The 230,686-nt window shown below is 37.8% G+C and carries 204 protein-coding genes, 2 tRNA genes, 4 pseudogenes and 2 riboswitches (2 of these 212 cut by a window edge); of the genes and pseudogenes, 34 read left to right on the top strand and 176 right to left on the bottom strand.

Annotated features, from left to right (window positions below; genetic code table 11):
* The 6 genes from B1NLA3E_RS08080 to B1NLA3E_RS08055 all read right to left on the bottom strand — a co-directional run.
* Window positions 1–2,378, bottom strand: the 5' portion of a protein-coding gene (locus B1NLA3E_RS08080) for an AAA family ATPase (RefSeq protein ID WP_015593347.1). 760 nt of this gene lie to the left of the window's left edge; only the first 2,378 of its 3,138 coding nucleotides appear in the window; its start codon is at window positions 2,376–2,378; its stop codon lies beyond the left edge, outside the window.
* A complete protein-coding gene (locus tag B1NLA3E_RS08075) occupies window positions 2,375–3,523 on the bottom strand; it encodes an exonuclease SbcCD subunit D (protein ID WP_041580394.1) in 1,149 nt (382 codons plus the stop codon). Before B1NLA3E_RS08075 ends, B1NLA3E_RS08080 begins: the two co-directional genes overlap by 4 nt.
* A gap of 127 nt (window positions 3,524–3,650) precedes the next feature.
* The gene (locus B1NLA3E_RS08070) at window positions 3,651–3,851 is read right to left on the bottom strand and encodes a cold-shock protein (RefSeq protein ID WP_015593345.1); all 201 of its coding nucleotides are present in this window, start codon (window positions 3,849–3,851) and stop codon (window positions 3,651–3,653) included.
* Between the two features lie 199 nt (window positions 3,852–4,050).
* A complete protein-coding gene (locus tag B1NLA3E_RS08065) occupies window positions 4,051–4,194 on the bottom strand; it encodes a YvrJ family protein (RefSeq protein ID WP_015593344.1) in 144 nt (47 codons plus the stop codon).
* Between the two features lie 81 nt (window positions 4,195–4,275).
* The gene (locus B1NLA3E_RS08060) at window positions 4,276–4,491 is read right to left on the bottom strand and encodes a DUF2922 domain-containing protein (protein ID WP_015593343.1); all 216 of its coding nucleotides are present in this window, start codon (window positions 4,489–4,491) and stop codon (window positions 4,276–4,278) included.
* A gap of 37 nt (window positions 4,492–4,528) precedes the next feature.
* On the bottom strand, window positions 4,529–4,747 hold the full coding sequence (locus tag B1NLA3E_RS08055; protein ID WP_015593342.1) for a DUF1659 domain-containing protein: 219 nt from the start codon (window positions 4,745–4,747) through the stop codon (window positions 4,529–4,531).
* Window positions 4,748–5,076: 329 nt separating this feature from the next.
* On the opposite strand from B1NLA3E_RS08055, the gene B1NLA3E_RS08050 reads away from it, so the two are divergent.
* Entirely contained in the window at window positions 5,077–5,346 is a 270-nt protein-coding gene (locus tag B1NLA3E_RS08050) for a phage holin family protein (protein ID WP_236619615.1), read from the top strand.
* A gap of 118 nt (window positions 5,347–5,464) precedes the next feature.
* Here B1NLA3E_RS08050 and B1NLA3E_RS08045 read toward each other — a convergent pair whose 3' ends face one another.
* Window positions 5,465–6,703: an ATP-binding protein gene (locus B1NLA3E_RS08045; RefSeq protein WP_015593340.1), complete on the bottom strand. Its 1,239-nt coding sequence runs from the start codon at window positions 6,701–6,703 to the stop codon at window positions 5,465–5,467.
* Window positions 6,704–6,942: 239 nt separating this feature from the next.
* Between B1NLA3E_RS08045 and B1NLA3E_RS08040 the strand changes: the two genes are divergently transcribed.
* On the top strand, window positions 6,943–7,317 hold the full coding sequence (locus tag B1NLA3E_RS08040) for a nucleotide excision repair endonuclease (protein ID WP_015593339.1): 375 nt from the start codon (window positions 6,943–6,945) through the stop codon (window positions 7,315–7,317).
* Window positions 7,318–7,548: 231 nt separating this feature from the next.
* Here the strand turns inward: B1NLA3E_RS08040 and B1NLA3E_RS08035 are convergent, their stop codons facing one another.
* Window positions 7,549–7,737, bottom strand: coding sequence for a hypothetical protein (locus B1NLA3E_RS08035; RefSeq protein ID WP_144061443.1), 189 nt, complete (start codon window positions 7,735–7,737; stop codon window positions 7,549–7,551).
* 248 nt (window positions 7,738–7,985) lie between these two features.
* Here B1NLA3E_RS08035 and B1NLA3E_RS08030 point away from each other — a divergent pair, with 248 nt between their 5' ends.
* The gene (locus B1NLA3E_RS08030) at window positions 7,986–8,345 is read left to right on the top strand and encodes a L,D-transpeptidase (protein WP_041580392.1); all 360 of its coding nucleotides are present in this window, start codon (window positions 7,986–7,988) and stop codon (window positions 8,343–8,345) included.
* Between the two features lie 116 nt (window positions 8,346–8,461).
* On the opposite strand, the gene B1NLA3E_RS08025 is transcribed toward B1NLA3E_RS08030, so the two are convergent.
* A complete protein-coding gene (locus B1NLA3E_RS08025) occupies window positions 8,462–8,908 on the bottom strand; it encodes a hypothetical protein (RefSeq protein WP_015593337.1) in 447 nt (148 codons plus the stop codon).
* Between the two features lie 193 nt (window positions 8,909–9,101).
* Between B1NLA3E_RS08025 and B1NLA3E_RS08020 the strand changes: the two genes are divergently transcribed.
* Window positions 9,102–9,557: a CBS domain-containing protein gene (locus tag B1NLA3E_RS08020; protein WP_015593336.1), complete on the top strand. Its 456-nt coding sequence runs from the start codon at window positions 9,102–9,104 to the stop codon at window positions 9,555–9,557.
* A 108-nt stretch (window positions 9,558–9,665) separates the two neighbouring features.
* Here the strand turns inward: B1NLA3E_RS08020 and B1NLA3E_RS08015 are convergent, their stop codons facing one another.
* The 3 genes from B1NLA3E_RS08015 to B1NLA3E_RS08005 all read right to left on the bottom strand — a co-directional run bounded on the left by B1NLA3E_RS08015 (window position 9,666) and on the right by B1NLA3E_RS08005 (window position 12,823).
* Window positions 9,666–10,550, bottom strand: a complete 885-nt coding sequence (locus tag B1NLA3E_RS08015) for a YitT family protein (RefSeq protein ID WP_015593335.1) — start codon at window positions 10,548–10,550, stop codon at window positions 9,666–9,668.
* 290 nt (window positions 10,551–10,840) lie between these two features.
* Window positions 10,841–11,365, bottom strand: a complete 525-nt coding sequence (locus B1NLA3E_RS08010; RefSeq protein WP_015593334.1) for a hypothetical protein — start codon at window positions 11,363–11,365, stop codon at window positions 10,841–10,843.
* Between the two features lie 255 nt (window positions 11,366–11,620).
* A complete protein-coding gene (locus B1NLA3E_RS08005) occupies window positions 11,621–12,823 on the bottom strand; it encodes an acyl-CoA dehydrogenase family protein (RefSeq protein ID WP_015593333.1) in 1,203 nt (400 codons plus the stop codon).
* A 322-nt stretch (window positions 12,824–13,145) separates the two neighbouring features.
* Between B1NLA3E_RS08005 and B1NLA3E_RS08000 the strand changes: the two genes are divergently transcribed.
* Window positions 13,146–13,733, top strand: a complete 588-nt coding sequence (locus B1NLA3E_RS08000) for a hypothetical protein (RefSeq protein WP_015593332.1) — start codon at window positions 13,146–13,148, stop codon at window positions 13,731–13,733.
* Window positions 13,734–13,919: 186 nt separating this feature from the next.
* On the opposite strand, the gene B1NLA3E_RS07995 is transcribed toward B1NLA3E_RS08000, so the two are convergent.
* The 9 genes from B1NLA3E_RS07995 to B1NLA3E_RS07955 form a co-directional block, all read right to left on the bottom strand.
* Complete coding sequence (locus B1NLA3E_RS07995; protein ID WP_015593331.1) at window positions 13,920–15,254, bottom strand: MFS transporter; 1,335 nt, start codon at window positions 15,252–15,254, stop codon at window positions 13,920–13,922.
* Window positions 15,255–15,657: 403 nt separating this feature from the next.
* On the bottom strand, window positions 15,658–17,349 hold the full coding sequence (gene fadK, locus B1NLA3E_RS07990) for a medium-chain fatty-acid--CoA ligase (protein ID WP_015593330.1): 1,692 nt from the start codon (window positions 17,347–17,349) through the stop codon (window positions 15,658–15,660).
* A gap of 358 nt (window positions 17,350–17,707) precedes the next feature.
* Window positions 17,708–18,712: an electron transfer flavoprotein subunit alpha/FixB family protein gene (locus tag B1NLA3E_RS07985; protein ID WP_015593329.1), complete on the bottom strand. Its 1,005-nt coding sequence runs from the start codon at window positions 18,710–18,712 to the stop codon at window positions 17,708–17,710.
* A 15-nt stretch (window positions 18,713–18,727) separates the two neighbouring features.
* The gene (locus B1NLA3E_RS07980; protein WP_015593328.1) at window positions 18,728–19,507 is read right to left on the bottom strand and encodes an electron transfer flavoprotein subunit beta/FixA family protein; all 780 of its coding nucleotides are present in this window, start codon (window positions 19,505–19,507) and stop codon (window positions 18,728–18,730) included.
* Window positions 19,508–19,552: 45 nt separating this feature from the next.
* Window positions 19,553–20,689 (bottom strand): acyl-CoA dehydrogenase family protein, encoded by a 1,137-nt coding sequence (locus B1NLA3E_RS07975; protein ID WP_015593327.1) that lies wholly within the window; start codon window positions 20,687–20,689, stop codon window positions 19,553–19,555.
* 76 nt (window positions 20,690–20,765) lie between these two features.
* A complete protein-coding gene (locus B1NLA3E_RS07970; protein WP_041580391.1) occupies window positions 20,766–21,068 on the bottom strand; it encodes a ferredoxin family protein in 303 nt (100 codons plus the stop codon).
* Entirely contained in the window at window positions 21,065–22,348 is a 1,284-nt protein-coding gene (locus B1NLA3E_RS07965; RefSeq protein WP_015593325.1) for an FAD-dependent oxidoreductase, read from the bottom strand. The genes B1NLA3E_RS07970 and B1NLA3E_RS07965 overlap by 4 nt, the downstream gene beginning before the upstream one ends.
* Window positions 22,349–22,460: 112 nt before the next feature.
* Window positions 22,461–23,651 carry a CaiB/BaiF CoA transferase family protein gene (locus tag B1NLA3E_RS07960; protein ID WP_015593324.1) on the bottom strand — a complete coding sequence of 397 codons (1,191 nt, stop codon included), beginning with the start codon at window positions 23,649–23,651 and terminating at the stop codon, window positions 22,461–22,463.
* Window positions 23,652–23,776: 125 nt separating this feature from the next.
* Window positions 23,777–25,063 (bottom strand): MFS transporter, encoded by a 1,287-nt coding sequence (locus tag B1NLA3E_RS07955; protein ID WP_015593323.1) that lies wholly within the window; start codon window positions 25,061–25,063, stop codon window positions 23,777–23,779.
* A gap of 1,179 nt (window positions 25,064–26,242) precedes the next feature.
* Between B1NLA3E_RS07955 and B1NLA3E_RS07950 the strand changes: the two genes are divergently transcribed.
* A complete protein-coding gene (locus tag B1NLA3E_RS07950; RefSeq protein ID WP_015593322.1) occupies window positions 26,243–27,154 on the top strand; it encodes a LysR family transcriptional regulator in 912 nt (303 codons plus the stop codon).
* A 141-nt stretch (window positions 27,155–27,295) separates the two neighbouring features.
* On the opposite strand, the gene B1NLA3E_RS07945 is transcribed toward B1NLA3E_RS07950, so the two are convergent.
* The 4 genes from B1NLA3E_RS07945 to B1NLA3E_RS07930 all read right to left on the bottom strand — a co-directional run bounded on the left by B1NLA3E_RS07945 (window position 27,296) and on the right by B1NLA3E_RS07930 (window position 32,041).
* Entirely contained in the window at window positions 27,296–28,717 is a 1,422-nt protein-coding gene (locus B1NLA3E_RS07945) for a HAMP domain-containing sensor histidine kinase (protein ID WP_015593321.1), read from the bottom strand.
* Window positions 28,695–29,384: a response regulator transcription factor gene (locus B1NLA3E_RS07940; protein ID WP_015593320.1), complete on the bottom strand. Its 690-nt coding sequence runs from the start codon at window positions 29,382–29,384 to the stop codon at window positions 28,695–28,697. The genes B1NLA3E_RS07945 and B1NLA3E_RS07940 overlap by 23 nt, the downstream gene beginning before the upstream one ends.
* 28 nt (window positions 29,385–29,412) lie before the next feature.
* On the bottom strand, window positions 29,413–29,991 hold the full coding sequence (gene pgsA / locus B1NLA3E_RS07935) for a CDP-diacylglycerol--glycerol-3-phosphate 3-phosphatidyltransferase (protein ID WP_015593319.1): 579 nt from the start codon (window positions 29,989–29,991) through the stop codon (window positions 29,413–29,415).
* A 91-nt stretch (window positions 29,992–30,082) separates the two neighbouring features.
* Window positions 30,083–32,041, bottom strand: a complete 1,959-nt coding sequence (locus B1NLA3E_RS07930; protein ID WP_041580965.1) for an ABC transporter ATP-binding protein/permease — start codon at window positions 32,039–32,041, stop codon at window positions 30,083–30,085.
* 250 nt (window positions 32,042–32,291) lie between these two features.
* Between B1NLA3E_RS07930 and B1NLA3E_RS07925 the strand changes: the two genes are divergently transcribed.
* Entirely contained in the window at window positions 32,292–33,185 is an 894-nt protein-coding gene (locus B1NLA3E_RS07925) for a DUF2935 domain-containing protein (RefSeq protein ID WP_015593317.1), read from the top strand.
* 46 nt (window positions 33,186–33,231) lie between these two features.
* On the opposite strand, the gene B1NLA3E_RS23245 is transcribed toward B1NLA3E_RS07925, so the two are convergent.
* From B1NLA3E_RS23245 to B1NLA3E_RS07905, 4 genes are all read right to left on the bottom strand, one after another.
* Window positions 33,232–33,606: a hypothetical protein gene (locus B1NLA3E_RS23245; protein WP_015593316.1), complete on the bottom strand. Its 375-nt coding sequence runs from the start codon at window positions 33,604–33,606 to the stop codon at window positions 33,232–33,234.
* Between the two features lie 22 nt (window positions 33,607–33,628).
* Window positions 33,629–35,110, bottom strand: a complete 1,482-nt coding sequence (locus B1NLA3E_RS07915) for an FTR1 family iron permease (protein WP_015593315.1) — start codon at window positions 35,108–35,110, stop codon at window positions 33,629–33,631.
* Between the two features lie 307 nt (window positions 35,111–35,417).
* Window positions 35,418–36,785 (bottom strand): amino acid permease, encoded by a 1,368-nt coding sequence (locus B1NLA3E_RS07910; RefSeq protein ID WP_015593314.1) that lies wholly within the window; start codon window positions 36,783–36,785, stop codon window positions 35,418–35,420.
* Window positions 36,786–36,849: 64 nt separating this feature from the next.
* On the bottom strand, window positions 36,850–37,188 hold the full coding sequence (locus B1NLA3E_RS07905) for a hypothetical protein (protein WP_015593313.1): 339 nt from the start codon (window positions 37,186–37,188) through the stop codon (window positions 36,850–36,852).
* Window positions 37,189–37,403: 215 nt separating this feature from the next.
* Here B1NLA3E_RS07905 and B1NLA3E_RS07900 point away from each other — a divergent pair, with 215 nt between their 5' ends.
* Together B1NLA3E_RS07900 and B1NLA3E_RS23775 are read left to right on the top strand one after the other, a co-directional pair.
* Window positions 37,404–37,613, top strand: a complete 210-nt coding sequence (locus B1NLA3E_RS07900) for a heavy-metal-associated domain-containing protein (protein WP_236619648.1) — start codon at window positions 37,404–37,406, stop codon at window positions 37,611–37,613.
* 414 nt (window positions 37,614–38,027) lie between these two features.
* Window positions 38,028–38,870: pseudogene (locus B1NLA3E_RS23775) on the top strand (transposase).
* 292 nt (window positions 38,871–39,162) lie between these two features.
* Here B1NLA3E_RS23775 and B1NLA3E_RS07885 read toward each other — a convergent pair.
* Entirely contained in the window at window positions 39,163–39,744 is a 582-nt protein-coding gene (locus B1NLA3E_RS07885) for an ECF transporter S component (RefSeq protein ID WP_015593310.1), read from the bottom strand.
* Window positions 39,745–39,912: 168 nt separating this feature from the next.
* A riboswitch (FMN riboswitch) is annotated at window positions 39,913–40,046 on the bottom strand.
* A gap of 269 nt (window positions 40,047–40,315) precedes the next feature.
* On the opposite strand from B1NLA3E_RS07885, the gene B1NLA3E_RS07880 reads away from it, so the two are divergent.
* Both B1NLA3E_RS07880 and B1NLA3E_RS07875 read left to right on the top strand, forming a co-directional pair.
* Window positions 40,316–40,678: a CidA/LrgA family protein gene (locus tag B1NLA3E_RS07880; protein WP_015593309.1), complete on the top strand. Its 363-nt coding sequence runs from the start codon at window positions 40,316–40,318 to the stop codon at window positions 40,676–40,678.
* On the top strand, window positions 40,675–41,364 hold the full coding sequence (locus B1NLA3E_RS07875) for an LrgB family protein (RefSeq protein ID WP_015593308.1): 690 nt from the start codon (window positions 40,675–40,677) through the stop codon (window positions 41,362–41,364). Before B1NLA3E_RS07880 ends, B1NLA3E_RS07875 begins: the two co-directional genes overlap by 4 nt.
* A gap of 133 nt (window positions 41,365–41,497) precedes the next feature.
* Here B1NLA3E_RS07875 and B1NLA3E_RS07870 read toward each other — a convergent pair whose 3' ends face one another.
* The 3 genes from B1NLA3E_RS07870 to B1NLA3E_RS07855 form a co-directional block, all read right to left on the bottom strand.
* Entirely contained in the window at window positions 41,498–44,623 is a 3,126-nt protein-coding gene (locus B1NLA3E_RS07870; RefSeq protein WP_015593307.1) for an efflux RND transporter permease subunit, read from the bottom strand.
* Between the two features lie 413 nt (window positions 44,624–45,036).
* A complete protein-coding gene (locus B1NLA3E_RS07860; RefSeq protein ID WP_015593306.1) occupies window positions 45,037–47,397 on the bottom strand; it encodes a bifunctional YncE family protein/alkaline phosphatase family protein in 2,361 nt (786 codons plus the stop codon).
* Between the two features lie 526 nt (window positions 47,398–47,923).
* Window positions 47,924–50,176 carry an AAA domain-containing protein gene (locus B1NLA3E_RS07855; RefSeq protein ID WP_041580962.1) on the bottom strand — a complete coding sequence of 751 codons (2,253 nt, stop codon included), beginning with the start codon at window positions 50,174–50,176 and terminating at the stop codon, window positions 47,924–47,926.
* 443 nt (window positions 50,177–50,619) lie between these two features.
* Between B1NLA3E_RS07855 and B1NLA3E_RS07845 the strand changes: the two genes are divergently transcribed.
* Complete coding sequence (locus B1NLA3E_RS07845; RefSeq protein ID WP_015593303.1) at window positions 50,620–52,065, top strand: DEAD/DEAH box helicase; 1,446 nt, start codon at window positions 50,620–50,622, stop codon at window positions 52,063–52,065.
* Between the two features lie 172 nt (window positions 52,066–52,237).
* On the opposite strand, the gene B1NLA3E_RS07840 is transcribed toward B1NLA3E_RS07845, so the two are convergent.
* The 4 genes from B1NLA3E_RS07840 to B1NLA3E_RS07825 form a co-directional block, all read right to left on the bottom strand.
* Window positions 52,238–53,608, bottom strand: coding sequence for a hypothetical protein (locus B1NLA3E_RS07840; RefSeq protein WP_041580388.1), 1,371 nt, complete (start codon window positions 53,606–53,608; stop codon window positions 52,238–52,240).
* 709 nt (window positions 53,609–54,317) lie between these two features.
* Window positions 54,318–54,707 carry an iron chaperone gene (locus B1NLA3E_RS07835; RefSeq protein ID WP_015593301.1) on the bottom strand — a complete coding sequence of 130 codons (390 nt, stop codon included), beginning with the start codon at window positions 54,705–54,707 and terminating at the stop codon, window positions 54,318–54,320.
* Window positions 54,708–54,866: 159 nt separating this feature from the next.
* Window positions 54,867–55,652: a dioxygenase family protein gene (locus B1NLA3E_RS07830; protein ID WP_041580387.1), complete on the bottom strand. Its 786-nt coding sequence runs from the start codon at window positions 55,650–55,652 to the stop codon at window positions 54,867–54,869.
* Between the two features lie 27 nt (window positions 55,653–55,679).
* Window positions 55,680–56,318 (bottom strand): alpha/beta hydrolase, encoded by a 639-nt coding sequence (locus B1NLA3E_RS07825; RefSeq protein ID WP_015593299.1) that lies wholly within the window; start codon window positions 56,316–56,318, stop codon window positions 55,680–55,682.
* Between the two features lie 223 nt (window positions 56,319–56,541).
* Here B1NLA3E_RS07825 and B1NLA3E_RS07820 point away from each other — a divergent pair, with 223 nt between their 5' ends.
* Window positions 56,542–57,069, top strand: coding sequence for a helix-turn-helix domain-containing protein (locus B1NLA3E_RS07820; protein ID WP_015593298.1), 528 nt, complete (start codon window positions 56,542–56,544; stop codon window positions 57,067–57,069).
* Window positions 57,070–57,199: 130 nt separating this feature from the next.
* Here B1NLA3E_RS07820 and B1NLA3E_RS07815 read toward each other — a convergent pair whose 3' ends face one another.
* Both B1NLA3E_RS07815 and B1NLA3E_RS07810 read right to left on the bottom strand, forming a co-directional pair.
* Window positions 57,200–57,580, bottom strand: a complete 381-nt coding sequence (locus B1NLA3E_RS07815; RefSeq protein WP_015593297.1) for a VOC family protein — start codon at window positions 57,578–57,580, stop codon at window positions 57,200–57,202.
* Between the two features lie 120 nt (window positions 57,581–57,700).
* Window positions 57,701–58,078 (bottom strand): VOC family protein, encoded by a 378-nt coding sequence (locus B1NLA3E_RS07810; RefSeq protein WP_015593296.1) that lies wholly within the window; start codon window positions 58,076–58,078, stop codon window positions 57,701–57,703.
* A gap of 343 nt (window positions 58,079–58,421) precedes the next feature.
* On the opposite strand from B1NLA3E_RS07810, the gene B1NLA3E_RS23235 reads away from it, so the two are divergent.
* Window positions 58,422–59,243: a DUF3939 domain-containing protein gene (locus B1NLA3E_RS23235; RefSeq protein WP_015593295.1), complete on the top strand. Its 822-nt coding sequence runs from the start codon at window positions 58,422–58,424 to the stop codon at window positions 59,241–59,243.
* Between the two features lie 90 nt (window positions 59,244–59,333).
* On the opposite strand, the gene B1NLA3E_RS07800 is transcribed toward B1NLA3E_RS23235, so the two are convergent.
* From B1NLA3E_RS07800 to B1NLA3E_RS07780, 5 genes are all read right to left on the bottom strand, one after another.
* Window positions 59,334–59,594 (bottom strand): DUF2621 family protein, encoded by a 261-nt coding sequence (locus tag B1NLA3E_RS07800; RefSeq protein WP_051120134.1) that lies wholly within the window; start codon window positions 59,592–59,594, stop codon window positions 59,334–59,336.
* 169 nt (window positions 59,595–59,763) lie between these two features.
* Window positions 59,764–60,528, bottom strand: coding sequence for a lysophospholipid acyltransferase family protein (locus B1NLA3E_RS07795; protein ID WP_015593293.1), 765 nt, complete (start codon window positions 60,526–60,528; stop codon window positions 59,764–59,766).
* Window positions 60,529–60,702: 174 nt separating this feature from the next.
* Complete coding sequence (locus B1NLA3E_RS07790) at window positions 60,703–61,146, bottom strand: HEAT repeat domain-containing protein (RefSeq protein ID WP_015593292.1); 444 nt, start codon at window positions 61,144–61,146, stop codon at window positions 60,703–60,705.
* A gap of 56 nt (window positions 61,147–61,202) precedes the next feature.
* A complete protein-coding gene (locus B1NLA3E_RS07785) occupies window positions 61,203–61,910 on the bottom strand; it encodes a M48 family metallopeptidase (RefSeq protein ID WP_015593291.1) in 708 nt (235 codons plus the stop codon).
* Between the two features lie 141 nt (window positions 61,911–62,051).
* Window positions 62,052–63,416, bottom strand: coding sequence for an amino acid permease (locus B1NLA3E_RS07780; protein WP_041580386.1), 1,365 nt, complete (start codon window positions 63,414–63,416; stop codon window positions 62,052–62,054).
* A gap of 184 nt (window positions 63,417–63,600) precedes the next feature.
* A riboswitch (glycine riboswitch) is annotated at window positions 63,601–63,680 on the bottom strand.
* 272 nt (window positions 63,681–63,952) lie between these two features.
* Between B1NLA3E_RS07780 and B1NLA3E_RS07775 the strand changes: the two genes are divergently transcribed.
* A complete protein-coding gene (locus tag B1NLA3E_RS07775; RefSeq protein WP_041580385.1) occupies window positions 63,953–64,528 on the top strand; it encodes a lysophospholipid acyltransferase family protein in 576 nt (191 codons plus the stop codon).
* A gap of 377 nt (window positions 64,529–64,905) precedes the next feature.
* Here B1NLA3E_RS07775 and B1NLA3E_RS07770 read toward each other — a convergent pair whose 3' ends face one another.
* The 14 genes from B1NLA3E_RS07770 to B1NLA3E_RS07710 form a co-directional block, all read right to left on the bottom strand.
* The gene (locus tag B1NLA3E_RS07770; RefSeq protein WP_236619647.1) at window positions 64,906–65,592 is read right to left on the bottom strand and encodes an ABC transporter ATP-binding protein; all 687 of its coding nucleotides are present in this window, start codon (window positions 65,590–65,592) and stop codon (window positions 64,906–64,908) included.
* Window position 65,593: 1 nt separating this feature from the next.
* The gene (locus B1NLA3E_RS07765; protein ID WP_041580384.1) at window positions 65,594–66,202 is read right to left on the bottom strand and encodes a hypothetical protein; all 609 of its coding nucleotides are present in this window, start codon (window positions 66,200–66,202) and stop codon (window positions 65,594–65,596) included.
* 14 nt (window positions 66,203–66,216) lie between these two features.
* A complete protein-coding gene (locus B1NLA3E_RS07760; protein WP_015593286.1) occupies window positions 66,217–67,476 on the bottom strand; it encodes an ABC transporter permease in 1,260 nt (419 codons plus the stop codon).
* Window positions 67,473–68,636, bottom strand: coding sequence for an efflux RND transporter periplasmic adaptor subunit (locus tag B1NLA3E_RS07755; RefSeq protein ID WP_015593285.1), 1,164 nt, complete (start codon window positions 68,634–68,636; stop codon window positions 67,473–67,475). Before B1NLA3E_RS07755 ends, B1NLA3E_RS07760 begins: the two co-directional genes overlap by 4 nt.
* Window positions 68,637–68,794: 158 nt before the next feature.
* Window positions 68,795–70,264, bottom strand: a complete 1,470-nt coding sequence (locus B1NLA3E_RS07750; protein WP_015593284.1) for a sensor histidine kinase — start codon at window positions 70,262–70,264, stop codon at window positions 68,795–68,797.
* The gene (locus B1NLA3E_RS07745; RefSeq protein ID WP_015593283.1) at window positions 70,242–70,940 is read right to left on the bottom strand and encodes a response regulator transcription factor; all 699 of its coding nucleotides are present in this window, start codon (window positions 70,938–70,940) and stop codon (window positions 70,242–70,244) included. The genes B1NLA3E_RS07750 and B1NLA3E_RS07745 overlap by 23 nt, the downstream gene beginning before the upstream one ends.
* Before the next feature lie 258 nt (window positions 70,941–71,198).
* The gene (locus B1NLA3E_RS24710) at window positions 71,199–71,339 is read right to left on the bottom strand and encodes a GapA-binding peptide SR1P (RefSeq protein WP_144061441.1); all 141 of its coding nucleotides are present in this window, start codon (window positions 71,337–71,339) and stop codon (window positions 71,199–71,201) included.
* A gap of 264 nt (window positions 71,340–71,603) precedes the next feature.
* Window positions 71,604–72,560: a 6-phosphofructokinase gene (gene pfkA, locus B1NLA3E_RS07740; RefSeq protein ID WP_015593281.1), complete on the bottom strand. Its 957-nt coding sequence runs from the start codon at window positions 72,558–72,560 to the stop codon at window positions 71,604–71,606.
* A gap of 107 nt (window positions 72,561–72,667) precedes the next feature.
* Window positions 72,668–73,999: an MFS transporter gene (locus B1NLA3E_RS07735; RefSeq protein ID WP_015593280.1), complete on the bottom strand. Its 1,332-nt coding sequence runs from the start codon at window positions 73,997–73,999 to the stop codon at window positions 72,668–72,670.
* Between the two features lie 191 nt (window positions 74,000–74,190).
* Complete coding sequence (locus B1NLA3E_RS07730) at window positions 74,191–75,216, bottom strand: zinc-dependent alcohol dehydrogenase (protein ID WP_015593279.1); 1,026 nt, start codon at window positions 75,214–75,216, stop codon at window positions 74,191–74,193.
* A 312-nt stretch (window positions 75,217–75,528) separates the two neighbouring features.
* Window positions 75,529–76,263 carry a FadR/GntR family transcriptional regulator gene (locus B1NLA3E_RS07725; RefSeq protein ID WP_041580958.1) on the bottom strand — a complete coding sequence of 245 codons (735 nt, stop codon included), beginning with the start codon at window positions 76,261–76,263 and terminating at the stop codon, window positions 75,529–75,531.
* 154 nt (window positions 76,264–76,417) lie between these two features.
* The gene (locus B1NLA3E_RS07720; RefSeq protein ID WP_015593277.1) at window positions 76,418–77,176 is read right to left on the bottom strand and encodes an SDR family NAD(P)-dependent oxidoreductase; all 759 of its coding nucleotides are present in this window, start codon (window positions 77,174–77,176) and stop codon (window positions 76,418–76,420) included.
* Window positions 77,177–77,227: 51 nt separating this feature from the next.
* Window positions 77,228–78,175: a transketolase family protein gene (locus B1NLA3E_RS07715; RefSeq protein WP_015593276.1), complete on the bottom strand. Its 948-nt coding sequence runs from the start codon at window positions 78,173–78,175 to the stop codon at window positions 77,228–77,230.
* The gene (locus tag B1NLA3E_RS07710) at window positions 78,175–79,026 is read right to left on the bottom strand and encodes a transketolase (RefSeq protein ID WP_328285169.1); all 852 of its coding nucleotides are present in this window, start codon (window positions 79,024–79,026) and stop codon (window positions 78,175–78,177) included. Before B1NLA3E_RS07710 ends, B1NLA3E_RS07715 begins: the two co-directional genes overlap by 1 nt.
* A gap of 230 nt (window positions 79,027–79,256) precedes the next feature.
* Here B1NLA3E_RS07710 and B1NLA3E_RS25975 point away from each other — a divergent pair, with 230 nt between their 5' ends.
* The gene (locus tag B1NLA3E_RS25975) at window positions 79,257–79,412 is read left to right on the top strand and encodes a hypothetical protein (protein WP_442852662.1); all 156 of its coding nucleotides are present in this window, start codon (window positions 79,257–79,259) and stop codon (window positions 79,410–79,412) included.
* An 89-nt stretch (window positions 79,413–79,501) separates the two neighbouring features.
* Window positions 79,502–79,678: a hypothetical protein gene (locus B1NLA3E_RS25220; RefSeq protein WP_187292161.1), complete on the top strand. Its 177-nt coding sequence runs from the start codon at window positions 79,502–79,504 to the stop codon at window positions 79,676–79,678.
* A 118-nt stretch (window positions 79,679–79,796) separates the two neighbouring features.
* Here B1NLA3E_RS25220 and B1NLA3E_RS07700 read toward each other — a convergent pair whose 3' ends face one another.
* Both B1NLA3E_RS07700 and B1NLA3E_RS07695 read right to left on the bottom strand, forming a co-directional pair.
* Window positions 79,797–80,798 carry an aldo/keto reductase gene (locus tag B1NLA3E_RS07700; RefSeq protein ID WP_015593274.1) on the bottom strand — a complete coding sequence of 334 codons (1,002 nt, stop codon included), beginning with the start codon at window positions 80,796–80,798 and terminating at the stop codon, window positions 79,797–79,799.
* A 105-nt stretch (window positions 80,799–80,903) separates the two neighbouring features.
* On the bottom strand, window positions 80,904–82,139 hold the full coding sequence (locus tag B1NLA3E_RS07695; RefSeq protein WP_236619612.1) for an MATE family efflux transporter: 1,236 nt from the start codon (window positions 82,137–82,139) through the stop codon (window positions 80,904–80,906).
* Between B1NLA3E_RS07695 and B1NLA3E_RS25475 the strand changes: the two genes are divergently transcribed.
* A complete protein-coding gene (locus tag B1NLA3E_RS25475) occupies window positions 82,138–82,545 on the top strand; it encodes a hypothetical protein (protein WP_201765858.1) in 408 nt (135 codons plus the stop codon). The genes B1NLA3E_RS07695 and B1NLA3E_RS25475 overlap by 2 nt on opposite strands.
* A gap of 172 nt (window positions 82,546–82,717) precedes the next feature.
* The gene (locus B1NLA3E_RS07690; protein WP_015593272.1) at window positions 82,718–83,263 is read left to right on the top strand and encodes a TetR/AcrR family transcriptional regulator; all 546 of its coding nucleotides are present in this window, start codon (window positions 82,718–82,720) and stop codon (window positions 83,261–83,263) included.
* 283 nt (window positions 83,264–83,546) lie between these two features.
* Here B1NLA3E_RS07690 and B1NLA3E_RS07685 read toward each other — a convergent pair whose 3' ends face one another.
* The 5 genes and pseudogenes from B1NLA3E_RS07685 to B1NLA3E_RS07665 all read right to left on the bottom strand — a co-directional run.
* Window positions 83,547–84,545 carry a DUF3231 family protein gene (locus tag B1NLA3E_RS07685; protein ID WP_015593271.1) on the bottom strand — a complete coding sequence of 333 codons (999 nt, stop codon included), beginning with the start codon at window positions 84,543–84,545 and terminating at the stop codon, window positions 83,547–83,549.
* 68 nt (window positions 84,546–84,613) lie between these two features.
* The gene (locus tag B1NLA3E_RS07680) at window positions 84,614–86,251 is read right to left on the bottom strand and encodes a PhnE/PtxC family ABC transporter permease (protein WP_015593270.1); all 1,638 of its coding nucleotides are present in this window, start codon (window positions 86,249–86,251) and stop codon (window positions 84,614–84,616) included.
* Complete coding sequence (locus B1NLA3E_RS07675) at window positions 86,248–87,006, bottom strand: phosphonate ABC transporter ATP-binding protein (protein ID WP_015593269.1); 759 nt, start codon at window positions 87,004–87,006, stop codon at window positions 86,248–86,250. Before B1NLA3E_RS07675 ends, B1NLA3E_RS07680 begins: the two co-directional genes overlap by 4 nt.
* Window positions 87,007–87,022: 16 nt before the next feature.
* Entirely contained in the window at window positions 87,023–87,922 is a 900-nt protein-coding gene (locus B1NLA3E_RS07670; protein ID WP_015593268.1) for a putative selenate ABC transporter substrate-binding protein, read from the bottom strand.
* Window positions 87,923–88,104: 182 nt separating this feature from the next.
* Window positions 88,105–88,283, bottom strand: a pseudogene (locus tag B1NLA3E_RS07665) (GNAT family N-acetyltransferase); the annotation flags it as partial.
* Window positions 88,284–88,796: 513 nt separating this feature from the next.
* Here B1NLA3E_RS07665 and B1NLA3E_RS07660 point away from each other — a divergent pair.
* Window positions 88,797–89,837 carry a DUF3231 family protein gene (locus B1NLA3E_RS07660; protein WP_015593267.1) on the top strand — a complete coding sequence of 347 codons (1,041 nt, stop codon included), beginning with the start codon at window positions 88,797–88,799 and terminating at the stop codon, window positions 89,835–89,837.
* 345 nt (window positions 89,838–90,182) lie between these two features.
* Here the strand turns inward: B1NLA3E_RS07660 and B1NLA3E_RS23770 are convergent.
* Both B1NLA3E_RS23770 and B1NLA3E_RS07655 read right to left on the bottom strand, forming a co-directional pair.
* Window positions 90,183–90,299 (bottom strand): annotated as a pseudogene (locus tag B1NLA3E_RS23770) (DnaB-like helicase C-terminal domain-containing protein); the annotation flags it as partial.
* A 104-nt stretch (window positions 90,300–90,403) separates the two neighbouring features.
* Entirely contained in the window at window positions 90,404–92,452 is a 2,049-nt protein-coding gene (locus B1NLA3E_RS07655; RefSeq protein WP_442852661.1) for a peptidoglycan D,D-transpeptidase FtsI family protein, read from the bottom strand.
* 220 nt (window positions 92,453–92,672) lie between these two features.
* On the opposite strand from B1NLA3E_RS07655, the gene tnpB reads away from it, so the two are divergent.
* A complete protein-coding gene (gene tnpB / locus B1NLA3E_RS07650) occupies window positions 92,673–93,848 on the top strand; it encodes an IS200/IS605 family element RNA-guided endonuclease TnpB (RefSeq protein ID WP_015593265.1) in 1,176 nt (391 codons plus the stop codon).
* Between the two features lie 239 nt (window positions 93,849–94,087).
* Here tnpB and B1NLA3E_RS07645 read toward each other — a convergent pair whose 3' ends face one another.
* The 22 genes and pseudogenes from B1NLA3E_RS07645 to B1NLA3E_RS07540 form a co-directional block, all read right to left on the bottom strand.
* Window positions 94,088–95,128, bottom strand: coding sequence for an IS30 family transposase (locus B1NLA3E_RS07645; protein WP_015593264.1), 1,041 nt, complete (start codon window positions 95,126–95,128; stop codon window positions 94,088–94,090).
* 306 nt (window positions 95,129–95,434) lie between these two features.
* Window positions 95,435–96,256 (bottom strand): DUF4405 domain-containing protein, encoded by an 822-nt coding sequence (locus tag B1NLA3E_RS07640; protein WP_015593263.1) that lies wholly within the window; start codon window positions 96,254–96,256, stop codon window positions 95,435–95,437.
* 206 nt (window positions 96,257–96,462) lie between these two features.
* Complete coding sequence (locus B1NLA3E_RS07635; RefSeq protein ID WP_015593262.1) at window positions 96,463–97,875, bottom strand: sensor histidine kinase; 1,413 nt, start codon at window positions 97,873–97,875, stop codon at window positions 96,463–96,465.
* The gene (locus B1NLA3E_RS07630) at window positions 97,865–98,539 is read right to left on the bottom strand and encodes a response regulator transcription factor (protein WP_015593261.1); all 675 of its coding nucleotides are present in this window, start codon (window positions 98,537–98,539) and stop codon (window positions 97,865–97,867) included. The genes B1NLA3E_RS07635 and B1NLA3E_RS07630 overlap by 11 nt, the downstream gene beginning before the upstream one ends.
* A gap of 38 nt (window positions 98,540–98,577) precedes the next feature.
* Window positions 98,578–99,225 carry a M50 family metallopeptidase gene (locus B1NLA3E_RS07625; protein ID WP_015593260.1) on the bottom strand — a complete coding sequence of 216 codons (648 nt, stop codon included), beginning with the start codon at window positions 99,223–99,225 and terminating at the stop codon, window positions 98,578–98,580.
* A gap of 79 nt (window positions 99,226–99,304) precedes the next feature.
* Complete coding sequence (locus B1NLA3E_RS07620) at window positions 99,305–99,973, bottom strand: PspA/IM30 family protein (RefSeq protein WP_015593259.1); 669 nt, start codon at window positions 99,971–99,973, stop codon at window positions 99,305–99,307.
* 1 nt (window position 99,974) lies between these two features.
* Window positions 99,975–100,412 (bottom strand): hypothetical protein, encoded by a 438-nt coding sequence (locus tag B1NLA3E_RS07615; RefSeq protein WP_015593258.1) that lies wholly within the window; start codon window positions 100,410–100,412, stop codon window positions 99,975–99,977.
* A gap of 1,404 nt (window positions 100,413–101,816) precedes the next feature.
* The gene (locus B1NLA3E_RS07610; protein ID WP_041580380.1) at window positions 101,817–102,098 is read right to left on the bottom strand and encodes a hypothetical protein; all 282 of its coding nucleotides are present in this window, start codon (window positions 102,096–102,098) and stop codon (window positions 101,817–101,819) included.
* A 36-nt stretch (window positions 102,099–102,134) separates the two neighbouring features.
* Complete coding sequence (locus tag B1NLA3E_RS07605) at window positions 102,135–102,782, bottom strand: ATP-binding cassette domain-containing protein (protein WP_015593257.1); 648 nt, start codon at window positions 102,780–102,782, stop codon at window positions 102,135–102,137.
* 11 nt (window positions 102,783–102,793) lie between these two features.
* A complete protein-coding gene (locus tag B1NLA3E_RS07600) occupies window positions 102,794–103,333 on the bottom strand; it encodes a stage II sporulation protein M (protein ID WP_015593256.1) in 540 nt (179 codons plus the stop codon).
* Window positions 103,330–105,039, bottom strand: coding sequence for a hypothetical protein (locus B1NLA3E_RS07595; RefSeq protein ID WP_015593255.1), 1,710 nt, complete (start codon window positions 105,037–105,039; stop codon window positions 103,330–103,332). Before B1NLA3E_RS07595 ends, B1NLA3E_RS07600 begins: the two co-directional genes overlap by 4 nt.
* Before the next feature lie 104 nt (window positions 105,040–105,143).
* Window positions 105,144–105,365 carry an uberolysin/carnocyclin family circular bacteriocin gene (locus B1NLA3E_RS07590; protein ID WP_015593254.1) on the bottom strand — a complete coding sequence of 74 codons (222 nt, stop codon included), beginning with the start codon at window positions 105,363–105,365 and terminating at the stop codon, window positions 105,144–105,146.
* Window positions 105,366–105,615: 250 nt separating this feature from the next.
* Window positions 105,616–106,580 (bottom strand): annotated as a pseudogene (locus B1NLA3E_RS07585) (diflavin oxidoreductase); the annotation flags it as partial.
* A 556-nt stretch (window positions 106,581–107,136) separates the two neighbouring features.
* Entirely contained in the window at window positions 107,137–107,313 is a 177-nt protein-coding gene (yppF, locus tag B1NLA3E_RS23765; protein ID WP_083935062.1) for a YppF family protein, read from the bottom strand.
* 642 nt (window positions 107,314–107,955) lie between these two features.
* Window positions 107,956–108,696 (bottom strand): pyruvate formate-lyase-activating protein, encoded by a 741-nt coding sequence (gene pflA, locus B1NLA3E_RS07580; RefSeq protein ID WP_041580379.1) that lies wholly within the window; start codon window positions 108,694–108,696, stop codon window positions 107,956–107,958.
* A gap of 63 nt (window positions 108,697–108,759) precedes the next feature.
* Window positions 108,760–110,985 (bottom strand): formate C-acetyltransferase, encoded by a 2,226-nt coding sequence (pflB, locus tag B1NLA3E_RS07575; protein WP_015593252.1) that lies wholly within the window; start codon window positions 110,983–110,985, stop codon window positions 108,760–108,762.
* Window positions 110,986–111,062: 77 nt separating this feature from the next.
* Window positions 111,063–113,660, bottom strand: coding sequence for a bifunctional acetaldehyde-CoA/alcohol dehydrogenase (adhE, locus tag B1NLA3E_RS07570; protein WP_015593251.1), 2,598 nt, complete (start codon window positions 113,658–113,660; stop codon window positions 111,063–111,065).
* A gap of 811 nt (window positions 113,661–114,471) precedes the next feature.
* A complete protein-coding gene (locus B1NLA3E_RS07560; RefSeq protein ID WP_051120131.1) occupies window positions 114,472–115,638 on the bottom strand; it encodes a sulfite reductase subunit alpha in 1,167 nt (388 codons plus the stop codon).
* Between the two features lie 319 nt (window positions 115,639–115,957).
* Window positions 115,958–116,644, bottom strand: coding sequence for an ABC transporter ATP-binding protein (locus tag B1NLA3E_RS07555; RefSeq protein ID WP_015593248.1), 687 nt, complete (start codon window positions 116,642–116,644; stop codon window positions 115,958–115,960).
* Window positions 116,645–116,662: 18 nt separating this feature from the next.
* Complete coding sequence (locus B1NLA3E_RS07550) at window positions 116,663–119,149, bottom strand: ABC transporter permease (RefSeq protein WP_015593247.1); 2,487 nt, start codon at window positions 119,147–119,149, stop codon at window positions 116,663–116,665.
* A 353-nt stretch (window positions 119,150–119,502) separates the two neighbouring features.
* Entirely contained in the window at window positions 119,503–121,491 is a 1,989-nt protein-coding gene (locus tag B1NLA3E_RS07545) for an oxidoreductase (protein ID WP_015593246.1), read from the bottom strand.
* A gap of 413 nt (window positions 121,492–121,904) precedes the next feature.
* Window positions 121,905–122,267, bottom strand: coding sequence for an RNA-directed DNA polymerase (locus B1NLA3E_RS07540; protein WP_015593245.1), 363 nt, complete (start codon window positions 122,265–122,267; stop codon window positions 121,905–121,907).
* 418 nt (window positions 122,268–122,685) lie between these two features.
* Between B1NLA3E_RS07540 and dld the strand changes: the two genes are divergently transcribed.
* Together dld and B1NLA3E_RS23760 are read left to right on the top strand one after the other, a co-directional pair.
* A complete protein-coding gene (gene dld / locus B1NLA3E_RS07535) occupies window positions 122,686–124,368 on the top strand; it encodes a D-lactate dehydrogenase (protein ID WP_015593244.1) in 1,683 nt (560 codons plus the stop codon).
* A gap of 2,104 nt (window positions 124,369–126,472) precedes the next feature.
* Window positions 126,473–126,676 carry a DUF3006 domain-containing protein gene (locus B1NLA3E_RS23760; protein WP_083935177.1) on the top strand — a complete coding sequence of 68 codons (204 nt, stop codon included), beginning with the start codon at window positions 126,473–126,475 and terminating at the stop codon, window positions 126,674–126,676.
* A 189-nt stretch (window positions 126,677–126,865) separates the two neighbouring features.
* Here the strand turns inward: B1NLA3E_RS23760 and B1NLA3E_RS23225 are convergent, their stop codons facing one another.
* The 4 genes from B1NLA3E_RS23225 to B1NLA3E_RS07510 all read right to left on the bottom strand — a co-directional run bounded on the left by B1NLA3E_RS23225 (window position 126,866) and on the right by B1NLA3E_RS07510 (window position 130,238).
* Window positions 126,866–127,555, bottom strand: a complete 690-nt coding sequence (locus B1NLA3E_RS23225; protein ID WP_051120129.1) for a hypothetical protein — start codon at window positions 127,553–127,555, stop codon at window positions 126,866–126,868.
* Between the two features lie 401 nt (window positions 127,556–127,956).
* Window positions 127,957–128,124, bottom strand: coding sequence for a hypothetical protein (locus B1NLA3E_RS25215; RefSeq protein ID WP_187292160.1), 168 nt, complete (start codon window positions 128,122–128,124; stop codon window positions 127,957–127,959).
* 1,126 nt (window positions 128,125–129,250) lie between these two features.
* Window positions 129,251–129,649 carry a hypothetical protein gene (locus B1NLA3E_RS07515; protein ID WP_015593241.1) on the bottom strand — a complete coding sequence of 133 codons (399 nt, stop codon included), beginning with the start codon at window positions 129,647–129,649 and terminating at the stop codon, window positions 129,251–129,253.
* Between the two features lies 1 nt (window position 129,650).
* Window positions 129,651–130,238, bottom strand: a complete 588-nt coding sequence (locus tag B1NLA3E_RS07510) for a TIR domain-containing protein (protein ID WP_015593240.1) — start codon at window positions 130,236–130,238, stop codon at window positions 129,651–129,653.
* A 449-nt stretch (window positions 130,239–130,687) separates the two neighbouring features.
* Here B1NLA3E_RS07510 and B1NLA3E_RS07505 point away from each other — a divergent pair, with 449 nt between their 5' ends.
* From B1NLA3E_RS07505 to B1NLA3E_RS07485, 5 genes are all read left to right on the top strand, one after another.
* Window positions 130,688–130,963: a hypothetical protein gene (locus B1NLA3E_RS07505; protein ID WP_015593239.1), complete on the top strand. Its 276-nt coding sequence runs from the start codon at window positions 130,688–130,690 to the stop codon at window positions 130,961–130,963.
* Window positions 130,960–131,388: a hypothetical protein gene (locus B1NLA3E_RS07500; RefSeq protein WP_015593238.1), complete on the top strand. Its 429-nt coding sequence runs from the start codon at window positions 130,960–130,962 to the stop codon at window positions 131,386–131,388. The genes B1NLA3E_RS07505 and B1NLA3E_RS07500 overlap by 4 nt, the downstream gene beginning before the upstream one ends.
* Window positions 131,381–131,533 carry a hypothetical protein gene (locus B1NLA3E_RS25210; RefSeq protein ID WP_187292159.1) on the top strand — a complete coding sequence of 51 codons (153 nt, stop codon included), beginning with the start codon at window positions 131,381–131,383 and terminating at the stop codon, window positions 131,531–131,533. The genes B1NLA3E_RS07500 and B1NLA3E_RS25210 overlap by 8 nt, the downstream gene beginning before the upstream one ends.
* Window positions 131,534–131,629: 96 nt before the next feature.
* On the top strand, window positions 131,630–131,881 hold the full coding sequence (locus tag B1NLA3E_RS07495; RefSeq protein WP_015593237.1) for a hypothetical protein: 252 nt from the start codon (window positions 131,630–131,632) through the stop codon (window positions 131,879–131,881).
* A 546-nt stretch (window positions 131,882–132,427) separates the two neighbouring features.
* Entirely contained in the window at window positions 132,428–132,835 is a 408-nt protein-coding gene (locus B1NLA3E_RS07485; protein WP_144061438.1) for a hypothetical protein, read from the top strand.
* 334 nt (window positions 132,836–133,169) lie between these two features.
* On the opposite strand, the gene B1NLA3E_RS07480 is transcribed toward B1NLA3E_RS07485, so the two are convergent.
* The 9 genes from B1NLA3E_RS07480 to B1NLA3E_RS25055 form a co-directional block, all read right to left on the bottom strand.
* A complete protein-coding gene (locus B1NLA3E_RS07480) occupies window positions 133,170–134,327 on the bottom strand; it encodes a hypothetical protein (protein WP_015593235.1) in 1,158 nt (385 codons plus the stop codon).
* 158 nt (window positions 134,328–134,485) lie between these two features.
* Window positions 134,486–135,457 (bottom strand): tyrosine-type recombinase/integrase, encoded by a 972-nt coding sequence (locus tag B1NLA3E_RS07475; protein WP_015593234.1) that lies wholly within the window; start codon window positions 135,455–135,457, stop codon window positions 134,486–134,488.
* A 145-nt stretch (window positions 135,458–135,602) separates the two neighbouring features.
* Window positions 135,603–135,699: transfer RNA gene (locus B1NLA3E_RS25060), tRNA-Sec, on the bottom strand.
* 176 nt (window positions 135,700–135,875) lie between these two features.
* Window positions 135,876–136,205, bottom strand: coding sequence for a hypothetical protein (locus B1NLA3E_RS07470; RefSeq protein ID WP_015593233.1), 330 nt, complete (start codon window positions 136,203–136,205; stop codon window positions 135,876–135,878).
* Between the two features lie 57 nt (window positions 136,206–136,262).
* Window positions 136,263–136,673, bottom strand: a complete 411-nt coding sequence (locus B1NLA3E_RS07465) for a hypothetical protein (protein WP_015593232.1) — start codon at window positions 136,671–136,673, stop codon at window positions 136,263–136,265.
* Between the two features lie 137 nt (window positions 136,674–136,810).
* Window positions 136,811–137,464 carry a DUF4145 domain-containing protein gene (locus tag B1NLA3E_RS07460; RefSeq protein ID WP_015593231.1) on the bottom strand — a complete coding sequence of 218 codons (654 nt, stop codon included), beginning with the start codon at window positions 137,462–137,464 and terminating at the stop codon, window positions 136,811–136,813.
* A gap of 961 nt (window positions 137,465–138,425) precedes the next feature.
* Window positions 138,426–138,797 carry a hypothetical protein gene (locus B1NLA3E_RS07450; protein ID WP_015593229.1) on the bottom strand — a complete coding sequence of 124 codons (372 nt, stop codon included), beginning with the start codon at window positions 138,795–138,797 and terminating at the stop codon, window positions 138,426–138,428.
* A 787-nt stretch (window positions 138,798–139,584) separates the two neighbouring features.
* Window positions 139,585–140,553: a tyrosine-type recombinase/integrase gene (locus tag B1NLA3E_RS07445; RefSeq protein WP_015593228.1), complete on the bottom strand. Its 969-nt coding sequence runs from the start codon at window positions 140,551–140,553 to the stop codon at window positions 139,585–139,587.
* Between the two features lie 149 nt (window positions 140,554–140,702).
* Window positions 140,703–140,799: transfer RNA gene (locus tag B1NLA3E_RS25055), tRNA-Sec, on the bottom strand.
* 232 nt (window positions 140,800–141,031) lie between these two features.
* Between B1NLA3E_RS25055 and B1NLA3E_RS07440 the strand changes: the two genes are divergently transcribed.
* Entirely contained in the window at window positions 141,032–141,460 is a 429-nt protein-coding gene (locus B1NLA3E_RS07440) for a DUF2621 domain-containing protein (RefSeq protein WP_015593227.1), read from the top strand.
* 291 nt (window positions 141,461–141,751) lie between these two features.
* Here the strand turns inward: B1NLA3E_RS07440 and B1NLA3E_RS07435 are convergent, their stop codons facing one another.
* The 3 genes from B1NLA3E_RS07435 to B1NLA3E_RS07425 all read right to left on the bottom strand — a co-directional run bounded on the left by B1NLA3E_RS07435 (window position 141,752) and on the right by B1NLA3E_RS07425 (window position 143,670).
* Window positions 141,752–142,237, bottom strand: coding sequence for a CcdC family protein (locus B1NLA3E_RS07435; protein ID WP_041580375.1), 486 nt, complete (start codon window positions 142,235–142,237; stop codon window positions 141,752–141,754).
* Between the two features lie 114 nt (window positions 142,238–142,351).
* Window positions 142,352–142,711 (bottom strand): response regulator, encoded by a 360-nt coding sequence (locus B1NLA3E_RS07430; RefSeq protein WP_015593225.1) that lies wholly within the window; start codon window positions 142,709–142,711, stop codon window positions 142,352–142,354.
* A gap of 251 nt (window positions 142,712–142,962) precedes the next feature.
* On the bottom strand, window positions 142,963–143,670 hold the full coding sequence (locus B1NLA3E_RS07425; protein ID WP_015593224.1) for a cytochrome c biogenesis CcdA family protein: 708 nt from the start codon (window positions 143,668–143,670) through the stop codon (window positions 142,963–142,965).
* A 306-nt stretch (window positions 143,671–143,976) separates the two neighbouring features.
* Between B1NLA3E_RS07425 and B1NLA3E_RS07420 the strand changes: the two genes are divergently transcribed.
* Window positions 143,977–144,159, top strand: coding sequence for an aspartyl-phosphate phosphatase Spo0E family protein (locus B1NLA3E_RS07420; protein WP_015593223.1), 183 nt, complete (start codon window positions 143,977–143,979; stop codon window positions 144,157–144,159).
* 81 nt (window positions 144,160–144,240) lie between these two features.
* Here B1NLA3E_RS07420 and B1NLA3E_RS07415 read toward each other — a convergent pair whose 3' ends face one another.
* From B1NLA3E_RS07415 to tkt, 8 genes are all read right to left on the bottom strand, one after another.
* Window positions 144,241–145,983, bottom strand: coding sequence for an ABC transporter ATP-binding protein (locus B1NLA3E_RS07415; protein WP_015593222.1), 1,743 nt, complete (start codon window positions 145,981–145,983; stop codon window positions 144,241–144,243).
* A 3-nt stretch (window positions 145,984–145,986) separates the two neighbouring features.
* The gene (locus B1NLA3E_RS07410) at window positions 145,987–147,735 is read right to left on the bottom strand and encodes an ABC transporter transmembrane domain-containing protein (protein WP_015593221.1); all 1,749 of its coding nucleotides are present in this window, start codon (window positions 147,733–147,735) and stop codon (window positions 145,987–145,989) included.
* 156 nt (window positions 147,736–147,891) lie between these two features.
* Window positions 147,892–149,076 carry a coiled-coil domain-containing protein gene (locus B1NLA3E_RS07405; protein ID WP_015593220.1) on the bottom strand — a complete coding sequence of 395 codons (1,185 nt, stop codon included), beginning with the start codon at window positions 149,074–149,076 and terminating at the stop codon, window positions 147,892–147,894.
* Window positions 149,077–149,507: 431 nt separating this feature from the next.
* Window positions 149,508–149,720, bottom strand: a complete 213-nt coding sequence (locus B1NLA3E_RS07400; RefSeq protein ID WP_015593219.1) for a YneF family protein — start codon at window positions 149,718–149,720, stop codon at window positions 149,508–149,510.
* An 87-nt stretch (window positions 149,721–149,807) separates the two neighbouring features.
* On the bottom strand, window positions 149,808–150,251 hold the full coding sequence (gene sirA / locus B1NLA3E_RS07395) for a sporulation inhibitor of replication protein SirA (RefSeq protein ID WP_328285128.1): 444 nt from the start codon (window positions 150,249–150,251) through the stop codon (window positions 149,808–149,810).
* A gap of 217 nt (window positions 150,252–150,468) precedes the next feature.
* Window positions 150,469–151,494, bottom strand: a complete 1,026-nt coding sequence (gene cydB / locus B1NLA3E_RS07390; RefSeq protein WP_015593217.1) for a cytochrome d ubiquinol oxidase subunit II — start codon at window positions 151,492–151,494, stop codon at window positions 150,469–150,471.
* Entirely contained in the window at window positions 151,484–152,833 is a 1,350-nt protein-coding gene (locus B1NLA3E_RS07385) for a cytochrome ubiquinol oxidase subunit I (RefSeq protein ID WP_015593216.1), read from the bottom strand. The genes cydB and B1NLA3E_RS07385 overlap by 11 nt, the downstream gene beginning before the upstream one ends.
* 219 nt (window positions 152,834–153,052) lie before the next feature.
* Window positions 153,053–155,059 carry a transketolase gene (gene tkt / locus B1NLA3E_RS07380; RefSeq protein ID WP_015593215.1) on the bottom strand — a complete coding sequence of 669 codons (2,007 nt, stop codon included), beginning with the start codon at window positions 155,057–155,059 and terminating at the stop codon, window positions 153,053–153,055.
* A 338-nt stretch (window positions 155,060–155,397) separates the two neighbouring features.
* On the opposite strand from tkt, the gene B1NLA3E_RS07375 reads away from it, so the two are divergent.
* Window positions 155,398–156,603 (top strand): MFS transporter, encoded by a 1,206-nt coding sequence (locus B1NLA3E_RS07375; protein WP_015593214.1) that lies wholly within the window; start codon window positions 155,398–155,400, stop codon window positions 156,601–156,603.
* 78 nt (window positions 156,604–156,681) lie between these two features.
* Here B1NLA3E_RS07375 and B1NLA3E_RS07370 read toward each other — a convergent pair whose 3' ends face one another.
* Genes B1NLA3E_RS07370 through yneA form a run of 3 tightly spaced genes read right to left on the bottom strand, consistent with a single transcriptional unit; the run spans window position 156,682 to window position 157,990 of the window.
* A complete protein-coding gene (locus B1NLA3E_RS07370) occupies window positions 156,682–156,915 on the bottom strand; it encodes a DUF896 domain-containing protein (protein WP_041580373.1) in 234 nt (77 codons plus the stop codon).
* Between the two features lie 43 nt (window positions 156,916–156,958).
* Complete coding sequence (locus B1NLA3E_RS07365; RefSeq protein ID WP_015593212.1) at window positions 156,959–157,648, bottom strand: YneB family resolvase-like protein; 690 nt, start codon at window positions 157,646–157,648, stop codon at window positions 156,959–156,961.
* A 24-nt stretch (window positions 157,649–157,672) separates the two neighbouring features.
* The gene (yneA, locus tag B1NLA3E_RS07360; RefSeq protein ID WP_041580372.1) at window positions 157,673–157,990 is read right to left on the bottom strand and encodes a cell division suppressor protein YneA; all 318 of its coding nucleotides are present in this window, start codon (window positions 157,988–157,990) and stop codon (window positions 157,673–157,675) included.
* 146 nt (window positions 157,991–158,136) lie between these two features.
* Between yneA and lexA the strand changes: the two genes are divergently transcribed.
* The gene (gene lexA, locus B1NLA3E_RS07355) at window positions 158,137–158,760 is read left to right on the top strand and encodes a transcriptional repressor LexA (protein WP_015593210.1); all 624 of its coding nucleotides are present in this window, start codon (window positions 158,137–158,139) and stop codon (window positions 158,758–158,760) included.
* Between the two features lie 458 nt (window positions 158,761–159,218).
* On the opposite strand, the gene glnA is transcribed toward lexA, so the two are convergent.
* From glnA to hflX, 4 genes are all read right to left on the bottom strand, one after another.
* Window positions 159,219–160,553 (bottom strand): type I glutamate--ammonia ligase, encoded by a 1,335-nt coding sequence (gene glnA / locus B1NLA3E_RS07350; protein ID WP_015593209.1) that lies wholly within the window; start codon window positions 160,551–160,553, stop codon window positions 159,219–159,221.
* A gap of 41 nt (window positions 160,554–160,594) precedes the next feature.
* Window positions 160,595–160,978, bottom strand: a complete 384-nt coding sequence (locus tag B1NLA3E_RS07345) for a MerR family transcriptional regulator (RefSeq protein WP_015593208.1) — start codon at window positions 160,976–160,978, stop codon at window positions 160,595–160,597.
* Window positions 160,979–161,217: 239 nt separating this feature from the next.
* Complete coding sequence (locus B1NLA3E_RS07340) at window positions 161,218–162,486, bottom strand: methionine gamma-lyase family protein (protein WP_015593207.1); 1,269 nt, start codon at window positions 162,484–162,486, stop codon at window positions 161,218–161,220.
* 14 nt (window positions 162,487–162,500) lie between these two features.
* A complete protein-coding gene (hflX, locus tag B1NLA3E_RS07335; RefSeq protein WP_015593206.1) occupies window positions 162,501–163,760 on the bottom strand; it encodes a GTPase HflX in 1,260 nt (419 codons plus the stop codon).
* Window positions 163,761–163,982: 222 nt separating this feature from the next.
* On the opposite strand from hflX, the gene B1NLA3E_RS07330 reads away from it, so the two are divergent.
* A complete protein-coding gene (locus B1NLA3E_RS07330) occupies window positions 163,983–164,612 on the top strand; it encodes a trimeric intracellular cation channel family protein (protein ID WP_015593205.1) in 630 nt (209 codons plus the stop codon).
* Window positions 164,613–164,660: 48 nt separating this feature from the next.
* Here the strand turns inward: B1NLA3E_RS07330 and spoVK are convergent, their stop codons facing one another.
* The 4 genes from spoVK to miaA all read right to left on the bottom strand — a co-directional run bounded on the left by spoVK (window position 164,661) and on the right by miaA (window position 167,538).
* Complete coding sequence (spoVK, locus tag B1NLA3E_RS07325) at window positions 164,661–165,608, bottom strand: stage V sporulation protein K (RefSeq protein WP_015593204.1); 948 nt, start codon at window positions 165,606–165,608, stop codon at window positions 164,661–164,663.
* Between the two features lie 228 nt (window positions 165,609–165,836).
* Window positions 165,837–166,175 (bottom strand): DUF1360 domain-containing protein, encoded by a 339-nt coding sequence (locus tag B1NLA3E_RS07320; RefSeq protein ID WP_041580950.1) that lies wholly within the window; start codon window positions 166,173–166,175, stop codon window positions 165,837–165,839.
* Between the two features lie 147 nt (window positions 166,176–166,322).
* Entirely contained in the window at window positions 166,323–166,556 is a 234-nt protein-coding gene (gene hfq / locus B1NLA3E_RS07315) for an RNA chaperone Hfq (protein WP_015593202.1), read from the bottom strand.
* A 28-nt stretch (window positions 166,557–166,584) separates the two neighbouring features.
* Window positions 166,585–167,538 (bottom strand): tRNA (adenosine(37)-N6)-dimethylallyltransferase MiaA, encoded by a 954-nt coding sequence (gene miaA, locus B1NLA3E_RS07310; protein ID WP_015593201.1) that lies wholly within the window; start codon window positions 167,536–167,538, stop codon window positions 166,585–166,587.
* Between the two features lie 298 nt (window positions 167,539–167,836).
* On the opposite strand from miaA, the gene mreBH reads away from it, so the two are divergent.
* A complete protein-coding gene (gene mreBH, locus B1NLA3E_RS07305; RefSeq protein ID WP_015593200.1) occupies window positions 167,837–168,844 on the top strand; it encodes a rod-share determining protein MreBH in 1,008 nt (335 codons plus the stop codon).
* A 568-nt stretch (window positions 168,845–169,412) separates the two neighbouring features.
* Here the strand turns inward: mreBH and B1NLA3E_RS07300 are convergent.
* The 52 genes from B1NLA3E_RS07300 to B1NLA3E_RS07040 form a co-directional block, all read right to left on the bottom strand.
* A complete protein-coding gene (locus tag B1NLA3E_RS07300) occupies window positions 169,413–169,859 on the bottom strand; it encodes a hypothetical protein (protein WP_015593199.1) in 447 nt (148 codons plus the stop codon).
* Window positions 169,860–170,007: 148 nt separating this feature from the next.
* Window positions 170,008–171,978, bottom strand: coding sequence for a DNA mismatch repair endonuclease MutL (gene mutL, locus B1NLA3E_RS07295; RefSeq protein WP_015593198.1), 1,971 nt, complete (start codon window positions 171,976–171,978; stop codon window positions 170,008–170,010).
* A gap of 46 nt (window positions 171,979–172,024) precedes the next feature.
* Window positions 172,025–174,670 carry a DNA mismatch repair protein MutS gene (gene mutS, locus B1NLA3E_RS07290; RefSeq protein WP_015593197.1) on the bottom strand — a complete coding sequence of 882 codons (2,646 nt, stop codon included), beginning with the start codon at window positions 174,668–174,670 and terminating at the stop codon, window positions 172,025–172,027.
* 177 nt (window positions 174,671–174,847) lie between these two features.
* Window positions 174,848–175,393, bottom strand: coding sequence for an outer spore coat protein CotE (locus B1NLA3E_RS07285; protein ID WP_015593196.1), 546 nt, complete (start codon window positions 175,391–175,393; stop codon window positions 174,848–174,850).
* 529 nt (window positions 175,394–175,922) lie between these two features.
* Entirely contained in the window at window positions 175,923–176,351 is a 429-nt protein-coding gene (locus B1NLA3E_RS07275; protein ID WP_015593194.1) for a RicAFT regulatory complex protein RicA family protein, read from the bottom strand.
* 1 nt (window position 176,352) lies between these two features.
* Complete coding sequence (miaB, locus tag B1NLA3E_RS07270; RefSeq protein ID WP_015593193.1) at window positions 176,353–177,897, bottom strand: tRNA (N6-isopentenyl adenosine(37)-C2)-methylthiotransferase MiaB; 1,545 nt, start codon at window positions 177,895–177,897, stop codon at window positions 176,353–176,355.
* Between the two features lie 237 nt (window positions 177,898–178,134).
* The gene (locus B1NLA3E_RS07265) at window positions 178,135–180,015 is read right to left on the bottom strand and encodes a PTS fructose transporter subunit IIABC (RefSeq protein WP_015593192.1); all 1,881 of its coding nucleotides are present in this window, start codon (window positions 180,013–180,015) and stop codon (window positions 178,135–178,137) included.
* Complete coding sequence (pfkB, locus tag B1NLA3E_RS07260; RefSeq protein WP_015593191.1) at window positions 180,016–180,942, bottom strand: 1-phosphofructokinase; 927 nt, start codon at window positions 180,940–180,942, stop codon at window positions 180,016–180,018.
* Complete coding sequence (locus B1NLA3E_RS07255; protein ID WP_015593190.1) at window positions 180,939–181,691, bottom strand: DeoR/GlpR family DNA-binding transcription regulator; 753 nt, start codon at window positions 181,689–181,691, stop codon at window positions 180,939–180,941. The genes pfkB and B1NLA3E_RS07255 overlap by 4 nt, the downstream gene beginning before the upstream one ends.
* 470 nt (window positions 181,692–182,161) lie before the next feature.
* Entirely contained in the window at window positions 182,162–183,028 is an 867-nt protein-coding gene (locus tag B1NLA3E_RS07250; RefSeq protein WP_015593189.1) for a 2-oxoacid:ferredoxin oxidoreductase subunit beta, read from the bottom strand.
* Window position 183,029: 1 nt separating this feature from the next.
* A complete protein-coding gene (locus tag B1NLA3E_RS07245; RefSeq protein ID WP_015593188.1) occupies window positions 183,030–184,766 on the bottom strand; it encodes a 2-oxoacid:acceptor oxidoreductase subunit alpha in 1,737 nt (578 codons plus the stop codon).
* A gap of 549 nt (window positions 184,767–185,315) precedes the next feature.
* Complete coding sequence (gene spoVS / locus B1NLA3E_RS07240; RefSeq protein ID WP_015593187.1) at window positions 185,316–185,576, bottom strand: stage V sporulation protein SpoVS; 261 nt, start codon at window positions 185,574–185,576, stop codon at window positions 185,316–185,318.
* Between the two features lie 154 nt (window positions 185,577–185,730).
* Window positions 185,731–186,528, bottom strand: coding sequence for a TIGR00282 family metallophosphoesterase (locus B1NLA3E_RS07235; RefSeq protein WP_015593186.1), 798 nt, complete (start codon window positions 186,526–186,528; stop codon window positions 185,731–185,733).
* A gap of 90 nt (window positions 186,529–186,618) precedes the next feature.
* Window positions 186,619–188,178 (bottom strand): ribonuclease Y, encoded by a 1,560-nt coding sequence (gene rny / locus B1NLA3E_RS07230; protein ID WP_015593185.1) that lies wholly within the window; start codon window positions 188,176–188,178, stop codon window positions 186,619–186,621.
* A 284-nt stretch (window positions 188,179–188,462) separates the two neighbouring features.
* Window positions 188,463–189,506 (bottom strand): recombinase RecA, encoded by a 1,044-nt coding sequence (recA, locus tag B1NLA3E_RS07225; RefSeq protein ID WP_015593184.1) that lies wholly within the window; start codon window positions 189,504–189,506, stop codon window positions 188,463–188,465.
* Between the two features lie 467 nt (window positions 189,507–189,973).
* Window positions 189,974–191,227, bottom strand: a complete 1,254-nt coding sequence (locus B1NLA3E_RS07220) for a competence/damage-inducible protein A (RefSeq protein WP_015593183.1) — start codon at window positions 191,225–191,227, stop codon at window positions 189,974–189,976.
* 16 nt (window positions 191,228–191,243) lie between these two features.
* Window positions 191,244–191,822 carry a CDP-diacylglycerol--glycerol-3-phosphate 3-phosphatidyltransferase gene (pgsA, locus tag B1NLA3E_RS07215; RefSeq protein WP_015593182.1) on the bottom strand — a complete coding sequence of 193 codons (579 nt, stop codon included), beginning with the start codon at window positions 191,820–191,822 and terminating at the stop codon, window positions 191,244–191,246.
* A gap of 60 nt (window positions 191,823–191,882) precedes the next feature.
* Entirely contained in the window at window positions 191,883–192,803 is a 921-nt protein-coding gene (locus tag B1NLA3E_RS07210; RefSeq protein WP_328285167.1) for a helix-turn-helix domain-containing protein, read from the bottom strand.
* Between the two features lie 8 nt (window positions 192,804–192,811).
* Window positions 192,812–193,600: a DUF3388 domain-containing protein gene (locus tag B1NLA3E_RS07205; protein ID WP_015593180.1), complete on the bottom strand. Its 789-nt coding sequence runs from the start codon at window positions 193,598–193,600 to the stop codon at window positions 192,812–192,814.
* Between the two features lie 186 nt (window positions 193,601–193,786).
* Window positions 193,787–194,044, bottom strand: coding sequence for a DUF3243 domain-containing protein (locus tag B1NLA3E_RS07200; protein ID WP_015593179.1), 258 nt, complete (start codon window positions 194,042–194,044; stop codon window positions 193,787–193,789).
* Window positions 194,045–194,125: 81 nt separating this feature from the next.
* Window positions 194,126–194,848 carry an elongation factor P 5-aminopentanone reductase gene (gene ymfI / locus B1NLA3E_RS07195; protein WP_015593178.1) on the bottom strand — a complete coding sequence of 241 codons (723 nt, stop codon included), beginning with the start codon at window positions 194,846–194,848 and terminating at the stop codon, window positions 194,126–194,128.
* Window positions 194,849–194,919: 71 nt separating this feature from the next.
* On the bottom strand, window positions 194,920–196,212 hold the full coding sequence (gene yfmH, locus B1NLA3E_RS07190) for an EF-P 5-aminopentanol modification-associated protein YfmH (protein ID WP_015593177.1): 1,293 nt from the start codon (window positions 196,210–196,212) through the stop codon (window positions 194,920–194,922).
* Window positions 196,212–197,492: an EF-P 5-aminopentanol modification-associated protein YfmF gene (gene yfmF / locus B1NLA3E_RS07185; protein ID WP_015593176.1), complete on the bottom strand. Its 1,281-nt coding sequence runs from the start codon at window positions 197,490–197,492 to the stop codon at window positions 196,212–196,214. The genes yfmH and yfmF overlap by 1 nt, the downstream gene beginning before the upstream one ends.
* 478 nt (window positions 197,493–197,970) lie before the next feature.
* Complete coding sequence (locus B1NLA3E_RS07180; protein ID WP_015593175.1) at window positions 197,971–198,924, bottom strand: ABC transporter permease; 954 nt, start codon at window positions 198,922–198,924, stop codon at window positions 197,971–197,973.
* A 1-nt stretch (window position 198,925) separates the two neighbouring features.
* The gene (locus B1NLA3E_RS07175) at window positions 198,926–200,002 is read right to left on the bottom strand and encodes an ABC transporter permease (protein WP_015593174.1); all 1,077 of its coding nucleotides are present in this window, start codon (window positions 200,000–200,002) and stop codon (window positions 198,926–198,928) included.
* Window positions 199,999–201,522 carry an ABC transporter ATP-binding protein gene (locus B1NLA3E_RS07170; RefSeq protein ID WP_015593173.1) on the bottom strand — a complete coding sequence of 508 codons (1,524 nt, stop codon included), beginning with the start codon at window positions 201,520–201,522 and terminating at the stop codon, window positions 199,999–200,001. Before B1NLA3E_RS07170 ends, B1NLA3E_RS07175 begins: the two co-directional genes overlap by 4 nt.
* Before the next feature lie 173 nt (window positions 201,523–201,695).
* Window positions 201,696–202,793: a BMP family lipoprotein gene (locus B1NLA3E_RS07165; RefSeq protein WP_015593172.1), complete on the bottom strand. Its 1,098-nt coding sequence runs from the start codon at window positions 202,791–202,793 to the stop codon at window positions 201,696–201,698.
* A gap of 81 nt (window positions 202,794–202,874) precedes the next feature.
* A complete protein-coding gene (locus B1NLA3E_RS07160; RefSeq protein WP_015593171.1) occupies window positions 202,875–203,600 on the bottom strand; it encodes a GntR family transcriptional regulator in 726 nt (241 codons plus the stop codon).
* A 414-nt stretch (window positions 203,601–204,014) separates the two neighbouring features.
* Window positions 204,015–206,372 (bottom strand): DNA translocase FtsK, encoded by a 2,358-nt coding sequence (locus B1NLA3E_RS07155; protein WP_015593170.1) that lies wholly within the window; start codon window positions 206,370–206,372, stop codon window positions 204,015–204,017.
* 146 nt (window positions 206,373–206,518) lie between these two features.
* Window positions 206,519–206,728, bottom strand: a complete 210-nt coding sequence (locus B1NLA3E_RS07150; RefSeq protein ID WP_015593169.1) for a YlzJ-like family protein — start codon at window positions 206,726–206,728, stop codon at window positions 206,519–206,521.
* Window positions 206,725–207,477 (bottom strand): ClpP family protease, encoded by a 753-nt coding sequence (locus B1NLA3E_RS07145; RefSeq protein ID WP_015593168.1) that lies wholly within the window; start codon window positions 207,475–207,477, stop codon window positions 206,725–206,727. The genes B1NLA3E_RS07150 and B1NLA3E_RS07145 overlap by 4 nt, the downstream gene beginning before the upstream one ends.
* A gap of 171 nt (window positions 207,478–207,648) precedes the next feature.
* The gene (locus B1NLA3E_RS07140; RefSeq protein ID WP_015593167.1) at window positions 207,649–209,337 is read right to left on the bottom strand and encodes a ribonuclease J; all 1,689 of its coding nucleotides are present in this window, start codon (window positions 209,335–209,337) and stop codon (window positions 207,649–207,651) included.
* Between the two features lie 513 nt (window positions 209,338–209,850).
* Window positions 209,851–210,717, bottom strand: a complete 867-nt coding sequence (gene dapA, locus B1NLA3E_RS07135; RefSeq protein WP_015593166.1) for a 4-hydroxy-tetrahydrodipicolinate synthase — start codon at window positions 210,715–210,717, stop codon at window positions 209,851–209,853.
* 30 nt (window positions 210,718–210,747) lie between these two features.
* A complete protein-coding gene (gene dapG / locus B1NLA3E_RS07130; RefSeq protein ID WP_015593165.1) occupies window positions 210,748–211,971 on the bottom strand; it encodes an aspartate kinase in 1,224 nt (407 codons plus the stop codon).
* 50 nt (window positions 211,972–212,021) lie between these two features.
* Entirely contained in the window at window positions 212,022–213,077 is a 1,056-nt protein-coding gene (asd, locus tag B1NLA3E_RS07125; protein WP_015593164.1) for an aspartate-semialdehyde dehydrogenase, read from the bottom strand.
* Window positions 213,078–213,264: 187 nt separating this feature from the next.
* On the bottom strand, window positions 213,265–213,858 hold the full coding sequence (locus B1NLA3E_RS07120; protein ID WP_015593163.1) for a dipicolinate synthase subunit B: 594 nt from the start codon (window positions 213,856–213,858) through the stop codon (window positions 213,265–213,267).
* Complete coding sequence (gene dpaA, locus B1NLA3E_RS07115) at window positions 213,855–214,757, bottom strand: dipicolinic acid synthetase subunit A (protein ID WP_015593162.1); 903 nt, start codon at window positions 214,755–214,757, stop codon at window positions 213,855–213,857. Before dpaA ends, B1NLA3E_RS07120 begins: the two co-directional genes overlap by 4 nt.
* 382 nt (window positions 214,758–215,139) lie before the next feature.
* A complete protein-coding gene (locus B1NLA3E_RS07110; protein ID WP_015593161.1) occupies window positions 215,140–215,388 on the bottom strand; it encodes a YlmC/YmxH family sporulation protein in 249 nt (82 codons plus the stop codon).
* Window positions 215,389–215,499: 111 nt separating this feature from the next.
* Complete coding sequence (locus B1NLA3E_RS07105) at window positions 215,500–216,735, bottom strand: M16 family metallopeptidase (RefSeq protein ID WP_015593160.1); 1,236 nt, start codon at window positions 216,733–216,735, stop codon at window positions 215,500–215,502.
* Window positions 216,736–216,888: 153 nt separating this feature from the next.
* Window positions 216,889–217,833 (bottom strand): polysaccharide deacetylase family protein, encoded by a 945-nt coding sequence (locus tag B1NLA3E_RS07100; protein WP_015593159.1) that lies wholly within the window; start codon window positions 217,831–217,833, stop codon window positions 216,889–216,891.
* Between the two features lie 125 nt (window positions 217,834–217,958).
* Window positions 217,959–220,079, bottom strand: coding sequence for a polyribonucleotide nucleotidyltransferase (gene pnp / locus B1NLA3E_RS07095; protein WP_015593158.1), 2,121 nt, complete (start codon window positions 220,077–220,079; stop codon window positions 217,959–217,961).
* Between the two features lie 346 nt (window positions 220,080–220,425).
* Complete coding sequence (rpsO, locus tag B1NLA3E_RS07090; RefSeq protein ID WP_015593157.1) at window positions 220,426–220,695, bottom strand: 30S ribosomal protein S15; 270 nt, start codon at window positions 220,693–220,695, stop codon at window positions 220,426–220,428.
* Between the two features lie 277 nt (window positions 220,696–220,972).
* Window positions 220,973–221,917: a bifunctional riboflavin kinase/FAD synthetase gene (ribF, locus tag B1NLA3E_RS07085; protein WP_015593156.1), complete on the bottom strand. Its 945-nt coding sequence runs from the start codon at window positions 221,915–221,917 to the stop codon at window positions 220,973–220,975.
* Between the two features lie 39 nt (window positions 221,918–221,956).
* A complete protein-coding gene (truB, locus tag B1NLA3E_RS07080; protein ID WP_015593155.1) occupies window positions 221,957–222,874 on the bottom strand; it encodes a tRNA pseudouridine(55) synthase TruB in 918 nt (305 codons plus the stop codon).
* Between the two features lie 94 nt (window positions 222,875–222,968).
* Window positions 222,969–223,337, bottom strand: coding sequence for a 30S ribosome-binding factor RbfA (rbfA, locus tag B1NLA3E_RS07075; protein ID WP_015593154.1), 369 nt, complete (start codon window positions 223,335–223,337; stop codon window positions 222,969–222,971).
* A gap of 18 nt (window positions 223,338–223,355) precedes the next feature.
* Complete coding sequence (locus tag B1NLA3E_RS07070; RefSeq protein WP_015593153.1) at window positions 223,356–223,637, bottom strand: DUF503 domain-containing protein; 282 nt, start codon at window positions 223,635–223,637, stop codon at window positions 223,356–223,358.
* Entirely contained in the window at window positions 223,637–225,874 is a 2,238-nt protein-coding gene (gene infB, locus B1NLA3E_RS07065) for a translation initiation factor IF-2 (protein ID WP_015593152.1), read from the bottom strand. The genes B1NLA3E_RS07070 and infB overlap by 1 nt, the downstream gene beginning before the upstream one ends.
* A gap of 19 nt (window positions 225,875–225,893) precedes the next feature.
* Window positions 225,894–226,196 carry a YlxQ family RNA-binding protein gene (locus B1NLA3E_RS07060; protein WP_015593151.1) on the bottom strand — a complete coding sequence of 101 codons (303 nt, stop codon included), beginning with the start codon at window positions 226,194–226,196 and terminating at the stop codon, window positions 225,894–225,896.
* Complete coding sequence (gene rnpM / locus B1NLA3E_RS07055) at window positions 226,196–226,477, bottom strand: RNase P modulator RnpM (protein WP_015593150.1); 282 nt, start codon at window positions 226,475–226,477, stop codon at window positions 226,196–226,198. Before rnpM ends, B1NLA3E_RS07060 begins: the two co-directional genes overlap by 1 nt.
* A gap of 17 nt (window positions 226,478–226,494) precedes the next feature.
* Complete coding sequence (gene nusA, locus B1NLA3E_RS07050; protein WP_015593149.1) at window positions 226,495–227,616, bottom strand: transcription termination factor NusA; 1,122 nt, start codon at window positions 227,614–227,616, stop codon at window positions 226,495–226,497.
* A gap of 108 nt (window positions 227,617–227,724) precedes the next feature.
* Complete coding sequence (gene rimP / locus B1NLA3E_RS07045) at window positions 227,725–228,195, bottom strand: ribosome maturation factor RimP (protein ID WP_015593148.1); 471 nt, start codon at window positions 228,193–228,195, stop codon at window positions 227,725–227,727.
* Window positions 228,196–228,430: 235 nt separating this feature from the next.
* Window positions 228,431–230,686 carry the 3' portion of a PolC-type DNA polymerase III gene (locus tag B1NLA3E_RS07040; RefSeq protein ID WP_015593147.1) on the bottom strand. Its footprint extends 2,064 nt past the window's final position, so only the last 2,256 of its 4,320 coding nucleotides appear in the window; the start codon falls outside the window, past its right edge; it ends in the stop codon at window positions 228,431–228,433.

The raw sequence follows: 230,686 nt of genomic DNA, 5'->3' as shown, positions 1-230,686 counted from the left end.
GACCGGAGCTCTTCACGATAGGCACGAACCATTTCGATTAACTCGTTTAACTGTTTCTCTGTTCTTTTAGCCTCTTCATATTGACGATATTTTTCAAAGCCCTGTTCGGTTAATTTTTGCTTAAATGCCTCCCGCTCAAGATCAAGCTTTTGTTCCGTCTCAGTGACTTGTTTCTGAACGGTTTCAAGTCGAGCTTTTTCAGTCGCAAAGGATTCTCTTGTATCTTGGTATTGTTTTTGAGCTTTCTCTAATGCTATTTCAAGTGTTTTCTGGTTTTTTATTGCTTGTTTAACTTGGAATTCATAAGCTTCAACCGTCCGAAGCTCCTCTGGAATTTGATCAACCATTCGCGTTAAAGTTGTTTTTCTTTCAGTAAATTGGATGGTTAATTCATGGATGGACTCCATTAAAAGTTGGCGACTTTCTGCCAACTTCACCTTACTTTTTTCGTAAGTTTCCATCTGACTACCCAAAGAATCAAGTTTATTTATTTTTACAGAAAGATTGGTTTGTTCATTAAGAAGTTCAACACGCTTAGCTATAATCTTGCCTTTTACAGGCTCAAGCTGTTCGTTTGTAAAATCCTGACGCTTAGTTAGGATTGCTTGCAGCAATTCATTGATGGATTGTCCGATCGAATTTTGAGCAGACTGCCTTTCGTAATAGGCGGATTCTGCCTTTCCTTTTTCTGCTTCAAGTGAGCTTGCTTGTAGTTTTGCTGCTTTAATATCTTCATCACTTGGTACAGAGTCATTTAACGCTAATGCCGGAGCAGGGTGTTGACTTGACCCACAGACCGGACATGCTTCTCCATCATGTAGCTTGCCGGCAAGAATGGTAGCTTGGCCGTGTAGCCATTTTTGCTCAAGTTGTTCCACAAGTGCTCGACTATCATTTAATCGCGACACACTATTTTCATAATAACCTTTACTTGATTGTAATGCTGTCGTGGCTTGTTGCCAGCGTTTTTGCATATTTTCGAACTTCGTTAGTTGTTCAAGCTCGTCGTCGTACAGCTCAATCTTACGCTTATTTTCAAGAAAAATAAGCTGACCATGTTCGGTATCTTGCTTCTCTTCCTGCAGTTTCTTCAAGAATTCTTCTGTGTTTTTGAAGTTCTGTTCTGTTTTTTCGAGTTGTTCCTTCGAATCTGTTAACTGTTTTTCTAGTTTTTTTACAAGTGATTCCATATTTGCAAAAGAGTATACATCTTCCTTCATCATTTGCAACCGGTTTACTTCTACTGTTGCCTGGAGTCGTTCAGGTTCACGAGCTTTTTCAGCTTCATGCTGTTTACGGTGCTCCTCAAGGGAATATATTAGTTTGTCAACCCGGAATTGAATGGCTTCAGATGTCGCCTTTGCTTGATCCCATTCTTTCTTTAAGTGGTGACAAATTTCCTCTTGTTTGGCAAGCAGGGCTGCTTTTTGTCCAAGAGCTACTTCAACTTCCTTTTGGTCAAACAGGGTCTTTTGATTTTCAAGCTCCACTTTCTTGCTCAAGAGCTCATCCTTGGTTTTTAGCTGTTTTATGATCAATTCGGCCTCATAAATACTTTGCTGAAGCATGTCACGTTCTTCTTGCTGTTTCGCTGTTTCCTGTTTTAGCTCTGTTAGTTTTTCGACCATCGACTGAATCTCTTCTTTAAGGAGAGGTAGAATGAAAGTATCATTTACGCTTTCGGCTTCAAGATAGCTTTTAAGTTCTTCATTGGAAAGCACATGAATTCCGCGAATTGCCATGTCCCGTTCCTCTATTTGTTTTTCAACGGTCCGTTTTAATTCAGTGGCTTCTTCCTTTAACTTTTCCTCCACACGCTTATACATTTCAGTGTGAAATAAACGTTGCAGAATGAGTTCCTTGTCTTTACTGTCCGATGTTAGCAGCTTTCGAAATTCCCCTTGTGGAATCATCAAGATTTGCCGGAACTGATTACTGTCGATCAGCATAATTTCTCTTATCCGCTCATCTACATCACGGACGTTTGCCCCGAGTAGCTGCTTTTTGCCTTCATCATCAAATAAATAAAGCTCAGCTTTTGCATTGATAACCGTTGTACCGTCGCCACTCTTTTTTTTCTTATTTTGCTGGGGTGCCCGCCAAATATAATATCGTTTACTGCGAAGCGTAAATTCAAGCGCTACTTCTGTCATGACCTCTTCACTTGCAAATTGACTACGAAGCTCCGGGCCATTTCGATCCTCACCGCTCGCCTTGCCGTATATGGCATAGCTAATTCCGTCAAAAATCGTTGTCTTCCCAGATCCTGTTTTTCCAGATATCACGAACATCGTACGATTTCCAAGTGTCGTGAAATCAATATCTTCCTTGCCTGCATACGGTCCGAATGCCTGCATCATCAGCTTTAACGGCCTCATTTTGAAGCACCTTCTTCTTTGTACACTTGTTCAATTGCAGCGGCGACAACATCACGTTTTTCTGCGGTAAATTCAGCAGTAGTCATTTCTTGGTAGAACTGCTCAAATAGCTCCAGTTCTGATTTTTGCTCATCTTTTTCAACTGAAAGTGATAGCTTCTTTTTCAAGTCAGTAATTGATATTTTTCGTTCAAGATGGAGCACATTCGGGTACACTTGGCGAAGCTTATTAATTGGATCAATTAATGCTCCGTCATCCAATAGGGTTACTTTTACATAATCATCGCATTTCTGCTTTTCGTAGAAGCTTGGGTCTAGCAATTCCTCTAAATGGCCTTCCATTTCGCGCATATCGAGTCTAGGTGTTAACGAATGATACCGGTGTTCAAATTGACCGTTGTCATTCATTTCAATAATCGAAATAGATTTTTGTTGCTTTGCCTCCGAAAAAGAATATTTCAACAGTGATCCTGAGTATTTTACCGTATCATGACGGAGTGCGTCGGGACTATGAAGATGGCCAAGAGCCGTATAGGAGAATGGGGCAAACAAATCGGCACCAACACACCCAGATCCTCCTACAGACAATGTTCGTTCTGAGTCCGAAGTTAGTCCACCTAAAACAAAAGCATGTCCTACCAACACATTTGGTTCCCGATGATTCATTGTTTTTTCTATTTTGTCAATGATGGCACTCATCGCCTCTTGATGGGAATGGATTGTATCATCATCTAATAATTCTCGAACAATACCTGGTTCTGCATATGGGACTAAATAAAAATTAACTCCATTAATATGAACAGGTTGGAAGGCTGTTGATAACTTCCCCGTCAAATAAAAATCGCTATTCCGATACCAAGAGCTACCAAACGATAAGCGTTCAGCACTATCATGGTTTCCAGATATAGCCACAATCGGCGTATTTAATTCCACATTCAGTTTATAAAGTACTTCATCTAATAATTCAACCGCTTCAGTAGGCGGAACAGATCGATCATATAAATCTCCAGCGATTACAATGGCATCCGGCTTTTCTTCTGCAACAAGGTCAGCGAACTGAATAAGTGCCTCCCGTTGATCATTTGTCATATAAACACCATGAACAAGCTTGCCAATATGCCAATCAGCCGTATGAATAAACTTCATGCCCTTCACCTCTTAATAAATCTTCTTTATCACTGATAACAATTATAGCAAACTTCTAGCCTTTTATGGGGTCAACAAAAAACAGCTCAACCACTATGGCTGAGCTGTTATCATTTAGTTTTAATGATTATTTTTTTTGAACGTTTGCTGCTTGAGGTCCACGAGCACCTTCAACTACTTCGAAAGATACTTCTTGACCTTCTTCTAATGTTTTAAAACCTTCAGTTTGGATAGCTGAGAAATGTACGAAAACGTCATTTCCATCTTCAGATTCGATGAATCCAAAACCTTTTTCTGAGTTGAACCATTTTACTTTACCATTTTTCATGTAAAAAAATCCTCCTATTAGCTTCCATCGCAGAAGCCTTGTGTAAATTCACCAGTTTACAAAGTTGATAGCTTTACCATCAATACTTATCCAAACGTATTCAAAACATTAGAACAAGCTTTTGCATAAATCTAACACGATGCAAAACGGCTATATTAAATTTAGCATTTTTTACCCAAAAAGTCAAGATTATCAACGGTTACGTTCCCTCCTTCATGCGGTCTGGAAGGCTCTGAATAGACAACACAACCGTATCAAGTTTTGCCTCAATTCTATGCAATAAATAGAGTGTGACAACTATCGGAAACCCCACATCACTTATGAAAGGTATGAACTGATCCACACTGTCTCCTCCTTCCTATAATATTTTTAATAGAAATATAGGACCGGTATCACGAATGAAAACCGGTCCCCAAAACAGATCCTATAATTCATACTCAGTTACGTTTCGGTCAATCAATCTTGCCCCGCTAACTGCTGCAAGATTACCATTTGTTGTAAAGAACGCATTAGAAGCAATAATTTGCTCCATTGCCTGTTTCACCACAACGGTGTCAATTGGTTCTTTCGGTGATTCAATTGACACTCGGGCTGATTTCCCAATATCTGTTATAAACGTTAATTCCAAAGATTTCGCCATTCTCTTCACCTCCTATCCTCTAAATCTGTTGATTTATTTAGGCAATGACATCTAAACTATCATTTCTTTCCACTGCATTTAGTGGATACGAACACAAGCCAGAAATTGCTAGTGCTGCCTGATAAATTTGATCAATGGTTGCATCTTTCTTCACGTTGTTAAATGATTTTCCTTTATACACCGGTTCCCCCTTTTCATTTAAGCCAGTTTCAAATACCAATCGCATTTGAGTGTCTTTCAGCATCCCTTGGGCCATTTTCCTTCACCTCCTTTCACCTTTTATATATAAGGGAAAGTTAAAAAAGGACATGGTCTTAAGAAAAAAATTTTTGTTAATTTATAAGCTCTGTTAGAATGTTGACAAATCCGTTCCAGGCGCTTCGCTTTCCGCGGGGCGGGCGGTGAGCCTCCTCGGCGCTATAGGGCCTGCGGGGTCTCAACTGTCCCGCTGCTCCCGCAGGAGTCTTCGCGCCTTCCACTCCAATCAACATTGAGACTTAACACAGCCTTTTTATAAATAACCTTTATGTTTGTCCAATCAAGACATGTTTCGCTTCATAAAATACTAGTGTATGAGTATTGGAGGTGGTTAATTTGGATCTACTTCAATTTTTAAACGAAAATTATTTCATGCTTATTCCAGTATTGTGGGTACTTGGCTTTGCGTTAAAGCAAACACCACACGTTCCCAACTGGTCAATTATTTGGATATTAACGGTAGTATCCCTTGTATTTGGATGTGTTTCATTCGGATTTACTTATGAAGCTATCATGAATAGTATTGTAGCGGCAGGAGTTGCTGTTTATGGACACCAGCTATTCAAGCAAACCAAAAACTCCAAGTTTGAAAAATGAGTCCTTTTACTATTTCTAAAACAATGTTCAACACTTTTGGATATATAATTAGGATCATACCTCCAAATTTAAGTGGATAAAAATACAAAAGAACGAGGTTCATGTCGGCCTCGTTCTTTCACTTTTTTGGAAAGGACATTAAAAAAGCGGTCCCTTCATCTGATTTGCTCTTTATTTCTATTGATCCATTCATGGCTCTTACAATGCTATGTACCACCATCATACTTAGTCCTGTCCCACTGCCCTCACTAATTAAGTAATAGGGCTCACCAAGACGATTTAGCTGTTCTTCTGTCATTCCATATCCCGTATCAGAAATGGTAATCAACGTTCCTTGCTTTGTATCAGCTGTTTTGAGGTTCAGAGTACCTCCCTCAGGCATTGACTCGATACAATTTTTGATTAGGTTATAGAAGCATTGACGAAGCATTTGCTTATCACCAAGAATAATTTCATTTGAGTTAAAATCTCTCTCAATCTTAATTTGATTGGTTTCAACCATGGCTGCTAGTTCCGACACAATCTGGATTAATATCCAATGAGGATCGAGATCCTCTACTCTTTCAATCGCTGGTTTTGCAAAGGTTAAGTAGTTGGAGATTACCTCTTCAGCCTGGTCCAACTCTTTAATGGCAATCTCAATATAAGCCGATTGACTTTTATCGAGATTTGTTCCTTCACTAATAAATTGCAAAAATCCCCTTGCAGAAGTTAATGGATTTCGAATTTCATGAGATATAGCCGCTCCCATCTGACTGACAGCTTCCATTCTTTTTGACTTCAATAGTTGTTCGCGTACTTTAAAATTTGAATTCATTGTTTCAAGTGCATAAGCAATAATTCCCGTTCCAACCGCTGAAACAATGAAATACGCCAACCAGATCCCCAGATTGAAAACTTGGTGTTCAAAAAAACCAATTATTTTCATAAAGACTACTGAGGCCACCAAGCTCAATCCTATAGAGAGAAAAATCCGTCGGTTTCTTGACTGAAGCAAGAAAATTGGTTTTATGAAATGTAAAAGGGATGCGAGTACCAAACTTACAATAACCATTACCCAAAATCCATCATCTATTCCAATTAACGCCCTCACTAAAATGGAAAATCCTGCGAAAATAAAACTTTGACCGAAGTATAATCCACCGATTACTAAAGGAACTAGTCGTAAATCGATCCGAACTTCTGGGCTTACGCAAAAAGAAAACACCATACATAATAAAATCGAAACCATTATATAAGAAAAAAGAATATATTTTGGTATTCTTATCAAAATTTTTCTCTCTGCCCAAATTTGAAAAAAGAATAAGAAAACTAACAAAAGAGAAAGATTAAAAAGTAAATGTTTGGTAATTCCCAATAAATCACCACCTATAAAAGTCCAACGTTAAAATTTTACGATGTTTCCACGTAGTTGGCAATGAAAAATATCCTTATTTTTCAAATTTTACATAAGATTTTTTCACTTATCCACAAAAATGTTGTACCTATATTAATATAATAATCGATGAGAAATCGATATGTATTTTTTATGCTATAATGGAGTTTCAAGGAAACGTATGTTATTCTTTACTAAAAATAAACAGGACGTGATTTATTATGATAAAAATTGAAATACCAAATCCCGATATTGTCGTTACAAAAAAGAGACAATTAGGTGAACCTGTTGAAGCTGTCATTAGCAGTTCTTATGGATTCACCGATTACCACCGCATTCCCCGAGATAAAGGCGGGATCATCATGTTTTTTAACTCAAATGATGATCTGATGTTTGTAGGCAAAGCCCGTAAATTACGCCCAAGAGTGAAAAAACATTTTGAGGATACTGTTTCACCTATCAAAGAACATCGTGATGAAGTTCAAAGAATCGCGGTTTGTGTTGTTGAAGATCCAACCGAACGTGAAATTTATGAAACTTTTATCATCAATGAACTCCATGCAAAATACAACGTGGACAAGGTGTTTTATAAATAATGAACGAATTAAAGCCCACAGTTACATGTGGGCTCTGATTGCCGAGAAAGAGTATTTTTCTTGGCAATTTTTTATTTATCCTGCTAATTGGCCGGTTGATTTCCGCTCCAAGTGCTGCTTTCCGCGGGGCGGGCGCTGAGCCTCCTCGGCGTTACACGCCTGCGGGGTCTCACCTGTCCCGCTGCTCCCGCAGGAGTCGAGCACCTTCCGCTCCAATCAACCTAAAGTAAATCAACCTGAGGTATTGCCACACACTTTTTCTAGCCTAGACAAGTGTGTGGCAATCTTTTTCATATTTTGGCAAACTGCAGTAAGCAATACCTGCTCGCTCGCATTCCTCAATCCCCGCAACCTACAATAGCGAAGCCCATGCAGCTCTTTGATTCCCGTTTTCCCCGACTCTTGGATTTTCGGCATCATTGCGACTCTTTTATTCCCATTTTCCACGAGGGTCCTTGAATTTCAAATCTAAAACCGTCGGTAGGCGACGTTTGTTCTTATTTCCCTTCCTAATTGACGTTAAGAAACAAATGCAGAAAGTTAACCAATAAACAGACTGTAACCCCCCAGTAATATGTGGGCTTTTTTTTGAAGGTATGCATTAGAAATTCGAATCAACATTACCTAAGTCACTTCATATAATGTCGGTAAAAAATGGAGCTGATTTTATGGTGAAATGGATAGACGTATCAACATCAAGGCATCTATTAAAACTATTTGATGGCAACAGACTAATAAAAACCTACCCTGTAGCCATTGGGAAAATGCTAACTCCATCTCCATCAGGAGAATATACCATTATCAATAAGCAACCTAATCCTGGGGGCCCTTTTGGAGTACTTTGGATGGGTTTGTCAAAACCACATTATGGAATTCATGGAACTAACAAACCTTCTTCGATTGGAAAGAATGTGTCACACGGCTGCATTCGGATGCAAAACCATGATGTTCTGGAATTATCATCCTTAGTTCCTATTGGGACTGTGGTGGTTATTCATAAATATCCTAAAGGACAAAATCGTTTTTAATGAAATCAATCCATTTTTAACCAACTATCAGTAACATAAAAAGTCTACCTAAATGGGTAGACTTTAACTGTAATCTATCGAGTTATAAAATTCGTAAATCCTTGTTATCTTGCTTTTTAATGAGCCGGCGTCCCATGATGATGCGTAAACATTCCATGATTTTCCGGAGACTGTGCATTCAAGAAATATCCAAGACCCAATTCAATTACCCCAACTACGAGAAACGTTGGTTGTAGCCAACTTACCCAGCCGATCCAGTATACCTCTGCCACAATCCAAATAATCATGGCTACTCCAAGCACTGCAGTTCCAACCCCTGTATAACGGTGCTCCTTAAAAGCTAAAAATGCACCAGCTAGGCTTGCCATACCATTAACTACAAACAAAAAGATTCCTGGGATGAAAAAGTCCTCAAATGGTGAATTTTTCAGAAGATCAAGTGGTAATCCAACAGCTCCACCGTCTGGCTGCAACATCAACCCCAAACCAGCAGCAATTCCCCCGAACCCAATCAAAGACAACAAAACACCCGTACTGTAGGACAAAACCTTCGTTTTTTTCATGTCCCCATCCTCTTTCGAAAAGATTAGGAAATAATCATCGCAGAAATCAAATGGAGTAGGTTTCCTAACTCTATTTTACACCTATTACACAAGAAAAGCAGGTGTAGCCTGCATAAAATAGTTGTATAATACAATCATATGCAGAATGGTAGTTTTTTCAGAACTGTTAGTAATTTCCGTTAGGAGAATGATAATGCAAGCTCAGGAATTTATGGTTAGCAAAGTGAAAAAAGTGAAAGAATACGATACTGTACGTTCAGTAATTGAAAAATTCATTGAATTCCAAATCAGTGGTCTTCCAGTGGTAAACGACCGTAATGAAATCGTTGCTTTTGTAAGTGATGGGGATATCCTGAGATATATCGGTAAGCATAAGGATTATTTCGTTGATAATTTCTACTATGCGTTTGTAGTAAAGGGGGATAATGAAGAATTTGAGGAAAGAGAAAAAAGATTGCTAGATTTAAATGTTCTAGAAATTGCCAAAAGGAATGTTATTAAAGTTTCTTGGGATGAAGAAATTGAAATCATTGCTGCTGTTTTAGGAAAGAAACAGATCAAAAAGGTTCCTGTAGAACGAAACGGGGTTTTGGTTGGTATCATTAGTCGTGGCGATGTGATTAGAAATTCTTTTAAATCACTTCTTTAATCCTAGTAGGTATCGGGTTTGTTCTAGTTTCAGTGGTATTTATTATGTTCAACTACAAACATGTTAAGAGATCTGCCTATTATTGGCAGATCCTTTTTTATTCTGGAATTAGTGGATGTCCCTCTTTTTAAAGCGCCCACCTCGAACTTCTGTTATATCGGCTATCGCTAAAAATGCGGAAGGATCAATATCTGCTACTATTGATTTAAGCTTGGATTCCTCCAGCCTTGTAATGATAGCAAATATGACCTTTTTATCGTCTCCAGTAAAGGCCCCTTCTCCCCGAAGAAAAGTTACACCTCGGCCTAAACGTGCATTTACCACTTCGCCAATTTTCTCTGCCTCATCACTAATAATCCAGACAGATTTCGATTCTTCTAGTCCAGCAACGACGGTATCAATTGCTTTTGCAGCTATAATATACGCTAGTAGCGAATACATGGCCCGATCCCAACTAAATACAAACCCTGCTGCCCCTAAAATAAACAGATTGATGAACATGATAATTTCACCAACTGAGAATGGAACCCGTTTGTTAATAAGGATAGATAGGATCTCCGTACCATCCAAAGCTCCTCCATTTCGGATGACGATTCCAACGCCTATTCCAAGAATGATGCCCCCAAACACGGTCGCCAGTAAAATATCATCAGTAAAAGCAGGAATAGGATGAAATAGTGAGGTGAAAATGGAAAGTATAATAATTCCATATACTGTAGAAATGGCGAAGGTTTTTCCCATCTGTTTGAAACCAATATAAACAAACGGTAGGTTTAACACGAATAGAAAGACTCCTAGTTCCAAACCAGTTATGTGTGCAAGCATGATAGAGATACCTGTTATTCCTCCATCAATAACATGGTTTGGAACTAAAAATATTTCTAGTCCAGTAGCCATAAGGATTGAACCAATAGTAATGGCGATTGTTCGAATAATTTTTTTCCTAAGAGTAAGTTTGCGGTGTTGGATTTTTCCGATTGCCAATTCTGTCACTAGACCACACCTTTCAATAGAATATTTTGATTGATACCATTTAATTATACCAAAATACTCAACCTTATGAGTTTAACAAGGACTACTTCCATATTTTAAAATATGGCTCTGTTAACTAGAATGGTGATTTCCGCTCCAATCAACACTGTGCTTTAACACAGCCTAAAATAAATAACCCATGGCTCGTTTAAGCAATGGGTTTTCCGATTGTTTGAAAAAAATCAAAATGCAATGAATTTTATCTTTATTTTTTCCAAGCAGATCTTATCCATCTTCTAGATAAAAATAGGTTAATAATTGGCCGACATCTTTTCCAAGGGAACCTCCAACAGCCCCATTGTTTTGAAATATACATAGATGATAAAACCTCGCTTGCAACGAAAGACACACTGTAAACATGGGTCTTCATCGCAATACACATAGGCGTCCTCGTCGGACAAAGGGAATACCATAGGCGGCCGCTTCTTTGAAGAGACATACTTGATATAACTCCCGGTGAAGGTCTTAAGTAAAACCCACTCTGGATTGTCCTCCGGCTGTTTCGTTTCCCAGAATACCTGTACTGCATTCTGGTTGTGGCCGCCAACGATCTGGTAATCCACATTAATCTCGGGCGAGACATCCCCCAGTTGTAGCGGCTTAAGTTCTTCCATAGCCGCGTCGCAACAGGCAGGATTTTGAGTTGGCACATCGTAGCTCAAAGCTTGGTACAGTCTGTCGCAATGACTACAGCGGTAGATTACGATATCAGGACATTCCGGCCAGGGTTTTCTGGCCGCCCTGCTTCTTAGTGGCCCAAATTCCTTTTCTACCATTTTTCAGCCCTCCCAGTATATTCTGAAACCTTTGCTTATGCCATGAATAGCTCGTTGCACCCTTCTCTGATGAGGGGCATTTTTCATTCGCTTTTTCAGATCCTTCAGTAGCCGAGTGCCACGTGACCTTTGACCTTTACACAGAATACCTTCAATCGGTTTTCGGGAACTTCCCTACGATCCCTTTTTTTAAAAAAAGGGGGGCATCGGTCATAATGCCGACACCCCTCTTGCGGTCCAAAGAATTTCTTCGGATTAGTTTTCGTACTTTAAGACGCCACCGTGTTTGATAGTTTGGCGAGAAATGGTGATTCGTTGTACAGTAGGAGTACCTTCCTCTAACCACATTGCGCGAGCATCGCGGTATAGGCGTTCAACAGGACCATATTCGCAGTCTTCGAAGTACCCAATTCCACCGAAAATTTCCAGCATCTCATCACTGACTAATTTAGTGACATGGATACTGAACAATTTACACATAGCTGCCTTTTCTTCAATGTATTCTCCCTCAGGATCCTTTTCGTAATCCTTGGCAAAGTCACGAACCATGGTACGAAGAGCATGAGTATAAGTAGACATGTCGGCAATCTTCATTCTGATAGCCTGACGATCAATGATTGGTTTGCCAAAAGTAACACGATCATGCGCACGCTTAAGCGTAATCTCTAGCATCCGTTGAGCCATACCTAGATTGCTGGCTGCGATATGAACACGGGAAACAGATAGAGAATGAATTGCAATTTCAAGACCTTGGCCTAATTCGCCCAATAAAAATCTCTTGTTAACTCTCATATTAGTAAACTTTAAGCCGGTATGACCTGAACCACGTGCTCCCATCATGTGAGGCATAGGAGTAAGTTCGTATCCTGGAGTGTCTGCAGAAACCATGAAAGTGGAAAGACGGTGGTCTTTATCACCATTAGGATCAGTAACACAAGTAATATAAGAATAATTGCTGCAGTCAGTATGAGAGATTAAGAACTTCTCCCCGTTAATGATGTAATCATCTCCGTCTTTTACAGCCGTTGTTTGGATATCCATACCAGTGCCGCCTTTTTCCTCGGTGACAGCCCAGTTGGTGAAAATTGTTTTATCTTGGAATAAAGGCATTAACTCTGCTTTAAGCTCTTCAGTACCGTAGTCAAACAATGGGCGCCAGTTCAAATCCATTGCATAGTGTAAATGCATACGCATTCCACCAGGGCCGCGGCTAAATTCTTCCTGAATCTCTAAGATCTGCGACTCAGTAAGATCCCATCCGCCGTATTGTGCTGGAAGGGAACAGCGATAAAGGTCATTTTTAATGTTTGTATCATAGAACTCTTGAGGGAACTTATTGGTAACCTCGATGTCTTTTTGCATCTCATCATAGCGGCCCTCGACCAATGTACGAATCTGCTTCTTATAAGCTTCAAATTGTTCTTGCGTTAATTTGCTTACTTGGGTTAAAGTACTCATATTCTCCTCCTTATTTGTGTTAAAACTTATGTACCAACTGTACGATTAAATCATAACAATTCCATTGTCCCAATACTAATTCGTAATACTCCACCTTTATCCATTATTGATAGAAAGTGCGAATGAATTCCTTTTTTATATAGCAAATATGGTCCATTTTTCAGTGTCAAGTGGTCGTCTTATTTTGTGAAAAGATATCTATAAAGCAGGAAATCTTATAATTTTTTTCCTTTAATTGGGGTATAAGTAAGGTATGGTTGTCGTTCTTCTAATCGTGGTATTTTTCATTTACGCAAAATAGACAGATTCGGTGGTGCTTAATATGAATCGGAATCGAAAATTAGTGATTGTGCTTTGTTTGTTGTATATATTTTTTATGGGGGCTGTAGCTGTTTATTACTATTTAAATGGAGAATCATTTAAAGCTATTGTTGCAGTTGGGGGTGTTGGCTGCGGTGCGATCCCTCTGCTTTTAGCCTTGTTTACCAAACTCAAATTTAATCTCCCACTAATCTTTTCATATTTAATTTTCTTATTTGGTTCACAATACATGGGATCGATTTTAGGATGGTATAGAAATGGCTGGTGGGACACCTTCCTCCATTTAATCAGTGGGGCCATTCTGGCTTTTGCAGGGATCGCTTTGTATGAACGCCTTGTACATAGAGAAGCCAGTAAAGAAATTTCACCATGGATTATCTTCCTCTTCACTGTTTCATTCGCCGCCCTAGGAGGCGTCTTATGGGAGATTTATGAATTTAGCTCGGATGAATTATTGAACATGACGCTCCAAGGTGGTGGAAATAAAGACACGATGACGGATTTGATTGCAGATACAGTTGGTGGTCTGATTATCGCTGGATGGGCAGGAGTACGGACAAAAATTAAACTAAAAAAACAGATCACATAAAGATTCTCCAAGTGGGCAGCCTGAAATATCACCAAAGACCAAGGGCAATAACAATTAAAAAGCCAACAAATAGCGCCACTACTTGTCAGCTTAAGAAGAAAAAATGCAATTGTATTTAGCAAGGTAGCGATAGTTTTATGTCTACCTTGTTTTTTATTTTCTAATCTCACACTTTTAAGACCGATTTCAAATTATATCAGTACTTCCAAATTCATTTGGATCTTTAAATAGGGTCGAATGACTGCCCTGATTGCTAAGTTTATTTTCAATCGGTTTAACCTTACATACCGTTAATAGTAGAATAGCTCCAACCATAGCTACAATCCCACCGACATACAAAGCATAGTCATATTTTCCGGAAAGATCGATAATTAGCCCTGTGATGAGTGGGGCAAGTATTCCCGCAAATGTACCTAAAGTTGTAAATACCCCGGTAATCATCCCCGCATTTTTTTGGGAAAAAACCATTGGCATTGAAAAAAAGCTACCCATTGTAAGGGTTAAAAAACCATTGGATGCTGAAATTAATGTTACAGCAGCCACTACACTTGTCGCCCTAGATCCAAGTATCAAAAAGGCTCCCGCAACAAGTAACCCAATGATTGGAAACAGTTTTCTCCCCATATTATGTCCAAACTTTTTCGCAGCACTATCTGCTAAAAAACCTCCAATTGGATAGGTGAAGATAGCTACAAGATAGGGCATCATGGAATATATTGCACTATGATTGAGATTGATTCCACGACCATTTACAAAGTAAGTAGGCAGCCATGTCATAAACAAGAAAAAGAGATAGTTAGCACAAAAATATGAAATTGCACATAACCACACAGAACTATTTGACAGAATCTCTTTTTTTGTTAAAAGTTTCTCTTCACCTATTTCAAGAACAGAACCTTGATTTGCCTGGATATAATCTAATTCTTGCTTGCTTATCTTTGGATGCAGCTCAGGCTTATCCTTGCCAAACTTCCACCAAATCAAACACCACACAGGACCAAGAAAGGCAAAAGTATGGAATACCATTTCCCAGCCCCATTTTTGAATAATCCAAGTAGCAATAGGCATTGTGATGGCAATTCCAAATGGTACTCCCACTTGAACGAATCCAGTGGCTTTTCCAATTTTATCTTTTGGTATCCATTTCGCTAATATGGAATGAATAGCTGGCAATGAAATCCCTTCACCAAGACCCATAAGCGCACGGATGATTATCATCAAAGTCATCGTTGATCCAAAAGGAGTAATAAAAACAAACACCGACCATACCAAAGCTCCGGTTAAAACAACTTTTCCGCCCCCAAATCGGTCGGCTAATCGACCACCAGGGATCTGAGTAATGGCATACCCTATAAAAAATGCTGTTGAAGCCAAACCAAACTCAGTTGCGCTCCAGTTATAGTGTTTCATTAATGACGGGCCAGCCATTGACATATTAGATCTATCCATATATAAGACTGTGTAGCATAGTGACAGAAGCAAGACGATTCCCCATCGTTTATTGCCAACTATGGGCTTCATGATTTTCCCCCTCTAAAATTTGAATTTTCTTAATCTTAAGACAGAAAAATACAAGATTTATAAAGAAGAGCTGCAAAAGTCTAAATGTGTCCGTTTTGTGATTATTTTCACAAAATCTGTTATTATTTCCCTGCAAAAAAATTCATAGCTTTTAGGTGTTTAATGCACAACTTCCCATGTCTTTTTATATTAATATAGAAAGTACTAAAGATGATTCTATATATTCTTCCAATTCCACACAAGAAGACGATAACTGGGATAAAAAACTGGTCCCAATTATTAATTTCTATGTTTCTCTTTTGGTATTTCTTATATCATTTTTCCCTTTTTAAGTAATCAGCTTCAAAAAAATATATTGTTTTCTTCCTTTACTTCAATCCATTAGTAATATTCATTTTAGGAATTATAGTTTCAGACTGATTTTATGAAACCTGCCACTATTATTTAATAGCACTTCATTCAGTTTGGGAACTAATCTCATCTTTTTTTTAATATCCTCACGCAACAAATATTTTTTTATTTTGCAAGACTCATTTCTTGGAAGAAAATCTACAATTTCGATTCGTTCGGGATATTTATATTTGGCCACATTCATTTCCTCAAAGAAAACTTTCACTTCGGATAATGTTAACCCTTTTTCTGCATGATTTAGTACTACATAAGCACATGCTCTCTCACCCAACCTTTGGTCAGGCATCCCCACTACCGCTACCTCTCGGACGTTAGGATGATGGAGTAATATATCCTCGATTTCACAGCTGCTAATATTTTCCCCACCACGAATGATAATATCCTTCTTTCTTCCGTTAATCCGAATATACCCATCATCATCCATCGTACAAAGATCCCCACTGTAGTACCAACCTTCATCATCTAGAACGCGTGCAGTCAATTCTGGTTCCTTAAGGTAACCCACAAACACATTTGGTCCACGTGATGCTTCCTCGCCCTGAACCCCCGAAGGGACCTCTCGGTGCAATTCATCAACGACCTTTATTGACACATTAGGTAATGCTTTCCCATCTGTATTAATGATTCTTTCGTGTGAGTCATCGGGGGAACACGCGGTATGCGGTACGCTCTCGGTTGAGCCATAAATACCCATTACTTTAAAACCTGCTTCAAACGATTGTTTAACCATATGTCTAGGTACCGGGGACCCTCCACACAAAAAGAAGCGCAATGATGAAATATCATATTTTCGTTTTTCTAGAGCACGCAGAATATCATAGACTAATGGTGTGCTAGCATTCCCGCACGTACATTTTTCACGCTCAATAAGCAGAAGACTATTTTCTGGGCTGTAAATATCTTGGAGGACACATTTAGCCCCTATCAGAAACGATATGGTCACACCATGATGAAAACCAGAGGCGTGTGCCAATGGTGATGGCATTAAGATCGTATCGAGATAGGAAAGATTGAATGTTGTAGTGAGAGCCCTTTCACTTGCAATTATGTTATTATGGGTTAACATTACACCCTTGGAAAAGCCCTCTGTCCCAGAGGTAAACAGAACGGCTGCAACATCATCAGCACTACGCACACTATTTCCTGTCAAAGGAGAATAGTCACGCAACACCTTATTCAAAGTAGTCCATTTGTTCAGCGTCTCTGTTTTTTCAACTACAACTACTTCCTTCAAACTATCGATTTTTGGAGCCAAGTCACGAAGCATAGCAGGGTAGTCAAACTTTCTATATGTTGAAGGGATAAACAATACTTTGGATTCACATTTATTTAGAATATACGATAATTCCACTTCACGTAAACCTGGAAGAATAGGGTTTACAACTGCACCTACTTTCAAGCACGCCACATAGATGACCATAAATTCAGACCAATTAGGAATTTGAAAAGATACAAAGTCACCTGATTCTACCCCAACTTTTGTTAAAAAAGCTGCAACTCTTCCAGCAGCTTCATCAAGTTCAGCATAAGTGTAGCTAGTTCTTTGAAGATCAATTACCGCAACCTTTTCTGGTGCACTTAACACGGAATGGTTCCAATAGTCAACCAAGGTAGCGTCACCCCAATAGCCTTTTTGGCGGTATTCACGCTTTTGGCATTCATTCATTTTAATTCCTAAAGACATTTTCTCGACCTCCCTGAACATAGATATTTTTGATAAATCCTATTCTTTGGTATCTATTCTCAATTGTCCGAACCGTGACAATCGAATAAGCAAAGACAGGACTTCCCAAATAGCGACATCGCCTTTAGCTAGCATCCTGTCTTTGCTTCCAAGGATTTTCCGCTCCAAGATACAATATAAGATTGCAATTTACCCAAATGACCTTATCACAAACAGAATCAATCAAACTAAAAATTATAATATTAAACAAAAGGAATAGTCTTTTAAGATAATAATAATAGATTAATATTTTATGTGTGATATCTGGGAAGTCTTTGGAACTGTATATTCAGCCTAGTAATACTTTATAAAATTTAAGTTAGCTAGCCTTTAACTTCTTAATTTCTTCAATAAGTACAGGAATGACTTCAAACAGATCGCCAACCACTCCGTAATCAGCGATTTCAAAAATCGGTGCATCCGGATCTTTATTAATTACAACAATTACATCTGATGAATCCATGCCTACTAAATGCTGTGTCGCTCCTGAAATTCCACAACCAATGTAAAGCTTCGGTTTAACCCGTTTACCTGATTGCCCAATTTGTAGTTGAGGTGCCATCCATTCAGCATCTATACAAGCCCTTGTTCCGCCAATTGCCCCACCTAATACGTCTGCCAATTCTTGAATGATTGCAACGTTTTCAGCTTTCCCTAAGCCACGGCCACCTGCAACTATCACCTCAGCGTCTTCTAATTTAATTCCTTCAGCAACTGATTTAATAATCTCAATCACTTTGGTTCTGATTTGTTCCGCAGGAGTTTGGATTTCTTCTTTTACCACTTCAGCTATTCTCGTATCATCCGCTTGTCCCTTTTCATATGAACCCGAGCGAACCGTCCCAATTTGTGGTCTTGTTTCAGTGAAAGATACGGTGGATAAAAGGTTCCCATCATAAATAGGTCTTGTCCAAGCAATGGCTCCATCTTGGCCAACTTCAACAGCTGTACAATCTGCTGCAGAACCCACTTGTAATCGACCAGCTACTCTTGATGATAGATCTCGCCCATTGATAGTAACTCCCATCATTAAAACAGAAGGCTGATACTTTTCTACTAATTTCACCATCACATTTGTGAAACTGTCCGCATTATAGTCTTTATATTCTTCGCCTTCAACGACAATCACTTCATCAGCACCGCATGCAGTTGCAGATTTAACCGCAGCATCCACATTTTGGCCAATGACAATTGCCACTACTTTTTCACTAGTTGCAGCCGCAATTACTTTCCCTTGATTGATCAGCTCTAAACCAACATTTTTTGCTTCTCCATTGGCAGTTTCAATAAACACCCATGTATTTTTATAATCTTGAATCGTCATCTTTACCCCTCCATCCTAAATGAGCTTAGCTGCTGCTAGATTTTCAAATAATTTGTGTGCTGAATCGGTTCCGGTTGCTTCTTGAATTTTTAGGCCTGCTTCTCTTTTTGGCGGTGCGAAGGTTTTGCTTACTTTTGTAGGGGATCCTACACCTACTTTGGTTAAATCAATTTCTAAATCAGCCGCGGTTAATACCTCTATTTTTGCTTTATTAGCTGCCATTTTTGTTTTAATAGTAGCTAATCTAGGGTTATTAATCGTATCTACTACTGTACATAGGGCAGGAAGTTGAGCTTCTACTACTTCATATCCTTCGTCAGCTTCACGGTTGACAACAATAGCATCGCCTTTTGCTTCAATCTTTGCTACAAAGGTTAGTGCAGAAATGCCAAGCTGTTCTGCAATTTGGGACCCTACCTGTCCAGCATTGGTGTCCGTAGCTTGGTTCCCACAAATAATTAAATCAAATTGACCTAGTTTGTTAATTGCTGCAGCTAAGATGGAGCTTGTTGAATAAGAATCCGACCCCTCGAATGCTGCGTCACTGATTAATACAGCTTTATCAGCACCAACCGAAATACATTCTTTTAAAGCGGTTTTAGCTTTATCTGATCCCATTGAAATGACGGTAATACTTCCACCATGTACTTCTTTTAATTGAACAGCGGCTTCAAGAGCATTTTTATCATAGGGATTTACAATATTTGGAGCACCATCTTTAATTTTACCCGTTGCAACATCTACTTTTATTTCTTCCGTATCCGGCACTTGCTTCATACAAACTAATAGTTCCATAAATTCATTCCTCCGTTCGCAAAAATAGTAGATTCGTTTTGTAAATTAATCCTTAAGCATTTGTCTAGCAATCGTAACCCGTTGAATTTGATTAGTTCCTTCGAAAATTTGGAATACCTTTGAATCTCTCATTAGTTTTTCAACAGGATATTCTTTGCTGACACCGTATCCACCAAAAACTTGAACAGCATCTGTTGTTACCTTCACAACTGTATCGCCGCAGAATGTTTTCGTAATAGCTCCTTCTCTTACAACTGGATCACCACTATCCATTAATCCCATCGACCATTGCACTAAATTACGGGCTGCTTCTGTTTGAATTTCCATATCAGCCAGCATCAATTGTATTGCTTGGAAATCACCAATTGGTTTACCGAATTGCTTTCTTTCTTTGGCAAATTTAACGGATTCATCAATGGCAGCTTGGCAAATACCTACTGCTAACGTACCTACAAACGCTCTTGAAACGTTTAATGTATTCATGGCAATTTTGAAACCATCGCCTTCTGCTCCTAGAAGATTACTAGCTGGTACGCGAACATCTTCAAGGATAAGGTCTGTCGTATTCGATAACCGAAGTCCCATTTTATTTTCATGACTACCAACGGAAAGACCTGGACGATCTCTTTCAACGATAAATCCAGAAATTCCTTTCGCACCCTTAGTTTTATCTGTTACACAGAAAACTACATATACGCTAGCTACACCACCGTTTGTGACAAAACACTTCGTGCCATTAAGAACATACTCATCTCCGTCTTTAACGGCAGTTGCTCTTAGGGAAGCTGCATCCGTTCCTGCATTAGGCTCAGATAAAGAGAATGCTCCAAATGCTCCAGGAACAATAATATCAGCAAATTTCTTTTTCTGTTCGTCATTTCCTGCATAAATTACAGACCGTAGGGCAACGAATGTAGTCACCAAGGAAATAGCGAAACCTGCATCCACTTTTGCTAATTCTTCAAAAACAATGGCAGTCGTTTTAAAATCTAAGCCTGAACCACCGTATTCTTCAGGAATTTCCAGAACATGCAAACCCATTTCAAAGGCTTTTTGGAGTATTTCCAGTGGGAATTCTCCTGATTCGTCAAACTCTTTCACATATGGCTTTAATTCCTTTAAGGCAAACTCTCTTACTAAATCTCTTAAGTCAATTTGCTCTTCTGTTAATATATGTCCCATATTAATTTCCTCCCTATTTTATCAATCTAAGGTTTTACGATAAGGTGCCTGAACAGTAATACCGCGTTTTCTATGATTAACCTATTCTATAAATTATTCCCGTACCTTGTCCCGGATAATTCCATGAATATCCGTCAACTCCCTGATTCAACCGCTCACAAACGAAACGACAGTTCCCACATTCCAAGCATCCTACATGATCAAAACTTAGAATATCGTTTATGGTATCCCACTTATATCTTTCCGCTGGGCAGGAAGTGGTACAAGCTCGGTGATCACAAGTCTTGCAAGCAGCTCTATCAACGATAATATGGGGATTATGATCATCACTATCAAAGCGGTTCTTTGCCAAACGATCATCCATCGAAAGTGATTTCATAGTGACTTACCCCCTTTAACAGCATCTTTCAATACACTAAAAATAGGTACCTTACCTTTGATTGACCCTTTGACTAACCCGATAATCGATTTTGAAGAATTCCCATCGACGGAATACATATTTTTCATTAGATCTGTTGCAATCTCAGGGTATGTGGTAAACAGGTGCTGCGAATGACCAATATAGTCATGGGAATTCCTAAACGTTTTTAGGTCTTTTAATACGACTTGGTCAAGTTTATTTTCATATTCCTTCAGAAAGTTCTTGGAAAAATCGTTAGCATCAATCGCTTCGATAGCAGTCTCGGCTGCTGCAATTCCAGATAAAATGGCATAATCCATACCCCGGACAGTAAATCCTCTATTTACAACCAATCCTGCGGCATCCCCTGCAAGGAGAAACCCATCTGAGTATAATTGAGGGAGGGAGTTATAACCTCCTTCAGGGATAAGATGTGCGGAATATTCGACTAGTTCTCCACCTTCAAGATACCGTGAAATAGCTGGGTGCTGTATAAATGTCTCTCCAACATCTGCTAATGGCAATTTAGAATTTTTCCAGCCATTAGAATCGATAACAAGTCCAATTGAGATGCTTTCTTTATTTGTGTACAGGAATCCACCTCCGCTGATACCTTTGGTACACTCACCTGCACACAGCATTGCTGCACCTTTTCCACTTTCTGAGTTGAAGCGTTCGTTGATTGTATCCTCAGAAAACTTGTATACATACTTTAAACCTACAGCAACGTCCTTCAAAGCAATTGGTTTAATCAAACCAGCTCGCTCTGCTACGATCGCATTTACACCTTCTGCACTGATGACCAGATCAGCTTCAAGTTCCTCTTCGCCAGTTTTAATACCGCAAACTTTCCCATCCCTAATAATTAAGCCGTCAACAGTTGTACCCGAAATGATCATTGCTCCTTGTTCTTCAGCCTTTGAGGCCAGCCAAGCATCAAACCGACCTCTCAACACCGTGTAAGATTGTTGATTCATCTCTGGAAACATTGAGTCGATTGACATACTGTTTTCCGGGGTCATCATCATCATCATTTCCCGAGTTATCTCGCGTTCGAGAGGAGCGTCTGCCCATTCACCCGGCATCAATTTTTCAAGAGCGTGCATATAGAGACGTCCACCGGTCATATTTTTTGCACCCGGTTCGCTCCCCCTGTCAACTACCATTACTTCGAGCCCTGCTTTTGCAAGACGGTAAGCAGCCGCGGATCCGGCAAGGCCGGCACCAATTACGATAACGTCAAATTTTTCGTCAGCCACAGCAATTACTCTCCTTTAATAGTAACCTTCTAATTTATCTGATCTTTCGTTTTTTCCATATTTAATATTTTTGGACTTATTCACAGGATCGTGTTTTCAATGAAAAACCTTATCAGTTTCTCATTTGTTCAATAGCTGCTTTAGAATAGCCATATTTACTTAAGATTTCTTCCGTATGGTATCCCAATGGTTTAGAAGTAACCATATCTGGATTACCTAAACTCCTAAACCTTACAGGAGAAGTAGGCAATATTGCTTCACCACCTGTAGGATATTCTATTTTTCTGAGACAATCGTTAGCCCATGCTTGTTCGTCATTTATAATTTCTTCCATGGTATATCCTTTTTCATTGGCTATATCGTTTTCTTTAAATATTTTCATTAATTCGTCAAGGTTCTTTTTAGCTAATTCTTTTTCAATGATTTCAATTATCTCACGATTCTTACCACGTCTATTTACTTCTTCTACTGTGTTATAATCATCATTATTTATTAAGTCTTCTCTACCGATTAGCTTCATAATTTTTGGAAAGACCTTATTATATTCAGGAGCACAGAAGAGGAACCATCTTTCATCCTTAGATTCATATGTATTATTAAAAGGATTAGATACTTCTTTTCTACTTTTTGGATATACGTTACCAAATTGAGAAGAAGCAATCGCAACGTTCATCATAAAGAGAGCTGTGTGGTGAAGACTAACCGTCACTTTATCTCCTAAGCCTGTTTTTTCTCTTGCAAAAAGAGCAGCACTTATTCCAGATACAAGGCACATTGTTGCTTGGAAATCACCGTATGCATTTGGTTCAAGCAAAGGGGATTCTCCTCTTTCAGTCATTGCTGTTAATATTCCTCCACGACAAACATAAGCAGTAGCATCGAATCCTGCAGTGTCTTTTTCAGGTCCATGCTCCCCAAAACCAAGAATTTGTGCAAAAATAAGTTTAGGAAATCTTTTGCTGAGTTCCTCATAGGAAAAGCCCAATTTCTCAAGTGCTTTTGTTCTGTAACTTGTAACAAGAACGTCTGCTGATTCCAGTAATTTATAAGCTGCTTCTTTTGCTTCGGCTTTTTTCAGATTAAGAGTAATAAATTTTTTATTAAGATTGGCAATATCAAACGCCGGGTTTTCTTCGTCATTATAAGGCATATTAAATACTCCACCTTGTGTCCTGCTAGGATCTCCTGCCGGTGGTTCAATCTTGATTACTTCAGCACCCCAGTCACCAAGAACTCTTGGAACAGTTGGAGCAGCATAGAATCCTGTTAATTCAACAACTTTTACGCCTTCTAATGGTTTCATATAAAACATTTCCCCTTTATTTTCATTTAAAAAACCATTTCTACTAAATCAGTTACTCTTTATCCCCGCTCCATCTATAGCTTCTGCTACAGCATTTAGAGCAGGGATTCTGAATAACGGGTTCGCTAACTCGCTTTTATACCAATGGACTGTTTTTGCTCAATAGGTTTAATCTTGGCAAGTGTCAACAAGATGACTGCGCCTAGAATAGCCATACCAGAGCCTAAATACATAGCAGTTTCATATTTACCAGATACGTCAATAACAAAACCAGTAAGGATAGGAGCAGTTATTCCAGCAAATGTTCCAATAAAACCGTACAAACCAACGATCATACCCGCATTCTTTGGAGCAAGAATGATTGGAATGGAGAAGAATCCCCCTTGAGTAAGGGTTAAACCACCCATTGATACTGATAATAAAAGGATTGCTGTAGTTAGACTGCTTGTTTGAGTTGCAAACATCAACGCAATTCCACCAAAAATCAAACCAATAACAGGGAACAGTTTCCGACCAATATTTTGCCCGAATTTTTTTGCTCCCCAGTCAGCTAACATACCGCCAATCGGATAAGTGAATACTGCGACAAGGTATGGGAACATGGTAGCGTAGCCGGCGTCTGCCAAGGATAAATTACGTCCCTGAGCAAAATAGGTTGGTAACCAGGTTAGAAGTAAGTAAAAGACGTAGTTATAACAAAAATATCCTAGTGTTGCTCCCCATACTGATGGACTTCCATAGACTTCTTTAGCGGTTAATGCTACACCCGCAACTTCCTTCGTACCCTGGCCCGCTTTAATGTAGGCCACTTCTTCCTTGCTAATTTTAGAATGTAATTCCGGTCTATCTTTACCAAATTTCCACCAAACTAAGCACCAAACCGGACCAAGAATAGAAAATATATAAAAGATCGTTTGCCAGTTAAAGTGCTGTATTAGGTAAACTCCAAGTGGCATTGTAATCGCAACCCCAAGCGGAACGCCGATGAGGGTAAAACCTTGTGCTCTTCCTGATTCTTGTTTTGGTACCCATTTCGATACCATAGATGAAGCTGAAGGCAACGTAACACCTTGACCTACACCTACCATTGCACGGATGAGGACGAAAAGACCGATTGAACCTGCAAAAGGACTAAGTAATGTAAATAAAGACCAGACCAATGTTCCAACAACGATAACCTTACCTGCACCAAATTTATCTGCTAAAAAACCAGCCGGCAACATTGTTATTGCATAGCCAATGAAAAATGCTGTCGAAACTAAACCAAACTGGGTGGCACTCCAGCCATAGTCTTTCATTATTGTTGAACCAGCAATGGAAATACTGGATCTACCAAGATACATGAATGTATAAGCCAATACCAAAAGAAAAACGATGAACCATCGTTTATTACCAACCTTTAATCCTGTCATAATTATTCCTCCTTTTTACATGTGTTCAGGGGAAAAAAGTAGTGAAAAAGTAATATAGTAGTCTACAGTTTTCATCAGAGGTAACCATTTTGCCTTCATGGGTTACAACGCTTAAATCTTTGTCTCTATCACCTTGGGGGTTTTTAGACATATATCTTTTACCTCTTGATGGATTTTATCTCCTCCCTTGTTTTATGTTTATGAGCTTCAACTCCTTTTTCAGATTAAGATAAGTCTATATATTTATCCAATTCCTATTATCTAGGTATTTGTAATAATCTATAGAAAATGCGTATGGATTCGAAGTGTTGAAAAAAACCACTCTATTTATCTATAAAAAAAGCTGCCGACTTAGTCGACCGCCTTAAATCTATAACAAAGGTCTGTAGATTGCTTAATGTTGTTTTTAAATAGATTTTATGGAGAGGAAATCAACAGGCACGTTTAACACAGCATATTTTAAAAAATAAATCATCACACCTTTGTCACAAAATTAGCCATAAAGAGTCATATTTCAGTGGATTTTTGCGTGATAGATTTACGATAGAGGTGTGGGAAATCACTAAAGTTTTGTATAATTAATGAACTAATGGAATCACATCTAGACAGAGGTATTTTTCGGGAATACAATAACTTCGAGATGGCATATGTAAGTTTGTATTAACCAGTTTTAAAGCGTACAGACAGTTAAATCCTATGAGTAATTTAGAAAAGGTAGGGTGGCTGATCCTTTCTCTACCAACTATTCCACGATGTTCTGTAGTCAGATTTCAACAATACTTTAACCTTATTTAAAGCAGGGTTTTTTGCCGGATTACTTGATTCAGCGCTTTATACACTAAGTTCTCAGGTGATATTAATCAACAGTCACATGGGTTTAGGAAACTCTACCTCCACTCCAATTTCATACTTAAAACTTGTCACAATAAAACCTTTTTTGTGTTTTCTTGATTGATTTCCTATTCCTGAAAAATGTAGGAGAGGCTCTTTTTCGTTTAGAATTTATTCCTGTAGATTCACTCCTAGTCAAACACTACCAATGATCTTCCGTAATTTATTCCTTTTGAAAACACTTAATTCTTGATTAAAATCTACCAAGCCACCTTCGATAATTTATTTTATGTATGAACATCGTATGAACATCTCAATAAATCTTTAAACAAATGCTAAATAGAGAGGATGCATAAAGTGAACCTTTACCAGCTCTATTATTTTAGAACTATGGCCAAGATGGAGCATTACACAAAAGCTGCCGAAGAACTCTGTATGACACAACCTAGTTTAAGTCATGCAATTTCTGCATTAGAAAGCGAACTAGATACTCATTTATTTGAAAGGCAAGGGCGCAATGTTAAATTGACAAAATACGGTAGAAGGCTTTTGCCATATATTGAAAATGCGATAGAAGAGTTAGAATCAGGCATCAAAATGATGAAAGAAATGACAAGTGAGACTGACAATAAGGTAAGCCTTGGATTTATTTACACACTTACCTCAAAGTTTATTCCCACTATAATCAATGGCTTTTTAAAAGAGGAACAAAATAGAAACATAAAATTTTCTTTGAAAGAAGGCTCGACGCGAGACGCGTGTACTCTAAATTTGGTCAGATCCTTAAAAGAAGAAAAACTTGATTTGATTTTTATTTCTCTCTTACCCACCGATCCAGAGATAGAATTTATTCCTATATTCAAGCAAGATTTAGTTGTTCTACTATCAAATGATTGTCCTCTTGCTAGTCATGACACGATTGATTTAAAAGATACAGAGCCCTATTCTTTGATCCAATACACTGGAAAAGTTGGGTTGAAACAAGAAATTAATCACCTGTTTGAAATGGTAAATATGGTTCCGAACGTTTCCTACTCGGTAGAAGATGAACTTTCAATCGTTGGTTTAGTTGCAGCCAATATAGGAATCGCCATTGTTCCAAATAACCTTACTGTTCAAGATGATAGAATTACAGTTCGCCCAATCAGTAATCCTTTTTATAAACGGGAAATTTACCTGGGCTATATAAAAAATCGATATATGTCCACATCTGTTAAGAGATTCAAAGATTATGCAATAAAATCTGCCAGCCAGTTTTAAATATTTTTACATCATTCCGTAATCTAATAGTATTAGCAAACAATTGCTTACTCTTTGAATTTTTTGCTGAACAAGGTGAAAGGTGAATTAGTTCAAAAAAACCGCCCAATAAATATTAATTGGCGGTTTCTACGAACTAATTTATATTTTTTTAATAGGCAGGGTAAACCAAAATGAAGTTCCTTTTCCCTTTTCACTATCTACTTGAATAGTGGTGTGGTGTAATTCTAAAATTTCTTTCACAATTGAGAGGCCAATCCCTGTTCCCACCTGCTTTGTTCGTGCTTCATCTTCTTTATAAAATCGCTGCCAGATGTACTTTAGATTTTCTTTCTTGATTCCTGGCCCGAAGTCCTTTACGGTAAGTTGCGCAAAATCATCCGCGATGGAAACTAAAATAACCTCGATTGTGGAATTTTCCGGTGAGAATTGAATCGCATTTTGAATAAGATTAATAATCACCCGATCAATTTGATCACGATCGGCAAACGCATGTATCTCCCTTGTTTCATCTGTAATAAATTGGATTTCAACCTTGCTTTTAGTTAATTCAGGGTCCATCCTTCCAATCATTAATCGGACCTCTTCCGACAAATTAAAATCACTTGGATAAATCTCTAATTGTTTCGATTCCATTCGTGCGAGATCAAGGAGATCCGCAACGAGCTTAATCTGACGTTCTGTTTGTTCTTTCATTATTTTGATGTAATGCTGTTCTTTCTTTTTAGGAATGGTTCCATCTAATAATGCTGTCAGAAAGCCATGTAAGGAGGTTAAAGGCGTTCTCAAATCATGGGACACATTTGCGACGAAATCGCGTCTCATCTTCTCCACTCCAGCTAGTTCCCTGGCCATGAAATTAAACGTTTCAGCCAATTCCCCTATTTCATCCTTTGATTTCACTTTAACCCGCTGTTCAAAATCCCCCTCAGCTAGGGACCGAGCCACTTTGCTCATATTCTTTAATGGCGTTGTTATTTTCTTAGAAATGATAAAAATCATAGTCGCGATGACAAGGACGGTTGCAATAACGGCAATAAGTAACAGTAAACTTACGTTCCGAAGGTCCTGATCCACATTATGTACAACGATAATCATCGCTTTTTCCCGATGAGAATTTTCAATCGGTATTCCAACTAAAGAAGCTCTTTTATGATTTTGCATCTTAAAAGTTGTTCTTATTTCCTGGCCCTTTAATACTTTCTTTACCATATCCTTATTGACCTGAAAATCGTTTAATTTTATTCCGGCTTTATAAAGAAATTGACCATTTTCACCATAGAAGTAATAGGTGATGTTTTGCCCTTGACCAGACCCGATTAGGTCAAAGGTAGATTTTTTCATTTCTTCGCTCCAACCCGCTTGATTTGCCTTATTCATTACATCCTGGACATCACCGATATATTCATTAATATATTGCGTATGTCTGGCAGTGATATCTTTTTTGAACATAAAGTAAGAAATCGTTGTAAACAACAAAAATGAAATCAAAATGATAGCAATAAATGTAAAAAACAACTTTCCGAATATGGTCGTCGATTTAAACCTCTTTTTGAACTTCAAATTTATAGCCTACCCCCCTTATGGTCTTAAGATTCCAAGTTGGTTCATCCTGTAGTTTCTCACGGATTCGTTTGACATGAACATCGACAGTTCGGGGATCCCCTTCGTATGCGAAGCCCCAAATTTCATCCAACAATTGTTGTCTTGTAAAAACTTGGTTGGGACGAGTGGCTAAATAATATAATAGAGATATTTCTTTTAGGGGCATCTCTATCTCTTCACCGTGTAAATACACCTTATATTCGGCTAAATTAATCGTTAGGAATGGGTATTCAACGAGTTTCAATTCCTCCAGCAACGGATTCGTTCTTTTTAAAACCGCTTTTATTCTTGCCATTAGTTCTTCAGGTTCGAAAGGTTTAGTCACATAGTCGTCTACACCCAATTCGAAACCTTTTAATCTGTCATAAATGTCTCCTCTAGCGGTTAGCATGATAATCGGTATTTTGTAATCAATCCTGATGAATTTACAAACCTCCCAGCCATCCATTTTCGGCATCATAACATCAAGAATAACCAAATCTGGTTTCTGTTGGTAAAATTTATCTAAGCCCGCTTCTCCATCGTAAGCCAGATCCAAATGATAGCCATTCTTTTCCCCATACAAGCGTATGAGTTCGCAAATATAAGGATCATCTTCGATCACCAATATTTTTACTTTAGACATTCCACAAGTTCACTTCCTGTGTCACAGACTACTTCGAGTTTTTAAATACATAACTATTTTTCGAAAAATAATCCCAACCTGACCAGATGGTAAATATTAAGGCAACCCATAAGGAAAGTAGGTCAAATCGAAAAGGAATCAGAGCAAAAATGATATTATGTAGCAGCAGTGAGGAAATAGCGATAATTTGCATCCACGTCTTAATTTTACCAAGCATATTTGCGGCTACAACCTCTCCTTCTCCTGCAAGCAAAAGACGGATTCCGGTTACAGCAAATTCTCTGCTGATAATAATGATGACAATCCAAGATGGAGCAAAACCCAGCTCAACTAATACGATTAAAGCAGCAGAAACAAGAAGCTTGTCTGCAAGTGGGTCAAGAAATTTCCCCATATTGGTCACAAGGTTATATTTTCTGGCTATATATCCATCTACCCAATCAGTAGTAGAGGCTAAAATAAAAATTAACGCCCCGACAAAATGAGTAACTGGAAGGTCAGCACCTAGTAAATTCATGGTTCCCCATTTGAAAGGAACTAGCATGATCATCATGAAAAAAGGGATTAATAGTATTCTTGAGATGGTTATTTTATTTGGCAGATTCATAATTTCCCCTCCAGAATCATCTCCTGTAACAAGCGAGTTTCAGCTTGTTACAGGAGAGCTTATATCGTTGTAGGATTGGATTTAAAGATTATTACTCATATCTAAGGGATTCCATTGGATCAAGCTTTGCTGCCTTTGTGGAAGGTAATAATCCGGCAATAATACTAATGATGGTACTTGTTGCTAACCCAAAGAACATATTTCCAATAGTAAGATTAATCAATTTTGCACCAAACTGGTCTAACAATACCTTGTTTAACAATAAACTGATGACAATTGCACTTACAACAGCTATAAATCCACTAAATAATCCCAGTAAGGCAGATTCAGAGAAGAAAATTCGTTTGATATCCTTTTTTCTGGCTCCGATTGCACGCAAAATTCCAATTTCTCTGGTTCGCTCTACAACACTAATATAGAGAACAACTAGGATCATGATTCCTGACACAATGAGAGATATTCCTGCAATACCTGCTAATAAGAGTGTAGCCATATCTAAATAGGTTGTCACTTGCTTCATAATTTTTGCCGTTTTCGAGCTAGAATAACCTAACTTTTCTACTTTAGCTTTTATTCCATTTACATTGTCTCGGTTATCAGCATATGCATTTATTTGACTTGGTTTTAACAACAATCCTTTGTCAGTGTACGCAGTTTCAAGGGTTGAATAGGGAGTATAGGCCATAATCATGCCTGGTGTATTATCTTTTTGATCAGTTATTCCTGACACGGTTAATTCTTTCTCAAGAATCATCGGTTTGTTTTGGTCATCAATTTCATTGACATAAAAGGTTACTTTTTTACCAATTAAGGTTTTATATGTTTTATCGCTCGTTAATGATTTTGCTTCTGCTTTTGTTAGGAGGATTTCATTTTCTTCGGGTAGTTTCCCAGCTGCCAGAAGTTCTGTATCAAAGGACTTGGTTATCGTTTGAAGTAACTGAATATCAGTCCTTTTATCTTGATATACTGCGCTGCTTTTTCTATTCACCAGCGAAACTTTCTCAACACTTTTTACATGGGATATCTTTTTTATTTTATCCATATCTCTTTGTTCTAAAGGTTTAGCTTCTGCTTGCATCTGTTCCCTGGGATTCCCATTATCCCCTTGTGCCGTTTTATTTGTAATATCAATCATTAACGGGTTCAAACTTGAATTTATTTCATCATTTATATATTTCGTAACCCCGCTCCCTAAGGATAGCATTAAGATGACACTTAAGATTCCGATAGATCCTCCTAAAGAAACAAGGATATTTCGGCTTGCTTTCAACCTCATATTTTTTAATGCTAGTTTAAAAGAGGCACCTAAACTAAGTGTTTTTGCTTTATTTTGTTTCTTTTCAGAGGTAGCTTGATATCGTTCTTTTAGATTAATATCGTCTTTAATTTTCCCATCCTCAATTTTTACGATTCTGCTTCCTTTGTCAGCCACTCTTTGCGAATGAGTTACGGTAATGATTAACATACCCTTTTTGGCAATGTTGTCTAATAATGTTAGGATTTGTTCACTTGTTTCTTGATCTAACGCCCCTGTTGGTTCATCTGCTAATATAATTTCTGGATCATTCGCTAAGGCACGGGCAATCGCAACTCGTTGTTTTTGACCACCTGAAAGCTGATTTGGTTTTTTGTTCATCTGATTTGCTAAGCCAACTTCTGTCAATATTTCCTCTGCTCGTTTATTCCGTTCCCTTTCACTTTTAGCCGTCATTTGCATAGCAATCGTTACATTCTCTAAAACAGATAAGTGCGGTATTAAATTAAAGCTTTGGAACACGAAACCAATTTTATTTTTTCGATAATCATCAATTTCTCTTTCCTTCATATCCTTTAAACTTTTACCTTGGACGATGATATCGCCTTCAAAATCAGAATCCATTCCGCCAATGATATTCATTAACGTTGATTTCCCGCAGCCAGATTCACCTAAAATAGAAACAAATTCACCCGTATCAAAGTTTAAGCTTACATCGTGTAAGACTTTTACCTTTTCTTTATCGTAAAGTTTATATGACTTTCTAATGTTTTTAAGTTCCAATAATTTCATACCGTTTCCCTCGAATCGTGTTTTATTTGGATTCATGCTTTAGCTTGGACCCTGCTTTCATTTGAAATTATAGCACTCTATTATGAACTTAAAATGAACAAATTAATGATCAAAATGATAATTAGCTGGTAGAACTGGTTATTCAATATCGATGCAATTTTTGTTTGAAAATTTTTATTCATTATAAAATCATAATTAGAAAATTTGAAAATAAACATAAAGAGGAGTGGTTTACGAAGGAGGTCGGTCAATGGTTAATCAGGGATTTCCCGGAATGGATGCAAATAAACAAATGCTTATTGCACCTGAATCGTTTGCAGCACCACCTGAATCACTAACGGAGCAGCTTTTCATTGAACGGTCTTTAACCGAGAATAGATTTTGGTTAAGAATTATGAAAGAACATTCCTATTTTTTAGGTGAAGGATTTAGTCGAAATGACAAGCATCTGATTCAGCAAACCGACCGTTTTTATCATTATTTTGAGGAACAGGAAAAACGAGCCTACCAAACGCCTAACAATGTTACAGCAATTCGTAAGTTAAATGAAGATTCGATTCAGTTGGTTTTAGGATTAAGGAATTTCAAACGTAATCTTCTCATCATGATCATCAATTGCAAAGTAACAGGGTTTAACTTTCCACTACTTGTCGATCATATCGCCAGGGAAGCGGAGTATTTTATGAGAACGTTGAAAAAATTCAATGAGGGAATATTGGATCCGATTCAAGATGCGATTATTAAGGAAAATGTTTTTTGGCTGCGGATTATGATGGAACATTCACGCTTTATTTCAGCATTATTGGATCAATCAGAACGAAATTTAGTTATAGCAGCGAGGAAGTTTGGCGATGATTTCGAGGTTCTTCTCAACCAGGCTAGGGACGTTGAATCAATGTTATACAAGAAAAGTCCTACATATCCAATCATAGGAAAGCTAAATAAAGATAGTGAAAACGCCACCCATGAACTTCGGAATTTCAAACAAGCTGGGTTAGATTTAATCAAAAGCTGCCAAATCAAGAATGTAATTGACCCATTATTGGCAGATCATGTAGTCCGAGAAGCGGATCATTTCCTTTATATGGTCCATGTTTTAGAAGAAAGGTTAAAGAAGAAGAAGCAGGAAGAACAGAAGTTGTAGTAACAAAAAAAGAGACTATCAGAGTCTCTTTTTTTAGGTCTGATATTTATTTCGTTTTACTAGCTAACTCTTTCAAGGCATCTGTAAGTTGATCGTTCAATGTATTTAAGGCATCTTTATCAAGTTCAGATGCTTCAGACCCGGCAATGGTAGGATCTAGGTATTTTTCAATTTTTTCATATAAATCTTTGTTATCCTTTTTGACATCTTCTTCAAATGAAGACCATTGATCTTCTAATTTCGGTCCAACTTCTTTTACTTTGGCTTGGTCACCACTGTCAATTGCTTTTGATAACTGACCGGTTGTGTCTAACATATTATTTACCCCATCAGAAACCTTGCTATCCGTTGAACTACAACCCGCTAATACTAAAACACTTACCAAACCGATTGCTAAAATCATTGATGTTAACTTTTTCATTATTAATTCCCACTTTCTGGATTTATTTTTTATTGTTAGCTGTTATCAGTTTTTTACTTTTATATCGTTTTGATAAAAGGATCATAACTGCAGCAAGAACAAGAATGAGTTGCGGAATGGTGCTTTCCCATGAAGAAGATAATGCGAAAAATTCTATACTTGGGATACTTTGAACATTAGTCGTTGGGATTAAACCGGCTAATTGCAAGCTGTGTATCCCCATACCTGTAAATTTTATACAGAGATAAAAGACGATGACACTTGATACCATAAAGAATGGTCGAAGTGGTAATTTTAATCCTACAAAAATCATTAAATAGGCTAAGATTCCTAGTATTACTGTACCAATTAGAAATCCAATTAACAGAGACTGAAGCTTAATTTGGTTCGCCATTCCAATGTAAAATAATACTGTTTCTGTCCCTTCTCGAAATACTGCTAGAAAGGCAAGAACACCTAACGATACAAGCTTTCCTGTAGTTAATGCGGTCTGGCTTTTCTCGCGAATATAGCGATTCCAATCGGCGATACTAGATTGGCTATGGAGCCAGTAGCTCATATACAATAACATTACGGCCGCAAATACACCTGTCCAGCCTGCAATAAGAGCATTGTTATTACCGAAGGCACCTGATGAAATCACAAATTTTACGATGAGAGCAAGAATTACACTTACAATTAAACCTGACAGGACCCCTGTCCAAACCCAACCTTTTCCCTTCGATTCACCAGATTTTTTAACAAATGATAAAAGTGCAATAACGACAAGCAAAGCTTCCAATCCTTCACGAATGAGAATCATCGCTGCATCCCAATAGGTATATTCAGATTTGTTAGCTAACGGGGTCAGGTATTTTACCATGTTATCAATAGTTTTATTAGCTTGCTTAAAGTTTGCTGGTTCGGTAGCAAGCATAGCTTGAATCGTGACTAAATCTCTTTCCGAATCACTATAGACAGAAGCAGATTGTGCGACCACAACCCCTTCCACACTCAACCAGCTATCACTGGCCTTCTTTATGCTGGCAAGAGCTTGCGTTTGATTTTTGTTACTCACATCCTCCTTGGTTTGCTGCAAAAGGAGAATAAAGTCATCTAAAGAAATATCTTCTTTCTTAAACCCAGCTTCTTTTGGGTAACCACCAATAGCAACTTTTTCATTAACTGCCTTTAATTCCTGCAAAGCCTGTAAAACCTGGTCAGGTTTCTTTAAGGTAAAGGCATATACAACTTTCCCCATATTCGATTCAATATCTCGGTATGCAGTTGCTGAATCGTTTTTAATTCCTTCTTCAATTTGTCGCCATGTTTTATTAAATTGATCATAGGCCTTCTGTGCTTCTGGAAGGTTACCCTTTGAAGCGAAGTCAATCGCTGTGTCAACGGATTCTTCAGCCCTTTTGATATCCTCACTAGAATTTCCATCTGCTAAAACAGGAATATGTACGCCAAACCCTATTATTAATAGAATGATAGATATTTTAAGTAGTATTTTTTTGCCCATAAAAATCCTCCTGGTATACAGCCCTCTTCGTAATTGATAATGAATCTCAATACCATCTACGCATTTATTATTTTAATTCCAATGATAATGATTGTCAATTACTTTAAAAAAATCTTGTTAGTAATTTTTTGAAAAATCGTTAAGACGACATAAAAACGTTAGTAATAGCTACCAACGTTTTTATATTACTATTAAATTTATCCTTTGATGAACAAAGGGTTATTAACGTAGAATTAAAACTTCCCCCCCTTATTAAGTAGTTAATGATTTTTGGATTTACAATGTTTAGGGTTTATAAATCATGGATTTACCTTGCATGACTTTCCTTTTTCCAGACCATTTTTTGCATGATCAACGCAACAACACCGATGATTACTACAAATAATAAGCTAACAAAAAATCCAAAACGAATATTTTTTTCTATCAAAGTTCCACTTATGGCTGCCAAAATTAATATTAGTCCGATAAAGCCTAAAATCTTCCCCCACATTTTTATTTTTAATATTCGAAATGCAGAAATAATAATGAAGAACCAGTTGAACAATATTAATATACCGGCTGCTGTGGTAATGTACTCATAAATTTTTCCCGGCAGGAGCAGTGCTGTGACAATTGATGCAAGCAGTCCGATCGTTGCGAGACCTAGGGAAGGTAACGGAAGTTTCTTCCATCTTTTAATCCTTTTTGAAAAAAAGGCTGGAGCATCGCCATCTTCTGCTAACGTTACCAACAGAGTGGTTACTCCAAATAAGGAAGCCGTCATCGTTGAAAAACCAGCAATAATAATGGCCCCATTAAATACATGAGGGAACATGCGAAGATTGTATTGATCAAGTGCTGTTACAAATGGGCTTTCTTTTTCATTAAACGCCCCATGTTTAGCCATAGCTACGGCAAGTCCAAGGGATATAACATAAGTTACAACGAGTAAAATCAACATCACCAATCCGGCCTTTGGAGCATCTTCTTTCTTTTTAAGTCTTGTGGCCAAAAGTCCGATTACTTCTATCCCTCCATAAGCGTAAAAAGCATAGATTAAAGAGGCCCAAAAACCTTTTAATCCCTCTGAAAAAAAGTCCTTTGCCGAATTTGGTATTCCAGGATGTTTAGCGTCCCCATGGATCCACCCCATAAGAGCAGCTATTGCAAGAATAATAAACATAACAATTGCAGCCGTTTTAATAATAGCTAGTAAATTTTCTATTCTATCAAAACCATTACTTCCAGTTAATACAACAATGATCGCTAGAATGGCATACCCTGCTGCAAAAACCCATAGCGGAACATTTGGGAACCAAAATCTCGACAAGATGGACAAGGCCGTTAATTGGCTACCCATAATAAGAATGTTAGAACCCCAATAATTCCAGCCACAACTAAAGCCTGCCCACCGTCCATAGGCTTTTTTTGCATAGTAACAGAAGGATCCTTCTTGTGGGTCCTCTGCCGTCATTTTTGCTAATAAATTGTATACCACATAGGTTCCCAACGCTGCTAAGATAAAGGAAAAAACAATAGAGGGACCTGTAATGATAATTCCAATTGTCGATCCAAGGAAAAAGCCAGTGCCTATCGTACAGCCAACACCTATTAATGACAATTGCCACCATGTTAAGTTACCTTTTTCATTTACCTTGCTATGACATGATTTTTTATTAGGAATAAAAAAATCCATAGCAAACCCTCCTCATCCCCCTAAAATTTTATTCTTGTTAATAACTACTGTTTAAATAATGAATTTACTCTTCTGAATCTGATTCTTTCTTCATTCCTGTTAAGGATCGATACATTTGAGTGTACATACTGCCCTGTACAATATTCTCAAGGAAAAATTCACCAATTATTTTTTTGTATTCTTCATCGTCAAACATTTTTCTATTCTGCAATTCCATTTCAGCTAATCCATCGTAAGTTGAAAGAAGAGCATAGGAATGGTCATGACCAGATATGGGTGTCAATATCTCAACCTCATGTTCAAAGGTTTCATTTCGGTAGGATTTTAGCTTGCGTAAATTTTTTAATGCTTCCTCGAATTTATCCTGTTTTATTTCAAAAGTTTGATAAACAAAAACGGGCATTTCTAAACCTCCTAGATATTAGTCAACGGTATAGTTATAATTCACTTTGAACCTGCAGTATATTCATTTGAAAATTTACATGCTTCTTCAAATAATGGGCAAAAATAGACCAAGGGTATCTTTGTTTAAGGCTGTTTTCGTAAACTTTGTTGCTGAAAACAGCCTTGTTTAAAGGCGCTTAATACGTTTGGGAGGAAGGATTAGAATTGAAGGAAATGACAATTTTTATTAAAGAAGCTACAAGTGAGCAACCTGTTCAAACCTTAGAAACTATCCTCATGAAAATGGATGGAATCGAAAGAGCTTTGGTGGATATAGAGGATGGCGAGGTAAAGATTACATACAACGAAAACCAATTATCCCAGGAACAAATCTTTCTAAGGATTAAGCAGTCCGGAATGCATCCGTCTGATGGAGGACAGTAGTTAAGGTTTTCCTTTTAAAAAAGAAACTTATCAATTTGAAAACACTTAAAGTCTAAAATTTTCTAAAAAAGGTGAGAACCTATGGTCTCACCTCAGACTGTCGAGAAACTCTCGACAGTCTATTATTTCGTTTAATAACTTTAGTGATTAACCGCGTTAATTCGCTATTAATAATTAACAATTAATAATTATTAATAAAATAGGCTGTTCAATAGGTCTGTTGATTTCCGTTCCAGACGCTTCGCTTTCCGCGGGGCGGGCGGTGAGCCTCCTCGTCGCTAACGCTCCTGCGGGATCTCACCTGTCCCGCTGCTCCCGCAGGAGTCTTCGCGCCTTCCACTCCAATCAACAGAGCGGTTCCAATAACAGACCTTCCACTCAACTAATATATAATAAAAATAAGTGGTGAAATCAATGTTTAAGCCAAAAGAGTCTTGCCAAAGTGAATATGAATTTGTGTCTATCGATATATTAGTTCCAGACGATCACCTTCTTCGCTTGATTAACGAATATATCGATTTTTCGTTTCTTCTTGATAAGGCCCGTCCTTATTATAGCGATGATAACGGACGCCCTACTGATCCCTTGTTCTTTTTAAAATGATGTCTTTGGTTATCTTTATGGCATTCGTTCGAACGTCAATTGGAAAGGGAAATAAGAACAAACGTCGCCTACCTCTGGTTTTTGGGTTTAAAATTCAAGGACCCAGTTCCGCATCACTCTACGATTAGTTGGAATCGTCAACACCGTTTTAAGGATACAAATATTTTTCAGGAGCTTTTTAATGAGATTGTTCTTACAGCGATAAATCATAAGATGGTTGGCGGACGTGTTTTATTCACAGATTCTACACACTTATAGGCAAACGCAAATAAACATAAGTTTACTAAACAAGAAGTGGAAGTGGGTACTCGGGAATATTTTGATGACTTAAACAAGGCAATAGAAGAGGTTAGACTCAAACACGGAAGAAAAGGAAAAAGTTGTAACACGACATATTTGGGAGCAACACAAGGAAAAGGTAAGGTTAAAATCGCTTATCTAAATCAGGAAAAATGCTTTATAAATTTAGAAAAGAAAAAATTGAGCGAACCTTCGCAGACTAAAAAAGAGCTGCATGGGCTTCGCTACTGCCGGTTACGGGGATTGAAGAATGTAAGTTAACAGGCTCTCCTTACTGCAGCCTGCCAAAAAATAAAAAAAATTGCAACACACTTATCCAGGTTGGATAAGGTGTGTTGCAATTCTTTAGGTTGATTTGCCCCTTGTTGATTGGAGCGGAAGGTGCGAAGACTCCTGCGGGAGCAGCGGGACAGGTGAGACCCCGCAGGAGCATTAGCGACGAGGAGGCTCACCGCCCGCCCCGCGGAAAGCGAAGCACCTGGAGTGGAAATCAACAGGTCCCTTAGCATAGACAATCTCATATTAAAAATCTGCATTTAATGTTCTGACAAAATGAAAAATTGCCGGGAAAATAACCTTTTTCGACAATCTGAGGTGAGAACCTATGGTCTCACCTTATTATTTAATTTTAGCTAGATTATGTTGATCACATACTTTTCATTACAATTTGTTTGTCAATCCAAGATTGCATACGGATAAATATTAAGAAAATGATTGTGCTCATAATCAACCCTTTCATAATATTAAAAGGAAGAATTGCAGTAACAATAAGTTGACGCATTTCAGTTGTTGACATGGCCGGTGAGTTTAAAAAGAATGTATAGGCAGGTAGAAAGACAAAATAATTTAATACACTCATAAAAATCCCCATTGAGAGTGATCCCACAATCAAAGCAAATGTCATGCCTTTACGCGATTTTAATTTTTTATATAGATAATAAGTTGGTAGAATAAACAGAATCCCTGCAATAAAGTTAGCAATCTGCCCGACTGGTACACCCGTTGCACTTCCTACCGTAAAATAATTTAGGAAATTTTTTATAAATTCAACTAAAACACCCGCCAATGGGCCAAAAATCAATGCTGCAATCAGAGCTGGTATATCGCTAAAATCAACCAACAGAAAATTAGGAAACGGCGGCATTGGGAAATTTAGCAGCATCATGATATACGAAATACTACTCAGCATTCCAATTGATACAATAGCTTTTACTTTTAATTTTTTCATTTTTTCTCTCTCCTTTTGTAATCTATCCACTTCAAGAAGAAAGATCCAGCACTGTAAGACGCTACCCCTAAAAACAGAAAACCCTCAAGTTTTTATACTTGAGGGAGAGTTAATAAGGCACGCTTAATAACCGTTCAATTATTTAACATTGTTGAACGAATGCAGAACCTTCATCTTCTCCCATCCAGACTATACTGTCGGCTTTGGAATCACACCAAATCCTGCTCAAAAAAGAGCTCGCGGGCTTAGAAAAAAAATTCAATACCGCCGATTGGGAATTTCACCCTACCCCGAAGATGAATCGAATATTAAGATTTGAATTCTATTATACTTGAAAGAAGTGGAGTTGGGAAGATCCAGGTCTACTGGCACGCTTTGGTTTTTCTTATTCCACGAATTTGTCCTCAGAATATTCACAAACAATGGGACTACATTTGTAAGATTTTCTTTCAGGTTAATAATATTCCACTCCAAAAGTATGTAAGAATTTCTGACACGTTTAATGACAATGAGTTCAAAGTACTCTAAGCTGAACCTAATACATCTTTATTTAGGATTGAGGGGAGGCCATATGATATTAAGGGTTCTACAGTTTTTCATCATTTTGGGGTTTCTCCTGTTAGGCTATGGTACCGTGATTCTCTTTCATATTCCTTTACCTGGTAGTGTTGTTGGCATGATATTGCTGTTTATTTTCCTCCAAACAGGAATAATCAAATTAGCATGGATTGAGAAAGCTACTTCCTTTCAGTTAAAACATCTAACCTTACTATTTATACCACCGATTGCCAGTCTCTTTCTGTCTTCAAGTTTTCTTAAAATATTACAATGGCCTGTCTTAGTAATTATTATTGTGAGTAGTATATGCTGTTTGCTAGGCACAGCCCTCCCAGTTGAATGGTATGAAAAAATAATAAGGAGGAATGTAAAATGACCCTCTTAATCATAAATGTTATATTCTGTATCACCCTCACCATAAGTTGTTACTTTTTAAGTTTAAAACTCTATCGTAAATATAAAAAAGGCTGGCTAAATCCTTTATACACTGCATCTATTCTACTTGTTTTTTTGTTGTTTATTTTCCATATCCATGAAGCGACCTACCGGCAGGTTAACCACATCTTTAATCAACTATTACAGCTTGCTGTTGTTTCGTTAGCTGTCCCGCTATATAAACAATGGTCTTTCTTAAAGAAAAACTATAAAAAAATCCTTGCTGGCGTGATTTGTGGGACGTCCTTGGGAATGATCTCGGTATTAGGAATGGCCCAAATTTTTCATTTGAAACATCAGCTGTTGGCTTCACTGATTCCTAGGTCGGTAACCCTACCAATTGCTTTAACCATTTCCAGTGACCTTGGAGGGATTACGTCGACAACTATCTTTTTTGTAATTATTTCAGCTTTAATATCACTGATCATCGGGCCAAAATTATTAAATCAATTGGGTATAAAAAGCAAATCTGCAAAAGGTTTAGCAATGGGTACCTCAGCGCAAATGCTCGGGGCAAATCGTTCGCTCTTATGGGGAGAAGAAGAAGGGGCAATGGGAAATATCGCGATGACCACATCTGCCTTGTTTCTTTCAATGGTGGTGCCAATCATTCCATATATTTTTTAAACAAAAACCCGTTATCCTCATTTAAAAAAAGTACCGATTTTATCTTTCTATTTTCCCTCGTAAAGACCAAATTCAAGAGCCTTTCCACTGGAAAGGCTCTATCCTCACTACATCTATTATTAATCTTTTCTTACTAAGCAGATACATGTTGCTGATGATTGTTCTTTGTATGAGTGGCTTTTCTACTTAACCTTTCATACAAGATTGGTATGACCAGAAGGCAGATAAGCGTGGAACTGATCATACCACCTACTACGACAACACCTAGTGTTTTTGAAACAATCGTGTTCCCACTATTTGAGAACACTAACGGTAGCAAGGTTAAAATGGTGGTTCCTGCTGTCATTAACACGGGTCTGACCCTTGTCGCGGTTCCAAGTACAATCGCCTGTATTGTTTCCATTCCATCAGCAAGATTCCGTTCAATTTTATCGACGAGCACAATTCCGTTGGTGACAACTATTCCAGTGAGCATTAACATTCCGATCAAGGCTGCAAGATTCCATTCCATTCCAAAAATGGTCATACTCCATACCGACCCGATCAACGCCATTGGGATGCAAACCAATACTGCAGCAGGTGCCTGCCAACCGCGAAATACTGCACTAACGATCATAAGGACAAGGGCAAGAGACAAAGCTAAAGCAAGAATCATCTCCATCACCATTTGTTTTACCTGCTGGGAGATCCCTCCGATTGAATACTCGATACCTGAAGGAAGATTCAAAGTTTTCATTGTATCTTTAACTTGTTTCGATACCTTCCCGATATCTCTTGTGACTATATTAGCTGTGATAGCAGCAAATGGTCGACCATCTCGCTCACTTATTACCGTTTGGTTACTTGTCTCTAATGAAGTAATTTCTGCTAACGACACTTTTGAACCATCCTTGATGGTAAACATTTCATGTCCGATTTTTGATAGAATGGTTTTTTCAGGATCAGGATCCCCAGCCAATACAAGGCTTTCCTCTTTATCCATACGAAGATCAATTGGAGTTATGGAGTCACCAGAGGAAACATCCATTCTTACGTCTTGAGGTAAATAGCTGTTAATTCGATTGAGTACTTCATCGACATTAAGACCCAAGCTTTGAATTTTCTCCTGATTAAGTGAAAGATAATGTTTCATTGATGCATCGGCATCATTCGCCGATCCTTCCACACTTAAATTAGGAATCATCTGAAGTTTACTTCTTACCATAATCGCAGTTTTTTCAAGTTCATGGTGGTCTCCCCCTGTTAAAATTACCTTTAATCGAGAATCGTCCCCAGAAATATTTTGATTGATAACCGTATATACTGCGGCTGTTGATAAAGTCGCGAGTTTCTTTCTAAGTTGCTTCACGAATAAATCTGTATCGGTTTGATCCTTAATACCAACCGAAATATTGGCGACATTTTGTTTTTGCATCCAGCCACCTCCTTCATCAAAGACATCATCAAACATGGGTGTAAATACCGAACCAAGAGTTGAAGAGAATTTTTCCACTTTTGGGTTATCCTTTAAAAGGGTTTCAATATTTTTCACTTCAGCATCCACATCAGAAAGCTGCGATTTCTCAGGAAGTTCGACCTGGATAGCTACGCCTTTTGAATATCCATTTGGAAAAAAGTTCACCGGTAAAAACAGGGCTTTTACAATCGTAATAGCAAATAGTGCCGCTGTAAGTGCAACAATTATTTTTTTCTTCAAAAATACCTTTTTAAGTATTTCCTGTGCTTTAGTCTCAACTTCAATCGACTTTGTAACAGGTTGTTTCCTCCAAAGTAAAAAAGCTAATGCTGGTACAACGATAATAGAAACAGCAAGTGATGTCCCAAGCGCGATCACAACGGACCAGGCAAATCCGGAAAAAGCAGAGCTAATCAATCCTCCAATTATTGAAATAGGAAGAAACACAGAAACGGTGGTTGCAGTGGAGGCAACAATCGCTGGAATCATTTCTACTACCCCCTCAGCCAAATGCCTCATTGAAACATGGCCGTTGAATTCTTTCATTTGTTTTTTGTACATATTATCGATGACCACAATTGAATCATCGACCACCCGCCCCATCGCCACAATTAATCCAGAAATGGTCAAGATATTTAAACTGACATCCATTGCCTTTAGAATCGCTGTTGCGGAAAGAAGACAGATCGGTAAGGAAATGGCAATGATCATTGTTGAACGAATATTCCTGAAAAACAAAAACACACAAATCACCGAGAACACAATCCCCATTAATCCTTCTATTATTAAACCTTTTAAAGCAGAATTTATTTCATTGCCCTGGTCCAATAACACAGAAAGCTGGACAGCCTCTGAATTGATTTCTGGTATTTCTTTGATCCTTTCGTTTATTCGTTCAGTCACATCCGTAATGTTTGATGAAGGAGTTTTTAAAATATCTACAAGAACACTTGGTTGTCCTCCTGTTCTGGAAATGGTTTGTAGGTCAATGATACTATTGTCAATTTTCGCAACTTCTTGTAAATCTACAGTATTCGTGCCCTTAATCGGAATTTTTACGTTTTTAAGATCATTACTATTAATGGACCAATCTGTAACACGGATTGGCATTGATATTTGTCCTTCAGGTCCTCCTTTTTCATTGATTGTTCCCTGAGGCCAATTCGGATGGATGGATGATAGTGCAGTTTGAATATCTTTCACAGTTAAACCATATTTTTTGAGGGCACCAGCACTTAGAGTCAACAGGTATCCATCTTTCCCTGTCCCGGTCACACGTACTTCCCTTACCCCTGGAACATCCTTAATTTCATTTACTACTTTTTCTTGAATGGATGTACGCAGCTGATTTTCATTAAGGTTCTTAGAAGAGCTTGTCAAACTTAATCGCATGACCGGAAAAGAGTTGGTACTAATACGAGTGATCTGTGGAGTTTTCACACCGTCAGGCCATTTAATTTTTTCAACAGCTGCCTTAACTTCATTCTCAGCCTTCTCCATATCAGTTTTGCCAGGAAAGTAAAGGCTCGACATTAAACCGCCATCAAAAGAGTTTGCCTCAATATAGCTCAGCTTATCAACAGTTCCAACAGCTTCCTCCACTTTAGCCGTAATGAGTTTCTTAACCTGATCAGCCTGATAATTATTCGCCTGTATAGTTACCATGAGGGCAGTATTGTTAATAGGCGGAAGGTAATCCCTCTGCATCTGAAATGCAGACATGGTACCCCAGGCTAAAATGAGAACAACAAATGACAGGATCAAAACCGAACGTTTCATTGTTCCTTCAATCAATCGAATCATACTTGAGAACCTTCCTTTACAATTAATTTGATTTCGTATGCAAAAAAAAAGGGTGGCCCAAAGTGTCAGGCCAGGCCCATAAGCTAAAAATATTGTAAAAACTTTTCATATAAACAATTTTTTCAGATTTGACATCTTTCTATTGAATTTCCTTTTTCATAGGCTGTTTTCGTAAACTCTGTTGCTTTTTACCAAAAGAAAAAGTGTGGTTGATTTCCGCTCCAGGATGCTCGCTTTCCGCGGGGCGGGCGGTGAGCCTCCTCGGCGCTTAGGCGCCTGTGGGGTCTCACCTGTCCCGCTGCTCCCGCAGGAGTCTCGCACCTTCCGCTCCAATCAACTTCTTTATCAACGGTTTTTTTTTCACAAAACCTATTAAAAAAACCATAATCTATTGGAAAAGAGCCTTTCATTATTTAGTTGGATTTCTTTGTTTCACCTGGAAAAGGTTTATTTCCTTTTGTTGCTCTCCAGAGTATCTTGTTTAATTTTTCAGAGTCAGCATGATCAACACCTGAGAAATCCAGTTTTTCAGATTCTTGGGCCATCGGTGCATTTTGACCATTTTTAAGATCAAGTGGGTATGTTGGTTCTTCTACCTTAAATGGTGCCAAATTAGGTTTATGAGTGAAAGAATTGATCATCGGAACAGCAGAAGCATCAAATTGTGTCATTGGTTTCATTCCAAGGATCATTTCCATGGTACGAAGCATTGACGTTGTATCATATTGTGAGCTGTCCACCTTTCCCGTTTGTGTGTAAGGGCTGATAACAAGCGATGTTGTCCGGTGAGCATCAACTGAATCCCATCCATTCTGGGCATCATCTTCCGTAACAAAAATAGCTGTATCTTTCCAATAAGGAGAGGAACTTACCATATCAACAAGTTTTCCGAGTGCATAATCGTTTTGTGCCACCATAGCTTGAGGGGTTAGTTCTCCCGGTTTTGTTCCAAGCGTATGATCATTAGACAGGCGAACGATTTGCAGCTGTGGAAGATTTCCATTCGCTTCGTACTGCTTATATTCTTCTGCCCACCTATCAAAGCGGGTGAGGTCAGAAATTTTGAGATTATAGGAAGGGTAGTCCGGGTCAAAATTATTTCCCATGCCAGCTTCAGCTGCAACATATTTTCCTGAATTTTTATCATAATTGACGAATTCGCCATAGCTTCTGAAGGATACTCCTGAGCGAATGGCATTTGACCATAAGAATCCTGCTTTTGGATAGGCAGCTTCATTTCCTCCTTCGAAGTCATAACTACGGTTACGACCAGAGTAGTTTGCAAACCAGTTTTTCTCTACATAGTCGTTAGCCTGAGCGGCTGTTGACCAGTTATGCCCCTGCGCACTAATTTCAGCGTTCGCATAAAAGTTATCCAATAACACGAATTGATCGGCCAGCTTATGAATATTCGGAGTAATATCTTTACCAAAGATCGTCAAGTTCGGATCGCCATTTCCTTTTTCCATATCTCCAAATACCTGATCATACGTACGATTTTCCTTGATAACATAAATAACATGCTTGATTGGTGATTCTTCCCCTTCAAGCCTTGGAATTGGAAATTTTTCACTTGCACTGAACCCAGTTGGTTTATAGACTTCATTATTCTTATCTACTTTTTTCGTATATTCTTTCAATTGCTTTTCATCAGGAACATCGATAAAGGAGAGTGTCCCTTTGATCATATTCCCGATGTACTGGCCTTCCCGGTTTGAACCAGCTCCAAGGCCCTTCCCATTAAGGACCATCAGTTTGTCATCATTTAAATAGATACCACTTGGATACCAAGCCGTAGGAATTAATCCCTTTACTTCCCCTTTCGGCAAGTCGATAACAGCCACATCGTTATTTCCTCCATTAGCAACGTACAACGTTTTTCCATCAGAGCCTAACGAAAGGGCATTTGGCTGACTTCCAGCAGGTGCATTTTCATATGGGCTTAATGAAATGGATTTAATTTCTCTATTGAGCTTTGTATCTACAACGGAAACCGAGTCACTGTCGGAATTAGATACATAGACCGTACCGGTTGCAGGATCTTCGATTATTGCGTTTGGGTGCAGGCCTACAGAAATTGTGCTTTTAATTGCAAAAGTTTCCGTATCCATGACACTGATGCTACTTTCCCCCCAGTTGCTGATATAAAGAGATTTTCCATCATTGCTCAAGACGGCTGCGTATGGATTTTTTCCAACCGCTACTGTTTTTGAAATTTGTTTGGTAGCAAGGTCTATTTTTGAAACAGAGTGATTTAAATTATTAGCAATAAAAAGGGCTTTACCATCCTTTGATACAGAAACTCCAGCTGGATAAAAATTCGTTTTACTTGCATCTGTAAGAGGAATTGGGGATTGTTCAGCTAGCTTTCCATTTTCAAACCCGTAAACGCGGATTTTGTTGTTTCCCCCAGCTGATGCATAAACTGTTTTTCCATCCTGACTGAAAGCAACCCCAAAATAAAGTGCTTCTGGAGATTTGTAAGGAATAGTCTGTACAACCTGTTGGCTTTCTACATCAACTACTTGAAGAGATTGCTCACCTTGACCATCATTGGAAACAATAAGATAACGGTGATCAGGACTTAACGCACCACCCATTGGAAAATCGCCAAGGGTTACTTGTTTACCAGAAGGAGTTACCGTCCATCCATGTGGGGTTATAGCCGTTCCATCTTCTTTAGGGCCGACTAAATTCGTGTAAGCCGCATAACCGGAAGTTGATCCTAGAAGAACAGTAGCGAGCGATAGAGCCAGAAACCTATTTCGTTTCATTAAGACATCTCCTCATTCATATGGTTTGATTTCTATACCAATGTTACTCCAGCTATGTAAACTGGCAGTTAAGCGGAATTAAATTAATATAAAGAATTATGAGAAAATAGGAGGATTGATTTTTGAATTTAGGAATATATGCTCAGTTTTTTAAATTTCCACGCACACGCGACAGTTAGTTAATTTAAAAAGGCTATAGAACCTAACACCTCATTTTAACCAAAATAAAACTCCAGTAATTTTTAGATTACCGGAGCCTAGAAGGGGCTTTTTTGAAAGAACACCGTTGATAATGAAGTTGATTGGAGCGGAAGGTGCGAGACTCCTGCGGGAGCAGCGGGACAGGTGAGACCCCGGAGGAGCTTTAGCGACGAGGAGGCTCACCGCCCGCCCCGCGGAAAGCGAGCATCCTGAAGCGGAAATCAACCACAATTTTCTTTTGGTAAATAGCAACAAAGTTTACGAAAACAGCCTTTGGTATCATGAGATCATTGAAGAAAATGGTGAACAATTCCTCCAACAAACATTATTTATTTTGAAAGCTAATAAACTGACCTAAAAAGTGTTCGCAAACTTTTCCGGAATCCAATCTAGCGGCAACGTATGGTGGCTGAACTCCCCTTGCCCCCTCCAGCGGCAGCCCCAGCCAGAAAATCCGGCTGTCGATCATGATAAATGGAAAGGGAACACTATCCTCCACCCATTCATTTAGTTGTAGTCCCACCCATTTCTGCTTCGAAATGATGGTTAATTTCACAAGTTTATCTCTATTAATCAGCTTCGCCTTCCATTCTTCAGATAAAACCGTTTGCTCTGGTAGGGAAATGACAATCGTTGAACGGGCGGTTTCTATATCCCGAAAAACTTGCTCTAATTTGCGGGCATGAATCCACTGTAAGCTTCGGTGCTGGTTTTGAATCCATGATCCAATTTTTTTGGTGGTAATCCGCTGGTTGTGCCCTACTTGATGATCGACAAGCTGGCTTAGCGTTTTACCCCGGTAAACATGTTGCTTAATAAAATCGCAATTGCTGACGTGTAGAAACTTGCCCTTTGTTCGTGTAATCGCCACGTTAATCAACCGCTCACTTTCCTTACCCGTCAACAACATGCCTGGACGATTCTGTGGTCCACTATCCACCGTATCAAAAATCATGACATCCCGTTCGCTTCCTTGGAACCTGTGTACAGTTGCGGCAATAATATCAGCTTCATGTCGCTCCTGTTCATATAAGTCTTCCAACAACAACTCCATCAAATTTGCCTGGGCACGGTAAGGTGTCACATACCCAATCGATTTAGCACCACCAAGGTACGCTTCATGAACCAATTGAAATGATAACAGCAACTGCCATAAATTGAACCGCGAATTCGAAACTCGATCGCTAATACAATGTAAGCCGGTAAAACTCGTATCCAAAAGTACGGCTGCCCGTTCAGGGAACGGACTTTGCCCAACAATCCTATTTCTACTTTTAAGAACACTTTCGTGATCACCAACCAGCGAGTGGTAAATATACTGGTTCGTGAATGCTGAAATGTCAGGATGCATTCTCCGCTGTTCTTTTAATAAGAAGAGATGTGGATGAAGCTTGTAGTCGTTCAGCCAATCAACTACTCCTGCCCTATGGAAGACATCCTCTTTCAGCCATTTTGCAACAAGCGGATCCCTGCTTGAAGCGATGGGCGGTAATTGTTTGAAATCCCCGCAAATAATAACTCTTTTTCCTAGTGTTGCTGCAAAAGCTGCCTGAGGAACATAGGCCATACTGGCTTCATCAAGAATAACCACGTCAAAGTCATTTTCGTATACTACGCTATCACTTGCTGCTTTTGCAAGAGTCGTACCCACGATTAACGCTTCTTTTAAGAACTGAATTTCTCGTTGCCGGATTTTTTCCAGCACTCTAGCTATCTTTGTTTCAAGTTCCAATAAAGCATTTGAATCTCGCTTACTAAAAGAAAGGGACAAATCTTGTTTTAAATGACGTCTTTCTTCGAATAGTTTTTCTTTGTCTTCTGCTAGTTTCGGGTCCTGCTTTTCAATCAGTTGGTTTGTGGTAATTCCGTTGTGAGCAGCAAGAGTTTCACCTGTATTGGTTCCATAGCGAAGCAGCTCTCCCTCACAAAATCGGTCTTTCTTTTTAACAAAAGTTGAAATTTCGCCCAGCAAGACATCAACGGCCTGATTGCTATGCGACAGAATCAACACCCGCTTCTTTTGAAAATATTTATTAGCGGCTACTCGTGCAAGTGTATACGTTTTACCTGTACCAGGTGGTCCCCAAACGAAGGTGACCGGGTTGTATTTTGACCTCAGGACTAGTTCATGGACATTGCTCTTAATTTTTTCAACGGGATGCTTCGCTTCCATTGAAGGATTCATCAATTTATTTACTCTTAATCGCTTCCGTTTATTTTTTTTAATCCCATCAAACCGCTCAATCAACTGTTCCAGCAGCTCCCATGGGTCATGCAATAAAAACGCCTCTGGGATGAGTTCTCCAAAGGTTTGCTCAAGTGCCAGAATGACCCCTTTTCCCTCGGCGGAAAGCACTCGTCCACTACTTTTCAAACCTCCCCATTCCAGTCTTATCGTTGAGCCAACTGGAATCCTTAGTGGCATGGCTGTATCAAAATAATAGCTAAACGGACCGTCGCTAGATAATAGCCTACCATTCATTACGATAAACCTGTTTCCGCCATACTTTTTCAAATGAACGATTTCATTTTGCAGTGCTTGCTGCCATTCGTTTATATACGTTTTCGTAGTTGTCATTTTTTCTTCCTTTTCTTTCAAATTAATCAAAAAGAACCTACTTTTTTTAAGAAAGTAGGCCGTGTATTTGAATCGAGAGTGAAGTAAAGGTCCTTACCTCGTTTCCACCAAGTAAAAAATAAGCGAGTGGTTATTTTTTTCCTATTCATCTTAAAATCAGCATGTCCAAGTAAGAGGATTAATAAAATAGATAAAGTAATATTTAGGTGACTTTGTAATAAAATCACCATGTTTACTAGTCTCCATTTTTCAGTATTTATTTAAAAGACATATTCAATTAATTCTAGCATACTGTTTCGTTACATGTATAATTCAAAAAAAAGTCGTCTTGTCTGGTATTTCGGGTATAATTAACCATATTCTGATTTTGCATATGATATTTCTTGAGAAGAAAAGGAATCCTATATATTGTCGAATAATAAAATAAAAAACGAGGTTAATTTATGAGTAAAAATGGATTTGAAGATTACAATTTAAGTGATGAAATCAATAGAGCATTGACATTGTTAAAGTATGAAACACCCACAGAGGTGCAGTGTGAGGTCTTACCATTAGCAATGCAAAAGCAGGATCTTGTCGTAAAATCACAAACAGGCAGTGGTAAGACTGCATCCTTTGGTATCCCGATTTGCGAGATGATTGAATGGGACGAAAAAAAGCCACAGGCATTAATTCTTACTCCTACTAGAGAGCTTGCCGCGCAAGTTCGCGAAGATATCACCAATATCGGAAGGTTTAAACGGATTAAAGCCATTGCCGTTTATGGAAAAGAACCCTTCTCTAAACAAAAAGAAGAATTAAAACAAAAAACTCATGTCGTAGTTGGAACCCCAGGAAGGGTTATGGACCACATCGAAAGAGAAACCCTACATTTAGACCAAGTAAAGTATCTTATTATAGATGAAGCAGATGAAATGCTAAATATGGGGTTTATCGACGAAGTTGAAGCGATCATCAAAGAGCTTCCTGCAAACAGAGTAACGATGGTCTTCTCTGCTACATTACCTACTGATGTTGAAAATCTCTGCCATGAATATATGGAAAATCCGATTCATATCGAGATTGCCGCTTCAGGGGTTACCACGGATACTATTGAGCATAGCTTAATCGAAGTGAAAGAAGAAGAAAAAATCACCCTTCTTAAAGATGTAACTGTTGTAGAAAACCCGGACAGCTGTCTTATTTTTTGCCGAACAAAAGAGCATGTCGATTCAGTGTATACCGCATTGGAAGCAGCCAATTATTCTTGTGAGAGACTCCATGGCGGATTAGACCAGGAAGATCGGTTTGCTGTTATGGATGGTTTCAAAATGGGGAATTTTCGTTATTTAGTGGCCACTGATGTAGCTGCACGAGGAATTGATATTGATAATGTGACACTTGTTATTAACTATGACGTCCCTATGGAAAAAGAGGGATATGTGCACCGAACAGGACGTACTGGGCGTGCTGGAAATAAAGGTAAAGCAATAACTTTTGCGACCCCTTATGAAGGGAAATTTGTTAGAGGAATTGAAAGATACATTGGCTTTGAGATAGAGAAAGCGGAAGCTCCTGGATCAGAGGAAGTCGCTGCAGGTAAAAGAGCATTCGAAGAAAAACTAAGCGGCCGCCGTGTAGTAAGAAATAATAAAACAGCTCGAATAAACAAAGATATCATGAAACTCCATTTCAACGGTGGAAAAAACAAAAAGATTCGAGCGGTAGATTTTGTGGGAACGATTGCTAAAATTCCAGGAGTCACAGCAGATGATATCGGCATCATCACCATCCAAGATAATTTGTCTTATGTCGATATTCTTAATGGTAAGGGCTCACAAGTACTTCAAGCTTTAGAGAATACCACCATCAAAGGAAAGAAGCTGAAAGTCAGCAAGGCACTAAAATAACCTGAAGATTATCGTAAGAAATGAAAACAACAAGAAAAACCTTCCCCAGAATTTTATTTTTGGAGAAGGTTTTTTCATTATTGCATTTGGATTGACCGCTTGGACCTCTGTTCCCTCTTCGGTCTGTATAAAATTACTTCAAGGTTAATGAACTGGTTTATTTTTAAAAAAATCAAGTTAACATGAAGTTTAGTAAAATTAATACAACGGATGAAATCACGATAAAAATAACCGAAAACGGATAGTTTTTTCTGGCGACCATGTAAGACGATGTGCCTTGCAAAAGGCCGCTCATCGTAATCGTTGCTCCGCTAAAAGCACTTGCGAGCATCCCTGAAGCAAACCCCACCAACAAAGCACTTGCAAATATAATCGGATTGATCCCAAGTGCTCCCGGATGAATGATTTGACTCGTAAAAATCATCGCCACAAATTGGTGGACTCCAAGGATAGATAAAATAAGGACGAGTAAAATTGCAACTGGAATATAAAGAAACACGAATGAGCTTGTTCCAATCCCCGGTAACATATGTGTTAATGATTTATTCAATCCTGTTAGCTCAAATGTATGGACTAATAAACCCGCACTAATAATGACCGAAAACTGTCCAAAAAAATTAGGAGTTTTTTTGAAAACTTGTAATCGGCATGTATCCCACCATTCAGGCACTTTTTTAATCACTAAACTCCATAAAAACGTAAAAGGGAGAACGCTCATTACAATCGTTTCCATCATCCCTATCGAGAAAAACCGCTCTGACAAAAGTAAAAAAATGAAGTACAGGAAAAACGGGATAAATATAGCTCCTAATAACACGTAATCATGTTTTTGCATAATCACTTTTTCAATTTGAATATTTTGTGATATTTGTAATCGGCTTCGCTTAGATAACTGATATGACAAAAACAGACCAACAACTATAATAATTAGATTGATAGACAGCAGGGAGATCCATTTCGTCCCTGTAATATCGATCGCCAGGGCGACGGCTGCTCCAATGGGCGAACACATCATGGCTAATCCGAAAGCTCGAAGTGATAATTCCGATTTCACATGTCTCTCCTCTGCCGTACCGTCTTGAAAAAAAATCGTTTTAGAGATTGGTATTGCAGCCATATTAATAAAATTCGCTAAAATGAAAGTAGTTAGATGACAAACTTGGAAGGAAGAAACCCTTTGATTCAAGCTCCTTATCATTCTTTTAATCGTGCTCATATAATTCTCAATCGGTGTTGAAATGAGTGGAATCATTCCGATAAACAAAACAAGTTTAACCATTGTAGAAAATCCGCTTATCATGTCTAACCAAGAAACATCTCGAACAATAGCAAGCGTGATCGAGCCACCCAGAAAAACAAACGCCATGATAAAATAAAACCTTGCCACCCCAATAATAGCTGTCATAAACAACAGTATGGAGATAACATTTAACAGCATTTCAAGAGTTTGACTAGAAAAAAACATATTAAATAAATATACAATAAAGGCCACAGTAAAAATTGACCCCCGAATAACAAACAAGTAATTCAATTTTGGATTCAAGTCGATAACCTTCTTTATTAAAATAGAAAAATATCACAATAACTTCGACAAAAGTCCAGCTATTTCCTGTAATTTAATATAAATTGCTTCTACTGGAATAGCCGCCACGAGTCATAAGAAAAGAGCCGCCTGTTCTAAAAATTAGAACGGGCGGCTCTCTTTCCAATTTCCTATTTTAAAATCGGTATGACCCTGTCTTCTCTTTTAACAGACAGTACCCACCAAGTGAAAAGCCATCTACCACATGTACCTTAATACCAGTCCATTTCAATCTTTTCACACAAAGATTCTGTGATGCTTTTATGTCCATGACCTGTATTATCAGAAGAAATTATTAATACTTTTTTATCCATATAATAAAGCCTCACTTAAACTTAATATCCCTCGCTGTTGCAAAGATTTATAAATACCGGCTGGAAAGCTGTAAGGGCTATAACTCGTTAAAAATAATGGTAGAATGCCAAATTTATTTTCCCTACATTAAATAGACTTACTTTAATAACATTGTTCCATTAATATTCATTTAGAGAACTACCAGTGGTTACAACTACTTGCTGGCCGTCCCATACCATTTAGTTCAATGATTGTTCCAAAATCGTAGAAAGGGTGTAAGCCCACAAAAGACATTTGCCCAAGTGTGGTAGCTAACACCCTAACTACTTTATTTTTTTGGGATTAAATTTTATATTCAACCAGAATTTCCTTGAAATTATTTCTTCTTATTCAATTTGGCTTCAGCTTTCTTTATATTCTCAGCAGCTCTAAATTTGACTATCTCGCTTATCAATTCATATGGTAGGGGCTTATTTATTGGAAATTGTACTGCCCCTTTTGATCCTTTATATTCTGATAATTCATGTTTAAAGGCCTCAATTCCACTAGCAGCGGGATAAAATCCAATATGATTTTTATGGGCAGCAAAATGCACGAGGTTTCCGTGTAAAGCAAAAGTTGGCATTTGATAACTTATTTTTTCAACTGCATCTGGGACCAATTCTTTGATAACTTTCCTTAACGTTTTAAGTGTTTCCTGAACCTCAGGGGGAAATTGAACTATGTATTCATCAATCGTATTAAATGTAATTTTGTTTCCTTCCATAATATATATAGCTCCCTTCAAACATATAGTTTTGTACAAATAGAACTCGTGCTCTGATTTTTTTCTAAAGGTTACATACGTAATTTTAATTTTATCATGTGGGAATTCACAAACAAACCTCCTACCATCATGGTAGGAGGCCTCATTTTTTATTCTCTTCTAAATTTCACCAAACTGCCAAACACTTTGGCTTAGGTTTCCATATCGAAAACTCCGATGAAGTAAATTGGCTTTTTGATGGTCATCTGCAGCACCCATCGCGTAAAAGATTGGAACAAAATGCTCTTTCCCATAAGGCGGAACAGCAAATTCGGCTGATGGTGCCTGTGAATCGTACTTAAACAGAGCTGGTAAATCCCAGTTATTCAAATGAACCGCTAACCAGTTATCAAATTCAAGTGCCCATTGATCCACTTGTCCGTCGTTTGCCCAACTGATTGCTCTTAGGTTGTGCACTGTCCCTCCACTACCTATGATTAATACATCATTAGCTCTTAAAACAGATAATGTTTTACCTATTTTATATTGCTCCGCTGGAGTAAGGTTAGGATTAACTGACATGGCGATAACTGGAATATCAGCATCCGGATACAGCAAACGAAGGACAATCCATGCTCCATGATCCAATCCACGCTGTGATTCGATTTCAAATGGCACACCACTCTGATTGAATAGATCCTCTATTTCTTGTGTGATTTGTTGATTACCATGGACAGGATACTGAATTTGGTACAAAGCCGGATCAAATCCACCAAAGTCATGGATTGTTTGATATTGATCGATTTTGCTTACCTTTTGACTATTAGATTCCCAATGTGCCGAAAACAATACAACAGCCTTTGGCCGAGGCAGTGTCTGCCCCAATTGAGTTAAAAATTTTGTGTACTCATTATTTTCTATGGCAATTAATGGCGCTCCATGAGCAATAAATAAAGATGGCATCATTTGTGTTTCCCCCTTTTTTGATTTCAATTATAAATCTTTCCTTAACCATTCTTTAAAATCTTGATTATTTTTTTCGGATACCGTGTGACCTTCTGGATAAGTTTTAAAAGTAATTGGTACCCCTATCTTTGAAAAATAATTAACATTTTCCTTACCCCATTCAAATGGTAGAACCTGATCATATTGCCCATGTGAAATAAATAATGATAATTCTTTGCCAGGATTGATTTCGTATTCTTCCTTAACAAAATGAGGAATATATCCGCTAAGTGCCACTACACCTTTAATCTTGTTTCCAAGTTTTAGCCCCAATGTCATCGCAATAATCGCCCCCTGGCTAAAACCAAGTAAGTAAAATCTGCTTAAATCCAGAGGATACTGATTAGCTGCATAATCAATAAAGTTTGTTAATTTCATAATTCCCTGATCGAATACTTCCCGATCTGGCTTACCATATTCTTGAATGGTAAAGTATGAAAATCCTGGCCCGTGGGTTAGTGGACCTCTAATGCTGAAAATATAGAAGTGATCATCTAAGTCACCAACCAGTGTTAGCATGTTTTGTTCGTTACTTCCTATCCCATGCATGACGAATAAGGCCGGATACTTTTTGCCATGAATTATATTCTTTGGTGGACGAAGTTCATAAATCATGGGTGCTTCCATTTAACTCTCTTCCTTTCATTTTTTTACACAAGGATTTATTTTAATAAAAATAGATATCTAAAATTAGACCAGAGTGTAAAACATATCTAATAATTCTTATATTTATTTCCTTATATGAATAATAGTTTCTTAAATAATAACAAATAATAGTGTAGCCAGTCAATTATTATTTTGGTAATATGTAATTAAGTTTACTATTGAGAAACTTTTGAGGTGGCAAAATATGAATATCGGTACTAAAATTCGAACAATTAGAAATAGAAAAAAAATAACAATCGCTCAACTGTGTGAGGAAACGGGCCTATCGAAGGGATTTATAAGCAACGTCGAAAACAACAACACGTCTCCATCCATCAGTACACTGCAAACGATCGCCAATTTCCTAAAAGTTCCTTTGCCTTATTTACTTTTAGAAAAAGATCAACATATGAGCGTTGTTAGAAAAAATGAAAGAGAGTATACAATCGCAAAAGGCACAGATTTAAAGGTAGAAAATTTGGCAATGAGAGGGAGTTTAAGTATGAGATTGGTTGAAATTCCCCCAGGTGCTTCAACAGGAGAGAAAAAAGCGCATGAAGGCGAGGAATGCCATCTTGTTTTAAAGGGGAAAATCCTTGCTGAACAAGGGGAAGACTCGTTTATTCTCGAAGAAGGTGATACTTTCAGCTGGTGTGCAAGTGTCTCACATTACGTTAAAAATATCGGTGATGACACTGCTGTTGTCCTCATTTCGGTCAATACCGAAATTTAGGCAAGGACAAAGATAGCAATAAAGAAGGATTACATTTCGGAACAAACCGAAGTGTAAACCCTTCATCTTCTCTTCTTAGGATGGACCATCTATAAGAAGTGTTAGTTATGATTTTGGTATCGGGAAATATTCACAGCTTTTCCATGACCGCAAAATAATTATCTTCATTATCAGCAAAGTTAAAGACCTTACCATTAGGCATATTTACCATTTCTCCGACTTTAATATTTTTATCCAAAAAGTCTTGATATAATTTATCGACATCCTCCGAATAAAACATTAGCGAAGGCGTATTAAGATTTAACTCAGGATGCATTTTAGCAATTAATTCTTTATTGTGGAGTACGAAACTAGTTTCTGCTTCCTTAGTTGGAGCAATTTCAAACCATTTTAGACCTTCGCCGTTATCTTCTTCAGAAACCAAGATAAACCCTACTTTCTCTGTCCAAAATTTCAATATCTCTTCTTGGTTATTTACATACAACATAATTTGGCCTAATTTTTTTATCATTTTCATCTCTCCTTTTCTACTTGTCCCATTAATATTGCAAGTGTTTACTTTGGAGCATTATTTTAAACAATGGCTAGAGCAATACTTTATTCATTTTCATCATCATAGAGCACAGGTACATTAGTTAATTGGCTTGCCAATTTCCCAGTGGTAGCCAAAGGGATCGATGAGATGTCCAATTCTCCAGCCATGGTCGTCACTTACATCCGATACTTTATCTGCTCCTGCTAAAAGGGCTTGTTGGAATACCCAATCTGGATTCTCAACTGTGAGAATCATCCGAAAAAATCCCCGACTTGCTGACTCAAAGTTACAGTTTAGGTCCTCTTGAATCCAAAAATCCGCCTCATTTATGGATAGATGAGCGACAACTGGCTTTCCAGTATCGTCTTCAAGTCGATAAACTTCAGTCGCCCCGAACGCTGCCAAATAAAATTCTAATGACTCCTTTACATTTCTCACCGAAAGCCATGGAGCAATACTAGCTTTACTCACCATAAGATCCCCTCCCTGAACTATATAAAGAAACAGCCACCAATATGACAGCTTTTACTCTGCGATCATTAGGCCGCCACCATTTACCTTGCTTATGCTGATTATACTCTACCAGAATCTTAAGATCTCTTTTTCACTTTGATCTGGTGTTCATCATTGAAGCTGAAGGTTTGTCCACTTGCTTAATTTATTGATTTTTCGGAAGAATTAACCAAAAGAATGTTTAGAATACATTGAAACTTCAGAGATTGGGAGTAAAATAGAAATGGATGGTATATCATCCCTTTTTTCCTATTTTCCTACATAACGTGATAATAAATTTGATAGAGAAATGGAGGAATTACAGATGTTATCGAAAGAAGCCGAAATTCAACAAACCTATGAATATTTTTTAACCAACCATCTGCCAGAAGGCTTTACCTTTTATGGGTATGAAGGAGACTTTCCCACAGTGAAAGTGACAGTCAAGGAGGCCCTTGAAACCGCCAAAGTTGTTGAAGCAGAACTGCGTCTGAATAGTTATTCAAATGACATGGTTGAGGTAGAACCCTACGAAGAGGATGAATTCCCAGTAATCCGTTTCATCTTTGATTTACTTTTCTTTACCGAAGAACAAACCAAAGCCTGTTTGCTTTTAATAGCACGAACAATTTACACTTTTGAGAACGCTTCCACTAATAAAGAGAAATCATTCTTTTTTCCTTTTTTTAAATCTAAAAAGAAAGAAACAAAAGCAGTCGATGATAAATTCAAAGATGAAATCACCAAAGAAGATGTTATCAAAGCGGTTCGAAAATTTTCTGACAACCTTCCACAGGGAACCTATCGAACTATACTAGTGAACGATGATTACAGTATAGATTTTAGTCAGTTGCGTCGATACTTACCAAGAACCCCTACGCAAAAGTTTTATTTGTCCAAAGAGACCTATGATATTTTTGAAGAACACGAAAAACACATCCCCCCTCTTATGGATAAAGTTCAAAAAGCGGTTGACCAATATGTTAAAGAACATAATGAATACCCTACTTTGCCGTATGACCACTTACGTCGTGTAAATACTTTTTTATTAGTCCAGGAGCATTTATTAGAGGAAGTGCCAAATATAGAGTTTTACATTACCAATTATGACGGGTTAATTACCCACGTTAAGACCAAAGAAAAATGATCAAAAGCCCCGAAGTCTATTTACTCCATCAACCCGAAAAGAATGAACAAAGGTCAACGCTATTCCATAAGTTGACCTTTGCTTTAATTATTATTTTACTTGTCCTAGCAAATCATCAAAAGGCGCTAAATCAATTCCTTTTGCTTTTAGCAGCTTAATAGCCCGTTCTTGCATTTCACCGGGTGATGCAATGATGTACCCTTTTACCACATCATCCTTGCATACATTTTCTCCCTCGACTCCATCCAAAATAATAGACTCTATTTTCTTTTTAACCATTGGACGTACAAAAACTGGGATTGGTTTTACTAGTTCCTCCAATAAATCCTTTGCATCTTGATTCCATTCCATATTATTCATTTCCTTCCTTATTTTGAAATATCATATGACTATTATACCTATTTATACCTTTATGCACCATAATAATGTCGTTTTGTTAAAACGAGAAAAAAACCTCCTACATTTTAATAGTAGCAGGCAACAGCCAGAATTCTTTTACACAATTCACTTCCGAGATATATTACAAATGTTTTTTTATTTGTGCTAAAACTTCTGCAGCTAGCTCGTTTGTCCCTTTAAATTTTTTTGAATCAATGGGTTCAGAATAATGCAAAGAGACTTTCGCAGGTGTATTTTTTCCATTTTTTTCGATCAATTTGTAAGAATCCTTGATAGAAACAGGAATAACTTTAACTCCTGATTTAATCGCTATCCTTAAACTACCCGATTTAAAATCTCCTACTTGAGGACCTTTGCTTCTTGTTCCTTCAGGGAAAATCGCCATGGCATGACCTAATTTTAAATTTTCTATGGCTTGGTTAATTGCCTTTAAAGAGCTACGAGCGTTATCCCTGTCGATAAACACGCAGCCTCGCTCTTTCATCCAATAACCCAATAAAGGGATTTTTTCCATTTCCTTTTTTGTGACAAACGCCATAGTTTGAGGAGCAGTTGAATATAAAAGGGGAATATCCATATTACTTTGATGGTTCCCAACATATAAGACGGGTTCATCTAAAGGAACATTATCTGTTCCTGTTACTGTTACATCGGCACCTGAAATTTTAACCAATTTTTTTGTGCATTGTAAAATCAGCTTATTAATTAATTCTAATTTTTCTTTGTACTTACCCACTTTATTTAATTTGTTGATAGTAAAGGTTTTGTTTGCTTTACTTAAAATATAACCCCATAAATATCCTTGAAATAATAGAGTTCGCATACTTTCCCTCGCTTCACTTTCAAATAAAATCATGCTACAAAAACTTTTAATAGAAAGATTCATTTCCACCCCTATTATATGATAATGATTTTCATTGTTAATTGATTGGGATCAAGTTTAGTTAGTTTATTCGTTTCTACTATTCCCTATCATTATCCGTCCTAGCATGCTAAAAACCCGATTCCAGTTATGAAATCGGGTTTTAAGCTTTATGTGATAATGAAGCATTATGTAATCCTACCTTTTAGAAAGTGTTTCCCACTTGGTTTTAAGCCACTTATCAAAATCGGCTCCCATATCGCCTTCGTATGTATCATACACATCTAGTCTCATCTTCTGTAATTTCTCTTTAAACTCTTTATAGCTATGACCTTCTGGCAAACTTTTTTTGATTCTTATGATAACTTTAGAAACATCTTTAACCAAATCACCTTTTTTCCGTGGCGGTAACTCTACATCTTCACCTAATCTTTTCAAGTTTTGGTAAGCAGCTTCTTGAATCTTGTACACAGCATCATTTTTCATTAATCGCATCAAGATCTCGATTACGTATTTATTCTTCCATTGTCCTAACTCTTCCACTGCATGGAGTCGTTCTCGCCAATCAGCCGTTCGATTTGCCTGTTTTTTTAATTCTTCATAATTCTCAGGTAATGTTCTTTTTTCTTCTGTATTTTTCAATCGCTCCAAACTCCTTCTATTATATAATCCTTCGCCTTTATCATAACCTAAATCCATTAAACAATCATTTTCCAACTTGATAAAGTTAACCAGTTTTGTCGCTCTTCATAATCGGGAATTATTTTACCAACAAGGCGCCAAAAGGATCGATCGTGATTCATATGGAGCATATGACACATTTCATGAACGACTACGTAGTCAATCACCTCCATTGGTGCCATTGCCAACTTCCAATTGAACGTTAATTGTCGCATCGAATCGCAGGTACCCCAAGTACTATTATTATCAGAAATACGGATCGAGCGCGGTTTTAATTTAAAATTGCTTTGATAGAATTGAATCCGTTTCTCTACTAGCGCTTTACACTTTTGAAAATAAAAACGTTTTAAAGCCTGTTTTATTTTCTCATCTTCATGATCCTTCACATACACGTGCAGCTTATCACCCTCCAACACAACTTTGTCTTTCTTGATGTTTATATCCTGGGAAATTAGGATGGAAACAGTGTTCCCTAAATAAAGAAAGGATTCACCCTCATTATAGAACTTCTCCGTGCTCCCAGTAGCTCTATCCTTCATTTCCTTTATTTTCTGCTGAATGATTTCCCATTTTCCCTCTAATAGTTTAATCACTTGTTCTTCTGCTGTTCCTTTAGGAACCTGAACTTCAACATTTCCATAAAAATCTATATAAATCCCCATGCTTGTCCGCTTTTTATAAACTATATCAAAACTGATTGTCTCACCCAAATAGGTATGGATCATTTTATCACCTGAAGTTCCCGTTATTTTTGCTTCCTATTAAAGTGCAATTTTATCATTGGAGAATTCATAAAAAAACCCCCTACTTTAATTTAATAGTAGGAGGTTTTAAAAACATTACTCAGCGGTTAAATATGAGACCGTTTAAGCAGTTAACCTTATCGCTTTTTCCTTTTTCTTTCTGAAAGAATACAAGGTAAATAATAGTACGAACCATAGCGGTGTCATTAATAAGGCGGTACGGGTTGCTTCGGCAAATAACATAACAATTAGCAGAAAAGCAAAAAATGTGAGCACAGCATAATTAATAAATGGTGTGAGCGGTGCTTTAAAAATCGATTTTTCCCGTAAATCTGGGCGAGATTTCGTATAACGGATATGAGAAATTAAAATAATACTCCATACCCATATAAAGCAAATCGCACTAATAGTCGTCACAATCCCAAAAGCTTGTTCCGGAACTAGCTTACTCAAGAGAGCTCCACCGGAAAGAACAAGCGTTGATGTAAACAAAGCGCTACTAGGAACATGGTTTTTATTTAATTTAGCAAATTTTGCTGGCCCCTGTTCATTACGGCTTAAATTATATAAAATTCGGCTTGTTGAAAACAAACCACTATTACAGGCAGAAGCTGCTGATGTTAAGACCACAAAATTAATGATTCCGGCAGCAATTGGAATTCCCACTAAACTAAATGTCTTTACAAAAGGACTATTAGCCGCATTCAATTGCGTCCACGGATTTATGCATAAAAGAATCACGAGTGCGCCCACATAGAAAAACAGGATCCTCAACGGAATTTTATTAATTGCAGATGGAATATTTTTTTTGGGATTTGCCGTTTCGGCCGCTGATATCCCGACTAATTCAACACCGACAAAAGCAAAAACAACCATTTGAAACGATAGTAAGAAGCCGGATACTCCATTTGGAAAAAGACCGCCAAATTCCCATAGATTCTTTACAGAAACCGTTCCAGCATCTGTTTTGAAACCCATCACTAGCAATACAACCCCAATTGCAATCAGTGCAAGAATCGTTACCACTTTAATGATGGCAAACCAAAACTCTAACTCACCAAAAAGTTTTACTGTCAGCAAATTCAGCCCCAATAAAATAACTAAAACCGCTAAAGCCGGTACCCATTGAGGGATATCAAACCAATATTGTACATAAACACCAACGGCGATAATATCAGCCATAGCAGTCATAATCCAACAAAACCAATATGTCCAACCAGTTACATAACCTGCCCATGGTCCAATATAATCCACAGCAAAATCCGTAAATGAATGATAACCAGCATTTGATAAAAGTAGTTCTCCCAAAGCCCTCATGACAAAAAAGCAGGCGATTCCAACGATTAAATAGGCTAGGATGATAGATGGACCAGCTAATTGGATTGCTTTCCCTGATCCTAAAAATAATCCTGTTCCAATCGTTCCGCCAATGGCGATTAATTGGACGTGCCGATTTTTCAGATCTCTCTTTAACTCTTTCTGTGCCACCCTAATTCCCCCATATCTAATTTGATAGTAAAAAATATAACGATTATTCTTTTTCTTGCAGATGAAAAAATGAACCAAGTAAAAAACACAATAAAAAAAGAGATTGGAAATCTCCAATCTCAACAAGGTTAAGAATAACAAATAATATCGGTTACTATTCTACGAGAGAATAACAAATAGTATTCGGTACTCTTCTGTCCTTTTGCCTGAGATTGTGAACCCTTCGGCGTCGCAAATAATTGCGATCTCTCCAGAAGCTGCTCCTGCTATAGTTTGATCCATAGCAATCATAGCTTTCTTATTATTTAATTATTGTAAGATAATTTAAAATGTTATCAGTATTAATACATTTCGTCAAGACCATTTTAGAAAAAATTTATTTTTGTCCCTAGCTCTATTATAAAAATTCCTACCATGTGCTGTTTCAAGGCTGATTAATATTTCATTTTGAACAAATGAAGCAATACACATATTTACTAATATGAATTCTCATAATATACTTTTATCATGCTTAAATAAGGAAAGGTTTGATTAGGTTGTTTTATAAAATTGCCATTACGGTTGTTAGAATTCTCTTAAACATACGATTTAGAATTAACATTAAAGGAATAGAAAATATACCTGAAGGTTCAGCTATTTTAGCAATGAATCATTCTAGTAATTTTGATGCACCCTTAGTGGGCGTATACACCCCACGAAAAATGTATATCATGGGAAAAGAGGAACTTTTTTTAAAAAACAAGTTTTTCTCTTGGGTTATTACTGAATTAGGATGTTTTCCAATAAAAAGAGGACAAGCTGACATTAAATCACTAAAATACACATTAAGAATATTAAAAGAAAATGGTTTATTTTCTATTTTTATCGAAGGATCTCGTTCTAAAGAAGGAGAAATGCAGGAGGCAAAAAAAGGGATTGGTTTTATCGTTGCCAAAAGCAAAGCGCCCGTTGTACCTACCTATATTTATGGTACAAGGAGTGGTTGGTTTAAACCGGCGGGGGTTATTTTTGGAAAACCGATTACTTTTGAAGAAGGATTGGGACATGAAGCCGTCGCCAATCAAATTGCTGAAGAAATAAAAAAACTTAACCCCAACAGAGAACTTTCCTAACTGGTGAGTTCTTTTTCAAAATTTTGATTACTACTTATGCACTATACAATTTATTCCTTAACACCTTTATTCATCAAATCAATCCCGTTTTTTAATATAAGATTGTCTATGCTAACGGGCCTGTTGATTTCCGCTCCAGGTGCTTCGCTTTCCGCGGGGCGGGCGGTGAGCCTCCTCGGCGCTAAAGCGCCTGCGGGGTCTCACCTGTCCCGCTGCTCCCGCAGGAGTCTTCGCACCTTCCGCTCCAATCAACATTGTGCAAAAAATCAACATTGAGCTTTAACATATCCTTTTTAAAAGAAATGGAAATAAAGCAAAAAGCACCATCATTTTTTTGATAGTGCCTGTCTCCTAGCTTGCCTTAAAAAGGTACGTTTTTAATAAGTATATTCTTGAGCTGTTTTTCCGGGATACTGTTTGATCAGTCCGTCTTCAACGTATATTGTTCTTTTGGCTTTTGCAGCTATACTTTCATCGTGAGTAATGATGATGATTGTTTTTCCTTCATCGTTAAGCTTTTGAATAAAAGCTAGAACTTCCCTTCCTGTCTTTTGGTCAAGAGCACCCGTTGGCTCATCTGCCAAGATTAAAGGACATTCGCCAACCAATGCACGAGCAATGGCAACCCGCTGTTGCTGACCACCCGAAAGCTGGTTTGGTCGGTGATGAATCCGATCACCAATTCCCACTCTTTCTAATGTTTCTGTGGCTTTTTGCTTAGCCATTTTATAACTTTCACCTCGAAGGAGAAGTGGAAGGGCTACATTATAAAGTGCGGTATATTTAGAAATAAGGTTAAATTTTTGAAAGACGAAGCCAACTTTTTCATTTCTGACTTTGGCATAGCTTTTTTCTGAATGCTCTTTAATATTTACCCCATCAAGAAAAAAATCTCCGTCGTCAATCGTATCAATCAGTCCAATTAAGTTCATCAATGTTGTTTTTCCGGAACCTGAGGGACCAAGAATGGCAACAAATTCGCCTTTTTCAACCGTTAATGACACTCCTTTTAAAACTTCAACCTTATTCTCGCCCTTGCCATATGACTTGTGGACATCAGTCATTTTAATCACGGAATTTTCCACCTTCTCCTGCATCTCCACCTTGCCCACCGCCTGTTCTCGGTTTTCTTACACTGATTTTCTCGATGGTTTTGCCATCTTTCTTATAGTAAACTGACAAAGTGTAGCCAGATTTCAATTCATTCAAGCTTATTTCACTTTCAGTCATCCCAGTTTCACTTCTGGTCGTTTTCACAAGAGAAGTACCCACCGGAATCACCATCGTTTTCTCTTCTCCAGTGTATTCTTTTTGTCTCATTCCAAAACCGGTACCTGTGCCCCCGCTTCCGTCAGTATTAGCACCATTTGGAGCGACATTACTGCCTTTATCATCAACATTTCCAGCGTTAGTACCGCCTTTTTGTCCGTTTTGGGCGGGCATTTCGGGCATTTTTAATAGTTTCAAGATTACTTCATTTCCAATAACCTCAGAAACTTCGCCGTACAAATCAGGTTTCTCAAAAGCTTTTGTATTGCTATTGGCACTTGCTTTATTATCAGTACTTTGGTCTGTGGTCGTTTTTTCCTCTGAGGAGGTTGAATTTGAACAACCCACAATAGAGGAAACAATTAAAATAGATGCTAATATATTAATAAAACGTTTAAGTTTCACGTTTACCACTCCTATCAATCATAATTTAATGCTTCGATTGGTTTTAACTTTGATGCTTTTGCCGCAGGATAGTACCCAAAGAATATCCCGGTAATCACTGAAAATCCTAATCCAAGAACAATTCCTTCAAACGAAGCTAAATAATTTATATCAGTAAAAGACAGCACCCATGGCGCGAATACACTGAGCAATACCCCGAGCAACCCGCCGCAAAGACTGATAAAAATGGCCTCAAATAAGAATTCCATTAGGATGACTTTCCTTGCTGCTCCAATACTTTTAAGAATTCCAATCTCACGAGTTCGTTCCTTAACTGCCACCATTAGCACGTTCATAATTCCAATTCCACTTACAACCATGACAATAGCGGCCACCGCTATCAACAAGGCAGACATGGTATTTGAAGTCTCCTGTGCAGAAGCCAGGGTACTTCCCGCATCAACTATCGTGTACGATTCAGAATCACCCGTTATTTCTCCAATATACTGCTTGATTTCTTCGATGGCAGGCTGGACGCTGTTAATATCGTTTGCCTGGGCGATAATGGTGACCTGACCCATTCCGCCGCCTCCCCCTCTAGTTCCACCGGTTCCGGTTGTATACTTTAGTGCAACATCATAAGGGATAAACGCCATATCGTCAGCTGAAGTAGAACTTGACATTCCGCTAGGTCCACTGCTAATCCCGCCTGATCCTCCAATACGCTCCAAAACACCTGTCACCGTATAAGGTGACCCTTTTACCATGATCTTTGTACCTACAGCAGCATTGATGTCACCATCAAACAAAAGATCCGCTAAATTGTAACCAAGTACGACCACTTTGTTTCTAATTAGCCCATCTTCATCTGTAAATAAATCCCCGCTTATTGGAGTCAAATTGGTGATGTCTGCATAAGCTTCATTGATTCCTTGGATATTTACAGTCGAAGATGTTGACCCGTTTGCAATGTCTGATGATGTCCCCGTGCTAATTCCAACACTCTTAACATGTGTAAGCTCTTCAGACATTTTAAGAGCATCTTGTTTTGTAAGAGATTTCGATGAGGTAGTGCCCATGCCCTTGCCAGGTCCACGGACCTTTGATATTGTAATGCTTTCAACAGAAAGCCGCTTATACTGGTCTTCTACGGCTTTTTCACTGGCTTTTCCGATACCGACCACCATGATAATGGTAAAGGTACCTATAATGATTCCGAGCGATGTCAGGAATACCCTAAATTTATTAGTAGATACGCTGAGCATAACGGAACGTAACTGCTCAACTAATTTCATTTTGTAACACCACCTATGACAACGGTCTCTCCTTGTTTAAGGCCTTCCACAACTTCGGTTTGGATTCCATTCGTTAATCCACCGGTAATCGTTCTTTTTTCTGTTTTTCCAGAAGATTTTTTAACATTGACATATTGCTTGCCATCTTCAACAAAGATTGCTTTGTTTGGTACGAGAAGAACATTCGTTTTTTCCTTCTTTAAGAAGGTAATAAAGGAAGTCATCCCATCTTTAATAATTGGATTTGGATCAGTAAGTTTGCCGGTAACTTCATAAGTAACAACCCCTGAGCTGTCGGTTGTTGGAATATCACTGACGGAAACCACTTCACCCGGAACATTTTCCAAAGATACGGAGTCTATAGCAACTCTCATTTGTTGACCGTTTTCAATCCCTGAAATATCAGTCTCTGAAGCACTTGCTTTCACATAGATGACAGTAGGATCTTGTATAGTCATAAAGGCAGTACCTGAGGTAGAAGATGCATTATTGGTTCCGGCCTGACTTCCGGATTGACTTCCCGTCACCACTTCTCCCACTTTATAGTTCGTTTTTAGGATTTCTCCATCAATAGGAGCTTTTTGATAAATCTTGTTCAAATTATTCTTTGCTTCCTGAAGATCGTTTTTCGATTCTTCTATACTTAATTTAGCGTTCTGTATGGTCGAGTTACTGTTGACCAAGGTCTGGTATTTTTTCAACTCAAGATCATAGGCTGCCTTAAGAGAAGTATCAGTAGAATTTGCATCCCATTTTGTTTTTGCTTGATCAACCTTAATTTTAGAGTCCATAACATTGATTTCCCGCTGATTAACAGCATCAGTATAGTTTGCTTGTGCCTTGCTTAATGCATTTTCTGCTTGAGTGACTGCAAGTTGAAGATCTGTATCGTCAAGTTCAGCCAGAATGTCTCCAGCTTTTACCGTTTGTCCTACCTGAACATTAATCTTCTTGACAGTACCAGACACTTCAAAATTCAAATTGGTAAGAGAACGGCTTATTTTTCCATCAGCAGAAAGTCCAATTTCTAAATTTCCTTTCATCACTTTTTGTTCGGTCGTTTTTACGGCAGCTGTTTCAGTTTCTTGGGCGGAACATCCCGCCAATAATGACATCCCTAAAGAACAGGATAAAATAATTGCTATTGCTTGTTTTTTCAAAATGAGTCAACCCTTTCTGTATCGCATTGTTCTGTCTTTATTTTAGAAATAGTTTGTGATGGCTATGTGAAGATTCCTTTAATAAACTATTAAAGATATATAGCAAAAGTATGATAGATAGAAAAAAACAGCCCCTGGATTTTAGGAGCTGTCAAAGGCTATTCTTTATTTAAAGTAAACCAAAACTCAACCATATCTTCGTGATTGGTTGTTCCATATTTTCCACCATGTGCCTCGATGATGGCTTTTACAATTGTAAGTCCTAGTCCCGAACCACCATATTCCCGGGTACGGGCTTTATCAATTTTGTAGAAGCTATCCCAGATTTTACTAAGCTCATCAGTGGGAATAGGTCTTCCAGTATTGAAAACACTCACAACTACTTTTTCTGCTTGCTCTTCTGCCCGAATTATTATTCTTTTCCTATTATCGACATGATTCATAGCATTGGTTAGGTAATTCGTTAAAACTTGTTCGATTCTATCTGGATCTGCAAATACAGTACAGTCTCCTTCATAGGTCACTGATAGTTTAATTCCTTTTTCTTTAAAAATCAGTTTGAATTTTTCAAGAGTATTTTCTACAAGTCCACTTGCATTGATATTTTCTTTCTTCATCTGTTTGTATCCACCTTCAACCTGAGATAGGTCTAAAAGGCTTAGCACGAGTCTGTTCATTTGCTCTGCTTCATCAATAATGACATCACAATAAAAATCCTTATCCTCGGTATTCACATTCACCTTTAACCCCTCCGCATACCCTGCAATGAGTGAAATAGGAGTTTTTAGTTCATGCGATACATTGGCAATTAATTCCTTTCTTGATTGATCGATTCTTTCTTTCGTCTTGATATCTTCTTTAAGCTGTATATTAGCGGTTGCAAGCTCATTAAGTGTTTTATCTAACTTTACTGAAAGTAAATTAATATTTTTACCAAGATCTCCTATCTCATCATTTGAGTTGAAATCAATCCTTTGTGAAAAGTCCAACTTTGCCATATCAGCGGTTAACCTGGCGATTTTGACAATTGGTTTTGAAATCTTCGTTGATACATAAAAAATCGTGATCGTCCCAATTAAGGTGACCAATAATGATAAATATAGGATAAAATCACTTGCTGCTTTAACGCTGTCTTTCATGGCATCGATTGATGAACTAATTTCAATATATCCGTTGGCACCATCTGGAAGTTTTATTCTGGAAAATAAACTCAAGAATTCCGTGTTCATCCGTGGGTCGGTGCGGGTGACGATCTTTGGCAGATTAGTAAAGTTTTCTCTAAAATCTTTTATATGTTTATCACGTTTATCTGGTAATTTGGGATCGGGAAGCTGGTTTTTATCCTTACGATTTAAAAGAGCTGTCATGAAAATGACATTGTATTCCTTGTCGGTAATGATGATATTAATGTTTTTATTATTTTGAAGGGCTGTAAGGTGTTCTTCATAATCATTTTTTTTAGATAATATTTTTTGCACTTGCCCAAGACTTTCCTTTAATGTCGTCTTTTTAGAAGAGATGTAAAAATCCTCTAAGAAAAAGATACCAAAAAACTGCGTTATAATAACAAATAGAAGGATAATGGATGTTAGTATAAAAAATAATTTAACTCTTATCGATATCCTCATCCTTGCACCTCATTCTATATCCAATTCCTCTGACTGTCTGAATATAACCACCATGAATACCGAGTTTTGCGCGCAACTGTTTAACATGAGTATCCACAGTCCGCAGATCACCAAAATAATCGTGGTTCCAGACCGCATTCAATACATTATCCCTTGATAACGCGATGCCTTCATTTTGAATGAAATAGACTAATAAATCGAATTCCTTTGGAGTCAATTCAATTAGACAGTTGTCAATATATACTACATGTTCAATTAAATCGATTGAAAGATTTCCTAATCCAAGTCGTTCGCCACCAATTTTCCCTGAGCGTTTCAAAAGATTTTCAACTCTTGCCACTAGAACACTTGGGGAGAAGGGTTTGGTAACATAATCGTTTGCACCAAGTTTAAACCCTTGAAGTTGATCCGTTTCTTCTGATTTTGCCGTAAGCATGATAACAGGAACCGATGATATTTTTTTTATTTCTTTTAAAACTTCCCAACCATCCATTTGCGGCATCATGACGTCTAGAATAATAAGATCAATTTTATGTCGATCCTCCATAAAAATGTCATATGCCTGCTTTCCATCCGCAGCAGTTAATACTCCATAACTCGAGTTTAATAGGAAGTCGGAAACAAGCTTTCTCAGCCTTATTTCATCATCTGCAATTAATATTAATGGTTTTTTCACAGTGCATTCCTCTCATAGATAGTATGTATTTTATATCATTACCAAAAGTTTGTGATGAATTTGTGATGTAAATCAATTATCTCTTAATTTGTTTATAATCACTAATAGAAAAAGAAGCACCTAACTTAAAGGTGCTTCCCTTTTTCAATTCCTAGCTCCATTTCTCTGGAGTATTGATTGAGCATCGCAATCGAGTTTTCGCCCCTATCCAATAATCCATGAATCATGAAAAAAGGTTCAGAGCAATATCACGATTCCTCATTCTTCTTTATTAGAACAATCCTTCGAACATTTTCCATACCAAGTTTTTACTCCTTCGGAACTATCCACACTTTCGATAATTTCCCCACATACTTGACAAACAATCGTTCCTTGTTTAATAGTTGTTTGCTCATCCATGTACTCTTCCCCATTTCTATAAAATAAAACTGGAACTGATTTGTTATAAACAATCCGGATTTTTTTGGCTCTGTTAAACTTGCATGTTGATTTCCGTTCCAGGCGCTTCGCTTTCCGCGGGGCGGGCGGTGAGCATCCTCGGCGCTAAAGCGAAGCGCCTGCGGGGTCTCACCTGTCCCGTTGCTCCCGCAGGAGTCTTCGCGCCTTCCACTCCAATCAACATTGTGTAAAAAATCAACATTTTGCTTTAACAAAGCCATTTTTTTAATACAATAAAGTGTCTAGTAAACTATAGTTTTCCCGGTTGTCAACAATCTCTGCATTAACATTTTTAAGCTCTATATTAATTATGTTATTCTCTTTATTCCCAACAGCTCTTCCAGAATATCCTTCAATCAACAGGTTCACTGCCTTAACACCCATTTTGCTTGCTAATACGCGATCAAATGCGGATGGGTTTCCCCCTCTTTGAATAAAGCCTAAAACTGTCGTCCTTACACTGACATTTACCTTTTCTTCAATATATTTTTGTAACGTTGGCAAATCATACATTCTTTCGGTTATGATGACGAGATTATCTTTCTTACCACTTTTAATTCTTGAATTTAATTTGGAACATATCGTGTCAAAATCTAATTTTCTTTCTGGAGTTGATATGATTTCCCCACCGCCTGCTATGGCAGAATATAAGGCTAAATCCCCACAATATCTTCCCATCACTTCGACAATCGTTGTTTTGTCATGTGAAAAATCTGTATCTTTAATTTTACCAATGCACTCCAACACCGTATTCAAAGTTGTATCAAATCCTATTGAATAATCCGTGTAAGCTAAATCATTATCTATCGTTCCAGGTATACCAATGACTTTAATACCGAGTTCATGTAGTTTTTCTGCTCCCTTAAAAGATCCTTCACCACCTATTACAACTAAAGATGAAATCCCGTAATTCCTCAATGCTATTAATGCTTTATTTCTACCTGATTCCTTCATAAATTCTAACGAGCGAGAAGTTTTTAAAATCGTCCCACCTTTATCTGCAATATGATCAACATCTTCACTAGTTAATTTATGAATTTTCCCGTCTATTAAGCCTTGAAACCCACACTTTATTCCCATTACTTCTATATTATGATAGTTTGCTGCTTTTACTATTGCTCTAATAGTTGCATTCATTCCCGGGGCATCTCCACCACTTGTTATGACCCCTAGTTTATTCATTGCCAAACATCTCCTATGCATTTCTGATTGATTGTTATTTAAAGAAAGAAAACCGGCAGCTGTTTAAACCTAACTGCCGGATTTTTATTAAAAAGAGGCCTTACCTTTTAACTAGTTTTTTCTAATTTATTTGAGTCATTTTTATGTAAAGCCTTTCCTGATTGTTTTACCAGGAATACAATGATACTTGAACTTATGATCATACTTACACCTAAGAAAATCATACTTGTATTAAAAGATCCTGTTGTATCCTTAATATATCCCACAATGTATGGTCCAAAGAATCCACCCAGATTACCAATACTATTAATTAGTGCGATTGCACCTGCAGCAGCTGCTTCAGTTAAGAAAGAAGGCGGAATAGACCAGAATGGTGAGTATGCCCCAAATGCCCCACATAATGCCACTGTCAAAAATACGAATGATAAAACAATACTGGTATTGGCAACAAGGCTACTAATGATCATTGCCACTGCACTTGTTGTTAAACATGCCGCAACATGAAAGCGTCGCTCGTTCTTCTTATCAGAATGGTTCCCCACTAGAATCATCGTGACCATGGCACAAACATACATTAACCCAAGCACCCAGCCCATAGATTGAGTGGAAAGAGAGGTTGTCTCTGATAAGCCTTTTGAAATGGTTGGTAAAAACATAACAATTCCGTAATAACCAATCATCCAGCAAAAATATCCCAATGATAAGATAAGGACGTCACGATCCTTTAAAGCCTGCCAAAAAGAATAGTGTTTTACTTTCTGTTTCACAAGTTTCTCTTTTGTTGTTGTGTCAATTAGCCATTTTTTCTCATCGTTGTTCAACCACTTTACATCTTCAATTTTATCATCTAGATAGAAGTAACATATAAACCCTAAGATAAAGGCTGGAATCGCTTCCATAATAAACAGCCATTGCCATCCTTCCATACCCATCCAGTGAACACCCAGCAAGAAAGTTGAAAGTGGAGCACCTAGGGCATTAGCACCTGGAATTGCCACCATGAATCCGGCAATCGCTTTTGCATGGTGCTTTGTTTGATAAAACCCACTTAAATAGTAAACCATACATGGATAAAAACTTGCTTCAGCAACCCCTAGTAAAAATCTTGCAGAGTAAAATTGGATAGGAGTTTGAACAAAGGCCATTAATACCGCTATCATTGCCCATGTTACCATGATTCTACTAATCCATTTTCTTGCTCCAATTTTCGTCATAATTGCACTGCCTGGTACCTCTAACAGGAAATAACCAAAGAAAAAGATTCCTGCTCCAAAACCGAAAACTGCATTAGAAAATCCTAAATCTTCATTCATTTGCAGTGCCGCAAATCCGATATTCACTCGATCTAGTATTGATATTGTAAAACATAGAAATAGGAATGGAAGTAATCTTAATGAAACTTTTTTAGTAGTTGACCGCTCTAATTGAAGTAAATCCAAAATAACGCCTCCTTAGGGTTTCGTACCTAACTATTTTCTAGCTTTAATATCTGGTTAATTTGAAAATTTCTATTGTATTATTCGTTTTGAAACATTCAACCAATTATCCCTAGTAATCGGAATGCCTACAATTAAACTAGGTAAATTTTTGTAAACACTTACATTAAAACGCTTTCAAAATATATTATATATTAAAATTTCAATAATACTTTAATAACATTTTCCAATTTTTCATCGACTATTATCATAGCATTCTTGATTTCTTCAACAGGTATAACCTTAGAAATGAATAATGACGTATCATACATATTGGCTGCTATTGCCTCTGCTGCGACCTCAAAATCCTTTCTAACATACATATTTGAACCTATTAATTGAATTTCCTTATTTTGAATATATGAAATCTCTATCTCCGGTTTCTTACCAAAAAGAGCTACTTCAGAAACCTTTCCTCCCCTTCTTACAATCTTAAAAGAATCATTCAAAACTGATTGAATTCCTACTGCAATAAATACCTTATCAACGCCTTCTCCGTCGGTTTCTTCCAGTATTTTTTCAATTGCATCTTCTTTTAAAGTATTGATTGTATGGGTCGCTCCAAGCTTTTCTGCAACATTCAAATTATAATCAACAGCATCGGTAATAAATACTTTTGTTGCACCTGAATTTATTGCAGCTAGTAAAAGTCCCAAGCCGATTGGACCTGCCCCCAATATTGCTACCCTATCACCAAGTCCTACTTCAGCTTTTCTTACTGCATGTACACCAACTGCCAGCGGCTCAATCAGTGCACCTTGTTCAAAGGATACATTGTCTGGTAATTTAACAATTGTGTTTTCCGGAACAACAATAAATTCTCCAAATGAACCTGTCCATTCCTGTGTACCTAATACTTTTTTATCTTTGCAAATATTATAATTTCCGGCCTGACAGGGTTTGCACACCCCACAACCATAATGGGGTTCAACCGTAACACGGTCCCCCAAAGAAACATTTTTAACCTTATCCCCAACTTCAACTACTACCCCAGCAAGTTCGTGCCCAGAGATAACCGGTGGAATTCGAAAAGGATGAGTGCCATGGTATGCATGAATTTCTGAACCGCAAATACCGGTTACCTTCACTTGGATCTTGACTTCGTGTGCTAGTTTTATTACTGGAATGCTAACCCCTTGTAATTCCATAGAGAAAGGTTTTGTAATCACACCAGCTCTCATAATCTACCCCCATTATAAAATGATAAAATTTTCCAACAACAGAATTATCACGTTGTCTTCTTGAGTACTTGTCTACTAAGGTACCTTATGTATTTAATATACTTTCACACCTATTGAATGTCAATAAGATAATTTTAATTTTCAAAATCAAAAAAAAGCATGATACAAAGCTAGTAACATAGCTTTACATCATACTTAAAAAAAGAAATTCCCCTTCATTTGATGGGGAATGTTGTGATAAGTTTTTATTTATAAAATCTCCAAGATTTAATACGCTCCCCTAATAACTTCTAAAGTGTCGATTATCTAGATCTAATCTTTCCAATAGCGGTCAAATAGGTTTTGCATATGAAAAGTCATGATTCTCTCTGCTTCCTTTTCATCATGGTCCTCAATCGCTTTAATTAGCAATTTATGCTCAGAAAAATTACGATCTCTATAGTCTGGTCGAGTTACAGTTCTATCTCGTAAAAATTTCCACATTTCGTGCTGTTTCATTGTGGTACTGATTGCTGCCATAATACTAATAAATAAATCATTATGAGAAGCCTTTGCGATCCCATTATGTAATGCTTCATCGGTTTCTGGCACATAGTGCCCCGCCTTTGTTTCTTCCTCCATCTTCTTGATGGTAGTTCGCAGATCTGCAATGTCCTCATCAGTAGCCCTTAAAGCTGCAAACTTACAAATAAGAGGCTCTATATTCATTCTTGCTTCAACAATATCCTCTGGGGAAACTGATTCAAGTAAAATAGCTGATTGAGAATTTTCAGAAGCTATCTGAGTGTTTTTAACAAAAACACCTTCTCCTTGGCGGGAATAAATAAGTCCATTTAATTCCAATGCACTGAGGGCTTGTCTGATGGGGGCACGACTTACACCAAATTGTTCACATAACTCTCTTTCAGTAGGGAGTTTATCGCCTATGTTAAATGAGCCTGATTGGATTTGAGAAAGAATTTGATTATAAATTTGAAGATATAGTTTTTTACTCGATACCGGATTAAAATTTATCATAACCACTTCTCTCCATATGTTTTGTTTCATTTTCCTTGTATTAAAGACCATATTAATTATATACTCTTCGTTTTTAATGGGCAACCAACTTAGCTATTTTTAGTACCTTATGCGGGAGACTATCTAATATAGAGATATTACAAATAGGCATTCCAATTGGAATGCCTGTTAAATAATCGTATCATTAATCCATGTGTGAACCACCGTTTATATCGATTTCTTCTCCGGTAATATAGGATGCTTCCTCTGATGCTAAAAAGGCAATGGTCGATGCAATCTCTGTAGTTTCACCAGGTCTTCCCATAGGGATGCCTGCAATCACAGCTTTTGCATCCTCTTCTGGTAAGGACTTCCAAATCTCAGTATTTACAAGGCCTGGAGCTACACAATTAACTGTAATTCCATCTAGTGCTACTTCCCGAGCTAAGTTTTTAGAAAATCCTAATACAGCAGCCTTTGAGGCAGAATAGTGTGGGCCACCAAATACTCCGCCACCTCTTTTTGCTGAAACGGAGGAAAGACTAATGATTCTTCCAAACTTTTGTTTTTTCATTGTTTCTAATACTGATTGAGTACATAAGAATAAACCAAACATATTCACACTAAATATTCTTGTAATGTCCTCAAGTGTCATATCTTGAACCGTAACTTTTTGTGAAATCCCGGCATTATTGACAAGGATATCAATTCTACCAAACGTTGCAAGGGTTTTCTCAACCATTGCATCACATGATTCTTTGCTGGTAACATTTAACTCAACGCCTAAAGCCTTTCCGCCTGCTTCAGTTATGGCATTTACAGTATCTTGAACACCCTCTAAATTAATATCAGCAATAATAACTGCGGCTCCCTGCTTTGCAAGTGTTAATGCAATAGTACGTCCAATCCCCTTTTGGGAACCGCTGCCTGTAACGATCGCTACTCTATCTTGTAACTCAAACATATTTATCTCTCCTATTTCACTAGATTTCATCACGCATGATTTGGGTAAGTACTATAGCATTTCCTTCGCTGTTCTTACAATATCTTCAATTGTAATTCCATTAAGCTCTAAAAGTTTTTCATATGGGGCAGATTGTCCGAACTGATCTTGAACCCCTATTCTTCTAACAATACCCTTTCCTTCTTCAGCCACTACTTCACATACTGCACTTCCGAGACCATTTAATATATTATGATCTTCAACTGTAATAATTTTACCAATATTTAGACATTCAACTACAGCCTCACGATCGAGAGGTTTTATTGTGTGAATGTCTAATAGTTTTACAGAAACCCCTTCATTTTCCAATTGCTTAGCTGCTTCTAAAGCTAGATAGACAGTGTCACCATTTGCAATTATTGCTATATCATTTCCGTTCCTAAGCTTCTTTGCTTTCCCAATCGTAAATTCTTCATTTTCATCATAGATGAACGGGACAGTATCTCTTGTAAAACGAAGATAGACTGGTCCATAAAACTCAGCGGCTTGTTCTACTAGTTTTCTAGTAGAATGATAATCTGCACCCATTATGACTGTCATATTTGGAATCGTCCTTAAAACTCCCATGTCTTCGATACTTTGATGACTTGCACCATCATTAGCTGGAGTAAGTCCACCGTGCGAACAAGCAATTTTAACATTTAGGTTTGGATAACAAATTTCTTGTCTAATCTGCTCGGCCATTCTTAAGGAACCGAATACCGCGTAAGTGCTTACAAATGGAATCTTACCGGTTGTAGCAAGACCCGCAGCCAAACCAGCTCCATTTTGCTCAGCTATCCCAACATTTACATGTTGATTAGGGAATTGCTTTGCGAATTCTGTAGTCTTACACGACTTTCCGATATCGATATCTACGACAAAAATATTCTTGTTCTTTTTTCCTAATTTTACGATTTCATCACCGAAGGCTTCTCTAGTAGCTTTTTTCTTTACAATTTCTTTTTCCAATAGACTCATTATCTTAAACCTCCCGCTACTTCTGCTATTGCAAGTTCAAATTGTTCATCATTTGGAGCGACTCCATGCCAACCAACGACATTTTCCATAAATGATACGCCTTTCCCTTTTACTGTATTACACACAATACACTTCGGTTTTCCATTTTTTGCTTCTCTAACATAATCCAATGTTTCAACAATTTCTTCCATCGAGTGCCCATCAATTCTTCTCGTTTCAAAACCGAAAGCATGAAACTTCTTTTCTAAATCTTGGTTTGGCATTATTTCATCGGTTGTACCATCAATTTGTAATCCATTATCATCAACAAATACGACTAAATTATCTAATTGATACTTAACTGCACTTTGTGCAGCTTCCCATATTTGTCCTTCTTGACACTCTCCGTCTCCTAAAATCGCGAAAACTCGATAATCTTTTGAGTCTCTTTTTCCTCCAAGTGCCATCCCTACTGCACAAGAAAGTCCCTGTCCTAAAGACCCAGTAGAAATATCAATCCCAGGACACTTTTTCATATCAGGATGGCCTTGAAAAGGTGAGCCAAATTCTCTTAATGTATATATTGTTTCATAGGGGACAAATCCAAGTAATGCTAATGCTGAATATTGGATAGGACAAACATGTCCTTTTGATAATACAAACCGATCACGGTCTTCCCATTTCGGATTATTCGGGTCCACATTCATTTCTCTAAAGTAAAGGGCTGCTACGATATCTGCTGCTGAAAGGGAACCTCCCGGATGCCCAGATTGTGCTTTGTGAATCATTGTAAGAGCTGCTTTTCTTAACTCAATCGCTTTTTGCTTTAACTCCTCAACACTAATATCCTTCATCTCAGTCACCTCGTTAATTTATAGCTAGCTGTTTTTACATTGAAACGTTAAAATTTGTCATGTTGTATACTTGTCTACTAAGTTACCTTGTGTTTTTAGTTTACCTCCGCTCATTACAATAGTCAACACTGATAGTAGAATAATAAAATATTTTTTTATTATTTTCCGAAAGAAGACTCCCTTTTTAATAGTGTAAAGTTTGTAGCCCAACGATAAGGGGTGTTAAAGGCAGTTTTCGATAGCTAAAAATCTTCCTCACTCATGAGGGAGGCTGGTTTCTTGTTAGCAAAAATGAAGATGGATACTTTATTGTTCAAACACGTTTTCCTAAGGGAAATTGGCTCATTAATTATGTCCTTTCCTTTGGAAGTGTTGCAGAGGTATTGGAGCTGGTAAGGATTTGAGGGATTATTCCAGAGTGTTTGAAAAATACGATCGAACAATCCGAAAATGAAATTAGATAAACTGACAGGATGTAATCAAGTTATACCGATTGGTTTTTGCAGCAAGTGGTACATGGGATTATGGCAAAGATATGGAAGCAGAGCTAAAGCGAAAGATTCCTGAATGCATCTGGTGGTTACTTGTGCTATCTAATCGACTGGGCATAGATATAACAGAGGCATACCCAGCATTTACGAAAGGGCTAGAAAGTACCTTACAAGAGTAGCTTTTACATAAAGTTTGATTAAAAATATTGTGCATATCCCCGATATCCGGGCAAATAAAAGGAATCCGTTTTGAAAAAAGTTCTATCAAAACGGATTCTCTCTTACAAATTATCAAATTTATTTTTTTACAAATTTGTTTTCACGCGCACTGTAGCGAGGCCCGATATTTGGATATTTGTTTAATAAATTTTCTATTTCTTCTATTTCCTTAGCAGTCAGGGTTACATCCGACGCACCTGCATTTTCTTCCAGATATTTTCTGCGTTTTGTGCCAGGAATAGGAATGATGTTATCACTTTGTGCCATTACCCATGCTATGGCAAGCTGTGATGGTGTACAATTTTTATTTGCGGCAAATTCGGCAAATTCAGATGCTAATTTCTGATTATTATCAAAGTATTCTCCATTATAGCGTGGCAGGTTTCTACGGAAATCAGTTGATTCAAGTGTACTGACATTAAGATTGTTTGTAATTAATCCTCGACTTAACGGAGCAAACGGAACAAACGTTATACCTAGTTCTTTTGTTAATGGAAGAATCTCTTTTTCAACATCGCGAGTAAGCACTGAATATTCGCTTTGTACCGCTGTGATTGGATGAACAGCGTGTGCCTTTTTTAGATCCTCTGGTAAGCACTCACTTAATCCCAGGTAACGCACTTTCCCTTCTTTCACCAGTTCAGACATAGCACCTACTGTTTCTTCTATAGGAACATTCGGATCGACACGGTGTGCAAAATATAGGTCAATAGTGTCTATTTTCAAACGTCTGAGACTGTTCTCAACTGCCTGCTTCATCCACTTAGGGGAAGCGTCTACGTAAGTTTCCCCTCCAACAAACGCATCACCATTGTCATTTCTTAAACGGAAACCAAATTTTGTTGCAATAAAAATCTTATTGCGGTTTGGAACCAGGACTTTGGAAATCAGTTCTTCATTAGCTCCGTTTCCATAAATATCAGCAGTATCCCAAAAGTTTATGCCAAGATCCAATGCATACTCTAAAGTAGCGATGCTTTCATTATCATCTGCCTGCCCGTAAGCAGCGCTCATTCCCATGCAGCCTAATCCGACTGCTGATACTTCAATGTCTTTTTTTCCTAACTTTTTGTACTTCAAAGTAATGATCCTCCATTCTTTTAATTGTTTGTTTGTTTGATTTTAATTTAGTTCTTCCTTTTTTTTTAACTCTATCACTTGGAGAAAAAAATAGCAGATTATCGGTTAAATTGCCTGAAACTTAGTCCATTTTCCACTTATAAACCGGCTTACGAAAATGATTGCCTTCACAATCCAGTCAATAAACATAGCTACCCATGTGCCGAACATTCCCATATTGAAATAGATACCTAGCAGATAAGCCAAAGCAATACGGCAGAAAAACATCGTCAACATTCCAACAATCATCGGGAATTTGGCATCCCCTGATGCTCGGAATGTCACAGGTAAGGTGTAACCAAGCGGCCAAATAATTACTGTAAATGCTGCATGCCACCAAACGATTTGCGTGGTCAATGAGGTTGCGGTCTGAGATAATCCATAGACATTTAATATGACTGGGAGTAAAGCAAGTACCAACGCACAGCTTAATACATGTGCCACATACACAATACCCATAACCTTTTTGGTGAAATATTTAGCCTGTTCAATATCTCCTGCACCGATACATCTTGAAATAACTACAGTTAAACCAAGACCAATTGCCATACCCGGCAGCACTTCGAACATAACAATAGTGCCGGACACCGCGTTTGCTGCAATGGCTGCTGTACCAAAGGTTGCAACTAGACTAAGTACAATAATTCTTCCCAAATAGAACAAACCATTTTCCAATCCATATGGAACACCAATACCTAAGATTTTTTTAATCATCAACCCGTTAAATTTGTGTTTGAAACTTTTCTTTATATATAATGATTGTTTTTTGTTAAGGGCCAATGTGATAATAATAGCTGCTGCTGCAATACGTGATATCAAAGTCGGTATAGCAACCCCCTCAACTCCAAAGTGGAAGCCGTAAATAAGTATTGCATTTCCGGCAGCGTGGCCTATGTTCATAGCCAGCATTACCATCATGGGAAGTTTTGAATTACCCATAGTACGGAATATTGCAGCACCGGCATTATATAGTGCAAGGAAGGGAATGGATATTCCTGTAATCATCAGGTAAATATTTGCCTCCCTGCGTACTTCATCCGTAATCTGTCCAAACAGTCCATTTAAAATAAACGGTTTTATCAGATAAATAATGACCATGATGATGATGGAAACGACACCGATAAACCAAACCAGTTGATTCGCCGCTTCTCTTGATTCTTCTATCTGCTTCCTGCCCATATACTGTCCTGCAATGACTGCACCACCAGTAGCTAGAGCTGCGAACAGACTAATGAGCAATGCCATGACAAAGTCCACCAAAGACACTCCAGACACCGCAGATTCACCCACGGATGCTACCATGATTGAATCTGCCAATCCAACCAGAAATTCTAAAAACTGCTCGATGAAAAGTGGCAGAAATAATGTGAATAAATCCCTATTTGTAAATAACTTATTTGTTGCTAAAGATTTCTGCGCCAATTTTAGTCCTCCGATTTATACATTTTTCCTATTTCCTTTGATGTCGCCCATATCGGTGACTCCGGTTCAATATAACTATTTCTTTCTCCTTGGCTGTTTAAAGCTCAATGTTGATTTTTTGCACAATGTTGATTGGAGTGGAAGGCACGAAGACTCCTGCGGGAGCAGCGGGACAGGTGAGACCCCACAGGCGCTTAAGCGCCGAGGAGGCTCACCGCCCGCCCCGCGGAAAGCGAGTGCCTGGAACGGAAATCAGCATTCTATTTTAATAGAGCCTTTTCCTTAAATATAAATTTGATACCCATTAAAAATAAATATTGATACATTAATGAACACCTGTATATAATTATAAACAGGAACAGGATGCTTACAATTGTTAAATGAACATAAATTGTTCATTAGTGAACAAATCAATTAAAATTGTTCATTATCTTTAAGAAAGTTTGGTGAACCTCACAATGTCTAAAGTAGATAGAAGAATTGCCAAAAGCCAAGAAGCGATAAAAAAAGCTGTTATTGAACTGATGACTGAAAAAAATTTTGATGATATTACGATACAGGATATTTCCGACAAGGCAAATGTAAGCCGAGGAACCATCTATCTTCATTACGTGGATAAATTTGATCTACTGGATAAACTCATTGAGGAACATATTAACGAACTAAGGGAGATGTGCGAATCGGCATCTGAACTGGATTATAAAGATGCGAATCTGCCCTGGTTTGAATACTTGGAAAGTAATTATTTGTTCTTTTCGGCGATGTTAGCCAGTAAAGGAGCCCCTTATTTCCGTAGTCAGTTCGTTGAGTTTCTCATCGAAGAGTTCAAGGATGAAGTGAATACATCCGAAGGGAAAAATCACGGATTAAATGAGGTTGTTATTCTTCAATTTATTGTGACGTCTTACGTAGGAATAGTGGAATGGTGGATTAAGAATGGAATGCCTTATCCACCTAATATCATGTCAGAACAAGTGGGGATTTTGTTAGAGAGGAATCTATAGTTTCTCCTATCAAAAACCTACCTCAATTTAGTGAAGTAGATGAGGATCATTCCTATGGGAAGATGCTTTACCTATGAATTTTATATTTTACTTTACATTAAAATGCAAATTGTGAAGGATTATACTTAGACTAGCCTGAATCGCTAGTACAACAATCCATATTCCACATCTGGCCTATACAAAAACAGGCGTCTTCTATTCAAGAAGTGCGCCCGTTTGTTGAAAATCGTTTATTTCTCATTATCGTTTTGCAAGTAGGAAAAGAACGATCAAAGATGCCCCCTTATTTTGAAGCTAAGTTATCACGATCCGCGGCCTCGGGTGGTCTTTCCATCCAACCCCGATCAATCATTATATTTGCTCCGTCCTCCACATATAAACCTACTTCCATCATTAAATGTGCATACATAGCAGCAATATCACGTCTACCATTCAGAGAAACACCCTCAGCATAGGCTCTTATTTTCATCGAAAACATATCAATTTTATGAAATAACATTAATTTATCAGAGAAAGGAGCATCAGTGGAATTGCTTACTAAGTGATCTATCAATGATGGCGAAGGAAGATCTTCTTTTTTGAGTTTTTGTGCACATAACTCTATGTGTTTTTGATTAACTTCCTTCCCTCGTGTAAAAAATTGTTTAATTTCTTTGTCTTTTGATACCTGAGCAAAACCAATTATTAATGCTTTACTCGTTACGTCGTTTTCTAAATTATCGTAAAGATGTGCAATTTCTAGGCCGTGAAGCGGTCTGATGTTTCCAATGAAACCATTTAAGTATTTTTGTTTTTTTACAAAATCAGCTTTTAAAGGTATAGGAATGGTTGGTGGACTCATTAAAAATCCTTTATCCATTAATGTAATATTTACTTCATTTATCAGTTTTACGGTAGATTGGAGAGAATCTGTAAAAAATTCCCTAACATCATTTCGCGTTACCAAAGGAATAGCAATTGAGTAAAGGCCCATTCCTGCTTTTCCTGCGTACTTTAAATAATGAAGATAAAATTCATCAAAAAATAATCTAGGAGCATCTAAGTTTACATCTTCTTCTGTAAAACCAATTGGTATAGGAAAGTTTTCATGTAAAAATATATCTTTAATTATTTGGATAAAAGATTCACTTAGGTTGAGAGCATTATTTACAATATTCTTAATGTCTTGATTTTCGACACATTTAAGATAATAACTAAGAATACATTTGGACATGGTATTTCCGACATACATTGCCCATAGTTTTCCCATTTCAGCAGATGTTAAACTTTGTTTACTTGTCATGACACGCAAAACAGCCCCTTCAACTAATTTTCCTTAGTATATTCTTCTAGGAAATATCTATTCATTGGCTATTTCACTGCTTTTCTGGTACTTTCTGAAGCAAAATCGGCAATAATAACAAGAAACATATAACAGATTAACAATAAGGTGATTTGAGTGTAATCAAAATAGCTCATCGCCAGTTTAAAGTCCATACCCAGACCACCAGCACCGACAAATCCAACTACAATGGTGGTTCTCATAATGACTTCCCAGCGATAGAGAATATAGGTTAGGAATCGAGGCATAACAATTGGCAGTATTCCGTAAAAAAAGGCTTCCATTTTTGAAGCACCGGCAGCTGTCAAATTACGAATCGGGCGAGGATCCATATCTTCAATAACTTCTGCCCAAAGCTTTCCAAGAATCCCAAAGTTGTGGAGAGCAAGTGCAATAGCTCCAGGCAATAGCCCCGGTTTTAATATAAATATAATCATCATCGCCCAAACCAGTTCAGGAACCGATCTAGAAAAGATATACATAACACGAACAAAGTAATACATCAGCCAATTTGACCATTTTTTTGAACCGGTTAATCCTCCATTAGCTATGTTTCTAGCTGCCGGAATAACCGTAAAAAAGGCAGCGATGGTTGCAAATCCAATCGCCATAATACTCATTTCCAAGGTTTCCAAGGTAAGTTTTAACGCTGAGGACCAACTGCTGACATCAAGAAAAGCGGGATTATCGCTATTTAAACCAATCATTCCGCTAAAAAAACGTTTTGCAGCTTCAATATTTTTATCTGAAACTAACTCGTAGAAATTAGCATTTTCACTAATAGTAATAAATGCCCAAGACCCTAAAATCAGCAGAATAGCAAAACCAGCTGATGTCCAGGATGAACTGAAACCACGACTTCGCTTCCGATTTGTAAAAGGTCTTCGCACAATACTACTCCAAAAATCGACCAAAACTACCAAACCAATTAGGAAAAGGACATATGCCCAAACGCGGTCATACCTTAAATCTTGCAGTGAAAGCTGGATTTGATAGCCGAGGCCACCAAGACCAACAAAGCTCATGATTGACGATGAACGAATCGCACATTCAAATCGATACATCGTGTAACTGAGGATATCCGCCCAAACCAATGGCAAATAACCATAAATCAGGGTTTGCAATTTTGATGCTCCGGCTGACTTTAATGCTTTTATCGGTGCTTCCGGTACGTCTGTCAGCATATCAGCAAAAATCCGGCCGAGGATGCCTCCATACGGAATCGCAAGCGCAAAAATTGCCGCAAAAGGTGATAGTCCAATTGCTGCTACAAACAGCCATGCCCAAATCAGTTCGTGAATGGAACGAGTGAATCCAAGTATTCCTCTGAAAAGCACTTTATTGATAAGCCGTGACATTTTATTGGTGGTTAATACACCAGAGGCCAAAATCCCTACGATAAAGCCATAAATTATAGCTAGAGACATCCCTGCTACCGCGTATGCAAGGGTAGTCCAAGCTGATTCCAATCCAAGTGCCAAGACCTCAGGAGATAAATCAGGATGAATCAGTCCCTCAAATATTTGCAGGAGGGTTGATCCACCACCAGAGTGGAGCAGGTCTGCTTCATTCCATCTGATTGAAAAAAGACTCCAAACAAAAATAGACCCTAGCAGAAGCGTTAGAAAAAAACGGTTATGCAGTCGAATCGTAGAAATCACTTTCATACAAATTCACCGCTCTTTAGCTGATAAAGTTCAGCTAATAAATCATCTGTGACTTTTTCTGTTGGCAAATCGAAAAAAATTTCTCCATTTTTTAAGGAAATGATTCTCGTAAAATATTTGCGTGCGTATTCAACAGAATGCAGGCTTGTGAATAGTGTCTGATTTTCCTCTATCACAAGTGTTGTCATCATTTTTAGAATATCATCGGCCCTAGCTGGGTCAAGTGATGCGACCGGCTCATCTGCTAGAATGATTTCAGGCTTTTGCACCATTAACCTTGCCATCGCCACACGCTGTTGTTCCCCTCCAGATAATGTAGAGGTGATTTCATAAGCCCTACCATGAAGTCCAACTCGGTCTAATGCCTGTAAAGCCACTGATTTTTCTTGAGGAACAAGCAATGAGAATAACGACTTTAGGGTTCCCCATTCATTTAATTTTCCTGCTAATACATTGTGAATGACGGCAAGCGGTCCGATTAAATCAAATTGTTGGCGGATGACACCTACTTTTTTTGCAAAGACATTTCCTTTCTTATAAGCAGAAAGGAGCTGACCATCAATGAGGAGGTTACCGCTCGACAATGGCTCTAATCCTGCAACGGCATTAAGAAGGGTAGTCTTGCCGGCGCCACTTGGTCCGATTAAGGCCACCAATTCTCCCTGCTTGATAACAAAAGAAAGAGAAGATAAGGCTATCTTCCCCCCAAATTGTTTTGTTAATTTTTTTGCTTCAATTACTGTTTTAGAAGACATCTATGTCTACATCCTTCTACTTAATAATCTTTAAATCTTTAGCAACCTTTTCGATTTTTTTGTAATTCTCATTCTTCGTTTCAACAAATTTATCCGTTTGGAAGAAATCGGTAATTTCCTTTTGGTCGGTGTTAATGGTCAAAAGAGCATCCTTCACTTTTTGCGCTGTTCCTTTGCCAAATTCGTCATCGACATTACTGTTAATTGTCCAGTTATAATCGAAATAAGCTGGAGTGGTATAAAAAACTTTTACTTTATTGGTGTCTACTTTTCCTTCGTTTACAGCAGCTTCCCATACAGCTTCATTCAAAGCACCTGCTTTAAACGCACCGGATTCAACTAATTTATAAGTAGCATCATGGGAACCTGAGTAATTTGGCTTGCCATCTAAGTCCTTATCTGGGTTAAGGCCAGCTTCCATCATAAAATATCGAGGCATTAAGTGTCCGGAAGTAGAGCTTTCACTTCCAAATGTAAAGGAAACGCCTTTTATGTCTTCTAGTTTGGCTATTCCTGAATCCGCTTGTGTAATAAAAACTGAATGGAATTCTGCATCACGTGGGCGCTGTACAATTGATTCTGCATTCGGTACTAGATTTCTTGCCTGTACACTTGTTAAGCCGCCAAACCAAGCCATATGAATTTCACCGCGTTGGAATCCAGCTACTAATGCTGCATAATCAACAGACGGAACAAATTCAACCTTTAAGCCTGTTTTTTCACTTAAATAGTTAGCAACCGCCGTCATTCCTTTTCCTAGATCTGTGGCATTTTGATCTGGAATAGCTCCAATTTTAAACACTTCATCTGTTTTTGTTTCTTTTTTTCCTTCATTTGATTTATTATCTTGCTGACCGCATGCTGATAAAGAAAATACTAGCATAACGAGAATTATCGTAGAAATCCACTTTTTCATTTAAGATACCCACCTCAGTTGTTATTGTGCTAATAGAACAAAATACCTAGCCTCTTTCATTATAGGTAAATGTATTTTGTTTATAAATTCATTTTATCTATTTATAAAATGAATATTAATCGATTTTATCAATAGGTTAATATTTTATATACTGATAAAAAGCACCTGTAGCTTTAAGGAGGTTATCTATTTTTATTCCATTCAATTGCTAACATTCCATAAACGATGTGGTCAACAAAATGGTCATATAACATTCTGCTTGCCTGATACTTCCCTCATTAACGAATCCTAATCTTTCAGGGATGCTTCTACTCTTTTTGTTTTCTATGGCAGTCCTAATTTCTACCATATTTAACTTTAGATGGCTAAACGATGTAAATTGCTTATTTTTCTTCAACTAACGCACTCCTTCATTGAAGAAGAAATAAGCAATTTATTTCATATTATTTTTCTTGTAGTAAATATTAAAATTATAACTAATTATAAGGACAATATAATTATGACATATAAGTAGATGCTATTCTGTGGAGTATAGCTCTTCCAGGTTTTGCTCAGATATTAAATTAAAGATAGGTGAAAGGAATAGTTTTTATTTTTTTGGAGTTCCTCATTAATGTGAATAGTCATTTTAACATTGTGATTTTGTTTAGCTTCAATGAAACATTATAGAAGCAATCAAAGCAACAAATTACCAATAGTTTATGTTCTATCCTTGTCTATATATGTTTGCTATGTGAGATACATACAAAGATGCCAAAGGAGAAACCTTCAAATGCAACTAATTAAGTAGAGATTGCTGAAATAATGATAGAAGAACCACCACAAGCAGAGGATCAATATCAATTAACAAATAACCAATTCGGAGGAATGGATCATGCAAACAGAAAACCCGGATTCTCCACAAACAGAACATAAAGTTGAATTATCTGCATCTGAAATAGCTAACATATGGCAATCCTATATGAACGATACGATGGCAATCTGTACAATTGGAACCTTTTTATCCAATGTTAAGGATCAAGAAGTTCGTTCCGTACTTGAATATGCCATGCAGACATCTCAAGCACATGCACAAAAATTGAAATCGTTTTTTAACGAAGAACAGTTTCCCGTTCCAGATGGTTTTTCAGTTGAACATGATGTAAATAGCGAAGCGCCACGTTTGTTTACCGATGATTTTTATCTTTTCTACATTCAAAATATCGGGAAAATTGGTTTAACGGCATATACAATTAATCTTTCCAATTCAGCCCGTTTGGACATGTGTGAATACTATACGGAGTGTTTGAATGAATCATCAACTCTGCTCAATAAGGCAACTGAAATCATGTTAAAAAAAGGGACATTCATAAGATCTCCTTTCATTCCAAAACCCAAAGTGGTGGAATACGTTCAAAAGCAAAGCTACTTAGCGGGTTGGTTTGTTACTCAGCGTAGACCCTTAAACGCCATTGAAATTGCTAATATTTACTATAATTTAATTCAAAATCAGTTAGGTCGAACTTTGTTAATCGGATTTAGTCAGGTCGCCAAGTCCGAACAAGTTCGTGATTATATGGTAAGGGGCAGGAATATTGCCGATAAGCATGTGGAAGTGTTTGGTTCGATATTAAGTAAAGAATATCTTCCTTCGGCCAGTGCATGGAGTACATTACCCATAGATTCAACCATTGCTCCCTTCTCTGACAAACTAATGATGGGCCATGTTGCAGCATTGAACATGGCGGGCATAGGACATTATGGTATGAGTATCGGTCAAAGTCCTAGACGTGATTTGGGAACACATTACGCTCGACTCTTGACGGAAATCACCGCATATGCGGAAGATGGTGCAAATATTATGATTGACAACGGTTGGTTGGAACAACCACCACAAGCAACGGACAGGGAAAAGTTAGCAAGTGATGAGAAGTGAGTTGGATTGGATGGGAAAAACTAAAATGATCAAACCAATGATAAGGTTCTCTAGAGTGTTGTTTTACCGGGTTTTGGTCAGCTATTAAATCGCGAGTATATACAAGGATTGTTGTTCATCTTTTTAGAGTTTTTGATTAACATGCAGTCGAATTTTAATTAAATAATCAAACTAAGTTTTCAAGGAGAAATTCATAATGAAGATGTTGGAAAACAATATTTGGAAATAAAAAAAAGCTGTCATTGAGACAGCTTTTTTATTTCGTAAAAGGAAAATCATTGAAACGTAGTCTTTTAGTTATCCAATACTGTTATTTCGTAAATGATTAACCTTCTACTTTGCATCATTAATTGAATCGGAATCTTTATGGTAATAGTCATCACGGCAGAGGAATGTAATTACATCCGCATCTTGTTCAATTTGACCTCTTTCGCACAAATCGGATAACATCGGCCGTTTATCCTACCGACTTTCCACAAAAAAGAGGACATACAAAGGTTATGTCAACCTTTGCTTTGCTCAGTAGTTTGAGCAGTATTGTCATTTTCCGTATTTGGCGTGGTGCTTTATTGAATTTGAGCCTGTGCTTCGCGAGCTTGTTTTAAATTGAAATAGGCATCCATTGTATCGCTGCCTATTTTCAAGTTTGCATGATTATCTGTACTTCCTTGGTACGCCCATGGAACTAGCACAGCCATTGCTATTTCAGGATTATCTGACGGTGCATAGCTAACTAGACTTAAATTCATCGTCTCTGGAGGTTCTTTTCCGAATTTTTTCCGTTCTGGGCCATCGTAAAACGCTTCGGCAGTTCCCGTCTTTCCGGCTGGGCTGTATGGTTTGATACCAAAAGTCCCGGTACCTGTTCCTTGTGGATCCGACATAACTAGACGGAAGCCCGTCTGAACACGTTCAATCCACTCATCCTTCATATCAAGCCGATTTAAAATATTTGGTGTAATTTCTTTGGTAATCGGACCAAGCAAATCACTATCCAAAAGGGGTTCGCGAATTTCCTTAACGATATGAGGTTGAATTCGGTAACCTTTATTAGCAATTGTGGATACATACTGTGCAAGCTGCATCGCTGAATAAGTATCATACTGGCCAATCACTATATCAAGTAATTTTCCTGATTCATTAGGCCCTTTAAAGCCAGCGGTTTCATTCGGTAAATCAATCCCTGTTCTAACCCCAAGTCCAAATTGACCAAATGAATTACGAATTGTATCAAATGCCTTAATATCTAAAGGCAGAGGACGGCCCTCAACATAATGACCTTTTCCGATGGCAATAGCTGTCATAAACATATATACGTTTGAAGATCGTTTTAATGCATACAGATCATCAATCAACCCCATACCACCAGGGGTCCATGATTTTTTAACCGGTGTATCTTTAATTTTCAATGGAGTATCCAACCATTTAGACCTTGGTGAAATAGCACCTGTTTGATATCCTGTTAAAACTGTTGCACCTTTAACAGCTGATCCAACATTATAAGATGTCGTAAAGCTACCAAGTGCATCATCTTGCATTTCCTGTTTTCCGGTTACTTCATTTTTGACAATTCGCTTACCTGCCATTGTTAAAATCTCACCAGTATGTGGATCCATCAACACGACGTAGGCGCGGTCAAGCAAAGCAGTACCTGGCATTTTTTTTGCTTCCGACAGCCGATCCTCAATGATTTTTTCTACTTGTAACTGCAAGTCCATATCAATCGATAAGACAAGATCTTTCCCACGTTGCCCTTCAGAAATTACTTCAGTAGATATCACGTTTCCAGCCTTATCGGTGTTATTTTTCACCTTTGCCTTTTGGCCTGAAAGAACATCTTCGTACTGCAATTCAAGATAGCTTTTCCCAACTCGGTCATTGCGGTTATAATCTCGTGATAAATAATAATCCAATTGCTCTGACGGGAGTCCTTCATCAGAGGTGGTAATGTTGCCAAGCACCGATTTTAATGTATTAGTAAAAGCATATCTTCGCTTCCAATCGGTAGTGGTATCTACTCCTGGAAGATTTTCTAAATTCTCACTGACAACAGCAAATTCCTTGTCTGTTACGCCGTCATTTTTCACAATTTGCGGTGTTAGAGCGTATCCGCTATTAAACTCTCTAAAAATGGCCAACACTTCAAGGTCATCCGCTGACAGTCCGTTCATTTCTTTTTCAGTGATCCGCTCTAGCTGGAGCCTGTAAATGTCCTTATCATTCAACTTTTTCGCTTCGTATTTGTCCCATTCTTTTTGTTTAATTTTCTTTTTAGCCAAATTAGGGTGCATCATGATCCAGTAATCCTTTTTATCACGTTCCTGAATCTTTGAAGTGTCCTTTTCGATTAGTTTTGCTAACCGTTGGGCAACTTTTAACATTTCCTTCTGCTCCGTTCCTTGATACTTTGTGTAAGTAATCGCGTTCAACGGAATATTATCAACAATCACTTTCCCACTCCGATCAAACATTTTTCCGCGTGGAACTGGATTATTTACCGTGACATCTTCAGTCCGTTCTATTTCACGCTTAAAATCATCCCCATAAACAATTTGGACAATACCAAGGCGAAGGATCAAAGTTGAAAACAACAAAAACACAACAAAAAACAACATGTTTAAACGAAACGGGACATGTGTTTTTTTCTTTTTCTTTTTATTCACTGAATCGAACACTTCCTTTTATCATCCTTCCGACAGAATACCCCTTCCTCAAGGAATGTGAAGGGCGAAGCCCAATGAGTAGGGAGGGGATGAATGTCGGTTGGCGATAGCCAAAACTTGCTTCCTTGTGTTATAATAAGAACAAACGTTCCTGTTTGGCGAGGTGAAATATATGCTAGTAAACAAGGCTTACAAGTTCCGCATCTACCCAAATAAAAAACAAATTGAAAAGATTAACAAAACCATTGGCTGTTCAAGATTTGTTTTCAATTTCTTTCTTGGTAAACAAAAAGAAAAAGATGCTTACTGGTATATCGTCGAAGAAATGAGACAAAACGGTCAGCTCCCAGCGAATAACTGGAAAGGCAAATTCTTAAACAAATTTGAAACTGTTAAATCGCTACCTGAACTGAAGAAACAGTACTCTTTTTTGAAAGAAGTCGATAGTATTGCTTTGCAAAAATCAGTTGAAAATTTAGCTGATTCCTATGGTCGCTACTACAAAAAGCAAAATAAACAACCTCGCTTTAAGTCAAAAAAGAATCCAGTGCAATCGTATACAACAAAATATACAAACGGAAATATAGCTGTCATAGACAACCACATCAAACTCCCCAAACTAGGGTACGTCCGTTTTGCAAAAAGTCGTGAAGTCGAAGGTCGTATTATAAGTGCCACCATCAGAAGAAACCCCTCTGGTAAATATTTTGTTTCTTTAGCTACTGAATCAGAAGTAAAAGAATTGCCTATAACTAATTCAGCAATTGGTATTGATGTAGGACTGAAAGATTTCGCTATTCTTTCGGATGGAACGATTTACCCTAATCCGAAGTTTTTTCGTTCATTAGAAGAAAAATTAGGTCATGCGCAAAAAGTTATGAGCAGACGAACGATAGGTGGTGCGAACTGGTTTAAGGCCAAAAGAAAAGTCGCATGTATTCATGAAAAAATTGTGAATGCAAGAAAAGATTATTTGGACAAGATATCTTCCAAGATTGTCAAAAACCACGACATTATTGGGATGGAGGATTTGTCCGTATCGAACATGTTAAAGAACCACCATCTTGCTAAAGCAATCAGCGAAGTATCTTGGTCACAATTCAAATGGATGATCGAATACAAAGCTAAATGGAACAACAGACAAGTGGTAACCGTTTCAAAAAACTTCGCTAGTAGCCAGCTTTGTTCTAGTTGTGGCTACAAAAACAAAGACGTTAAAAATCTCAGATTACGTGAATGGGAATGCCCTAAATGTCATACCCATCATAATCGAGATATTAACGCGGGAATCAATCTTAAAAACGAAGCCCTAAGACTTCTATCCGCAGGGACTGCGGGGATCGCCTAATCAATAACTAGTGGATACACTGGTGTTCTTAGGAATCCCCTTCTTCAAACAACCCGTAAGGGTGTTAAGGAGGGGTAGTTCAAGTATGGACCTTAATTCACCAACACCCAATCTAATCTCCATTATAAAAGAAAATTAAAAATATTTCCATTTTATATTTAAATTTACAATATTTATTATTTTTTGGTAAATTGCAATATTAAATGCAACAAAACATGAAAGTTCAGACTCACCGTGACTTATGCAATATTTTCGAGCTCTTCTAGAAAACATTCCTCAGGCGTTCGATAGGCGAGAATCTTTCTAGGTAGGCGGTTACACCAATTCTCCACGTACAAGATCGTCTCATCCGCAACGGAGGATATAGCTTTACCTTTAGGAATAAACCTACGGATCAATCCGTTGTGGCGCTCATTCGTGCCACGTTCGGAAGAAGTATAAGGATGAGTATAGAAGATATCTGTGTCTTCGTTGATTAGGGTAGGGACGAGTTCTGCAAACTCAGAGCCATTGTCAGAAGTAATGGTCTTGAATACACGAGAGAACATAGAACCATAGGTATTTCGCAATTCATTAATCGAGGCAATTACGGCCTCACTTCCCTTAGAGGCAATCTTTATAATGATTTCTTTACGGGTCTTCCGCTCAGTAATTGTTAAGAGAGCTTCGTCTAGGCTTTTTTTTCCGATGACAGTATCAATCTCCCAGTGGCCAAATTCCTTACGGTCTTCGATTTCTGCAGGACGTTCAATAATACTGCGACCAAAGATTCGCTTGTTTACGCGTATTCGCTTTTTCTTTGTATTTAGCCGTAGTTTCATAGGAAGATCAATGTTTCTCACTGCGATGAATCCACGTTCAATATAGTTATATAGAGTCTTTGTGGATACAGTAGCACCCTGAAAAAGACCGCCGGCTTGGGCAAATCCACAAACAGCATCAGGGGACCATTTGTCATCCAGTATCTTCGACTCAGCAAATTGGATGAATTCCAGTGAATGATCAAGCTTAATCTTAGCCCCACAAACCATTCGGTTTGTATCGTACTTTGTCTGCCCTGTTTCCGGAAAGTAGGCCTGATAAGTGGATCGATCCGAACGCATCTGTGTTGTAGTACCACGTTTAATTTCACGCCAGACAGTCGTACGATCGTGTCCTATGCCAACTGCGATTTCCTGCATGGACTTGCCTTGTGAGTGTAGGGCAGCTATCATTCCACGTTCGAAACTAGTAAGGTGTTTGAAAGTCCGTAGGGTTGTGCTAGAATTAGTGCAAGCCATTAGATAAACCTCCCGTTATGATCTTGTTTTAGTCGACTTAATCATACACGGTTTATCTGTGGCTTTTCACGTTTTAAGCTGTTGCATTTAATTTTACAACTAGCCTTTATTATTTTTTGATATCCTTGAGGCAGTTATATCAAATTAAAAAACCCCATCTTATATTGAAGGGGCCCATTCAAAGAAAGTTTCCTAATGATGTTAATTCTGCAGAGATGTCAGTATACTATGTTTCCTAATTTAGGCTTTGTTAAAAGCTGAAATCTAGTATACGACCTGCAATCACTTATATGATTGAAACGTTTTTTAATTTTGAAGTTGACCATCTCTTGATTTTCGTTTGTTCCTTAAGATTCGCTTTTCTAGATAATAAGTCGGAATGATGATTGCTGCCCAAATCGCAAAATAGTTTAGAACAACAAGAAATGGGTTGCTTTTACCCCCGTGCCCTTCTTTTCCACGAAATTCCCCTTCACGAAATCGTTCATCAGGTGGTGTTTGAGTAGTATTCGTTGTATTCCATGTGTTTCCATTATTCGTAGACTGCCCACTTTGTTGCACTTGTCCTTGTTTGAAATGATCAGTGTTTGCAGGAGCTGTTGTAGAAAACCATTGAATTCCGCCTGCCAAAATGGCGATTGATAGGACGACTGATGCCAAAACACCCTTTCTAAATTTTCCTTCCTTTGATTTAAACGCCCTTTTACAAATACTCAGTATCCATTGCCAATGTAATCCTACATGAAGACCAACTAGCGCAAGGGTTGCATCCGCAGAGAAACCATGGATTTCTCGAATCGAATGACTATTTTGAATGGCAAGACTTGGAGTAACGACCTTCGAAATTAAAATACCCGTTATAATGACTGCAGCCATCGAAATGAATAACAGTATGTTTAGCAAATAACTATATCGTGTTTTTCTATGAAGTTTGGAATCAAAGATCTTTTTGGTTGTATTGATCACCCAATGATAGTTCAAGCCAATGTGGATAAGAATCGCTACTCCTATTATCAGACCAGCAATTTCATGAAATGGTAAACCGTTTAACACTCTTGGATTCATTAGTAACACGAAAGTAATGGCCAGCAGTATATCCAGTACAATTTTTGTATAATTCTTTTTCAATTTATTTCCTCCAAACATTGTTCTTTTTGATTTTGAAAAATATTGTGTTGTGATACAACTGTTACTTTACTAGCCGATGGTGAAAATTTGGTGAAAATCATTTACGAAAGTTTCATCATAATTTGCTTATTGTCCCCTCTATTCGATTTCAAATGTCAAAAAAAAAGGCCCAAATCCATGAGGATCTGAGCACCTGTTATTGACTATTAAACATTGGTCGATTCATCCATAATAGCGAGGTTAACTGTAAATGTACTGCCTTTTCCTATATTACTGCTCACTCTAATCGTTCCTTTATGGGTTTCAACAATCCATTTCGCGATGGAAAGCCCTAATCCATGACCACCCATTTGGCGGGCTCGAGATTTATCAGCACGATAGAATCTTTCAAATATAAAGGGAAGGTCCTTGGCATCAATTCCGAGGCCATTATCCTGTACATTAATAACCAACAAATTTCCTTCCTGTGAAAGATACAACTTAACATTCCCTCCATTTGGAGTGTATTTAATCGCATTATCTAAAAGAATATATAATAGCTGTGATAATCTTTGCGAGTCTCCGATAACAGGTAAAACAACTGGGGCATTCAAGTTAAGCGAGATCTCCTTTGAATCAGCCAAAGGGCGTATAGACTCAACTGTCTTTTCCCCTAGTTGGCCAAAATCGAATCTTTCAGTTTTTAGCTCAATTGTATTTGAATCTGAACGGGCTAGTGTTAATAGATCGCTCACTAGGTTCGTCATTCTTTTTACTTCTTGTCTCATGTTCGAAAAAAGTTTCCCTACAAAATCTTCCTTTTGTGGCTCAATCGTCATTTCCATCGCATCAATAGAGGATAACAAAACACTTAATGGTGTTCGCAGCTCGTGGGAGGCGTCACCGACAAATTCACGCTGTCTTGTAAATGCCGCACTGATGGGAACCATGGCTCTTTTTGACATGACAAAGCTAATATATAAAGCTACCCCAAAAAACACAATACCGATTGCGGTTAAAATGATTAACAGCCAATATAATAACTGATAGACAAAGGATATGTCTTTCCCAATATAAAGCTGTCCAATATATTGATTTTTAACATAGATCGGCTCACTAGCAATGAGAAGACGGATATCGTGCGGTTCCTCACGCGGACGAAATTCCCCTTTTCCCCCTTGATTATGATTTCTCCCCAATTGAATGGTTTGTTTCATAATCTGTTGATTTGCAGAGAGTTTTTTCTTTACCAGGCCAAATAATTCTTGATGTACCCGGGGATCCGCTTCGTTGCCCAAAATAATTTGTCCCTGCGAATTGACAATATAGTAAAAAAATTGATTGGCTCCGGCAAAAACAACCTCTTGATCCTGCACTTCTTGGAGGCTACTCCGTGCATTTTTCAATAAATAGCTCTCCATAAATGTTGCTTCTTGATCGGCTAAAGATCGAAGTTCTCGTTCCTGATTGTTTAAAATGACAACATAAAGGACGGAGTAAACAATGACCATAAAAAGAATAAGAAATAACATAAGAATCCCACTATACAACCGGGTCAAACGGCCTTGGGTATTTTTAAAAACATCCTTCTCCCCCAAGTTTGAAATGGTTCGAAAGAATAAGCCTAGCTTATTGTTCAAGTCGGTACCCCACCCCTCTAACGCTTTGAAGCAAATCTTGTTTTCCAACAAATCCTAGTTTTTTTCGGATTAATTTCACGGTTGCATCAATTGTCTTGGAAGCAACCTCTGAATCCCCTCCCCAAATACGATCAAGAATAATTTCCCTTGGCAATACTTGACCCTTATTCTGGATAAACAAATCCAAAAGCTGAAATTCCCTAGGACTTAATTGGATGGTCACCTCTCCACAACGTACACTGTGGCTCATTCGATTTAGAATCAAACCATGTACCTTGATTTCCTTTTCTATAATTGGGGCATAGTTTCGGCGGCTTACCGCACGTAAACGGGCCAATAGCTCATCTATTTCAAATGGTTTTACAAGATAATCATCTGCACCGGAATCCAAACCTTCAATCCGATCCTGGACAGCATCTTTAGCCGTTAACATAAGGATGGCTCCCGCGTATCCTTGTTTTCTTAATCGACTGCAGATTTCCACTCCAGTCCCATTTGGCATCATCCAATCCATGATGATGACATCATAGTGGGCAGAAGTCGCATAATAATAAGCATCTTCTCCCTCCATCACCCATTCAACATTGTAACTGCCCTTCTTTTTTAGCATATATACAATTAACTCCCCGAGACGTACATCATCTTCTGCTAATAAAATATTCATGGGAAAGCGCTCCTTCAAAATTCTAGTCTCGTTGATGACTAACTTAAAAAATTATTAAAAATATAAAAGCCACCATAAAGTGATTGCCCTAGTAGAATGAACCCTAGGACCAATAGGGAGAGCTTTTTTCCTTTTGAAAATAAAGATTTTTTTGCGAGTGTATCATCGTTTAGAACACTCCTTGTGAAGACTTGGATGGCATTCAGAATGGAGTGTGAAAAAACAACGGAGGTTAGAAAAATACTAATATGCACGAAAGCAATCTCATAGCTGAAAAAGATTGGGATGATTAGCAACGAAACGAATGAAACGGCCCAAATCACACCAAAAATATTACGAATCCATAATAACAGAGAAAGGAGTAGCGTACCAATAAATAGATAAACCACCAAACGATAGTTTCCTTTCGCCACTAAATAATATAAACCTATGGATGCTAGTAAGGCACCAGTATTTCCTAGATAAGAAAGGAGGGTATCCTTGAAAAAGGAATGAGGAGGGCTGGTCGTTACCCCAGTTCCATCTTTATACAGCTTGATTTTGTTGGTCCTATGCCCTTCTAGGCATACCCGGATCATTTTGTTTAACAGGGTGTGACAATGTGATAGATACACCCTAACAAATGGAAGTCGACTTCCCACCAAAGAGATAACAAAATAGATAAGAATAAGCATCTTAATGTTCATGATTAAACCCCTTTTAATACGATAGGATAAAAGGAAGCACCAAACTTCTGGGATGCTTCCTTTCAATTGCAGCTATCAATTAGATTCCTACTTTTTCACCCTTAAGCTTTTCAAGTTCCGAATTTACTTCTTCATCACTGATCGAATTTTGGTTCCCTATAGGTAACTGGACTAAAGGAGCAGAAAATTGGTTTCCGGCCTGTACCTCTGCCTCCATCATTAAGATGTGATCTTCTGCTCGGGCAATACCTCTAGCAATTGAGTCCGTTTGAAAGGAAACCGTTGCTTTCTGAATTTGTTTAATCGACTGTGCCACATTGGCCCTTGAAGCTAAAAGGATTTTCTTTTGTTGCAATTGATAAAACGTTTCTTTTAACTGCTCTAATTTTTCCAAAAGGATTTGTGTTTGCTTTTGAATAGACTCATATTGTTCTTGGTAAAGGCCTAATTGCTTTTCATTAGTAAGTTTTTCTTGGATAGCCAATTTAGCCATTGCCTCTTCACCCTGCTCAAGAGCAAGCTTTGCCTGGCGTGTTCTTTTTTCTACTAATGCTTTCGTTTCAGAAATAAGGGTCTCATGTTTCTTTTCAACAAATATTTGTCTGGCTAATGCTTTTTGCCCTTTTTCAATTTCTAGCTCCATTTCTCTGGAATATTCATTGAGCATCGCAATCGGGTTTTCGATTCCATCCAATAATCCATTAATTTCAGCCATTGTTAACGTTTTAATTCTTCTAAAAATCCCCATATTATTCAGTCTCCTTTTTATTGGTCACATTTTTTTCCCATTGATCTAAGATGCTTGCATTTTGTGAAATGATCGGTGTTTGTGTGCTGACAATACTTGTGTCAATAAACTGGTTCATAGAAGTTGCTTTTGCTCTTTTTCTCAACCATCTTACTAAAAGAACTAGAACAACTAGTCCAATCAGAAGTGCCAACCAGGGGAAACTTTCTCCATGAAAAGAACCGTTCATTAACTGGTGGTGGCCGCCAAACCCGCCATGTTGACCAAAACCACTTGCTTTGTCCATTCCGGCTTGTCCCATTCCAGCTTGTCCATGGCCGAGTCCTCGCTGCCCGCCTGCAAATTCTCGGTGGCCATCAAAAAGACCGTGAACTAAATTAAACACAAAAATCACTGCAGCAAAGATTACACCCCAAAGTAAAACTTTTTTCTTTTTCATATCTTTTTCCTCCTTTCATTAGTTGATAGTTAGAAGTTTATAAGAGAATGGTGAAAACTTGGTGAAAAGAAAATAGGATTTTCCCGTGATAAAAAAAACGGACAAAAGCGCGAGGCCTCTGATATACTGGCGTTTTTTTTATCCCTGAGAGTTCGGGAACTAGTCTCTTATTTTTAGGCTCTGTTAAACTAGAATGTTGATTTCCGTTCCAGGCACTCGCGCACCTTAGGGGCGGGCGGTGAGCCTCCTCGGCGCTTAAGCGGCCTGTGGGGTCTCACCTGTTCCACTGCTCCCGCAGGAGTCTTCGCGCCTTCCACTCCAATCACATTGTGCAATAAATCAACATTGAGCTTTAACACAGCCTATTTTTTAAAAATTATAAATCCCTAAAATTTTACAAGAAAAATTTGGTGGAATACTAATCAGGCTCCTCATTAGTGATATAAACTACAATGAACGATATATATTCTTATAAGAAGGTGATACATTTTGGGGATAGCATGGGTCTTCAAAGGTTTAGAAACTTAGGGAGAAATTCTTTTTAGAGCAAGGCTCAGTTACCGCCTTCCCTCCACAGGCATTACCCTGCTTCAACAGTACTATGCAGTAATCTGACTCCCTAAGGCATTAGACCTCCTCACTTTGTTATCGCTTGTTAGTCTTACTTTCTCTGGGTAAAGAGCACTTAGGGTCTCCCACGTTGACGCATCATAACTGTGTCTAGCATGCCATGGTCACTGACCCCGGGGAAGCTACTATATTCTCGCATAACGACTAAAGTAGTGTTGTTTTCTACTCGGTTCAAAGTATCAACCTTCCCGATTGGGATTCCGAGGCTCAATCCCTTCAACTTTCGCTTTCGGCCTACTAGCTTGCTGTCTACGCTTAACAACACCGGTTACCCTGTGTTGTCCAAGACTCGCTATGAGTGATTTGCTAAATCTTTCTCAGTGGGAGTCCCACCCACTATATGATGCGCCCTTCGTGGCGCACGAACCGTCCCCATGTTTCTGCTACAAATATGAAAAACAATGCGGTTAAGACATTAGAAAAACGAATGAAAGACCACCTTGTAGACTGATTTTTTTTGTCAATATAGTTAATATATAGAACAAAGAAGTCCTGAAACTATTTAATATCAATAGATTCAGGACTTCTTGTTAAATGTAGTTTGTGGGTTTCACTTTTGTCCTTTTGGGGATAATCGCCACGGCAACCTCCTCCTATGCTCTCACGAACATACGACTTCCCCGCATACGGTTTTCCAACTAATCCAATTCAGACGTGAAGGACAGTAAAACAATATGAAGATGTGAGTTAGGTAAAGTTTATTACCGGTTTAAAATATATTTCTGACATTCATTTGGTCAAGCTCATTTTATATTGCCCTTTATTTAAAACTACTTAAAAAAATATATAAGAGATAAAAGCAACTCCCATTAAAAGAGAAAGGGCTAATTTTCCCCAGTTAATAAGAATTGATTCGACATTTTTTAAGGTTTGGCTAGTTACAAAAAAACATATGAAAAATATAATAATAATGATAAATCTAAAATTTGAAAGCTTTAATGAATCAAATAAATAACTTCCTAAATATTGATTATTAGGTATCTTAATACTGAGTAATATACAGACAAGCATGATTAATCCTGATGTTACTCCTACCGTTTTTTTTATATTATCCATGGTATGATCATCCTTTATAGCTTATTATTGGATAGCTCATAATTCAGTTTCTTTTATCTTCCCATTCTCCAATAAAAAACATCTTGTAGCTATTTGTTTGCAAATTTCTGGAAGGTGAGAAACGAAAATTATTAGTGAACCTTTTTTTGCCTTATTTATTAGTATATTCATTGCGTTTTTTTGAGCGTCACTATCAAGGGACGAGAATGGTTCATCTAATAAAATAATAGATGATGATTTACGCGCAAAAAAAGCAGACCAATATAATTTATGTCGCATTCCTAAAGAGTATTCTTGAACAAGTTGTTTTAATGCGGTTTTCATATTAAATTTTTCTATCATTTTAAAGAAAAAGCTATTAAAATCCTCATGAGAGATATTGAATAATTGTTGTATAAACCTTGCATTTTCTTCTCCAGTTAAATAATCAAATAGATATGGTTCAGAAGGTATGTAAATTACATTAGACAATAACTCCTCCCTATTAATAATCAATTTCCCATCAAGATAAATTTCAATTTCCGTATCAATAAGTTGTGCGATAATGCGAAGTAATGTGCTTTTTCCTGAGCCATTAGATCCTTTTAGCCAAATGATGTCTCCATGATTGGCTGTAAAAGAAATGTTTCTTAATAAATCCTGATCCTTTTCATAGTTAAACTGTAAATCTTTTATTTCTAGCACAACAACACTCCTCAATAAGAAAGTCCAAATTTAGTTTCTAAAATTCCTGCAATAAACAGCAAAATAATCATTAATAAAGGCGGCAAAATAATTTCCAATTTAACAATTTTTGGAGACACTTTTCTTTTTTTAATAGCGGTGATTAAAAAACTCCAAAGCATAAATGGGTAAAGACATGCTATTAGTACCGCAGGTATTTCAAAAATACCATGTGGAAGAAATGCTGTAAAAATAGCCTGAGTCATGTTATTTTGAATAATCATTTCAATGACTATTCCTATCATTACTCCATTTGTGATTAAAATTATTAAGCTTCCAATTCCATAGGTTAAAAATCCTACTAAGACCATAATAAGACATTGTTTCATATTATGGGAAAAGTAATAAAACCAATGATTATCTGGTGGATTAGGTGGTAACGGCACCTTATGACTTTGAAAAACGGCCCCCCACAAACAAGAAAAAAAGAAAACTAACAATATAAGAATTAGTTTTCGAGAATATTTAGACCAAATAGATTCATAATGCATTTCGGTTTTAATATTTTTCATGCTTTATATACCATCTTTTTTTTATATTTTTTATTTACGAAAAAATACCAACTAAATACTCCTAAAGCAATCAGAAATAGAAAGGAGTCATATAATAGTGATAACCCCAAACTGTCTTTAATAAAGACTGCAATAAAAAACAAAAGAAATAGAACTCCACTAATCGCTCTTTTTGGAATAGTAAAAAAATATTGTAATGTTTTTGATTCATAAGTATCCATACGAATCATAAATATATTTGCGTAATCAAAACGACTGCATAACTGCAACCAATAAGTACTGACGAGAACATTCACAAAAAACAACAACCAAACACCAACAATACCTATAATAAATTCAATAATAGATCCATTTATTACCAATGCTCCCAGTATAAGCATAATGGTAGTTACAATTTGTACAGGTGACAACAAAATATAAATTAACTTTCTTTTACTGCTCATATATTGTTGAATATTCAAATGGGGAGACAATTTAGTTAATTCTATTTGTCTTAACTCACTTGAAGGATGAAGTATTGGATAATTCATTAGCCATATCCCAATAGTCTGTGATACAACGAACCAAGATACAAACCAAAATGCAATTATGAAACTAGAATAGGAATTTAAACTTCCAATAAGAAAAATTGAAAATCCTATTATTGGAGATATGGCCGGTGGCATAAACAGAAACATTTTTTGTGGTATATTGCATGTGATAATAGTTCTTTCCAGCACGACTAAATCTCTATGTATCCATGGATTATTATGGTAAATCCGTCTACTTAACCATTGATAAAATTTAAAGAATGCGTTTTGAGAAGTTAATAAAATAAATGGGTTCCTTTTGGAAATAAAGTTTATCTTAGGTGACTGAAAAATAAAATAATAAACATATATACCTATATATATCAGAATAAATATACCGATTATGTAATAGGACCATTCAGAATGAGACCACTTAGTCCAAATATTTTTGATAAATTCAAATCTGATAACAAAAATATGCTTTACAGTATTTGAAAAATACTGTAGTGATTTTACCAAGCCTTGTTGATAAATATTGTTTGCAATAGGCTTTTCTATTAATGGAAGGAGCAATATTTTACTTAATATCCATATTAAGCATGAGGAAAGAATTAATTTTATGAAATAAATTACTTCACTTTGTATTGTATTTTCAACTTTCATTTCCCAGGTATTTAATACTAGATTTTTCAATTTTGAAATATAAATAAATGAGACTAACAATATCCAAACTAATGTCAATAAAATTCCAGTCATAAGATTAGGTGATATTTGGAAAAGTACAAATATAGCTATTATTTCAAGCGATAATTCATGTAACCAAAACATTAGCAACTCAGAAATCAAAGCGAAATTCAGTAGTTGATTTCGGTTATAAAGCGATTGCCATAGCAAGTCATTTAATGGATTGCTGCTTACTCTAGAAAAATGTTGTCGCGCTGTTGTACTTGGAAGCAAAAAATTAAATAGTAATACCCCAAAAACAATAAAATTTCTTACAGTAATATTTGTAATGCTTTCAAAAAAAAATGCGAATAATAAAAGTAGCATATTCTGAGATAGTAATGAAAATATCCAACTTAATGAAGCAGGAAGTTTTATTCCTAGTTTATTTTTCAATTGCTCTGTTATTCCTGCAAAGTCTTGACGCATTTGGTCGAGAACGATGGTTTTTAATATAAAGCTATAAGAATTCATAATTGTTATGGCCTCCGTTGAACACTATAAAAACCGTAAATTTTAAAACATAGGTAATAGAAGAGAAAAAATCTCTTCTATTACCTATTAAGCTAGCAAAATAATTACCAAACTATCGCTTGAGCTTTTAAATTGTTTGCAATTTTCTTCTTAATGTAAATAATAGCAAAATCAATTGCAGCAGCAGTCGGAGCTAGTCCACCAGCTGAGAGTATTGCCATAATTGTAGATACCGCAATCGCTGCATACCCTACAGCATCAACAACATTAACAATTTGTGTTGCCAGCGTCTTACCAACACCAAAAAATCCCATAGCTTCTAACATTCCAAAATCCTCCTTGAATCCAATTTTTGTCTAATATTTAGACTATTTGTCTTTTTTTGACAATTCTCATTATACAATACTTAAAATGTTAATTCAATCAAAAAAATGTAAAAAATGGTAATAATGTTATTTATATGGGAATGCGATCGTGTTTCTATCATAAATATTAACTTAAATAATAATTACCAAAATTATCGTTTCAATTCACTATTTTCCGGTATGAAATTCATCCATCTATTTAGAAATATCCGCCATTATCGAGCCAATTAAATAATTCTTTGCTGTTTTCAAGAATTTTATGCTGAACATATACTTTTTGGTCAGTTTCGCGAGACCATGCCGTATCTAATTTAGTGATGACCCCATCTTTTTGATATTGTTCTATTTCTGCTTGGTAAAGGAAATCGGATGCAGCATGCTGGTCTCCAAAAAACAACCATGTTCTTCCTGCTGCTTTCGTTACAGCCCGTTCTTCAATAAAAGAACGGAATGGAGCAATACCTGTCCCTGGACCAACCATTATGATGTCTGAATCACTTGACTCTGGTAAATGAAAGTGCTTATTTGGCTGAACAAATACTGGGAGGGTATCTCCTGCTTGAATACGTTCTGCAACTGACACAGAACAAACCCCTTTTCGTAAACGGCCGTGCGCTGTATATCTTACAGCACCGATTGTTAGATGCACTTCACCTGGGTGAGCACTTACGCTGCTTGCAATCGAATAAAGGCGTGGCGTCATTCTTCTTAGCACAGAAACAAATTCTTGAGCAGAAGCCTTCCATGGACCAAAATCTTGTATCATATCTAGTAAATCCCGTCTAGAGCAATATTCTTTTAACTGGCTTGCGTTTTCTACTAACAAAAGCTTATGTAGCTCTTCATTTTCTGTTAATTCTGCAGCCTGCTGCAATAGCTTTTTCGATAACAAAGTAATTTCAAAATAGGCTGTTAACGCTTCGCTTAATGGAAGTGTTTCGCCCCTTGCTTATTAATCGTCACTTCCAATTCTGGATTCCAATTCATTTCTTTAATTAGAGAAGATACGAGTTCCAGATCATTTTTAGGATTAATGCCAAGGGCATCACCTGGCACATAGGAAAGTCCTGATCCTTCTAATGAAAACTCGATATGAATCGTTTCTTTACTAGAACTAGCTCCATTTAAGTTAACATTTTTTAAAACTTTCACATGGAATGGATTTGTTCTTGAATATGGTGCTACAGTATTTTTGTCATCCGCTATAGTTTGTTGCAATCTTTTCACCTCAAAAAAGTATTCTATTAAACTCACAATTTTTTACAGTAAACGCATACATACTATTGTATATTAGCCTTGCAAATAATACATCAGTCAAATTTGATATTTTTTCCCTTTGAAAAAATGAATCTGTCTTAGGCCGTCAACTCCGCTTGTTTAAAATTTAGGAGCTGATTGTTTAATACAAATGGTTCTAAATAATTTTCTAGTTAGTGATATTTGCTTAGATATAATAATTCCATCCTCATGATCATTTAGCTGTTTTACCTTAACCCTGAACAAGGTATAATATTCAAATGTTTTATATTTTCCCGATCCAAGTAAGCCAAATTTAGACTCTACGTGCTATCTCCATCAAGGTCTCAATAGATCTATAAAAAAAAACAACCAAAAAACCGCACGAGTGAAAAATCACTGTGCGGTTAAATATGTAATGGTCTTGTAGGATTTGTTCCACTGGTATTTTAAATTCAGTACAAGTGAAATACAAAGATTACAATTCAGAGTTTAATTAGGCAGATAATTCTGGAAAACGTTTGTCTAGTTCGAAGAAAAGCTTTTTATATTCAACAATACATAATTCTCCAAGTATATAACTTTTTTTAATATAATTATGTAACTCAGTAACATGTAATGGATTCTGTTTTTTCTCTGACATAAAACGTTGTATTAAATCTTCTAATAACATAGAAATCAGCCCCTCTTCCTAATCCTATACGATTTTACTACTATAAAAAGTATAACACGTGATATTTGTCACACCTAGTTTTTTAAAAATTCAAACTTACGACAGTTTTCTACAATAATTTCATTTATTTTTGTCATAATGAAAATGAACTTCAAACTTTTATGATTTATAGAACCTCTTGATGGGATTAAAAACAAAACTTTGCTTAAACTACCACAAGGTAAATACCCCCCTGACCTCAACCATATCAACATGAGAATGTTTAATTATTAGGCAATATTGTGTTATAGTCACCAATATTCACCAGCAGCTTTAAAGCTTACCTATTTTTTTCAATACTGCAAAAAATTTTATCCTACTTTTTTTTTTGTGTTTATTTCAAGAGTAATGTAATCACTCCCATACAAGAAGTCAATAGTAAAAATTATCCAAGGAAAACAAATTGATAGAAATTTATAGCTGCCATTATGTGTGTTTTGTACTAACGAAAGTCAATTATCTCATGCCAATACACGAAAATGATTTAAGACAAAGATACAAAGAAGAATACATTCGTTGTTAAAAGCAAAAACTCGCCGCAAAACGGCGAGTCTTCTTCATTAATTTTTTCTACCGTCTCTGCCTAATTCGATTCTGCTAAATCTAAATATTCTTGGAGTGTGCAGTTAGCTTTTGATAGGCATATTCAACTTGTTTTTCTGTAGGAGGCTGAATATGTTCTAATGGATACTTTAGCCCAAGGGCTTTCCACTTGTATACACCAAGTTTATGATAAGGTAGAATTTCAATCTTTTCGACATTTTCCAATGTCCCAATGAATTCACCAAGCTTTTCGAGGTCTTCCTCGTCATCTGTAATTGTTGGAACAAGGACATGACGTACCCAAATTGGTACTTTTCGGTCAGATAAAAATCTTGCAAATTCTTTAATATGTTCATTTGTCATTCCAGTTAATTTAATGTGCTTTTCTCGGTTGATATGTTTTAAATCGAGTAAGACGAGATCTGTATATTGTAATAGTTCCTCCAATTGCTCAAGATAAACTTCTGAATGGTGAAAGGAGCCTCCGGAAGAATCAATAGTTGTGTGAATCCCTTTCTTTTTGCATTCTTTAAACAATTCAATGAGAAAAGGAAGCTGCAACAAAGGTTCACCGCCGCTTACGGTAATGCCTCCGCCAGAAGCTTGAATAAAAGGGAGATAGCTTATCAAATCATCCATGATTTCAGAAACGGACATCTGTTTGCCCGCGCCAATCTCCCATGTATCCGCATTATGGCAAAACTGGCAGCGCAAAAGGCAACCTTGTGTAAATACAACATAACGTATCCCTGGTCCGTCGACTGTCCCTAGTGTTTCAATGGAATGAATATTTCCAAGCAAGCTTATGTCCCCTTTCATTTTTAAGCAGGAGCTACACTAAAAAGGGGAGCCCCAATGTTTTCATTACAATGATTCGTGGAATGTCCGATTTATGACATCAAGTTGCTGTTCTTTTGTTAACTTAATAAAGTTTACTGCATAACCGGAAACCCGAATTGTTAATTGTGGATATTGTTCTGGATGTTCCATTGCATCCATTAATGTCTCTCTGTTCAAGACATTTACATTAAGGTGGTGTCCAGTTATATTTGTATATCCATCTAAAATGGATACTAGGTTGCGGATTTGTGCTCCTTCTTCTTTACCTAATGCTTTTGGGACGATTGAGAAGGTGTTTGAAATCCCATCCATTGCTTCGCTATATGGAAGTTTAGCGACCGATGCGAGGGAAGCTAAAGTACCTTTTATATCACGGCCATGCATCGGATTTGCTCCAGGCGCAAATGGTTCGCCAGCACGACGCTGATCAGGTGTGTTGCCTGTTTTCTTACCATAAACAACATTAGATGTGATAGTTAAAACGGATAAGGTATGAACTGAATTACGATAAGTTGCATGGTTGCGCAGCTTTTGCATGAACGTCTCCACGACTTCAACAGCTATGCTGTCAACACGTTCATCATTGTTACCGTATTTAGGATAATCACCGGTAGTTACAAAGTCTACCGCTAACCCATTTTCATCACGAATAACCTTAACCTCACCATATTTAATAGCACTTAAGGAGTCAGCTACCACACTCAAGCCTGCAATACCTGTTGCCATGGTGCGAAGAATTTTCGTATCATGCAGAGCCATTTCAATTCTTTCATAGCTGTACTTATCATGCATATAGTGGATGATATTTAAGGTGTTAATGTATAGTCCTGCAAGCCACTCCATTATTTGATCAAACCGCTGCATTACTTCTTCATAATTTAATACTTCTGAAGTGATTGGCTGATACGAAGGTCCAACTTGAATTTTCAACTTTTCATCTACACCGCCGTTTATGGAGTAAAGCAGGGCTTTTGCCAGGTTTGTACGTGCACCAAAGAATTGCATTTGCTTTCCAATTTCCATTGCAGATACACAGCAGGCAATACCGTAATCATCACCGTACTCAGGGCGCATAATGTTATCATTTTCATATTGAATGGAGCTGGTATTAATCGACATTTTGGCACAATACTGTTTAAAGTTTTCAGAAAGCCGTGGTGACCATAAAACGGTTAAATTCGGTTCTGGTGCCGGACCTAAATTATCAAGTGTATGAAGGAAACGGAAAGAGTTTTTCGTAACCAGTGAACGTCCATCCTGAGCCATACCTCCAATTGATTCAGTTACCCAAGTAGGGTCACCGCTGAATAATTCATTATAATCAGGTGTACGGGCGAATTTCACCATTCGGAGCTTCATAATAAAGTGGTCAACGATTTCCTGTACTTCAGATTCAGTCAAAGCGCCATTTTGCAGATCTCTTTCGATATAAATGTCAAGGAAAGTAGATACACGTCCAAGGCTCATCGCTGCACCGTTTTGTTCTTTAATGGCTGCAAGATAGGCAAGATATAGCCATTGGAATGCTTCTTGTGCATTTTGAGCAGGTCGTGATAGGTCAAATCCGTAACTGGTTCCAAGTTGTTTAAGTTCATTAAGTGCTCGATATTGCTCTGAAAGTTCTTCACGTAAACGGATGTTATCTTCCGCCATTATATTACTTGTATTATTAAAGTCCTTTTGTTTTTCTTTTATTAAGAAATTCACACCATATAAAGCGACACGTCGATAATCCCCAATGATTCGTCCACGGCCATAGGCATCGGGTAATCCGGTAATAATCCCTGCTTTACGTGCAAGCAGCATTTCTTTTGTATAGGCATCAAATACACCTTGATTGTGTGTTTTGCGATACTCAGTAAAGATTTTTTCAACTTCAGGGCTTAACTCAAAGCCATATGATTCACAAGCAGCTTTAGCCATCCGAATTCCGCCAAAAGGCTGCATCGATCGTTTAAAAGGTTTATCTGTTTGAACTCCCACTACTTTTTCAAGTTCTTTATCCAAATACCCAGGACCATGTGAGGTAATGGTGGAAACGATTTCGGTGTCCATATCAAGGATGCCGCCTTTTTCCTGTTCCTGTTTGGTCAATTCCATCACTTGGGTCCATAATTTATTTGTTGCTTCTGTAGCTGGTGCTAAGAAAGTATCATTTCCTTCATATGGAGAGTAATTCTTCAAAATGAAATCACGAACGTTTACCTTTTTTGTCCATGGGCCTTTTTTGAATCCTTCCCATTGTTCCATCTTCACTCACCTCTAATGGAGATTTAAGAAAAACGGAGCCGCTTTAAGCTCCGTTCGATTGTCAACTGCTCCTTTATTTAAACGCCTTTAAAAGCATTCAAATATACTTCCTCGATTTCTTTTACAAGTGGCATTTTGGGGTTCGCCGTTGTACATTGATCTTCGAAAGCCCTGTCTGCCAAATATGAAACCCTCTCTTTAAACTCTTCTTCACTAACTCCTTGTGCTGCAATGCTCATTTCAATCTTTAATTCTTTCGCTAAGTTTACAACCGCTGTAACGAGGCTTTCGACCCCTTCTTCAGTGGTTGAGGCTTTTAATCCTAACATGCGTGCTATTTCGGCATATCGTTGGTCGGCGATAAAGTATTCATATCTAGGGAATGCTGTAAATTTAGTTGGCTTTTTAGAATTAAATCGGATGACATGCGGCAATAATATAGCATTCGCACGACCATGTGGAATATGGAACTCGGCACCGATTTTATGCGCTAAACTATGATTAATTCCTAAGAACGCATTTGCAAATGCCATTCCTGCAATCGCCGATGCATTATGCATTTTTTCACGAGCCTCCAAATCATTGCCATTACTGTATGCTCTTGGTAAATAATTAAATACCAATTTAATCGCTTGTAAAGCAAGTCCGTCGGTATAATCGTTAGCTAAAACACTTACATATGCTTCAATGGCATGAGTTAAAACGTCCATACCGGTATCTGCTGTAATACTTTTCGGAACTGTTGTGACAAACTGAGGGTCAATAATCGCTACATCAGGTGTCAACTCATAATCCGCTAACGGATATTTAATATTGTTGGCTTTATCCGTAATTACTGTAAATGGAGTTACTTCCGAACCAGTCCCTGAAGTGGTCGGAATGGCTACAAATTGTGCTTTACGACCCAATTCAGGGTATTTGTATGCCCGTTTTCGAATATCTAGGAATTTTAGTTTTGGACCCTCTAATGTCGTATCAGGATATTCAAAGAACAACCACATACCTTTTGCAGCGTCCATTGCTGAGCCTCCGCCAAATGCAATAATGGTATCCGGCTCAAATGCCCTCATGCGCTCGGCGCCTTTCATGACAGTTATATCTGATGGATCTGGTTCAACATCAGAGAAGATTTCAATTATTACTCTTTCACTTCGTTTTTCTAAATGATATTTAATGACATCTACATAGCCAAGTTTAACCATCGCCGGATCCGTTACGATAAAAACTTTGTTTATATTATCCATTTTTTCTAAATACTGAGTGGAATATCGTTCAAAATAAATTTTTGGTGGAAGTTTTACCCATTGCATATTGTTGTTTCTTCTCCCCAACTTTTTGAAATTTAATAAATGAACAGAAGTGACGTTTGCGGATACCGAGTTTTTCCCATATGAACCACAGCCTAATGTCAGTGAAGGGATGAATGCGTTGTATAAATCACCGATTCCTCCATGCGTAGAAGGTGAATTCAGAATAACACGGTAAGCCCTTACCCGCAGTCCAAATTCTTTTTGAATCTCATCATCACTACTATGAATGACGGCAGAATGTCCTAGTCCGCCAAATTCCAGGATTTTTTGACAGGTGTCGAACCCTTCATCTTTTCCTTTCACTTTAATTGCGGCTAATACTGGACTTAATTTTTCCCTTGTTAAAGGTTCTCCAACTCGCTCATATTCCACAATGAGGATCTTGGTATCTTCTGGTACGTTCACACCCGCAGAAGATGCAATTTCATAAGCGGATTTACCAACAATGTCGGCATTTACAGCACAAGTGTTTTCATTGATGACAAGACCTTCTAATTTCTTCTTCTCTTCCGGTGTAGCGAAATAACAATTATTCTCAATAAATTCCTTTTTCACTTCATCGTATATTTCTTCATCAACCACAATTGTTTGCTCGGATGCACAAATCATTCCATTGTCAAATGTTTTGGATATGATTACATCATTAACGGTACGCTTAATTTTAGCCGTTTTTTCAATATAGCAAGGAACATTACCAGGTCCAACACCTAAAGCTGGTTTTCCTGTGCTATAAGCGGATTTAACCATGCCTGCACCGCCTGTTGCTAAAACAAGAGCAACTCCATCATGATTCATAAGGCTCTTTGTAGCCTCTAATGAAGGAACTTCAATCCATTGTATACAGTTTTCTGGAGCACCCGCTTTTACTGCAGCTTCTAAAAGAATCCTTGCAGCTTCTCTACTACATTTTTGTGCAGAGGGATGAAAGGCAAAGATAATCGGATTTCTGGTTTTAATCGAAATAATGGATTTAAACATAGTGGTTGATGTAGGATTCGTCGTTGGCGTTACACCTGCAACTACACCGACCGGCTCGGCTATTTCAATGATGCCTGTTTGTTTATCTTCACTTATGACGCCGACTGTTTTATTATCTTTGATGGAATTCCAAATGTATTCTGTTGCAAAAATATTTTTTATAATTTTGTCTTCATAAACACCGCGGCCAGTTTCCTCTACCGCCATTTTTGCGAGCCGCATATGTTCACTTAAACCAGCTAAAACCATTGCATGAACAATTTTATTTATTTGCTCTTGATTAAAGCTTTCAAATTCTTTTAACGCTTTTTGTCCTTTTGCAACTAAGTCATTTATTGTTTCAGAAGCAGTTTGTGCATCTTTTACTGTTTTCTCTGGAACTGCCATGATAAAGATCCTCCTAAGATGTCTGTTTCAAAACCCTTATGTTATTAAAAAGTATCAACGAACCTGATGAACCAGATTCAACAATTAACATAATGTCCCTAAAAGTGGTCAATATAAACAAGTCTACTTTCTTATATTACTTAGAATGAAACTTTTTATTAGTTGTTTGCACTATAAAATACTGGATAATTTAGAAATAGACCCTAGGACGATTAGTAATAATGGATAACCCCCGTTGTCACAACGTGAGCAGTTAAAAAATGAAAAATCATAACCCCCACCCCTTTCTATGTAGATTTGTTACCATAACTCCACATAAAGAAAACTCGCCGATTGGCGAGCCCCTTAGGGTGAAGACAGAGGTGTAGTTGCGCTAATGCAACATAGGAAAGTATAAATTTTGGTTTAAAAAATTTATACTTTCCTATTAGCCAAAAAAGACCCTTTCTCCGAAGAGTAATGGGTCTTTGAATAAGGCTGTTTTCGTAAACTTTGTTCCTATTTACCAAAAGAGAAGTGTGGTTGATCTCCGCTCCAGGATGCTCGCTTCCCGCGGGGCGGGCGGTGAGCATCCTCGGCGCTTGAGCGCCTGTGGGGTCTCACCTGTCCCGTTGCTCCCGCAGGAGTCTCGCACCTTCCACTCCAATCAACTTCATAATCAACGGTTTGCTTTCCACAAAACCTATTAGAAAAGAGCCTTGAATTAAAGCATACCTTGTTCCAAATACTGCAAGGAATAGTATTTAAAATAAAGTAATGGCTCATCACTTGTTTGATAAAGCTCAAACAAAAAAATCAATACTGTTATAGATTAATAAACATCCCGTTGGTAACGTCCTTGCTTTTTCAAATCATTTAAATAAGCTTCAGCTTCTTCTTGAGACATCGAACCTTCTTTTGCAATCACCTCGATAAGCGTGTTGTGGACATCTTTAGCCATACGTTCCTTATCTCCACAAATATAGAAGTATCCTCCATTTTCGAGGGAACTAAATAATTCTTTGCTATTTTCAAGAATTTTATGCTGAACATATACTTTTTGGTCAGTATCGCGAGACCATGCCGTATCTAATTTAGTGATGACCCCATCTTTTTGATATTGTTCTATTTCTTCTTGGTAAAGGAAATCGGACGCAGCATGCTGGTCTCCAAAAAACAACCATGTTTTTCCTGCTGCTTTCGTTACAGCCCGTTCTTCAATAAAAGAACGGAATGGAGCAATACCTGTCCCTGGACCAACCATTATGATGTCTGAATCACTTGATTCTGGTAAATGAAAGTGCTTATTTGGCTGAACAAATACTGGGAGGGAATCTCCTGGTTGAATACGTTCTGCAACTGACACAGAACAAACCCCTTTTCGTAAACGGCCGTGCGATGAATATCTTACTGCACCAATTGTTAGATGCACTTCACCCGGGTGAGCACTTATGCTGCTTGCAATCGAATAAAGGCGTGGCGTCATTTTTCTTAGCATAGAAACAATTTCTTGAGCAGAAGCCTTCCATGGACCAAAATCTTGTATCATATCTAGTAAATCTCGCCCAGTGCAATATTCTTTTAACTGGCTTGCGTTTTCTACTAACAAAAGCTTATGTAGCTCTTCATTTTCTGTTAATTCTGCAGCCTGCTGCAATAGCTTTTTCGATAACAAAGTAATTTCAAAATAGGTTGTTAACGCTTCCCTTAATGGTAGTGTTTCGCCTTGCTTATTAATCGTCACTTCCAATTCGGGATTCCAATTCAATTCTTTAATTAGGGAAGCCACGAGTTCCGGATCATTTTTAGGAATAATGCCAAGGGCATCACCTGGCACATAGGAAAGTCCTGATCCTTCTAATGAAAACTCGATATGAATCGTTTCTTTACTAGAACTAGCTCCATTTAAGTTAACATTTTTTAAAACTTTCGCGTGGAATGGATTTGTTCTTGAATATGGTGCTGCAGTATTTTTGTCATTTGCTATAGTTTGTTGCATTCTTTTCACCCCAAAAAAGTATTCTATTAAACTCACAAAATTTTTTTACAGTAAACGCATACATTCTATTGTATATTAGCCTTGCAAATAATACATCAGTCAATTTTGATATTTTTTTATTTTTTTCTAGGCTCTGTTAAACTAGAATGTTGATTTCCGCTCCAGTCGCTTCGCTTTCCACTCCAATCAGCATTATTCAAAAATAACATTGAGCTCTAACACAGCATTTTAAAAAAAAATGAATCTGTCTCAGGCCGTCAACTCCGCTTGTTTTAAATTAAGCAGATGATTGTTAAATACAAATGGTTTTCCTTATTCTCTATGCAGTAAACACATCTTTGACAATTTCGCCGTCTTTTAAATTCAATACCCTTGATCCATAAGAGGCTGCTTCCTTTGAATGGGTGACTTGAATGATGGTTTTTCCATATTCGCTATTGATCGTTTTAAATAATTTCATTATTTCTGTTCCTGATTTAGAATCCAGATTACCTATTGGCTCATCGGCAAATATGATTTCAGGATTGAACAATAAGGCCCTCGCTATCGCCACTTTTTGCTGTTGCCCTCCTGAAAGCTCTCTTGGAGTATGCTTTTGTCTTGAACTCATACCGATAACATCAAGGATTTTCTTAAGTTCGTTTTCGTAAACTTTAGGCTTTTTTCCGTCTAATAGGATTGGAAGAAGGATATTATCCTCGACATTTAGATTTGGGACTAAATTATAAAACTGAAAAACAAAGCCCATCTCTGTTCTTCGCATTTTACTTTTCTCTTTTTCTTTCATGTTTGCATAATCTTTTCCATCCAGCAGAACATGACCGCTAGTAGGATTGTCCAGTCCTCCTAATAAATAGAGCAAGGTTGATTTTCCACATCCCGATGGTCCCATTATGGATAAAAACTCGCCCTTATCAATTGAAAAATTTAAATTTTTCAGGACCTCCACAGATTCTATTCCCATTTTAAAAGATTTATATAAATGATTTACCTCTATTGCTGCCACCAATTTAAATCCCCCCTTTTATTCATACTTTAATTCTTGTACTATCTGAAGCTTCTTACTCTTAAATAATGTTGATAAAGAGGTAAGGATCATCAAAGCCATCACCGCAATAACGATTGTCCCGATTGATTCATAAGGATATCTTATCTCAAGATCGATTGTTAAAAATTTGAAGACATCTTCAAGGCAAAAGTTTATTCCCAATGCAGCCAATAAGGCTATGAGTGTTCCGATTAACGCTTGGAATACACTTTCCAGTAAGATCATGTAGCCTCTTCCACCCCTACTGAGTCCAGCGGAGCTTATAACCGCAATATCTTTTTTCCTTTGGATAAAGCTGATCGAAACATTTCCAATAATTCCAAAGGCACCGATTACCATCGTAATATAAGAGAAGATTCCCAGAACATTGGTCATTATCTTATTGTTATCTTTATTGGTTTTTGCCATTTCAGCTTTTGTAATAATACTGACACCTAACCCTTTCAGTTTCTTTTCGAGAGTCTTTTTCGCTTGTTTTGCTGGAACCTTTGTCGAAATAAAATACTGACTAGAATATTTAACATCAAAATGTTTTAAAGCAGCCTGTGTGGATATAAGATTATAGTTGCCGTTATCCATCATTTTGGCATTAAAGATAGATAACACCTTAAAGGTTTCCTTCTTATCATCTGTTGAAAGAGTGATGGTATCTCCTTGTTTTATGCTATATCTTAAAGACATTTGCTTTGAAATAATAATTCCATCCTCATGACTTTTAAGCTCATCTAACTGTTTTACCTTATCCTTGAACACGGTATAATTTTCAAATGTTTTATATTTTTCCGGATCCAAATAAGCCAAATTTAGACTCTTCGTTGTATCTCCATCTAAGTTCGCCATAATCATCCCATTTGCATGAATCGTATCTGCATCTTTGTATCCATTAACGATTTCATCAATATTCTTTGAAAAATTGGAATTACCACTGACCATCACATCAAAGTTCATTCCATCATAAGCACCTTGTACGACTTCCGTTATCGAAACACTTAATGAAGTGATCATCACGATGGCAATAACTGAAACTACAATGAGTCTAATATTGTTGATCAGCACCCTAGATGTCCTAACATTGTTAAAAGAAATCATCGATAATCCGCTGACATTTCTTAGAGCTCGAACAAGGGGATAACATATGATGTCTACTAATTTAGGGATGACCACAATAATGCCGATAAAACCAATAAATATTGCTGGCAACGAAGTGACATAATTGAATTTTGGCCCTAAAAAATGAAGGATGATGGTTATAACAATAAACACCATTCCTACTATAAAACTTTTTATCGTTATCTTATTTGAAGTGCTTATAGTATTTAAGATGACATCCTTAACCGGAAGCTTTCTTATTGATAAGATTGGAATTAATGTAGATGCTACGGACAATACCACTGCAAATAGAAAACCGATTACGAAATAAGGTATATATAATTCCGTTGTAGCTTCCACGCCATACTCTTTTAATGGATTCGCAAAATAGGATATCAGAAACGTAAGACCCGCTCCGATTAAATCACCAATTATTCCTCCTATTACCCCATAAGCCAGACTTTCTCTCAGTAATATTTTGATTATTCCACCTTTAGTAGCCCCTTGGCTTAAAAATACTCCTATTACGGATAATCTTTCAATGATGATCAGTTTAAAGGAACTATATATGATAAAAGTAGTCATTAACAGAACGATGCCCAGCATGAAGAATAAAGGCATCCGAATCATATTTAATTGTTGTTCTAACGATTTTTCATCATAGGTTTGAGATGCAACGATGTTATTTTCCTTATGTCCGTCATTGAAATTTTTTATCCAGGCACTTAGATTTTTACTGTTTACAGAAGCTAACATCACACTATATTTATTGTTAACTCCATAGATGGAAAAAATATTTTCCTGTGGAGTGACAAAAGAGTATTGCTTTTCCGTTTCACCAAAAAACAAACCTTTATTGGTGGAAATTCCAACGATTTTGTAGCGAGCTTCCTTGCCTAAAATCGTTAATGTTAATTCATCCCCTAGCTTAACATTTAGCTTTTTACTAGCATTTTGGGAAATAATTAACTTTCTATCTGTAAAGGGCTCTAGATCCCCTTTTTTTATTAATCGCATTGTACCAAAATGGCTAAAATCAGAAAGGGTTGTTCCTGCTATTCTAAACTCCTTTTCATGATGACTACTTAAGTAGCCTCCAAAATCTATTTCCTTAAAGCTTTTCTTAATATCTGAATCTTTCACGCTGTTTGGGTCTAATAAAGGGACATCTAATTTCTTACTTGGTGTTATTTGGATGTTAAATTCGCCTAAATTTCCTTTCACTTGTGCCGACATTGTACTAAGCAATGCCTTTATCGAACCTAAAGAGGCAACTAATAGTGCAGCACTAATGGCGATAGAAATTAAAAGAAGCAGAGTTCTTCCTTTTTTCTCCGTCATGGACTTGAATAAATACCGACTAAAAACATTCATACTCAAACTCCTTCTTTCTTTTATTGTAAAGCCACACAATTTTTCATTGCAGTAATTTTTTAATTTATCTTTTACTTCCAAACAGAGTCACTATCAAAAATAAACGTTTCATCATTACCGTCTCTCTGTCTCACAAACTATTCACTTAGACGAGAAATTCCTTCATACCCAATCGTGTAAATAATATCATACTATTCTGGCCGTTCGTTATTGAATTGTTACAAATATCTGAATATTTTGCATAATGCATCAGACAAGCTTTTTCAAAAAAAAAGACCAAGTGTGAGGTTCCCCCCTTACTTGGTCTTGGCAAGATGTGATCTAATAATCATTTTAATTTGTTTTTTTCTAAATCAAACGGTTTGAGTTACCTTTTCCCTGCTTTGTGTAACATTGGATTCAAGGAAATATGCCTTTTCAAAGCCATCTCGGGTAGCCTCACCAAGAGATCCATAACCTACTGCATCTCCTAATACAAACACATTTTCCATCTGGTGCTTTAATGTTTCCTCTAACGGGTTATAGGCCTCGACACCCATAGCAACAATAATATATTCTGATTCTATTTCTGAAGGTTTCCCAGAAACTAAGTCCTCCACAATAATACTGTTCGGTAGTATTCTTTCCACCTTGTGATCCGTAACTATATTTACATTTACTTGTTTAAGCTTCTCAAGAAGTCTTAATCTTGTGTCAGGTCCAATTCTTTTACTTGCTTTTGTAGGAATTTCTACAAATGTGACATCATTACCAGCTTCAGCAAGGCGACGAGTCGTTCCATGACAGATCATACCACTTCCGACAACTGTAATTTTACTATTAGCAAACACTTTATCCTGTAACTTAACGTCTTCATAAGTATATACATGGTTTAAATCATTGCCCTCCACCTGTGGGAGCTTAGGGACACCTCCTGTTGCCAATAACACAGCATAAGGATTGAAAGCTGTGATTGCTTCAACAGTAGCCTCGGTATTCATGCGGACATCGATGTTTAACCGGTTCATTTCATTGCTGAGGTAATTAATATGCCATGTCATTTTCTTTCTATAAACTGGGTCAGTAACAAGGTGCAATTGACCACCAAGTTTATTATCCTTTTCAAAAAGAGTTACTTTATAACCTATTAAAGATAGATTTCGTGCTGCTTCCATTCCACCTGGGCCACCACCAACGACAACAACATGGTGGTTTTCAGCAGAAGAAAGGTGCTGTAGTTCCTTAAACTCTAGTTCTCGGCCTGCTCTAGCATTGATGGAACACAGAATGTGTGAGTTCCCCATAGCTGAATGGATACAATGGAGACAGCTAATACATTTTCTAATTTCATCTTCGCGTCCTTCCATTGTTTTGTTAACCCACTCAGGATCAGCGATTAATCCCCTACCTATGGCCACAAAGTCTGCTCTTCCATCAGATAAAATGTTTTCAACAAATTGTGGTTCACGAATGGACCCAACAGTGATGACTGGAATATTTACTGCTTTTTTAATTTCCTCAGCTAGGTAAACTCTCCAGCCTTGTTCAAACAACGGGGATTCAATTATTCTGTCCATTGAGTCATAGGTTCCACAACTAACATGGAGTCCATCTACTCCTAGTTTTTCTAAGTACAGAGAAATATCCTTACCTAACTCTAAATCTATTCCTCCGTTTATAAATTCATCGACACTGAGACGAACGGTAACAGGATAATCCTTACCACACTTTTCTTTAATACCAACAATGATTTCTTCGATAAATCTCATTCGATTTTCAAAGCTTCCGCCGTATTGATCAGTCCGTAGATTGGCTTCCGGGCTTAAGAACTGGTTAATTAAATAACCATGTGCACCGTGAACTTCAACGCCATCTATGCCTGCCTGCTTACATCTTATCGCGGTCTGAACAAATTTATTTACTAGTTCTTTTACTTCTGCTGTGGTTAATTCCCGAGGTACTTCACCTACTGCAGCACTGGCTACGTTACTAGGTGCGACGATTTGTTTTCCATTAATTAAAGCTGAGTTTGACTGTCTGCCGGCGTGATGAATTTGGACAAAAACCTTCGCCCCATATTTCTGCACTGCATCGGCTATACGATGTATGCCTGGGATAAAGCAATCATCATCCAGCCTTAATTGCCTAATAAATCCTTTCCCATATTCATAATCGATACAGGTGAATTCAACAATAATTAATCCAGTCCCACCCTTAGCTCTTTCTTCATAATACGCAACTAGCTCATCCGTAACTTCACCTTCAGAACCAGCTAGATTCGTTCCCATCGGTGGCATAACAATTCTGTTTTTCAGTGTTAGGTTACCTATTTGACCTTCTTTTAACAAGTTTTGGTAAGACATTAGTTTGAAACCTCCCTTTTAGTCATCATTGTGAAAGAATTCACAATTTTTCTGGAAGAATTTATCCAATACTTATTTTAAAGGTAGTAGACTGTAATTTTCGTATCTCATTTGATAGTTTAGTGACAATAGTATGTGAAATTTGTGGGGGAGGATATAAACCGAATGAATATAAAAAACAAGCTGCATTTTCAGTAGGATAATTAATATTAAAACGGTTAAAAAGTCACTTTTAGCAGGGCCTGTGTAGGAATCAAACCGCCTGTGACCTGATCTGTAATTTAAAAATGGGAAACCCCTATTTTTTTTGCAAAAATCCCTCAATGTAATCAATTAGGAATTAAGAAAAACCAAGTGCCCTTGGTCCTAATAGTTGTAATAACCGATCAGTGAACGTTTAAATCTATCCATATTCATATGAATATGGATAGATTTCTATTCTTTTTCAGCCATTCTTTCGTTTCTTTTAGTTTACCTTGGACTTCCTTCCTGCTTGATTTCCATTTCACTCGAAACTTTCCTTGTTTACTTTTCCCACAATAGTGTGTAAAACCTGGGAAATCAAATGTTGCTGTTTTACTTCGCCCCTTTTGTTTTGCATTTTGCTCAGCAAACCGTCCAAAGGGAATAATTTTGGTTTTATCCTCAGCTATTTCTATATTGAATTTCTTTAATCTCAACTTCAATAAATGGAAGAATTGCTCGGCTTCACTTTTATTTTGAAAACAACACACAAAATTATCTGCATATCTCACTATGTAGGCTTGCCCTTGCACTGTTTCCTAACCCTTTCTCAAACCATAGGTCGAGAACATAATGAAGGTATACATTAGCCGATACGGAGATATTACTCCTTGCGGTGTGCCATAGTCTGTTTTATATTTCTTACCTTCTTCTATGTATTAAAGACTAAAGTTTCCTTTAGCCGTCCAAACAAATGGCTAGTTCTTACTCGACTGGAATCCCACACTATATGATACGATCTAAGCTCGGCCGCATAAGCACCCGTTCGTAATATTAGGTTAACTGAGTTTTTCCTATTGATATGTTGTTAATTTAGATTTATTATATTAGTAGAGTAATAGGATTGTAGCAAAAGTTTGACAAAGTTTGTGAATCACGTGAATATGTAATCGCTCACAAAATCATGAGTCCTTTTACAAACCATTCTTTTCATATTTAGGAGGCAGTAGAATGGAACATCCATTTATCACAGCACTTGAAGCGATTTTAGATCGCAAATATATCATTACCAATCCCTCAAAAACCTTACGATATCGCAAAGGCTATCGCTCGGGACGCGGGGATGCACTAGCTGTTGTTAAGCCAGGAAATTTGACAGAGCTCTGGCAAATCCTAAAAACGGCAGTCAAATTTGACAAAATCATCATTATGCAAGCGTCAAACACAAGTTTGACAGAAGGGTCAATTCCTGCAGGCGGCTATGATCGTGAGGTCATCATTGTGTCAATCACACGGATTCAACACCTACAGTTGATCAACCAAGGCAGTCAAGTTTTGGCCTTTCCGGGCACAACGCTCTATTCACTTGAAAATGCGTTGAAGCCTCTCGGGCGAGAGCCACATTCTGTGATTGGATCGTCTTGTCTCGGTGCATCGGCCATCGGCGGGATTTGCAATAACTCGGGCGGCTCGCTTGTCAAACGCGGCCCTGCTTATACCGAGCTGTCGCTTTTTGCCAAGATTGATGAAAATGGCGAGCTACAGCTGGTGAATCACCTTGGTATCGACTTAGGCGATACGCCTGAGCAAATTGTTGCCAATCTTGATGCTGGAAATTTCAATCCGAATGCTGTCCCAGAATCCCCAAAACACGGGCACAATCATACTTATCAAACGCGCGTGCGCGACATTGATGCAGATAGCCCAGCTAGATACAATGCCGACCCCAATCAGCTCTATGAATCTTCAGGTTCTGCTGGCAAAGTTGCCGTGTTCGCAGTGCGGCTCGATACTTTCCCGAAAGAACAAAACGAAAAAGTCTTCTACATCGGAACCAATACCCCGCGTGTGCTAGAATTGATTCGGAGAAAAGCACTGTCGGAGTTCGAAAATCTCCCTGTCGCTGGCGAATACATGCACCGTGAAATCTACGACATCGCCAAAAAATACGGCAAAGATTCATTCCTTGTCATCAATAAACTTGGAACTGACCGTTTGCCTTTCTTATTTGGCTTGAAAGCGAATGCTGAGCGGATTTTGGACAAAATGAAAATCTTCAAGCCTTATCTTCCTGACCGTATCTTGCAAAAACTCAGCTATCTTTTCCCGAACCATTTGCCAAAAAGAATGGAAGAATTTCGCGAAAAGTATGAGCACCATCTGATGCTCAAAATGTCAGGCGCAGGTAGCGCTGAGGCGGAGGCTTATCTTATGGCACTTTTTAAAGAAGCTGAGGGTGATTTCTTTGTTTGCACGCCAAAAGAAGGAGCGGATGCGTTCTTGCATCGGTTTGTGGCGGCGGGCGCTGCGATTCGCTTCCAGGAGGTGCATCAAAACGAAGTCGATGATATTTTGGCGCTTGATATCGCCTTGCGGCGCAATGATATGGACTGGTTTGAAGAACTGCCTGAAGAAATCTCGAGCCAGATTGAGCATAAGCTTTACTACGGACATTTCCTTTGCCACGTGCTGCATCAGGACTACATTGTGAAAAAAGGGGTCGATGCGCATACCTTGAAGGAAAAAATGCTGGAGCTTTTGGATGCGCGCGGTGCAATTTATCCAGCGGAGCATAATGTCGGTCATCTCTATGAAGCCGCACCATCACTGGTTGAACACTACAAAAAAGGTGACCCAACCAACAGTTTCAACCCAGGAATCGGGAAAACCTCGAAACTTAAAAATTGGGCTTAATCATCATCATGAAAGACCATTTTAAGAGTGCAAGTTTTGACGAATTTGGTTTTAAAGTAAAACGTAGAAAATAAGCTAAATTTCAATTTGAACGGTTGATAAAGGAAACTGAGAGTCCACGGGCTTTCAGTTTTTTTTAGCCAATATTCACTAAGAGGCTGGTTCTATTTAAAATATTAGTTCAAAATTACCTAGTCTGGTTATCACGCACAGAGGAACTACACTAGCAACTCTAGTTTTGGTGTCTAGTAAAACAAACACAACTACCTTTGTACGGAACCCTGTATAAAAGCTTTCATCAATTGCGGCTAGCAGCCGTCTAACCTCATCTGGTGTTTAAACTTCAACATTATCAATCGGTCCCTTAACGGAACTAAAACTTTATTGATAGGCTTTGAAATCCATCCCTTTTCCTCATAACAAAAAAGAACAAAGCAACGCATTGATCTTACTCTTATATTTATTGTAGCTTGAGCCAGTTCCATTTTTTCTGCCATATGACTAATCCATCCACAAAAGAGCTATATCGTCAATTCCTCTGGTTTTAGGTCACCACCAGTATAACGAAGGAAATATTCATAATTAATGGGATACTCATCAATAGTTCGGTGGGCTAACCCTTCTGACTTCTTTATCATCATGAACCTTTCAAACATTTCGCACATGGTGTAAGTATCTTTTTTAGCTTTTGATACAGGATTCTGCTTTTAAACTTCCGTAACCATTCTTCTTAGCATACAAAAAGCCCCCTTAATTTGGATTAAGCGCGCTATGATTTGAACGGTTTTCTTGATAAGTCCTAATCAGTTTTGTATACCAATCTCAAACAGTCTTTCGTGAAACTGACAGAAAACCGTTTTGGAAATCCCTATTTATGTAATACTCAATGCAAAGGTTTAGTATCTCCATAAACCCTTGCTGCTGTAGTTTTATTGGCGGGACCGCCTGAGAATCGAACCCACCTGACCTGGCACGCAGGTCACAAGCGGTTTTGAAGTTCTATCCAGTATGTAATTTCTAGTATTACTAAGTCCCACAAAGTGCTATAGAATAAGGTTTCTGTGATTTAGAGTGCTTTGTAGTATCATTAAATTTTTATAAATGGGCACCAAACTCGGCACCGATATATTTCTAAGGGTTTGTCAAACAAAGCGTGTAAGTTCCAGTAGTTAAATATATGCTTTTATTAATTACTCGTTACTATCATATTCGAAGGTAGTAGCTTCTCCCTTTTCAACCCTTTGTTAAACTAAAGCACCCGCTAATTCTTCTTTCGGATAAAAGTATCGAGCCATGTGATAATACATCTTTCTAGCTTCATCGTCTGTTATCCTACATAGGTAAAGGAGTACTGCGTGGCTAAACCTCGTGACCCTTGTTGGAGAAAATATATAAGCCGGCTCACCACTGAACCGGCTTTTTACTGATTAAATCAATAATATCTCATTATCACTACATTTTTTTGTTTGATTCATACTCATATGCTATACAAAATATGCCTGTGAGAGCTACTACAATAGCAAATTGCAGAATAGTAGAAACATCATATAATATCGTTGTATACAAGTTAGTAAATGTTATAAGTCCAAGAAGTACAAAAATAATTAACATAAGACTAGCGGATAAAAAATACCTATTCTTTATACAAGTAAATATATTCCAAAAACCTATACAAAGTAAGATTACACGAACAGGTCGCTCCATCAACATAGAAGAAAGGTTTTCCCAAATGTTCATACTCAATATTCCTATGTTTTTTAGCATTTATCTCACCTTTTTCATTTTCGGGTATTATTCCCATAATTATTATATTCTCTCTTATATCCTTTATAAAAACCAGTTCCAAATGTCCCAGCATCTTCTATCAAGCCTACCATCAAGGGCCTTTAGACCTACTTTGACCCCAACTTTTCGAGCTGCCTTCCTACCTATTTTTTATTAAAAGCTGGTGTATTCATTTTCTTATATTGTGAACTTCCCCTATGATATCCAATGGCAAATCCAGTCCCCAAAGCCCCCATCTTGCCCATATCTAAGTAATCTTTGAAAACCGAATTTCCTACAACCTAAAACCCAGCTTTGGTTACGTGAAGGACAAAAAGGTATTATTGACCGTTTTGAAGGTGATTGGGTTGTAGTTGAAATAAACAGGGTTACACGAGATTTTGAAAGATGTTTCTTTCCTGAAAACGCCCCCATTGGTGATGTTGTAGAATTCAAAGGTGATAAAATAAGAGTATTAACCGAGGATACTAATAAACTTCGGAAAGAAATAGAACAACTTATGGATGAGGTTTGGGAAGATTAATAGTTAAAGCCCTTCTCTTATATATTGGGAAGGGCCGTTTTTTTTTATTAAATAAATTCATCTTTGACAACAATGATATTGCCAATTCCATGTGAAAATTAAAATAAAAAATTATTGCAAGTTATTTTTCTTGAGTTTAATAGTAATTGCTAAAATGATATTAAAGTTCGTACAATAATCCAATGTACTTTAACCTAGATTGTTAGTTGGATTCCCATCAGGATTAGAGCGTTCGTAGCCCCCACCCTGTTCTACACTACGGTCTACAGTTGTATTTCCATCACCGTCTCGCCAATAACCCTCCACATATGTTCCATCTGCTCGATAATATCCATCTACATAGTTCGGATCTACTGTATGTATACTAGGATTTTGATTGTCTACAACATCCACTGCTACATCACTGTCAACAGTTGACATCTCCGCTCCGTCTGCTCCATCTACCCCATCTACAAAATCTAAAACGCCTATAGCTAAAGCACCGACAGCAACAGTCGTTACTAATCCAGATGCTCCTTTTTTAACCATATCTATATCTCCATCAATTGCCCCACCAATGATTTCTCCACCGTTTTGAAGAGCATTTTTGGCTGTATGGTAAACACCTTTAGCGGTAGTTTCTACTGCGTACCCAATATCACTTAAACCTTCATCTCTTTTAATTGGGTCATCATTCCAGATACCATTAACAGTGTTAATAGTTCCCTCTGTAAGCCTTCCTGCAGTTTCTCCTGCACAAGAAGATGCTTTCATTACTCCATCTCCGATATTTTCTAATATCTTAACCCCTGTAAGTTCACCTGCAATTGCAATTGGACCGCCTACAACTACTCCTAGACCGGTTCCTATTCCTTTACCAATATCTCTAAAAAGCCCCATTATATCACCCCTCATTAAATATATTGCTATTATATCCCATTTAAAATTGGCTGTCCTAACTTTTTTAGATGAGACTCTATTTTACGGATGAAAAAGGCTATTCACCAATACGCACCATATAGCGTTCATTTATATACTTTCGTCATTTTAATGTTTCAATAACAGAATAATTATTATAATCATATAACTTGAGTGTTCGTTCTATATCTTTAGGAGGAGTTTGTGGCCTACCACCTATTCGCCTCTTGCAGGGCTGATAGCCCTTGCTTCCTGTTCCATTGCTGGATTGGTTTCAAGGGGTATTATTTTTTCTTTTAATGTGAAACTGGTTCACGGCAAAAATTCAAAATAGTTTCTAGCCAATTTTCAATTTCTTTTTCAGAATCAATTTGACATATTTGTTAATACGTCATTAAATCAACGGCATCTTTATTTAAAAGATGTTTTATAGTCTTCTCATTAGGTTCAATCATATCAGAAATCATTTTAGGTACATTGCATTGATCTGTAATTTCAATGTCAACTCCTAGTACTACTTTTATTGCAGCTGGATGAATATAGTTTTCCATCTTCCTCTTTTTAGTAATGAAAGCAACTGAACAATCACCACGTTCATTAAGTTTATCACACCATTTTTGATATTTTGGCGGGTCTTTTCATCACGGTCATAAATATGAACTTCTGGTATACCTAAAGTTTTTAAGTATTGGTTTTCAACCCAACCTTTTAAGGTACTTCCACCGCAGGTATAATCAGAAAGTTATTACTCACATTCAAATCTATTATTCTTTCATTTTGCTGATTAATTATTTTAATGAATGGCGTTGAATCAATATTAGGAAAGCTTTCAGTTGAATCAGATTGATTTTGTTTCACTTTTTCTGAAATCTTGCGTAAATTACCATCCATCAGAAGATAACATGTTTATGGCTAGTTGATACGTGATTGAATGGTTTCCAGTATCAGTTAAAACTTCAATTTGAAAGGAATCGTTTAGTAACTGCATTTCATTAGTTGGAAGCTGGATAAAGGCTTGTCCATCTTCAATGATTAAAGTTTCTAATATTGAACCTTCGAGAAAAGCATCTATTTCATAAATGGATTGTTTGATTTTAATCAGTTAGTAACACCTGACTTCCTCCTTAAATTTATTTCTTAAAAATTCTGTTCTACGGTAAAAATGTATTGTATTGTTTTTTAACATCTGTATCAGTCATTTGAATATATTTTCTTCCACAGACATATCAGTATGACCTAATATCTTCTTCAAAGAAAAAGGGTCACCATCATTCACGACATAAAATAAAGCACCAGTTACAGCGTAGAGAAGCGAAGCTGTGACGACCCATTGTTTGAACTGTTACGCTTTTACCTGTTATGTATTAAAATATTAATAACAATAAAGCCTACCAGCGGAAGCTAATAGACTTGATTTCCTATAGTTTGAATACCTTCAGGTTATTTGCTATCTGTACATCAGTTGTTCCTAGTTAAGTATCTGAAGAAATCACGCTTTATCCATAATAACCCACCAGTGATTGCTAAAACCACGATATTGATAATGAAAGTATCCAATCTTGAAAAAAGCAACTGTCCACACTCCCCCCCTTTTCAAGATGTCCAGCTGCTTCAAATACTTTCTAATGGAAAACAAAAAAATCCCTACTAACACTAAAAGCTAGTAGGGATTACCTCTTATAATATTGGTAAATATTTAAGTGCTATTACAATGATGAACAATATTGGTACATAAAATAAAACTAAAGTAGGTGAAAAAATCGCTAGTAACAAATACCATTTGAAAACAGAAGCGTCCATTGAAAAATCAATTTGGTGGTATTGTTTTGCACTTACCTCTTTATACAAATCCCGATATTTTTTTTCTTGTTGAATAAAGTATCCGTCCAAAATCCAAAAGAAAATAGCTGGAATGAAAGCTAGTAATATAAATTTAGAATCCATTTCCTTGATATTTGCAAATGCAAACAGACCAACAACTAAAGTAACTGTCCATCCTTTCAACATAAAAGAATTAGAGGCCATTCTTGTAATGGCTTGTTGGATAAATTCTAGATGTTTTAGTTTTTCATCCATACTATGCACCTCTCACATAGGGTTCAGTTCCAATTATCCAATTTTTAAGTCCAACATACTCAGTTGGGCTATTTTGAATCCATATCACATCATTACCATTTACAGTATCACGAACTCCATATGAATATAATCCTAGATACTCTTGCCCTTCAAAACTCTCTGAATCGACTCTGTATTTAGAAATTGGTAATACAGCTATTCTTGCTTTTACAGAATCAAAATAGCCAACTTCCCATGGAACCCATCTGGATTCAGGTACTGATTCAGAGTATGCGACAAGCATTGATTTGCAATTCTTCATAACCTCACGCAGTTTATTGGCTGTTGTTTTAGTAACATTTGAACGGTCTAGTTCAGGAGTGTCTAGCCAATCTACATAAACTGAAAGGTTAAATTTTGACTCAATAAATATTTTTAATCCGTGTATAACCTCTGCATCTTGGAAACTATGTGAAAGGAAAATATCATATTGCTTGGTAGCATTATGTTGTGCAGCAAACGATTTCAGTATTTTACTACTAGTTTCATACAACCCTTTTGAATTTTTCGCAATGTTTCTTAGTTCTTCCTCTGCAAACTTTCTAGCCATCCCTTTTCCCCCTTGTATTTGCTTTTTTAAGAGATAAACATACCTGTAATATTACTCTACTAAATATAGAAGATTCAAGATAGTTAAACAAAAAGGATATGCAAGTAAATGTAACAACATTATGAACAATGCCTTTTTATGTAGTATTTTAAGCCCCCCAAGCCCCTTTAACAATAGATATCGCTATCAATCATCAGAAGGCTGATAGTGGTATTAGAGATATAAGAAAATCATCTAGGACAAGGTAATTTTTCTTTCTGTACCATTCTTGAATCATGAAGTTAGTAGGTTACTTCCTTGTTTTCTCCCTACCGGCTTCAGTGATTCAGTCTAGTGCTTATTAGAAATTAACATGAACCCAACTATAATTTACAACTTAAAAGACGAACAGTTTCCTGAAAGGGAAGCTGTTTATTTTTTATGCCTACCAACCTAAAGGAAGTGACCAAATGAATTACTACAATAATAAACAAGTAATACAGCTTTTAGATAACAAAACCATATCAGCACTATTTAGACTGTACGGAATCCAGTACGATTCAATAGCTTTCAAGCTAAGAATGACACGTCAGGCAATCGTTTATAAACAGCGTACAGATAGCTGGAAGTCCTATGAACGTGAGATGGTATATCAACTACTGAAAGAAAACGGCTGCGATGATACATTTATTATCCTGATTCACACTATGATGCAAAATAAGAAGAAAGCTGGTGGAAGCAAATGATAGTTATTAACAAGCTAATGGACGAACTAACAGATATATCTATTGAATTCAATAAAGGCACAACAACAAAGGCTGAATTATTAATCCAGCTTGATTTAGTAATTGGGAAGATTGAAGGTGTACAACTTAACATGAATGAAGCACCGCTGGACAGACTTCCTGAACGTGTACAGCAATCTTTCCACCAACTTCTATTCAGTGCGAAATTTAAGGCTACTGAAGGCATTAAGGGACTCGCTAAGGATTCACAAGATAAGCGAAGCTATAACGCACAACTAAGGAAATTACTAGGTAATCGTCTTTACTTCAGAAGCTTATACAAAACTATGAAACTGAATTCCGCTAGTTACATTAATCGTAACCAGCTTACTTACTACACACCGAACACCAATATCTTTATCTTAGGGGGAAATGACAATGACTAACATTAACACTGAAAGACTTGCTTACTTACAACGGTACTTTGATAACCAAACTGTGCTAGTGGAAGTGCCTACTATATCGTATCAGACAACAAAAGGAACTGTTATTCATCGCTTCAGTGGTATTAGGCGGTTACTCTTTCAATGATGGCTTTACAAAAGTTCAAAGGTCAGATGTACACCTATTTGAAAATCAACATTTCATTATCCATCAGGAAGCTAAAATTAAGGGGGAAGTTAAGTAATGACTACAAACATTAACGAGAAAGTAAAACAGTATATCAGTGAATACAATCAGAAACTTCAAGGACTTAATCAGAAGCTTCAGGATGCCAAAACACGCATCCAATACCTAGAATTAGAAGTTAGGATGCTAACAGAAAAAGAGATTCCAGAAGCGTCTACTATAAGAGTTTTAGAAGGTGATGGTAGCCTTGAAGCTAAATTGAAGAAAACTTTAGCTAAGTATCAGCAAGAACTTCAGGAGAAGCAATAAGAAGTCCTAATACTTACTAATGCCATAAAGCAATTTCAAATAAATCAAGGTGAAGAAGTCACTAAACTACACCGCCTATTCAGTCAGGAACGTGCGGTACAGGAAGCTAAAGCTTATGCAAAAATGATGCACAATAAGAAGCTTTACGTTGATGCAATCCTTGAAGAATCTAAAGTGATTAAAGAAGCTAATAGCCTTGATACTCAATTACAAACCTTAATAATAGCATCAGGCAGAAAGCAACAAGTGTATTCAGATAACATAGTAAAAAGTAACCCTACTAACAGGAATCCACGTTTTGGCGGTACTTATCTAGCTATGACACATCAGGAACTAACACGATTTATTCAAGGCACTTACACGGCATCGGATATCGACTACCTGAAGAAGTACGCGCACAAGAAGGATTTAACATGATACCAATACTAACTGTTTTCACTATCTGTTTCCTAGTCGTTAAAGGTCACTTTGAAAAACCAGTTAGGAATCCATTTAACTAATATTAATTATCTAACTTCGTCACGATCGTGACGGAGTTCTCTTGTTTTGTTTATTAATAATCAATTAGGAGAAGTGAATGATATGAATCATAAGAAAGTAGTAAAAGAAAGTTGTGCTAACTATCAAAATGGTTTGTGCTTAATTCGTAATATTGAATGTCCGTTAGTAACTGCCTTTGTATATCGTGGGCATCAGTTCCCTACTGAAGAAGCTGAATGTAGTTACTTTAATAAGTACGTGTTAGGGATAAGAGAAAGAGATGAAGATACTTGTGATACTTTAACTGAAAATGTACCAGCTAACATAAAGAAGGTCATCTATAGCTACCGTGATTGTGCTTTATGTGGAGATAGCTTCAAGCCTTCTAATAGCCGGAATAAGTATTGTAGTAAGACCTGTACTAAACTAGCCAGGAAGCGTATTAACAATAGATATTACACTAATAAATCATAGTTAATTAAGACTGATGGGAATAGGCTGAAGTCTTAATTATCAAGCCTTAAAAAATTGAAATCTTACTATCTAAGGTGTTTAATCCTTTAGGTATATTTCAGCTGCCCATCAGTCTTAATTCATCTTAGTAGTTCCAGCGTAGGAACTCCGAATATCCCTTTCTATTTTCAACGAAATCCTTATCCATCACAACAAACATCCAACTTCGCCCAATGTCTTTTTTAAACTTCAATCAATACTTCCGTTCTTGTTCTTGTACTTTAATATTTAAGAGGACTATCCTTACTAGTTTATGTAAATATACGTTATCAAGGTATTCAATCCTTTTATAAATCTAGATACTAGTTAATTTTGACAGGTTTGAATCCGGATTTATTGTTGATATTTTTTTCCTTTTACTAAAATCTGGGGTTTCAAATTTATCCCACCAATAAAGTAATTTATGTTCATGAGGTAACAATTGGTCAATAAGAAGTACAAATTCAACTGAATTATTCATTGCTTTCTCAACCTTTTCTAAATTCACTTCAAAGAACATTTCCATAAAAGACCTTTGATTTGATTTATCTTCATATGAAGTTGTATGTATAATTGCGTTTCTGACTTTATTAACTTCTAAGAATTCTGTATACAGTTCTTTAATTCTTTTATTAGATTGACTATCTTCTTGTAAGAATTTTGGGAAAATAATCTTTTCCATAACATGAGTATCATTTACATTTCTTTCATGAAGTTTATATAAATCAGAAATCTCCCCTTCATCCGCAAACAATTGGTTTGATTTAAAATTGTAAAATAAATTAAAAAGATACGATTCTACAAAAGTTACACAAGACGTATAGCAAATTCTTTGTAAGGAAAAAATTTCGTATAAGATTTTTCTTCCTTCTTCGTTTTTTAAAAAATCTAATCTTGCGATTAATCCATCATTCTGTTCTTCTGCAAGCTGGGAATATCTTTTATGCCGTTCTAATATCCAATTCCATGAATTAATCAAATCAAAATATGTAATTAAATCTGGTATCGTGGGAATCAACCCTCTTTGTATATTGAAATCAATCCAGTGATGTTCTTTTATTGGTCCAGACCTACCTTTAAAAAATTCATTTAATGAAATAATTTTCTCAAATTCGCTACCTTTCCAAAACCTTTTCCCTACTTTCAAACCCTCCAGTTTCTCTCTAAAAAAACCAAAAATAATATCAACAGTCTCTTTAGAATCAGGATTATGAAAATGACCACGCCTTAGACTGTCATGTACTTGTTTCTTAAAAAAAGCTAAATCATAACTTTCACTAGACTTCTTCGGATTCTTAAGTATATCCCTAGCAATCTCCAAATTTACAAATTGCCCTACTTGTAGTTGTTTACCATTAATAATATTATAAAAAGTTGCTGCAATTGAATACTTATATAAAATTTTAGGTTCACCACTTAACTTCCGAAGAGTTGATGATTTAGTAAGGTATATTAAACTATTTAATAATTCCATTATTTCTTCCCTCCCTTCAAGACTAATTCAACAATTAATATGATAATCCTTCAAAATCGTTAAAGGTTTGCACCTTTTTGTCGAAATCCGCTTTAATGATTTTTACAGCATAGTAATAAAAATAAAACCGTTCCAAAGAAAAGAACGGTTCAATAATTTCATTTTCCAAATATACTATTTATCGGTGAGAAGGAATTGTATTGCCGTCTAACATCAGTGTCTGTCATTTGAATATACTTTCTTACCATAGACATATCTGTATGCCCTAATATCTTCTGTAATGAAAATGGGTCGCCACCGTTCATAACATAAAATAATGCACCCGTATGCCTGAAGGTATGTGGTGATACTCTTTTATTTGTAATTCCAGCCTTTTTCCCATAATCATGTAAGTTTAATCTCACTGTAGCTTGATTAATTTGATGACCATCATAAGTAAGAAAAAGGTATTCATCACCAAAATCTTCTGTTTCCTTCATATACTCTTTTAATAACTTTATCGTTTTAGTCGATAGTGGAACTGTCCTTGCTTTTCTTGTTTTGGTGTCACCAGCTTCTAACTGAATAAACCCACCTTTTAAATCAACATTATTCCGCTTAATAGCCACTAATTCAGATATTCTTACTAATGTATCCAGTAATACAAAGATGATAACTTTATCACGAAATCCAGTATTTAGTTCATCATCTATAACACCGAGTAACTTCTTTATGTCCACTGGGGTAAATGATTCTAGTGTGTCTTCTGGTGCTTTTACTGGTTTAAAACTTTCATGGATAGGATTATCAATAAACCCTTCAGTATAACAGAATCGAATAAATGCACGCATAGTCCTAATTCTAATATTCACTGTCATTGGTTTTAATTCCTTATCATGAAGCATATATCCGATATACGCACGGAAATCTTCTAAGGTGATACTTTCATTCGTCATATCTTCACCAAGAAAACCTTTTAGATATTCAAAGTGGATATAGTATTCTGATAAGGTTCTAGGTGCGAGTGCTTCAGTTTTCTTAAAGGTCATGAACTCATCAAACATTTCATCTAGTGACAATTCATCTAATACCTTTTTAGTACTCTTACTACCACCTTGCCCACGCTTATACTTACGGATTGTTTTTTGCATAAAAATAGCCCCCTATGAATTTTTATAGGTGACTAAGAGTAAATGTTATGTACAGTCTCGCTAAACAGTCTTCAACAGTCTAGTGAAAAAACACCATTTAGACCGTGTAGGAGAACTTTTATTAAAAACGCTGAAAAGGTTATTTTGGCGGGACTGTGTGGGAATCGAACCCACCTGACCTGGCACGCAGGTCACAAGCGGTTTTGAAGACCGTGGAGGACACCAGTACCCCATTCAGCCCTTTGTTTTCAAAGGATTCCAACGGTTTTTTTGAATTTATGACCACGGTTTAGCCTATAGCATTCTATAGTTAAATTTTAATTACATAAACAAAATTTGTCAAATCAGTTCATGTTTTCTCCTCTTGAATTAGTGACTTTTATCTATACTGAAGAATAAAGAATATATTCTTCTACTATTACCAACTAATTCTTTGCATATCTAGATTATTTAATTCCTTTTCATAATTTGAATATTTTTCTCGAAATGAAAAAATTTCTTCTTCGGACAAATTAAATAAATTTGGAAATTTATCAATCCTGATTAATGCTATCTCAAATTCCCCTAGTGCCATCTTTGCTTCAATTATATCTTCTCTAATTCTGTCTTTTGGATGTAATTTTTTAATAGATTCTATGTGACTTTCACAGAAATTAGATTTAATTTCAATATCACGAACGGTGTTAATGTTTCTCCAAATATTATCTCGTTGGTGTTTATTAAAATACTTATTTGCGTATTTATACATAATATCACCCCATATTAATTAATATAAAACACCCCTCAGATTTGAAGGGTGTTTCTCTTAATCTTCATCTCTAATTGATATTCCAGCCATATTTAGGTAGTCATCGTATTGGTCAATAACTTCTGTGTAAGGCTTATTAATTATTTTACCAATTAGTTTTTGTTTAAGTGATATACTCAAATCCATTAATCGAGGACTTGGAATAATCATTCTGTATCCATCAACTGCAACAGCATAAAATGATTCGATAGTAGCGCCATTAAAGCAGAGATAATATCTATTGTAGTAACCTTTTTTATCTGGGAAACAATTCAACCAATTATTTTCATAGGTTTCATCAAAATTCCTATCACTAATTATGCTTATCCTAATATCATGTATATAGATGTAACGACCAAAATCATCATCATATTTCCAATCCTCTTTATTAGAATTAATAATTATGTCAATGAAATTTTTAAGTTCCATTCTTTACACCTCCCTTTTCCTACTACTTTCGACATAAAAGGGGAAATTACCTGTTGACAAAAAAGTTTTTTTAAATTCAGGTATTGTCCCATAAATATAAAAAACACCTTCTAATAATTTAAAAAGATGTTTTAAATTTACCTCGATAATAATTCATGATTTTTCAATTCATAAATGTTTTCAATTAACATTTCAATAATATTGATTGCACTATATAATTCATCAGAAGTTGGAACAATAAGTTCATGAGTAGCAGCATTACCTATTTCTCTTATCCTTTGAAGAATTAATGTATGATACCAAATAATATATTGTTTCTCAAATAATCCGAATATTTTCCCTTCTAAACTTTCCTTTTTTCCATCTTGTGTTAGAGGTTTACCGTTTATGTCATATTTATATCCTTTTGTTATTTTCAATTCCAAACAAATTGCTTCTATTAAAGTTCTTAAACCAAGCCCACATAGAATATTATATTCATGATTATAAGAATTAATTATTTGATTGTATAAATCTTTAACATTATCAGGAACATTACTTCTAACTATTCCCCATATTTTAGGAAATTTATTTCGTTCAACTTTTGGTTCTTCTGGATATACTATAATTTCCCTTACAACATTATCATATAAATGGACTGATGCATAAGAAACATGGTCACAACCAGCACATTTAACTAGCGTATATATAATAGTAAAACTTCTAACTTCTTTTTGTTGTTGAAATAAAATATTATGATTTGTCTTACGACCACAGGCAGAACAAAATAATTTCCTATCTAATTCTTCCATTTTTTAATCACCCAATTATATCTTAACTTAAACATATAGCTTAATAAATATTTTTCTTGTTGTATTATCAAGAGACATTATTTATGTAGTATTTATCACAATCAATACAATTCCATTTTTTGTAATAATCATTATTATTTTGACTTATGAAAATATCTGATTATGGTCGAATAACAAATGATTGAATCACTTAGTGATCTTTAGATTACATTAGCAAGATATTGTCCTGTTTATGTTAATTTGACTTTAAATATCTTTTTAATATGCAATCTTGCACGCTAAATGTAATTTAACAAGATTGAACCAAAGTTTAATTTATAACTGAATACTAATAACTTTGATTATGAAAATTTATTTTATTAATTTTAGATATAATTTCCCCTATATACTCAAAAACCAATGAAAACTTATAAAAAGAATCGTCTCATTTGAGCCTTGACGATAATTACTTCATTGGTGGTACTTAAAGTAGTTTAAGTATTACCTCCTCCCCGTACGTTTTTTATTTACATGAGAATGCGTTAAACTCATCACATTACCGAAACATTAAAGTAATATTGCAAGGATGTTTAGTATCACAATCAACCACACCCGATATTACTTATACGGTAACTGCTGATTTCATTCCATCTTGCGTCGGCTCAGCTCACCTTGGAGTTTATTTCTGGCAAAACCCTCAGCTTCAAACTGCCATCATATTTAATTATCCTATATAGTTTGGTATATAATAATTTAACGAATTTGTTAAGGACTGGTAATTAACCCATCTATTTAAAAGTTTGCTTGAATATTAGTTTCTCAAATTGCTTTACTACTTCACAATTTCTTTCCATATCATCCTCTATGAGACTTCTGATGTATTCAGATTTATTGAAATTCGACCTAAATGCCATTAAAGCTACATAACGAATCTGAGAATCTTCTAAATAAACTGATGTATTTTTTGTCTTTTCCATACTAATCATTCCTTTTCCATTTGTTCTATTGTTTTATAGATTTGGCTTCTTATCGTCTTTAAAAGCTCAAAGTCATAACCAGCAGATATTAAGTTCCTGACAAGCACATTCAATGCTTGGCTATCAATTACTCTAATAATCTTTTGCTCTATACGGTAATAAGCAAGGTATTCTTTCGTTATCGGACTATATGATATCTCTTCTAATAACTGATTAACCTTTAGGTCAATAGCCATTGCTAATGAGGAAATATCAATATATACTGCTTTAAAGCTACTATTTAACACCAACTTTTCCTTTGCTTTTATTACCTCTATTCCATACATATCATGTTTTTTTAGAGGTACTATTTCTTTTCTTATATATATCAATGCCAATATTTTTCCTCCTTTATTATTTAATAGTTAACGTATGGGAAGGGGGGAGGATGTGAAGGTTCTTCCCACTCCCAATTCCGAACAAATAAAGCTGTACTTTAGAATAGATATGAAATGAAGAGGTTTTTCATATCTTCTATACTTAAACTTCTTCTTTGTATACTTTTTATGCTATCGGCATTTTCTGGTACTGTTTATACTTATATATTTACGTAACAGGAGTGTAAATTCTGCAAAAGTTAAATTGCTACTACCTATAACTTTGGTTATTGGAATGCTTTAAAGAAAAATGAAAAACCTAAAAGAAAAAACCCCCTAGATATACTAGAGGGCATTTATAGTCTTTTATTAGATTGTTAGTATTCTTAATCCCCCACAAAAAAAGCGGGCAAAAGAAATGAAAATACTAATCTCAAAACGTAAAGGTATAGGTTCCGAACCTCATCGGAACCACTTCTTGAAGCCTTTCGGAATTACCTTATGAAAGGATTCGGAACTACGCTCAGATTTATTCAGAAGGAGGTTTATATTTATCTTTGCTAATGGATAGTGTAAATGGTTAGGATTATACACTGCCATAAGCATACTAAGTTCTATATTTATAAACTCCGAAAATACAAATATGAGAAAGAACTCTCTTACTCAAACAGGAGTAGAACAAAGTAAATGGGGGAGGGGCTAATTCAAATAGTTTATTACTATCCGAACGAAAACCACCTCTCGCACCCTAATACATTTAATATGGGATTTTCGGCTTTATCTTTATCGCACTAAAGGATTCTGTAATTTACTTAAACACAGTATTCAATGGAGAAAAGACATTATGTTGTTTTTTTACATCTGTATTGGTCATTTGAATATATTTTCTTACCATACTCATATCAGAATGCCCTAATATTTTCTGTAGGCTAAATGGGTCTCCTCCATTAAGTACATAATACAATGCTCCAGTATGTCTGAAAGTATGAGGAGAGACCCTTTTATGTACTCCAGCCTTCTCCCCAATTTCCGCTAAGTTTTTTCTTACTGTGTTATCAGATAATGGCTCACCTTCATAGGTTAAAAAAAGAAAATCAGAGCTATAATTGTCTGTTATGCTGATGTACTCTTTTAACAGCCTAGTGGTCTTGGTTGAAATGGGTACAGTTCTTCCCTTCCTTGTTTTAGTATTAGCTGACTCCAATGAGATGAATCCTGCTTTTAAATCAACATTGTTTCTTTTTATATTAACTAATTCAGAGCATCTGACGAGGGTGTCTAACAACATATAAATAATTACTTTGTCCCGAAAACCCTTGTAAGAATTTTCATCCACTACAGCAAGTAACTTTTTTACTTCTTCTGGCGTAAATGATTCTAAGGTATCCTCTTTTGTCTTTACAGGTTTAAAATGTTGATGAATTGGTTCATCAATATAACCATTTAGGTAACAAAATCTCAAGAATGCTCTTATTGTTCTAATTCTGACATTTGCAGTAACAGGACTTAGACCCTTTTCATGCAACATGTAAGCAATATAGCTTTTGAAAAGTTCTTTATTACATTGTGTGTTTATAATGTCCGACCCTAAATAATCCAACAAATATTTTACATGCACATTGTAATCATGTAACGTTCTCTCTGAAAGACCCTCAATACTTTTCTCGATAATGAACAAATCAAACATAGTTGTTAAGGAATATTCTTCCTTACCAATTTTATTGGGGAAATTCATACTTTTCCTTGAATACATTCTAATTTTTGGCTTTTTCGACATAATAAAAACCTCCTACATTTATAATAGTAGAAGGCTACAGACTGTATTTATGCACACGGTTTCGTAAAACGGTCTACAACGGACTCGCTCAAAATGTGCAAATAAACCGTTGGGGAATTGACCCGACCAATATGTAATAAAATAAGGTTTGGCGGGACTGTGTGAGAATCGAACTCACCCAGCTAGGCACGCTAGCCGCGTACGGTTTTGAAGACCGTGGAGGACACCAGTACCCCATTCAGCCCCATAATAATAAGAGACATCTTTAATTATACTAATATATTTCCAACATTACAACAGGAAATACCGAAACATGGCGGTTTTTGTCGTTGTTGTCAATTGCTTGTCATTTTTTTGGTATACAGCTTATAATTGAGTTATACATAGAAAGAAAATTTCGCATTTTCCCATGATTCAGCACCCAGTGAAAACATAGCGAAAGCTTCGACAAAAATAATGGTTAGTGTAGGTGAACAATATGCCCCAAGATTGGTTTATGTGGTTGATTGTGTTTTGGTGTTTTGTGATGGTTTTTCTTTTTGCCATTGGCGGGTACTTTATGTTCCGGAAATTCCTTAAAAAGCTGCCCAAGAATGATGGCAAATCAGATATGGATTGGGAAGAACATTTCGTTAACGAAACTATTGAACTTTGGCATGAAGAACAAAAAGCTTTTCTCGAAGATTTAGTGACCCCTGTTCCCGAACTATTTCGGGACGTCGCTAGACATAAAATTGCCGGAAAAATTGGCGAGATTGCTTTAAACGAACAAGCCGCGACGATCAACGAGGATTTGATTATCCGTGGTTATATTTTAGCCACACCTAAACGTGATCACAAATTTCTACGAAAAAAAATGAAAGAACGAAAAATTGATTTGACCAAGTATGAACAATTTTTCATTTAAAAAGATTAACAAAACTCCCTGTCAAAGTGGTAGGGAGTTTTGTTATGCTATTATTTAGGATTTGTAAAAGCTCATTGTTGATTTTTTGCACAATGTTGATTGGAGCGGAAGGTGCTCGACTCCTGCGGGAGCAGCGGGACAGGTGAGACCCCACAGGCGCTTAAGCGCCGAGGAGGCTCACCGCCCGCCCCGCGGAAAGCGAGCACCTGGAGTGGAAATCAACATTCTAATTTAACTCCATTATTATAAGAAACAACAAAGCCCCGAATCATATAAATTCGGAGCTTTGCATTAGATTGATTCCGGTTTGATACTGTGTAACTGCAGGTGCAGCTTACGATAATTGACATACATCGCGATACGCCATGGGACAATCATGCCAAACGCTAGGATCCAAAACATTCCACTCAGTTCGCCCACATCAATGGAAGAGCTTAAGAAAGACTTCATAATGATCCGGATAACTAGAAGACCAATTAGTATAAACACAAACGCTTTAGATCGCTTTAAATAAATATCATTCTCTCGAATTTCAAAAGTTGACGTTTTGATTAAGAAAATTGAAAAGACCATCCCAACTAAGGCCGCCTCAATAACCTCTGCAAAAGAAACGTGGAACATTGGGAACAAAAACATTAACGCACCGGAGCTCATAAACACCGGAGGTAAGATAATTTTTTTCGCTGATGCTGGTTTTTTTGCTGCTTTCAATCTGACAACCATCACCATGATAGCCATAAAGGCCGCTCCAATGGAAGAAATAACTACCGCATTCATAAGATCATCCCATCTAAAAGATTTACAGTATAATTATATACAAATCACACAAAAAAGAAATCAATTTGATTTGTTAAAAGAAGCCATTTAAGATTATTCTTAAATCGCTATTTATTAATTTATTACCCGATTAATCGTATCAATAACCCGAGTTTCATCAAAGGGTTTAACGATAAAATCCTTCGCTCCGGCTTCAATCGCTTTCACTACCATTTTCTGTTGACCCATTGCTGAGCACATGATGATTTTGCAATCTGGGAACTCCTGTTTAATCTCCCTCACTGCTTCAACCCCGCCCATGTCAGGCATGGTAATATCCATCGTCACTAAATCAGGTTTTATTTGACTATATAATTGAACGGCATCTCTGCCGTTTTCCGCTTCGCCGGCGACCTCGTGATCTGATTTATTAATAATATCCGTTAACAGCATTCTCATAAATTTTGCATCATCTACAATCAGAATTCTTGCCATATAGTCCCCTCCTGCGATCGACTCAATGGAAGATAAGATGAGGTCGCTTGGATTCCAATTCCAAAATCTTATTTGTTGGCTGAGTTAAAGCTCAATGTTGATTGGAGTGGAAGGCGCAAAGACTCCTGCGGGAGCAGCGGGACAGGTGAGACCCCACAGGCGCTTAAGCGCCGAGGAGGCTCACCGCCCGCCCCGCAGAAAGCGAGTGCCTGGAACGAAAATCAACATTCTTGTTTAACAGTGCTTATTTGTTAAAAGCCAACAAAACCACCAAACAAATCAGACAAGAAAATAATTATTTTTGTCATCCAGTCAAAAAACAAAATGACTCCCATTGCAATCATAATATAGCCGCCAATTTTCATGATGATAAGATTGTGTTTGCGGATCCATTGCATTTTGCCAATAAAAAAGGAAAGGATGAAAAATGGAATGGCAAACCCTAAAATATAAGCAATCATATATGCTAGTCCTGATCCAGGGTTTGATGCCGCTAAGGCTATGACCGATACAAGAATAGGTCCAGTACACGGTGTCCATCCAGCTGCAAACGCCATCCCGATTAAAATTGAGCCAGCAAAACCAGATGGGCGGTTTTTTAACTCAAATCTACGTTCCTTCATTAAAAATTCAGGTTGGAATATACCAACTATGACCAAACCAAATCCAACAATAAAGATGGCACCTATTTGCCGAATGAGATCTTGATACTGGATGAAAAATCGTCCGATAAAAGAGGTACCAAAACCTATTGCTAAAAAGATAATCGAAAACCCAACAAGAAAAAATAATGTATGTAGTAAACTGCGTTTTTGCAGCATCGCATTTTCACTTTTTATTTCGCCAACTGACATTCCAGTTATATAGGATAGAAAGGCTGGATATAATGGTAAACAACAAGGTGAAATAAAGCTTAAAAACCCGGCACCGAGTGCTACAAAAATATTTACATCTGACATTGGTACACATCCCTTACTTTACAATTGTTTCTAAATCATTCTAACAAAAGTTTGATCCAAATGATACTGAAGAAGCTGTGAACAATTCATGATCGTACAGTAAAATGCGTTTTTACTGTACGTACGGTATTTATTTTATGTAAATATTTAGATAATGTAAATTTAATGTATTTTTTTGTTAAAATTGTCTTTGAATTTGCAGCAAATGAGGCTATACTATGAAAGTACGTTATTTTTATTGTGAATTATTTTACAAACCTTAACGATTCATACATATTTTATTGCTATATTTGTAATTATTTTCGAATGAAGGGAATTACTACAGTGTTAAAACATGAGTTGCTTTTGTTAATCGAAAAGAAACGGGCTGAATTGATCCATGTCGTTTCCGATAAAGGAATGACTTCTCCCGCAGCCGTCCGTCATAGTCAAGAACTGGACGAATTATTAAATAATTATCACAAAAAATATATAAAAAAAATCAACTAATTAATAAACAGATTGGGCCGTTTGATCCCAACCTGTTTTTTTGTTTTATGGTGTCTATTCCATTAATGAAAGCAGTACGATTTACCCATTTTGGAGCAAAAACATTTTATGGTAAAGACCTTTTCGGGCTAACAGCTCCTGATGTGTTCCTTGCTCAACTATTTCGCCATGATGGAGAACCAGGATCTGGTTAGCATCCTGAATGGTAGAAAGGCGATGGGCGATCGCAATCGTGGTTCTTCCCTTTTTCATTTTCTCAAGTGCTGCTTGAATGGCCTCTTCGGTTTCAGTATCAATGTTAGCTGTTGCTTCATCAAGAATGAGGATTTTAGGGTTAGTGACAATCGTTCGGGCAAACGCGATCAGTTGTCTTTGCCCACTTGATAAGGTTGCTCCTCGTTCGACCACCTTATCCTCGTACCCATTTTCTAGTTTTTCAATAAAGGTGTCTGCTTGAACAAATTTTGCCGCTTCGATTACTCTTTCATCCGTAATTTCATTGTGATGAAGGCGAATATTGTCCCTCACAGTTCCAAAGAACAAAAACGGATCTTGGAGAACGAGTCCCATGTTTCTCCGTAACTCATCTTTGGAATATTCCTTGATTGACACTCCATCAAGAACAATTTCCCCTCTATCAAACTCATAAAAGCGTATTAACAAATTAATGATCGAGCTTTTGCCGCTTCCTGTGTGTCCAACTAAAGCAACCGTTTCGCCCGGTTTAGCGGTAAAGGAAATGTTTTTCAACACATCCTGCTTCCCATCATAGGAAAAACTCACATCACGAAACTCAATCTCGCCATTTTTTACCTTATTTCCTTTGTCTGCTTGGTAAGGATTTATTTCGGTTTCATCTAAAAGCTTGAAAACTCTCGCCCCAGCGACGATTGCCTGTTGGAACAATGACAAACGCATCATCATATTATTGACTGGTTCAAAAAAGCGGTCTAAGTAATTGATAAAAGCGTATAGTACCCCAACCTCAATTGGGCTGTTAAAAGAGCTAATCCCAAAATAACTGAGAACGATTATAAGGGCCATGACATAAACCAAATCGATTGCTGGTCTTAACAACAAGCCTTCGATTTTGATATTTTTCATACCTGCCAGAAAATGCTTCCGATTAATACTGGCAAACTCCTCTCTTTGCCGTTTCTCTTGGCGAAACATTTGAATAATCGCCATTCCTTGTAAGGATTCACTTAGCTTGGCATTTAACTGGCTCAATCTTTCCCGCATGTCATGATAAATGAGTGAGCTAAATTTTCGATACAGATAAATGATCAAAAAAATGAGCGGAAAGATGGCCAAGCAAAAGATCGCTAACTTTACATTTAAGCTGAACATCGCCACAAAAATACCGATCATCAAAAATCCACTTTGAACAAAGGTCCCCAAAACGGTAACAAACATGTCTTTAATGGCTTCCGTATCGTTTGTGACTCGAGACACAATACTGCCTGCCGGTGTTTTATCAAAATAACGAAGACCTAGCTCTTGCACCTTCGCAAATAAATCAACCCTGAGCTGATGAATAATTTTTAAAGCAATTTCTTGGAATTTAATCAATTGAAAATAAGAAATTAGGACGTTGACAATTTGGATAGAAATGTATGCCGCTCCCAATCCAAATAGCGGCTGAAAGCTTAACTTTCTCGGTGTTAAGTAATCATCTATAAACACTTTAACAATAAGAGGACCAAGGACATCGCCAATTGTCGTCAGCAACAACAGGAAAAAGGCAAGGAGCATCAAACGCCGATGTGGCTTTGTATAACTTAATAACCGCAATAATACATGTTTCTGCTGTTTATTTTCCATCTCTTAACCTCCATGCTCCACAAGGTCTTCAAGTTGCTGTTGGATATACATTTCCTGATACCATCCAGTTTGCTTCATTAACTCATCATGGCTACCTCGTTGAATGATGTTACCCTTGTCTAGAACGATAATGGAATCTGCATGTTGAATCGCACTTAATCGATGTGTTGTAATCAAGGTGGTTTTGCCTAATCGATTTATTTTTAAAGAAGAAAGGATGGCTGCCTCGGTCTTGGCGTCCACTGCGGAAAGTGAATCGTCAAGAACTAACACTTCCGGATTGATAAAGAGTGCCCTGGCAATCGAAAGTCTTTGCTTTTGTCCTCCCGATAGTGAAACCCCTCTTTCACCGACGATGGTTTCATATTGATCAGGAAAAAGCAATATATCTTCATGGATGCTGGCGACTTTAGCAGCTTCAAAAATCTCAAATTTGTTGGCGGCAGGATTTGCAAAGGCAATATTTTCAGCAATGGTTGCTGAGAAAAGAAAATGATCTTGAGGAACATAGCCAATTGCGGCTCGTAGACTGTCGATTTTATAATGGGTTAGCGGCTGTCCACCAAAGTTAATCTTCACATCTTTCCCATCAAACTCACGGAGGAGTAATTTTAACAGGGTTGTTTTTCCAGAACCAGTTTTCCCAACAATTCCAAGTGTACCTCCTTGCTTTATCGTAAAAGCAATATCTGATAGGACAGGGGTCGCATCATTTGGGTAGGTAAATTGGGTGATTTTGTATTCAATGTCTCCACTAGGAATCGAATCAAACGCTTCTTTTTCATCCGTTATTTCCACTGACTCCGCAAGTAGAGTCGTCACTCGATCATAGGAGGCCCTCCCCAGCTCGACGATATTAAACAGCCAACCAAAGGCTAGCATCGGCCATATGAGTAAGCCTAAATAGGTGGTAAAAGAAATCAGTTGGCCAATCGATAAAGTTCCCGAAAGAACATAAAGTGAACCAAAACTGATTGATAAAAAGAAGGAGATCCCTACGATAATAGATATGGTTGGGTCATATAATGAATCGATCTTGGCAACAGCGATATTTTTAAGGACCACATACTCGGATTGGCGACGAAAATCGGCAATGTCCTCTTGTTCCTGACCAAACGTTTTAATCACTTTAATTCCAGAAATGCTTTCTTGTGTTTTATCATTGAGTGAGGAGAAGGCTTCCTGAGCTTTATGGAAGCGCTTATGTAAATGAGTTCCATACCAGCTTGTTAAGGCAGCCATAAGCGGCATGGGGATAAGTGAAATTAAGGTCAGTTTCCAGCTGATCGTTGTGGCCATCGTTACGATCACAAATCCACCTGTTGTTAGTGAGTCCACCAAGGTTAGAACACCCAGACCGGCTGTTTCTTGGATTGCCTGCAAATCGTTCGTTGCATGTGCCATCAGATCGCCCACCCGACGTTTTTGATAAAAGGATGGCGACATTTTTGTAAAATGGTGGTAAAGCTGTTTTCTTAACAGCATGGAGAGTTTGACCGCAGAACCAAAGATCTCTATTCTCCAATAATAGCGAAGAACGTACATACCACCCGCTGAGAAAATAAGAATGAACATCCATTTCAATAAAATACCTGGAGATAGTGAATGGTTTTGAATATGATCCACAATAATGCCAATTACTTTCGGCGGGATTAACTCAAGTAAAGCCACGATGGCGAGAAAGAGAATCCCGATCAAGTAGGCCTTCTTCTCTCTTTTAAAAAACCACGATAAATCAAGAAACACTTTCATAGAACGTCCCCCGACACTTTAAAAATTTACTATAATATTATGCTAGAACAGTTTAGTGAATAATGCAAAGTCGAAAGAAATAATAAGTCGAGCCATCCTTTGAGAAAAAAAAGAATCGAGACCAATTAATTTGGCCTCGATTTGTTATTCTATCTATTAATCCATGATTCTTTTAACACGCCCGTTAAAATTTTGGCCCCAATATCCGCCAGACATATCCGCAATGGCTACGCCAGTAGAGCTTTGTGAACCAATAAATTTACCGCCACCAATATAAATTCCAACATGACCGTCTTGTTTGTAAGTATCAAAGAATACAAGATCACCAGGACGCATTTGGCTTGCAGGAACACTAGACCCTTCATTTTTGAGGGAATCTGTGCTTGAACCAACACTTACACCTGCTTGTGAAAATGCCCAGTGTACGAAGCCGGAACAATCAAATCTACCATTTGCAATATCTGATGCCGATCTTCCCCCACCGAATACATAAACGGAATTTCCAATATATCTATATCCAGCCTTAATGACATCATTTATTGAACCACTTCCCGCTGGAACTGAAACAGGTGAGAATACCGGTGAACTAGTCGTTTGGCTTCTTGCTGGCTGTGTCAGTTGTGATTGTTGTAATGCAAGTGTTTGATCTTGCTGTTGAAGACTTGATTTTTCAGACAGACTTTGTTGTTCTCTCGCTGTAAGATCTGCTTTTAATGCATCATTTTGCGATTTTTGTTCGTTAATCTGCGCTTGCATACCCTCAAATTCGGTCATCATATTCTTATATTCAGCAAGCTTTTGTTCGACTGCAGCTTGCTTATCTTGTATTTCCTGTTTATCTGCTTCATGCTGTTTTACTAGATCTTGGTCAGCTTCGACAATTGTTGCAACTGCCCCAATTCGATTAACGAAGTCACTGAAGCTTGAAGCCCCAAGCAATACATCAAAATAACTTACCTGGCCGCCACTTTCTTGAAAAGATTGGGCACGCTTTTTTAATACATTATTACGTTTTTCAATTCTATCTTTAATAACAGTTATTTCATCATTAAGCTGCTGAACTTCAGTTTGAGATGCAGCCATTTTTACTTGTGTTTGAGCTATCATGTTATTATTATCTTGAATTGCTTGGTCAACTCTTTTAATTTGTTCATTTAAACTTGCAAGTTCATTTTGAACTTGTGAAATTTCTGCATTTGCTTGAGTAATTCCTACTTGAATACCAGAACGTTGTCCTTGAATACTTTGCAGATTTGATTCAGCCTTTACTGCTGGTATAGAAGCTATACTACTGATGCCTAAAATAACGATAGTCCCAAGTGCAGTTATCTTTTTCTTCAAATCGATTCCCCTGCTTTCTTTTGACAAATTACTAAGCCTATTTCTAGTAATCAATTAAAAATATTTAGCCTATTATTAACGAGATACTCGGCACAATTTGACAATATTCTATGTAAAACAACTTTACATTAATCTAGTTGCCCCCAAAAACATGAGACAAAAAACATAAATAATAGCCTTTTCATCTCTTTTTGTCACATTTAGAAGTATAACATCTAATTTTGTCATTTAAGTAATAGTTATATTACATTTGTGTATCAAATCAAAAAACGGGCAATTTAGTAACAAAATGTTCACTAATAATAAAATAAATTACCTATATATGTGAAAAAAGACCATATCCTCGGATTTGGTCTTTTTCTATGCACTGTTTAAATGGAGCTTCTAATAAAGAAAAAAGCACTCACATATGAATGGAGTGCTTGTCTCAATTATTTTGATTGTTTATTCATGGCGTTCATCATTTGATTGATTTTCTTTTGCGATGGTTTCATGCCCATTTGCATCATCATCATTTTTAACATTTGTTCATTGATTGGCGGATTTTTCTTTAAATAGCTCATCATATATTTCCGAGCAATGAAAAATCCTAGAGCTACACCAGCGACTAGTGCTAGTATACCAACTAGAATAAGTTGCCACATATATAAACTTCCTCCTTCATGTTGTCTATCATACAGTGTACTAGACCAAACGTAATTATACAATATTTGCACCGATTTTTGTGCGATTTAGACAAATTTTCTTTCTTTAATTGGATTAAGCCAGCCATACCGATCATGCTTTAGGTCAATTGCCAGAAAAGAAGGCTCGCTCTGACGAAGCGCTTCAAAAAAGATTGTTTCCGAATCAAAGTTTCCTTTCGAATCCACTCTAGCAAACCGCTCAGTTATTTCAAGTCTTGCCGCACTGAATAAACCATTTCTTTCTATATAGTATGCTCCGTTCTCAAAGCGAAAATCCTTATTTTTACTTAACTTCTGATTTATATTCTTATGAACCCGCAAACTCGGAATCGGTTTTGTTATATATTGGATTTGTTTCTCAATAATCGATTTTAATTCTCCCTGAGAACGCTCTTTATCGAGAAATAACTGATAAAACATCTGTTCTCTTCCATAATAATGGGAGGCAAATTCATCTTCTATTAAATATACATGATAGGATCTCATCATACTCCCCCTTATTGAACAATCTCTTTTTACTTATTATAGAAAAAAGTCAATGGGAGGTTTGTCTTACAGTGTCAAAAACAACCACTATTTTTGTCGAATTTGAATATTTATTTTAATAATAGAAATACTCAACTTTTTTAACCTTTGAAAATAATATAGAGGAGCCGATAGGCTTCGGCTCCCCTAATGTTAATACCCCTTTGTGAATCCCCCTATTTTAATACCCCTTTGCACTCTCTTTTACTATTTTATCTTTAAATAATACATAGCTCCAAATCTGATAGGCAATGACGATTGGAACAAAAATACAGGCAACTGTTAGCATGATCTTTAAGTTCAGCGTACTTCCAGCCGCATTATACAAAGTGACGCTAAAACTATCATCAATTTTTGAAGGAAGCATATTTGGAAACATTCCTACAAATCCTGTTGCCATTTGCGTAACGATGGCAAGACAAACTGCGGTGAATGCTGCGCCTATTTTTTCTTTGAAGACAAAGGCCACAGCACCTAAAATGGCTAACAATGATAAACTTGGAATAATCCAGAGGATCGGTAGTCCATTAAAATTGTCAGCCAGTGGCGTTAAATTCATCGTTGCGACAAAAAAGATGGCTAAAACGGCTGCCGCTATCATTGCAAAGGTTCGCGATAACTTAAGTGACCGCTTTGCTGTATCCCCTACTGTCTTTAATTGAATCCAAAGTGAACCTGATAACAAAAACATGGAAACAAATAGGACTCCACCAAGAATTCCATATGGATTTAACAAACTTAACAGATTTCCCTCATACCCATTTTCTCCGATTAAAATGCCACGGTAAAGATTCGCAAAAGCGACACCGAAGAGAAGAGCAATTAAGAAACTAGATACAGCAAAGGCCCATTTCCAGACTGATTGCCATCTTGGTGAATCGGACTTGTGCATAAACTCTAGCCCAGTTGCCCTGATAAACAAGGAAAACAAAATTAAGAACATTGCTTCATAAAGGAAGGAAAACATATCTGCGTACGCGCCAGGAAAGGCTGCGAAGGTTGCACCACCTGCAGTGATGAGCCAAACTTCATTTCCACCCCAGAAAGGTCCGATAGCTTCCTGCAATTGGTTCCGCTCCTGCCGATTTTTGGCGACAAACGGAAAGATCATGCCAGTCCCGAGTGTATATCCATCAAGCATTAAATAAACGGTCCAAATGAGACCCCAAAGCCCAAACCACGTTACTGCAAAGAAATCATGAGACATAGCTTTCGACCCCTCCCTTTTCTTCTTTTACCCCTTCAGGTCCTTTTCTTGCATATTTGATTATTAAGTAAACATCGGCAATTAATAAAATTGTATAAAAGACCACTAGTCCGGCTAGTGAAAACCAAATCTGGCCAAGCGAAATAGGTGAAACAGCATCAGCTGTCTTCATTAGACCATACACTGCCCACGGTTGACGCCCTACTTCGGCAACCATCCATCCAAGATTGATAGCTAGATAAGGTAATAACACCGAATAAAGAACTAGTTTTAAATACCTTTTAGATTCTACTAGGCGATTTTTCCGATAAAGGTACAAGCCATACCAGGAAATGGCCAAGAAAAGTAGACCAAGGGCGATCATTGCCCGGAAACTATAGAAAACTAAGTTAACATTTGGTCGTTCGTCTTTCGGAATATCATTTAGACCAGTTACCTTACCATTAAAAGAATTGGTATAAAAGAAACTACCAAGCTTTGGTATCGTTAGTGCTTCAACTGAATTGCGATGATTTTTTGCGTCTGGAATTTGAATTAGACTAAAAGGCATGTCGGTTTGGGTTTCCCAAACACTTTCCATTGCGGCCCCTTTTGCTGGCTGAATGGTTGTGGCAAATACTCCCGATTGATGCCCTAAAAACGGAGTAGCCGTTGAAGCAAACAACGCCATTACCAGACCGTACTTGAATGATTTTTTGAAAAAGTCCACTTTGTTCTTTCTTAACAAATGATAGGCACTGACCGCCATAACAAAGAATGCGCCAACTATGTAACAAGCAATAACTGTATGAAAAAACATGCGCCATGCATATGGATTTGTTACAAGTGCACTAAAGCTATCAAGCTCAACTCGACCATTTCGTAATACATACCCAACCGGATTTTGCATAAATCCATTCGCAGTAATAATCCAAAGTGCGGAAATATTGGTTCCTAGTGCTACCATCCAAATTGAGATGGCCCGCATTTTTGGTGAGAATTTATTTTTCCCAAATAACCAGATTCCCATAAACGTTGATTCTAGAAAAAACGCTAGTAATGCTTCAATAGCAAGCGGAGATCCAAATATATCCCCCATATACTTGGAGTATTCTGACCAGTTTGTTCCAAACTGAAATTCCATTGTGATTCCAGTTATAACTCCTAGAACAAAATTAATTGAAAACAGCTTTCCCCAAAAATCAGCCATGTTTCGATATAGCTGATTACCTGATCTTGCATAGTTCGTTTCCATCACCGCTACTAGAATAACTAGTCCTAAAGTCAATGGCACGAACAGGAAGTGGTAAAAAACCGTTATCGCAAATTGCAGCCTGCTCAACATCAATACTCCATCCATAAAACTCTCCTCCAATTTACAATAATTCTTATTACGGATTTATTATATTACAAAATCATTATTGTAAATGTTGGAGTTGTTTCCAAAATGTGACGAGCGATTGAATAATTTGTGTCTTTATTAAAATGTGTGATAAATGTAATTGATTATATCTAGTTAACACTCTTTGTAACGAAAAAAAGGAACGAATCATTAGATTCGTTCCAAAGTTATCAAGCGTTAGTTTGTTAATAAAGCCTTGACGTTTGCTACTACGTTCTCGACTGTAAAGCCGAATTCTTCCATAATTTTTTCACCCGGAGCAGAGGCACCAAAATGATCGATTGCCAACACTTCTCCTTCATCGCCAGTATATTTATGCCAACCAAAGGACGCCGCCATTTCAATACCTAACCGCTTTTTAACAGCTTTCGGTAAAACGGACTCCTTGTATTCTTTCGATTGTGACTCAAAGCGATCCCAAGAAGGCATGCTAATAACTGATACATCGATTCCTTCGCTTGCAAGAACCTTTTGTGCTTCAACTGCTAGACCAACTTCAGAACCGGCAGCTAAAATTAACGCATCGGCAGTTTGTTTTCCTGCTGGAGAAACAACATACGCCCCTTTAGAAACACCTTCATAGGCATTTTCAGCAGTTCCCCTTAAGGTCGGGAGATCTTGACGAGTTAGCACAAGTGCCGTAGGGACCGATTGAGATTCAAGCGCTAATTTCCAAGCAGCGGCTGTTTCGTTTCCGTCCGCTGGGCGGATGACAGACAAACCAGGCATTGCACGAAGAGCAGACAATTGTTCAACCGGTTCATGGGTAGGCCCATCCTCACCAACTGCAATGCTATCATGTGTAAAGACAAATGTTACTGGTAACTTCATCAAAGCAGAAAGACGAATTGCAGGGCGTAAGTAATCAGAGAATACGAAGAACGTTCCTCCAAAAACTTTCAAACCACCGTGTAGTGCCATCCCATTTAAAGCAGCACCCATGGCAAATTCACGAACTCCAAACCAGATATTTCTTCCCTCATAGGATTGCGCAGAAAAGTCTCCTGCTCCTTTTATTAAGGTTTTATTGGATCCAGCAAGGTCAGCAGAACCACCAAAGAAGAATGGTGTATTTTTAGCAATAGCATTGAGGACTTCGCCCGAAGATGCACGACTTGCTAATTTTTTACCTTCTTCATAAACCGGAACATCTTTTGACCAGCCTTCAGGTAATTCACCTTTTGCACCTAATTCAAATTGAACAACTAATTCAGGGTAAACTGTTTTGTATTGGACAAAAAGGTCATTCCATTCTTTTTCCTTCTTCTCACCGTTATCAGCCACTAATTGTTTAAATTGATTATATACCTCTTCAGGAACATGGAAGTCCTCTTCAAAAGACCATTCATAGGTTTCTTTCGTAAGCTTTATCTCACTGGCACCAAGTGGTGAACCATGTGCATCCGATTTTCCTGATTTGTTAGGTGAACCGTATCCAATCACTGTTTTTACCTCAATGAGGGTTGGATGGTTTTCATCTAATCTTGCATCTTCTAATGCCTTAGCGATGGCTACTACATCATTTCCATCTTCTACACGAATATATTGCCAGCCATAAGCTTTAAAACGGCCTTCAACACTTTCAGAGAAAGACTTATTCAAGTCCCCATCAAGGGATATATCGTTGGAATCATAAAGAACAATTAATCTGCCTAATTGTAGATGGGCAGCTAAGGAAGCGGCTTCCGCAGAAACACCCTCCATTAAATCTCCATCCCCGCAGATGCTGTATGTATAATGGTCGACTAATTCAAAGTTTTCTTTATTGTATTCTGCAGCCAAATGACGTTCTGCCATTGCCATACCAACTGCCATTGCAATCCCTTGGCCTAGTGGACCCGTTGTTGCATCAACTCCAACCGTATGACCAAATTCTGGATGTCCAGGAGTTTTACTACCCCACTGGCGGAAATTTTTTAAATCCTCCAATGACAAATCATAGCCTGATAAATGGAGCAAGCTGTATAGTAACGCTGAACCGTGACCTGCTGACAGCACAAAGCGATCTCTGTTGATCCATGCTGGATTTTTAGGGTTCTGGTTCATAAACCGTGTCCATAGGGTATAGGCCATTGGAGCGGCCCCCATCGGCATCCCCGGGTGACCAGAGTTTGCCTTTTCTATCGCGTCAATCGATAAGGTACGGATTGAATTTATTGATAATGAATCAATTTTTTCAAACATTCGTGTCATCCTTTCCTATTTAAAATCAATACTTCACTCTTTTTATATTATATTTCTTAACCCCTTTATACAACAAATTGTGCCCTCTTTTTTTAAAAAAAGACTAATTTCTGACTCGTATGAAAATAACCATCCTATCAAAGGAAAGATTTTCCCCAAGTTAACATTTATATTCAGTCCTATAGTTTTTGCTAAAAGGATAAAAGTAATGACCTATGTAAAGACATCTGTTAAGATACTATTAAAAATAATTAATTAGGGAATTAGGAGGAGCCACAAGGGAAGTTGGACAAAATAAACACGAATACTGGATATACATGATAGGAGAGATAGTATTTATGAAAAAAAACAAAATGATTTCAGAGCGTAGACTGCTTGGGATTGCTGGCCTTGGCTGGTTATTCGATGCAATGGACGTCGGGATGTTATCGTTTATCATTGCTGCCTTACAAAAAGACTGGGGGCTTTCCACACAACAAATGGGGTGGATTGGAAGTATCAACTCTATCGGTATGGCAGTTGGCGCATTAATATTTGGTCTTATGGCAGACCGAGTCGGAAGAAAGTCAGTTTTTGTGATTACCTTACTTTTGTTTTCAATAGGAAGCGGGTTATCCGCATTAGCAACATCCTTAACGATATTTATGATTTTACGATTTTTGATTGGCATGGGTTTAGGCGGGGAGCTCCCAGTGGCTTCAACCTTAGTCTCCGAAGTAGTTTCTGCTGATAAAAGAGGCCGTGTTGTCGTGCTTCTTGAAAGTTTTTGGGCTGGTGGTTGGTTGATTGCTGCACTTATTTCCTTTTTCATTATTCCTAAATTCGGTTGGCAAACCGCATTAATCATCAGTGCTATTCCAGCGTTTTATGCCATTTACTTGCGGATGGGACTACCTGATTCACCACAGTTTTCCGCACCACAAGCGAAAGCTAAAAATTCCATTCCGCAAAATATTATGGCTGTTTGGGCAAAACCCCATACAGTTCAAACGACGATGTTATGGATCTTATGGTTCTGTGTTGTCTTTTCATATTACGGTATGTTCATGTGGCTCCCAAGCGTCATGGTCATGAAGGGCTTTAGTTTAATAAAAAGCTTCCAATACGTTCTTATCATGACACTTGCACAGTTACCAGGTTATTTTACGGCGGCATGGTTCATTGAAAAATTCGGAAGAAAATTTGTCCTCGTCACCTATTTGACTGGAACCGCCATCAGCGCTTATTTCTTTGGCCAGGCCGGTTCGCTAGCGCTTCTCATTACTTTTGGCGCATTATTATCTTTCTTTAATTTAGGAGCATGGGGTGCTTTGTACGCTTATACACCAGAACAATATCCAGCGGTGATTCGCGGTACTGGTGCCGGTATGGCGGCCTCGTTTGGTCGAATCGGAGGAATATTTGGGCCCCTATTGGTCGGTAATCTTGTTGCTCAGAAAACAGACATCTCGGTAATTTTCACGATTTTCACTGTTGCTATTATCATCGGTGCCCTGTCTGTTCTATTCCTCGGAAAAGAAACAAGAATGAAAGAATTAGCTTAAAAATGCTGTAGTGCCTTGATCAGACCCTATGAAAAAAGGAGGAATGCATCCTGTGAGACGCATTCCTCCTTTTCACTATTAATGAAGGCCTTTTTTAGCCTGGAGCCTTTTCAATTTTTCAGGTGTTACATCATTGCCAAGCGGATCGATTACTTTTACATTTTTGATAGAATTAAGCATTTGTGAACGGAACGTTTCTAAGTATTTACCACGAAGTTTTGATTGTTCTTTTGCTTCCTCTTCTGTCAGACCAGTAGTCTTCGCCTTGTTTGCCAATACATTTATTCGTGCAATTAAATCATTTAGTTGCATCATAAAGCTCCTTTTTCTTAACTGTGAACTAAATGAAATCATACTAAATATCGTCGTTTTTTTCAAGCAGGAGACCTTCTTCTTGCAATGATTCAACATATTCCTGATACCTGCGATGCACGGTTGCCTTTGACACATCATACCCGAATCCTCTTAAGGTTGCGGCAATTTCAGCAAAGGTCAATTCATTTTTTCGTAACTTAACAATTTCTTCAATTGGTAACTCGATTTGCTTCCTACCTGAATTAATCCCCTGATTTTTCAAGTTTTCGACCGGATCAAAGCCACTTTTGATGGCTCGTTGCATTCCTCGTTTGATTTTAATATTATGTAATTTCCGCTGATATTCCTCCACCATACCCACAATCTTTAATACCATTGAATCTGATTCAGAAATTTTTAATTCACCGTCATGATCAATAGAATACAGCTTTACCTTTTCTTTAAAAATACAATGAAGTAAAACGATTTTGGCATTGCCTCTTCCAAGCCGTGTCTCATCCTGAATGAGGATTGCGTGGATATCTTCTTCCTTAATCAGCGAAAGGAGCATTAACATTCCATCACGTTCTAAGTCATAGCCGCTCGCTTGTTCTTTAATGACCTTAAATATATGATATTCATTTTGATTGGCTAATTGAATTAATTCCTCTTCTTGCCGAGCGAGCGATGTTTCTTGTGTATCTTTTTTCGTACTCACACGACAATAAATTATTGCATTCTTTTTTTGCATGACGTTTACCTCGATACTTATTATCTATTGACTTGCTAAATTGGTCAGATCGGGTTGGTCTACCGTTTTATCCGAGACCGGAATCATCAACTTATCTCCAGGGTAAATTGTTTCACCGGAAATACTGTTCTTTTTTTCTACCCATGAAACAAACTCTGATGTAGACATTGAATGACTATCAGAATATTTTTCGGCAATTTTCCAAAGTGACTCGCCCTCTTGAACTGTCACACTAGAAAATTCATTTTGGTTCTCAAATTTATGTAAAAGTGCAAATGCTGCAATAAAGCTAATAGTAACTAAAATAATAACATATGAATACTGTTCCCAAAGTTTTTTCATATCCATCACCTCTAACGAATGTATGTTCTAATGTGATTATAAAACGAACGCTTGTTTGTGTCAACATAAATTCGAACTTATGTTTGTACCATCACATTTAGATATGATATAATAATGTCAATAAGAAACCATATGAGGTGGGAAAGATGACTAAGTTATCAAAGCGGCAAGAAAATATTCTAGACTTTATTAAAGACGAAGTAAGAAAAAAAGGCTATCCCCCTTCCGTGCGCGAAATTGGTGAAGCAGTCGGCCTTGCTTCAAGTTCCACAGTACATGGTCATTTAGCCCGTTTAGAGAGCAAAGGACTAATTCGCCGCGACCCAACAAAACCTCGGGCAATTGAGATTTTGGACATAGATGAGCAAAGCAATATTCCGAAAAGCAAAGTGATTAATGTACCAGTAATCGGAAAGGTTACTGCGGGACAACCTATTACTGCAATTGAGAATGTAGAAGAGTATTTTCCACTTCCGGATCGTCTTGCACCCTCTGATGAGCAGGTGTTTATGCTAGAAGTAATGGGAGATAGTATGATAGAAGCAGGAATACTAGACGGGGATTATGTTATTGTAAAACAACAACAAACTGCCCAAAACGGAGAAATCGTCGTCGCTATGACTGAGGATGATGAAGCAACTGTTAAAAGATTTTTCAAAGAAAAAGACTACATACGCTTGCAACCAGAAAACTCATCTCTCGAACCAATTATTCTTTCAAATGTCACGATACTTGGTAAAGTTATTGGGGTATATCGTCATATTCATTAAAATTGGGTACTAATAAAGCCTTGGGATCAATCCCAGGGCTTTTTTTGTCTTAACCTACCAAAGTGTCTATTTTTAGGGATTTTATTAATTAGCAAAATAGGTATTCAACCAGTCCAACAAATTAATAATCACATAAACTATTGTTATCACTTCAAAATTAAAACATTTATAAAAAAAGGCTCTTTTCTAAAAGATTGTTGTTTTTTAAATAGGTTTTGTGGAAAGCAAACCGTTGTTAAAGAAGTTGATTGGAGCGGAAGGTGCGAGACTCCTGCGGGACAGGTGAGACCCCACAGGCGCTTAAGCGCCGAGGAGGCTCACCGCCAGCCCCTAAGGTGCGCGAGCATCCTGGAGCGGAAATCAACCACACTCCTCTTTTGGTAAATAGCAACAAAGTTTACGAAAACAGCCGAAAAAAAAAGACCCTGACGCTCATAAAGCGCCAAGGCCTGATTTTATTAATACATTGTCATGTATTGATCGCGTTCCCATTGGTGAACTTGAGTACGGAACATATCCCACTCGATTTCTTTAGCTTCAACAAAGTGCTCAAGAATGTGTTCACCTAATGCAGAAGTGATAACTTCGTCTGCTTTAAGGTTTTCTAATGCAAGAGCTAAAGTTGCTGGAAGATCAGCGATACCAGCTTCAACGCGCTCTTCTTTACTCATTACATAGATGTTACGATCAACTGGAGCCGGAGGAGTTAATTTATTTTTAATTCCATCTAATCCAGCTTTTAAAAGAACAGCCATTGCTAAGTATGGGTTAGCAGCAGGGTCAACGCTACGTACTTCGATACGAGTGCTTAATCCGCGTGAAGCAGGAATACGGATAAGTGGTGAACGGTTGCGTGCAGACCAAGCTACGTAACAAGGTGCTTCGTAACCAGGCACTAGACGCTTATAAGAGTTTACAGTTGGGTTAGTAACAGCTGTAAAGCTATGAGCGTGTTTAATAATACCAGCGATAAATTGAGTAGCTGCTTCGCTTAATTCTAATGTTTTGCTTGTATCGTAGAATGCATTTTCTCCATCTTTAAATAAAGATAAGTTACAGTGCATACCAGATCCATTCACACCGAATAATGGTTTTGGCATGAAAGTAGCATGAAGACCATGCTTACGAGCAATTGTTTTTACAACAAGCTTGAATGTTTGAATTTGGTCACAAGCTGTTAATGCATCAGCATATTTAAAATCGATTTCATGTTGTCCAGGAGCAACCTCATGGTGAGATGCTTCAATTTCAAAGCCCATTTCTTCAAGTTCTAAAACGATATCACGGCGGCAGTTTTCGCCAAGGTCAGTTGGAGCTAAATCAAAGTATCCAGCATTATCGTTTAGTTCAAGAGTTGGTTCACCTTGTGCATCTAACTTGAACAAGAAAAATTCTGGCTCAGGTCCTAAGTTGAAGTTAGTGAATCCTAATTCTTTCATTTCAGCAAGGACACGTCTTAAATTATTACGAGGATCACCATCAAATGGAGTTCCATCTGGATTATAAATATCACAGATTAGTCGTGCAACTTTACCTTTTTCTGCAGTCCAAGGGAAGATAACCCAAGTATTAAGATCAGGGCATAGGTACATATCTGATTCTTCAATACGTACAAATCCTTCGATTGAAGAACCATCAAACATCATCTTGTTATCAAGCGCTTTTTCAAGCTGACTTACAGGAATCTCAACGTTTTTAATTGTACCTAAAATGTCTGTAAATTGAAGTCGGATGAACTTTACATTTTCTTCTTTTGCCAAACGAAAAATGTCATCTTTTGTAAACTTTGCCATTTCAGTATTTCCTCCCTTTTTTTAAACCCTTTAATTGTTTATTAATGAAAAAAGCGCGACATGTCACCTTGACGTAGCGATCCTGATCCACGATTAAACCGACCCGCCTGCAACAATTCGTTGCGCAGGAGTTTTCGTAATTCATTATCCGTCAATTCTCGTCTAGCCTTTTCAGACTCTTCCGGCGAAACCAACGGAATATCTTGTTTAGTTTTAGCAAATAATTGCTTAATACCCGCAAGATTTACTCCCTGGTCAATTAAATCTTTAATCTCTAAAAGCTTGTCAATATCGATAAGTGAAAACATTCGTCTATTCCCATCAGTTCTAGCAGGAGAAATCAATTCATGTTCCTCATAATAACGAATTTGTCGGGCGGATAAATCTGTAAGTTGCATCACCGTTCCGATGGGAAACAACGGCATTGATCGACGAATTTGGCTTCCGCTCAATTGATTTCTCCTCCTTATGTACTTCTTGTGTTCATTATATTCTCGGTAAGGTTATGTGTCAACTCTATGTTAGGTATTATCACACCCCTTATAAAAAATAATTTAGAATATTTTATTAAAACAAATATCCCAATAAAGATAATACACTAAATAAAAAAGAAATCCAATTTTTTGTCGGATTTCCTGTTTTATTTTTAATAAAGCCAATTTTTTTAAATTTCCAGCAAACCCTTTTCTAATAAGTGGTTTAAAGCAATACAGATGGCGATTTTTACATGTGCATAAGTCAAGCCTCCCTGAACATACGCAACATACGGTGATCTGGTTGGACCATCTGCTGTTAATTCAATGCTAGCACCCTGAATAAATGTACCAGCTGCCATAATCACATCATCCTCATAACCAGGCATGTAGCTAGGATATGGAGTTACATGGGAATTTATCGGTGAAGCGTATTGAATGGCTTGGCAAAAAGCTACCATTTTGTCACGGTCATCAAATTGAACGGATTGAATGAGATCCGTTCTAGTAGAATCCCATTTTGGTAGGGTATTCATGCCAAGCTTCTCTAATAAAGCCGCTGTAAAAACAGCTCCCTTTAGGGCTTGTCCAACTACATGTGGTGCCAGAAAGAAGCCTTGGTACATTTCCTGGAGACTATATAATGAAGCGCCCGCTTCCGCACCAATTCCAGGGGATGTCATCCGGTATGAACATGCTTCAACAAACTGCTTTTTCCCGACGATATATCCCCCCGTCTTCACGAGGCCTCCGCCTGGATTTTTTATTAAGGAACCCGCCATCAAATCAGCACCCACATGGCAAGGCTCGATCGCTTCTACAAATTCTCCGTAACAATTGTCCACAAATACCACGACATCTGACTTTATTTCTTTGACAAAATCAATCATTTCCTTGATTTCGGCAACGGTAAAAGACGGTCTTGTCGCATATCCTTTGGATCGCTGAATCCCAATCATTTTTGTATTGGGTCCGATCGCTTTCTCAACAACTTCAAAGTCAACCGCACCTGATTCTGTCAGGTCGACACTCTGATAAGAAATCCCAAATTCCTTGAGCGAACCAACGCCGTTGCCACGAATGCCGACGATTTCCTCAAGTGTGTCATACGGCTTCCCCGTTATGTATAAGAGCTCATCTCCTGGACGCAAAATCCCAAATAAGGCAATCGAGATAGCGTGGGTTCCTGAGATTATTTGAGGACGAACAAGTCCAGCTTCTCCCCCAAACACTTCAGCATAAATATTTTCTAAAGTATCCCGACCGCTATCATCATATCCATAACCTGTTGATGGGTTAAAATGCGAGTCGCTAACCCGATGATTTTGATAGCTTTGCAAGACTCGAAATTGGTTATTCTCTATTTGCTGGTCAATTTTTTTATGTATTGGTGTAATGAGTGTTTCGACCTCACCCACCAACTTCTGTAATGTTTCCCCGTGTGCTAACTGTTGATACATGGTTCTTCTCCTATCTAAATTGAAAAATTTTTAAGTTGGCCAGATATTTTCTGATCTGGGAATGAATATCCCTTACAATTATACTTTTGATTTTCTTCATCAAAAACAAGTTCTCTAAGAATCGTTTCATTTTTTAATTGGGCCAGAAGCTTTCCTTCCGTTGATGGGACATGGACATGATAAGATTCCATCAACCCTAGCACCATCTCCTCGACTTTTTGTTTAAGTTTTTGACGATCCTCCTCTTCAAAGGCGCTGATCGTAATCGTCTCCGTCTTAGCTACTGGAACAAAGTCGGGCTGCATCATATCTTTTTTATTGTATACCGTTAATTGTGGCAAATGCTGATTTTCAAGTTCCTCTAATAAATGCTGTACGGTTTTTTCATGCTGGAAATAATCAGGATTGCTGCAATCTACAACGTGTAGCAAAAGGTCCGCTTCGTTAACTTCCTCTAAAGTTGATCTGAAAGCAGCAATCAATGTGGTCGGTAAATCCTGTAAAAATCCGACAGTGTCCGTTGTCAACGTCGTAAAACCGCTAGGCAAAATCATTTTCCTTGTCGTCGGATCCAGAGTAGCAAAAAGTTGATTTTCTTCAAGGGTATCAGCCTCGGTCAGACGGTTAAATAAGGTTGATTTCCCCGCATTCGTATAACCAACAATCGCAATTTGAAAGGCTTTGTTTTTCTTGCGTCGTTCCCGATACCGATCACGATGACCAACAATCACCGTAAGCTGGGATTTAATATCGTCAATCCGACGGCGAATGTGGCGGCGATCAGATTCCAGCTTTGTTTCACCTGGTCCCCTCGTTCCAATCCCTGCACCAAGTCTTGACATGGAAGTCCCTTGCCCAACAAGCCGTGGTAACATATATTGCAGCTGTGCATATTCAACTTGTAATTTTCCTTCTTTTGATCGAGCTCGAGTTGCAAAAATATCCAGAATAAGCTGAGTACGGTCAATGACCCGAGCATCTAATTCACGGGACAAATTCCGAATTTGAGTTGAGGATAATTCATCATTAAAAATTATCAGGTCTGGCTCCAGTTCATCCTCTAATGCTTTTAATTCCTCAATTTTACCTTTTCCGATATAAGTAGCAGGATGTACTCGATCACGTTTTTGACTGACTGAAATCATTACTTCACCTTTTGCTGTATCTGTAAGTGAGGCTAGTTCCTCCATTGAATATTGAAAATGAAGATCATCCACTCGCGCAGTCTGACAGCCGACTAAAATTACTTTTTCTAAATCCGCTTGTCGTTCCAATCTATAACCTTCTTTCTATATGTATCTGTTCTCTTTTCATATCATAACAAAAGTTTGGTGAATTCCATAATATCGCTCTAATCAATCAGGCGCAAAGAACGTTTCTTTCTTAACCAAGTCAAAAAACTATTGAAAAACCTCTATTCCATGTTAAAATTTTTATTGTTTGCCTGTTTTAAATGTAATATTCAAGATAGATAAGCATTAGGAGTTGGGGGACGCATGACCTGGGAAGTATTTAGCATAATCGGAACGATTGCCTTTGCGGTAAGTGGGGCCTTCGTTGCGATGGAAGAGGAATATGATATTTTAGGCGTTTATATTCTTGGAATCGTGACAGCGTTTGGTGGCGGGGCCATTCGCAACATATTGATAGGGGTACCCGTTTCAGCATTATGGGAACAGGGGGTATTTTTCACGATTGCCCTATTATCCATAACAGCTGTATTCTTGTTTCCAAATAAATTATTGCAGCATTGGGAAAGATGGGGAAACTTTTTTGATGCGATTGGCTTATCTGCTTTTGCCATTCAAGGGGCACTTTATGCTACCGGCATGCATCATCCGCTTAGTGCAGTCATCGTGGCCGCTATTCTTACTGGTAGTGGGGGCGGCATCATTCGCGATATCCTCGCCAAACGAAAGCCTCTTGTGTTAAAGGCTGAAATTTATGGGCTTTGGGCCATTCTTGCTGGACTTGTGATTGGACTTAATTTTGCAAAATCAGGGCTTGGGCTTTACCTTTTATTTTTTGTCATTACCGGGTTACGTGTCCTGTCTTATACATATGACTGGAAGCTACCGATTCGAAGTATGCCCACCCAAAAAAAGCTGCAAACTGAAGATTTATAAAGAGAAAGAAGCTGACCAGCCCGGCCAGCTTCTTTTCTATTTAATCCTTTAATCTTCTTCAAACACCAAATCATTGCTTCTAATGGTCATAAGGTCATGGCGGTCGTAGCTATTTTGTATGAGGATCCGCATCGATTGGGAGCGAATCGATTTTTCAATAATATTTCGAACATAACGACCATTCGAAAAACCACTTGGACTTAACGCAGACTTGCACAAAACCAAATGTGCCCTTATTTTTCTTTCTGCCTCATGACTCAATACATACTCTCTTTCTTTTAACATCCGCGCCGCTATTTCCATAAGCTGATCAATCGAATAATCTGGAAAATCAATCACTAAAGGGAATCGCGAATGTAGACCCGGATTCAGGCTTAAGAAGTACTGCATTTCCCGTGAGTAGCCTGCCAAAATAAGGATAAATTCATGCTGTTTATCCTCCATATGCTTCACTAGGGTATCAATTGCTTCCTTTCCGAAATCCTTTTCTCCGCCGCGCCCAAGGGAATAAGCCTCATCGATAAATAATATTCCACCGAGTGATTTCTTAATTAAGTCCCGCGTTTTTTGGGCAGTGTGCCCAATATACTCCCCAACGAGGTCGGCACGTTCGGCTTCAATCAGGTGACCCTTTGCCAAAACATTCATTTTCAAAAATAATTTTCCGATTAGCCGGGCAACGGTTGTTTTTCCTGTACCCGGGTTGCCTTTAAACATCATATGAAGAGCTTGTTTCCCTGCTTTTAGCCCCATCTCTTCTCGTTTTTTATTTACATAAATCCAGGCATAAATTTCCTTTATCATTCGTTTCATTTCTTCCATTCCAACAAGCGCACCGAGCTCTTCCTCGATTTCTTTCAAAGCTGCATGCTCTGGTGGTATGATCTTTGGAACAACTTGGGAATCTGGGGCAGCCTTTGATAACTCATTTCGTTTTTGAGAATTTAGAACAATACTAATCTGTCCATTATTTTTCATACGCATTGGTTGATCCAAAGCTTTCACCTCACATTCTAAAACAGTATACGGGAACGAGGTATCCTTCTTTTCTTCGCTACTTCCTAATTTATCTGAATTTATCGTTTGGAAAACGTCATCACAGCCCTAGTCCAAATCCTCTCTTCTAGAAAGCAAGAGACTCCTCTCTTATGTGTATTCAAGACATCTTCAATTCATTATTTTTTATTGATTTTAAAGATAAAGAATTCATCCACAACAAGCATTTTATACCTTAGATTCAATGATAGCTGCGGCTCCGGCAACGGCAAACACGATAAGAATAGGGTAAGAACTTGGGACAATAAAGTAAACTCCGACCACTCCCAACGCTACCCAAACTCCGACACACCAATAACAACTTAGCAGGGAACCAATGAAATAACGGATTCCAGTCCCTTTTATTTGAGTCGACTCCTCTATCACTCCTGAGGCATCCTCTTCATAAGTAATCGACAAAAAAGGTTTTCGGAAAAACGAGGTTATTTTATCAAAAACAATTAGATGGGTTATGCGAAACGAAGCTAAGATCAAGATGATAAAATCAAGCCAGGATATGCCATACACTATTCTCCCCACTCCATTTTCCAAGTTGTTTTATTTTTACATCTCCTTTTTATTAAATGAATTAGAACTCAAATAGATGACTTTTGAACAAAAAAAACGACCCACTATTTGAGTGAGCCGTTTTGCTACCATATTTTCCGAGAAGGATTATTGTTCACTACCTAAATCTAATTGAACATTACGCTGAGGCGCAAATGTAGAAATAGCGTGTTTGTAAACTAACTGTTGCTTTCCTTCTGATTCAAATAAGACCGTAAAGTTATCAAATCCTTTAATTTGGCCTCGAAGTTGAAATCCGTTCAATAAAAACACAGTTACGTTTGTTCCATCCTTCCGGAGCTGGTTTAAATATTGGTCTTGAATATTAATGGCTGTTTTCATTACAAATCCTCCTCTTTTATCTCTAATATTATGTATTCGATTTAATTTTTAGCTTTCCTTCAATATAGGCAGAAATTTCAGTGATTTTTTTTTCAAATTGCTGACCATCCCCTATATCAAACCATTCTACACCCATCTTGTTCCTAAACCAAGTCAACTGCCTTTTCGCATACCTGCGTGAATTTTGCTTTAGTTTTTCAATTGCTTCAGGTAAGGTCACACGGTCATTTAAATATTCATATATTTCTTTGTAACCAATCGCTTGAATCGACTGGGAGTCACGAAGACCACTATTAAACAGCCTTTCGACTTCGGAAATTAAGCCATCCTCAATCATGATATCAACCCGCTGATTGATTCGACTATATAGTTGCTCACGATCCATTGTTAATCCTATTAATGCTATTTCATAAAGTAGCTCTGGTGATTGATTTGCCTGAGTCTCTTCTCTGGTTTGACCCGTACAATGGTAGATTTCCAATGCGCGAATCACACGACGAACATTATTAGGGTGAATCTCGTTTGCACTTTGCTGATCAATCTTTGCCAACTCATCATGTAATACTTCATTACCTTCCTTTTCGGCACGTTGTTCCAAATTGCATCGAAAATCAGGATCTTGGGGTGCAGCGGAAAATTGGTAATCGTAGATTGCTGATTGTATGTAAAGACCCGTTCCCCCAACGATAATGGGTAGCTTATGACGAGAGGTAATCTCAGTAATCTTTTCACGAACCAGCTGCTGGAACTCTGCTACGGAAAAATCTTGTTCAGGGTCCCTGATATCGATTAAGTGATGGGGAATTCCATCCATTTCCTGCTGAGTTATTTTAGCCGTGCCAATATCCATCCCCTTGTATATTTGCATGGAGTCGCCACTGATGATTTCTCCATTATACCGCTTCGCCAATTCAATGCTAAGCCTTGTCTTACCAACTGCAGTTGGGCCAATAATAACCATCAATTTTTCTTTATTTGTCAATTGATTCACACAGCCTTTAAGAATTAAACGTTTTCTTACCTGGCCTCAAAAACGAAGCCGTTCCCCCCTTATCTTAACATAATAACCTACGGTTTTAGAACATCTAAACATTATCACCATTTCATTTCTTGCTTATACAATAGAATAACATGGTTCTAATTAATTTTTACATATTTTTCCTAAAATTTTACAGTAGGATAACGTTAAGATGACAACTCACTTTCGACCCCCTAAATATCTATTTACCTACCAGTAATGTATAAGGATTATAATTTCTATAGAATAGGGTGGGACAAAAATGATAACTACTGCAGAGATTGGAATAGATTTAGGAACAGCCAATATCCTTGTTTCTAGTAAAAATAAGGGAATCACCATAAATGAACCTGCTGTTGTGGTCATTGACAAGCACACCAAAAGGGTTCTTGCTGTCGGAATAGCGGCGAAGGAAATGATTGGGAAAACACCTGAGAAAATTGTGGCGATCCGCCCATTAAAAGATGGAGTCATCGCAGACTATGACCTTACGACGGAAATGCTTAAATATTTTATGAAAAAAGTAGAGAAGAAAATGGGATTTACAATACGCAAGCCAAATGTGATTGTCTGTACCCCATCAGGTTCGACTAGCGTCGACCGCCGAGCAATTCATGATGCGGTTCGTCAAGCAGGGGCCAAAAAAGTCCATTTGATTGAGGAACCAGTCGCTGCAGCCATTGGTGCCGGCTTACCTGTTGATGAACCGGTGGCAAATGTAGTGGTTGATATTGGCGGTGGGACAACGGAGGTGGCGATTATCTCGTTCGGAGGAGTGGTGGCCTGTCACTCCATCCATATTGCCGGGGATCAAATCGATGATGATATTATTCAATTTGTCCGCAAAAAGTTTAATCTTCTCATCGGTGAACGGACGGCTGAAAAAATAAAGATAGAGATTGGACACGCTATCGCTAACCATGAGGAAATGAACATGGAGGTACGCGGTCGTGATTTATTAACAGGATTGCCCAAAAACATAACACTTTCTTCCTTGGAGATACACGAAACAATCATGGAATCCTTATCCCATATTTTAGAGGCCGTTCGAGCAACCCTCGAGGATTGTCCGGCTGAATTAAGTGGTGATATCGTGGATCGCGGCATTATTTTAACTGGAGGAGGTGCCCTCCTAAAAGGGTTGGAAGAATGGTTATCTGCTGAGATTGCTGTGCCTGTTCATCTTGCGCCAAGCCCGTTAGAATCGGTTGCATTAGGTGCTGGCAAGTCCCTTAGGTTTTTCAATAAGCTCCAGACTTCGTTCAAATAATATAAATACAAAACGCTTGGAATCTATTCCGGCATTTTTTAATATTTGAAACTCGATGCATTTTCTTAATTGGTGTCTTTAAGTAGGTGGTGTCTTTTTTATATAAAATTTACTAATAAATCGGCCAAATCGATAAATTATGTGGGAAATTCATAGATTTGATTGATTTTTACCCTTTTCAAGACAAAACCTTAACCTTTTCCGCTTTTACCTTCACTGTTTTATTGAAAAGCGTTCTTTAATTTTGATATATGCTCGACTTTTGAGGTTTTATGCTCGACTTTTGAGGGTTTATGCTCGACTTTTTGGGGTTTATGCTCGCCTTTGAGCTGATATGCTCGACTTTAAAGTTATATGCTCGACTACTATTACTCAATTGGTGTGGCGAGACTGATTTTTAAAAGTGAAGAAAAGTGTGGGGTACAAGTTCAAAGCGGCTATAATCGAAAATGATTTTGCGACCATACGGATTATCTGTTGAGATTATTTGTGCAAAACCACTATTAGTTCAAAAAGCATAAGAAAGGCTGCAGAAACACTCTCTGCAACCTTTCTTTCTATCTATAGGTCACTCTTCAACAATCCGTTTTCTCATCCGATTAAAATATAAAAAGACTGGCAATGGAATGATGATAAAACCTAAACTTTTAATGATTTGGTTTTTAGCATTTTCTTGTGTTCGGTTTTTTTCATCTTTAATCGCTTGGTTATAATCACTACGAAGTTCCTTCTCGCTAACATCTGTTGTATTTTCCATTTTTTCTGTGGTTCTCATTTGTTTATAATCGCTAAAATTTTGCATATAACTAGGCGGACTAACTAAATCTGCTGCTGCCATAAAAATTGAAATTCCCCCACCGATTACCATCATAAGCGTCGCAAATAGCACTAAATAAGTATATAAATAACGGATCACTTTTTCTCCTCCTTGCTCCTTGTTTTTGGCTGCATAAACAACCACAAAGATAATAATAACAACAGGTAAAAATGCACCAAGGATCGATGTAACAATCAATCGTCAACACCTCACTTTATAGGTCATACCCTACTTCCCTTTTTATTAATATGACCTTGTCTTTATTATTAGACGAGAAATACGAAAATCCTGTTACTAATCAGCTGCGAAACAAAATATTTATTTTTTTGAAATCAAAGACACTTGCTTACATTACTCTCTTAAACATCTTTTCCAGTTCATAGGTTGAATAATGGATGATAATTGGACGCCCATGAGGACAAGTGAACGGATCTGTGGTCATCCTTAACTTATCAAGTAATGCTTGGATTTCGTCATTACGCAGGTGACGGTTAGCCTTAATAGAAGCTTTGCAGCTCATCATGATTGCCGCTTCTTCACGCAATTTTTTGATATCAACCTTTTTCATTGATAGTAACTGCTCAATCATATCCTCAATGATTTCTTTTTCTTCCCCTTTAGGAAACCATTGCGGGTGGGATCGAACGATATAGCTGTTGATTCCAAATTCCTCTAAAAATACACCTACAATTTCCAACTCATGTTTATGCTCATCAATTTTTAAGGCCTCATCAAGAGAGTATTCGAAGGTCATTGGAACTAGCAATTCCTGAAGTTCACTCGCAACTTGTCCAACCTTTTCCTTATAATACTCATATTTTATCCGCTCTTGTGCCGCATGCTGATCTATGAGGTATAAGCCTCTATCATTTTGCGCAAGAATGTAGGTCCCATGCATTTGACCAATTGGATAAAGGGGTGGTACTCGCATCCCTTCTTTTTGGGTTTGATCATCTTCATATTGAGACTCTGTAAGTTTTGCAGAATCGGAGTTCGTCGGAATACCGGTTCTATTAACTGAATCCATTTTTTCCGAGAAAGGGTCTATGTCAAAAGGTGACACACTCTCGCCAACATCACTGGAAGCATCTTCTACTAAAGATGCCACATCCGATCCAGAACGTGAGGCTGTTTGTATATAATCGTCGGTAATTCCACTTTCCCTAACAGGAGTCCATGGTTTTTCCACACTTCCTAGTGGGGGTGGAACTGCAGCTGAAGGAGCACTGCTATTTGTGATGCTTTCCTCTGGTAAGTGGTCAAGTTCCATAAAGGTTTGTTCTGTTTTAGCCCGTTCTATTTTTGGAGTTAAAAAGCCGGTAGGAATCAATTCTTTTGTCTTGAAGACATCTTTAATAATTGAGCTCAATAGACCATTTAATTCTTGTTCCTTACTTAAGCGGACTTCCAGTTTTGACGGATGAACATTCACATCCACGAGAATCGGGTCCATTTGAATATCGATTAATACAATTGGAAAGCGGCCGATTGGAAGCAAAGTATGATAGCCTTCCTGAATGGCTTTTACCAATGAGTAATTTTTGATAAACCGACCGTTAATCATCGTCGAAATATAATTCCTTGATGCTCGGGTAAACTCAGGCATCGAGATATAGCCTTTGATTGTAAAATCTAACGAAGTACCGGAAATAGGAATCATATTTTTGACAATGTTCATTCCGTAAATGGCTGCGAGGACCTGCCTGACGTCACCATTTCCGTTTGTTTGAAGTAGCTGGCGGTCATTATGGGTTAAGCGAAAGGATACCTCGGGATGAGCCAAAGCAAGTCGATTGACCAAATCGGTAATATTCCCCAATTCGGTATGGATTGACTTCATGTATTTAAGACGAGCGGGCGTATTAAAGAACAAATCAGTAATGGTTATATCTGTTCCCTTTCGGCTCGCTGACTTCTCAAAGGTATCAACCTTCCCTCCCTCGATCACCGCTCGTGTCCCAGCCTCTAACCCAGTTGATGTTTTCAGTTCAAGTCTTGCGACTGAGGCAATACTTGGTAAGGCCTCACCGCGAAAGCCAAGCGTACGAATTCTGAATAGATCATTTTCATCCTTAATTTTACTGGTTGCATGGCGTTGAAAGGCTAACAGAACGTCGTCTTCTTCAATACCGGCTCCATTATCAATAATTCTGATTTTGGAAAGGCCTGCTTCTTCTATTTCTATTTCTATGATTGTGCTACCAGCATCAATCGAGTTCTCCACTAATTCTTTGACCACGGAAGCGGGGCGTTCGACCACCTCGCCAGCGGCAATTTTATTTGAAAGGGTATCATCAAGCAAAATAATTTTCCCCAAAAATCTTCACCTCTAATTCAAAAAGCGCAAATTGCCGCTTTTCTTTTTACCCTTTTATTTTTTTATGCAGTTCGTACAATGTGTTCATGGCCTGAAGCGGCGTCATATCTAACAGATTCAATTCTTTTATTTGCTCGAGAACCTTTCTTTCTTTCGAATCAAAATCTTTCTTTTTTGGTTTCTCTACTTCAACAAATAAGGAAAGCTGCGCCTCTTCATTCACTTGTTGTTGCTGATCCATTATAAGAGTGCTGTGTTCAGAAACCTTCTCCAATTTTCCAGCCTTTTCATTTGCTTTCTTATCCATTTCTTCAGCCTTGTCCTCTAATGCATGCAGAATTTCATTAGCGCGACGAATAACTTCCTTAGGTAACTCGGCTAACTCAGCGACATGAATTCCGTAACTCTTATCAGCAGCGCCCTCTTTAATCTTGTGTAGAAAGACAACTTTCCCATTTTGTTCAATCGCACTTACGTGAACGTTTTTCAGTCGATTAAGCTCCTCGTCTAACACGGTTAATTCATGATAATGGGTCGAGAATAAGGTTTTAGCTCCAATCCGGTTATGAATGTATTCAGTCATTGCTTGGGCAAGTGCCATACCATCATATGTCGAGGTACCTCTGCCAATTTCGTCAAATAAAATCAAGCTTGCTTGTGTGGCATTTGTGATAGCATTTTTCGCTTCAAGCATCTCGACCATAAAGGTACTTTGACCAGAGATTAAGTCGTCTGCAGCCCCAATTCTCGTAAACACTTGATCAAAAATGGGCAAGACCGCTTCTGTAGCGGGAACATAACAACCGATTTGCGCCAAAATAGCCGTTAGTGCCACCTGTCGCATATACGTACTTTTCCCTGACATGTTGGGTCCAGTAATTAACAAGATTTCGCGGTCACGATCCATATGACAATCATTTGGAACGTATTCTTGGGCATTCATCACCTTTTCAACAACCGGATGCCGTCCTTCTTTTATAAAAATTCGCCGTTCATCTGAAAACAGCGGTTTAACATAGTGACGATTTTCACTAATTGTTGCGAAGCATTGCAATACATCAAGTTCGCTGATTCTTTTTGCTAATGCCTGTAAATGAGGGATATATTCTTTGATCCGCTCACGAATCTCTGAAAATAGCTGATATTCTAATTCGACAATCTTTTCTTCAGCTTGTAAAATGAGTTCCTCTTTTTCCTTTAATTCCGGGGTGATAAACCGTTCTGCATTCGATAGCGTTTGCTTTCTTTCATATAAATCATCTTGTAGAAGATGTAAATTCGCTCGTGTAATTTCTATATAATAACCAAACACTCGGTTATAGCCGATTTTAAGGGATTTAATCCCTGTTTTTTCTCGTTCTTGCCGTTCGAGCTGGGCAATCCATGTCTTCCCGTTGCGACTGGCATCACGATAACGATCTAGCTCTTCGTGATATCCGTCCTGAATGATATTTCCTTCTTTTAGGGAGATAGGTGGATTTTCGACTAAGGCTCGTTCTAACAGGTCGGTCACATCTTCACATGGGTCAAGCTGTTCAGCAAGCGCAACGGCCGTTTCATTAGGTAACTCCCCGATCAATTGCTTAATTCCTGGAATTTGCCATAATGACCGCTTAAGTTGAACTAAATCACGAGCGTTAACATTCCCGAAGGCCACCCGTCCTGAAAGCCGTTCGAGATCATATACTTCGGTTAATTTTTCCCGCAGATCTTGACGCTCAAAATAGTGAGCAAGAAAGGTCTCGACTAGTGAATGGCGGTGCTGTATTTCATCCCGATCTATTAACGGACGATCAATCCATTGCTTCAACAGACGTCCACCCATTGCCGTTTTCGTTTCATCTAATAACCATATTAATGACCCTTTTTTCCCTTTTGAACGAATCGTTTCCGTTAATTCAAGATTGCGCTTAGAATAATAATCTATTTTCATATAATGTTGAACTTCATATTGGGAAACAGGTTGTAAATGATCCAGGCTGCGTTTTTGCGTACGATACAAATAATTTAATAGCCTGGCCACAGTCTGGCGTTTTGTTAATAAATCTATTTCTTTTAACAACGGAGAATAAAAGTCCTGTATCGTTAAATCATCCTCAAAGGAAAGGGTAACGACAGAACGCTCGCGGATTTTCCTTTGAAGTTCGTCCGGGAATGATGTGGCTATCACTACTTCCTTCGCCCCTGAAATCGACAATTCGTTTAAAACTTCATCAAAACTTCCGGACAAAAGGGTGACGCGATTTTCTCCGGTAGACAGATCATTATAAGCAAATCCGTAGGTTTGATCTTCAAACACTGTGATCGAAGCGAGGTAATTATTTTCTTTTTCACTAAGGCCGCGGCCTTCCATCATGGTTCCAGGTGTAATCAATTGGACAACTTCTCGTTTAACGACACCTTTTGCCTGACGCGGATCTTCTGTCTGTTCGCAAATGGCGACTTTGTATCCTTTTTCAATTAATTGCTCAATGTATTGTGGTGCAGCGTGGTGGGGAACACCGCACATTGGAATTTTCCCTTCTCCCCCTCCATCACGACTCGTTAATGTTATTTCAAGTTCTTGCGATGCTGATATAGCATCATCGAAGAACATTTCATAAAAATCACCTAAACGAAAAAATAAAAAGGCATCTTGATAGTCTGCCTTTACTTGTAAATATTGTTGTATCATCGGCGTGTAAGCGGCCATAGTATCCTCCAACATTCTCAATCTATCAGTACTTTTTTTCAACAATTAATTATACCATAATCAAATATTCCTGAAGACATGAAAGCTTTACCTATTTCTAAAAAACAAATGAAATCTAGTGTTGGAAAGCCCCTTTTAAAAAGAAAAACTAGGAAGTAAGACCTTCCTAGTTGGTGTTTATTCCTCTTCTGACCCTACTAAGAAGTCAGGATTTAGGTCGGCGAATTCGTCATCATTTAAGTCCATTCCCCAATCATCGTCATCGCAGTTACATTTTCCTGGATGGATGGATACACAAACCTTTGTTTCGCCGATCACCTCTACGAGAAACTCTCTTTCCACATGGACGGTGATTTTATTTCCACTTGAGGAAATAACTGCCTCAGTGCAGTTTGGCTGTTGTAAGACGCGGGCTATGACCTCTTGATCTTCAAAGCTATCAGGGTCACGATTTTTTAACTTGATGACATCGGAATAACCGACACGTTCAGTAACTACTTCTGTCTTTGTGTTATCGCTATAAGAGTACCAAACGTTGATGTCATAAGTCCCGACAATCTCCACCGTTCTACCGACCTTTTTTGCCTCGTATTTATGGTTAATAATCCAGCAGCCGAGAATGCTGGACGGATGGTGTGCAGGGCAAATTGTGTGTTTGGATTGTGTAAATTTACGTCCTTTCGCCACAACCGCTTTCGTGATAATCTCTCTGTATTCTCCCATTGCGAGCGAACCCTCCTCATTCATTTTCACTTCATCCTATGCGAGATATTAGACTAGTGTGCGACAATTTTGAACCTTGCTAGGTAAAAGTTTAGGCATAGTTCATAGTATGTTTTTTATGGGGAGTGGTTCCGAAAAAACGATTCTTCCAAATGAATAATCTAGGACATTTGAATGTGATTTCCTTCTATCTGCGAAGATTTTGGGTCTATCTACGTTGGTTTTGGGCCCACCCGTAAAATTTTGGGGTCTATCTGGAATTTCGAGTCAAGTCCTCGGAGTTTTGGGGTCTTTTCCGCCAAGTTTGAAGGCCACAATCCGCGAAATTTTGGGGCCAATCCGCCAAGTTTGAGGACCACAATCCGCGGAATTTTGGGGCCAATCCGCCAAGTTTGGCTTCCAATCCGCAAAAATCAGGCGCCAATCCGCGAAATCAATGCCTCTATCCGCCAAACTCCATTTCAACCTCCTCCAAATCAAAAAAAACCAGGCTGCCAAAGGCACCTGGTTTCACTTTTAAAAATTTTTCTTAATGATGACAGTGTTCGTCGTGATCAATCGCTGATCCCGTTTTCCCCTGCAATAAATCCCCACCGGTTGAAGTGATGATTTCATCAGTAACAGTGTTGGAGATCGTTGATGCAATAATCTGCAGGAGATCATTTACGTCAACTTGTGATTGCTTAAATTCTTGAACAACTGGAATCTCGTCTAATGCTTGTTCAAGTTGAGCGATTTTATCTTCTACATTCTTTAATGCTTCTTCTTTTCCATAATGTTGAAGATTTACAGCTTGCTTTTGCAATCCTTTGATTGTTGAAATGGTTTGTTTAACCTTTTCACTTTCATGAATTTGAGCTTCTGCTCGTTTAAAGAAATCCACTTCTTCTGTTTCTGAAATCATTTGTGCAAGTTCTTTTGCACGAGCAACGATATCATCTTTTGTATACTTCGCCACTTTACTTCACCTCAACTGGTTCAAATTCTTCCACGATTTCTCCGTTTAAAGACCATGTTTTTGTGTTGGTAATCTTAACCTTCACTATTTTTCCAATTGCAGTTTTTGGACCGTTGAAGTTCACTAGTTTGCTTTTACGAGTGTAGCCTGCCAAAACTTCTGAGTTGTTTTTACTTACCCCTTCAACTAACACTTCTACTACTTGACCTTTATATTGTTTCATCGCCTCTGCCGATTGTTCATTGACAAGGGTGTTTAGGCGTTGTAACCGTTCTTTTTTTACTTCTAATGGCACATTATCGTGCATTTTTGCAGCCGGCGTTCCCTCACGCGGAGAATAAATAAACGTATAAGCTGCTTCAAATCCCACTTCTCGAACTAAAGACATCGTCTCTTCAAACTGCTCTTCCGTTTCATTCGGATAACCAACAATGATGTCCGTTGTTAACGTCACATCCGGGATAGCTGCCTTTATTTTTTGAACAAGTTCAAGATATTGTTCGCGGGTATATTTTCTGGCCATTATTTTCAAAACATCTGTCGAGCCGGATTGAACAGGTAAATGGATATGTTCCATCAAATTCCCTTTTTTCGCTAACACTTTGATTAAATGGTCATCAAAGTCACGCGGATGACTGGTCGAAAAACGGATACGTGGAACACCCATAAGGCGAATTTCATCCATTAAATTTCCAAGACCATAGTTCATTTCCGTTAAGTCTTTACCGTACGCATTGACGTTCTGTCCAAGTAATGTTATTTCTTGATAACCTTGAGCGGCCAATTGACGGACTTCTTGAATAATATCTTCAGGACGACGGCTTCGTTCTTTTCCGCGAGTAAATGGCACAATACAATACGTACAAAACTTATCGCAGCCATACATGATATTAACCCAAGCTTTAATATTACCACGGCGTACTTTTGGCAGGTTTTCGATGACGTCGCCTTCCTTTGACCATACCTCTACAACCATCTCTTTAGACATGTATGCTTCTTGCAAAATATTGGGCAGACGGTGAATATTGTGTGTGCCAAATATCATGTCGATATGTGGATGCTTAGAAAGAATTTTATTAACAACGGATTCTTCCTGAGACATACAACCGCAAACACCAAGAAGCAGGTCTGGCCTTTCCTTCTTTAGTACCTTTAAATGACCAATTTCGCCGAAAACCTTATTTTCGGCATTTTCTCGGATCGCACAAGTATTTAATAGGATCACATTGGCATCTTCAACGGTATCAGTCGGCTGATAGCCAAGACTTAAACAGATCCCCGCCATTACTTCGGTATCATGCTCATTCATCTGACAGCCATACGTCCGAATATAGAACTTTCTGCCTTCACCCATCCCTCGAAATTCTTCAGGAATTTTAAAATCGCGCGAATACTTTACTTCTTCTTTACCACGTGATTTCGCTTCTTTTAAGGACGGTGGTGTATAAACAGCCTCAAAATACTTGCTGTAATCCTTATCGGATTTTTTGTCCGAAGAATTTGCAGCCTGTACTTGTTGACCTTCCAAACGTTGTTTCTCGTTCATGATGGATCTCCCTTCTCGTAGAAAAGCATAGGGTGCCACTGGCGCCTGTAGCTAGACATTAAAACTGGTTAAAAAAATAACTATATTTCCATTTATTCCATATGTGATAAGTCACATACACATTATAATAGTATAAAGGCAAAAAGGCTTGAAAACAATAAAAAACCTTTCCCTTTTAAGTCTGGAGCCCTATCTGACCGCAATAAAACGGCAGCGAAGATCGCTGCCGTTCAACTGTTATTCTACAATAGGTTTTTTTAAGAATCCGATTAATAAAGCACTAATTGCAGTTCCTACCAAAATAGCAATTAAATATAGGAACCAGCCACCATCTACTAGTGGAACCACAAATATTCCACCATGAGGAGCGCGTAAGCCAATTTTAAACATCATTGAGAGTCCACCCGTAACAGCTGCACCAACCATAATAGATGGAATAATCCGAATTGGATCTGCTGCTGCAAATGGGATTGCACCCTCAGTAATAAAAGATAATCCCATAATGTAGTTCGCTTTTCCTGCATCTTTTTCTTGAGTTGTAAACTTGTTTTTGAATAGTGTTGTTGCAACAGCAATTGCTAAAGGTGGAACCATACCTGCTGCCATAACTGCTGCCATTGGCTCATAAACTCCGTTTGCTAATAACCCTGTTCCAAATACATAAGCAGCCTTATTAACAGGACCACCCATATCAAATGCCATCATTAAACCTAACAAGATTCCAAGGAATACTGCATTTCCTGTTCCAATTCCTGATAACCAGTCTGTGATTGCACTATTTAAAATACCCACTGGTTTGGTAATTCCAAAGACCATGATAAACCCTGTAATCGCAATCCCTAACAATGGATATAATAGAATTGTTTTAATCCCTTCAAGCGAAGCCGGTAAACCTGATAAAACTTTTCTTAACCCAACTACTACATATCCTGCTAAGAAACCAGCGATTATCCCGCCAAGGAAGCCCGCTCCGCCGCTAGCTGCCAAAATACCTCCAACCATACCAGGTGCGAATCCAGGGCGGTCAGCAATACTCATCGCGATGAATCCAGCTAAGACAGGAACGATAAACCCGAAAGCTCCGCTACCGCCGCCGATTGTCATTAAAGCTTCTGCAATCGCATTATGGGATGGATCATTTGGATCGAATGCTTTATAACCAAACATGAAGGAAATCGCAATTAGTATCCCTCCGCCTACAACAAATGGAAGCATATTGGATACACCACTCATCAAGTGCTTATAAATGGTCGCTCCCACGCCTTTTCCACTCTTAGATGGTTTTTCCTCAGAAACGCCATCACTTGACCCGCCATAAATAGGGGCATCCTGACTTACAGCTTTGCTAATTAATTCTTGTGGTTTACGAATTCCACTAGCTACTGATGTCTCTATTAGGTGTTTACCTTTAAAACGGTTCATTTCAACTTTTGTATCTGCGGCAATAATGACAGCTGTCGCATTCTTTATTTCATCAGCGGTTATAACATTTTTTGCTCCACCAGCACCATTTGTTTCAACCTTAATCTCTACTCCCATTTCAGCGGCTTTAGCGCGAAGGGAATCAGCAGCCATAAAGGTATGGGCAATTCCGGTAGGGCATGCCGTAACAGCCACAATAAATTGCTTTTTATTAGCCATACTTTGTTCTTCTTGTTCTTCCTCGCGGTCATAGCTGTTGATGATTTCAATCACTTGATTTTTTGTAGTAGCCTTCATTAACTTTGTACGTGCTTCCTCATTCATTAAAATTGAAGAAAGGCGAGCTAATGCTTCTAAATGTGTATTGTTAGCACCCTCTGGGGCTGCAATCATAAAAAATAGATGTGCAGGCTGTCCATCAAGTGATGCATAATCGACCCCTTCAACTGACTTTCCGAAGGCAATCGCGGCATTTTTTACAGCTGAAGTTTTCGCATGAGGAATCGCAATTCCTTCTCCAATTCCTGTTGTGCTTTGTTCTTCTCGTTTTAAAATGGCCTCTTTATATACTCTTTTGTCGGACAATTTTCCTGCTTGATCAAGGACATCGACCAGTGCATCAATGGCATCAGTTTTTTTGTTCCCTGGGATTGTCAGAATGATTGTATCAAGCGTTAAAAGTTCGGTAATTTTCATTTAAGGTCTCCCCTTACTTGTCTGTTTTATTTTTACTTGAGGCAGTAGTTTTTCTACCTTTTCAGGTGTGCAAAGCCCTATTGAAAAAGCAGTTGCACTACCAGAAGCAACACTGTATTGAAAAGCGGTCTTAACATCATTTGTTTCTCCAAACTTTGCTAAAAAGCCAGCAACCATTGAATCTCCTGCCCCAACAGAGCTCTTTACTTCCCCTTTTGGCACTTCAGCGATAAAGGCGCTTTCTTTGTTAATAAAAACTGCTCCTTCACCTGCAAGTGAAACAATCACGTTATTTGCCCCTTTTTCGATTAGGAGTTTTCCGTAATGAATCGCTTGTTCACACGTGGTAATCTCTGTTTCGAAAATCTCGCCAAGTTCATGATGGTTAGGCTTGATGAGAAAAGGGTGGTATGGTAACACCTTCATTAGGAGTTCACCTTCTGCATCAACGACAAATTTCGCACCATTTTCAGCACAAATTTTCACCAATTCCTCATAAGTAGTTTCTGGCAATGAGGACGGGATGCTACCTGCTAAAACAAGAATATCGTTTTCGGTTAACTGTCTGACTTTATCCTTTAAAGCAACAAAGTTTGCATCTGTAATACTTGGACCACTTGCGTTTATTTCAGTTTCCTTTTCCGTCTTTAGCTTGATGTTGATTCTTGTATCTTCGCTCACTTGAACGAAATCCGTTTCGATTTTTTCAGTTTGTAAATAATCTGTAATGTATCTACCTGTAAAACCACCAGTAAAACCTAGGGCCTTACTCGTTACGCCCATTTCCTTTAGGACTCTAGAAACATTAATTCCTTTTCCACCAGGGAACTTGTCTTCATTGATGGATCTGTTTAGTTCACCAAGATTGACCTTCTCGATTTGAACGATATAATCAACTGATGGATTTAATGTCACCGTATAAATCATGACGTTTTCACAACCTTAATAGTAGTTTTCCTGCGATATTGCTCGATTGTTTCTTCATCAAGCGCACTTGTTATGATCGTTGCTTCATGAAGATCACTAATTTTTGCAAATGCTATTTCTGTAAACTTCGATTCATCCGCTAGCACATATACTTCACGAGACAAACTCATCGCTTTTTGTTTAATCATTGCTTCTTCCTGATCTGGTGTAGTATACCCAAATTGGGGATGGATGCCATTTACACCCATGAAACATTTATCAAACCGATAGTTTTCAAGTCCTATAAGTGCCCCTCTTCCAATAATGGCTCGCGTCTTATGTTTGGCAATCCCGCCTATTAGATACGTATCAATCCCTTTATCTAGTAATGCGTTGATATGCATCAATCCATTCGTAACGACTACAATATTTTCTGGTAGATGCTCAATCATCTCAAACACTGTCGATCCTGCATCAAGATAGAGGCAATCCCCTTCTTCAATCATTCCTGCAGCAAACTCGGCAATTTGCTTCTTGATTTGAAGGTTTTTGGAGGATTTTTCAATCATGCTTGGTTCTTGCAGTTTTCCTTGTAGCCTTGCTGCCCCACCATGAATTCTTTTTAAGAACTTTTCTTGTTCCAACTGGATGAGATCTCGGCGAATAGTTGATTCAGAGGTGTTTGTTAATTCTACTATTTCTTGTATTTTTACCATGTTTTTTTCTTTTAAAATCTTCAATATTAATTGATGACGCTCAGGCGTTAACATTTCCTCACCACCTATGTATGTATCATACTGTAACCGATTTCAAAAATCAATCATTTTCTTTCATTTTCATTCAATAAATCTTTCATTTTATGAAAGTTTTTGAACGTTTTTTTACATCCCCAAATAAAGAGGTATGAGCAATGCTTAATTCCAGTCATTTTATCAAACCACCGTGATTATTTTTGAATAGGCTGTTTTAAAGCTCAATGTTGATTTTTGCACAATGTTGATTGGAGTGGAAGGCACGAAGACTCCTGCGGGAGCAGCGGGACAGGTGAGACCCCGCAGGCGCTTTAGCGCCGAGGAGGCTCACCGCCCGCCCCTAAGGTGCGCGAGTGCCTGAAACGGAAATCTACATTCTAATTTAACAGAGCCTTTGAATAAAATAAATATTATCGACCTGCTCTTGGGCCCTTTTCCAACAAAAAAACCCCGCTGGGAGAAATCTCCCAACGGGGTTTTGATTTTTATTACATAAATTCTTCAACGAGTTTGTCGAAATAAGGTTGATCTAATTTTAGATCAGCTTGAGTAAGTGGTTTTTCGGAATAACCTGTAATCAATTCCTGATATGATTTACGCTCAGTGTTTTGATAGATTAATCCCGTTACTAGACCCTTACGCTCCATTAACGTTTGCATCGCTACTTCACGGCTAGATGAGTCATAACCTTCGACATCACTTAGCTTAGTTAAGTTTTCTTTAAACCAGTCATACGTATTTACCTTATTATAAGTAACACAAGGACTGAAAACATTAATTAATGAGAAGCCATCATGTCTGATTCCAGCTTCAATTAATGCTGTTAAATCTTTTAAATCAGTAGAAAAACTTTGAGCAACGAAAGTCGCGCCAACTGATAATGCTAGTTCCATTGGTGAGATTGCTTGTTCAACGGAACCAAATGGTGTAGATTTCGTTTTAAAACCTGCAGCTGAACGAGGAGATGTTTGACCCTTCGTTAAACCGTAGATTTGGTTATCCATTACGATGTAAGTAATATTAATGTTACGGCGAATGGCATGAACTGTATGACCCATACCAATTGCAAAGCCATCACCATCTCCACCGGATGCAATAACAGTTAAATCGCGGTTAGCCATTTTTACACCTTGAGCGATTGGCAATGAGCGTCCGTGAATACCATGAAAACCATATGAGTTAATATAACCAGAAATACGGCCTGAACAACCAATTCCAGAAATAACAGCTAAATTTTCAGGTTGTAAATCAACGTTTGCAGCGGCACGTTGGATGGCAGCCTGCACTGAAAAGTCTCCGCATCCAGGGCACCAGTTTGGTTTCACATCATTTCGAAAATCTTTAAATGTGGTCATTTTAGAACAACTCCTTGCATTTTGAATAAACTTCATGCGGCAAGAACGGATTTCCATCATACTTTAAGATTTTGACAACCTTTTCTCCACAACCCACATTCATTTTAATAATGTTAGCCAACTGTCCTGTCGCGTTGTTTTCTATTACCGCAATTTTCTTTGCTGATTTCACTAGTGGTAGCATTTCATCAACAGGGAACGGATGAATTAAGCGTATTTGAGCATGGTTTACCTTTAATCCATCTTGTTCTAAACGGATTAACGCTTCTTCAATCGCACCTCTTGTTGAATTGAAACCAACTATTAAAAGATCAGCTTCTTCATGAGGAGCATTTTTATAAACTGGTGTGTTAAATTTCAAGTTTTCTAGTTTTCTAAAACGTTTATCCATTTGTGCATTACGGTTTGCTGCTGACTCAGAAGGTTTTCCAGTCTCAGCATGCTCAACACCTGTAACATGGTGGATACCATTTTTAATACCAGGAATTGAACGAGGTGAAACACCATCTTCTGTAACTTCATATCTTTTAAAATAGCCTTTATTTTCAATTTCAGGTAGTTCGCTTTGAACAAGCTTACCACGGCGAATTTCAATTTTATCAAATTCAAGCGGCTCTACCGTTTGCTTTCCAAGTGATAATTGCAAATCTGTTAATAAGATAACAGGACATTGATACTCTTCAGCTAGGTTGAACGCTTCAGCAGCATCATAGAATGCTTCTTGAACAGTACTTGGAGCCATAACAATCTTAGGGATTTCACCATGTGTACCATAAATCATAGCCATTAAATCAGACTGTTCTTGTTTTGTTGGAAGTCCAGTAGATGGGCCACCACGTTGAGTATCAACTATTACTAATGGAGTTTCGGTAATCCCTGATAACCCGATTGCTTCCATTTTTAATGAAAGACCAGGACCTGCAGATGCCGTAATCGCACGGACACCACCATAGTTTGCACCTATTGCCATCGTAGCTGCAGCGATTTCATCTTCTGTTTGAATAACCGCTCCACCTAGTGGTGGTAAATGTTTAATTAAATATTCCATGATTTCAGAAGCAGGTGTGATTGGGTATGCAGCCATGAATCGGCAGCCTCCAGCAACAGCTCCCATTGCAATGGCATCGTTTCCAATCATGAACAGACGTTTCTTTCCATCAGCTTTTTCAAGCTCCATGGTTTCAATCTTGTCACCAATCTTTTCTTTCATATAATCAAAGCCAGCGCGAATTGCTTCCATATTTTTAGCAACAACTTGCTGTCCTTTTTTTCCAAAAATTTCATTTACTACTTCTTCAAATACTTGAATATCAAGGTCTAATACCGCACTAGTTGCGCCAATAGCAACCATGTTCTTCATAAGAGAAGTACCAAGTTCTGTAGCAATCTCCGTAAATGGAACCGCATACATCGGAGCCTTACTATCAGCTGGTTGTTGTGGATCAAATCTAGTATCGGCAATGATAACCCCATGTTCATGAAGTTCTTTATAGTTTAGTTCTATCGTTTCTTGGTCAAATGCAACCAAAATGTCAAGATCATCTGAGATGGAACGAACTTGTTTTGTGCTTACGCGAATTTTATTATTTGTGTGACCGCCTTTAATACGTGATGAAAAGTGACGATAACCATACAAGTAGTAGCCTAAACGATTTAAGGCAATGGAAAATATCTCCCCAGTGCTCTCAATACCTTCCCCTTGTTGTCCGCCAACCTTCCATGAAAGTTGATTGATCATTTCTTACACCCCTTTGGATACGTTAAGAAAATATGTAAAACATTAATATTTTCAGTGCAGCACCTTACTAAGCAATTTACTTAAAATTAACTAAATTTGATAGAATCTCTCGTAAATCTATTATTTTAGTATGGTACTAAACGATTACAATTTTAGCCCCTACTGTAAAAAAATGCAACCATTTAAGACTAAATATTGACGAAAATGTGAATATTTTTTTATTTTGAAAAATATAAATGATATTCTGTAAAAAGAATGAATTCTCATTCATTTTCAAAAGTGAGTAAACCCTTTATTTATAGGGATTTCCCCATCTTCTCTTCAGCCATCAGAAAAGAAATTAATGAATTACTAAAATTTTACGTGTATTTTAGAATAATAATTTTTCCCTTGCATTTTCATTTTTTTATATTTTTAAATGAAAATCTTAAAAAAAGAACCTGTTTGCAGTTTAGATGCAAACAGGCCTTTTATTATTCTTATTGATTTTTAAGTAAAAATGTAAATACCCTAAAAAAAAGAATATAAATCTACCTCTTTAAATAATCTTTACCTTGGCTCAACAATTAATTTAATGGCAGTTCGTTCTTCGCCGTCAATTTTGATATCTGTAAAGGCTGGGATACAAATTAAATCGACTCCACTCGGAGCCACAAAGCCCCTTGCGATTGCAACTGCCTTTACGGCCTGATTCAATGCACCTGCACCGATTGCTTGAATTTCCGCATTACCTCTCTCACGTAGAACACCAGCAAGCGCACCAGCTACTGAATTAGGATTAGACTTTGCTGAAACTTTTAATATATCCATTCCTGGCTCCTCCTCGTTAATTCCCGATCCCGCATGCTCATATCCATGAACAAATCAGGTGTATATCATTCCATTGCTACTATATTCGGAAACAAGGAGACTTATTCCAGCTTGGACAAAAAAAGAAAAGCGAAAGTGCCTTGTTCTTATCGCATTAGGAAAAAAACGGGTGGTCATCATTGATTAGAATTCTACTGAACTTTTTGGCGGACCCCGTTTTTTTATCTAAATCAAGGATTACAGCACTTAGCTGTGTGCGACCACTTTTAGGGACCTCAAATCGGACGGGCAAGCTAGTCAAAAATCTTTTGATGACTGCTTCCTTTTCCATCCCTAATATCCCGTCATACGGGCCTGTCATTCCAACATCAGAGATGTAAGCAGTACCAGAGGGGAGAATTCGCTCATCTGCAGTTTGAACATGGGTGTGGGTGCCTACAACGGCAGAAACCCTTCCGTCTAAATACCAAGCCATGGCCTGTTTTTCACTTGTTGCTTCTGCATGAAAATCCACAAATATTATTGGAGTTCTTTTGCTAGCTTCCTCGATTAACTCATCTGCCTTTTTAAAAGGACAATCAAGTGAAGGCATAAACGTTCTGCCTTGCAAATTAATGATGGCCACTTCATCTTGGTTCACTTTTAAGTAGACAATTCCATTTCCTGGAACCTCATCAGGAAAATTTGCTGGTCGAACTAAATACTTCGCTTTATCAATAAACTCGAAAATGTCACGATTATCCCAAGCGTGATTTCCAAGCGTTACCGCCTGAGCACCTATTTCCAGGAATCCACGATAAATATCTTCCGTTATCCCTCTTCCTCCCGCAGCATTTTCTCCATTTATCACGGTAACGGTTGGACGATACTTATCTTTTAGCTTCGGAACATATTCATTCACCATATCTCTTCCTGGTGAACCAACTACATCCCCAACAAATAAAATTCTCATCATACATTCCTTTCTATTTTCCAGATTAGTTGTGTTTCATTGTAGCATAGTTCTCCAACCAAAAAAATAAAGCGGTGCAGATGCACCGCCTTATTTTGCATATTCTACAGCTCTCGTTTCACGAATAACTGTCACTTTTATATGACCTGGATAATCGAGTTCTTCTTCAATTCTTTTGCGAATATCTCGTGCCAATCGATGCGATTCCAAATCATCTATTTGATCTGGTTTCACGATGATCCGAATTTCACGACCCGCTTGAATTGCAAACGATTTTTCAACGCCTTCAAATGACTCAGAAATTTCTTCCAGCTTTTCGAGTCGACGAATATAGTTTTCGAGTGTTTCACTACGAGCTCCTGGTCTAGCAGCAGATAAAGCATCTGCAGCAGCAACGAGAACAGCAATAGTTGATGTTGCTTCAGTATCTCCATGATGGGAAGCGATACTATTTATTACAACTGGGTGTTCCTTGTATTTCGTTGCAAGTTCTACCCCAATTTCAACGTGACTACCTTCCACTTCATGATCAATTGCTTTACCAATATCATGTAATAATCCAGCACGACGCGCTAATGTTTCATCTTCCCCTAACTCAGCAGCCAATAATCCGGATAACTGAGCCACTTCGATTGAATGTTTTAACACATTTTGACCATAACTTGTCCGATACTTCAATCGACCAAGAATTTTAATTAGATCAGGATGAAGCCCATGGACTCCTACCTCAAACGTTGTTTGTTCACCAATTTCGCGGATATGCTCATCGACTTCACGACGAGCTTTATCTACCATTTCTTCAATACGTGCAGGATGGATACGTCCGTCTTGTACAAGCTTCTCAAGTGCTAATCTGGCAGTTTCGCGACGAATAGGATCAAACCCTGACAAGATAACCGCTTCAGGAGTGTCATCAATAATGAGGTCAATTCCTGTTAAGGTTTCAAGTGTACGGATATTCCGTCCTTCGCGTCCAATAATCCGGCCCTTCATTTCATCATTTGGAAGGTTTACTACAGAAACAGTTGTTTCTGCAACATGATCAGCTGCACATCTTTGAATCGCTAATGACAAGATTTCTTTTGCCTTCTTGTCTGATTCTTCTTTCACACGATTTTCACTTTCTTTAATCATGATCGCAGTATCATGCGCTAATTCCTGTTCCATCCGATCTAAAATGATAACCTTCGCCTCTTCACGAGATAGGCTTGAGATACGTTCTAATTCCACTTGTTGCATACGTACCATCTCATCCACTTTGCTTTCCATCTCTTCAATATGCTGTTGTCTTTGATTTAGAGAATCATCTTTTCTTTCAAGTTGCGCTTCACGTTTATCCAACGATTCGCCTTTTCGATCTAGATTCTCTTCTTTTTGCAGCAAACGGTTTTCTTGTTTTTGTAGTTCATTTCTTCGTTCTCGAACCTCACGTTCAGCTTCAGATCGAAGCTTGTGAATTTCATCCTTTGCTTCTAACAGTGCTTCCTTTTTTAATGCTTCCGCTTCTCGCTTCGCATCTTCTAAAATCTGCTCTGCCGCATCTTTTGCGCCAGTAATCTTTGCTTCAGCAATGGACTTACGAATAAAATAGCCAACAACCGCACCGACGAAAACGCCAAGCAAAATGGAGATGATCGCAATAGGTTCCATCGTTTCACCTCCTGTTGCTATAATCTTTTGATAAAATCATTTGATACATTTTTTTCATATCGCCATGTACAATTTAACAGCACAAAGGCTCTTAACATTTCACATACTCATAAAAATGTAAAATATACATTTTTAATTGTAAAGCTGTGGAATTTTATTGTCAAGGGTAAGTCCCCTATCGTAACTATCTTTACCATTAATTGGTGAATTACTAACAATTCTTTGGTCATTTTTAATTTTTATAAGAAAAAACAGCAAAGCTATTAAGCTTTGCTGCGAAAAATTTAATCGATCAACTCTAATTCTTCATGATCATCTGGCTCTGCGATGACCTTTTCGATGTCAAGACCATAATGATCGCGAATTTTTTGTTGGATTTCAACGCGCAATGCTTTATTTTCTTTCAAATAGAGTTTTGCATTCTCACGTCCTTGGCCAAGGCGCTCATCATTATATGAGTACCAAGAACCACTCTTTTGAACGATATCAAGATCTGAGCCCATATCAATAATTTCGCCCTCTTTGGAAATCCCTTCTCCATACATAATATCTACTTCAGCTGTACGGAAAGGTGGAGCAACTTTATTCTTTACGACTTTAATCTTTGTTTTGTTACCAACGATATCGTTTCCTTGTTTTAATTGCTCAGCACGGCGCACTTCAAGTCGAACTGTTGAATAGAACTTAAGGGCACGGCCACCCGGAGTTACTTCCGGGTTTCCAAACATAACGCCAACTTTTTCACGAATTTGGTTAATAAAGATAGCGATTGTTTTTGATTTATTGATAGCGCCTGATAGTTTACGAAGGGCTTGTGACATTAAACGCGCTTGTAACCCTACGTGTGAATCTCCCATTTCGCCTTCAATTTCTGCTTTTGGAACTAAAGCTGCAACAGAGTCAACAACAATAATTTCAATAGCACCACTGCGCACGAGTGCTTCAGCAATTTCTAAGGCTTGCTCTCCTGTGTCTGGTTGCGAAAGAAGGAGTTCATCTATGTTTACACCTAGTTTTTGTGCATAGACTGGGTCAAGGGCATGCTCAGCGTCGATAAACGCCGCTTGACCACCATTTGCTTGGACTTCTGCGATAGCATGAAGGGCAACAGTTGTTTTACCAGAACTTTCTGGACCATAAATCTCAACAACTCGTCCTCTTGGATAGCCACCTACTCCAAGCGCTACGTCTAGAGCAAGGGAACCGCTGGAAATCGTGGAAATCTTGCGGTCTGTTTGTTCACCTAGTTTCATGATAGATCCTTTACCAAATTGTTTTTCTATTTGTTTTAACGCCATTTCTAACGCGGCTTTACGATCATTACTCACTACCGGTTTCCTCCTTTAAAGTTGCGAAGAAGAATATCTTTCAAACGTGATTCTTGACCCGTAATATGCGGGCTCAAAACACCGTAAGGTTAAAATCCCACCATAAATACCAAGCATTTGCTTGCTCGTGTGGATATGCTAACGATCCTCTTTTTCGACCTTGTCTCATCTCAAAACCTATTTATACTATACCTGCTTTTTTTTAGTTTGTCTAGCAAAAAATCGAACATTTATTCGCTTTTTTCTCAACCCAATTTTATTGTAAAATCGTGGTTTCTTAGAGCGAATTTGCATTAACTAGAGAAGGTTTTATTCAAAAATGAAGGAATAGGAAGTAATCAGATAACTGAGGATTCGAATCGATTTTTAAGGTAATTGTGTACTCTCTATTAGCCATTATCAAAGATTAAGAGGAAGTTATGTTCGCTCACGAAAATTCTTTGAACCAAAAAAAGCACAGAATGCAGCTAAACCGCATTCTGTGCTTCTGTTATTCTCTTAATTAATAAATAAAATCCATATTTTACTGCACGCTTTCGAATCGCATCCCTATTACCACCAAGTTGAAGCTTTACTACTTTAGTAGACTGACCGCGAAAAGAAATCCCTACAAACACAGTTCCAACAGCCTTGCCTTCTTGTTCAGTCGGACCTGCGACACCAGTAAAACTAATTCCAATTTTTGCACCCAACAAATTTGCCACATTTTCGGCTAATTCCGCCGCACAACGTTCACTGACAACACCATCAGTTTCAATCGTTTCCTTTTTAACATGAAGAACGTTCGCTTTCACCTCATTAGTGTAGCAAACAAACCCTCCTGATAAAACCTGACTAGCACCAGCGACGGAAGTTAGCTGTCCTTGGAACATACCACCGGTCAAGCTTTCTGCAGCAGCAATAGTCAACTGGTGCTGTTTAAGAAGCTTCATTGCTTCCTCAAGAAGAGAACTTTCATCATAACCATACAAAAACCCGCCAACTCTTTCACAAATCTGTCCTTCTGCAAAATCAAGCATTTTCTCAGCTTCTGAAACAGATGCGTGCTTAGCAGTAAGTCGCAACGTCACTTCTCCATCGGCTGCAAGCGGTGCAATAGTTGGGTTAGTCTGTGCTTCTATCAAATCGTCGATTTCCGTTTCAAGCGCAGCTTCGCCAATTCCAAAAAAACGTAAAACCCTTGAAACAATTTTTTCTCGCCCGGAAATCTTTGATAGTAAATAAGGTTGAACGTAATGGACAACCATTGGTTCCATTTCACTAGGAGGTCCTGGCAGAAGCATATAAATGTGGTTATTCTCAGTTAGTGCCATCCCTGGAGCCATCCCATGATCATTCGTCAGCACATGCGAACCCTCTAATACCAAGGCTTGCTTACGATTGTTTTCAGTCATAATTCGATTGGTTCTTTCGAAATATTCTTCAATTGAACGAATTGCCGCATCATCTAAAACAAGATTTTTCCCTAAATGGGCGGATATTGTCTCTTTTGTTAAATCATCTTTTGTAGGTCCAAGCCCTCCCGTAAAAATAATCAGGTCAGAACGGCTTTCGGCAATTTCCAGTGCGGATTTCAAGCGACTGGCATTATCTCCAACGACAGTATGGTAAAAAACATTAATCCCTAAATCGGCCAGCTGCTTAGATAGAAACTGAGCATTTGTATTAACAATTTGTCCAAGTAAAAGTTCAGTACCAACAGCAATGATCTCAGCATTCATCGTAACGGCCCCCTGGCTATTTAGAATTGATTAACACCTGTTTATTTTTAGCGAAATAATCCCATCCTGACCAAATTGTAAATATCAATGCAACCCATAAAGCGAGCATATCAAAAGGAATGTGGATCATTTCAAAAATCATGTTATGTAGTAAGAGTGCTGAAATCGCGACAATTTGTGCCCAAGTCTTTATTTTCCCAAGCATATTTGCAGCAACCACTTCACCTGTTCCAGCTAGTATTAACCGTAGACCTGTAACTGCAAATTCACGGCTAATGATGACAATCACAATCCATGAGGGAGCATAACCAATGTCGACTAAAACAATTAATGCTGCAGAAACTAACAATTTATCAGCCAGTGGATCTAAAAACTTGCCTAACGTGGTCACAAGATTATATTTTCTTGCAAAATGACCGTCCACCCAGTCTGTAGTTGAGGCCACAATAAATATCAGTGCCGCAACGAAATGGGTAACAGGAAGCTCAACTCCCAATAGTGATAAATTGCCCCAAGAAAATGGTACAAGTATCACGATAAGGAATAATGGGATCATTAGTATTCTTGAAACGGTAATTTTATTTGGTAAATTCATTTTCTTTCCCTCCAAAAAGCTCTCTATATATATAAGTGAAAAATAGTCATCAGGTGATGACTATTCATTCGTTGGGACATAGCGAATCGTAATATCTTGTCGTACTTCCTCAGTCGGTGAAATAGCATATTCAACCTTTTGGTCATTTACATAAATTTGGGTATCGGAGGATCTTCCAATAACAACAACTGCTTCGGTTTCCTTCGATAAATCGAATGTTTGGCTTTCAGTTTCTCCAACTTTAAGCATGCCTTTATAAAAGGAATAGCCTTTCCCATTTAAAATATTTACCCAGGTTTCACCTGTTGTAGCCACTTTCAATTCAAACTTCGTGGCATTTTTTAATTCATACGTCGTTTCACTTCCTTGCGAAGTTACGACTGCCAGTTCTTGAGTAGGTTTTGTTTCTTTCTTGGCCGTTTTCTTGGATGAGCTTGTGCTCTTTTTAGTCGTTTCTTTTTTCTGATTCTTGTTATCAACGGTTTCTTTTTTAGAGTTATCAGAAGTCTTCTTCGGATTATCTTCTATGGTCACAGTTTGGGGATCTTCAGCGACCTTGTCCTTATTTTTTCCATCAGCATTTAGTTGGAGAAAATAGTATACAAGGGCAATTGCACCGATAATAAAAACACCAATAAGAATTTTTGGGAAAAGGTCAAATACTTTAGAACTTCCAACTGGTATTGCTTTTTTCGTAGAGACCCGCGATATTTGCTCAGGCAATTTTTCATCATAGGCAGATGGGATATCATCTTTGTAGTTTTCAAACAATTCTTCTTGATGTAGTCCGACTGCTTCAGCGTACTGCTTTATAAATGCACGCACATAAAACTTGCCGGGCATCATGGAATAATTTCCTTCTTCGATTCCCTGCAAGTATCGTTTTTGAATTTTTGTTACAGATTGTAAATCGTCCAAACTCAATCCCTTAGCTTCTCGGGCTTCCTTCAGTTTGTTACCTAATTCTGTCAATGCAAACACCACCAATATTAAAAATCAAATCCTCCAAAGTCAGAGGCTGAGAACATATTTTTATCCTCAACTAGATCATATGTAATCTCTTCATCAGGCTTATTTCTTAGTTCGATGATATAATCAAAATGGTTCATCGTATACTCGGTATTCCGAATAAATACATCCGGATGTTCTACTACTTTAACTGTGGGCATTCGCATAATTTCTCGAACAAGTTGCCAATGTTTTTCATTTGCTCTTCTGGTTGAAACAATTCCATCGATGATGAACAAATTATTTTCATTATATTCTTCCTCAATTAATTGATTGCGAATGGTTTGTTTTAACAATGTAGAAGAAACGAACAGCCATCTTTTGCTGGCACATACACTTGCTGCTACGATTGATTCTGTTTTTCCAACGCGAGGCATCCCACGAATGCCAATTAGTTTATGTCCTTCTTGCTTCATCAATTCTGCCATGAAATCCACTAAAATCCCAAGGTCTTCACGAACAAAGCGAAAAGTTTTTTTATCATCCGCATCCCTTTGTATGTATCGACCGTGCCTAACCGCTAATCGATCGCGAAGTTTTGGTTCACGCAACTTAATTATTTTTATTGTATCCATTGTATTTAAAATTGACTCTAATCGCAAAATTTGTTCGTCGTCCTTCGCCTTAATCAGTAAACCCCGACGTCCTTCAATTCCATTAATCGTGACAATATTGATTGATAACATACCTAATAATGAGGATATATCACCTAGCAAACCTGGACGGTTTTTCTGTATTTCGTATTCCAAATACCATTCTTTCTTTTCCACAAAAACCCTCCTTACCTAGTCAAGAGATATACTCCTCTTTTTTCATCTAGGTACTATAATAAATGATTTTGGATGAAGATGAAAGGAAAAACCAAAAAGCACTTAAAATTTAAGATTTTGAAGGGTAGAGCTTATGAAAATTAATAAAAAAAAGAGAGGAAATCCCTCTCTTTACATTTGTGATGATCACTGTGTCCCATCATTTTGAACTAGTTTCACCATGATATTTGCGATAGCATGTTGCTCTTCTGGTGAAGCAACAGACCATAAATCAGAAAGTATTTTTTCTTGTTCGTTTTTTGGTTCCACTTGTTTTGCTAAATAATCACCTATTTGGTAGGCGAGATCATTTACAACACCCTTATCCATCCCTGTGTTCTCAGCTTGATTAAGACGATCACCTAAAAAATCCTTCCATTGGGACCAATTATCTAATACAGACATTGTAAAACCTCCTTTAAAAGTAGTCATAATTAGTTTGCTAAATCCGCAAAATAATATGCACAACTTAATAAAAGAATAAATTTAAATATACCAGCCGCCATTAATTGCTAGTACTTGTCCAGTCATATAAGAAGATTTTTCAGACAACAGGAATGTCACACCTTCAGCAATATGTTCTGGTGTCCCCAATCTTCCTACTGGGATATCACCCTTCAACATTTCCAACTCTGACTCAGCAAAATGGTTCAGCATATCCGTTTTAATCGCCCCTGGTGCAATGGCGTTCACCCGAATGCCATTTAAGGCAACTTCTTTACTTAATGCTTTTACAAAGGCTATTTGTGCCCCTTTAGCTGCTGAGTATGCCACTTCACATGCCGCACCGGTTTGCCCCCAAATTGACGAAATAACGATGATGTTCCCGTCTCTCTTGGACAGCATTTTCGGTAACAACTCTTTTGTTAACAACATTGGAGACTTAACATGTAGGGTAATTAGAGTATCAAGAGTAGCGTCATCCAAATCGACAAGAAGTCCGTACAAACTAGTGCCACTATTATGAACAACCGCATCAATGCCAAATATGTTATCAGCAACAATTTTATATCCTTCAGGACTGGCGAGATTTGCTTGAATGGGTATGTATTCACCGGAAAATGGCTTTAACCGCTCCAGTAAATCAAGGATTCCAGCTTCATTCTGATGGTAATGCAGGTATAATGAATAACCTTCCTCGGCTAATTTTAATGCGATTGCTTGACCTATTCCCCCGCTGGCCCCGGTGATAAGAACGTGCTTTTTCATATATTTCTCCTCCATGAAACATTACTATTTCTATAGGTAAAAAAGCGCCGATTACTCAGGCGCCTTCTTGGTTAATTAGACTTCGGAACCACTTGACATACTGTAAACCGCTCTTCGGCAATTAATTCTGTCGCCTCTTTCTCAACATCCTCTAGCGTGATTTTTTCCAAGGTAGGCACAACCGCGAATAAATCCATTTCATTAAAAGCATATCTCGTAAATTGGTTTGCAATATACTCAGGCGAATTAACTGCTCTTAAAAAGGAACCAATTTTTTTCTTAACTGCTCGGTTTAGCGCTTCCTCTGAAAATGTTCCGCCTTTTTGGGACTTAAAGAACATCGCCTTAATTGTTTCTGCGAGTTTATCCGGGTCACTTGTATCTCCACCAACCATCGCAAAGCCAAATCCGTTTTCCAAAGTATAATCAAATGAAAAAGTTTCGTCGATTAAACCTTCACTATAAAGACTATTATAGTTCTCAGAGCTTTTACCAAACAAAAGATCTAAAAGGACATTAATCGTTAATTCATGTTTTAACATTTGCTCACCTGAAAGCCTGTTATTAAGTGCCTTTATGCCAACAAGGCATTTTGAGGTTTGCACATTCATTTTTAAAACTTTATGTTTTTCCGCTACTGAAACAGGCTCCTCATCAATTTTTCGCTTTATTTCAGATTGGGCATGATAGTCCTTTTTCGCCTGGTTTTCGGTTATCTGTTTCATCATTTCCTCTGGATTTACTGGTCCTACTATAAACAATAACATGTTACTTGGATGATAGAACGTATTGTAACATTCGTACAATAAATCCTTGGTGATGTCAGCAATCGACTTTATCGTCCCTGCAATATCAATTTTTACAGGATGATTGTGATACATATTTTCAATTAATCCGAAATAAAGACGCCAATCAGGATTGTCATCATACATAGTTATTTCCTGGCCAATAATTCCTTTTTCTTTTTCGACCGTCTTTTCGGTAAAATAGGGATCTTGAACGAAATCAATCAGTGTTTCTAAATTTCGTTCCACATCGGATGTGCTAGAAAATAAATAAGCTGTTCGTGTAAACGAAGTAAACGCATTAGCTGAAGCGCCCTGTCGACTAAATTGCTGAAAGACGTCGCCATCTTCTTTTTCAAACAACTTATGTTCCAAGAAATGAGCAATACCATCTGGTACCCTGGCATACTCAGTCTTTCCGAGCGGGACAAAATGATCATCGATCGAACCGTATTTTGTTGTAAAAGTAGCAAATGTTTTATTGAACCCTTTTTTCGGTAAAATATATACTTGTAATCCATTGTCCATTTTCTTGAAATAAAGTTCTTCCTGAAGTTGGTCGAAGGTTATTTTATTCATTATTTACCCGCCTCCGTTCCTGTTAGAAAATAAATCGTATCTAACTCTACTTTTGCTGCTACTTTGACGATTTCTTCTCTCGTAGTTCGATCCATATCTTCCAACCATTGATCAAGTTTGATATTGGTTTTCGAAACAACATTATGGTATAACACTTCAACAATGCCTCTAGATGTATCGATGGTTTCTAGCAGCTGATTTTTGATGACTGCTTTTGTTTGTTCAAGCTCAGCATCGGTAAAATCGCCATTTTTCATCGCCTGCATTTGTTCTTTTATGATGGAAATTGCTTGATCGTAATTTTTATTATCGATGCCGGACATGACCATCATCAAACCCTTATGGCTTTCCAGCCTACTTGCTGCATAATATGCTAAACTTGCCTTTTCACGGACATTGATAAAAAGCTTGGAATGTGAGAATCCGCCGTAGATGCCATTAAATACTTGAAGGGCAAAATAATCAGGGTCTCCATAAATGACATGGGTGCGGTATCCTATATTAAGCTTACCTTGTTTGATATCTTGTTCTTCCTTCACTTCTTTTTCCTGCACCACTTTTGGACTTATCTTTTCATTCATTTTTTTGGGAGTGCGAGGGGCAAATTGAAGAAGTTCATCTACTATCGTTTGAACTTCTTGCTCCACTACGTCACCAATCACATAAAAGTCCATTTCATCTTCAGAAAAGGCCTGTTGATAATATTGGTAAAGGCTTTCTGGGGTAATCTTTTCAACATCCTCCATTTGTCCATGAACGTTCAAGGAATATGGTTCCTCTTTACACATTTCTTCAACTAGCCTGAAACTTGAATAACGCATTTTATCATCATAAAGCGATTGAATCCGTTGTTTTAGGGTGCGTTTTTCTTTTTCGACTGTATCTTTTTCAAAAGATGTCCCCTCAACGTTTGGTTTTGTTAATATTTCAGAAAATAATTCAATCGCCTTCCTTAATAGCGGAGTTGGATCAGATAGAAACTTTTCGTTAGCTATTTCTAATGAAAAACTAATTACATGGTATTCCCCTTTTTTAGCTAAATCAACATATAGAGAGGCACCATATAAATCATCTAAATAGGAACGGAGCTTGGTTGTGGTAGGGAAGTTTTTCGAATTACTTTGTAGAATATAAGGGAGCAATGCCCTTTGCGTTATTTCTTCCTTATTAAGAGGGGTTTTCATTTTCCACACAAAAGTATTGGTTTTGTATTTATCGGTTTTGACGATATGAAGCTGAAACCCCTTCATTTCTTTAATAGATTCGATTAGTATAGTCATTTCCATCCTCCTTTTAGCAAGTATTATCTAATCTTATGTAATTGCATGTTCTGTTATTTTTCCCAATTTTAATTAATTCAAGCCATTTTATAAGAAATACCCAAATCGGGTGTCGCTATTCTTTAACTATACCTTTGAAAAGGATCTAATTACAAACTTTTACATCAAATCGAAAAGCTGTTTTCGTAAACTTTGTTGCTATTTACTTATGAGAGGAGGGGCTGATTTCCGCTCCAGGTGCTCAGCAAACCGCGGGGCGGGCGGTGAGCCTCCTCGGCTCGACTCCTGCGGGGTCTCACCTGTCCCGCTGCTCCCGTAGGAGTCGAGCACCTTCCGCTCCAATCAGTTTTATTTTTAAAGATATACATTCAAAACTTGTTCAAAAACAACAATCCTTTAGAAAACAGACAATCAAAAAGGTCTATCTCCCCATTCTTTACTGGGAGACAGACCTCGTTTTATTCTTTATTGTTTGTCATTATCGTTTACTTGAATCGAATGGTTCTCCCGCTGCTTTAGGAGCTTGTGATGATTTAGAGAAAATAACTAAAGCAATTAAGGTCACAACATATGGAAATGTCTTTAAAATGATTGGCGGAATTACCGCCAGTTCAGGTATTACCTGGGAAACGTTAGCAATCGTACTTGCAAACCCGAAAAAGAATGTAGCTCCCAACACCCCAAATGGCCGCCATTGGCCAAAAATTAATGAGGCAAGTGCTAAGAATCCTAATCCTGATACGGTCCCTGTAAATTCACCTGCATACGTTAAAATGATTAAGGCACCACCTAAGCCGGCAAATGCTCCAGATATTAATACTCCACAATAGCGAATAAATCTAACGTTCACACCCGCAGCTTCAGCAGCTTGTGGATACTCACCGCATGATCTTAGTCGAAGGCCAAATTTTGTTTTATACAAGATAAATGAACTTAAGAACAGAATCAATAAAATAACCCAGGTGGTTGGATATGTCTTAGTAAAAAACAAATTACCAAGAACAGGGATCTTTGATAAAAATGGGATATTCATTGGTGAAAACCCATTTGTAATAGGGATATTTCCACTACCTGTAATATTTCTTGCTAAAAATATCGTTAAGGCAGAAGCAATCAAGTTTATCGCTGTACCGCTAATAACCTGGTCCGCACTTAGGTTAATACTCGCAAAAGCGTGTAATAAAGAAAACAGAACTCCCGCTACCATTGCTGCCAGTAACCCAATCCATAGTACAGATGAGCTATTTGGCCAGGTATCTTGAAGATAGTAAACCGTAAGTGAACTAGCAAAGGCACCAATAACCATTAAACCTTCTAATCCTATATTAACAATACCACTTCGTTCACTAAAGAGACCACCAAGTGCCGTGATGAGAAGAGGTACTGTAAAAATGATCGCATAGGGAAATATTTGCTGGATGATTGTCCACATTTTATAACCCCCCCTCCTTTATATCGGGCACAGTATGTTTTTTCTTCTTTGAACTCCGTTTCCAAAATTTATTAATCAATCGCTCAATGAGGACACTTGTTGCCGCAAAATAAATGATAATGGCAATAATCGTGTTAGCAAGCTCAGGTGGAATTTCTGTCATTGCATTCATAAAGCCTGTTCCCGAATAAAGAATACCAAAGAGTATAGCGGCAAAAAAAGTTCCTAGTGGAGAGTTTGCACCCAATAATGCTACTGCAATTCCATCATAACCTTGGGATGGTAGAATACCAATTTGGATGCTAGACGCATTCCCAGCATACAATGCAACACCGCCTAACCCTGCAAGCGCACCTGATATGACCATTGATAAGATAATATTACGATTCACATTCATACCTGCATACTCGGCAGAATGTCGATTGAAGCCAACCGCTTTAAGTTCAAAACCTAATGTCGTTTTATTTATGATAAATGCAATAATGATGACAGCAATAACAGCGAGGAATAATCCTAAATTTATGTAGGACCCTTCAAACATATCCGTTAAAAACGGAACTCTCAATGTTGCTGCATCAGGAAGTTTCATTGATTCAGTTTCAAATTCACCTTTAAAATAGCTTGGAACCACATAATAAATGGTCCAGTAGGCAATCCAGTTCATCATGATGGTTGATACGACTTCATGAACATTGAACTTCGCCTTGAGCAAACCGGGAATAAACGCCCATAAAGCCCCACCTAACAATCCTGCTAGAACCATTAAAATCAACAATAACGGTCTTGATATATCAAGAGTTAATCCTAATGCGGAGGCAAAAAGACCACCAATTAACATTTGACCCGACCCACCAATATTAAACAGTCCTGTCCGAAAGGCGAAAGCTACAGATAAGCCTGTAAATATTAATGGCGTTGCAGTAGCCAAAGTATCCCCAAATCGCGCAATATTTTTAAGAGCTCCTTGAATCAAAAAAGTATAACCTTCAACAGGATTACTACCGATAAAAAGCATTAATATACCGCCAGCTATAAGTCCCAGAATAATGGCTATAATTGATACGATGGTGTTTCTCATATATTTCTCTCCTTACTAACGCCAGCCATCATGAGTCCTACTTCATTCTCATTTGTTTCCGAAGAATTTACAGTTCCAATCAGTTCTCCATTATTAACGATGGCAATCCGATCTGAAAGTTGTAAAACCTCATCTAGTTCAAGTGAAATTAATAGAACAGCGTTACCATTATCTCGATGCTCAATTAATCTTTTATGGATATATTCAATCGATCCAACATCCAAACCCCGCGTAGGCTGAACAGCGATTAACAACTTCGGATTTAATTCAATTTCTCTTCCGATGATCGCCTTCTGCTGATTTCCCCCAGATAGCGTTCTAGCAATGGAGGATGGACCTTCACCTGAACGAACATCAAAATTATCTAATATTTTTTTAGCATATTTCCGGATTGCTGCAACATTTAATAGTCCATATTTTGCAAAGGGGGGTTTATTATAAACTTCTAAAACCATATTCGATTCTAATGTATAATCTAAGACTAATCCTCTTTTTTGACGGTCTTCAGGGATATGACCAACCCCTTTTTCAATTCTTTGATGAATGGGAATATCTACAATTTCATCCCCATTTAATAAAATATGCCCTGATTCAGCCTTCCTTAAGCCTGTTATCGCTTCTACCAATTCAGATTGTCCGTTGCCTTCAACGCCTGCAATCCCAACAATTTCTCCCTCTTTCACTTCTAAAGAGAAATTTTTCAACCCCATCACCTTTCTGTTATTCTTAACAGAAAGAGAATCTATTTTAAGTACGATGTTTCCAGGTGTACTTTCTTTCTTATCCACTTTAAAAGAAACATGGCGACCCACCATCATCTCTGCCAAGCTTTCTTCACTAGCTTCCGCTACATTCACTGTTCCAATCGATTTTCCACGTCTGATTACTGTACAACGATCTGCGACAGCTTTAATTTCTTTCAATTTATGAGTAATGATAATAATTGATTTACCCTCATTAATAAGATTGCGCATAATTTTCATTAATTCGTCTATTTCATTCGGTGTTAAAACTGCTGTAGGCTCATCAAATATGAGTACCTCAGCTTCACGATATAACATTTTCATAATTTCTACTCTTTGTTGCATACCGACAGATATATCTTCAATCTTTGCAAAAGGATCAACATTTAACCCATAATGCTTTGATAATTCTTGAATCCTTTTTGCCGCCTTATTTATATCAAGCGATATTCCTTTTAAAGGTTCACTACCTAAAATAATATTTTCAGTTACAGTAAAATTATCTACCAGTTTAAAATGTTGGTGAACCATCCCAATACCAAGCCGTTTGGCTACATTCGGGTTGGTAATTCGTACTTCCTGTTCATTAACTTTGACTACACCCTTTTCGGGTTGATACAGTCCAAACAATACACCCATTAAGGTTGATTTCCCAGCCCCATTTTCCCCTAAAAGAGCATGAATTTCCCCTTTTTTTAATGATAGGGTAATATTATCATTTGCAACAATACCCGGAAATTCCTTCCGTATATTCAGCATTTCTACAACATAACTCATAGTAGCACTCACCTTTTTAATTAGACTCTTACTGAATAGGGAGTCCCCTATCACTACACAGGAATCTGTAGCATAGCTTGGTATTACCTTTATTAAAATTGCAATACAGACTAAACTCTCTCCATAGTAATATACAAAAGAGACGGGAGTAACCGTCTCTATTTGCATTCTTGTTATTTCAATAAGCTTCCTTGTTCTGCGGAGACTTTGATTTCACCATTTTTAATCTTACTGAAAACATCTTTAACTTTTGCAACAGTATCACTGCTCAAGTTAGGATTTTTTTCAGGCAAACCAATACCATCATTTTTCGCATCAAATGTTAAAATTTTTCCACCAGGGAACTTTCCATCTAATTGTTGTTTAACCATATCATAAGAAACTTTATTAACTTTCTTCATTGCAGAAGTTAAAATGACAGATTTATCACCTTTATAAATACCGTCAGCATATTGGTCAGAGTCTACACCAACAATCCAAACCTTTTCTCCTGCACCTGCGCGTGTTTTTGCTTCTTTAATGGCCCCAACTCCAACTCCACCTGCTGCAGTGAAGATTACATCTACACCACGGTCAAACATTTGAGCTGAAAGTTGTCCACCAGCTGCTACATTGTCAAAAGAACCTTGATAAAGTACATTCTCAGCTTTTAACGTAACCTTGGTTCCTAAATTATCATTTGCGTATTTTACACCTTGTTGGAATCCCCAGTTAAACTTTTGTACAGCAGGAATTTCCATACCACCGATGAAGCCTGCATCTCCTTCTTTTACTTCAAGAGCGGCAGCAACCCCAGCAAGAAATCCTGATTCATGCTCTGCGAAGAAAACAGCAACTGTGTTATCTTTAACAACTGGTTTATAGTCACCTTTATGTGGATTACCATCAATAATAACAAATTTTGCATCTTTGTATTTATCTTGAGCTTTAAATATTGCTGTTTCAAACTTATATCCTGGCGTTACAATAAACTTGTAGCCCGCATCATATAAGTTTCCAATTTCTTTTAAGTATTCTGCTTCTGTTTGACCAGCTGGTTTTAGGTATTTAGCTTGAACCCCAAGGTCATCTTTTGCTTGAAGAATCCCTTCCCAAGTACCTTCATTAAATGATTTGTCATCTATCGTACCGGAATCTGTTACCATACCTACTTTAAGGTCAACTTTTTTATCTTTATCACCAGTATCTTTGTCACCGCCACTACAAGCGCCTAAAAGAGTTCCTGCAGCTAGTACTAGGGACAGGGCTAAACCAAATTTTCTCTTTTTCAATTTCGTACCCCCTAAAATTGTTGGATTTAATAAGAATGCTTTAAAACATGTAATAAATTTAGTTTTTCCATCCTTCGGAGATTAAATTCGTTTCCTTAGGACATGAAATTCAAACTTATCTGCTTTAAAATAATTCACTGAATATAGAACGGGTTCATCAGATTCGTCGAAATGCATTTGTTTTAACACTAGTAATGCTGTTTCGGGTTCACATTCAAGGATCGGTGATATTTTTTCATGAAAACCGAGTGGCTCGATATGGGCCACTGCATATGTAATTTTCCGATTTGATACCGACTCAAGAGTGGTAAATAGTGATTCCTCTCCATGAGAATAGGATTCGGGTAAAATATTTTCTGGAAGCTTGTCGATACAATAGACTACCGGTTTACCATTGGCAGTTCGTACTCGCTCACTCACCACAAAATTATCATCCTTTGAACATGTGAATCGACGAATGTCCTCTTCAGTGGCACCTTTTGTCTCTGACTTCAAAAAAATGGTTCCAGGCTTCATTCCTGCATGAATGATCATATTCGTTACACTATTCAGTTGTTCTATTCCAGATGTGAACACTGGCTTTGTATTAACGAATGTACCAACACCATGTCTACGGGTAATGACATTATCTTCTTCTAAAATTCTCAAGGCTTCCCGCAAAGTTGCCCGACTTACTCCAAGCTGTTTAGCAAGATCAAATTCTGATGGAAGTTTTTCTTTTTCCTTAAAAACCCCATTTTCAATATCCCGCTTTAACCGATCGATAACTTGTAAATACAAGTGCCGATTATCTGATTTAATTGACATTTTGCAGGCGCCTCCAACCATTTTTCTTTCAGACATCAGACATCTGATGTTCAATCATTCCTACTAATCGAAAATACTATAACACACTTTTCTGGTATAAATAAATAGCCTATTCATTTTTTGAAAAAAAAGACAAAAACTTTAGTATTAGCCCTGTTTTAAGCTTGACAAAATCAGTCATTTTCTTTCGAATTTCGCTTATATTTCCTATATTACGCAAATAAAAAAAGTAGAATAAATAACATTATTATTTATGTTGAAAACATTAGATACTTCGAAAATGAAAATAAATGTAAACGCTCTTAATAGTATGACACATTTTAACCCCAAAAAGTGGGAGTCCAGCCAACAGGATAATAAAAGCTTGCCCCCTGAAAAATCTCACGAAACAAGCTTCTTTGTTTTTATACTAGTTTAAGCATCTCTTGTAGTTTCTTCGTTTATTTTCCCAATAAGAACTGTTCGTGGCTTACTTCCTTCATAAGCACCGACGACCCCTCTTAATTCCATTTCGTCAATCAATCTAGCTGCTCTGGTATAACCAATTCTAAATCTTCGTTGTAGCATCGAAACTGAAGCTGTCTGCATTTCAATGATGAGATCTACAGCTTCTTCATACAAATCATCCTCAACTTTAGAGTAATTAGATGGATTTTCATCAGGAATCATTTCTTCTTGATATTGCGCTTTTTGTTGAGTTATGACAAAATCTACGATTTCCTCGACTTCATCGTCTGATAGGAAAGCCCCTTGGACTCGAACAGGTTTTGATGCACCAACTGGCAAGTACAACATATCCCCTCTGCCAAGAAGTTTTTCAGCGCCCCCCATGTCTAGAATCGTCCGAGAATCCGTACTTGAAGATACAGCAAAAGCAATCCGAGAAGGAATATTTGCCTTAATGACCCCTGTAATAACATCCACAGACGGACGCTGAGTGGCAATAATCAGGTGGATACCTGCTGCCCGTGCCATTTGTGCAAGTCGTGTAATGGAATCCTCTACATCTGATGAGGCAACCATCATTAAATCAGCAAGCTCATCAACAATGACCACAATAAATGGTAATAGCGGTTGTTTTGCCTCTTCTTCTGCATTCGATCTTTTGACATGATCGTTGTATCCTTCAATATTTCTAGTCCCTGTATGGGAGAATAATTCATAACGACGTTCCATTTCACTAACTACTTTTTTGAGAGCCTGCGATGCTTTTTTTGCATCTGTTACAACGGGTGCTAACAAGTGTGGAATCCCGTTATAAACATTTAATTCAACCATTTTTGGATCGATCATCATCATTTTGACTTCATGCGGTTTTGCACGCATTAAGATACTCGTAATAATTCCATTTATACATACGCTTTTTCCGCTGCCCGTCGCACCAGCAACAAGAAGATGAGGCATTTTATTTAATTCTGCCATTACTGCCTCACCGGTAATATCTCGACCAAGACCAATTAACAATGGTGCATCGGGTTTCCCATTTTGCTTAGATTCTAATACCTCTCTAAGCGAAACGATCGCTACTTCAGAGTTAGGTACCTCTATTCCTATTGCTGATTTCCCAGGAATAGGTGCTTCAATTCGGATACCCTTTGCCGCCAAAGCTAAAGCTATATCATCACTAAGGCTAACTATCTTACTAACCTTAACACCTACATCTGGATGAACTTCATATTTTGTGACAGCTGGTCCAAGATGTACCTGTGTGACACGTGCTTTAACGCCAAAACTTTGAAAGGTTCGTTCCAATTTAGCAGCATTAGCATGGATTAATTCGTATTCACCACTTTGATCCGTTTGACGCGGAAAACTCAATAGTGTAATTGGCGGTAGCTCATATGATGCATTTTCAACCTCTGTAAAGGTGATTGGAGGAACTGATTCTTCACTTTCTTCGGGCTCTTTTGCCTTTGCTAAACCTTTTTTAGACTGTTTACTATCCTCTGTAATCGGATAAGCCCGTTCTGCAAAGCTAGAAATGATCGGTTCCGGTGTCGGGAGTGGCTCTATTTCATTGATAGGTAACGGTGAAATCGGAACCACCACATCCTCGTTGGCCCGTTCCTGTTCCTTGGCAATTCTTTCTTCTTCTCGTTTTTGCTGTTTCATTGCTTGTTTTTGCTTTCGAGTTTCGCCCCAGTCTTTCATATCACCAAGGAAGGCTCCCCATTGTCCCTTTATAAACGTCCATATTTTTGCAAACATTTTCCCAAGTGCTGCTCCAAGCGGTTTCCCTGTTATTAGTGTAATCCCAATGATAATTAACACAAAGGCCACAATCTTTGTACCCGCTTCTGCAAAAAGGAAGTTGAATAGGGCAAAAAGAATGGCGCCAATCATACCTCCACCAAGATCGGTAGTACTCGTTTTTCCACTTACCTCAAGCTTGTATAACTCCCATGTGTTTTTTATGACACTTGGATCTTTAAAATTTCCACCATTTGAAAGAAGTTCGAATAATGTAATATGGCTTAAGAGTAATAGTGATCCTGTAATAAGGTAGACTCCAATCATTTTTGAATGAAAGAAGTTGGGCCATACTCGCTTCCACATGAGATAAATACTCAGTATAATTAGGAAGATCAGGCTGAGGATATACCACTCACCCATAAAAAACCGAAAAAATAGGACAATAGCTTTACCGGCAGCTCCTAAATTGGCGAGGGCAATTACTGATAGAGCAATCAAAATAAGTCCAATTACTTCATATTTCAATGTATTTTTTAAATTTGCTTTCCTTCTAGTAGATCTTCTTTTTTTCTTGACCATTTTATCACCTGATGATTTTTATTTGTTCTGCTATTATGTATGGATTTCCTTGGTATGAAAAATAAAGCAGCCCTTGTGACGGCTGCTCTTTCATGTTAAACCTTATTATACCATATGCTTGCCTACTCTGTTGTAGCATAGGTGATTCAAAATGAAATTTTTGTTCCGGGGCAGAATTGATCATTTAAATAATGTTGGGGATCGGTACTTACCACCCGAATGACTCGATAACCACGGTCCTCTGTTTTCTCAACTAGTAACGGGACACCCTGATAAGAGACCAACTCAGTTTGTTCGTAATCCTGTTCCTGAACAGGAAAAATTAACTCATGTGGCATCATCGTATATAAAATCATTGGATAATCCCTTCATTCCCCTGTTTTTTTAATTCAATTAATTCGTTCAGCTTTTGCATTGCTAGACCAATTCCACCGACACCATCGATTAAACCATATTTGACTGCATCTGATCCAATTACGTTGGTTCCGATATCCCTCGTTAGATTTCCCTTTGCAAACATTAAATCCTTAAAGGTTTCCTCAGGTATTTTCGAATGTTTCTTAACGAAACTCACCACACGTTCTTGCATTTTATCTAGGTATTCAAATGTTGCAGGGACGCCAATCACCATTCCTGTTAATCGAATAGGGTGAATGGTCATGGTTGCCGTTTCAGCGATAAAGGAATAATCACAGGAAACAGCGATTGGAACGCCAATTGAATGACCTCCACCTAGCACAATTGAAACTGTTGGCTTTGATAAGGAAGCTAGCATTTCGGAGATGGCCAGTCCGGCCTCTACATCACCACCAACTGTATTCAAGATTACAAGTAATCCCTCGATTTTTGGGTTTTGTTCAATCGCTACTATTTGCGGGATGAGATGCTCATATTTGGTCGTCTTGTTTTGGGGCGGCAGCTGGATATGCCCTTCAATTTGGCCAATAATGGTAAGACAATGTATCGTTGAGTCTACCGATAATTGTGGTACGTTGGTTGCTCCGAGTTGCTGTATTTTTTCTAATAGGCCAGAGGTTTTCTCATCTTTTTGTTGATCCTGATCTTCCTGTACACCCTCATCTGATTGTTTAAAGTTATGATCCATCCTGATTTCTCCCTTCAAACATAATAGTGTTAGTATGAACAAGGAAAAATTTTTCATGCAGAATGAAAAAATGGTGCCTGACCCCCGGTACGTTAACGTGTTAACGTACTGGGGGTCAGGCACCTGCTTGCGCTTTAACGTATTACTGCGTTAGGTGTCAGGCACAAGTATTTACATACTTATATTTTTAGTTTTTACTTCCATGATGATTGGTAAGATCATTGGCCGCCTTTTTGTTTTTTCATACAAAAATTGGTTAAGCTGATCTCTCATTTCTTGCTTTAGGGTGGTCCAATCAAATGCATCCCGGGATATACTTTTTTCAACAATATCGCGAACCTTTGCCGTGGACTCCTCCATCAGCTTTTCAGATTCACGAACATAAACAAAACCTCGTGAAATGATTTCAGGACCTGCAGCAATTTTCTTTTCGCTTTTATTTAATGTCACTACAACAATTAAGATACCATCCTGGGAAAGTAAACGGCGGTCTCTTAAAACAATATTTCCAACATCGCCTACCCCAATTCCATCAATTAAGACATTTCCGGCTGGGACTCTTGCTCCTGCTTGCAATTTACCATCCTTGATTTCAATTACTTCGCCTTTTTCAGCGATATATATTCGATCATCAGGAATGCCACATGTTTTAGCCACCTTGGCATGGGCCTTTAACATTTTAAACTCACCATGAACAGGAATGAAGAATTTTGGCTTCATCAAATTAATCATTAGCTTTAATTCTTCCTGACTACCATGACTTGAAACTTTTACTGTTTGCCTTCCAGAAATAACATTTGCTCCAGCGCGGTATAACATATCTACAGTTTTAGATAAAAGTAACTCGCTGCCACGCAAAGGGGATGCTGCAAATATAACGGTATCGCCTGATTGAATGTTAACATGTTTATGTGCTTGCTTCGCCATTTTTTGCAAGGCCTCTAATGGTTCGCCTTGGTCACCTGTTGTTAAAACAACAATTTGCTCATCACTGTATTTTTTCACATCTGAAAGTGGAATAATAATATCGTCATCGACCTGTACATAACCAAGTCTTAAAGCAATATCAAACACGCGTTGAAGACTTTTACCCACAACGGCCACTTTTCGTTTTGTCATTGAAGCTGCATCAAATACATGTTGAATCCGATTTAAGTCAGAGGCAAAGCAAGCCGCAATTATCCGGCCATGTGCATTGTAAAAAACATCGTTCATTTGGTTGACAACGATGGCTTCAGATGTGGTATACCCTGGCTTTTCTGCTTCCATACTATCAGACATGAGGCACAACACACCTGCATCACCAATTGTGGCCATTTTTCCTATTTCTGGTTTATATAGATCAGGTGCTGCTTGATCAAATTTAAAATCACCAGTATGAACTATTGAACCCTGTGAGGTTTGGAAACATATTCCAACAGAATCCGGAATGCTATGATTTGTTTTGAAAAAAGATATTTCCGTTGTATCAAATGAAAGGACTGTATTGGAATTAATTTCACGGAAATCCGCAGTACCTTCAAACTCTTGTTCCTTTAGCTTAGCTTCAGCTAATGCAACCGTTAACCTTGTCCCATAAACGGGGACGTCGATACTTTTTAGTACATAGGATAAGGCTCCTATATGGTCTTCGTGACCATGAGTTAGTAATACTGCTTTGATTCTTTCTTTATTTGCTTGTAAATATGTAATTTCTGGAATGACAATATCAATCCCTAACATTTCATTCTCAGGGAACATTAACCCTGCGTCAACGATAAAGATATCCTCGTCTATTTCCACTAAATACATATTTTTCCCAAGTTCTCCTACTCCACCGAGAGCAATGAGTTTTATGGTTTCGTTTTTTCGTTTACTCAAGTGCGTTTCCTCCTATTATCACAAAGCCGACCGAGATCAGTTAATTTTATTATACTTGAATTAAGAAAGCCTTTACAACCTTTATGTCATTTGGAGAACGCTGTAGAACAGTGATTTAGCAGTTTGTGAACAGGACATCTTTATTAAAAATGGATATTACAATGAAAAAAGCTGACAATGTCAGCCTCAGATTGTCGAGAAAGAGTTTTTTTCTCGGCAATTTTTAATATTATTTGTAGCCTGCCAAATGGCCGGTTGATTGGAGTGGAAGGCGCGAAGACTCCTGCGGGAGCAGCGGGATAGGTGAGACCCCGCAGGCGCTTTAGCGCTGAGGAGGCTCACCGCCCGCCCCTAAGGTGCGCGAAGCGCCTGGAACGGAAATCAACAGACCGATTGAACAGCCTATTTATTTATAATAATTAATAACACCCAACAAATTAACGCGGTAAATCACTAAGTTTCCACTTAAAATAAAAGGCTGTCGAGAACTCTCGACAGCCTTTTTGAGAAATTTTATAGGATTAATTTCGCTAAGGTTACTCGTTCTTGTTCTGTCAATGGAACAAGTGGGAGTCTTACCGATCCAACATCAAGCCCTTTTAATTGTAAGGCTGTTTTGACAGGCACTGGATTTGGTGCAGCAAAAAGCCCTTGCATAATCGGTAACAATTGCTGATGTAGCTTGGCTGCATGCTGTCTATCACCGTTTAAGAATGATTGAACCATTTCCTGTATCTCATTACCAATGACATGTGCCGCAACCGAAATGACTCCGTTACCACCTATTGCTAAAACGGGGAGTGTTAAGCTATCATCGCCACTGTACAGTGCAAAATCATCATCTGTTCTAGCAATTATTTTTGTCATCGCGTTCAAATCACCACTTGCCTCTTTTACCGCAACAATATTAGGAACCGCCGATAGCCGAATAATCGTTTCAGGCTGAATATTTACAGCCGTACGTCCAGGAATATTATAGATCATAACAGGAAGAGTGGTATTTTCAGCAATAGTCTTAAAGTGCTGATACATTCCTTCTTGGTTTGGTTTGTTGTAATATGGACCAACCAACATGACAGCGTCCACACCAACTTGCTCTGCCTTCTTCGTTAATTCAATTGATTCATAAGTATTATAACTACCTGTTCCTGCAATTACCGGTACCCGCTTATCAACAACCTGAACAACATGTTGAAAAAGAGCCACCTTTTCTTCTTTGGAAAGAGTTGGTGATTCACCTGTCGTTCCTGCAACCACTATTGATTCTGATCCACTACCAATTAAATGATTTACGAGTTGGGTTGTTTTTACAAAATCAATATGTCCCTTACTGTCAAAAGGGGTCACCATAGCGGTGGAAACCCGACCGAAAATAGTCATTTTGCCACTCCTTTACCTTATAAATAAAGGTTATTCAGATTCTTTTTCCAACTGGAACGCATCATGCAAGGCATTTACTGCCTTGACCAAATCTTGTTGTTTGATAAGCACCCAAATCGTTGTATGGCTATCAGCTGATTGCAAAATGCGGATTTCTTTTTCCGAAAGAGCTGTAACAATTTTGGAAGTCACCCCAGGTACCCCAGCCATTCCAGCACCAACAACAGATACCTTAGCACATTGGCGCTCAATCGCTGGCTCGTGGCCTAGGTCGGATAAAACCGTTACGGCCCGATCAGCCATTTCGTCAGTCACTGTGTAGACAACCCCATTTGGAGATATATTGATAAAATCTACACTGATATTTTCATTTGCCATTGCTTTAAATACTTCTGCCTGTAGGTTATACTGATTTTTTTTGGCTAACACCTTAATTTGAGTTACATTTGAAACATGGGCAATTCCAGTAACTGGACGTTCCTTTAGATCGCTACCATGGTTATTTTTATTACTAGAAGTGACCAAAGTTCCTGTTCCGTCGCTATATGTTGAGCGGATTCGAATCGGTACTTTTGCTTGCATGGCAATTTCAACAGCACGGGGATGGATCACCTTTGCACCTTGATAGGCCATATTACACACTTCTGTATAGGTAACGACTGATAATGGACGAGCATTTTCAGCTACCCGTGGGTCAGCAGTCATAATCCCTTCCACATCCGTAAATATATCGATAAATTCTGCATTTAAAGCTGCTCCAAGTGCCGAAGCTGAAGTATCACTGCCACCTCGGCCAATTGTAGTAATGTCGCCGTTATTGGCAGTCCCTTGAAAACCAGCAACAACCACAACCTCCACATCTTGAAGTTCTCTTAATAATCGGTCACATTTCATTTCAATTATTTTCGCATTGGTATGATCGCTGTTTGTCCGAAATCCAGCCTGTGCTCCAGTTAACGAGACTGCTTTTATTCCATTTTCAATTAGCATATTAGTAAATACCACGCTAGAGATCATTTCCCCACATGATAACAGTAAATCAAATTCTCGTTTGGTCAATTTACTCGAATTACCGCCAATTAATGAAAGTAGTGTATCGGTAGCATAAGCGTCACCAGTACGTCCCATAGCAGAAACAACCACTACAACTTTATATCCTTCAGAAATTGCTTTTTCGATATGGCGTTTGGCATTTCTTCGACTTTCATCATCACGGACTGAAGTACCGCCAAATTTTTGAACGATTATTTTCATCGAAGCACCTTCTATAGAAAATCAACAGGTGTGATGTTTCACCTATTGTTTTATTTTTCTGTTACTAGTCCAAGTCTAATTAAACTCTCAGCAATCTGGACAGAATTCCAGGCTGCTCCTTTTAGGAGGTTGTCAGAAACAACCCACATATGGAACCCGTTTTCTACGTCTAAATCTTTACGGATGCGACCAACGAAGACATCATTTTTCCCAACACAATACGCAGGCATTGGATAAACTTGATGTTCTGGGTCGTCCTGTAACACAACACCTGGTGCATTTTCTAATAAAGACTTAAGGTCTGCAGATTGAACTCCTGTTTCGTCGATTTCGAAATAGACAGATTCTGAATGACCCGTTGCAACTGGAATACGCACACAAGTTGCAGCAACAGGTAGATCTTGCATATGCATAATTTTCTTTGTTTCATTTATCATTTTCATTTCTTCATAGGTATAACCATTATCCTGGAACTTATCAATCTGTGGGATGGCATTGAAGGCGATTTGGAAATGCTTAACGTCTGATTTTACAGGTAGAACCTTTGCCTCAAACTCCTCGCCATTGCTTATCGCTTTTGTTTGATGATTTAATTCTTCAATCGCCACAGCTCCAGAACCAGAAACTGCTTGGTATGTTGAGACAAGTACTTTCTTTAAACCAAATTTTTGTCTAATCGGCTCTAATGCAACAACCATTTGAATGGTTGAACAATTTGGATTGGCAATAATCCCGTTGTGCAATTTGAGATCCTCTTCATTAACTTCTGGAACTACAAGCGGCACATTTTCGTCCATACGAAATGCACTTGTGTTATCTACACAAATTGCTCCACGCTTAGCAGCTTCGGGAGCCAGTTCTAATGAAACACTACCACCGGCACTAAATAGAGCGATATCCACCCCTTCAAAGCTCTCTGGTTTTGCTTCTTGAACAGTTATTTCTTTTCCTTTAAACATAACTGTTTTTCCTGCAGAACGTGAAGATGATAGTAATGTTAATGTCGAAATTGGAAAATCTCTGTTTTCAAGTGTTTGAATCATTTGTTGTCCAACTGCTCCAGTCGCTCCTACAACTGCGACATGGAAACCCTTTGTTTGGCTCATGAATAGAAACCCCTTCCTCAATCAATAAATATGTTTTTTCTAGCATCGTTATTTGAAAGTTAAGACGGCACCTTTATTCCTTTAAAGTGGAGCCGCCATAATTTATAATATCATTTATTTTAACATAACGTGTTCGTTAAAGAATCAACTTTTTAACGGTTTGCTAGAAAAAGTGTGAAGGTTCAATCTAATCACGAAATTTTTCCACTAAAACAGGCTGAAGCTGTGTTCCCTCCATTGCAGCTAGAATGGTTTCGTCTAACAAAGACATTCTGGCAACCATTGAATTTGGCTTTTTGATTGGATCATCCTGCCCGAATGGGATAAAGTATATATTTTTTGTTGCCATCAATTTCATTAAATTCATTCCATTTAATCCAAGTGCGTCATTTGTTGATATTCCTAAGACAACTGGTTTTTGATTTCTAAGAGTTGCCTTAGCCGCCATTAAGACTGGGGAGTCCGTCATCGCGTTAGCAAATTTACTCATTGAATTTCCTGTTATTGGAGCTATAACCATACAATCCAATGGAATCCTAGGACCAAGTGGTTCAGCTTTTACAATTGAGTCTATCACTTTGTGCCCTGTTAAAGTTTCAATTTTCCCAATCCAATCTTCACCTTTCCCAAACCGGGTATCTGTATTTTTAACGGTAAACGTGACAACTGGAATGACCTCTGCCTCCGCTTTAACAAGCTTAGCTATTTCCGGAAAGATTTCTTCATAGGTGCAGTGAGAACCTGTAATCCCAAAACCGATCCGTTTCCCTTTCAAGCTCATGTTGTTTTCCCCTCCCGTTTATTTAAGTCTTCCTTCAGCAATTGTGTAAGAACATTCGCTAGAATCACCCCAGCTGATTTTGGCGCCACAATCCCTGGCAATCCCGGTGTAAGGATGGCTTTTATCCCTCTTTTTTCGGCATATCTAAAATCTGTTCCTCCAGGCTTTGATGCCAAATCTATGATAAGCGTGTGAACAGGCATTTTAGAGATCACGGATGCTGTAACAATTGGGAAAGGAATGGTATTGATACAAATATCGGTATCCTTTACTGAATGTTCAATATCCTGTAAATGGAAGGCTGTTAACCCCATTTCAGTAATTCGGGCAAGATGTTCACTTTTCCTTGCCCCTACTTTAACTTTGGCTCCTAATGCATGAAATGTCCTGGCCACACTCATACCTACCCTACCCAAACCCAAAACCACAATATTTGAACCATGAATGGTAAAATCTGTGTGTTGAATAGCTATCATAATCGTACCCTCAACGGTGGGGATTGAATTATAAATAGCTACATCATCGCGTTCAAACAATTGAACAAGGCTTCGGTTCGTTTTTTTTATGATTCCATTAAGGTAAGAATTCGTTATCCCTGAATAAATCGTACAGTGTTCTGGCGTTTTTGAAATAATCTCCTCTGTAAGTACTACCTTTTCATTCGAGAAGATTGTTTCTATTTGTCCATCTAAGTTGGTCCCTGGTACCGGCAGAATAATGGCGTCTACATTCGAGAAATCTATCTCATCAATTTTTTCCTTTATTGCTCCTGAGAAGGCATGATCAAGCTGTTCAAAACCTATTAATGAAAGCTTCGCATCCAATTCAGTAAGCTTCCTGATGATCTCGAGCTGTCTTGCATCGCCGCCAACAACTGCGATCTGCAACCCTGTCAGCATGAGAATAATCACCTTCTTTTTTTATAATCCAAACAGGAATTGGTTTAACTTCAGTATTTTATGTAACCTCAGGTCATTCGGTGAGTTTTCTTGTGCGAAACATCAAAATTATCTTTTTTATTGGCTCTTTTAAACAATTCTGTTGATTTCCGCTGCAGGCACTCGCTTTCCGCGGGGCGGGCGGTGAGCCTCCTCGGCGCAAAGCGCCTGTGGGGTCTCACCTGTCCCGCTGCTCCCGCAGGAGTCTCGCGCCTTCCGCTCCAATCAACATAGTACTCAAAAATCAACATTGTTCCTTTAACACAGCCATTTTATTAAACTTAAGAAAACAAAAAACCGAGACAGGCCATTGTCCTGTCTCGGCTACTGATATATTTTAGTGTTATTCGATGTCCTCTTCTGGAATATCGATGATGATCATGTCATTGCCGATTTTTTTGATATGTCGCCACGGAACTCGCACTTCTGTGCCTTGTTTTCTAAATCCGAACCATTTTAAATTGGGAATCAATAGTGCTTCAATTTGACCTGTTTGCTCATTTATTTCTAAATCGGTTTGACCCAATACTCCTAGTCGTTCAGCTCGTTTAACGTCAACAATTTCTTTTCCGCTTAACTCACTCAATTTCATCGTTTTTTACCCCCGTTTCATTGTCCTCTTTATATATGTATCAAACTTAGGAGTATTTTAGAATAAAAATTAGGCTGCCGCGGAATCTACACGACAACCTAATACGTTATATTATTTATTTTTCGGTAGTTCACCATCAGGACTTACTAAAGCCATTGAATATTGGTCAGTAAATATGGTGTTAGAAAGTGTGTCGACACTTTGTTTCGTGACATGGTCGATTTGCTCAACAATTTCATCAAGTGAGCGATGGCGTCCAAGCATTAATTCATTTTTGCCATTACGACTCATTCGACTATTCGTACTTTCTAAACTTAGCATCAAACTACCTTTTAGTTGTTCTTTGCTATTATTTAATTCCTTATCCGTTATCCCTGTTTGTTTCAGCTTTTCGAGTGTTTCTTGAATGGTTTCAAAAAGCACATCTAACTGCTTGGCACCTGTCCCGCCGTAAATGGTCACAATCCCGCTGTCCCGGTATGCCGAATGATAAGAAAAAACGGAATAAGCAAGTCCACGCTGCTCGCGAACCTCTTGGAATAATCGGCTACTCATACTACCTCCAAGGACATTATTTAATACGATCAGACTATAAATATCGTCATGACCTACATTTAATCCTTGAAAACCAATGCACAGATGCGCCTGTTCTGTTTCCTTCTTTCGAGAGATTTGATTCGAATAAAAACTAGGCACCTGTTCTGGAGTAACAACCTTTTGACCTTGATAAGAGCCAAAATGAGCTTCGACCTGTTTAATAAAGGCCTCTGAAATATTTCCAGCAATTGAAACCACAACATTTTCAGGTGTATAGGCATCAGAAACATATTGCTTTAGTGTTTCGCTGGTAAACGTGTTCAATGTTTCTTCTGTACCTAGGATTGGAAACCCAAGCGGATGACTTTCATAGACAGCTTTACTAAGTAAATCATGAACAATATCATCCGGTGTATCTTCGTACATTTTTATTTCTTCACAAACAACATTTCTCTCTTTCAATAACTCTTCCTCATCAAAGGTTGAGTTAAAAAACATATCAGCTAAAACATCTAATGCAAAAGGTGCATGTGTGTCTAACACTTTTGCATAATAACAGGTGTATTCTTTGGAAGTAAAAGCATTTACTTGCCCACCAATACTATCGAATGACTCAGCAATCTCTCTTGCAGATCTTGTTTTAGTCCCTTTGAAGAACATATGCTCTAAAAAATGGGATATCCCGTTCAACTCGGGGGTTTCATTTCTTGATCCTGTTCCGATCCAAATTCCAATCGCAACTGAACGTACAGTGGGGATATTTTCTAGTACAACTCTGACTCCATTTTGACAAGTATATTTTATAATCAAAGAAACTCCTCCAGTTCTAAACAAGCGTAAGCGGCTGGATCGAAGTGTTCGAGTGGTGCACGCTTGCGATAGACAATAAAAAACCGCTTCAACTAAATAAGTATAACTTATTATAGGTATTTTTTCCAAAATGAAGATTTTCTTTCCTCTTTTTTAAAAAACTCTTTTTTCATCTAAAGTATCAGAAACGGTACCAATTTTCAGATGTTTTTGTTCGATCTTTATGATTAATTGATCAAGTGCTTTGGCGGTTGACGCTGTAGGGTGCATGAGTATTAAAGCACCGGGATGCACCTTTGTCTCAATACGTTGGATGATCGTTTCTGGGGTGGGTTTTTGCCAATCAATTGTGTCAACGGTCCAAACAATCGTCCCAAGTCCCAATACATCGGCCATTTTCACAACTTCATTATTAAAACTTCCACTTGGAGGTCCAAACCATCTACAAACTCGGCCTGTAGTTGCCTCAATCACATCATTTGTTTTTACAAGCTGATTCTTGATTTCAACGGGTGATAGGTTTTTCATATCTGGATGTGTAAACGAATGATTGCCTATTTCGTGCCCGGATTCCGAAATCATTTTTGCTAAATCAGGATTTTCTTTCACCCATCTTCCTTCAAGAAAAAAGCTAGCAGTTACATGATGCTTTTTTAATGTGGTAAGCATATCTGGCAAATATTCATTACCCCAAGCCACATTAATAATGAAGCCAACCATTGGTTTATCTGGGTTTCCACGGTAAATTGGGGCTGGTGGAAGCTCATTCAAATGAACCTTTGGTTTAATTTGCCTATAAATCAGTTTATCTTTATTGAAGACACCCTCATTTTTCATTTTCTGATAAGAGGCTTTTAGGTCAACTTCTAGCCCATTATAGCCGGGAATTGCCTTCCAGACAGGATCTATCCGCGCATCGCTTGCTACTATTTGATATTGTTTACTATTTTTTTTAATTTCCTCATATAGTGAATTACTTGGTTTCCCAACATTAATGGATTCAGCCTTTAAATAGGTCACATATTGATCTGATATTGGATTGTAAACTATCCCGATGATTGTCAGTCCAATAATAATCAACCGTTTCACATTTTTCATATGTATAGCCCCCCCTTTTAAAACATTATGAAAAGGAGGGACAAGGTAGAACGTAGGAATTTTGAAGATTTTTAAGTAATAAAAAAGCCAGGGATTACACCCTGACTTTTTTTATGAGTGCTTGTTTAGTTTTGGGCTTGTTCTTTTTGTTCACGCTGTTCTTTTAATACTGCCTTGCGGGATAAGTTCACGCGACCTTGTTTATCAACTTCGGTTACTTTTACAAGGATTTCATCTCCAAGGGCAAGAATATCTTCGACTTTTCCAACTCGCTCTTCAGCTAGTTCAGAAATGTGAACGAGTCCATCTTTACCTGCAAAGATTTCTACAAATGCACCGAATTTTTCAATCCGTTTCACTTTTCCTAAGTACATTTGGCCGATTTCAACTTCACGTACGATATCTTCGATGATCTTTTTAGCCTTTTGGTTCATTTCATCATTAATTGAAGAAATGAAGACTGTTCCATCTTGCTCGATATCGATTTTAACGCCTGTCTCTTCAATAATTTTATTGATTTGTTTTCCGCTTGGTCCGATTACATCGCGGATTTTATCAGGATTAATGTTCATCGTCAAAATCTTTGGCGCATATTTAGAAAGCTCAGTTTTAGGCTGTGCGAGCGTGTTTAACATTGATTCTAAAATGTGCATACGCCCTTTTTTAGCCTGTTGAAGAGCTTCTTGTAAAATTTCACGGGATAAACCATCGATTTTAATATCCATTTGTAATGCTGTAACACCTTGAGAGGTACCAGCCACTTTAAAGTCCATATCACCTAAATGATCTTCCATACCTTGAATATCAGTAAGGATTGTATAATGTTCACCAGATTTTACTAGACCCATGGCAATTCCTGCTACTGGAGCTTTAATTGGTACACCAGCATCCATCATCGCCATTGTACTTGCACAAATACTAGCTTGTGAAGTAGAACCATTTGATTCTAAGACTTCTGATACAAGACGTATTGTGTAAGGGAAATCTTTTTCAGAAGGAAGGACTGGCTCAAGTGCACGCTCACCTAATGCTCCGTGACCAATTTCACGTCGACCTGGGCCACGCGATGGTCCTGTTTCACCTACACTAAAGTTAGGGAAATTATAATGATGCATAAAGCGTTTCTCTTCTTCGATACCAAGGCCATCTAGGATTTGAACATCGCCCATTGCTCCTAGAGTACAAATGCTTAGAGCTTGAGTTTGTCCACGTGTAAATAGGCCTGAACCGTGAGTACGTGGTAATACGCCAACCTCTGATGAAAGAGGACGAATCTCATCTATTTTACGACCATCAGGACGGATCTTTTCAACCGTGATTAGACGGCGAACTTCTCCTTTAACAATCTTATCTAGGATTTGTTTCACTTGTTTAAGATCGTTTGCATCGGCTTCTTCCGCTTCGTACTTAGCCATTACTTTTTCCTTAACAGCTTTTATAGCATCTTCACGTTCATGCTTTTCTTGTACTTGAATGGCAGCCACCATTTCTTCTTCACAGAACTCACGAATTTCAGCTTCAAGTTCCTTATCTAGCTCAAATAATGCTATTTCTCTTTTCGGTTTACCAATTTGAGCAACAATTTCTTCTTGGAAAGCGATTAATCGTTTAATCTCTTCATGTCCGAACATAATGGCTTCAAGCATTACTTCTTCAGGAACCTGATCAGCACGAGCCTCTACCATGTTAATTGCATATTTTGTTCCTGCAACTGTTAGGTTTATGTCACTCTTTTCAGCTTGATCCACTGTTGGATTAATAACAAATTTACCATCGATACGACCTACCACTGCACCAGCAATCGGTCCTTCAAATGGAATGTCAGAAACACATAGTGCTAAGGAAGAACCAAACATTGCTGCCATTTCAGACGAACAATCTTGATCAACACTCATGATTATACTGACGACTTGAACATCATTCCGGAAACCATCTGCAAATAATGGACGGATTGGACGGTCAATTAAGCGGCTTGCCAATATGGCTTTTTCACTTGGTCGACCTTCTCTTTTAATAAATCCTCCAGGGATTTTTCCTACCGCATATAAGCGTTCTTCATAATTTACTGTTAATGGGAAGAAATCTAAGGCTTTTGGCTCCTTAGATGCTGTTGCTGTACTTAGTACCACTGTTTCTCCATAACGGACTAATGCAGCTCCACTTGCTTGTTTCGCTAATTGACCAATTTCAACTGTTAAGGTTCGTCCTGCCCAGTCAATGGAATAGACTTTTTTTTCCTGATCCATTCTTTTTACCCCTCTCTACCCGTATCACCCTCACTCAAGGGTGATCAGGACCTATCCTTACTTTTATCAAAAACCTAAGCCAAATTCGCTAAGGTGTTCAGCTCCATTTTTCACAAAACTTAATATAGGTTTATGTTAACCGAAGCTCTTGCCTCGGAGGAATCAGAAAGCCAAAGAGTGACTCTCCGCTTTTCTTATTATTATGACCATTAATACCGTTCCTTAAAATAGCCGTAAAATTATGTAGGATTTACAGGTATTTCTATATGTACAAATATTTATGATAACCCTTAATTAATTAAATGGGAATATAATAAAAAAGCGGGAAAAATCCCGCTTCTGCTGACTATCTACGTAAACCAAGTTGGTTGATTAACACACGGTAACGTTGAACGTCTTTGTTTCTTAGGTATGTTAGTAGATTACGACGCTTACCTACCATTTTCAAAAGACCGCGACGTGAGTGGTGATCTTTCTTGTGCATACGTAAATGACCGTTCAAATTGTTAATCTGTTCTGTAAGGACAGCGATTTGAACCTCTGGAGAACCAGTATCAGATTCATGTGTTTTGAACTCATTAATAAGTTCGTTTTTGCGCTCTTGCGTGATTGCCATCCTGTTCACCTCCTATTTTATAATCCCCTGTTACTGAGCAAGCGTCGGTGATTCGACTTGCCAAGCAAAGGTTCGTCATACGTTTATTAGAATACAACTTAATTAGACAAAAAGCAAGTTAAAAATTAGAAAAGCGGAAGCGCCCGGTTAGCGCACGACAGGACTGGAGCACACCGACTGAGATAAAGGAAACACGAAGAGCGCAAGCGATTCGATGTTGACTTATCGTAGGGAGGTGGGTGAAGTCCACTAGTCGCTGGGAGCTGGAGCTAGACACTTATCCAAGTTGCTCAAAGTATATAACCGCATTTTGTTTATCTTTTTCAATTTGGTTCACAAGTTGCTCAATCCCGTCAAACTTTCTCTCTGATCGCAGGCGGCGGTGCCATTCAACCGTTACAGCCTGCCCATATATATCTTCTGAGAAATCAAAAATATTAGCTTCGATGGTCTGCTTGTTTTTATCGTCATTAAAGGTTGGCTTAAAACCGCGATTACATACCCCTTTAAACCACGTTTGTCCCACTTTTATCCGGACTGCATACACACCGGTGGGTGGAAAAAGATAATCCTCCGTCATGTCGACATTTGCCGTGGGAAACCCAATTGTACGGCCCCTTTTGTCCCCATGAACGACAACTCCAGAAGTCGAATAGAAGCCTCCTAACAACGAAGGCAAAATCTCCATGTTACCCTGCTTAATCTCTGCACGAATAAATGTTGAACTTACTTTTTCTTCACCAAGGAGATATTTTGGAACAGTCGTATATTCAAACAGATCTCTAGAATGGAATGGTAATGTTTCCATATTTCCTTTTCCCATTCTACCGTATGTAAAATCAAAACCGGCTACGATATGTTTGACGTTTAAATCGATTATATATTGATCAATAAATTCTTGAGGCAATAGATTGGCAAATTCATGGGTAAAATGAACAATAAATAGGTAATCAATACCTAAATTTGAAATTAAATTGATTTTAGCAGATAAGGGAGTGATATATTCAGCGTGCTGAATACTTTTTCCTAATACGACAGATGGATGCGGATCAAATGTCATGACTGCGCTTTTCCACCCATTACTTTCTGCAATTGATTTAGCCTTGTTTATGACTTGCTGATGACCTAAATGGACTCCATCAAAATAGCCCAGAGCCATCGCCAGTTCTGGATAATCAGCTTGTTCATATTGATGAGGATGATTAATCTTTATTACTTCCACGCTACTACTCACCTTTTCTTAACTTATACCTGTTTTCCTTTAAGCATCATTCCGCAGTACTTTTTCAGGCTTCATTAAATCGGGCTTAAGTGGATGGGCTCGGTAAAGCGCTAAGGCTAACCCCTCCGCTGTTTCAATTACAACTGATCCTGTAAAATTCTGCAAATGTGCTGGTATGGGCAAAACAGCTCCATTTTTTACTCTCTCTGCTAATTTATCATTTATTACTAGTTTCGGCAAATACGAAAGCGCTTCTTCGATTGGTCTTAACACATCCGAAAAAGTCCCATTCTCCACCATTTCTTCCACTTGGGCGAGCGTAACACATTCCTCGAGCCCGAATGATGCCGCTTGAGTTCTTGTTAGCATTGACATGTGAGCAGGAAAACCCAATTGTTCACCCATCATGACTGCCAGTGTGCGAATATAAGTTCCTTTGCTACAAGAAACCCGGAAGCGAAATTGAATCGATTCCCCAGCAAAGATTTCTCTGTCATCTAATAGTTCCAAAGAATAGATTGTCACGGTCCTCGATGGGCGTTCTACCTCGATGCCTTGTCTTGCGTACTCGTACAGCCGTTTCCCGTTTACCTTCACTGCTGAATACATCGGAGGGGTTTGGGTGATAGGACCAGTCAAAGAATGGAGCATCGCTAATATTTCTTGACGTGTAAACGATTTGTCTACCGCCTTTTCGGCGATGATCTCCCCTGTTGCATCTTCCGTGGTCGTGGCACTACCTATTGTCACTTGACCCTCATAGGCCTTTCCGGCATTGGTGATATACTCCGCGACTTTTGTTGCTCTGCCAATGCAAATTGGCAAAACACCATCTACCTCTGGATCAAGGGTACCTGTATGTCCAATCCTTTTGATTCTAAGGATTTTGCGAAGTTTAAAGACACAATCATGTGATGTCATTCCTTTTGGTTTAAAAAGCGGTAAAATCCCTTCCACTTCTTCCACCTCCATTTAAAATTTCGTTAAAAAAGGGCTGACTCGAATCGAAGTCAGCCTCTTTCTATTTTTTATTGGAGAGCAAGGAATTATGTTATTCCCCGTCGGTTTGTTTTGTTTTATCATCTTCATGAATTTCGTGTAATAGAGTTTCAATTCGATTACCGTAATCAATCGATTCATCAAATTCAAAAATGATTTCTGGAGTTTTGCGAAGACGAATACGCTGACCAATTTCGGTCCGAATAAATCCTTTTGCTTTTGCAAGGCCTTTTAACGTATTCTCTCTTTGCTTTTCATCTCCTAAAACGGAAATAAACACTTTTGCTTGCTGAAGATCACCAGATACCTCGACATCTGTTACGGTTACAAAACCGATTCTTGGGTCTTTTATTTTCCGACTAATAATTTCGCCAAGTTCTTTTTTCATTTGTTCTCCAACGCGATTTGCTCTAAGGCTCATTAAATTACACCCTCTTTACTAAAGCCACTCAATGTCGGTAATTGTTCGTTCAATTTCTGGAAACGAATCAATTAGCTTTAATGCATTTTGCAGTTCTCTGTCTACTGCCATTTTTGCAGATGCCACGGCAACAATCGCAAATTTCGTTCGTTGCCAAGCATCTTGAAAATCCACTTCAGCAACAGATACATTGTATCGCTGTTTTAGTCTTGTAAGAATTTTTTGTAACACAGCCCGTTTTTCCTTTAATGAATGACCATCATACAGGATACATTCACAGGTGGCGAGGCCAACTATCATTAACGTTCCACTTCTTCCATAATATATGCTTCAATAATGTCTTCTTCTTTAACATCATTGAAGTTTTTAATGGTAATTCCACATTCGTAACCTTGATTTACTTCTTTTACATCGTCTTTAAATCGTTTTAAATCATCAATTTGTCCTTCAAAAACAACAACACCGTTCCGAATAATGCGGATACCACTGTCTCTGGTAATTTTACCATCCGTAACATATGAACCGGCGATGGTACCAATTTTCGAAACTTTAAAGGTTTGACGAACTTCAGCTTGACCAATAATTTTTTCTTTGTATTCTGGGTCAAGCATACCCTTCATCGCTGCTTCGATTTCTTCGATTACTTTATAGATAATTCTGTGAGTACGAACATCAACATTTTCAGCGTCAGCAGCACGTTTTGCATTTACATCTGGACGAACGTTAAACCCGATCACGATTGCATTTGAAGCCGCAGCAAGGGCAATATCTGATTCATTAATGGCACCAGCTGCTGAGTGAATAATTTTAATATTTACACCCTCAACATCAATTTTTTTCAAAGAGGCACCTAATGCTTCAGCTGAACCTTGAACGTCCGCCTTAATGACCACGTTCAATTCCTTCATTTCACCTTGTTTCATTTGTTCAAACAAGTTTTCAAGACTTACGCGGGATTTTTCACCACGAGAAGCTTGTAATGCAAGGGAAGCTCGAGATTCACCAATTTGGCGTGCAGTCTTTTCTTCCTCAAAAACAACAAAACGATCTCCGGCTTGTGGTACATCACTTAACCCAGTAATTTCAACTGGTGTTGATGGACCAGCTTCCTTAACTCGGCGACCAAGGTCATTGACCATAGCACGAACTCGTCCAAATGTGTTTCCAACAACGATTGGATCTCCAATTCTTAAAGTTCCATTTTGAACTAAAAGAGTTGCGACAGATCCACGGCCCTTGTCTAATCGAGCTTCAATAACAGTTCCGATTGCTTTACGGTTTGGATTTGCTTTGTACTCTTCTACTTCACCTACTAATAAAATCATTTCAAGTAGGTTATCAATTCCTTCGCCATTTTTAGCAGAAAGCTGAACAAAAATGGTCTCTCCGCCCCAAGCTTCAGATACAAGACCGTGTTCGGTTAATTCTTGCATTACTTTTTCAGGATTTGCACCTGGTTTATCCATTTTGTTAACTGCTACAATAATTGGAACTTCAGCCGCTTTAGCATGGTTGATTGCTTCAACTGTTTGTGGCATAACCCCATCATCAGCAGCGACAACGAGAATGGTTATATCAGTAATTTTTGCACCACGAGCACGCATTGTTGTGAAGGCAGCATGTCCAGGAGTATCAAGGAAAGTGATTTTTTTGCCGTTCTCCACTACTTGATATGCTCCGATATGCTGTGTGATACCCCCTGCTTCGCCTTCTGTAACCTTGGTGTGGCGAATAGAGTCTAACAAAGTCGTTTTACCGTGGTCAACGTGACCCATGATTGTAACAACTGATGGTCTCTCCACTAAGTCACTAGCTTCATCCTCGGTGAAATATACCTCTAAATCAGTTGTATCGATTCTAATTTCTTCTTCAACCTCAACACCATACTCACCAGCTATTAACTCAATCGAATCTTTATCGAGGTCAGAGTTAATCGTAGTCATTATTCCTAACATAAAGAGCTTTTTGATGATTTCAGAGGGCTCGCGATGGAGTTTTTTTCCAAGTTCTGCGACAGTTAAAGACTCATAAAAGGTAATCTTTGCTGGAAGCTCTTTTTCCTTTTTCGGTTGTGGAGGAGCTTGGAAGGATTGTTGTCTACCCTTATTTTGAAAATTTGATTTCCCTTTATTTGACTTGTTTTTCGCTTGGAAACCTTGTGTTTTTGCATCGCGAATTTTCGGTGCGGTAACAACCTTCACCTTTGCTGGCGTAGAGGTTTTATCGTCATCTTCAAAAGCGCTAGCCTTTGATTTTGAAACAACCTGAGGTGTTGGTTTAGCAGTCTGTTGACCAGTTGCTTGTTGTTTGCTAGCTGGTTGTTTCCCTTGTTGTGGTGATTGTTGTTCTTTCTCAGTCTTTTGCGGTTGGCTCGGTTTATTGGTATTATAAATCGTCTCTAGTTTAATAATAGTATCATCCTCTATTGTTGCCATATGGTTTGTTACCTCAATATTCATGTCTTTTAGTTTAGCGATTACGTCCTTGCTGGACACGTTATGCTTTTTTGCATATTCATAAACGCGAATTTTACTCATTCTTTCACCCCCGCTAAAATTAATCGAGCAACGTCAGCAGTTTTTTTGCAAATCCATCGTCTAAAATAGCTACCACTACGCGGGCCTCTTTACCTATCGCCGACCCCAGCAATTCCCGGTTATCAACTATTTTCAAGGGTACGTGATAGTATTTACATTTATCGGTGATTTTCTTGGTTGTATTAGCGGATGAATCCGCCGATAACAAGACGAGTTTTGCTTTACCACTCCGAATTTCTCTTACGGATAACTCTTCACCCGAAATAATTTTCCGTGCTCGATTTGCTAAGCCAAGTAATGACATCCATGGAGCTCTGTTCATTAGGATAGTCGTTTCTCCTTCTCAATGAGTTCTAACAACTCATCATATAAAGATTCATCTATTGAAACTTGTAAATGATTCGCTAAAGTATTCTTTTTCTTGGCTAAAAGGACCACTTCTTTGTCTTTAGAAAGATACGCACCACGCCCAGATTTTTTACCGGATGGGTCAATGGAAACTACTCCTTCTTTAGAGCGAACGATGCGAACGAGATCTTTTTTCGGTTTCATCTCACCGGTTGCAATGCATTTTCGCATCGGAACTTTTTTAGGTTTGTTCACGATCATTCACCTCGTTTTTATTCTAAATCATCTTCAAAATCAAAATCAGAATCGTCATCCTCAACAAAAGTTAAGAGAGCTTCTTCTCGTGGAAAAATCCCCTTTTCTCTTGCTTCTGTTTCTGATTTTATGTCAATCTTCCAGCCAGTTAATTTTGCGGCAAGTCTAGCATTTTGTCCTCTCTTACCAATAGCTAAAGATAGTTGGTAATCTGGAACTACGACGGTTGTCGCTTTAGCTGCTTCATTAACCATAACATCAAGAACCTTTGAAGGACTAAGTGCATTTGCAACAAAAACAACAGGATCATTTGACCATTTTACAATGTCAATTTTTTCCCCTTTTAATTCGTTTACAATTGCTTGAACTCGAGTTCCCTTTTGTCCAACACAAGAACCGACAGGATCGACCTCTTCATTATCTGAGTGAACGGAAATTTTGGAACGATCTCCCGCTTCACGCGCAACAGATTTGATCTCAACCGTACCATCATAAATTTCTGGTACTTCAATTTCAAATAGTCTTTTTAATAAACCAGGATGAGTGCGGGATACAAAAATCTGTGGTCCCTTAGTTGTTTTTTCAACTTTGGTAATAAAGACTTTGATTCGATCATGTGGTTTATAGCGTTCGTTCGGCATTTGTTCGTTGGCAGGTAAAATAGCTTCAATTTTACCAAGACTGACATAAATAAATTTAGAATCTAGGCGCTGGACAATACCAGTCATGATATCTTCCTCGCGGTCAATAAACTCCGCATAAATAATGCCTCTTTCAGCTTCACGAACACGCTGTGTAACGACCTGTTTTGCTGTTTGGGCAGCAATACGTCCAAAATCCTTCGGTGTTACTTCGAGTTCCACAACATCTTCTACTTGGTAGTTAGGATTAATCTTTCTTGCATCATCTACCGAGATTTCTAATCGTGGATCAAATACTTGTTCAACCACTTCTTTTCTAGCAAATACTCGCATCGAGCCCTTATCGAGATTTAAATCGATCCGTACATTTTGTGCTTGATTAAAGTTGCGGCGATAAGCAGATACAAGGGCTGCCTCGATTGCATCAATCAGAACATCCCGAGAAATGCCTTTCTCTTTCTCAAGCAACATAAGAGCATCTAATAATTCACTGCTCATTTGAGCGTATCCCCCTTTAATCTAAAAAAAAGATCTTATATTTTTATGTCCTTAGACCTTTATAAGGCAAAATTCATCCATTTTTGCCTACTATTAATCGCATTGCTTTTATGAGAATGTAATAGCCAAACGAGCATTTGCTATTTTTTCATACGGAATCACAATACTTTTCTTTCTTGTTTTAATCTTCATTTCTACCATAACAGTTTCACCGTCAAATTGGGTCAAAATCCCTTCAAAGGACTTTTCACCATCAATGGGTTCATACGTTTTAATAAATACGTTTTTGCCGATCGCCTTTTCAAAATCTTTATCTTTTTTAAGGGGGCGTTCAGCACCAGGAGACGATACTTCCAAGAAATAATTATGTGGAATTGGATCAACTTCATCGAGCTTTTCGCTTAATTTTTCACTGACAATCCCGCAATCTTCTATATCTACTCCGGCTTCTTTATCAATATAAACCCGAAGAAAATAGTCTCTACCTTCTTTTACGAACTCAATATCCACCAATTCTAATCCACTTTCATCTAATATTGGTGTCACCATGCTTTCTACTACTTCGGTCACTTTGCTCATATGATCCCTCCTTATCCATGGTTCCTTTTCCCTTATAAAAATACGAAATTTCAAGATATTTCCACAAAAAAACATGTAAACAAGACGAAAGAGCGGGTTGCCCCACTCTTGTTTGCGAGAGTATATCTTAAGTATTTCCAATAAAACTATACCATATCCAAATATTTTATGCAAATGGAAAGATTGCTAAATCAGCATTTGTCAAGTTATTTCAACTGATTACTCAGCACAACTTCTAAAATAACGACAATTGGTTTTGATCAGGTAAGTCCTCAAGACATCCATGATTTTCAAGAAATTCGATAATTGTTTTTGAAACTTTACCGCGTTGTTGTAAATCTTCTTTTGATAGGAACTCTCCTTCACCGCGTGCTTTTACAATGTTAAACGCTGCATTTGTGCCAAGTCCCGGAATGGCATTGAATGGTGGAATCAACACATTTCCATCAATAATAAAGTCACTGGCGCTTGAACGATATAAATCAACCTTTCCAAATGAAAAGCCTCTCTCACACATTTCAAGGGCGAGCTCCATCACCGTTAGGAGATTTTTCTCTTTCGTTGAAGCCTCTAGTCCTTTACTATTAATTTCTTCAATCTTAGCTCGAATCGATTGCGAGCCTCGAACCATTGCGTCAACATCAAAATCCTCGGCACGAACCGTGAAATACGCTGCATAATACAAAAGCGGATGGTGGACCTTGAAGAAAGCAATCCGAACTGCCATTAACACATAGGCAGCAGCATGCGCTTTTGGGAACATATATTTTATTTTTTTACAGGAATCTATATACCATTCAGGTACTTTGTTTTTTCGCATTTCTTCTTCCATTTCGTCCGATAGGCCTTTACCTTTACGAACGGACTCCATGATTTTAAAGGCAAATGAGGGTTCTAAGCCTTGATAGATTAAATAAACCATTATATCATCCCGACAGCCGATTACTTCGCTTAAGTTACAAGTTCCATCCTGGATTAGTAATTGAGCATTGCCGAGCCAAACATCGGTTCCATGGGACAAACCAGAAATTTGAACTAACTCCGAAAATGTAGTTGGTTTTGTTTCTTCTAACATCTGCCGGACAAATCGGGTTCCAAATTCCGGGATTCCAAGTGTTCCAGTTTTACACATAATTTGTTCCTCAGTTACTCCCAGCGATTCCGTCCCACTAAAAATCTTCATGACTTCTGGGTCATCGGTAGGAATCGTCTTCGGATCCATTCCACTTAAATCTTGTAACATCCGAATAACGGTTGGATCGTCGTGACCCAGGATATCTAACTTCAGGACGTTATCATGAATGGAATGGAAATCAAAGTGCGTTGTTTTCCATTCTGACGAACTATCATCCGCGGGATATTGTATCGGTGTGAAATCATATATATCCATATAATCTGGAACAACGATGATTCCGCCTGGATGCTGACCGGTTGTCCTTTTGACACCTGTGCAACCCGAGACAAGGCGGTCAACTTCAGCACCCCGTAGTTGTAGGTTGTTGTCATTTTGATAGCCTCTTACATATCCATAGGCTGTCTTTTCAGCCACCGTACCAATTGTACCGGCTTTGAATACATTGTCCTCACCAAACAACACTTTTGTATAGTTATGGGCACGACCTTGATAGTCTCCAGAGAAATTCAAATCGATATCGGGAACTTTATCTCCTTTAAAGCCAAGAAAGGTTTCAAACGGAATATCGTGACCATCCTTTTTATATTTCGCCCCACATTCAGGACAATCTTTATCAGGTAGGTCAAATCCGGAACCAACAGAACCATCATTAAAAAACTCAGAAGTTTTACATGCCGGACAAATATAGTGTGGCGGGAGAGGATTAACCTCTGTAATCTCCGTCATGGTTGCCACAAGCGATGAGCCGACTGAACCACGGGATCCAACCAGATAGCCGTCATCAAGTGATTTTTTTACAAGCTTGTGGGCAATCAGATAAATAACAGCGAACCCATGTCCAATAATACTTTTTAATTCTTTTTCCAGCCGTGCTTCAACAATTTCCGGTAGCACATCACCATAGATCCTTTTTGCCATTCCATAACTCATCTCACGCATCTCTTCTTCGGCGCCTTCGATTTTTGGCGTGTAAAGATCATCCTTAATCGGTTTGATCACGTCAATCATGTCAGCAACCTTGTTCGTATTCGTCACGACGATTTCTTTTGCCTTTTCCTTCCCTAAAAATGCGAAGGAAGCTAGCATTTCATTTGTTGTCCGAAAATGAACATCGGGGAGCTCGTGACGATTTAGCGGATTTGCGCCTCCCTGTGAATTAATCAGGATTTTTCGGTAAATTTTATCATTTTCATTCAAATAATGAACATTCCCTGTCGCCACAACCGGGATGTTCAAGTCACTCCCTAGTTTGGCGATATTGGAAATAATGTCTTCCAACGACTTTTCATCTCTCACCAGTTCCATTTCCAAAAGGTGTGCATACACTTCCTTTGGTTGAACTTCAAGATAGTCATA

Origin of the sequence: Bacillus sp. 1NLA3E (genome assembly GCF_000242895.2) — a bacterium.
Taxonomy (GTDB): domain Bacteria; phylum Bacillota; class Bacilli; order Bacillales; family Cytobacillaceae; genus Bacillus_BU.
The sequence above is the reverse complement of the archived record's forward strand: the minus strand, read 5'-3'. Positions and strand labels throughout refer to the sequence as shown.

What these genes read in the sequence shown, in the direction of transcription:
- B1NLA3E_RS08075 (WP_041580394.1), bottom strand. Translation starts at nt 3,523, where the DNA reads ATGAAGTTTATTCATACGGCTGATTGGCATATTGGCAAGCTTGTTCAT.
- B1NLA3E_RS08070 (WP_015593345.1), bottom strand. Translation starts at nt 3,851, where the DNA reads ATGAAAAATGGTAAAGTAAAATGGTTCAACTCAGAAAAAGGTTTTGGA.
- B1NLA3E_RS08060 (WP_015593343.1), bottom strand. Translation starts at nt 4,491, where the DNA reads ATGGCGAAATCTTTGGAATTAACGTTTATAACAGATATTGGGAAATCA.
- B1NLA3E_RS08055 (WP_015593342.1), bottom strand. Translation starts at nt 4,747, where the DNA reads ATGGCCCAAGGGATGCTGAAAGACACTCAAATGCGATTGGTATTTGAA.
- B1NLA3E_RS08040 (WP_015593339.1), top strand. Translation starts at nt 6,943, where the DNA reads ATGATAAAAATTGAAATACCAAATCCCGATATTGTCGTTACAAAAAAG.
- B1NLA3E_RS08035 (WP_144061443.1), bottom strand. Translation starts at nt 7,737, where the DNA reads ATGATGCCGAAAATCCAAGAGTCGGGGAAAACGGGAATCAAAGAGCTG.
- B1NLA3E_RS08030 (WP_041580392.1), top strand. Translation starts at nt 7,986, where the DNA reads ATGGTGAAATGGATAGACGTATCAACATCAAGGCATCTATTAAAACTA.
- B1NLA3E_RS08025 (WP_015593337.1), bottom strand. Translation starts at nt 8,908, where the DNA reads ATGAAAAAAACGAAGGTTTTGTCCTACAGTACGGGTGTTTTGTTGTCT.
- B1NLA3E_RS08020 (WP_015593336.1), top strand. Translation starts at nt 9,102, where the DNA reads ATGCAAGCTCAGGAATTTATGGTTAGCAAAGTGAAAAAAGTGAAAGAA.
- B1NLA3E_RS08010 (WP_015593334.1), bottom strand. Translation starts at nt 11,365, where the DNA reads ATGGTAGAAAAGGAATTTGGGCCACTAAGAAGCAGGGCGGCCAGAAAA.
- B1NLA3E_RS08005 (WP_015593333.1), bottom strand. Translation starts at nt 12,823, where the DNA reads ATGAGTACTTTAACCCAAGTAAGCAAATTAACGCAAGAACAATTTGAA.
- B1NLA3E_RS08000 (WP_015593332.1), top strand. Translation starts at nt 13,146, where the DNA reads ATGAATCGGAATCGAAAATTAGTGATTGTGCTTTGTTTGTTGTATATA.
- B1NLA3E_RS07995 (WP_015593331.1), bottom strand. Translation starts at nt 15,254, where the DNA reads ATGAAGCCCATAGTTGGCAATAAACGATGGGGAATCGTCTTGCTTCTG.
- fadK (WP_015593330.1), bottom strand. Translation starts at nt 17,349, where the DNA reads ATGTCTTTAGGAATTAAAATGAATGAATGCCAAAAGCGTGAATACCGC.
- B1NLA3E_RS07985 (WP_015593329.1), bottom strand. Translation starts at nt 18,712, where the DNA reads ATGACGATTCAAGATTATAAAAATACATGGGTGTTTATTGAAACTGCC.
- B1NLA3E_RS07980 (WP_015593328.1), bottom strand. Translation starts at nt 19,507, where the DNA reads ATGGAACTATTAGTTTGTATGAAGCAAGTGCCGGATACGGAAGAAATA.
- B1NLA3E_RS07975 (WP_015593327.1), bottom strand. Translation starts at nt 20,689, where the DNA reads ATGGGACATATATTAACAGAAGAGCAAATTGACTTAAGAGATTTAGTA.
- B1NLA3E_RS07970 (WP_041580391.1), bottom strand. Translation starts at nt 21,068, where the DNA reads ATGAAATCACTTTCGATGGATGATCGTTTGGCAAAGAACCGCTTTGAT.
- B1NLA3E_RS07960 (WP_015593324.1), bottom strand. Translation starts at nt 23,651, where the DNA reads ATGAAACCATTAGAAGGCGTAAAAGTTGTTGAATTAACAGGATTCTAT.
- B1NLA3E_RS07955 (WP_015593323.1), bottom strand. Translation starts at nt 25,063, where the DNA reads ATGACAGGATTAAAGGTTGGTAATAAACGATGGTTCATCGTTTTTCTT.
- B1NLA3E_RS07950 (WP_015593322.1), top strand. Translation starts at nt 26,243, where the DNA reads ATGCATAAAGTGAACCTTTACCAGCTCTATTATTTTAGAACTATGGCC.
- B1NLA3E_RS07940 (WP_015593320.1), bottom strand. Translation starts at nt 29,384, where the DNA reads ATGTCTAAAGTAAAAATATTGGTGATCGAAGATGATCCTTATATTTGC.
- pgsA (WP_015593319.1), bottom strand. Translation starts at nt 29,991, where the DNA reads ATGAATCTGCCAAATAAAATAACCATCTCAAGAATACTATTAATCCCT.
- B1NLA3E_RS07930 (WP_041580965.1), bottom strand. Translation starts at nt 32,041, where the DNA reads ATGAAATTATTGGAACTTAAAAACATTAGAAAGTCATATAAACTTTAC.
- B1NLA3E_RS07925 (WP_015593317.1), top strand. Translation starts at nt 32,292, where the DNA reads ATGGTTAATCAGGGATTTCCCGGAATGGATGCAAATAAACAAATGCTT.
- B1NLA3E_RS23245 (WP_015593316.1), bottom strand. Translation starts at nt 33,606, where the DNA reads ATGAAAAAGTTAACATCAATGATTTTAGCAATCGGTTTGGTAAGTGTT.
- B1NLA3E_RS07915 (WP_015593315.1), bottom strand. Translation starts at nt 35,110, where the DNA reads ATGGGCAAAAAAATACTACTTAAAATATCTATCATTCTATTAATAATA.
- B1NLA3E_RS07910 (WP_015593314.1), bottom strand. Translation starts at nt 36,785, where the DNA reads ATGGATTTTTTTATTCCTAATAAAAAATCATGTCATAGCAAGGTAAAT.
- B1NLA3E_RS07905 (WP_015593313.1), bottom strand. Translation starts at nt 37,188, where the DNA reads ATGCCCGTTTTTGTTTATCAAACTTTTGAAATAAAACAGGATAAATTC.
- B1NLA3E_RS07900 (WP_236619648.1), top strand. Translation starts at nt 37,404, where the DNA reads ATGACAATTTTTATTAAAGAAGCTACAAGTGAGCAACCTGTTCAAACC.
- B1NLA3E_RS07885 (WP_015593310.1), bottom strand. Translation starts at nt 39,744, where the DNA reads ATGAAAAAATTAAAAGTAAAAGCTATTGTATCAATTGGAATGCTGAGT.
- B1NLA3E_RS07880 (WP_015593309.1), top strand. Translation starts at nt 40,316, where the DNA reads ATGATATTAAGGGTTCTACAGTTTTTCATCATTTTGGGGTTTCTCCTG.
- B1NLA3E_RS07875 (WP_015593308.1), top strand. Translation starts at nt 40,675, where the DNA reads ATGACCCTCTTAATCATAAATGTTATATTCTGTATCACCCTCACCATA.
- B1NLA3E_RS07870 (WP_015593307.1), bottom strand. Translation starts at nt 44,623, where the DNA reads ATGATTCGATTGATTGAAGGAACAATGAAACGTTCGGTTTTGATCCTG.
- B1NLA3E_RS07860 (WP_015593306.1), bottom strand. Translation starts at nt 47,397, where the DNA reads ATGAAACGAAATAGGTTTCTGGCTCTATCGCTCGCTACTGTTCTTCTA.
- B1NLA3E_RS07855 (WP_041580962.1), bottom strand. Translation starts at nt 50,176, where the DNA reads ATGACAACTACGAAAACGTATATAAACGAATGGCAGCAAGCACTGCAA.
- B1NLA3E_RS07845 (WP_015593303.1), top strand. Translation starts at nt 50,620, where the DNA reads ATGAGTAAAAATGGATTTGAAGATTACAATTTAAGTGATGAAATCAAT.
- B1NLA3E_RS07835 (WP_015593301.1), bottom strand. Translation starts at nt 54,707, where the DNA reads ATGGAAGGAAACAAAATTACATTTAATACGATTGATGAATACATAGTT.
- B1NLA3E_RS07830 (WP_041580387.1), bottom strand. Translation starts at nt 55,652, where the DNA reads ATGATGCCATCTTTATTTATTGCTCATGGAGCGCCATTAATTGCCATA.
- B1NLA3E_RS07825 (WP_015593299.1), bottom strand. Translation starts at nt 56,318, where the DNA reads ATGGAAGCACCCATGATTTATGAACTTCGTCCACCAAAGAATATAATT.
- B1NLA3E_RS07820 (WP_015593298.1), top strand. Translation starts at nt 56,542, where the DNA reads ATGAATATCGGTACTAAAATTCGAACAATTAGAAATAGAAAAAAAATA.
- B1NLA3E_RS07815 (WP_015593297.1), bottom strand. Translation starts at nt 57,580, where the DNA reads ATGATAAAAAAATTAGGCCAAATTATGTTGTATGTAAATAACCAAGAA.
- B1NLA3E_RS07810 (WP_015593296.1), bottom strand. Translation starts at nt 58,078, where the DNA reads ATGGTGAGTAAAGCTAGTATTGCTCCATGGCTTTCGGTGAGAAATGTA.
- B1NLA3E_RS23235 (WP_015593295.1), top strand. Translation starts at nt 58,422, where the DNA reads ATGTTATCGAAAGAAGCCGAAATTCAACAAACCTATGAATATTTTTTA.
- B1NLA3E_RS07800 (WP_051120134.1), bottom strand. Translation starts at nt 59,594, where the DNA reads ATGGAATGGAATCAAGATGCAAAGGATTTATTGGAGGAACTAGTAAAA.
- B1NLA3E_RS07795 (WP_015593293.1), bottom strand. Translation starts at nt 60,528, where the DNA reads ATGAATCTTTCTATTAAAAGTTTTTGTAGCATGATTTTATTTGAAAGT.
- B1NLA3E_RS07785 (WP_015593291.1), bottom strand. Translation starts at nt 61,910, where the DNA reads ATGATCCATACCTATTTGGGTGAGACAATCAGTTTTGATATAGTTTAT.
- B1NLA3E_RS07770 (WP_236619647.1), bottom strand. Translation starts at nt 65,592, where the DNA reads ATGACTGATGTCCACAAGTCATATGGCAAGGGCGAGAATAAGGTTGAA.
- B1NLA3E_RS07760 (WP_015593286.1), bottom strand. Translation starts at nt 67,476, where the DNA reads ATGAAATTAGTTGAGCAGTTACGTTCCGTTATGCTCAGCGTATCTACT.
- B1NLA3E_RS07750 (WP_015593284.1), bottom strand. Translation starts at nt 70,264, where the DNA reads ATGAGGATATCGATAAGAGTTAAATTATTTTTTATACTAACATCCATT.
- B1NLA3E_RS24710 (WP_144061441.1), bottom strand. Translation starts at nt 71,339, where the DNA reads ATGGATGAGCAAACAACTATTAAACAAGGAACGATTGTTTGTCAAGTA.
- pfkA (WP_015593281.1), bottom strand. Translation starts at nt 72,560, where the DNA reads ATGAATAAACTAGGGGTCATAACAAGTGGTGGAGATGCCCCGGGAATG.
- B1NLA3E_RS07730 (WP_015593279.1), bottom strand. Translation starts at nt 75,216, where the DNA reads ATGAGAGCTGGTGTGATTACAAAACCTTTCTCTATGGAATTACAAGGG.
- B1NLA3E_RS07725 (WP_041580958.1), bottom strand. Translation starts at nt 76,263, where the DNA reads ATGAAACAAAACATATGGAGAGAAGTGGTTATGATAAATTTTAATCCG.
- B1NLA3E_RS07720 (WP_015593277.1), bottom strand. Translation starts at nt 77,176, where the DNA reads ATGTTTGAGTTACAAGATAGAGTAGCGATCGTTACAGGCAGCGGTTCC.
- B1NLA3E_RS07715 (WP_015593276.1), bottom strand. Translation starts at nt 78,175, where the DNA reads ATGAGTCTATTGGAAAAAGAAATTGTAAAGAAAAAAGCTACTAGAGAA.
- B1NLA3E_RS25475 (WP_201765858.1), top strand. Translation starts at nt 82,138, where the DNA reads ATGATTGAATCTGCCAATCCAACCAGAAATTCTAAAAACTGCTCGATG.
- B1NLA3E_RS07695 (WP_236619612.1), bottom strand. Translation starts at nt 82,139, where the DNA reads ATGGTAGCATCCGTGGGTGAATCTGCGGTGTCTGGAGTGTCTTTGGTG.
- B1NLA3E_RS07690 (WP_015593272.1), top strand. Translation starts at nt 82,718, where the DNA reads ATGTCTAAAGTAGATAGAAGAATTGCCAAAAGCCAAGAAGCGATAAAA.
- B1NLA3E_RS07685 (WP_015593271.1), bottom strand. Translation starts at nt 84,545, where the DNA reads ATGACAAGTAAACAAAGTTTAACATCTGCTGAAATGGGAAAACTATGG.
- B1NLA3E_RS07680 (WP_015593270.1), bottom strand. Translation starts at nt 86,251, where the DNA reads ATGAAAGTGATTTCTACGATTCGACTGCATAACCGTTTTTTTCTAACG.
- B1NLA3E_RS07675 (WP_015593269.1), bottom strand. Translation starts at nt 87,006, where the DNA reads ATGTCTTCTAAAACAGTAATTGAAGCAAAAAAATTAACAAAACAATTT.
- B1NLA3E_RS07670 (WP_015593268.1), bottom strand. Translation starts at nt 87,922, where the DNA reads ATGAAAAAGTGGATTTCTACGATAATTCTCGTTATGCTAGTATTTTCT.
- B1NLA3E_RS07660 (WP_015593267.1), top strand. Translation starts at nt 88,797, where the DNA reads ATGCAAACAGAAAACCCGGATTCTCCACAAACAGAACATAAAGTTGAA.
- B1NLA3E_RS07655 (WP_442852661.1), bottom strand. Translation starts at nt 92,452, where the DNA reads ATGTTGTTTTTTGTTGTGTTTTTGTTGTTTTCAACTTTGATCCTTCGC.
- tnpB (WP_015593265.1), top strand. Translation starts at nt 92,673, where the DNA reads ATGCTAGTAAACAAGGCTTACAAGTTCCGCATCTACCCAAATAAAAAA.
- B1NLA3E_RS07645 (WP_015593264.1), bottom strand. Translation starts at nt 95,128, where the DNA reads ATGGCTTGCACTAATTCTAGCACAACCCTACGGACTTTCAAACACCTT.
- B1NLA3E_RS07630 (WP_015593261.1), bottom strand. Translation starts at nt 98,539, where the DNA reads ATGAATATTTTATTAGCAGAAGATGATGTACGTCTCGGGGAGTTAATT.
- B1NLA3E_RS07625 (WP_015593260.1), bottom strand. Translation starts at nt 99,225, where the DNA reads ATGAACATTAAGATGCTTATTCTTATCTATTTTGTTATCTCTTTGGTG.
- B1NLA3E_RS07620 (WP_015593259.1), bottom strand. Translation starts at nt 99,973, where the DNA reads ATGGGGATTTTTAGAAGAATTAAAACGTTAACAATGGCTGAAATTAAT.
- B1NLA3E_RS07615 (WP_015593258.1), bottom strand. Translation starts at nt 100,412, where the DNA reads ATGAAAAAGAAAAAAGTTTTACTTTGGGGTGTAATCTTTGCTGCAGTG.
- B1NLA3E_RS07610 (WP_041580380.1), bottom strand. Translation starts at nt 102,098, where the DNA reads ATGGATAATATAAAAAAAACGGTAGGAGTAACATCAGGATTAATCATG.
- B1NLA3E_RS07600 (WP_015593256.1), bottom strand. Translation starts at nt 103,333, where the DNA reads ATGAAAAATATTAAAACCGAAATGCATTATGAATCTATTTGGTCTAAA.
- B1NLA3E_RS07595 (WP_015593255.1), bottom strand. Translation starts at nt 105,039, where the DNA reads ATGAATTCTTATAGCTTTATATTAAAAACCATCGTTCTCGACCAAATG.
- B1NLA3E_RS07590 (WP_015593254.1), bottom strand. Translation starts at nt 105,365, where the DNA reads ATGTTAGAAGCTATGGGATTTTTTGGTGTTGGTAAGACGCTGGCAACA.
- yppF (WP_083935062.1), bottom strand. Translation starts at nt 107,313, where the DNA reads ATGTTATTAGAAGATTTAATACAACGTTTTATGTCAGAGAAAAAACAG.
- pflB (WP_015593252.1), bottom strand. Translation starts at nt 110,985, where the DNA reads ATGGAACAATGGGAAGGATTCAAAAAAGGCCCATGGACAAAAAAGGTA.
- adhE (WP_015593251.1), bottom strand. Translation starts at nt 113,660, where the DNA reads ATGGCAGTTCCAGAGAAAACAGTAAAAGATGCACAAACTGCTTCTGAA.
- B1NLA3E_RS07560 (WP_051120131.1), bottom strand. Translation starts at nt 115,638, where the DNA reads ATGCAACAAACTATAGCAAATGACAAAAATACTGCAGCACCATATTCA.
- B1NLA3E_RS07550 (WP_015593247.1), bottom strand. Translation starts at nt 119,149, where the DNA reads ATGAATGTTTTTAGTCGGTATTTATTCAAGTCCATGACGGAGAAAAAA.
- B1NLA3E_RS07545 (WP_015593246.1), bottom strand. Translation starts at nt 121,491, where the DNA reads ATGTCTTACCAAAACTTGTTAAAAGAAGGTCAAATAGGTAACCTAACA.
- dld (WP_015593244.1), top strand. Translation starts at nt 122,686, where the DNA reads ATGGAACATCCATTTATCACAGCACTTGAAGCGATTTTAGATCGCAAA.
- B1NLA3E_RS23225 (WP_051120129.1), bottom strand. Translation starts at nt 127,555, where the DNA reads ATGGGGCTTTTTAGAGATATTGGTAAAGGAATAGGAACCGGTCTAGGA.
- B1NLA3E_RS25215 (WP_187292160.1), bottom strand. Translation starts at nt 128,124, where the DNA reads ATGGAAAACTATATTCATCCAGCTGCAATAAAAGTAGTACTAGGAGTT.
- B1NLA3E_RS07515 (WP_015593241.1), bottom strand. Translation starts at nt 129,649, where the DNA reads ATGGATGAAAAACTAAAACATCTAGAATTTATCCAACAAGCCATTACA.
- B1NLA3E_RS07510 (WP_015593240.1), bottom strand. Translation starts at nt 130,238, where the DNA reads ATGGCTAGAAAGTTTGCAGAGGAAGAACTAAGAAACATTGCGAAAAAT.
- B1NLA3E_RS07505 (WP_015593239.1), top strand. Translation starts at nt 130,688, where the DNA reads ATGAATTACTACAATAATAAACAAGTAATACAGCTTTTAGATAACAAA.
- B1NLA3E_RS07500 (WP_015593238.1), top strand. Translation starts at nt 130,960, where the DNA reads ATGATAGTTATTAACAAGCTAATGGACGAACTAACAGATATATCTATT.
- B1NLA3E_RS25210 (WP_187292159.1), top strand. Translation starts at nt 131,381, where the DNA reads ATGACTAACATTAACACTGAAAGACTTGCTTACTTACAACGGTACTTT.
- B1NLA3E_RS07495 (WP_015593237.1), top strand. Translation starts at nt 131,630, where the DNA reads ATGACTACAAACATTAACGAGAAAGTAAAACAGTATATCAGTGAATAC.
- B1NLA3E_RS07480 (WP_015593235.1), bottom strand. Translation starts at nt 134,327, where the DNA reads ATGGAATTATTAAATAGTTTAATATACCTTACTAAATCATCAACTCTT.
- B1NLA3E_RS07475 (WP_015593234.1), bottom strand. Translation starts at nt 135,457, where the DNA reads ATGCAAAAAACAATCCGTAAGTATAAGCGTGGGCAAGGTGGTAGTAAG.
- B1NLA3E_RS07470 (WP_015593233.1), bottom strand. Translation starts at nt 136,205, where the DNA reads ATGTATAAATACGCAAATAAGTATTTTAATAAACACCAACGAGATAAT.
- B1NLA3E_RS07465 (WP_015593232.1), bottom strand. Translation starts at nt 136,673, where the DNA reads ATGGAACTTAAAAATTTCATTGACATAATTATTAATTCTAATAAAGAG.
- B1NLA3E_RS07460 (WP_015593231.1), bottom strand. Translation starts at nt 137,464, where the DNA reads ATGGAAGAATTAGATAGGAAATTATTTTGTTCTGCCTGTGGTCGTAAG.
- B1NLA3E_RS07445 (WP_015593228.1), bottom strand. Translation starts at nt 140,553, where the DNA reads ATGTCGAAAAAGCCAAAAATTAGAATGTATTCAAGGAAAAGTATGAAT.
- B1NLA3E_RS07440 (WP_015593227.1), top strand. Translation starts at nt 141,032, where the DNA reads ATGCCCCAAGATTGGTTTATGTGGTTGATTGTGTTTTGGTGTTTTGTG.
- B1NLA3E_RS07435 (WP_041580375.1), bottom strand. Translation starts at nt 142,237, where the DNA reads ATGAATGCGGTAGTTATTTCTTCCATTGGAGCGGCCTTTATGGCTATC.
- B1NLA3E_RS07430 (WP_015593225.1), bottom strand. Translation starts at nt 142,711, where the DNA reads ATGGCAAGAATTCTGATTGTAGATGATGCAAAATTTATGAGAATGCTG.
- B1NLA3E_RS07425 (WP_015593224.1), bottom strand. Translation starts at nt 143,670, where the DNA reads ATGTCAGATGTAAATATTTTTGTAGCACTCGGTGCCGGGTTTTTAAGC.
- B1NLA3E_RS07420 (WP_015593223.1), top strand. Translation starts at nt 143,977, where the DNA reads ATGAAGGGAATTACTACAGTGTTAAAACATGAGTTGCTTTTGTTAATC.
- B1NLA3E_RS07415 (WP_015593222.1), bottom strand. Translation starts at nt 145,983, where the DNA reads ATGGAAAATAAACAGCAGAAACATGTATTATTGCGGTTATTAAGTTAT.
- B1NLA3E_RS07410 (WP_015593221.1), bottom strand. Translation starts at nt 147,735, where the DNA reads ATGAAAGTGTTTCTTGATTTATCGTGGTTTTTTAAAAGAGAGAAGAAG.
- B1NLA3E_RS07400 (WP_015593219.1), bottom strand. Translation starts at nt 149,720, where the DNA reads ATGTGGCAACTTATTCTAGTTGGTATACTAGCACTAGTCGCTGGTGTA.
- sirA (WP_328285128.1), bottom strand. Translation starts at nt 150,251, where the DNA reads ATGATGAGATCCTATCATGTATATTTAATAGAAGATGAATTTGCCTCC.
- cydB (WP_015593217.1), bottom strand. Translation starts at nt 151,494, where the DNA reads ATGTCTCATGATTTCTTTGCAGTAACGTGGTTTGGGCTTTGGGGTCTC.
- B1NLA3E_RS07385 (WP_015593216.1), bottom strand. Translation starts at nt 152,833, where the DNA reads ATGGATGGAGTATTGATGTTGAGCAGGCTGCAATTTGCGATAACGGTT.
- tkt (WP_015593215.1), bottom strand. Translation starts at nt 155,059, where the DNA reads ATGTTTGAAAAAATTGATTCATTATCAATAAATTCAATCCGTACCTTA.
- B1NLA3E_RS07375 (WP_015593214.1), top strand. Translation starts at nt 155,398, where the DNA reads ATGAAAAAAAACAAAATGATTTCAGAGCGTAGACTGCTTGGGATTGCT.
- B1NLA3E_RS07370 (WP_041580373.1), bottom strand. Translation starts at nt 156,915, where the DNA reads ATGCAACTAAATGATTTAATTGCACGAATAAATGTATTGGCAAACAAG.
- B1NLA3E_RS07365 (WP_015593212.1), bottom strand. Translation starts at nt 157,648, where the DNA reads ATGCAAAAAAAGAATGCAATAATTTATTGTCGTGTGAGTACGAAAAAA.
- yneA (WP_041580372.1), bottom strand. Translation starts at nt 157,990, where the DNA reads ATGAAAAAACTTTGGGAACAGTATTCATATGTTATTATTTTAGTTACT.
- lexA (WP_015593210.1), top strand. Translation starts at nt 158,137, where the DNA reads ATGACTAAGTTATCAAAGCGGCAAGAAAATATTCTAGACTTTATTAAA.
- glnA (WP_015593209.1), bottom strand. Translation starts at nt 160,553, where the DNA reads ATGGCAAAGTTTACAAAAGATGACATTTTTCGTTTGGCAAAAGAAGAA.
- B1NLA3E_RS07345 (WP_015593208.1), bottom strand. Translation starts at nt 160,978, where the DNA reads ATGCCGTTGTTTCCCATCGGAACGGTGATGCAACTTACAGATTTATCC.
- B1NLA3E_RS07340 (WP_015593207.1), bottom strand. Translation starts at nt 162,486, where the DNA reads ATGTATCAACAGTTAGCACACGGGGAAACATTACAGAAGTTGGTGGGT.
- B1NLA3E_RS07330 (WP_015593205.1), top strand. Translation starts at nt 163,983, where the DNA reads ATGACCTGGGAAGTATTTAGCATAATCGGAACGATTGCCTTTGCGGTA.
- hfq (WP_015593202.1), bottom strand. Translation starts at nt 166,556, where the DNA reads ATGAAAACAGCCATTAATATTCAAGACCAATATTTAAACCAGCTCCGG.
- mreBH (WP_015593200.1), top strand. Translation starts at nt 167,837, where the DNA reads ATGATAACTACTGCAGAGATTGGAATAGATTTAGGAACAGCCAATATC.
- mutS (WP_015593197.1), bottom strand. Translation starts at nt 174,670, where the DNA reads ATGGCCGCTTACACGCCGATGATACAACAATATTTACAAGTAAAGGCA.
- B1NLA3E_RS07285 (WP_015593196.1), bottom strand. Translation starts at nt 175,393, where the DNA reads ATGGGAGAATACAGAGAGATTATCACGAAAGCGGTTGTGGCGAAAGGA.
- miaB (WP_015593193.1), bottom strand. Translation starts at nt 177,897, where the DNA reads ATGAACGAGAAACAACGTTTGGAAGGTCAACAAGTACAGGCTGCAAAT.
- B1NLA3E_RS07265 (WP_015593192.1), bottom strand. Translation starts at nt 180,015, where the DNA reads ATGAAAATTACCGAACTTTTAACGCTTGATACAATCATTCTGACAATC.
- pfkB (WP_015593191.1), bottom strand. Translation starts at nt 180,942, where the DNA reads ATGATTTATACGGTGACATTAAATCCATCAGTTGATTATATCGTTCAA.
- B1NLA3E_RS07255 (WP_015593190.1), bottom strand. Translation starts at nt 181,691, where the DNA reads ATGTTAACGCCTGAGCGTCATCAATTAATATTGAAGATTTTAAAAGAA.
- B1NLA3E_RS07250 (WP_015593189.1), bottom strand. Translation starts at nt 183,028, where the DNA reads ATGACCACATTTAAAGATTTTCGAAATGATGTGAAACCAAACTGGTGC.
- B1NLA3E_RS07245 (WP_015593188.1), bottom strand. Translation starts at nt 184,766, where the DNA reads ATGATCAATCAACTTTCATGGAAGGTTGGCGGACAACAAGGGGAAGGT.
- spoVS (WP_015593187.1), bottom strand. Translation starts at nt 185,576, where the DNA reads ATGGATATATTAAAAGTTTCAGCAAAGTCTAATCCTAATTCAGTAGCT.
- B1NLA3E_RS07235 (WP_015593186.1), bottom strand. Translation starts at nt 186,528, where the DNA reads ATGAGAATTTTATTTGTTGGGGATGTAGTTGGTTCACCAGGAAGAGAT.
- rny (WP_015593185.1), bottom strand. Translation starts at nt 188,178, where the DNA reads ATGGAACCTATTGCGATCATCTCCATTTTGCTTGGCGTTTTCGTCGGT.
- B1NLA3E_RS07220 (WP_015593183.1), bottom strand. Translation starts at nt 191,227, where the DNA reads ATGAATGCTGAGATCATTGCTGTTGGTACTGAACTTTTACTTGGACAA.
- pgsA (WP_015593182.1), bottom strand. Translation starts at nt 191,822, where the DNA reads ATGAATTTACCAAATAAAATTACCGTTTCAAGAATACTAATGATCCCA.
- B1NLA3E_RS07200 (WP_015593179.1), bottom strand. Translation starts at nt 194,044, where the DNA reads ATGTCTGTATTAGATAATTGGTCCCAATGGAAGGATTTTTTAGGTGAT.
- ymfI (WP_015593178.1), bottom strand. Translation starts at nt 194,848, where the DNA reads ATGAAAAAGCACGTTCTTATCACCGGGGCCAGCGGGGGAATAGGTCAA.
- yfmH (WP_015593177.1), bottom strand. Translation starts at nt 196,212, where the DNA reads ATGAATAAAATAACCTTCGACCAACTTCAGGAAGAACTTTATTTCAAG.
- yfmF (WP_015593176.1), bottom strand. Translation starts at nt 197,492, where the DNA reads ATGACTATACTAATCGAATCTATTAAAGAAATGAAGGGGTTTCAGCTT.
- B1NLA3E_RS07180 (WP_015593175.1), bottom strand. Translation starts at nt 198,924, where the DNA reads ATGTGGACAATCATCCAGCAAATATTTCCCTATGCGATCATTTTTACA.
- B1NLA3E_RS07175 (WP_015593174.1), bottom strand. Translation starts at nt 200,002, where the DNA reads ATGAGAAACACCATCGTATCAATTATAGCCATTATTCTGGGACTTATA.
- B1NLA3E_RS07170 (WP_015593173.1), bottom strand. Translation starts at nt 201,522, where the DNA reads ATGAGTTATGTTGTAGAAATGCTGAATATACGGAAGGAATTTCCGGGT.
- B1NLA3E_RS07160 (WP_015593171.1), bottom strand. Translation starts at nt 203,600, where the DNA reads ATGTCAATTAAATCAGATAATCGGCACTTGTATTTACAAGTTATCGAT.
- B1NLA3E_RS07155 (WP_015593170.1), bottom strand. Translation starts at nt 206,372, where the DNA reads ATGGTCAAGAAAAAAAGAAGATCTACTAGAAGGAAAGCAAATTTAAAA.
- B1NLA3E_RS07150 (WP_015593169.1), bottom strand. Translation starts at nt 206,728, where the DNA reads ATGATTTTATATACGATGATGCCACATGAGTTAATTTTTCCTGTTCAG.
- B1NLA3E_RS07145 (WP_015593168.1), bottom strand. Translation starts at nt 207,477, where the DNA reads ATGGATCATAACTTTAAACAATCAGATGAGGGTGTACAGGAAGATCAG.
- dapA (WP_015593166.1), bottom strand. Translation starts at nt 210,717, where the DNA reads ATGACTATTTTCGGTCGGGTTTCCACCGCTATGGTGACCCCTTTTGAC.
- dapG (WP_015593165.1), bottom strand. Translation starts at nt 211,971, where the DNA reads ATGAAAATAATCGTTCAAAAATTTGGCGGTACTTCAGTCCGTGATGAT.
- asd (WP_015593164.1), bottom strand. Translation starts at nt 213,077, where the DNA reads ATGAGCCAAACAAAGGGTTTCCATGTCGCAGTTGTAGGAGCGACTGGA.
- B1NLA3E_RS07120 (WP_015593163.1), bottom strand. Translation starts at nt 213,858, where the DNA reads ATGAGCTTGAAAGGGAAACGGATCGGTTTTGGGATTACAGGTTCTCAC.
- dpaA (WP_015593162.1), bottom strand. Translation starts at nt 214,757, where the DNA reads ATGCTGACAGGGTTGCAGATCGCAGTTGTTGGCGGCGATGCAAGACAG.
- B1NLA3E_RS07110 (WP_015593161.1), bottom strand. Translation starts at nt 215,388, where the DNA reads ATGAAATTGAGTGAGTTAAGCGGAAAAGAAATTGTTGACGTTAAACGA.
- B1NLA3E_RS07100 (WP_015593159.1), bottom strand. Translation starts at nt 217,833, where the DNA reads ATGAAAAATGTGAAACGGTTGATTATTATTGGACTGACAATCATCGGG.
- pnp (WP_015593158.1), bottom strand. Translation starts at nt 220,079, where the DNA reads ATGGATCAGGAAAAAAAAGTCTATTCCATTGACTGGGCAGGACGAACC.
- rpsO (WP_015593157.1), bottom strand. Translation starts at nt 220,695, where the DNA reads ATGGCAATCACGCAAGAGCGCAAAAACGAACTTATTAATGAGTTCAAA.
- rbfA (WP_015593154.1), bottom strand. Translation starts at nt 223,337, where the DNA reads ATGAGCCTTAGAGCAAATCGCGTTGGAGAACAAATGAAAAAAGAACTT.
- B1NLA3E_RS07070 (WP_015593153.1), bottom strand. Translation starts at nt 223,637, where the DNA reads ATGATAGTTGGCCTCGCCACCTGTGAATGTATCCTGTATGATGGTCAT.
- infB (WP_015593152.1), bottom strand. Translation starts at nt 225,874, where the DNA reads ATGAGTAAAATTCGCGTTTATGAATATGCAAAAAAGCATAACGTGTCC.
- B1NLA3E_RS07060 (WP_015593151.1), bottom strand. Translation starts at nt 226,196, where the DNA reads ATGAACAGAGCTCCATGGATGTCATTACTTGGCTTAGCAAATCGAGCA.
- nusA (WP_015593149.1), bottom strand. Translation starts at nt 227,616, where the DNA reads ATGAGCAGTGAATTATTAGATGCTCTTATGTTGCTTGAGAAAGAGAAA.
- rimP (WP_015593148.1), bottom strand. Translation starts at nt 228,195, where the DNA reads ATGAGCAAAGTGACCGAAGTAGTAGAAAGCATGGTGACACCAATATTA.